The 209,537-nt window shown below is 36.7% G+C and carries 190 protein-coding genes, 5 tRNA genes, 1 pseudogene and 1 riboswitch (1 of these 197 cut by a window edge); of the genes and pseudogenes, 157 read left to right on the forward strand and 39 right to left on the reverse strand.

The window, feature by feature from the left end; all coding sequences use genetic code 11:
* The 13 genes from L323_RS26365 to L323_RS26425 all read left to right on the forward strand — a co-directional run.
* Window positions 1–664, forward strand: the 3' portion of a protein-coding gene (locus L323_RS26365) for a hypothetical protein (protein WP_020814638.1). Its footprint begins 206 nt before the window's first position; only the last 664 of its 870 coding nucleotides appear in the window; the start codon falls outside the window, past its left edge; the stop codon is at window positions 662–664.
* Window positions 665–854: 190 nt separating this feature from the next.
* Window positions 855–1,901 carry a heat-inducible transcriptional repressor HrcA gene (gene hrcA, locus L323_RS26370; RefSeq protein ID WP_020814639.1) on the forward strand — a complete coding sequence of 349 codons (1,047 nt, stop codon included), beginning with the start codon at window positions 855–857 and terminating at the stop codon, window positions 1,899–1,901.
* A gap of 27 nt (window positions 1,902–1,928) precedes the next feature.
* Window positions 1,929–2,525, forward strand: coding sequence for a nucleotide exchange factor GrpE (gene grpE / locus L323_RS26375; RefSeq protein WP_020814640.1), 597 nt, complete (start codon window positions 1,929–1,931; stop codon window positions 2,523–2,525).
* A gap of 57 nt (window positions 2,526–2,582) precedes the next feature.
* The gene (gene dnaK, locus L323_RS26380; protein ID WP_020814641.1) at window positions 2,583–4,433 is read left to right on the forward strand and encodes a molecular chaperone DnaK; all 1,851 of its coding nucleotides are present in this window, start codon (window positions 2,583–2,585) and stop codon (window positions 4,431–4,433) included.
* Between the two features lie 152 nt (window positions 4,434–4,585).
* Complete coding sequence (gene dnaJ, locus L323_RS26385) at window positions 4,586–5,725, forward strand: molecular chaperone DnaJ (protein ID WP_020814642.1); 1,140 nt, start codon at window positions 4,586–4,588, stop codon at window positions 5,723–5,725.
* A 38-nt stretch (window positions 5,726–5,763) separates the two neighbouring features.
* Entirely contained in the window at window positions 5,764–6,714 is a 951-nt protein-coding gene (prmA, locus tag L323_RS26390; protein WP_020814643.1) for a 50S ribosomal protein L11 methyltransferase, read from the forward strand.
* Complete coding sequence (locus L323_RS26395) at window positions 6,696–7,448, forward strand: 16S rRNA (uracil(1498)-N(3))-methyltransferase (protein WP_020814644.1); 753 nt, start codon at window positions 6,696–6,698, stop codon at window positions 7,446–7,448. The genes prmA and L323_RS26395 overlap by 19 nt, the downstream gene beginning before the upstream one ends.
* Window positions 7,435–7,806 carry a response regulator gene (locus L323_RS26400; RefSeq protein WP_020814645.1) on the forward strand — a complete coding sequence of 124 codons (372 nt, stop codon included), beginning with the start codon at window positions 7,435–7,437 and terminating at the stop codon, window positions 7,804–7,806. Before L323_RS26395 ends, L323_RS26400 begins: the two co-directional genes overlap by 14 nt.
* A 247-nt stretch (window positions 7,807–8,053) precedes the next feature.
* On the forward strand, window positions 8,054–8,935 hold the full coding sequence (locus L323_RS26405; protein ID WP_020814646.1) for a YicC/YloC family endoribonuclease: 882 nt from the start codon (window positions 8,054–8,056) through the stop codon (window positions 8,933–8,935).
* A gap of 16 nt (window positions 8,936–8,951) precedes the next feature.
* A complete protein-coding gene (gene remA / locus L323_RS26410; RefSeq protein ID WP_004617885.1) occupies window positions 8,952–9,230 on the forward strand; it encodes an extracellular matrix/biofilm regulator RemA in 279 nt (92 codons plus the stop codon).
* A gap of 9 nt (window positions 9,231–9,239) precedes the next feature.
* Window positions 9,240–9,845, forward strand: coding sequence for a guanylate kinase (gene gmk, locus L323_RS26415; protein ID WP_020814647.1), 606 nt, complete (start codon window positions 9,240–9,242; stop codon window positions 9,843–9,845).
* Window positions 9,846–9,863: 18 nt separating this feature from the next.
* Entirely contained in the window at window positions 9,864–10,070 is a 207-nt protein-coding gene (gene rpoZ / locus L323_RS26420) for a DNA-directed RNA polymerase subunit omega (protein ID WP_020814648.1), read from the forward strand.
* A gap of 13 nt (window positions 10,071–10,083) precedes the next feature.
* Window positions 10,084–11,472, forward strand: a complete 1,389-nt coding sequence (locus tag L323_RS26425) for a glycine--tRNA ligase (RefSeq protein WP_020814649.1) — start codon at window positions 10,084–10,086, stop codon at window positions 11,470–11,472.
* Between the two features lie 57 nt (window positions 11,473–11,529).
* On the opposite strand, the gene L323_RS26430 is transcribed toward L323_RS26425, so the two are convergent.
* Window positions 11,530–12,117, reverse strand: a complete 588-nt coding sequence (locus tag L323_RS26430; RefSeq protein WP_020814650.1) for a PadR family transcriptional regulator — start codon at window positions 12,115–12,117, stop codon at window positions 11,530–11,532.
* Window positions 12,118–12,242: 125 nt separating this feature from the next.
* Between L323_RS26430 and L323_RS26435 the strand changes: the two genes are divergently transcribed.
* The 5 genes from L323_RS26435 to panD all read left to right on the forward strand — a co-directional run bounded on the left by L323_RS26435 (window position 12,243) and on the right by panD (window position 16,847).
* A complete protein-coding gene (locus L323_RS26435; RefSeq protein WP_020814651.1) occupies window positions 12,243–13,724 on the forward strand; it encodes an MDR family MFS transporter in 1,482 nt (493 codons plus the stop codon).
* A 126-nt stretch (window positions 13,725–13,850) separates the two neighbouring features.
* The gene (locus tag L323_RS26440; RefSeq protein ID WP_020814652.1) at window positions 13,851–14,696 is read left to right on the forward strand and encodes a Rossmann-like and DUF2520 domain-containing protein; all 846 of its coding nucleotides are present in this window, start codon (window positions 13,851–13,853) and stop codon (window positions 14,694–14,696) included.
* A gap of 47 nt (window positions 14,697–14,743) precedes the next feature.
* Window positions 14,744–15,586, forward strand: coding sequence for a 3-methyl-2-oxobutanoate hydroxymethyltransferase (gene panB, locus L323_RS26445; protein ID WP_031341835.1), 843 nt, complete (start codon window positions 14,744–14,746; stop codon window positions 15,584–15,586).
* A complete protein-coding gene (panC, locus tag L323_RS26450) occupies window positions 15,583–16,428 on the forward strand; it encodes a pantoate--beta-alanine ligase (RefSeq protein WP_020814654.1) in 846 nt (281 codons plus the stop codon). The genes panB and panC overlap by 4 nt, the downstream gene beginning before the upstream one ends.
* Window positions 16,429–16,460: 32 nt before the next feature.
* Complete coding sequence (gene panD / locus L323_RS26455) at window positions 16,461–16,847, forward strand: aspartate 1-decarboxylase (protein WP_020814655.1); 387 nt, start codon at window positions 16,461–16,463, stop codon at window positions 16,845–16,847.
* Between the two features lie 172 nt (window positions 16,848–17,019).
* Here panD and L323_RS26460 read toward each other — a convergent pair whose 3' ends face one another.
* Entirely contained in the window at window positions 17,020–17,730 is a 711-nt protein-coding gene (locus tag L323_RS26460) for a L,D-transpeptidase family protein (protein WP_020814656.1), read from the reverse strand.
* Window positions 17,731–17,875: 145 nt separating this feature from the next.
* Here L323_RS26460 and L323_RS26465 point away from each other — a divergent pair, with 145 nt between their 5' ends.
* Window positions 17,876–18,982, forward strand: a complete 1,107-nt coding sequence (locus tag L323_RS26465; RefSeq protein ID WP_020814657.1) for a GerAB/ArcD/ProY family transporter — start codon at window positions 17,876–17,878, stop codon at window positions 18,980–18,982.
* A 24-nt stretch (window positions 18,983–19,006) separates the two neighbouring features.
* Window positions 19,007–19,171, forward strand: a complete 165-nt coding sequence (locus L323_RS41275) for a hypothetical protein (protein WP_165582679.1) — start codon at window positions 19,007–19,009, stop codon at window positions 19,169–19,171.
* Between the two features lie 8 nt (window positions 19,172–19,179).
* Here the strand turns inward: L323_RS41275 and L323_RS26470 are convergent, their stop codons facing one another.
* The 3 genes from L323_RS26470 to L323_RS26480 all read right to left on the reverse strand — a co-directional run bounded on the left by L323_RS26470 (window position 19,180) and on the right by L323_RS26480 (window position 22,663).
* The gene (locus tag L323_RS26470) at window positions 19,180–20,388 is read right to left on the reverse strand and encodes a Ger(x)C family spore germination protein (RefSeq protein ID WP_020814659.1); all 1,209 of its coding nucleotides are present in this window, start codon (window positions 20,386–20,388) and stop codon (window positions 19,180–19,182) included.
* On the reverse strand, window positions 20,385–22,019 hold the full coding sequence (locus L323_RS26475; RefSeq protein WP_020814660.1) for a spore germination protein: 1,635 nt from the start codon (window positions 22,017–22,019) through the stop codon (window positions 20,385–20,387). The genes L323_RS26470 and L323_RS26475 overlap by 4 nt, the downstream gene beginning before the upstream one ends.
* Before the next feature lie 89 nt (window positions 22,020–22,108).
* Entirely contained in the window at window positions 22,109–22,663 is a 555-nt protein-coding gene (locus tag L323_RS26480) for a ferritin family protein (protein WP_020814661.1), read from the reverse strand.
* A gap of 142 nt (window positions 22,664–22,805) precedes the next feature.
* Between L323_RS26480 and L323_RS26485 the strand changes: the two genes are divergently transcribed.
* Complete coding sequence (locus L323_RS26485) at window positions 22,806–23,570, forward strand: MerR family transcriptional regulator (protein ID WP_020814662.1); 765 nt, start codon at window positions 22,806–22,808, stop codon at window positions 23,568–23,570.
* Between the two features lie 66 nt (window positions 23,571–23,636).
* Here L323_RS26485 and L323_RS26490 read toward each other — a convergent pair whose 3' ends face one another.
* Entirely contained in the window at window positions 23,637–24,062 is a 426-nt protein-coding gene (locus L323_RS26490) for a CBS domain-containing protein (RefSeq protein ID WP_020814663.1), read from the reverse strand.
* Window positions 24,063–24,133: 71 nt separating this feature from the next.
* Entirely contained in the window at window positions 24,134–25,060 is a 927-nt protein-coding gene (trxB, locus tag L323_RS26495) for a thioredoxin-disulfide reductase (RefSeq protein ID WP_020814664.1), read from the reverse strand.
* Between the two features lie 123 nt (window positions 25,061–25,183).
* Between trxB and L323_RS26500 the strand changes: the two genes are divergently transcribed.
* The 8 genes from L323_RS26500 (at window position 25,184) to L323_RS26525 (ending at window position 39,202) form a co-directional block, all read left to right on the forward strand.
* The gene (locus L323_RS26500) at window positions 25,184–26,896 is read left to right on the forward strand and encodes a flavin monoamine oxidase family protein (protein ID WP_020814665.1); all 1,713 of its coding nucleotides are present in this window, start codon (window positions 25,184–25,186) and stop codon (window positions 26,894–26,896) included.
* An 83-nt stretch (window positions 26,897–26,979) separates the two neighbouring features.
* Window positions 26,980–27,354: a CoA-binding protein gene (locus L323_RS26505; protein ID WP_020814666.1), complete on the forward strand. Its 375-nt coding sequence runs from the start codon at window positions 26,980–26,982 to the stop codon at window positions 27,352–27,354.
* A 140-nt stretch (window positions 27,355–27,494) separates the two neighbouring features.
* Entirely contained in the window at window positions 27,495–28,454 is a 960-nt protein-coding gene (locus L323_RS26510) for a CPBP family intramembrane glutamic endopeptidase (protein WP_020814667.1), read from the forward strand.
* 25 nt (window positions 28,455–28,479) lie between these two features.
* Complete coding sequence (gene addB / locus L323_RS0120530) at window positions 28,480–31,926, forward strand: helicase-exonuclease AddAB subunit AddB (protein WP_031341838.1); 3,447 nt, start codon at window positions 28,480–28,482, stop codon at window positions 31,924–31,926.
* 3 nt (window positions 31,927–31,929) lie between these two features.
* Window positions 31,930–35,673 carry a helicase-exonuclease AddAB subunit AddA gene (gene addA / locus L323_RS0120535; RefSeq protein WP_031341840.1) on the forward strand — a complete coding sequence of 1,248 codons (3,744 nt, stop codon included), beginning with the start codon at window positions 31,930–31,932 and terminating at the stop codon, window positions 35,671–35,673.
* A 227-nt stretch (window positions 35,674–35,900) separates the two neighbouring features.
* Window positions 35,901–35,974 (forward strand) — tRNA-Gln (locus L323_RS26515).
* Window positions 35,975–36,313: 339 nt separating this feature from the next.
* Window positions 36,314–37,501 (forward strand): glycosyltransferase family 4 protein, encoded by a 1,188-nt coding sequence (locus tag L323_RS26520; protein ID WP_020814668.1) that lies wholly within the window; start codon window positions 36,314–36,316, stop codon window positions 37,499–37,501.
* A 33-nt stretch (window positions 37,502–37,534) separates the two neighbouring features.
* The gene (locus tag L323_RS26525) at window positions 37,535–39,202 is read left to right on the forward strand and encodes a ribonuclease J (RefSeq protein ID WP_020814669.1); all 1,668 of its coding nucleotides are present in this window, start codon (window positions 37,535–37,537) and stop codon (window positions 39,200–39,202) included.
* A gap of 6 nt (window positions 39,203–39,208) precedes the next feature.
* On the opposite strand, the gene L323_RS26530 is transcribed toward L323_RS26525, so the two are convergent.
* From L323_RS26530 to L323_RS26545, 4 genes are all read right to left on the reverse strand, one after another.
* Complete coding sequence (locus L323_RS26530; RefSeq protein ID WP_020814670.1) at window positions 39,209–40,459, reverse strand: nucleotidyltransferase; 1,251 nt, start codon at window positions 40,457–40,459, stop codon at window positions 39,209–39,211.
* Between the two features lie 156 nt (window positions 40,460–40,615).
* Window positions 40,616–42,448, reverse strand: coding sequence for an ABC transporter ATP-binding protein (locus tag L323_RS26535; protein ID WP_020814671.1), 1,833 nt, complete (start codon window positions 42,446–42,448; stop codon window positions 40,616–40,618).
* Window positions 42,448–44,292 carry an ABC transporter ATP-binding protein gene (locus L323_RS26540; RefSeq protein WP_020814672.1) on the reverse strand — a complete coding sequence of 615 codons (1,845 nt, stop codon included), beginning with the start codon at window positions 44,290–44,292 and terminating at the stop codon, window positions 42,448–42,450. Before L323_RS26540 ends, L323_RS26535 begins: the two co-directional genes overlap by 1 nt.
* 462 nt (window positions 44,293–44,754) lie before the next feature.
* Window positions 44,755–44,839, reverse strand: a tRNA-Tyr gene (locus tag L323_RS26545).
* 332 nt (window positions 44,840–45,171) lie between these two features.
* Here L323_RS26545 and L323_RS26550 point away from each other — a divergent pair.
* The 5 genes from L323_RS26550 (at window position 45,172) to L323_RS26570 (ending at window position 51,359) form a co-directional block, all read left to right on the forward strand.
* Complete coding sequence (locus L323_RS26550; RefSeq protein ID WP_020814673.1) at window positions 45,172–46,926, forward strand: ABC transporter substrate-binding protein; 1,755 nt, start codon at window positions 45,172–45,174, stop codon at window positions 46,924–46,926.
* A 92-nt stretch (window positions 46,927–47,018) separates the two neighbouring features.
* Entirely contained in the window at window positions 47,019–47,984 is a 966-nt protein-coding gene (locus tag L323_RS26555) for an ABC transporter permease (RefSeq protein ID WP_020814674.1), read from the forward strand.
* Between the two features lie 568 nt (window positions 47,985–48,552).
* Window positions 48,553–49,404 (forward strand): oligopeptide ABC transporter permease, encoded by an 852-nt coding sequence (gene opp4C, locus L323_RS42065; protein WP_242835251.1) that lies wholly within the window; start codon window positions 48,553–48,555, stop codon window positions 49,402–49,404.
* 15 nt (window positions 49,405–49,419) lie between these two features.
* Window positions 49,420–50,397: an ABC transporter ATP-binding protein gene (locus L323_RS26565; protein ID WP_020814676.1), complete on the forward strand. Its 978-nt coding sequence runs from the start codon at window positions 49,420–49,422 to the stop codon at window positions 50,395–50,397.
* The gene (locus L323_RS26570) at window positions 50,394–51,359 is read left to right on the forward strand and encodes an ABC transporter ATP-binding protein (RefSeq protein WP_020814677.1); all 966 of its coding nucleotides are present in this window, start codon (window positions 50,394–50,396) and stop codon (window positions 51,357–51,359) included. Before L323_RS26565 ends, L323_RS26570 begins: the two co-directional genes overlap by 4 nt.
* Before the next feature lie 311 nt (window positions 51,360–51,670).
* On the opposite strand, the gene L323_RS26575 is transcribed toward L323_RS26570, so the two are convergent.
* Window positions 51,671–51,746, reverse strand: a tRNA-Phe gene (locus L323_RS26575).
* Window positions 51,747–51,782: 36 nt separating this feature from the next.
* Window positions 51,783–51,859, reverse strand: a tRNA-Ile gene (locus L323_RS26580).
* A 184-nt stretch (window positions 51,860–52,043) separates the two neighbouring features.
* Here L323_RS26580 and L323_RS26585 point away from each other — a divergent pair.
* The 14 genes from L323_RS26585 to L323_RS26650 all read left to right on the forward strand — a co-directional run bounded on the left by L323_RS26585 (window position 52,044) and on the right by L323_RS26650 (window position 67,853).
* Window positions 52,044–53,102, forward strand: coding sequence for a M20/M25/M40 family metallo-hydrolase (locus L323_RS26585; RefSeq protein ID WP_020814679.1), 1,059 nt, complete (start codon window positions 52,044–52,046; stop codon window positions 53,100–53,102).
* Window positions 53,103–53,155: 53 nt separating this feature from the next.
* Window positions 53,156–54,202, forward strand: a complete 1,047-nt coding sequence (locus tag L323_RS26590; protein ID WP_020814680.1) for a M42 family metallopeptidase — start codon at window positions 53,156–53,158, stop codon at window positions 54,200–54,202.
* A 34-nt stretch (window positions 54,203–54,236) separates the two neighbouring features.
* Window positions 54,237–55,223: a M42 family metallopeptidase gene (locus L323_RS26595; RefSeq protein WP_020814681.1), complete on the forward strand. Its 987-nt coding sequence runs from the start codon at window positions 54,237–54,239 to the stop codon at window positions 55,221–55,223.
* A gap of 115 nt (window positions 55,224–55,338) precedes the next feature.
* Window positions 55,339–56,970: an MBL fold metallo-hydrolase RNA specificity domain-containing protein gene (locus L323_RS26600; protein ID WP_020814682.1), complete on the forward strand. Its 1,632-nt coding sequence runs from the start codon at window positions 55,339–55,341 to the stop codon at window positions 56,968–56,970.
* Between the two features lie 334 nt (window positions 56,971–57,304).
* A complete protein-coding gene (locus L323_RS26605; RefSeq protein WP_020814683.1) occupies window positions 57,305–58,297 on the forward strand; it encodes a hypothetical protein in 993 nt (330 codons plus the stop codon).
* Window positions 58,298–58,414: 117 nt separating this feature from the next.
* Window positions 58,415–60,010: an L-lactate permease gene (locus L323_RS26610; protein ID WP_020814684.1), complete on the forward strand. Its 1,596-nt coding sequence runs from the start codon at window positions 58,415–58,417 to the stop codon at window positions 60,008–60,010.
* A gap of 21 nt (window positions 60,011–60,031) precedes the next feature.
* A complete protein-coding gene (locus tag L323_RS26615) occupies window positions 60,032–61,330 on the forward strand; it encodes a phenylacetate--CoA ligase family protein (protein ID WP_020814685.1) in 1,299 nt (432 codons plus the stop codon).
* Window positions 61,331–61,475: 145 nt separating this feature from the next.
* Complete coding sequence (proC, locus tag L323_RS26620) at window positions 61,476–62,288, forward strand: pyrroline-5-carboxylate reductase (protein ID WP_020814686.1); 813 nt, start codon at window positions 61,476–61,478, stop codon at window positions 62,286–62,288.
* A gap of 27 nt (window positions 62,289–62,315) precedes the next feature.
* On the forward strand, window positions 62,316–62,753 hold the full coding sequence (gene rnhA, locus L323_RS26625) for a ribonuclease HI (protein ID WP_020814687.1): 438 nt from the start codon (window positions 62,316–62,318) through the stop codon (window positions 62,751–62,753).
* A 13-nt stretch (window positions 62,754–62,766) separates the two neighbouring features.
* Window positions 62,767–63,309: an NUDIX domain-containing protein gene (locus tag L323_RS26630; protein ID WP_020814688.1), complete on the forward strand. Its 543-nt coding sequence runs from the start codon at window positions 62,767–62,769 to the stop codon at window positions 63,307–63,309.
* 100 nt (window positions 63,310–63,409) lie between these two features.
* Complete coding sequence (gene spoIIM / locus L323_RS26635) at window positions 63,410–64,045, forward strand: stage II sporulation protein M (RefSeq protein ID WP_031341842.1); 636 nt, start codon at window positions 63,410–63,412, stop codon at window positions 64,043–64,045.
* 171 nt (window positions 64,046–64,216) lie between these two features.
* Complete coding sequence (gene xerD / locus L323_RS26640) at window positions 64,217–65,101, forward strand: site-specific tyrosine recombinase XerD (protein ID WP_020814690.1); 885 nt, start codon at window positions 64,217–64,219, stop codon at window positions 65,099–65,101.
* A 109-nt stretch (window positions 65,102–65,210) separates the two neighbouring features.
* Window positions 65,211–66,533 (forward strand): pyrimidine-nucleoside phosphorylase, encoded by a 1,323-nt coding sequence (locus tag L323_RS26645; RefSeq protein ID WP_020814691.1) that lies wholly within the window; start codon window positions 65,211–65,213, stop codon window positions 66,531–66,533.
* Window positions 66,534–66,626: 93 nt separating this feature from the next.
* Window positions 66,627–67,853: a D-alanyl-D-alanine carboxypeptidase family protein gene (locus L323_RS26650; RefSeq protein WP_020814692.1), complete on the forward strand. Its 1,227-nt coding sequence runs from the start codon at window positions 66,627–66,629 to the stop codon at window positions 67,851–67,853.
* A 14-nt stretch (window positions 67,854–67,867) separates the two neighbouring features.
* Here L323_RS26650 and L323_RS26655 read toward each other — a convergent pair whose 3' ends face one another.
* Complete coding sequence (locus L323_RS26655) at window positions 67,868–68,509, reverse strand: site-2 protease family protein (protein ID WP_020814693.1); 642 nt, start codon at window positions 68,507–68,509, stop codon at window positions 67,868–67,870.
* Window positions 68,510–68,688: 179 nt separating this feature from the next.
* On the opposite strand from L323_RS26655, the gene L323_RS26660 reads away from it, so the two are divergent.
* From L323_RS26660 to L323_RS26680, 5 genes are all read left to right on the forward strand, one after another.
* A complete protein-coding gene (locus L323_RS26660; RefSeq protein ID WP_020814694.1) occupies window positions 68,689–69,492 on the forward strand; it encodes a segregation and condensation protein A in 804 nt (267 codons plus the stop codon).
* 26 nt (window positions 69,493–69,518) lie between these two features.
* Window positions 69,519–70,085 carry an SMC-Scp complex subunit ScpB gene (gene scpB, locus L323_RS26665; RefSeq protein ID WP_020814695.1) on the forward strand — a complete coding sequence of 189 codons (567 nt, stop codon included), beginning with the start codon at window positions 69,519–69,521 and terminating at the stop codon, window positions 70,083–70,085.
* Between the two features lie 43 nt (window positions 70,086–70,128).
* Complete coding sequence (locus L323_RS26670) at window positions 70,129–70,767, forward strand: DUF2953 domain-containing protein (RefSeq protein WP_242835245.1); 639 nt, start codon at window positions 70,129–70,131, stop codon at window positions 70,765–70,767.
* Window positions 70,703–71,161 (forward strand): GerW family sporulation protein, encoded by a 459-nt coding sequence (gene ytfJ / locus L323_RS26675; RefSeq protein ID WP_031341844.1) that lies wholly within the window; start codon window positions 70,703–70,705, stop codon window positions 71,159–71,161. The genes L323_RS26670 and ytfJ overlap by 65 nt, the downstream gene beginning before the upstream one ends.
* 192 nt (window positions 71,162–71,353) lie before the next feature.
* Window positions 71,354–72,061 (forward strand): pseudouridine synthase, encoded by a 708-nt coding sequence (locus L323_RS26680; protein ID WP_020814698.1) that lies wholly within the window; start codon window positions 71,354–71,356, stop codon window positions 72,059–72,061.
* On the opposite strand, the gene L323_RS26685 is transcribed toward L323_RS26680, so the two are convergent.
* On the reverse strand, window positions 72,058–72,543 hold the full coding sequence (locus L323_RS26685) for a DUF5362 domain-containing protein (protein ID WP_020814699.1): 486 nt from the start codon (window positions 72,541–72,543) through the stop codon (window positions 72,058–72,060). The genes L323_RS26680 and L323_RS26685 overlap by 4 nt on opposite strands.
* Before the next feature lie 110 nt (window positions 72,544–72,653).
* Here L323_RS26685 and L323_RS26690 point away from each other — a divergent pair, with 110 nt between their 5' ends.
* Both L323_RS26690 and L323_RS26695 read left to right on the forward strand, forming a co-directional pair.
* The gene (locus L323_RS26690) at window positions 72,654–73,220 is read left to right on the forward strand and encodes a class I SAM-dependent methyltransferase (RefSeq protein ID WP_020814700.1); all 567 of its coding nucleotides are present in this window, start codon (window positions 72,654–72,656) and stop codon (window positions 73,218–73,220) included.
* A 205-nt stretch (window positions 73,221–73,425) separates the two neighbouring features.
* Window positions 73,426–73,752 carry a hypothetical protein gene (locus L323_RS26695; RefSeq protein WP_242835246.1) on the forward strand — a complete coding sequence of 109 codons (327 nt, stop codon included), beginning with the start codon at window positions 73,426–73,428 and terminating at the stop codon, window positions 73,750–73,752.
* 181 nt (window positions 73,753–73,933) lie between these two features.
* On the opposite strand, the gene L323_RS26700 is transcribed toward L323_RS26695, so the two are convergent.
* Together L323_RS26700 and sigI are read right to left on the reverse strand one after the other, a co-directional pair.
* Entirely contained in the window at window positions 73,934–75,067 is a 1,134-nt protein-coding gene (locus L323_RS26700; RefSeq protein ID WP_020814702.1) for an anti-sigma factor domain-containing protein, read from the reverse strand.
* Window positions 75,057–75,827: an RNA polymerase sigma-I factor gene (gene sigI / locus L323_RS26705; RefSeq protein ID WP_020814703.1), complete on the reverse strand. Its 771-nt coding sequence runs from the start codon at window positions 75,825–75,827 to the stop codon at window positions 75,057–75,059. Before sigI ends, L323_RS26700 begins: the two co-directional genes overlap by 11 nt.
* Before the next feature lie 333 nt (window positions 75,828–76,160).
* On the opposite strand from sigI, the gene L323_RS26710 reads away from it, so the two are divergent.
* The 3 genes from L323_RS26710 to L323_RS26720 are packed head-to-tail and all read left to right on the forward strand — an operon-like array spanning window position 76,161 to window position 79,678.
* Window positions 76,161–77,711, forward strand: a complete 1,551-nt coding sequence (locus tag L323_RS26710) for an acyl-CoA carboxylase subunit beta (RefSeq protein ID WP_020814704.1) — start codon at window positions 76,161–76,163, stop codon at window positions 77,709–77,711.
* Between the two features lie 33 nt (window positions 77,712–77,744).
* Window positions 77,745–78,113, forward strand: coding sequence for a biotin/lipoyl-containing protein (locus L323_RS26715; protein ID WP_020814705.1), 369 nt, complete (start codon window positions 77,745–77,747; stop codon window positions 78,111–78,113).
* 32 nt (window positions 78,114–78,145) lie between these two features.
* A complete protein-coding gene (locus tag L323_RS26720; RefSeq protein ID WP_020814706.1) occupies window positions 78,146–79,678 on the forward strand; it encodes an oxaloacetate decarboxylase subunit alpha in 1,533 nt (510 codons plus the stop codon).
* 75 nt (window positions 79,679–79,753) lie between these two features.
* Here the strand turns inward: L323_RS26720 and L323_RS0120540 are convergent, their stop codons facing one another.
* Window positions 79,754–80,398 carry a hypothetical protein gene (locus L323_RS0120540; protein WP_031341846.1) on the reverse strand — a complete coding sequence of 215 codons (645 nt, stop codon included), beginning with the start codon at window positions 80,396–80,398 and terminating at the stop codon, window positions 79,754–79,756.
* Window positions 80,399–80,579: 181 nt separating this feature from the next.
* Between L323_RS0120540 and L323_RS26725 the strand changes: the two genes are divergently transcribed.
* The 8 genes from L323_RS26725 to L323_RS26760 all read left to right on the forward strand — a co-directional run bounded on the left by L323_RS26725 (window position 80,580) and on the right by L323_RS26760 (window position 87,997).
* On the forward strand, window positions 80,580–81,473 hold the full coding sequence (locus tag L323_RS26725) for a MurR/RpiR family transcriptional regulator (RefSeq protein ID WP_020814707.1): 894 nt from the start codon (window positions 80,580–80,582) through the stop codon (window positions 81,471–81,473).
* Window positions 81,474–81,493: 20 nt separating this feature from the next.
* On the forward strand, window positions 81,494–82,720 hold the full coding sequence (locus L323_RS26730) for an NAD(P)/FAD-dependent oxidoreductase (RefSeq protein WP_020814708.1): 1,227 nt from the start codon (window positions 81,494–81,496) through the stop codon (window positions 82,718–82,720).
* A gap of 86 nt (window positions 82,721–82,806) precedes the next feature.
* Window positions 82,807–83,292: a hypothetical protein gene (locus tag L323_RS26735; RefSeq protein WP_020814709.1), complete on the forward strand. Its 486-nt coding sequence runs from the start codon at window positions 82,807–82,809 to the stop codon at window positions 83,290–83,292.
* A 198-nt stretch (window positions 83,293–83,490) separates the two neighbouring features.
* Complete coding sequence (locus L323_RS26740; protein ID WP_020814710.1) at window positions 83,491–83,910, forward strand: HutP family protein; 420 nt, start codon at window positions 83,491–83,493, stop codon at window positions 83,908–83,910.
* Between the two features lie 31 nt (window positions 83,911–83,941).
* Window positions 83,942–84,304 carry a chorismate mutase gene (gene aroH / locus L323_RS26745; RefSeq protein WP_020814711.1) on the forward strand — a complete coding sequence of 121 codons (363 nt, stop codon included), beginning with the start codon at window positions 83,942–83,944 and terminating at the stop codon, window positions 84,302–84,304.
* A 45-nt stretch (window positions 84,305–84,349) separates the two neighbouring features.
* Complete coding sequence (cmk, locus tag L323_RS26750) at window positions 84,350–85,021, forward strand: (d)CMP kinase (RefSeq protein WP_020814712.1); 672 nt, start codon at window positions 84,350–84,352, stop codon at window positions 85,019–85,021.
* A 17-nt stretch (window positions 85,022–85,038) separates the two neighbouring features.
* A complete protein-coding gene (locus L323_RS26755; RefSeq protein ID WP_020814713.1) occupies window positions 85,039–87,057 on the forward strand; it encodes a bifunctional 4-hydroxy-3-methylbut-2-enyl diphosphate reductase/30S ribosomal protein S1 in 2,019 nt (672 codons plus the stop codon).
* A 148-nt stretch (window positions 87,058–87,205) separates the two neighbouring features.
* On the forward strand, window positions 87,206–87,997 hold the full coding sequence (locus tag L323_RS26760) for a CheR family methyltransferase (protein WP_020814714.1): 792 nt from the start codon (window positions 87,206–87,208) through the stop codon (window positions 87,995–87,997).
* 51 nt (window positions 87,998–88,048) lie between these two features.
* Here the strand turns inward: L323_RS26760 and L323_RS26765 are convergent.
* A tRNA-Leu gene (locus tag L323_RS26765) sits at window positions 88,049–88,135 on the reverse strand.
* 96 nt (window positions 88,136–88,231) lie between these two features.
* Between L323_RS26765 and murD the strand changes: the two genes are divergently transcribed.
* The gene (murD, locus tag L323_RS26770) at window positions 88,232–89,629 is read left to right on the forward strand and encodes a UDP-N-acetylmuramoyl-L-alanine--D-glutamate ligase (RefSeq protein ID WP_020814715.1); all 1,398 of its coding nucleotides are present in this window, start codon (window positions 88,232–88,234) and stop codon (window positions 89,627–89,629) included.
* Between the two features lie 54 nt (window positions 89,630–89,683).
* Here murD and L323_RS26775 read toward each other — a convergent pair whose 3' ends face one another.
* Both L323_RS26775 and L323_RS26780 read right to left on the reverse strand, forming a co-directional pair.
* Window positions 89,684–90,424, reverse strand: a complete 741-nt coding sequence (locus L323_RS26775; RefSeq protein ID WP_020814716.1) for a TIGR03915 family putative DNA repair protein — start codon at window positions 90,422–90,424, stop codon at window positions 89,684–89,686.
* Complete coding sequence (locus L323_RS26780; RefSeq protein WP_020814717.1) at window positions 90,408–91,793, reverse strand: putative DNA modification/repair radical SAM protein; 1,386 nt, start codon at window positions 91,791–91,793, stop codon at window positions 90,408–90,410. The genes L323_RS26775 and L323_RS26780 overlap by 17 nt, the downstream gene beginning before the upstream one ends.
* Window positions 91,794–92,007: 214 nt before the next feature.
* On the opposite strand from L323_RS26780, the gene L323_RS26785 reads away from it, so the two are divergent.
* The 6 genes from L323_RS26785 to L323_RS26810 all read left to right on the forward strand — a co-directional run bounded on the left by L323_RS26785 (window position 92,008) and on the right by L323_RS26810 (window position 98,133).
* The gene (locus L323_RS26785; protein WP_020814718.1) at window positions 92,008–92,277 is read left to right on the forward strand and encodes an ACT domain-containing protein; all 270 of its coding nucleotides are present in this window, start codon (window positions 92,008–92,010) and stop codon (window positions 92,275–92,277) included.
* Between the two features lie 11 nt (window positions 92,278–92,288).
* Window positions 92,289–93,647 carry a PFL family protein gene (locus L323_RS26790; protein WP_020814719.1) on the forward strand — a complete coding sequence of 453 codons (1,359 nt, stop codon included), beginning with the start codon at window positions 92,289–92,291 and terminating at the stop codon, window positions 93,645–93,647.
* 111 nt (window positions 93,648–93,758) lie between these two features.
* Complete coding sequence (locus L323_RS26795; protein WP_020814720.1) at window positions 93,759–94,562, forward strand: carbon-nitrogen hydrolase family protein; 804 nt, start codon at window positions 93,759–93,761, stop codon at window positions 94,560–94,562.
* Window positions 94,563–94,585: 23 nt separating this feature from the next.
* Window positions 94,586–94,978 (forward strand): DUF2752 domain-containing protein, encoded by a 393-nt coding sequence (locus L323_RS26800; protein ID WP_020814721.1) that lies wholly within the window; start codon window positions 94,586–94,588, stop codon window positions 94,976–94,978.
* A gap of 89 nt (window positions 94,979–95,067) precedes the next feature.
* Entirely contained in the window at window positions 95,068–96,192 is a 1,125-nt protein-coding gene (locus L323_RS26805; protein WP_020814722.1) for a S1C family serine protease, read from the forward strand.
* Window positions 96,193–96,234: 42 nt separating this feature from the next.
* Entirely contained in the window at window positions 96,235–98,133 is a 1,899-nt protein-coding gene (locus L323_RS26810; RefSeq protein WP_020814723.1) for a stalk domain-containing protein, read from the forward strand.
* Window positions 98,134–98,205: 72 nt separating this feature from the next.
* Here the strand turns inward: L323_RS26810 and L323_RS26815 are convergent, their stop codons facing one another.
* Window positions 98,206–99,345 carry an LCP family protein gene (locus L323_RS26815; RefSeq protein WP_020814724.1) on the reverse strand — a complete coding sequence of 380 codons (1,140 nt, stop codon included), beginning with the start codon at window positions 99,343–99,345 and terminating at the stop codon, window positions 98,206–98,208.
* Window positions 99,346–99,508: 163 nt separating this feature from the next.
* Here L323_RS26815 and L323_RS26820 point away from each other — a divergent pair, with 163 nt between their 5' ends.
* The 12 genes from L323_RS26820 (at window position 99,509) to L323_RS26875 (ending at window position 110,575) form a co-directional block, all read left to right on the forward strand.
* On the forward strand, window positions 99,509–99,991 hold the full coding sequence (locus tag L323_RS26820; protein ID WP_020814725.1) for a DUF2318 domain-containing protein: 483 nt from the start codon (window positions 99,509–99,511) through the stop codon (window positions 99,989–99,991).
* Between the two features lie 131 nt (window positions 99,992–100,122).
* Window positions 100,123–100,356 (forward strand): copper chaperone CopZ, encoded by a 234-nt coding sequence (gene copZ, locus L323_RS26825; RefSeq protein WP_020814726.1) that lies wholly within the window; start codon window positions 100,123–100,125, stop codon window positions 100,354–100,356.
* Window positions 100,357–100,460: 104 nt separating this feature from the next.
* Window positions 100,461–101,162, forward strand: coding sequence for a response regulator transcription factor (locus L323_RS26830; protein WP_020814727.1), 702 nt, complete (start codon window positions 100,461–100,463; stop codon window positions 101,160–101,162).
* A 31-nt stretch (window positions 101,163–101,193) separates the two neighbouring features.
* Window positions 101,194–102,591, forward strand: a complete 1,398-nt coding sequence (locus L323_RS26835) for a sensor histidine kinase (protein WP_020814728.1) — start codon at window positions 101,194–101,196, stop codon at window positions 102,589–102,591.
* Between the two features lie 79 nt (window positions 102,592–102,670).
* Entirely contained in the window at window positions 102,671–103,366 is a 696-nt protein-coding gene (gene vanR / locus L323_RS26840; protein ID WP_020814729.1) for a VanR-ABDEGLN family response regulator transcription factor, read from the forward strand.
* Window positions 103,344–104,480, forward strand: coding sequence for a vancomycin resistance histidine kinase VanS (gene vanS / locus L323_RS26845; RefSeq protein ID WP_431602528.1), 1,137 nt, complete (start codon window positions 103,344–103,346; stop codon window positions 104,478–104,480). Before vanR ends, vanS begins: the two co-directional genes overlap by 23 nt.
* A 147-nt stretch (window positions 104,481–104,627) precedes the next feature.
* On the forward strand, window positions 104,628–105,674 hold the full coding sequence (vanG, locus tag L323_RS26850) for a D-alanine--D-serine ligase VanG (protein WP_020814731.1): 1,047 nt from the start codon (window positions 104,628–104,630) through the stop codon (window positions 105,672–105,674).
* Complete coding sequence (locus L323_RS26855) at window positions 105,671–106,465, forward strand: M15 family metallopeptidase (protein ID WP_020814732.1); 795 nt, start codon at window positions 105,671–105,673, stop codon at window positions 106,463–106,465. Before vanG ends, L323_RS26855 begins: the two co-directional genes overlap by 4 nt.
* A complete protein-coding gene (gene vanT / locus L323_RS26860; protein WP_020814733.1) occupies window positions 106,458–108,617 on the forward strand; it encodes a serine racemase VanT catalytic subunit in 2,160 nt (719 codons plus the stop codon). Before L323_RS26855 ends, vanT begins: the two co-directional genes overlap by 8 nt.
* An 89-nt stretch (window positions 108,618–108,706) precedes the next feature.
* Window positions 108,707–109,186: a DUF6803 family protein gene (locus L323_RS26865; protein ID WP_020814734.1), complete on the forward strand. Its 480-nt coding sequence runs from the start codon at window positions 108,707–108,709 to the stop codon at window positions 109,184–109,186.
* Window positions 109,187–109,331: 145 nt separating this feature from the next.
* Window positions 109,332–109,550: a hypothetical protein gene (locus L323_RS26870; RefSeq protein ID WP_020814735.1), complete on the forward strand. Its 219-nt coding sequence runs from the start codon at window positions 109,332–109,334 to the stop codon at window positions 109,548–109,550.
* A 143-nt stretch (window positions 109,551–109,693) separates the two neighbouring features.
* On the forward strand, window positions 109,694–110,575 hold the full coding sequence (locus tag L323_RS26875) for a DMT family transporter (protein WP_020814736.1): 882 nt from the start codon (window positions 109,694–109,696) through the stop codon (window positions 110,573–110,575).
* Between the two features lie 21 nt (window positions 110,576–110,596).
* On the opposite strand, the gene L323_RS26880 is transcribed toward L323_RS26875, so the two are convergent.
* The 6 genes from L323_RS26880 to L323_RS26905 form a co-directional block, all read right to left on the reverse strand.
* A complete protein-coding gene (locus tag L323_RS26880) occupies window positions 110,597–113,023 on the reverse strand; it encodes a transglutaminase-like domain-containing protein (RefSeq protein ID WP_020814737.1) in 2,427 nt (808 codons plus the stop codon).
* Window positions 113,023–114,228: a DUF58 domain-containing protein gene (locus L323_RS26885; protein WP_020814738.1), complete on the reverse strand. Its 1,206-nt coding sequence runs from the start codon at window positions 114,226–114,228 to the stop codon at window positions 113,023–113,025. The genes L323_RS26880 and L323_RS26885 overlap by 1 nt, the downstream gene beginning before the upstream one ends.
* Complete coding sequence (locus L323_RS26890) at window positions 114,215–115,180, reverse strand: AAA family ATPase (protein ID WP_020814739.1); 966 nt, start codon at window positions 115,178–115,180, stop codon at window positions 114,215–114,217. The genes L323_RS26885 and L323_RS26890 overlap by 14 nt, the downstream gene beginning before the upstream one ends.
* Before the next feature lie 193 nt (window positions 115,181–115,373).
* Window positions 115,374–116,357, reverse strand: a complete 984-nt coding sequence (locus L323_RS26895; RefSeq protein ID WP_020814740.1) for an ABC transporter ATP-binding protein — start codon at window positions 116,355–116,357, stop codon at window positions 115,374–115,376.
* Between the two features lie 4 nt (window positions 116,358–116,361).
* Window positions 116,362–117,156, reverse strand: a complete 795-nt coding sequence (locus L323_RS26900) for an ABC transporter permease (RefSeq protein ID WP_020814741.1) — start codon at window positions 117,154–117,156, stop codon at window positions 116,362–116,364.
* 1 nt (window position 117,157) lies between these two features.
* A complete protein-coding gene (locus L323_RS26905) occupies window positions 117,158–117,961 on the reverse strand; it encodes an ABC transporter permease (RefSeq protein WP_020814742.1) in 804 nt (267 codons plus the stop codon).
* 263 nt (window positions 117,962–118,224) lie between these two features.
* Here L323_RS26905 and rpsO point away from each other — a divergent pair, with 263 nt between their 5' ends.
* The 7 genes from rpsO (at window position 118,225) to L323_RS26940 (ending at window position 125,006) form a co-directional block, all read left to right on the forward strand.
* Complete coding sequence (gene rpsO / locus L323_RS26910) at window positions 118,225–118,488, forward strand: 30S ribosomal protein S15 (protein ID WP_020814743.1); 264 nt, start codon at window positions 118,225–118,227, stop codon at window positions 118,486–118,488.
* 260 nt (window positions 118,489–118,748) lie between these two features.
* Complete coding sequence (locus L323_RS26915) at window positions 118,749–120,860, forward strand: polyribonucleotide nucleotidyltransferase (RefSeq protein ID WP_020814744.1); 2,112 nt, start codon at window positions 118,749–118,751, stop codon at window positions 120,858–120,860.
* Window positions 120,861–120,968: 108 nt separating this feature from the next.
* A complete protein-coding gene (locus tag L323_RS26920; RefSeq protein ID WP_020814745.1) occupies window positions 120,969–122,204 on the forward strand; it encodes a M16 family metallopeptidase in 1,236 nt (411 codons plus the stop codon).
* Between the two features lie 219 nt (window positions 122,205–122,423).
* The gene (gene dpsA, locus L323_RS26925) at window positions 122,424–123,299 is read left to right on the forward strand and encodes a dipicolinate synthase subunit DpsA (RefSeq protein ID WP_020814746.1); all 876 of its coding nucleotides are present in this window, start codon (window positions 122,424–122,426) and stop codon (window positions 123,297–123,299) included.
* A gap of 2 nt (window positions 123,300–123,301) precedes the next feature.
* Window positions 123,302–123,889 (forward strand): dipicolinate synthase subunit B, encoded by a 588-nt coding sequence (locus L323_RS26930; RefSeq protein ID WP_020814747.1) that lies wholly within the window; start codon window positions 123,302–123,304, stop codon window positions 123,887–123,889.
* Between the two features lie 143 nt (window positions 123,890–124,032).
* Entirely contained in the window at window positions 124,033–124,788 is a 756-nt protein-coding gene (locus L323_RS26935; protein WP_020814748.1) for a ClpP family protease, read from the forward strand.
* On the forward strand, window positions 124,785–125,006 hold the full coding sequence (locus tag L323_RS26940) for a YlzJ-like family protein (RefSeq protein ID WP_020814749.1): 222 nt from the start codon (window positions 124,785–124,787) through the stop codon (window positions 125,004–125,006). The genes L323_RS26935 and L323_RS26940 overlap by 4 nt, the downstream gene beginning before the upstream one ends.
* 1 nt (window position 125,007) lies before the next feature.
* Here the strand turns inward: L323_RS26940 and L323_RS26945 are convergent, their stop codons facing one another.
* Window positions 125,008–125,436 (reverse strand): PaaI family thioesterase, encoded by a 429-nt coding sequence (locus tag L323_RS26945; protein ID WP_020814750.1) that lies wholly within the window; start codon window positions 125,434–125,436, stop codon window positions 125,008–125,010.
* A 150-nt stretch (window positions 125,437–125,586) separates the two neighbouring features.
* On the opposite strand from L323_RS26945, the gene L323_RS26950 reads away from it, so the two are divergent.
* From L323_RS26950 to hfq, 7 genes are all read left to right on the forward strand, one after another.
* The gene (locus L323_RS26950; protein ID WP_020814751.1) at window positions 125,587–126,150 is read left to right on the forward strand and encodes a GNAT family N-acetyltransferase; all 564 of its coding nucleotides are present in this window, start codon (window positions 125,587–125,589) and stop codon (window positions 126,148–126,150) included.
* A gap of 65 nt (window positions 126,151–126,215) precedes the next feature.
* Window positions 126,216–127,661, forward strand: coding sequence for a tRNA (N6-isopentenyl adenosine(37)-C2)-methylthiotransferase MiaB (miaB, locus tag L323_RS26955; RefSeq protein WP_020814752.1), 1,446 nt, complete (start codon window positions 126,216–126,218; stop codon window positions 127,659–127,661).
* 41 nt (window positions 127,662–127,702) lie between these two features.
* Window positions 127,703–128,089: a YlbF family regulator gene (locus L323_RS26960; RefSeq protein ID WP_020814753.1), complete on the forward strand. Its 387-nt coding sequence runs from the start codon at window positions 127,703–127,705 to the stop codon at window positions 128,087–128,089.
* An 88-nt stretch (window positions 128,090–128,177) separates the two neighbouring features.
* Entirely contained in the window at window positions 128,178–130,799 is a 2,622-nt protein-coding gene (gene mutS, locus L323_RS26965) for a DNA mismatch repair protein MutS (RefSeq protein ID WP_020814754.1), read from the forward strand.
* Window positions 130,800–130,824: 25 nt separating this feature from the next.
* A complete protein-coding gene (gene mutL / locus L323_RS26970) occupies window positions 130,825–132,822 on the forward strand; it encodes a DNA mismatch repair endonuclease MutL (RefSeq protein WP_020814755.1) in 1,998 nt (665 codons plus the stop codon).
* 11 nt (window positions 132,823–132,833) lie between these two features.
* Window positions 132,834–133,760, forward strand: a complete 927-nt coding sequence (miaA, locus tag L323_RS26975; RefSeq protein WP_020814756.1) for a tRNA (adenosine(37)-N6)-dimethylallyltransferase MiaA — start codon at window positions 132,834–132,836, stop codon at window positions 133,758–133,760.
* A 154-nt stretch (window positions 133,761–133,914) separates the two neighbouring features.
* Window positions 133,915–134,157, forward strand: a complete 243-nt coding sequence (gene hfq, locus L323_RS26980; protein ID WP_004618053.1) for an RNA chaperone Hfq — start codon at window positions 133,915–133,917, stop codon at window positions 134,155–134,157.
* Window positions 134,158–134,254: 97 nt separating this feature from the next.
* Here hfq and lexA read toward each other — a convergent pair whose 3' ends face one another.
* Window positions 134,255–134,902 carry a transcriptional repressor LexA gene (gene lexA, locus L323_RS26985; protein ID WP_020814757.1) on the reverse strand — a complete coding sequence of 216 codons (648 nt, stop codon included), beginning with the start codon at window positions 134,900–134,902 and terminating at the stop codon, window positions 134,255–134,257.
* Between the two features lie 215 nt (window positions 134,903–135,117).
* On the opposite strand from lexA, the gene L323_RS26990 reads away from it, so the two are divergent.
* The 14 genes from L323_RS26990 to L323_RS27055 all read left to right on the forward strand — a co-directional run bounded on the left by L323_RS26990 (window position 135,118) and on the right by L323_RS27055 (window position 152,366).
* A complete protein-coding gene (locus tag L323_RS26990; protein ID WP_020814758.1) occupies window positions 135,118–135,408 on the forward strand; it encodes a LysM peptidoglycan-binding domain-containing protein in 291 nt (96 codons plus the stop codon).
* A 156-nt stretch (window positions 135,409–135,564) separates the two neighbouring features.
* The gene (locus L323_RS26995) at window positions 135,565–137,631 is read left to right on the forward strand and encodes a proton-conducting transporter membrane subunit (protein ID WP_020814759.1); all 2,067 of its coding nucleotides are present in this window, start codon (window positions 135,565–135,567) and stop codon (window positions 137,629–137,631) included.
* 70 nt (window positions 137,632–137,701) lie between these two features.
* Window positions 137,702–138,607: a respiratory chain complex I subunit 1 family protein gene (locus L323_RS27000; RefSeq protein WP_242835247.1), complete on the forward strand. Its 906-nt coding sequence runs from the start codon at window positions 137,702–137,704 to the stop codon at window positions 138,605–138,607.
* Window positions 138,608–138,633: 26 nt separating this feature from the next.
* Complete coding sequence (locus L323_RS27005) at window positions 138,634–139,296, forward strand: hydrogenase (RefSeq protein ID WP_020814761.1); 663 nt, start codon at window positions 138,634–138,636, stop codon at window positions 139,294–139,296.
* A 25-nt stretch (window positions 139,297–139,321) separates the two neighbouring features.
* Complete coding sequence (locus L323_RS27010; protein ID WP_020814762.1) at window positions 139,322–140,809, forward strand: hydrogenase 4 subunit F; 1,488 nt, start codon at window positions 139,322–139,324, stop codon at window positions 140,807–140,809.
* Between the two features lie 3 nt (window positions 140,810–140,812).
* Window positions 140,813–142,405, forward strand: a complete 1,593-nt coding sequence (locus L323_RS27015; RefSeq protein WP_020814763.1) for an NADH-quinone oxidoreductase subunit C — start codon at window positions 140,813–140,815, stop codon at window positions 142,403–142,405.
* 23 nt (window positions 142,406–142,428) lie between these two features.
* Window positions 142,429–143,229: an NADH-quinone oxidoreductase subunit NuoB gene (gene nuoB, locus L323_RS27020; RefSeq protein ID WP_020814764.1), complete on the forward strand. Its 801-nt coding sequence runs from the start codon at window positions 142,429–142,431 to the stop codon at window positions 143,227–143,229.
* 50 nt (window positions 143,230–143,279) lie between these two features.
* Window positions 143,280–143,522 carry a hypothetical protein gene (locus L323_RS27025; protein WP_020814765.1) on the forward strand — a complete coding sequence of 81 codons (243 nt, stop codon included), beginning with the start codon at window positions 143,280–143,282 and terminating at the stop codon, window positions 143,520–143,522.
* Window positions 143,523–143,606: 84 nt separating this feature from the next.
* Window positions 143,607–144,770 carry a cysteine desulfurase family protein gene (locus L323_RS27030; RefSeq protein WP_020814766.1) on the forward strand — a complete coding sequence of 388 codons (1,164 nt, stop codon included), beginning with the start codon at window positions 143,607–143,609 and terminating at the stop codon, window positions 144,768–144,770.
* Entirely contained in the window at window positions 144,767–145,942 is a 1,176-nt protein-coding gene (gene thiI / locus L323_RS27035) for a tRNA uracil 4-sulfurtransferase ThiI (RefSeq protein WP_020814767.1), read from the forward strand. Before L323_RS27030 ends, thiI begins: the two co-directional genes overlap by 4 nt.
* A gap of 301 nt (window positions 145,943–146,243) precedes the next feature.
* Window positions 146,244–146,954, forward strand: coding sequence for a DUF2225 domain-containing protein (locus L323_RS27040; RefSeq protein ID WP_020814768.1), 711 nt, complete (start codon window positions 146,244–146,246; stop codon window positions 146,952–146,954).
* Window positions 146,955–147,076: 122 nt separating this feature from the next.
* Window positions 147,077–148,069: an AIR synthase family protein gene (locus L323_RS27045; protein WP_020814769.1), complete on the forward strand. Its 993-nt coding sequence runs from the start codon at window positions 147,077–147,079 to the stop codon at window positions 148,067–148,069.
* Window positions 148,070–148,206: 137 nt separating this feature from the next.
* The gene (gene glyA, locus L323_RS27050) at window positions 148,207–149,445 is read left to right on the forward strand and encodes a serine hydroxymethyltransferase (RefSeq protein WP_020814770.1); all 1,239 of its coding nucleotides are present in this window, start codon (window positions 148,207–148,209) and stop codon (window positions 149,443–149,445) included.
* Window positions 149,446–149,685: 240 nt separating this feature from the next.
* Window positions 149,686–149,784: riboswitch (NiCo riboswitch) on the forward strand.
* Window positions 149,785–149,852: 68 nt separating this feature from the next.
* Window positions 149,853–152,366, forward strand: coding sequence for a cation-translocating P-type ATPase (locus tag L323_RS27055; protein WP_020814771.1), 2,514 nt, complete (start codon window positions 149,853–149,855; stop codon window positions 152,364–152,366).
* A gap of 7 nt (window positions 152,367–152,373) precedes the next feature.
* Here the strand turns inward: L323_RS27055 and L323_RS27060 are convergent, their stop codons facing one another.
* Complete coding sequence (locus L323_RS27060; RefSeq protein ID WP_020814772.1) at window positions 152,374–153,261, reverse strand: AraC family transcriptional regulator; 888 nt, start codon at window positions 153,259–153,261, stop codon at window positions 152,374–152,376.
* A gap of 143 nt (window positions 153,262–153,404) precedes the next feature.
* On the opposite strand from L323_RS27060, the gene L323_RS27065 reads away from it, so the two are divergent.
* The 4 genes from L323_RS27065 to L323_RS27080 all read left to right on the forward strand — a co-directional run bounded on the left by L323_RS27065 (window position 153,405) and on the right by L323_RS27080 (window position 158,701).
* Entirely contained in the window at window positions 153,405–154,736 is a 1,332-nt protein-coding gene (locus L323_RS27065; RefSeq protein ID WP_020814773.1) for a cellulase family glycosylhydrolase, read from the forward strand.
* A gap of 268 nt (window positions 154,737–155,004) precedes the next feature.
* Window positions 155,005–157,620, forward strand: a complete 2,616-nt coding sequence (gene ppsA / locus L323_RS27070) for a phosphoenolpyruvate synthase (protein ID WP_020814774.1) — start codon at window positions 155,005–155,007, stop codon at window positions 157,618–157,620.
* 116 nt (window positions 157,621–157,736) lie between these two features.
* The gene (locus L323_RS27075) at window positions 157,737–158,078 is read left to right on the forward strand and encodes a GIY-YIG nuclease family protein (protein WP_020814775.1); all 342 of its coding nucleotides are present in this window, start codon (window positions 157,737–157,739) and stop codon (window positions 158,076–158,078) included.
* Window positions 158,079–158,113: 35 nt separating this feature from the next.
* Window positions 158,114–158,701: a helix-turn-helix domain-containing protein gene (locus L323_RS27080; RefSeq protein ID WP_020814776.1), complete on the forward strand. Its 588-nt coding sequence runs from the start codon at window positions 158,114–158,116 to the stop codon at window positions 158,699–158,701.
* A gap of 85 nt (window positions 158,702–158,786) precedes the next feature.
* On the opposite strand, the gene L323_RS27085 is transcribed toward L323_RS27080, so the two are convergent.
* Both L323_RS27085 and L323_RS27090 read right to left on the reverse strand, forming a co-directional pair.
* Entirely contained in the window at window positions 158,787–160,085 is a 1,299-nt protein-coding gene (locus L323_RS27085; RefSeq protein ID WP_020814777.1) for an MFS transporter, read from the reverse strand.
* A 274-nt stretch (window positions 160,086–160,359) separates the two neighbouring features.
* A complete protein-coding gene (locus tag L323_RS27090; RefSeq protein WP_020814778.1) occupies window positions 160,360–160,815 on the reverse strand; it encodes an AraC family transcriptional regulator in 456 nt (151 codons plus the stop codon).
* Between the two features lie 202 nt (window positions 160,816–161,017).
* On the opposite strand from L323_RS27090, the gene L323_RS27095 reads away from it, so the two are divergent.
* From L323_RS27095 to L323_RS27105, 3 genes are all read left to right on the forward strand, one after another.
* The gene (locus tag L323_RS27095) at window positions 161,018–161,941 is read left to right on the forward strand and encodes a DUF2935 domain-containing protein (RefSeq protein WP_020814779.1); all 924 of its coding nucleotides are present in this window, start codon (window positions 161,018–161,020) and stop codon (window positions 161,939–161,941) included.
* Between the two features lie 457 nt (window positions 161,942–162,398).
* A complete protein-coding gene (locus L323_RS27100) occupies window positions 162,399–163,922 on the forward strand; it encodes a nitrogenase component 1 (RefSeq protein WP_020814780.1) in 1,524 nt (507 codons plus the stop codon).
* A gap of 16 nt (window positions 163,923–163,938) precedes the next feature.
* A complete protein-coding gene (locus L323_RS27105) occupies window positions 163,939–165,294 on the forward strand; it encodes a nitrogenase component 1 (RefSeq protein WP_020814781.1) in 1,356 nt (451 codons plus the stop codon).
* A 336-nt stretch (window positions 165,295–165,630) separates the two neighbouring features.
* Here L323_RS27105 and L323_RS41280 read toward each other — a convergent pair whose 3' ends face one another.
* On the reverse strand, window positions 165,631–165,801 hold the full coding sequence (locus tag L323_RS41280; RefSeq protein ID WP_165582682.1) for a hypothetical protein: 171 nt from the start codon (window positions 165,799–165,801) through the stop codon (window positions 165,631–165,633).
* Window positions 165,802–166,140: 339 nt separating this feature from the next.
* Window positions 166,141–166,638: a hypothetical protein gene (locus L323_RS27115; protein ID WP_020814783.1), complete on the reverse strand. Its 498-nt coding sequence runs from the start codon at window positions 166,636–166,638 to the stop codon at window positions 166,141–166,143.
* A 156-nt stretch (window positions 166,639–166,794) separates the two neighbouring features.
* Between L323_RS27115 and L323_RS27120 the strand changes: the two genes are divergently transcribed.
* Genes L323_RS27120 through L323_RS27130 form a run of 3 tightly spaced genes read left to right on the forward strand, consistent with a single transcriptional unit; the run spans window position 166,795 to window position 168,951 of the window.
* Complete coding sequence (locus L323_RS27120) at window positions 166,795–167,238, forward strand: MarR family winged helix-turn-helix transcriptional regulator (protein WP_020814784.1); 444 nt, start codon at window positions 166,795–166,797, stop codon at window positions 167,236–167,238.
* Window positions 167,235–168,104, forward strand: coding sequence for a hypothetical protein (locus tag L323_RS27125; RefSeq protein ID WP_020814785.1), 870 nt, complete (start codon window positions 167,235–167,237; stop codon window positions 168,102–168,104). Before L323_RS27120 ends, L323_RS27125 begins: the two co-directional genes overlap by 4 nt.
* The gene (locus L323_RS27130) at window positions 168,082–168,951 is read left to right on the forward strand and encodes a DUF6544 family protein (protein ID WP_020814786.1); all 870 of its coding nucleotides are present in this window, start codon (window positions 168,082–168,084) and stop codon (window positions 168,949–168,951) included. The genes L323_RS27125 and L323_RS27130 overlap by 23 nt, the downstream gene beginning before the upstream one ends.
* Window positions 168,952–169,089: 138 nt before the next feature.
* Here L323_RS27130 and L323_RS27135 read toward each other — a convergent pair whose 3' ends face one another.
* Both L323_RS27135 and L323_RS27140 read right to left on the reverse strand, forming a co-directional pair.
* A complete protein-coding gene (locus L323_RS27135) occupies window positions 169,090–170,073 on the reverse strand; it encodes a tyrosine recombinase XerC (protein WP_020814787.1) in 984 nt (327 codons plus the stop codon).
* Window positions 170,074–170,157: 84 nt separating this feature from the next.
* Complete coding sequence (locus L323_RS27140) at window positions 170,158–171,111, reverse strand: metallophosphoesterase family protein (protein WP_020814788.1); 954 nt, start codon at window positions 171,109–171,111, stop codon at window positions 170,158–170,160.
* 185 nt (window positions 171,112–171,296) lie between these two features.
* Here L323_RS27140 and L323_RS27145 point away from each other — a divergent pair, with 185 nt between their 5' ends.
* Window positions 171,297–171,833 (forward strand): C40 family peptidase, encoded by a 537-nt coding sequence (locus L323_RS27145; RefSeq protein ID WP_020814789.1) that lies wholly within the window; start codon window positions 171,297–171,299, stop codon window positions 171,831–171,833.
* Window positions 171,834–171,916: 83 nt separating this feature from the next.
* Window positions 171,917–173,041 carry a beta-propeller fold lactonase family protein gene (locus L323_RS27150; RefSeq protein WP_020814790.1) on the forward strand — a complete coding sequence of 375 codons (1,125 nt, stop codon included), beginning with the start codon at window positions 171,917–171,919 and terminating at the stop codon, window positions 173,039–173,041.
* A gap of 157 nt (window positions 173,042–173,198) precedes the next feature.
* Here L323_RS27150 and L323_RS27155 read toward each other — a convergent pair whose 3' ends face one another.
* Window positions 173,199–173,555: a DUF1634 domain-containing protein gene (locus L323_RS27155; protein ID WP_020814791.1), complete on the reverse strand. Its 357-nt coding sequence runs from the start codon at window positions 173,553–173,555 to the stop codon at window positions 173,199–173,201.
* Entirely contained in the window at window positions 173,552–174,385 is an 834-nt protein-coding gene (locus L323_RS27160) for a sulfite exporter TauE/SafE family protein (protein WP_020814792.1), read from the reverse strand. Before L323_RS27160 ends, L323_RS27155 begins: the two co-directional genes overlap by 4 nt.
* 212 nt (window positions 174,386–174,597) lie before the next feature.
* Here L323_RS27160 and L323_RS27165 point away from each other — a divergent pair, with 212 nt between their 5' ends.
* The 32 genes and pseudogenes from L323_RS27165 (at window position 174,598) to L323_RS27315 (ending at window position 209,471) form a co-directional block, all read left to right on the forward strand.
* A complete protein-coding gene (locus L323_RS27165) occupies window positions 174,598–175,545 on the forward strand; it encodes a hypothetical protein (RefSeq protein ID WP_020814793.1) in 948 nt (315 codons plus the stop codon).
* 193 nt (window positions 175,546–175,738) lie between these two features.
* Entirely contained in the window at window positions 175,739–178,588 is a 2,850-nt protein-coding gene (locus L323_RS27170; RefSeq protein ID WP_020814794.1) for a glycoside hydrolase family 9 protein, read from the forward strand.
* Window positions 178,589–178,732: 144 nt separating this feature from the next.
* A complete protein-coding gene (locus L323_RS27175) occupies window positions 178,733–180,511 on the forward strand; it encodes a CotH kinase family protein (RefSeq protein ID WP_020814795.1) in 1,779 nt (592 codons plus the stop codon).
* A 273-nt stretch (window positions 180,512–180,784) separates the two neighbouring features.
* The gene (locus L323_RS27180) at window positions 180,785–181,843 is read left to right on the forward strand and encodes a sulfate ABC transporter substrate-binding protein (RefSeq protein WP_020814796.1); all 1,059 of its coding nucleotides are present in this window, start codon (window positions 180,785–180,787) and stop codon (window positions 181,841–181,843) included.
* Window positions 181,844–181,864: 21 nt separating this feature from the next.
* A complete protein-coding gene (gene cysT, locus L323_RS27185) occupies window positions 181,865–182,761 on the forward strand; it encodes a sulfate ABC transporter permease subunit CysT (protein WP_020814797.1) in 897 nt (298 codons plus the stop codon).
* Window positions 182,733–183,605, forward strand: coding sequence for a sulfate ABC transporter permease subunit CysW (cysW, locus tag L323_RS27190; RefSeq protein WP_020814798.1), 873 nt, complete (start codon window positions 182,733–182,735; stop codon window positions 183,603–183,605). The genes cysT and cysW overlap by 29 nt, the downstream gene beginning before the upstream one ends.
* Before the next feature lie 20 nt (window positions 183,606–183,625).
* A complete protein-coding gene (locus tag L323_RS27195; protein WP_020814799.1) occupies window positions 183,626–184,699 on the forward strand; it encodes a sulfate/molybdate ABC transporter ATP-binding protein in 1,074 nt (357 codons plus the stop codon).
* Window positions 184,700–184,750: 51 nt separating this feature from the next.
* Window positions 184,751–185,949: pseudogene (locus tag L323_RS27200) on the forward strand (ROK family protein).
* The gene (locus L323_RS27205; RefSeq protein WP_020814800.1) at window positions 185,946–186,668 is read left to right on the forward strand and encodes a phosphoadenylyl-sulfate reductase; all 723 of its coding nucleotides are present in this window, start codon (window positions 185,946–185,948) and stop codon (window positions 186,666–186,668) included. The pseudogene L323_RS27200 and the gene L323_RS27205 overlap by 4 nt, the downstream one beginning before the upstream one ends.
* A 36-nt stretch (window positions 186,669–186,704) precedes the next feature.
* On the forward strand, window positions 186,705–187,586 hold the full coding sequence (cysD, locus tag L323_RS27210; RefSeq protein WP_020814801.1) for a sulfate adenylyltransferase subunit CysD: 882 nt from the start codon (window positions 186,705–186,707) through the stop codon (window positions 187,584–187,586).
* A 1-nt stretch (window position 187,587) separates the two neighbouring features.
* The gene (locus L323_RS27215) at window positions 187,588–189,393 is read left to right on the forward strand and encodes a GTP-binding protein (RefSeq protein ID WP_051153509.1); all 1,806 of its coding nucleotides are present in this window, start codon (window positions 187,588–187,590) and stop codon (window positions 189,391–189,393) included.
* A complete protein-coding gene (locus L323_RS27220) occupies window positions 189,366–190,229 on the forward strand; it encodes a 4Fe-4S binding protein (protein ID WP_020814803.1) in 864 nt (287 codons plus the stop codon). The genes L323_RS27215 and L323_RS27220 overlap by 28 nt, the downstream gene beginning before the upstream one ends.
* Before the next feature lies 1 nt (window position 190,230).
* Window positions 190,231–191,136: an NAD(P)/FAD-dependent oxidoreductase gene (locus L323_RS27225; protein WP_020814804.1), complete on the forward strand. Its 906-nt coding sequence runs from the start codon at window positions 190,231–190,233 to the stop codon at window positions 191,134–191,136.
* Between the two features lie 196 nt (window positions 191,137–191,332).
* Window positions 191,333–192,172 carry a TerC/Alx family metal homeostasis membrane protein gene (locus tag L323_RS27230; RefSeq protein WP_020814805.1) on the forward strand — a complete coding sequence of 280 codons (840 nt, stop codon included), beginning with the start codon at window positions 191,333–191,335 and terminating at the stop codon, window positions 192,170–192,172.
* Between the two features lie 162 nt (window positions 192,173–192,334).
* Window positions 192,335–194,170 (forward strand): sensor histidine kinase, encoded by a 1,836-nt coding sequence (locus tag L323_RS27235; protein WP_020814806.1) that lies wholly within the window; start codon window positions 192,335–192,337, stop codon window positions 194,168–194,170.
* Window positions 194,163–195,755 (forward strand): response regulator transcription factor, encoded by a 1,593-nt coding sequence (locus L323_RS27240; protein WP_020814807.1) that lies wholly within the window; start codon window positions 194,163–194,165, stop codon window positions 195,753–195,755. The genes L323_RS27235 and L323_RS27240 overlap by 8 nt, the downstream gene beginning before the upstream one ends.
* Window positions 195,756–195,963: 208 nt before the next feature.
* On the forward strand, window positions 195,964–197,448 hold the full coding sequence (locus L323_RS27245; protein ID WP_020814808.1) for a sugar ABC transporter ATP-binding protein: 1,485 nt from the start codon (window positions 195,964–195,966) through the stop codon (window positions 197,446–197,448).
* Between the two features lie 16 nt (window positions 197,449–197,464).
* The gene (locus L323_RS27250; RefSeq protein ID WP_020814809.1) at window positions 197,465–198,427 is read left to right on the forward strand and encodes an ABC transporter permease; all 963 of its coding nucleotides are present in this window, start codon (window positions 197,465–197,467) and stop codon (window positions 198,425–198,427) included.
* A gap of 56 nt (window positions 198,428–198,483) precedes the next feature.
* Window positions 198,484–199,485, forward strand: coding sequence for a substrate-binding domain-containing protein (locus L323_RS27255; RefSeq protein WP_020814810.1), 1,002 nt, complete (start codon window positions 198,484–198,486; stop codon window positions 199,483–199,485).
* Window positions 199,486–199,587: 102 nt separating this feature from the next.
* Window positions 199,588–200,355: a GolD/DthD family dehydrogenase gene (locus L323_RS27260; RefSeq protein WP_020814811.1), complete on the forward strand. Its 768-nt coding sequence runs from the start codon at window positions 199,588–199,590 to the stop codon at window positions 200,353–200,355.
* A gap of 38 nt (window positions 200,356–200,393) precedes the next feature.
* The gene (gene rpiB / locus L323_RS27265) at window positions 200,394–200,852 is read left to right on the forward strand and encodes a ribose 5-phosphate isomerase B (RefSeq protein ID WP_020814812.1); all 459 of its coding nucleotides are present in this window, start codon (window positions 200,394–200,396) and stop codon (window positions 200,850–200,852) included.
* A 33-nt stretch (window positions 200,853–200,885) separates the two neighbouring features.
* Window positions 200,886–201,887 carry a dihydroxyacetone kinase subunit DhaK gene (locus tag L323_RS27270; RefSeq protein ID WP_020814813.1) on the forward strand — a complete coding sequence of 334 codons (1,002 nt, stop codon included), beginning with the start codon at window positions 200,886–200,888 and terminating at the stop codon, window positions 201,885–201,887.
* Window positions 201,888–201,920: 33 nt separating this feature from the next.
* Entirely contained in the window at window positions 201,921–202,559 is a 639-nt protein-coding gene (gene dhaL, locus L323_RS27275) for a dihydroxyacetone kinase subunit DhaL (RefSeq protein WP_020814814.1), read from the forward strand.
* 141 nt (window positions 202,560–202,700) lie between these two features.
* The gene (locus tag L323_RS27280) at window positions 202,701–203,552 is read left to right on the forward strand and encodes a hypothetical protein (RefSeq protein ID WP_020814815.1); all 852 of its coding nucleotides are present in this window, start codon (window positions 202,701–202,703) and stop codon (window positions 203,550–203,552) included.
* A gap of 117 nt (window positions 203,553–203,669) precedes the next feature.
* Entirely contained in the window at window positions 203,670–204,707 is a 1,038-nt protein-coding gene (gene arsB / locus L323_RS27285; protein WP_020814816.1) for an ACR3 family arsenite efflux transporter, read from the forward strand.
* Between the two features lie 143 nt (window positions 204,708–204,850).
* Window positions 204,851–205,057, forward strand: a complete 207-nt coding sequence (locus tag L323_RS0120550; RefSeq protein ID WP_020814817.1) for an ArsR/SmtB family transcription factor — start codon at window positions 204,851–204,853, stop codon at window positions 205,055–205,057.
* Between the two features lie 97 nt (window positions 205,058–205,154).
* The gene (locus L323_RS27290) at window positions 205,155–206,624 is read left to right on the forward strand and encodes a glutamate--cysteine ligase (RefSeq protein ID WP_020814818.1); all 1,470 of its coding nucleotides are present in this window, start codon (window positions 205,155–205,157) and stop codon (window positions 206,622–206,624) included.
* A 3-nt stretch (window positions 206,625–206,627) separates the two neighbouring features.
* The gene (gene gshAB / locus L323_RS27295; RefSeq protein WP_020814819.1) at window positions 206,628–207,614 is read left to right on the forward strand and encodes a bifunctional glutamate--cysteine ligase GshA/glutathione synthetase GshB; all 987 of its coding nucleotides are present in this window, start codon (window positions 206,628–206,630) and stop codon (window positions 207,612–207,614) included.
* An 87-nt stretch (window positions 207,615–207,701) separates the two neighbouring features.
* A complete protein-coding gene (locus tag L323_RS27300; RefSeq protein ID WP_020814820.1) occupies window positions 207,702–208,145 on the forward strand; it encodes a MarR family winged helix-turn-helix transcriptional regulator in 444 nt (147 codons plus the stop codon).
* A gap of 17 nt (window positions 208,146–208,162) precedes the next feature.
* Window positions 208,163–208,606: a C-GCAxxG-C-C family protein gene (locus L323_RS27305; RefSeq protein ID WP_020814821.1), complete on the forward strand. Its 444-nt coding sequence runs from the start codon at window positions 208,163–208,165 to the stop codon at window positions 208,604–208,606.
* A 6-nt stretch (window positions 208,607–208,612) separates the two neighbouring features.
* Window positions 208,613–209,239: a class I SAM-dependent methyltransferase gene (locus L323_RS27310; RefSeq protein WP_242835248.1), complete on the forward strand. Its 627-nt coding sequence runs from the start codon at window positions 208,613–208,615 to the stop codon at window positions 209,237–209,239.
* Between the two features lie 10 nt (window positions 209,240–209,249).
* On the forward strand, window positions 209,250–209,471 hold the full coding sequence (locus tag L323_RS27315) for a hypothetical protein (RefSeq protein ID WP_020814823.1): 222 nt from the start codon (window positions 209,250–209,252) through the stop codon (window positions 209,469–209,471).
* Window positions 209,472–209,537 lie beyond the last annotated feature (66 nt).

A 209,537-nucleotide genomic window follows, 5' to 3' on the forward strand; every position in this document is an offset into this window, starting at 1 on the left:
CTTGTATGGGCCTGCAATGATTATAAGTATGATAATTTCAACGGTTTTGACTCTGGTTCTAACTATTCTGGTTTATCCTGCAACATACGGAATGATAAATAAAAAGTATGAGACAGGTACTTCAACTCTTAGTGATATGACATCTTCCATGACAAAGTATATCGGAAGATTTGTACTCTATGGATTATTAAAAATTGCTCTTTGGATAGGAATGGTAGTTGCTTATTTAATACTTGTTGCAATTGCAGTTGTAGTAATAACAGTGGTTTCAAATGTTGCAGGTGCAATATTGATGGTACTGTTTACTTTGGCTTTCATAGTTGCGTGTGTAGCGCTTAGTGTATACACTTCACTGTGGTTTACATCAGTTTGCGTAGAAGATACAGATATACTGACAGGATTGAAAAATTCATTCCGTTATGTTTCAGGTAATTTTTGGTCAATTTTAGGTATCAGTATTCTTATAAGTATATTAGGAACAATTGCTGGATCAATAATAGGATTGGTGGTTGGATGGATTCCTATTATTGGAGGAGCTGTATCGTCGATAGTATCATATCTTGCCCAATTCATAACAATTGTATTTTTCTTTGAAATATACCGTGAAAAATCAGGAAAGTATGCTTGTGCGGAATACTACAAACAAATGAACGGCGGAATTTAAAAATAACTATTTGAAATACTAAAAAAGACCTTGTATCGGAATGTATATATTCTGTGCAGGGTCTTTTAGATTTTATAATTTATTACCGAATATTACAAGAAAAATACTTGACAAACAAATATGCTAATGTTATTTTTAGTATATAATTAGCACTCAACATTAAAGAGTGCTAACAAGAGGGGTGATTATAATGCTACTTGACGATAGAAAATTGAAAATACTGCAAGCAATTATAGATGATTATATATACTCTGCTGAACCTGTAGGTTCCAGAACTATTGCCAAGAAGCATGAACTTGGTTTAAGTTCGGCTACAATTAGAAATGAAATGGCTGATCTTGAAGAAATGGGGCTTTTGGAACAGCCATACACATCGGCAGGCAGAGTTCCTTCCGATAAAGGGTACAGGCTTTACGTTGATCAACTGATGAAGATAAATGAACTAACAGAAAGTGAAATAGAGAAAATCCGGAGTGATATGAACATTCGGATAAATGAACTTAGTCAGCTTATAAGGAATGCATCAGCGGTTATGTCCAGATTTACCAAATATACTTCTATGGCGATAACCCCTCATATGAAACGAAGTGTATTAAAAGCTGTTCAGGTGGTACCTATAGAGCCTGGGAAAGCATTGGTAATTATTGTTACGGATGCTAACGTTGTAAGAAATAATCTGATAAGAATTCCTGAAAGTATTACTCCCGATTTCTTAATTCAGATTTCAAATATGCTAAACGAGCAGTTAAAAGGCTTTACTTTGGAAATGCTAAAATCGGACATATTAAATGAAAAGTTTGAAAAACTGAATTCATTGCCTTATGGATTAATTAAACCAATCCTAGACGGAATAGAGGATTTGATTAAGACCATTGATAAGCCGGAAGTATATCTTGAAGGAGCAACAAATATTCTGAATTTTCCGGAGTTTAAGGAAGTTGATAAGGCCAAGGAGTTTTTGAATATACTGGATGAAAAGAAATTTGTATCTGACCTTCTTACAAATAATTCAAATATAAATAATGAGATAATTATTCACATAGGAAATGAGAATGCTATAGAAGGTATAAAGGATTGCAGTTTGGTTACTGCATCCTATAGTGTAGGTAATCACGTAATAGGAACAATAGGTATTATCGGGCCAACCAGAATGGAGTATTCAAAGGTTGTGTCATCTATGAATTATATAAGGAATAAAATCAATCAAGAGATTCTTAAACTCTTGGATAATGGATAGTATAAATAAGGAGGTAGTATTCAGGTAATGAAAAAAGAAAAACATCCAAAGAATGCAAACGAAAACACTAAGGAAATGAATGCTGAAGAAATCAACAAAGGAGCAGAAAATCCGGAGGTATCAGGGACTTCTGATGTGAAGGGTGATGAAACAGTAAACACGGAGATTGAGGAACTAAAAGCAAATTTGGAAGAAAAGGCAAAACAATGTGAAGATTTTAAAAATATGGTTCAGCGTACAGCAGCCGAGTTTGACAACTATAAAAAAAGAACGATCAAGGAAAAGGAAGCCCTTAGCCTTGATATAGCAATAGACACTGTAAATACCTTCCTTCCGGTAGTAGATAACCTCGAAAGAGCTTTGAAAGCCGCAGAAGACATGGAAAATAATCCATTGAAGGAAGGCGTTGAAATGGTTATGAGACAGTTGAAGGATTGTCTCGACAAATTAGGAGTTGAAGCAATAGAGGCGGTTAATAATTCTTTTGACCCTGAACTCCACAATGCCGTAATGCATGTAACAGATGATGAAGTCGGTGAAAATATTGTGGTTGAAGAATTTCAGAAGGGTTATACAATGAAGGGTAAAGTAATTAGACATAGTATGGTAAAGGTTGTAAACTAACACAGTAGTTTAAAAATAAAAAAACGATTAACAAATATATTAAGGAGGGTATTATTTATGTCAAAAGTAATTGGTATAGATTTAGGTACCACAAATTCATGTGTGGCAGTTATGGAAGGCGGTGAGCCTGTTGTTATTGCAAATCCGGAAGGAAATAGAACTACGCCTTCTGTTGTTGCATTTTCAAAAACAGGTGAACGTATGATAGGGCAAGTCGCAAAAAGACAATCTATCACAAATCCGGAAAGAACAATTATTTCAATAAAGAGAGATATGGGAACAGACCGTAAGGTTGATATAGATGGTAAGAAATATTCACCACAGGAAATATCTTCAATGGTTCTTCAAAAGCTTAAGTCGGATGCAGAAGCTTATCTTGGTGAGACAATAACTCAGGCGGTAATTACTGTTCCTGCTTACTTTAGTGATGCTCAAAGACAAGCAACAAAGGATGCCGGAAAAATTGCGGGATTGGAAGTTCTGAGAATTATAAACGAGCCTACAGCAGCAGCTTTGGCATATGGTCTTGACAAAGAGCATGACCAGAAAATAATGGTTTATGACTTAGGTGGAGGAACCTTCGATGTATCCATACTTGAAATAGGTGACGGCGTATTTGAAGTTCTTGCAACACACGGTAATAACAGGCTTGGTGGAGACGACTTTGACCAGAGAGTAATAGATTTCCTTGTTGATACATTTAAAAAGGAAAGTGGAATAGATCTTAAAAATGATAAGATGGCAATGCAGAGATTGAAGGAAGCAGCTGAAAAGGCAAAAATAGAACTTTCAGGTGTAACTTCATCAAATATAAACCTGCCGTTTATAACTGCTGATGCAACAGGACCAAAGCATCTTGATGTAACACTTACACGAGCAAAATTCGATGAAATTACAGCTGATTTGGTTGAAAATACTATGGGTCCTACAAGACAGGCTATGCAGGATGCAGGGCTTACACCAGACAAGATAGACAAAATTCTATTAGTTGGTGGTTCTACAAGAATTCCTGCAGTTCAGGAAGCAGTAAAGAAATTCTTAGGAAAAGATCCTTTCAAGGGAATTAACCCTGATGAATGTGTTGCCGTTGGTGCTGCGATTCAGGCGGGTGTATTGACAGGTGATGTAACAGGACTTCTCCTTCTGGACGTTACACCATTATCACTGGGGCTTGAAACACTTGGCGGAGTATTCACAAAGCTGATTGAAAGAAATACAACAATTCCTACCAAGAAGAGTCAGGTATTCTCCACAGCGGCAGACGGACAGACAAGTGTTGAGATTCATGTATTGCAGGGCGAAAGAGAAATGGCTCAATACAACAAGTCTCTTGGAAGATTCCAGCTTACAGGTATTCCATCAGCACCAAGAGGTGTACCACAAATTGAAGTTACTTTTGATATAGATGCAAACGGTATAGTTCATGTATCCGCAAAAGACCTTGGAACAGGTAACGAACAGAAGATAACAATAACTGCTTCAACTAATCTGTCTGATTCTGATATAGACAAGGCTGTAAAAGAAGCAGAAAAATTTGCTGCGGAAGACAAACAGCGTAAAGAAGAAATCGATGTTAGAAATAATGCAGATTCCTTGGTTTACCAATCAGAGAAGTCATTAAAGGATCTTGGCGATAAAGTATCTGCTGATGACAAGTCAAAGATTGAAAGCGGAGTAAACAAGGTAAAGGATGCCCTTAAAGGTACTGACACCGAAGCAATAAAGAAAGCTACCGAAGAACTGCAGCAGTCCTTCTATGATATATCCTCAAAAATATATCAACAGACTCAAGGAGCACAGGCAGACCCTGAAGCAGCCGGGTTTGGAGGACAACAGGGAGCAGCTGGAGCAGCACAGGATGATAATGTTGTTGATGCAGACTATAAAGTAGTTGACGATGATAAATAAATATATAATAATGTATAGGGGCTTAAAAAGCCCCTATAGCATTAACAGCACTAACAGCATAATGTTTTTATAAACGCCAAAGCTTACATAATACAGCTCTGGCTTATTTTAGGTTGCTGGTTTGCTGTGTAATGAGACGGGAGTTGAATTGGATGGCAGAAAAAAGAGATTATTACGAAGTATTGGGCGTTGAGAGAAACGCTTCTGATGCTGAACTAAAAAAAGCATATAGAAATCTTGCAAAAAAGTACCACCCGGACGTCAATCCGGGAGATAAGACTGCAGAAGCTAAGTTCAAAGAGGTAAATGAAGCCTATGAGATTCTTAGTGATTCTCAGAAAAGGGGCAGGTACGACCAGTTTGGTCATGCGGGAACAGACCCTAACGGATTTGGCGGTGCAGGAGGTTTCAACTCTGATTTTGACTTTGGTGGAATCGGAGATATATTTGAAACTTTCTTTGGAGGCTCAGGCTTTGGAGGCAGAAGCAAAACAAGAAGAGGTCCTCAAAAGGGTGCTGACATTAAATACTCTATGGAGATCAGCTTTGAAGAGGCTGCTTTCGGTATTGAACGGGAAATAAATGTAAGCAAAATGGAAGTATGTTCAAAATGTACCGGGTCAGGAGCCAAACCCGGAAGTAACGTAACAACCTGTAGCCATTGTAACGGAACAGGGCAGGTTCAGATAAAACAAAACACTCCATTTGGGCAATTCATAAACACTAAGACCTGTGATGCATGTAAAGGTGAAGGAAAGATTATTACAGAGCCTTGTCCCGCTTGTAACGGAAAAGGCAGATTGAGGAGTACAAAGAAAATAAAGATAGATATTCCTGCGGGAATTGATGACGGTCAGACCATTTCATTAAGAGGTGGTGGAGACCCTGGATTAAAAGGTGGCCCAAACGGTGATTTGTATGTTAACATCCGTGTAAAACCTCATCCTCTATTTTCAAGACAGGGAAATAATGTTGTATGCGATGTACCAATTACATTTACACAGGCAGCGTTAGGTGCTGAATTAGAAGTACCTACTCTTGACGGAAAAGTTAAATATACTGTACCTGAAGGAACTCAAACAGGCTCTGTTTTCAGATTAAAGGGCAAAGGAATACCTTATTTGAGAGGGAATGGCCGCGGGGACCAGTATGTTAAAGTAAATATTGAGGTTCCGAAAAAACTCAATGACAAACAAAAAGCATTGCTGAGGGAATTTGCCGAAATTAGCGGTGATGAATCCCATGAGCAGAGAAAAGGCTTTTTTGACAAAATGAAGGATGCATTTAAATAATTAAGAATTTTACTGCTCATGGAGGCAAACGGATAAATATGAAATGGTATGAAATAAGGGTAAGTACTACTGACGAAGCAAGTGATGCGGTTTCCGAAATGCTTACGACAATGGGTGCCGGAGGCGTAGCTATCAAGGACCCTTTTGATATAAAAAAAGAAATATTAAAGCCAAATACTCTGGACTATGCAGATGATGAATTCCTTGAATCATTAGGTGAGGATGTTATTATACAGGCATATTTCCAGAGCGGAAATAATATAGACGAGCTATTAAAGAAAATAAAAGATGGATTGGGGAATATTTCCCAATTTTTGAATATTGGAAAAGGTCTTGAGGGATATGGCGAAGTAGATGATGAGGATTGGTCTACAGCTTGGAAAAAGTACTATAAGCCCCTTCAGCTAACAGATAGAATAGTAATAAAACCAACCTGGGAAGATTATAGTCCCAAAGGTGACGAAATAATAATACAAATGGATCCCGGAATGGCCTTTGGAACAGGGACTCACGAAACAACGCAGATGTGTTCTATATTGCTTGATAAGTACATGAAGGATGATACAGAGGTTCTTGATATTGGCTGCGGAACAGGTATTCTTTCAATAATAGCAGCGAAACTTGGTGCAAAAACAGTTGAAGCTATTGATATAGATGAAGTTGCTGTGAAAGTTGCCAAGGAAAATATCGAGTTGAATCAGGAAATGTCAAAAATATCGGCATACAAGGCTATATTGTCTGATTTGAAGCAGGAAGAACATAAATACGATATAATAGTAGCTAATATAATAGCAAATGTAATTATTGACTTGTCCTCGCATATACCTTATTATTTAAAAAAGGAATCCTTGTTTATTACTTCAGGTATTATCAAAGAAAGGAAACAGGAAGTAATAGATGCGTGTGAAAAAAACGGGATGTCACGGATAGAAACCCTTGAAATGGGAGAATGGGTGGCAATGGTGTTTAAATGTCCAGATACTTTGTAGAAGAAGCTCAAATAGCTAATGGCAGAATTAACATAACCGGTGAAGATTTTCAGCATTTAAAAAAAGTGCTAAGGGCTCAGATAAAGGACGAAGTAACTGTGTGCTGTGGAGGATTTGACTACACAGCTGAAATAGAAACAATAAATGATAGTTCAATTTTGTGTGTAATAACAGATGTAAATAAAAATTTTACAGAATCGCCATTAAAAGTTACCTTGTTTCAGGGCTTGCCAAAGTCGGACAAGATGGAGTTAATTATACAGAAATGTGTTGAACTTGGAGTATGGGAAATAGTTCCTGTGATTACAGAACGTTGTGTTTCAAAGATAAATACTGATAAAGATGCTAAAAATAAGCTTGCGAGATGGCAAAAGATAGCAAGAGAGGCAGCAAAGCAGTGTAATAGGGGAACGATTCCCAATATTCTCTATCCCATAACCTTTAAAGAAGCTGTTGAAATGGCGTCTCAAGCAGAACTGGCAGTTATACCTTATGAGAAGGAAAGTGCGGTTGGGCTTAAAAATATTGTACCCCGGTATGAAGGAATTACCAGTGGAAGTATTATCATTGGTCCTGAAGGTGGGTTTGAAGAAAAAGAAGTTCAAATGGCTGAAGACAGAGGGGTTAAGAAGATATCTCTGGGGCCAAGAATCCTACGCACGGAAACTGCCGGAATGGTAGCTTTATCACTTTTGATGTATGAATTAGGAGATGTGTCTAATGGGAGAACTTAAATTTGTTGTTGTTGACGATGCAGTATTTATGAGAACCTTAATTAAAAGAATGATTGAAGAAAATACAAACTATCATGTAGTAGGTGAAGGTGCCAATGGCCGTGAAGCTATAGAACAGGCAAAGCGCAATCAACCTGATATAATGACTCTTGACATCACAATGCCAGAGATGGATGGAATTATGGCTATAAAGGAAATATTGGAAGTAAGTCCTGCTACCAAGATAATAATGGTTTCGGCAATGGGGCAGCAGGCTATGGTAATAGATGCAATAAAAATGGGAGCCAAAGATTTTATTGTTAAACCCTTTGATAAAACCAGGGTTCAACAAGCAATCGAAAATGTTATAAATCTCTGATAATATGTCTATTATATAAATGGGGGATAATGTCCTCCATTTTATTTTTTATAAATTTTAAGTGATAACACATTATTACAGTAAACGTTGAAACAAATTAAAAACACTAGTAAATTGAAGTAAATTGATAAAAATATATGAAAAATAGTAATTTATCCTTTAAATTCTGCAAATTTGTGTTATAATACTAAGCGGGATTAATAGTTATATTTTGGGTTAAATTTTATCCCAGTTACCGGAGGCATATATGGTTAGAAGTATGACAGGTTTCGGTAGAGGAACCTTTAGTGATAATGGCAAAGAATTTACTGTAGAAATAAAAACTGTAAACCATCGTTATATTGATTTTTATATAAAATTACCGAGACAGATTGGTTATCTTGAGGAAAGAGTCAGAGAAGTAGCTTCTCAAAACCTTTTTAGAGGTAAAGTAGATATATTTATATCATTCGAAGACCGCTCAGATAATTCCAGAAGTGTTACACTTGATGAGCCACTGGCAAGTGCTTACATACAGGCAGTTGAAAAGCTCAAGGAAAAATATAGCTTGAAGGACGACTTGAGTGTATCACTTATTTCCCGTTTTCCGGATGTTTTAAGAATAGAGAAAAATGAAGATGATGAAGAACATTTATGGTCTGTTCTTAAAAAAGCATTAGACTTGGCAATAACTTCGCTTCTCCAAATGAGAGAAAAAGAGGGAAATGAACTGAGAAATAGCCTACTTCAGAAAGCTGATTATATGGAAACCATTATATCAGATATTTCCCAAAGAAGTCCTCAGGTTGTCACTGAATATAAGCAAAAGCTGGAGTACAGAATAAAAGAATTGCTGAATCAGCAAACAGTAGATGAAAACAGGATTGCAATGGAAGTGGCAATATTTGCTGACAGGTGCGGTGTAGATGAGGAATTGGTAAGACTGGGAAGTCACTTAACACAGTTAAGAGATATATTAAATATAAAGAAACAGCCTATTGGAAGAAAGCTTGACTTTTTGGTTCAGGAAATAAACAGAGAAATAAACACAATCGGTTCAAAATCAAATGACATAATTATTACAAAGAACGTTCTGGAATTAAAGAGTGAAGCAGAAAAAATAAGAGAACAAATTCAGAATATGGAATAGATATCAGGAGGATTGTATGAAGCTTATAAATATTGGCTTTGGGAATATTGTTTCCGCTAACAGACTTGTAGCAATTGTAAGTCCGGAGTCGGCACCAATTAAAAGAATTATTCAGGAAGCAAGAGACAGAGGTATGTTGATTGACGCAACATACGGAAGAAGGACAAGAGCAGTAATAATTACCGACAGTGACCATATAATATTATCAGCGGTACAGCCCGAAACAGTAGCTCACAGATTAAATACCAAGGACAACGATGACAATGAAACTGATGAAGATTCAGTAACCGAGTAGGAGGAGATCATGCAACAAAAAGGCCTTTTAGTTGTAGTGTCCGGACCTTCAGGAACAGGAAAGGGTACGGTATGCAAAAAGTTGTTGTCTCAAAGGGATAATGTAAGGTATTCTGTCTCAGCTACTACCAGAATGCCACGTGAAGGTGAAATCGAGGGCCAGAGCTATTTCTTTGTTTCGGAAAGCAAATTTTTGGATATGATAAAGAATGATGCCCTCATTGAGTGGGATAAGTACTGTGACAATTACTATGGTACACCAAAGTCATATGTTGATTCCTGCATGGAAAACGGTATGGACATAATATTGGAAATAACCGTTGAAGGGGCTCTTGAAATAAAGCAAAAGTACCCTGATTCCGTACTTATATTTATTCTGCCGCCGTCCTTTGATGAATTAAGAAGGAGAATAGAGTGCAGAGCTACAGAGTGTACTGATGTTATAGAAAAAAGATTGCAAAAGGCTGCAAACGAAATTAAATATGTATCAAAATATGACTATTTAATTTTGAATGACAGTGTTGATGAAGCTGTTTTGAATATAGAAAAGGTTTTAGATAGCGAGCGGTTAAAGCCGTCCAGAAATACTGAAATGATAGAGAGCTTATTCAAGTAATACGGGAGGTATTATATTATGATTTATCCTTCAATTAACGAATTGATGAAAAAGGTAGACAGCAGGTACACATTAGCAGTTGAGGCTGCAAAAAGAGCAAGACAATTAGTAGACGGGGCAAACAAATTGACTAAGTTTAACTCCGATAAAGAAGTTACTATTGCTATACACGAGATAGCAGAGGATAAAATAACATATGTTAGAACAAAGAGCGGGATAAAATAGGGGGCGTTGTAAAGTGGCAGCTGAAAAGACAATGGAAAAAATAGTTGCATTAGCTAAAAACAGAGGGTTTGTTTACCCTGGTTCCGATATATACGGAGGACTGGCAAATGCATGGGACTACGGTCCTCTTGGCGTAGAGCTTAAAAATAACGTAAAAAAAGCCTGGTGGCGTAAATTTATACAGGAAAGTCCATACAATGTAGGAGTTGACTGTGCAATACTTATGAACCCTCAGGTATGGGTGGCATCAGGCCACGTAGGCGGTTTCAGTGATCCTTTGATTGACTGTAAGGATTGTAAAACACGTCACAGGGCAGATAAGCTTATTGAAGATTGGAATGCAGAAAACAATATTGAATTCAGAGTTGATGGTCTGAAAAATGAAGAATTAATGCAATACATAAAGGATAAAGGTGTAAAATGTCCTGATTGTGGATCTGCAAACTTCACTGAAATCAGAAAGTTCAACCTTATGTTCAAGACTTTTCAAGGTGTTACTGAAGACTCAAAGGCTGAAATATTTTTGAGACCGGAAACTGCACAAGGTATTTTTGTTAATTTCAAGAACGTACAGCGTACAACCAGAAAAAAAATACCTTTTGGTATCGGACAGATAGGTAAGTCTTTTAGAAATGAAATAACACCCGGTAATTTTACATTCAGAACCAGAGAATTTGAACAGATGGAACTTGAATTCTTCTGTGAACCCGGAAAAGACCTTGAATGGTTTAAATATTGGAAGGATTTTTGTTATAACTGGCTCCTAAGCCTGAATATGACAAAGGAAAATCTGAAGCTACGTGACCACGAAAAGGAAGAACTTTCACATTACAGTAATGCAACTACTGATATTGAGTTCCTTTTCCCATTTGGTTGGGGAGAGCTTTGGGGAATTGCAGACAGAACTGACTTTGACTTGAAACAGCACATGATTCATGCAAAAGATGACTTGTCATACTTTGATCCTACTACAAATGAGAAGTACGTTCCATATTGTATAGAGCCGTCTTTGGGTGCTGACAGAGTTACACTGGCTTTCCTGTGTGATGCTTATAACGAAGAGGAAGTTGCAGAGGGTGACGTAAGAACTGTTTTAAAATTCCATCCTGCTATAGCACCTGTAAAGATAGCTGTTCTTCCGCTTTCAAAGAAATTGGGCGAAGAAGCAGAAAAGGTTTACCATATGTTAACTAAGACCTATTACTGTGAATATGATGAAACAGGAAGCATAGGTAAGAGATACAGAAGACAGGATGAAATAGGAACACCATATTGTATTACTTTTGACTTTGATTCACTTGAAGATAAGAGTGTTACAGTAAGAGACAGAGATACAATGCAGCAGGTTAGAATCAAAATTGAAGATCTTGCGGCATATTTTGAAAATAAATTTGAATTTTAATAATAGAGTGTATGGAAAAGCAGGCATTTTACAATGCCTGCTTTTATAGTTATTAATCTAATTTTCCTGAAATCGTTTAAAATTATCATGGATACAGTCAATTTCCTGATTTCGACTATATATCTCTCGAATCCATTTGCACCACTTTATTGATAATTTTACGTCACATATTGCTTTCTCAAGCAGCAAATAAGAGCCGAATCCCTGTGATTTAAAGGAATCAAATTTATTGTTAACACCGGATGTCAGCTTATTCAGAGACTCAGTGTATCTAATAAGCTGCTTTTGGTACTTTTCTTCCATTTCACTAATTAACTTTTCAATAGTTGAACCGTCAAAACCTTGTATGCAATAGATTTTTAGCATCATTTCATCTTTTCGAACCGCTTCATCAGTTGGTGACGAAATCCAATTCTTGAGAACTTCTCTGCCGGTATCCGTTATTTCGTAAACTTTCTTATCAGGCTTGCTATTTTGGCCAACAATCGTATATGTAACGTATTGTTTTTCCTCCAGTTCAGCAAGCAATGGGTATATTGCACTGTGGGTAGTACGCCAGAACTGATTCAGCTTAAGCATTAAATCATATCCGGTCATTGGTTCGGTTGATAAAAAACTAAGTAACCCATAAGATAATTTGTTCATATGCAATCCTTATCCAATATGTCAATATTGACATATTAAAATTACAAGTGTAATATGTAAAATATTATATGTCAATATCGACATATAATCAATTATTAAAAACAAACATCGTTAGGAGTTTTTTAATGGAAATCAATGAACAAAGCAAATCAAATTATGCATTATTAATGACTGCATTAGTCACAGGCGCATTTCTCATGAGTCTAGCATCCAGTACTATTAATATAGCATTACCTTATTTAATGGGTCATTTTAATACCAGTCTTGACATGGTGAAGTGGACTATGACAGGCTTTATGCTTGCAACCGGAATTATGGCACCAATAACCTGCTATTTTGGAGAAAAATTCAGCTATAAAAGAACATACCTGATTTCAATTACCGGATTTACATTATGCTCATTATTATGTATAGCATCTTGGAATGTACAATCCTTAATAGCTTTTCGTATATTGCAGGGAATTTTTAATGGGTTTGCAGTTCCTTCAACCATGTCGATTATTTATCAGGTTGTACCCAGAGAAAAGCAGGGTTTTTCAATAAGCTTATGGAGTCTTTCTGCAATGCTTGCCCCTGCATTCGGGCCTACATTAAGCGGTTGGCTCATACAAATCTTTGATTGGAAAGCAATCTTTTTAATCAATATACCTTTTGGAATAATTGCAATACTATTAATTATTAAAGCTATTCCGTTTTATAAGCTGAATCCACCTGCAAGTTTTGACTTGTTCGGTTTTACAACATGCTTGGCAGCGAGCATCTTGCTTTTGACAACATTCAGCGAGGCTGCAAAATGGGGTTGGACCTCGCCTACAACTATAATATTTATGGCAGTAGGTTTAATAGTTCTGACAGTATTTATAATCCGCGAATTGAAAGCCAAGAATCCTATTCTTAATTTGAGTATATTTAAAAATAAAGGGTTCACTGTCAGTGTTATAATCAGGAGTGTCATTACGATGGGCCTCTATGCAGGGTCATTACTGACTCCGTTATTTTTACAAAATGCTCAGCATCTATCAGCTTTGGATGTTGGATTGATTCTGCTTCCGTCTTCACTGGTTATGGCGTTGAGTATGCTGATTGTAGGAAAACTATGCAACCGTGTTGACCCCAGAATTTTTGTTATAACAGGAGTAATTTCAATGGCAGTGGGATCATATTTTTTGTCTCATTTAACCGTAGACAGCAGTCATACTTATGTAGTAGTATACATGATGCTCCGTAATATGGGAATAGCATTGGCGACTTCTCCTATAACTAATATCGGTATGTCATCTCTGGATAGGAAACTTGTAGGCAGCGGTTCTTCCGTTAACAACTGGGTGACTCAAAGTATAGGCTGTTTATCAATAGGTATTTTCACATCATTACTGACTTTTCAGGCAAAACAACATGCTGTTGACCTTGTAAAAACAGGTGATGCATTAAAACTGAGCAAGGAACTTATAAGTGATAAGTCCTTTGTAATGGGTATAAATGATGTTTATTTCATATCTATGATTATAGTACTGATTGCGGTACCTATCTGTTTCTTGTTAAAAAGAAGTAACCCGCACCAACAAAAATCGGTGTCTGTCAGTAGTAAAGTAACAACTGTAGAATAAATGAACACCAAGAGGAACTGATTTTGCGATATTTGTAAAAGGTTGACAAGTACACTTTGAAAAAGTATATTATACATATAATTAAGTTGGGTATATAACCAAATATGCTTATTGAGGTTACTTGTAATGAACGTAGGATTTATTGGAGCAGGAAAAGTCGGCAATACTCTTGGAAAATACTTTGAACAAAATAATATAGAACTGACGGGGTATTATGATACTGATATGAATGCTGCAGTCGAAGCAGCAGATTTTACACTGTCGGTAGTATATACGTCATTAAGTGAGCTTGTTAAGTGTAGTGATATTATATTTATTACAACCACTGATAATACTATACAAAACGTATGGGATGATATAAAAGAATTATCTATTGAAGGTAAAATAATCTGTCATTGCTCAGGAGCATTGTGTTCCGATGTATTTAAGGGGGTTGGCGAGAAAGGGGCATTTGGTTATTCAATTCATCCTCTTTTTTCGTGTAGCAGCAAAACCTCCTCATATAAAAATCTATATGATGCCTTGATAACAATTGAAGGAAGTCAGGAGCGTTTGCAGGAAGTAGAAGAATTGTTCAAAAGCCTTGGAAACAGTACCAGAATAATTGATTCGACCCAGAAAATTAAATATCATGCTGCAGCGGTTTTTGCCAGTAATCAGCCGATTGCACTTGCCGGGCAGGGAGCAGACATTCTGGAACAATGTGGTTTTACCCGGGAAGAAGCAATAAAATCCGTTCTTTTTCTAATGGGTCATGCCATTGAAAATATTGAAAAACAGGGATTGGCAGAGGCGTTAACAGGGCCTGTTGAGCGTAATGATATAATGACCGTACGAAAGCATCTTCAGGCTCTATCAGAAGAAGAAAAAAATATATATATTTCGTTATCCAGGAAATTAGTAAAAATAGCTAAAATTAAAAATCCTGAAAAAAATTACATTGAATTGGAAGACCTTTTAGGGCAAAATTAAGTAGATACGATAGGGGCGTTGATGGAATGACGGTAGAAGGAAATAGAATAAAAAATACAGCTGCGTCTATTCAAAATCAGAAAAGAAACGGCGATAAAATAAGTATGCTGACAGCTTACGATTATTCTACAGCAAAATTGATGGATGAAGCAGGAGTTAATTGTATTCTGGTGGGAGACTCGCTGGGCATGGTTATGCTTGGATATGAGAATACTTTATCAGTTACCATGGAGGACATGATACACCATACGGCGGCAGTATCAAGGGGATGTAAGTATGCATTTATTGTTGCGGATATGCCGTTCATGTCTTATCAGACTTCTGTTTACGATGCTGTAGTAAATGCAGGAAGATTGATAAAGGAAGGAAATGCACATGCAGTAAAGCTTGAAGGTGGCAAGGAAGTATGTCCTCAGATAAAAGCAATTGTAGATGCAAAAATACCTTTGGTAGCACATTTGGGTATGACACCTCAATCCATAAATTCTTTCGGTGGATTTAAAGTACAGGGTAAAGATGAAGCAGCAGCCATTAAATTAATCGATGATGCCAAAGCTGTTGAAGCTGCCGGTGCTACTGCTGTTGTACTGGAATGTGTTCCGGCAGAGCTTTCAAAAATTATTTCAAATAAGCTTTCCATACCCACAATTGGAATAGGCGCAGGAAAATATTGTGATGGGCAGGTACTTGTATATCAGGATATGCTGGGTATTTATTCTGATATCGCTCCTAAATTTGTAAAAAAGTATGCTGATGTAGGTTCGGAGATGAAATCGGCATTTAGAAGGTATATAAGTGAAATAAAGGAATCAACTTTTCCGGAAAAAGAACATTCTTATAAGATAGATGCAGCGGTTATTGAGAAGTTGATTTCGGAGGATATATTATGAAAGTAGCAAAGACGATAAATGAAGTAAAAATGATAGTCAATGATTGGAAAAAACAAGGCTTGTCAATCGGCTTTGTTCCTACTATGGGGTATTTGCATGAAGGCCATGGAAGCCTTATTATTAAAGCTCGTGAAAATTCAAAAGTAGTAGTAAGTATATTTGTAAATCCCATGCAGTTTGGGCCTACAGAAGATTTGGACAAGTATCCCAGAGACTTGGAAAAGGATTCAAAGTATTGCGAAGAATTAGGTGTGGATTTAATATTCAACCCCGAACCTGGTGAGATGTATCCTGAGGGCTTTTGTACTTCTGTGGACATTTCGGTTCTGAGCGAGGAATTATGCGGGCTTAGCCGCCCGGTACATTTTAAGGGAGTATGCACTGTTGTAAATAAGCTGCTGAATATTGTAAATCCGGACAAAGCTTATTTTGGTGAGAAGGATGCACAGCAGTTGGCTATCATAAGAAGGATGGTAAAGGACTTAAGCATGGATGTTGAAATTGTCGGCTGCCCCATTATCCGAGAAAAAGACGGTCTTGCAAAAAGCTCCCGAAATACTTACCTGAACAGTGAAGAAAGAAAAGCGGCCTTGGCACTAAGTAAATCAATCTTCGCCGGTAAAGGTATGGTTAAAGAAGGATGCAGGGAAGTAGATATTCTTTTAAAGAAAATGAAAGATATCATAGACCAGGAGCCGTTAGCAAGGATAGATTATTTAAAAGCTGTAGACGCAATGACAATGCAGCAGGTTAATACTATAGACAGACCTGTTCTGATAGCTATGGCGGTTTATATAGGAAATGTCAGACTAATTGACAATTTTTCTTTTATACCCGATTAAACAATTTGATTGATTTTATAAGAGGTGCAGGTATGAATATTACATTATTAAGCGGAAAAATCCATAGAGCTACAGTTACGCAGGCGGAATTAAACTATGTAGGAAGTATCACCATAGATGAAGATCTCTTGGAAGCAGCAGGGATTATGGAGTACGAAAAAGTTTGCGTAGTAAATATTAATAACGGCAAAAGACTTGAAACATATACAATTGCAGGTGAGAAGGGTTCGGGTGTGATTTGTCTAAATGGTGCAGCTGCCAGGTATGCACAAATAAGTGATAAAGTTATTATCATGGCATATGCACAGATGACCAGGGAAGAAGCCCAGAAGCATAAACCCAATGTAGTATTTGTTGATGGCAATAATCGTATTACCTGTAAAACCAACTACGAAAAGCATGGCCAAATTGTAGAATAATGGTGTACGGTAATCGCCTGATTGGATAAAGGCGTCTCCTTTTGGGATAGTCTCCTGTTCACCGTACCAAACAGCTATTAGAAGTGAATGGGAGGGTTATCCAACTGAGAACTAAGATAAATTAGAAATTCCAGTAATTTCAGACAGTACACCCATGACCTTTTCTAAAATCCTATTCAAATTCCGAATAACCCATTGCATTATAATCTGGCGTGGAAATTGTAACTTTTACTTTAAGATTATGATCTTTTTGAAATTGAAAGATAGCCTCTTTCAAATCATCCTCATATATACCTGATTCATATCCATTAAAATATCCCAATTGTTTTAGCCTTTCTTGAACGGCCAGAACATCAGACCCCCTGTCTCCCGGTTTCAGATTTCTGAATCCCATTCCAAAGGGACCGAATGGGCCGTTCCGGATAACTACAGCTGTTCCCAAAGGCACTATATTGTATAGCTCTTTTATGTCCCTATTATACATACGTATGCATCCATGACTTGCAGACCTTCCAATTGAAGCTTCATTTTTTGTACCATGAATCCCATAATTACCCCATCTGACATTCAAGCCCAGCCATCTTCCGCCGAAGCCTTTTCCCCATTGGCTTTTTTCAACTATTTTCCATTCTCCTATTGGAGAGGGCCATCCGGGTTTTCCCGATGCAATAGGGTATTTCTTTATACATTTATCATTTTCAAATAAATAAAGTGTTTTTTCATCTATATGTATCAATATCAGAAATTGTTGTTGGTTATTAGCTGCATGCCTTGTAAAGCTCCCTTTGATAACATAAGTATTAACTGCAAAAAAGAGAGCAATTGACATAATAAAAATTGTAAAGATATATAACAATCTGTTCCTATTTATCAAGATAAACATGCTAAACCTCCCTCTAAAGAAATATATGCGGAATTATCTATTGTAAGAATGAGAGTCTTAAATATTAGTAAAAAACACCACTGCATACACATTAATACAAATGCACATAATATTGAAATAAAAAATAACGAATGAGTGGTTTATCATGGAGAAAATAAGTAAGAACCAGCTATTCTGTCTGATAATGATGGGACAGATAGGCAGCACCAATTTATGGGCTTTAGGTATTGAAGCCAAAAGAGATGCATGGATTGTAGATATAATTTCAACAATTGCCGGAATGGGTTTGGTCTGGTTGTATACATCCATATACAGTAAATATCCTGAAAAGAACATTGTGGGAATAACTCAATCCATTCTGGGTAAAACCTTGGGGTGGCCATTGGGATTTGTTTACTTTATGATATATACTTTTAATGCCACCCGAACCACAAGTGAATTTGCAGATCTGATAAATGTAACATTCCTTCAGGATACACCAAATCTGGTAATACAGATTATTTTTTATATAGCAATTATTTATGTACTTTTTTTAGGGATAGAGACTCTGGGGCGTATTGCGGAAATAATATTTCCTGTAGTAATTTTATTAATAATATCTATCTATATTATGATAATTGCATCAAAACAGATAAATCTAAAAGAACTGCTGCCCGTATTTCAAGGAGGGTTCAAACCTATACTAAAGGCTTTTTATCCGATAGGAATTAACTTTCCCTTCGGTTTGGTTTATGTGTTTTTTCAGTTCTGGAAGTATAACGGGTCGGTAAAGGAAGTAAAAAAGACAACTTACTGGGCACTTGCACTGACCGGGGTCAATTTAACTGTTTCTCTAATTATAATGGTTACATCAATGGGTTTTAATTATACTTCCGTTGCAACCATACCGTTCCTGGAGGTAATCAAACTCATTAGTTTAGGGGATATAATTACTAATCTTGATGCAATAGGAGTCATTCTTGTATTTATGGGCGGCTTCTATCTAACCATATTATTTTACTATTCTGCAGTGTTAATCTTTGCTGAATTATTCCATATAAAAGATTACAGATGGGTGTTAATTCCTTTGGCGGTTTTCATTATGTGGTATTCAAAAATATACGAGCCCAATTATCCGTTCCATGTAAAATACCTTGTTCCCCAGTACTGGCAGCAATGGGTACCGGTTAGCAATATAGTTCCAATAATGCTTTTATTGATATTTTATCTTAAAAGATATTGTAATATGGAATTAAATATCCAAAATAAATAAAAGTTATGGAAGAAGAGAAGGAATATGATGAAGTTTATCACTAAAATAATAAATGACACAATAGAGACAGGGATAGGGCAAAGTATAATAGCATTTTCGGCATGGGGATATGCCTTTATCCTAGTAGCTGTAACTCTGTACTATGCGGTACTGTCCCTGATAAAGCTGATTTCGGGTAATAAAAACTAAAGTCTACTTTACTTACCAATCTTTTTAGCATTGATTGGCTTTAAGGTAAGTCCGGTTCGGTTGAGACAAGTGGCTACTTCAACGGTATATGATACATTAGGGAATATCTCATCATCCCATTTGCTTTTTATTTTACTCCAGGATTTAGGGTACTTTATTTCCAAAGTTCTCCCGAACCCTAATACATCTGTTTTCATGTTTCCCTGTATGTTCTTTATTGTTTTATCAGTTGTAACTCTTATATAATTTGAAAAATTGCTGTTAATTTGTTCAAAAAGTTGTAGATTAGTTACATCAAGGTCTTGCTTGACTTCAGTCATATTTCCTTCTGCTTTTATTGCAACATCAAAAGATATATTACCTTTATCGGTGATGGAAGGTTTGACAGAACACTTAATCTTTATCAATTCGATTGTAACTTGACTGTCAGCATCATTACTAAAAGCTTGTACATTGATGGATGTCTTTTTGCATTTTCCGGTCAGAATATTCAGACCAAGAGTATCTTTGTTATCCAGAAAGCCTACCAGTTTATCTTTTTTAAATAATGCTGATCCGGTAAGCTTTAATCCTTTGCGTTGTTCTGGTTCTGTTCCTTCTGTAGGGACACTTTTAACATCAATCAATGAAAAAACGCCGGTAACAGGGTTGCTCCCTTCACCAGGCATTGTTTTTATAAAATCTATTACTTTAGAGGCTGCCGAACTTGACTCTATCTTCTGAGATTTGAGTATGCCTTCCATATAGTTCGCCTGTATCTTTTCAAGGCCATGTTTAACACCGAGTACGTCGGAGGCTTTGCAGTCTGATGCAACAATAAGCCATGTTGTTTTTCTCAATTCATGACTGCGGGTTATGAAGTCAATTGTGTCTCCAAGGCCTTCTCGGGCATAGTCCTCACCAACTACTATTACTTTAATATGAGAGAAAAAGCTTCTCCTGTCAAATTCCTTAACTGTATGTCTGATTGCTTCAAATATTGAGTCTCCTGACGAAATGACCAGCTCATAAGGAGGTTCTTTTCCGCCGCCTTGTTTTTCCATTGCTGCAGGACGGACTATCTGACTTGTTAACTGGATTTTGCCGTCATCCCCCTTATCTAACCCTATAGCCATTGCAATCCCCAATTGATTCAGTTCTTTACGGTCCCAACAGCCTGTTAGAAGCATTGCAGAAAGTGTAATGATAATTAACACTGCAACAAGCTTTTTGTTCAATAGTTTTTCCCTCCCTTTTTCTTGTCAGGCTTATTTGGCATTTGTTTTGATGATTGCCGGCTAGACTTTTTCCATGTAATAGCTTTAGGACGGTTCTTCATAATCCAGAGGGGAAATCTGAAAACGCTGTCCTTCAAGTCACTCCAGTTTATAGGGGCTAAAGGTGCCATATATGGAGTTCCGAAGGTCCTAAGGGAACACATATGTGCCAATATACAGAACATACCTACGATTACGCCAAAAAGCCCAAAGGCGCTACTAATAAAAATCATTAAAAATTTTAAAATTATTAAAGCATCGTAAATGGACGGGAGTATAAAACTTGTAATAGCTGACAAAGCTGTTATGATTACCATAGGTGCGCCGATTATTCCTGCTTGAACAGCGGCTTGTCCTATGACAAGAGTACCTACAATACTTACTGCCGTACCAACGGCTTTAGGCATCCTTATCCCGGATTCACGTATAAATTGGAAAATAATCTCACTAATAAGAGTCTCAATCAGAACAGGAAAAGGAATTCCTTCTCTTGCAGCAGCAAAGGTAACGAGCAGGACGGTAGGAATCATTTCCTGATGGAAGGTGGTAAGGGAAATATATAAAGCAGGCAGTGTAAGAGTTATAAATAATGCCAGAACCCTCAGTATCCTTATAAAGTTGGTCAGATACGGCCGGGAATAATAATCCTCCGGTACCTGAAGTGACTCAACAAAAGTATAGGGTACTGTCAATACAATAGGGGTTCCTCCACACAAAATTGCTACCCTTCCTTCAAGAAGCTTTGCAGAGACCTTGTCTGGCCTTTCGCTGTTTCCTATCGTTGCAAAAGGAGAAAGGGGATTGTCCTCAATAAACTGCTCGATATAACCGGATTCCAGTATGACATCCGTGTCTATTCGGTTTATCCTGTCCCGTACTTCCTGAACAACCTTGTCATTGGCAATACCCTGAATATATGCAATGCAAACATCAGTTCGGGTTTGCTTTCCGACTACAAGGGTTTCAAAAATAAGGTTGGGGTTTTTGATTATTTTACGTATCAAAGAAGTATTAACCCTGAGTGTCTCTACGAAAGCCTCTCGTGAACCACGAATAACAACCTCCGTCTCCGGCTGCTGTATACTTCTGCGTTCTCCTCCTTTGGCACTTACGGAGAAGCCCTGAGTACATCCGTCTATCAGCAGAAGTGTATTACCTGATAAAATTGTGTCGATGGACTCATCCATATTTTTTACTTCGGTTGCTTCAACTATACTTAGTATATTATCTTTAATATCATTAAACATATTTCGCTTATCCACAAGATTACCGTGTGGATTTGTAATATGAATGTTGACCATAAGAGATTTAACAACGTACTCAAGTATCAGGTTCTTATCTCCCAACCCGTCGATGAAACAAATTAGAGCTTTAGTTTGATGCTTTACTCCAAAATTAAATTTTCTTATTATGATATCATCACTTTTGCCGAGAGCTTTTTTTATTCTTTGGGAATTTTCGTCCAAAGATTCATGTAAACTCTGCCCATTGCCAGCATAAGACACATTATCCGGTGAAGGCTTGTTACTATCTCTTTGCTTGCTTCTTACATCATTAACAAAATTTATAAATCTTGACAGTTTTTTAAACAAAGTAATTACCTTCCCAATAATAAAAATTTATTTATTAAATTATTATTGGTTTTATTCGTTATTATATGTAACTCAAAACGTGGGAAAATTTACGGTTTCCCACGCTTTTGAGACTCACTCTTTCCTTTTTCCTTTATATAGATAAATTGCTCATTTTCATACTTTTTGAGAACTTGAGTTAAGTGTTCTGCGTGTTCTTTTTCATCATCAATTATAGATTGAATTGCAATTTTTATATCCTTGTAGGAAGAATATGCCTCAATTTCTTCCTCATAAAGTATTACGGCTTCCAATTCTCCCTTAATATCTTCTCTTATATTATTAAGTACTATTTGCTTGTCATAACGTGGATTGTACAATTGCATGGGTGATTTGGGTTTCAAATAATCCTCGTGTTGTTCTAAAGAAGCTTTATACTGGACAGGGTCATATTTTCTCAGAAGGTTGAAAACAGTTTCATAGTGCCTTATTTCATCTAGCATTATATGATGCCAGACCTCGTTTACATTTATCATGTAGGAATTAGCAATGTGGCTTTGGTACACGTTAATAGTCATTAATTCTGCAATCATGATTTCTCTTAGTCTGTTGGTAACTTTACGTGCAGTGCCCTGGGGCTGGCCGGATGGATATGTATAGCTCATTATTACCTCCATAAATATGTTAAAGGGAATACTGTTTATATTGTATGTTTTTAATTAATAAATGGTGAATTATTTTTTAAAACAGTGTTGACATTCACGTAGCGTAAAGGTGTATATTAATCCTGTCAGGAGGTTTAAAGCTATGGAATACACAATAAAAAAGCTGGCTCAAATAGCCGGTGTAAGTACAAGGGCCCTCAGGTACTATGATGAAATAGGTATTCTCAAGCCGGCGAGAATAAACTCATCAGGATATCGTATTTATGGTCAGAAGGAAATAGACAGGCTTCAGCACATTTTGTTTTATCGCGAACTGGGTGTGGAACTCGATAGGATAAGAGAATTTGTGAATGATCCGGCTTACGACTGTATTTCAGCTTTACAAGACCACCGAGAAAAGCTTCTGGAAAAGAAAAACCAGTTGGAGCAGTTAATAAGGACTATTGATAAAACAATAGCTGCCAGTGAAGGGAGAACTGAAATGACTGATAGAGAAAAGTTTGAGGGCTTCAAACAAAAGATTCTTAATGAAAATGACAGGAAATATGGAGAGGAAATCCGTGAAAAGTACGGAGAAGAGACTGTGAATCAATCATACAATAAATTAAGGGATATGTCAGAGGAACAATATAAGGAACTTGAAGAACTTACAGCCCTTGTTCAGGAGACATTAAAGCAGGCATTTGAAACTGGCGATCCGGCAGGAGAGCTCGCACAGAAAGCAGCTGACCTCCATCGTCAATGGCTTAGCTTTTCGTGGCCCAGTTACAACAGTGAGGCTCATGCAGGGCTTGCCCAAATGTATGTAGATGATGAAAGATTCAGAGTGTACTACGATAAGGAACAACCCGGTACGGCAGAATTCCTGAGAGAAGCAATTCTCATTTACACCGGGAAAAAAGGCTAAACTAATAAAACAAGGCTTCATCAGATTTTCATCTGATGAAGCCTTGTTTAAACTACCTCAGTAGTTTTACTGAGGTTTTGAAGGTCTTGAAATTTCAGTGAGAGTGTCGGCAACCTCAGTGTCAAATTTCGCATCAGTAGCCACATCACCCAGTGCAACAATACCTACAAGATTGTTATGGTCAACTACAGGTACCCTTCTTATCTGGCTGTCAGCCATCATCTTGGTAACCTGTGACATTTCCATGTCAGGGCTGACAGATGTTATACCTGTTGTCATAATATCACTGACTGGTGTCTGCTGAGGGTTTTTGCCTATAGCAATATTCCTGACAACAATATCTCTGTCAGTTACCATACCTACAACGCTTCCCTTGTCACAAACAGGAATTGATCCTACATTGTGCTGCTGCATTAACTTTGCAGTATCGAGAATAGAAGCATTTGGTTCAACATAAGTTACATTTGTAGTCATTATATCTTTTACTTTCATCACAATCATCCTTTCATAATGAATTCAAAATTATTGTTTCCGAAAGGAATGATTAAAGTCGTGGAAAATTTTTATTTAAAATTTTTCATATTTTCATTTATATACTGTTCGGCAGTATAGGCTGCGGAAGCTCCATCAGCAGCAGCAGTAATGACCTGCCGAAGGTACTTTTCACGTAAATCTCCGGCTGCAAATACACCGGGAACATTAGTCCTCATTCGCTCATCGGTTATAACATAACCATCCTTGTTAAGTTCTACCTTATCCTTTACAAGGGAATTATTGGGATTCAAACCAATTGCTACAAACAAGCCATCCACTTTTATAGAACTTTGTTCTCCTGTTTTAATATTTTTAATTTTCAAGCCTTCAACACCAAATTGTCCTTCAATTTCCTCTACTACCGAGTCCCATAAAAACTCAATTTTTTTGTTGCAACACAGCTCGTTTTGAAGTAGCTTTGTGGCTCTCATTGTATCCCTTCTGTGGATTATATATATTTTGGGACAAAATCTTGCCAGATAAAGAGCATCCTCAGCAGCTGTATCACCGCCTCCAACAACTGCAACTGTTTTCCCACGGAAAAAAGCACCATCACATACTGCACAGTAGGAGACGCCTGAACCCCTTAATTTTTCTTCTTTTGGCAAGCCCAGCATTTTTGGTGATGCTCCCATGCTAAGAATTATTGTTTTACTTTCAAAAGTATTATTTTTAGTTTTAACCTTTTTTATATGTGAATTTAAATCAAGCTCAAGTACTTCATCATTTAATACTACTGTACCGAATTTTCTTGCTTGTTTTTCCATTCTCAATGCAAGGTCGGAGCCTCCGATAGGCTCCTCAAATCCGGGGTAGTTTTCCATTACGTCCGTTGTAGCCATTTGACCGCCCGAAAACATTTTTTCAATAACCAGGGTGTCAAGTTGTGCCCTGGAACTGTAGAGAGCAGCTGTATAGCCTGCCGGACCTCCGCCTATTATTATAACGTCATTCATAACTATTGCCTCCAAGATTAAATATAATATTATATGAATTCCCAAATTAAAGTGAAATAAAACACAAAAAATAATCACTTTTCATATAAATAATTAGAAGTACTGTAGATTGAGAGAACGCATATGATTTGTCCGAATATTCTTTATTCTAAAGAACCAAGACCCCCGCAGCCTGATAATCCGTCATTCGAGGAACGTCAGACAATGGCAAAATATGCATTATACAGAACCTGTCATCCGGAGGACTATTGCAATATTTTGAATGCATTTTCACCATCTGAGAATATTACATCAATAGCCAAGCCCGGTCAGTTCAAAGGGAAAAGTGTGGGAATTATAGGAGGAGGCCTCGCGGGAATGGCTGCCGCCTTTGAACTTCGTAAGCTGGGTTTAGATATAACAATATTAGAGGCATCGGAGGAGCGGATAGGCGGCAGGGTTTATACATATTATTTTGACAGGGAAAAAAAACTTTACGGCGAATTAGGGCCTATGAGAATACCTGTCAACCATGAGACCGTATGGCATTATATTAATTTATTTAAGCTTGATACAAGGCCATTCATACAGAGTGACCCGGAGACTTTTATATATCTTCACCAAAGAAGAGCAAGAAATGATCCATACGGTAAAAATGTTATGAAGTATATTTATCCAACCTACGATCTTGCCTCATGGGAAGCAAAAACGGCATGGCAGGAGTTGGGGTATTACGGGATAGAAGCACCTGTTCTTGAAGCTCCTCCTGCTGCCAGAATTGAAGTTATTCAGGTAAAACCACGATACAGCAGGCAGCTGTTGTTCTGGGACAGCCTCAATACTCGTCAGATGTTTGAATATAAAAAGCTCAGTCAGGGTGCGATTAACCTCCTTTCAAACCTATTTCCAATAGGAGGAGAGTTCCTGTATCACAATTATGTTGATTTGGTGCAGGAATATTTTCCTGTAAATTTCTGGTTCCTGTATGAAATAACAGGAGGAATGGTAAATTTACCTTTGGCATTCCACAGATCATTTACAAGTAATGCGCTCTGGGAGTACTATCCTGACATACCGGCTGAACTTCTGGGTAAAGTCACATGGAAGCAGGGAGTAAAGGTAAAAGGAATATATAAATGCCTTGAAGACGGCAGAGTAACCCTTACATATGATAATACAAAGCTAATGGAAACAGGATATGAAAATTATGATTATATTGTATGTGCAGTTCCTTTCTCCGTTTTAAGAACCTTTGAAATATCTCCTATGTTCAGCAGTTTAAAAATGCAGGCAATAAAGGAAGTAACCTATGGTAACTCCCAAAAGACCCTGCTTAACTGCAACAGGAGATTCTGGGAGGAACAGGGAATATACGGAGGCGGTTCATATACTGATCTACCAGTTACTGCCATATGGTATACTTCCAGTCGGGGGCAGGTACCTCAAGGACTTAATCAAAGAAGTACAGAATCAGAACCCGGCGTAATTGTGGGTTCCTATAATTTTAATCTGGATGCTGTAAGGCTGGGTAATATGACTGACGAGGATCGATTTGACAAAGTAAAGAGAAATGTTGAAGAGGTCCACGGACTTTCAAAAGGATATCTGAATAACATTGTTACGGACTTTAAAACACAGGTTTGGGATAACGATCCACTTTTCAGAGGTGCATTCTGTTATTTTACGCCTCAACAGAAAAAATTATTTTCATGGATAATGACTCTGCCGGAATATGGAGACAGAGTATACTTTGCAGGAGAACACGTATCAGCAATACACAGATGGCAGCAAGGAGCACTTAAAAGCGGTATGGAAGCAGCAAATGCAATAGCATGTACAAACCTGTATACACGTTGAACATAATTGTAGTTTTATAATTGAAACGCGTGGTATACTAAAAGCATAAATAGATTTTTCTAAAGTGGAAAGGAATAAATCACATGAATGAAGAACAAATGCTTGAAAAAAAGGTATGGGCTGTAGTGGGTGCAAATCAGGACCCCGAAAAGTATGGCAATAGAATTTATAAAAAGTTGAAAAACAGGGGATATGAGGTTTATCCGGTCAACCCGGGATACGAGACTGTAGAAGGTGACAAATGCTACAGGGATTTGTCCTCGCTTCCGCAAAAACCCGAAGTTATAGATATGGTTATTTCCCCTAAAAGAGGGAGGATTGTGATAGAAGAAGCTGCAAAATTAGGTATCAAAAACATCTGGCTTCAGCCCGGAACATATGATGATGAATTGTTAAAGAGAATTAACGAGCTGGAACTTGAAGCAGTTATGGCTTGTGTACTTGTAGCTTTAAGGTAGAACATAAAATATATTAAAAATGCAGCAGCCTTATTAGACTGTTGCTTTTTTACATATTGGATTAAAGCATTTTAATGAAAATAAAAAAATAGTATAATTAATAATATAACAGCTTTATTATTAAATGTTGGAGGACTGACATGTCAATTAAATATCAGGATATGGCCGTAACAGGTAATACTAAACCATCGAGATTTGTAGCATCTGTTTCAGTTATACTATACTTTTATTTTTTTATCGGAAGTTTTATAGGCTCAATACCGATAGTATATGCTTTATTCAAAAATAAGGATGCTATTTTTGATTTAACATTCTCAACTGATGTTTTTGCATTTATGGATAAATACGTAAACCCTTTTACCAATTACATATTTACCAATTTTACAATTTACCTCATGTTAGCGGGATTGATTATTGCAACAAAGTTTATACATTACAGGACATTTACTTCACTTATCACAACCAAAAGAAAAATGCAGTGGAGCAGATTCTGGGTAGGCTTTTTAGTGTACGGCGGGCTTATTGCTGTCGGGTCTGTAATTGATTATTTCTTATCGCCTGAAACCTATTCATTCAGTTTTGATGGGTCAAAATTCTGGATAGCTTTGCCTTTTATCCTTATAATGACACCTTTACAGGCGGCTACGGAAGAATTTGTTTTCAGGGCATACGTAATCCAGAGCTTCGGACTTAAAATTAAAAACGGTATGCTACTTTCGGTTATTTCAGGCTTTATGTTCACACTTCCGCATCTTATGAACCCTGAAGTAACTGCTTCAAGCAAAATAGGTGTTATAAGTACCATATGCATGGTTTTAAATTATTTCGTTGTTGGAATGATTTTTGCCATGATTACAATAAAAACAAACTCTTTGGAGGCTGCAATAGGGGGTCATGCGGTAAACAATCTGATAGGATTTTTAATTGTGAGCTATCCTGATAACGTACTTTCAACAAATACCGTATTTTTCACATCGACTTTTAACTCTGCAGGCAGTCTTATTTCAGTAATAATTACAGGTATTTTATTTTACTTTATTACAGGATTTATAATAAAAGAGCCGGTGCAGACCGAAGAAGACATAAAAATTACTTGCTAAAAATACATAAGAAAAGGAAGAAGCTATGAGTCTTCAATTTATATATGGAAGGTCAGGCTCGGGAAAGTCCTTCCATTGCTTGAATTCGATAAAAACGAAACAGAATAAGGATAGTAATAAAAAACTTGTCCTGCTTGTACCGGAGCAGTATACATTGCAGGCAGAACGTGACTTGATAAAGGTTCTCGGAACAGGAGGAATTTTAAATACTGAGGTATTGAGCTTCAGAAGAATGGCCTACAGGGTCATGAACCAGGTTGGTGGAATTACATACCCGCATATACATCCTGCCGGAAAGAGTATGATAATATATCGTATCCTGGACAGATTAAAAGAACAATTTACCATATTCCACAAATCTGCTAATTGTAAAGGATTTGTAAATACTTTATCAACACTTATAACCGAGCTCAAAAGATATAACGTAAGAGCTGAAAGCTTTGATGAAGTTTTAGAAGGACTTACCGAGGACAATTATCTTTTACATAAACTAAAGGAAATAAAGCTTATATACAGTGAGTTTGACAATATGCTGGAAAGTCGCTACAGAGATACGGATGATGAACTGACTTTACTGGCTTCTAAGCTCGAATCTACAGAAATGTACAGTAAATCGGAGATATGGATTGATGGCTTTGCGGGATTTACTCCTCAGGAGTTTGATGTAATATCTAAGCTTATTCAACAGGCAGAGAATGTTTGCATAACTATGTGTACCGATATACTTTTTGACGAGGTAAAGTCAGATTCAACTGATGTTTTTGCGGCAGTAAAAAAATCCTGCAAGAAATTTGTAAGTATCGCGGAATCATGCGGTGTTAAAATACTTCCGCCAGTGAGCCTGAACACAGCAAACCTTCCAAGGTTTAAAGACAGCAGAGAACTGCAGAGCCTTGAAGCCAATTACTATTCTTACCCTTACAGGGTTTATCATCAGCCGACAACAGATATAGAGCTTTTTGAATCGGTAAATATTTATGCTGAAATCGAAGAATGTGCAAGGGATATAATCAGGCAGTGCCGTGACAATGGTATGCAGTTTAAGGACATAACTGTCGCCACAAGAAACCTTGCAGGATACGAAAATCTTATAGAGGTAATTTTTGAACAATACAACATACCGTGTTTTATAGATTCCAAAACCGAAATAACAAATCATCCGTTGGTTAGGATGGTCCTTTCAATGCTGGAGATATTTACTGAAAATTGGTCCTATGAAGCGGTGTTCAGATACCTAAAGTCAGGGCTTACGGGAATTGATGAAACTAAAATAGACCTACTGGAAAACTACGTTCTGGCCTGCGGTATCAGGGGGAGTCGTTGGACTCAGGAGGCAGACTGGAATACCAGCATTGAATTCATACCAGATGATAGACAGAATCCTGAAAATGATGAAATGCTTCTAAAGGTAAATATGACCAGAAACGAAATAAGGGAACCCCTTTTGCGTTTTCGAAACAGGACAAAGGGAAGAAGAACTGCAGAAGATTTTTGTACGGGAATTTATGAGTATTTGGTTGAAATCGGTGTAGAAGAAAGAATTCGTGATTATATAGACAACTTTAATAAAAGTGGACAGTTAAGGCTTGCAGGGGAATATCAGCAAGTGTGGAACATACTTATGGATGTTTTTGATCAGGTTGTAGAAGTAATGGGAGATGAAACCTTTGGAATTGAAAGGTTTGCCAATGTATTCAAAATAGGACTGGCGGAATACAAGATTTCATCTATTCCGGCATCCCTTGATCAGGTTTTGATAGGAAGTATCGAGCATCTAAGAAGCCACGAAATAAAAGCTCTGTACATTCTTGGAACCAATGACGGAGTATTTCCATCCGCAGGGATAACTGAGGGTATTTTGTCGGATGCTGATAGGGAAGTACTTGATAAAAGCGGTATTGAACTGGCCAGCGATACAAAATCCAGAGCCTTTGATGAGCAGTACCTTATATATAGAATATTAACCACACCAAAAAACTTTTTGAGAATAAGCTGGCCTATTGCCGACCATGAGGGAAGAACAATGCGTCCTTCCATAATAATATCAAAGATGCGAAAGATATTTCCAAACATCACCGAAAAAAATAATATTGTAAAACCTGTTGAGGACAAGAAGAATATTGATTTAATTGTATCACCTGTACCTGCGTTTAATCAGCTGGTTTCTATACTAAGACAGAAAAATGAAGGAATAGAGCCGGGAGACATGTGGAAGGAATTATTTGCATGGTTTTCAGGTCAGGAAGAATGGAAGCAAAAGTGTGATGCAACGATAAATGCATTGAAATACAGAAACATAGCTGTCCCAGTGGATAAGTCAAAAATGCGAGAGCTGTACGGAAAAAATCCTTACTTTACAGTTTCAAGACTGGAAAAGTACACTTCATGCCCATTTGCATTTTATGTACAATACGGTCTGGGGGCAAGAGAAAGAAAGATATACCGACTGAGTCCGCCGGATGTCGGAACCTTTATGCATGCTGTCATTGAAAGATTTTCAAAAATGGTGGATGAAAACAACTATTCATGGAGGGAATTTGACAGACAATGGTGTAGCGATGAGGTTTCAAAAATAGTAGATGAGCTTTTGGACAGTATGAAAAATACCATACTTGGGGGCTCAAAAAGGTTTAAAGCTCTGGCTGTAAGACTGAAAAGAGTTGTTACAAGAGCTGTATGGCTTATTGCAGAGCATATACGTCGGAGTAGTTTTGAACCTGTGGGTTATGAGGTGGAATTCGGAGAGGGTGGAGCATATCCTCCCATAGTCATTGAATTAGATTCAGGTGAAAAGATAAAGCTTGTTGGACGAATTGACAGAATCGATACTTTGAGTACTGATAACGGAACATATCTGAGAATTGTAGACTATAAATCAGGTGAAAAGGATTTTAAACTCAGCGACGTTTATTATGGGCTTCAAATGCAGCTTATTACCTACTTGGATGCATTATGGGAATACTCCGAAAAGAGTGGCGAAAAGGCCTTGCCGGGAGGAATTCTGTATTTCAGAGTTGACGATCCAATGATAAGAGGTACAGGCAGCAGTTTACCGGAAGAAATAGAAACAGCCATAATGAAAAAGCTAAAAATGAAGGGGTTACTCCTTGCTGATGTCCAGCTTATAAAATATATGGACAATACAATTGAAGGGAACTCCATCATTATTCCTGCAAGGATAAATAAAGGAGATGTTTTAGGTAAATCCTCTGCTGCTACCATAGAACAATTTACAGTATTAAGAGGTTTCGTAAAGCAGATTTTGAAAGACATGTGCAGTGAACTTATGAAGGGAAATGTTCCTATAAGTCCTTACAAAAAAAAGAAGTTAACTTCCTGCAGCTACTGTAATTATTCATCAGTATGCCAGTTCGATCAGACCCAAAAGGAGAACAGCTTCAGGATGCTGCATGACAGAGAAGATGATGATATTTGGAAACTAATGGATGAGATTAACGTAAAAGGGGATTAATAGATGTCTGAAACCAAGTGGACAGAAGAACAATACGCCGCTATAACCCAAAAGGACTGCAACCTGCTTGTGGCTGCGGCAGCCGGTGCAGGAAAGACCGCCGTACTTGTTGAAAGGATAATAAAAAAGATAACTGATAAAGAAAACCCTGTGGATATAGATTCATTGCTGGTAGTAACTTTTACAAATGCTGCCGCTACTGAAATGAGAGAAAGAATAGGGGCGGCCATATCCGACGCAATAGAAAAAAATCAAGGTTCAAAAAATATTTCAAGACAACTTGTACTTCTAAATAAGGCTTCCATTACTACAATTCATTCTTTTTGTCTGGAGGTTATAAGAAGTAACTTTCAGAGTATTGAAATAGACCCGGCTTTCAAGATACTTGATGAGACGGAAGCTACACTATTAAAATCGGAAACCTTGAGTGAGTTGTTTGAAGAAATTTACGAAAATGTTGAGGAAAACGAAGATTTTTTTGACCTGTTAGAGTCCTATGGAGGCAACAGGGATGATGAGAAGATTCAAGATATGGTTCTTAATATTTACAGCTTCGTCCAGAGTTATCCATGGCCGGAAAAATGGCTTGAACAACAAGTGGAAAGTTATAATTTCGAGAGCACCAACGACTTTGGAGAAACACCCTGGGGTAGAATTCTGCTGGAAACAAGTTTTATGAGGCTTGAAGGCCTCAGAGATATTATGAATGAAGCATGTGAAAAAATCAAATACGCACCAGGTCTGGGAAAATATCTGTCTGTTTTTGTTGAGGATAACGATAACTTGAATAGGCTTATAGAAGTATGTAAAACCGGAATGCACTGGGACAAACTGTACGATTATATCAATAGTTTTGAATTCCAGACTCTGCCCAGATGCGGAGAGGATGCAGAAAAAACAGTACAGGAAAGCGTAAAGAAAACAAGGGACGAGTTAAAGTCTGTAATTACCGGTCTTAGAAATGAAGTTTTTTTCATGAAGTCGGATGAAATAGCTTCTGACCTTAAAGCCATGTATCCTATACTGAAATGTGTTTCAAAGCTGGTTATTGGTTTTGGAAGACGATATTCACAGAAAAAGAGTCAGAGGGCTTCTGTTGATTTCAACGACCTTGAGCATTTTTGCCTTAATATACTAGCGGAAACTGATGAAGACGGAAACATACGTCCTACAAAAATTGCTCAGTATTACAAGAACAAATTTACTGAAATATTGGTGGATGAATATCAGGATAGCAATCTTGTTCAGGAAATCATAATAAAAATGATTTCAAAAGAGGATAAAGGCAGCCCTAATGTTTTTATGGTAGGAGATGTAAAACAAAGTATATATAGGTTCAGACAGGCTAAACCGGAACTTTTTCTTGAAAAATATGATAATTACTCAATTGACGAGGGCAGCAGCTACAGAAAAATTCTGTTGTTCAAGAACTTCAGAAGCAGAAAGGATGTTGTTGATGGTATCAACTACATCTTTAAGCAGATAATGTCTCAAAAGGTGGGAGAGCTTGATTACAATGAAATAGAAGAACTGAACCCCGGAGCAGGCTTTCCTCCATGCCAAAATGAAAAAACAGTAGCGGGAGGGGCTATTGAGCTGCATTTGATAGAAACCTCCGTTGGGGATAACAGCATGCAATCAGAAGGCAGTGAACCGGCGGACGAACAAGATTTCCCGGAAGAAGAAATACTTGATAATATACAGAAGGAAGCCAGAATGGTTGCAAACAGAATAATTGAGCTATTTCAACCTGATGCAGAGGGAAAGAAGTTTGTTGTATACGATAAAAAACTTGGGGATTACAGGGATGTTAGGTTCAATGACATAGTAATACTGCTGAGAACCACCAGAAATTGGACGGAGGTGTTTTCAGAAGAGCTTTCCAAGTCGGATATACCTGTTTTTGCAGATACAGGAAGCGGTTTTTTTAAGACACCTGAAGTACAGGTAGTATTGTCGTTGCTTCAAATAATTGATAATCCTTATCAGGATATTCCTTTGCTATCAGTATTAAGATCACCAATAGTAAATTTCAGTACGGGTGATTTGGCAGAAGTACGCCTTATGAACCGTAACGCTTCCATATTTGAAGCACTCAAAGAAATAGCAGTGCAGGATACAGAGGTATCAAAGAAATCCTCCGATTTTCTGCATAAGCTTGCAAAATGGAGAGAAATGTCACTCTATATGTCAACTCACAAGCTCATATGGCAGCTCTATGATGAGACAGGCTATTTCAGTATAGTAGGGGCAATGCAGGACGGTGAAAGGAAACAGGCTAACCTGAAAATACTGTTTGAACGTGCTTTACAGTTTGAGAATACAAGCTACAACGGTCTTTTCAATTTTATAAGTTTTATAGATAAGCTGAAAACAAACAAGGGCGATATGGGAAGTGCAAAAATTCTTGGGGAAAATGATAACGTTGTCAGACTAATGAGTATCCACAAGAGCAAGGGATTGGAATTCCCCGTTGTGTTCTTGTGCGGCTGCGGGAAAAAGTTCAATATGCAGGATATGTATAAAAGTGTTTTACTGCATCAGGAACTGGGTTTTGGGCCTGATTTTGTTGATTATAAAAAGAGAATAAAGTATCCTTCGATTCCTAAACAGGCAATTCAACAGAAGATAAGAGTTGAAACCTTGTCTGAGGAAATGAGAATACTCTATGTAGCTATGACAAGAGCCAGAGAGAAGCTGATAATTACCGGGTCAGTAAATGATATTGAAAAATCGGCATTAAAATGGTTGGGCACAGCACAGAGCAACGGTTATAAGTTCCCAGCCCATAATATGCTTAAAGCACAGAATTATCTGGATTGGATATGCCCTTCCATATTGAGACACAAGGATTCTGAAATTTTAAGAAAAGCAGCAGGCCTTGGTGTGGATTATAACGGGCCTATTGTTTCAGATGACTCGTTCTGGAAAATAGTTCTTACCAATCAGTCAGATATTGCTGTGGCAAAGAAGCTTGAAACAGACATCAAGGACAGGGAAGACATATTAAAATGGCTTCAGCAAAAAGATAATTGTGATAATGAAGACGCTAGTGAGATTCGTCGTCGTTTAGGTTGGAAATATCCTTACAGGGATTTTGCTCAAATACCTTCTAAAGTATCAGTAACAGAGCTAAAAAGGTATTTTAATCTTAATAACGATGAAGAAAATAGTCAGCCGGAATACAAAACTACTACCATAAAAAAACCTGCATTTCTGGAGAAAAAGAAAGGACTGAGTCCGGCAGAAAAGGGAACTGCCATGCATTTTGTAATGCAGCATATAGATTTCCGTAATGAAGATATTTCCGGACAGATTGAATTGATGGTAAAAAAAGAACTTTTAACTGAAATTCAGGCAAAAAGTATTGACATCAGGAAAATATCTGCTTTTATTAATTCAGCCGTAGGGAAAAGAATGTTGGAGTCCGCTAAGATACACAGAGAAGTGCCCTTTAACATTGAATTGCCTTATAAGGAAATCTACCCTGATTTGCCTGATGTGAGTGGCTATGAGGACAAAATACTTCTTCAGGGTGTTGTTGACTGCTATTTTGAAGAGGAGGATAATATCATCCTTATTGATTATAAAACGGATTATGTACCTGACGGTGACATTGAGGTCATAATGGAAAAGTACAAACTGCAAATTTCTTATTATTCAAGAGCTTTAGAAATGCTGACCTTAAAACGGGTTAAAGAAAGATACCTTTATTTATTTTCAACAGGGGATATAGTAGAAATGTAAAAAAAAAGGCCTTGTTATTCTTAAGCCTTTAAATAGGAAATTTACAAATGCTTAATCTAATTATATGAGTAGAGTTTTTAAATATGATTATGCTATTGTTAAATATTGGTAAATATTTTATCCGAACTAAAGTATTAAATTTAGTAAGTAAAAATATAAAAAAATACTGAAAAATGTATTGACATAAATATTCGGGATGTGCTACAATACCTCTTGTCGATGAGCGATGCGGGTTTGTGTAATGGTAGCACGACTGATTCTGGTTCAGTTTGTCAGGGTTCGAGCCCTTGACCCGCAGCCAAAAGTATTTCAGTTTGGTTTTAATCAAACTGAAATACTTTTTTCATGTGTACGAATAACTTTATTTCTGTATAAAGAAAAAACAGAAGTTATAAAACTTCTGTTTTTTTAAGTAATCTTCTTTGTTAACCGTCCGGGGAAAACAAAAGAGACTGTGTATATTGGTAATAACATTATAGTTTTATTCTATTATAGTGTCAATTACTTTTTAGGAATAAATTTAAAATATAGCATAAAATGTTTATTTTGAAAAAGGTATACCATTATGATAAAATGGTATAGGTTATTTGTAATTTTATGTATATACATTATATATCTTCATTGAAAATGAGGAATATTTATGAAAATATTAATGCTTTCATGGGAATACCCGCCAAGAATAATCGGAGGTATTTCAAGAGTAGTGCATGATTTGGCACATAAGTTAGGTCGTTGCGGTAATCAGGTTCACGTTGTTACGTGCTGGGAAGAAGGTACCCCGGATTTTGAAATTGAAAGTAATGTAACTGTACATAGAGTCCATGTCAGAGAAGTTTCTACAACAAACTTTATAGAATGGGTTTTGCAGCTGAACTTCTCAATGATTGAAACAGCAGTCAGGCTTTTGTGGGAAAGCAAATTTGACATTATTCATGCACATGACTGGCTTGTTGCTTATGCGGCAAAGGTATTAAAAAACTCCTTTTCAATTCCGTTGATTTCCACCATTCATGCAACAGAATTTGGTAGAAACAACGGAATTTACTCTGATATGCAAAAAGCAATAAACGATGTTGAAATAATGCTTTCTGAAGAATCGAGAAAATTAATAGTAAATAGTAAATATATGAAAGATGAAATTAAATCTATATTTAATATAACTGGGGATAAAATAAGTGTAATAAGTAATGGAATCGAGTTGGGTAAATTCGATAACATAGAATATGATAGTGAATTCAGAAATAATTATGCTGCTCCTAATGAAAAAATAGTATTTTTTGTGGGAAGACTTGTAAGTGAAAAGGGAGTGCATGTGCTATTAAATGCAATACCTAAAATTATAAGAAGTTATAATGATGTTAAGTTTGTAATTGCGGGCAAAGGACCGTGTTTAAATAGTTTAATTGAACAAAGCCGTAATCTTAAAATTCAGAACAGAGTTTATTTTACCGGTTTTGTAGGTGAGGAGGTTTTACAGAAGTTATACAAATGTTCAGATATTGCAGTTTTTCCAAGTACCTATGAGCCTTTTGGAATTGTAGCACTAGAAGGAATGGTTGCAGGCATTCCAGTAGTGGTATCAGATACCGGAGGGTTAAGGGAAATCGTGGATCACAGGGTGAACGGAATGAAATTTTACAGCGGAAATTCCAATTCTCTGGCAGACTGTATCCTTGAACTGCTTTGTGATGATAATTTAGCAAAACAGATTAGTATTAATGCGTTAGAAAATGTACATAGGCTTTATAATTGGAATAGAATAACGGAGCAAATTTTACATGAATATAACTATGTTATTTCTCAATATAATAGCTCAAATAGGGATTGATTTAATTATTTAGTTAAAATTGGAGGTTTAATTGTGTCAAAGAGTAAAAAGAAATTAAAAGTAATACCGCTTGGCGGATTACAGGAAATAGGGAAAAACATAACTGCTTTTGAATATGGGGATGACATTCTGGTTGTTGATTGCGGTCTTTCATTTCCTGAGGATGAAATGCTGGGTATAGACCTGGTAATACCTGATGTTACGTATCTGATTAAAAATAAAGAAAAAGTAAGAGGAATTGTTCTGACACATGGTCATGAGGACCATATAGGTGCACTACCATATGTATTGAGAGAACTGAATGTGCCTATATATGGAACAAAGCTTACTCTTGGTTTGATAAAGTGCAAACTTGAAGAACATGGCCTTCTTGATACTGTTCAGATGGAGACGGTTCATCAGGGACAAACAGTTGAATTAGGGGCTTTTAAGGTAGAGTTTATAAGATCTACTCACAGTATTGCCGATGCCGTGGCTTTGGCTATTTTTACACCTATAGGTACTGTAATTCATACCGGAGATTTTAAAATTGACTATACCCCCATTGAGGGACAGCCAATGGATCTTGCAAGACTTGCTGAAATAGGGAAGAAGGGTGTACTTCTGCTTATGTGCGACAGTACAAATGTAGAAAACGAAGGTTATACACTTTCAGAACGTACTGTAGGAGAGACCTTTGACGAGATATTTATGAACTGTAAAAGCAGGATTCTGGTTGCAACTTTTGCTTCAAACGTTCACAGGGTTCAGCAGATATTCAATGCGGCCGTTAAATTCGGACGTAAGGTTACAGTTCTTGGAAGAAGCATGATAAATGTTGTAAATGTTGCAATGGAGTTGGGTTATCTGAACGTGCCTGAAGGAGTACTCATCGATCTTGACAACATGGACAAGGTACCAAGGGACAAGCTTGTAATAATAACTACGGGCAGTCAGGGCGAGCCTATGTCAGCCCTTACAAGGATTACATTCAATGAGCATAAAAAAGTTGAAATAGTTCCCGATGATCTGGTTATTATATCAGCATCCCCAATACCGGGAAATGAGAAATTAATTTCTAAGGTAATAAATGAGCTGTTCAAGAAAGGTGCAAAGGTAATATATGAAGCACTCGCGGATGTCCACGTATCAGGACATGCATGTCAGGAAGAAATCAAGCTAATTCATAACTTAGTTAAACCAAAGTTCTTTATGCCGGTACATGGAGAACACAGGCATCTTAGACAGCACGCCGAGCTTGCCGTAAAAATGGGTATGCCAAGAGAGAAAATATTCATAATGGAAACAGGAAAAGTTCTGGAGCTTACCAATGACTCTGCAAAAATAAACGGGTCTGTTACAGCAGGAAAGGTTCTTGTTGACGGCTTAGGTGTCGGAGATGTAGGAAATGTTGTTTTAAGGGACAGAAAGCACCTTTCACAGGATGGCTTAATAGTAGTGGTAATAACAATAGAGGGTGATACCGGAAACGTAGTGGCAGGCCCTGACATAATATCAAGAGGCTTTGTATATGTCCGTGAATCTGAGGATTTGATGGAACAGCTTAAAGAAATAGCAAAACAGGCAATATTCAAAAGTTCTTCTAAAAATCAGGGAGACTGGTCCATAAGAAAGTCAGCTATCAGAGAAGCTCTGAAGGACTGTATTTACGAACGTACAAAGCGTAAACCAATGATATTGCCTATAATAATGGAAATATAAGTCCAATTACCTGCAAATAATAATATTTTGAGTGAATTCTTGCCCGGCTTTTCTGAAAGCCGGGTTTTTATATGCCAGAACATATGTGTCCGTTGCCTGTGCCTCAATCTCCAGCATTCTTGAAATCAAACTGTCAGAGGAGGACTTGTAGTAGGAGGCCTTAGTTATAACCGGGATTGTTGATTTTTTTTTCATAATGGACAGCAGCTCACGTCCCTTTTCGTTAAATCCCAAAATTCTGGCGTATTGCGGACCACCACTTTCCATGAATTTCTCAATATCAACCCTTTTCATTCCGGCAAGGAGAGATATGAGTATTCTTTGTATACGTGTTTTAGGATAACGCTTAGTGCATATATTGGCGAGCAGGTCGTCAAAGGAGCCTGAGTTTTCTGCGGCATTTTTAATCCTATACTCCAGACCCTCTGAAACGTCTTGAATATTCTCCAACTCTTGCGGTGTAGCGTGACGCAGAAAGGCAAGAATTATATTTTCAAAAGAATGCAAGCTGTTTGGCCCTCTGCCCACAGAAATTTCCCTTTCCAAAATCTGTTGTGCAAGTAGCGGCAGGGCTTGCCTGCTGGCAGCGATTTCACTCTCATGAATACTGTTTCTGATAGCAGTTGCACTGGAAATACCACCTGTAAGCTCCGGTGTATTATAGCTGTTGGAGATCCTTTTTACTGTAAATGGTTGTATGGGGCTATTAAGTTTTATAAGGGCCTTTAAATATTCTAAGGCGAGTATATTATTAGAGGTTTCAAGCAAATAGGAGAGATCCCCATTGGAATCATTCTGTAGTTTAAGATATTTTTCCAAAGCTTTTTGTCTGCAAACAGGGAAGGATAGCCCTCCGGCCAACTGCTTTTTTAATTCATCCTTATAGCCTTCCGGCTCGGCAACAAGGATTTCGGCTAATTTTTTAAGAGAACGGATGTCGCCCGACTCGCTTCCGAAAGAGATACAATCAACTATACCTATACTGTTCAATATATTTACGGCACCATATGCAAAAAACTCTGCACTTGATACCGCAAAGGGAACAGGCAACTCTATGATTAAATCAACGCCGTTACCAAGAGCAATTTCAGTTCGAGCAAATTTATTTATAATAGCCGGTTCGCCTCTTTGTATAAAGTTACCGCTCATTACGCAAACCACTGCATCACAGCCGGTGAGTTTTTTTGATTCTTCTATATGATACATATGCCCGTTATGAAAAGGGTTGTATTCTGCAACTATTCCAAGTACCTTCATTTGTTCTCTCCATGTCATTTGATATGGGTATTATATCAATTAATAATAAATTTTATCAATGGGTGTTTGTTTTTAAAAAGCCCCTGGTAAAAATCTGTTTTTACAGAGTCTATTATACCAGGGGCCAAGAATAGAAAAATTCCTGTGTAAAATTATTTATACATTATTCAGAACTGCCGCACCTGTTTCCTCCTCGAACTGCTTCTTGTACAGGGAATAATAGTAACCTTTTTGTTTAAGCAGTTCGCTGTGATTCCCACGTTCCAAAATCTTACCGTTTTTTACAACCAGAATAATATCTGCTTTCTTAATTGTAGAAAGCCTGTGAGCAATTAAAAACGATGTCCTGTTTTTAAGAATATGCATTATTGCTTCCTGAATCATTTGCTCAGTCTGTGTGTCAATAGAGGAGGTTGCTTCGTCGAGTACGAAAATCCTTGGGTCTGAAATAACCGCACGGGCAAATGAAATCAGCTGTTTTTCACCGGTAGACAGTCGGTCGCCGCCTTCACCTATGTTTGTGTCAAGACCGTTTTCCAGACTGCTTATTACACTGTCTGCAGCCACTATTTTTATGGCGGCTTCTATCTCCTCATCAGTGGCGTTGAACTTACCGTAACGAATATTTTCCCGGACAGTTCCCGAAAACAGGTGGGGGCTTTGAAGTACATAGCCGATGTTATTGTGCAGCCACAATTGTGAACGCTCCCTGTAATCTCTCCCGTCAATGAGTATCTGACCGGAGGTTGGTTCAAAAAACCTACATGCAAGATTAACCAGAGTGCTTTTGCCTGCACCGGTTTCGCCTACAATTGCAACTGTTGTTCCTGCCGGTATTTTCAGATTGAAATCCGTCAATATATATTCGTCGCCGTCAGGATACTTGAAAGTAACATTTTTAAACTCAATATCACCTACAAGTGGTTCCCAGTTTTCTTTCTTTGGGTTAAAATTATCCCCGTATCTTTCAATAACCTCAGGAGTATCCGTAATATCAGGCTCGGTTTCCAAAAGACCCGTAACACGTTCTATATTTGCTTGGGTAGATACAAAGTCTGCAAATACACGAGCTATTTGTTGTATTGGCTCAAAAATGCTGACAGCATAGGTAATAAATACAGAAAGAGTACCTAATTCGCTGGGATTTTTCATTACTATGTAGCCACCATAGGTCAATACCATTGTGAGAGAAGTTGCACTAAAACATAGAATGATTGGTATAAATATTGCATTCAATACAGTTGCACGCATAGTCGAAGAGTAGAACTTATCTGTAACCTGTGAAAAATCCTTCAGGTTGTTATCCTCAATTACCAGAGTTTTAGAGGTTCTAGCTCCGGTTATCCCTTCATTAAAAGCACCTGTCATGGTTGAATTAATTTTTCTGATTTTTCTGTTAACGTTTAATATCTTTTTCTGAAAGTACATAGTTATAACAGAAATAAACGGAATAATAGTCATTACTAATAAAGCCAGTTTAACATTAAGGAACAGCATTGCTATGAAAACGCCTATTACATAAATTACAGCCCATAGCAAATCAATAAGACCCCAGGAAACCATCTGGCCTATCCTTCCGGTATCACTCATAACTCTGGCCATCATGTAGCCAACGGGAGTCTTATTGTAATAAGTGAAGGAAAGCTTTTGCAAGTGTACAAAAAGAGACTTCCTAATGGACTTTGATACATTAAGCTCAACAGTCATTGCATTGCGTATAAAAATAATTACCGCTAAAGCCTGAATAAGTAGTACAGAACCGTTTACCAGCGCAAATTTTCCTATTCCCTCAGTTGACTTTGGTGTAATAAAATTGTTTATAGCATACCGTTGAAAAAACGGATATATAATGTCAATTAAAGAAACAAGTATTAAAAATGACATTGCCATTGAAAAGGCTTTTTTATAAAGCTTTACAAAGGGAATAACATTTCCCCAGACCTTTATGGAAAAGGGTTTTTTGTAATCTTCTTCTTCGTAATATGCCATTAATTACCACCTCCTGTTTGAACAGCTGAATGTGAAAGCTCAGTTTCAAGACTGCTTTGTATATCATATATTTTTTTATAGATACCTTTGTCATTGGCAAGTAATTCAGTATGTGAACCTATTTCCGTAATTTTACCGTCATCAAGAACCATAATTACATCTACCTGCATTAATGTGGTGATTCTATGGGAAATAAGGAGTACCGTACTTTGCCCGGTACTATTCTTTAAAGCACTGCGGATTTTTGCATCTGTTTCAGAGTCAACCGCAGAAAGGGAGTCGTCAAATATCATGATAGACGGCTTCTGCATAAGCATTCTTGCAATAGCTACTCTTTGCTTCTGTCCTCCCGAGAGGGTAACTCCACGCTCGCCTACAATAGTGTCATAACCCTTGGAAAAGCTCATAACGGCATCATCTACTGCAGCAACATCTGCACAATAGCGGATTCGCTCCATATCCCCGGAATTCTCAAAAACATCTATATTTTCCTTAATAGTTTTAGAAAACAAAAACGGTTCCTGAAGAACAAATCCAATATTCTTGCGAAGATGCTCAAGCTGTATTTTTCTGATATCCACTCCGCCAATTTCAATTGAACCCTGGCCTTCAGGCAGGTTATATAATCTGTCCAGAAGGTAGGTTATTGTGGACTTACCTGAACCTGTACCTCCCAGTATGCCAAAAGTGGTTCCTGCCTTAATTCTAAATGAAATATCCTTTAGTACCGGCTTAACACCTTCATAATCAAAATTGACATTCTTAAACTCAATATCCCCTGTCATGTCAGGTGTCACAGCACCTTCACAATCTTTTTCTTCTTCCTCCGCAACTATTTCCAGTACACGATTCAGAGAAACGCTGGTTTTACTAAGCTCTGAAAGAATACGTCCGAAGTTCCTTACAGGCCAAATCAACATGGAATTATAGAATACAAATACAAGAAATTCTCCAAGTGTAATAACTCCATTTGCTGCGTCAATCGAGCCCATGATTACTATTAACGTAACCTGAAGCCCGGAAACAAAATCTCCGATACCCCAATATTTACTTAGAAGAAAGCCTAGTTTTATCCAATAGTTGGCGAAATGATCATTTTTAGTGTCAAAGTTTTCAATTTCATAGTTCTGCCGTCCGAAAGCACGCACTACACGTACTCCGGTAAGATTTTCCTGTACCATTGCAGACAATGCACCTTCTGCTTCATCAGCAAACTTGAACTTGGCTGCAATTTTATTATAGAAAATTGCCGAGTATGCCACAACGATAGGGAAGAAGGCAAGTGCTATAAGAGACAGCCTGATATTCATTGTAAACATGATAGTTATGGAGAAGCCTACTAAAAAAACTGTTCTTATCATTTCTATAAGCTGTTGGGAGATAAAATTTCTTATAACCTCAACATCAGAAGTACATCTTTGTATTATGTCGCCGGTCTGGTTTTTGACATGCCAGCTATAGGGCAGCCTCTGTATATGACTGAACAGGTGGTTTCTCATTTTACGGATTGTACCCTCGGAAGCCTTTGCAATACATATTCTGAAAAGCAGTGTAAACAAACCTGACAAAGCAGCAAGTAGAAGTGCCAGAAGGGAGCAGGCAAGCAGATTGTTTCTCAGCATATCTCTGCCTCCATGGCTATTGATAAAATTCATAATAAATTTAGGCAGTTTCAGCTCCTCATTGCCAATAACTGAATCAACAATAATTTTGGTAATTTGCGGCATCAGGTAATTGAATACTATTGCCAGCATTGTAAAAAAGACAGCAAGAGCAAATAACCATTTATATCCCTCCATGAATGAATAGAGCATATTAAATCGACCTTTGTTTTTGGATTGCATATAAATTCTCCTTATATAAATGTAATGATTTTTTAGTAACAGTCACATAAAAACAGGATGTATTATGAGAAATTTTTGAAAAATAAGGAATAAAAAAACACGATAACGCAAGCATCGTGTTCAATATATTTATTTAACATATTTAACTGTTTGACGGTTACTTAAGTGTTGACCTTAAAAAGCAAAACAAAATAACAATTGCTTTACATAAAGGTCCGATATTGAATTATGGATGAAATACCCCGCTAATTTTAATGTACATATTTTTTAAACACTCCTTTCACCGAATTTGTAATATAAAAGAATACATTACCAACATATGTTATTACAGCACAGTAAGTCCTGTCAATAGCTGTAATATATTTGTAAAATAAAAAATGTAAAAGCGTTATGTTTCCTAAAGAAACATCGATAATAAAAAAACTCCGTACACAGCATAAAAGCGAATGTACAGAGCTTTGTTGGTGGAGGGAGATGGATTCGAACCATCGAAGTCAGAGACAACAGATTTACAGTCTGCCCCCTTTGGCCACTCGGGAACCCCTCCAAAATCAATATGTTGTTTTCAGCAACATATAAGATTATGCACTAAATACTACATCTTGTCAACAACTTTTGATAATTTTATTTAATTGTATTTTATGAAGAATACTTCCTTTAAAAAATAATAACATAATACAAATATTAGTAATAAATTGCTAAACGCACAAATATATGGTAAAATAACAAATAATTACAAACCACAATCTAGATTCAAAACATGCATGTTGAAAATAACATGGACTAATTCTATATGGAAGCAAGGGCGCTCCATGTTGTAGAACTATCTGTGTTTTTTTGTAAGCAAATTGCTATTAACATTAAATAAGGGGGATTGCAATGAAAAAGAAATTAGCAATATTATCAATTGTATTGTCAATTATATTGACTATACCTGCATGCACCAGTAAATCTGAAACCGGAGATACATCCGGGAGCTCGTCATTGAACAGCTCATCAACAGGAACAAAGGCCAGTCAGACAGGATTTGATTACAAGAAGTATGGTGTTGAATATACTTCTGCAACTGATTCATCAAAAAGTCCTAAAGTTGCCACAGACAGAAAGGACACATTAGTTATTGGTTTACCGGATACAACAGGAATATTTAATGTTTTGTACGGTGATAATTCTTATGATTGGTATATGATCTATACTATGTTTGATTTTAATGTAGATGTTGACTTCGATGGTAAGGCGATACCGGCTGCAACGGATTATACAGTTTCGGATGACGGACTTACATATACTTTTAAAATCAAGGACGGAGTCAAGTTCTGGGATGGAAATCCTGCTACAGCTTCTGATTTGGAGTTTGCATACTATCTGGAAGCCGACCCTAAATATGATGGACCGTCGGATATATCAAAAACATATATAAAAGGTCTTGATGCATATAAAAATGGAAGCGCTGACAAAATCGAAGGTATAAAGGTAATTGATGATAAAACACTGCAAATTACCGTTGAGAAAGCCAGTGGCCCTGCAATCTATGCATTACAGGTTCCGTTACTTGAAAAGAAGTATTACGGTGCTGACTTCAAAAAGGGTGATACTGCAAAGGTCAAGGAAAAAAACGGAGCACCAATGGGTACAGGTCAATACAAATTTGTTGAGTATAAAGCAGGTCAGGAGCTGAAACTTGTAGCTAACGAGAATTATTTCAAGGGAGCTCCAAAAATCAAAAATCTGATATTCTCAATAACACCGACAGGTCAGGAACTTCAGAGGGTTATGGCGGGAGAGACGGATATTGATATGGCTGATGTTTCACCTGACAATATGAAAGCAGCAAAAGATGCAGGGTTTATAGACATATACAGATTCCCTACCAACGGTTACGGATATGTGGGATTAAACGATGCGGACCCTAAATTCAGTGATGTAAAAGTACGACAGGCCCTTATGTATGCACTTAACAGAGCTGCTGTTGTAGAAAAGGTATACGGTGAATACGCAAGAGTCGTGAACATTCCTGAGTCAAATGTATCATGGGCATACGACGATGAAGGCTGCAATACATATGAATACAATCTGGATAAAGCGGGACAGCTGTTGGATGAAGCAGGCTGGAAGCTAAACAGTAACGGCAAACGTGAAAAGGACGGCAAGGAGTTTAAAATCAAGTTCTCCTGCATGAGCCCTCATCCTGTAACGGACATTATGGTTCCAGTTATGAAGGATGATTATGCAAAGCTGGGAATAGATGTTACTGTTGAGAATCTTGACTGGCCGACTCTTCAGCAAAAGGCAACCAAAAAGCAGCTGGAAGCTTATTTTATGGCTAGTGGACTTACTCCGGATCCTGATAACTCATTAGCAAATGCATATAAATCAAACGCTTCTCAAAATTATTACAATTACAAAAATGATGAAGTAGATAAGTTGTGCGAAGATGGTCTGAATGAAATAAGCACAGAAAAGAGAAAGCCTATTTACAAGCAACTATATAAAATATTGAATAACGACTTACCTGTACTTTTTGTATATCAGAGAAGTGACATGTGGGTAGCCAACTCCAGAATAAAGAACTACGAACTTTCATCTTTCAGGGATTTTTTCTATAACTTATATAAAGCTGAAATTGGAAAGTAAGAAATTTTCACATATGTTAAAGAGAATGTCCGTCATTAAATGAACGGACATTCTCTTTAACCCAAATAAACAAACGACAGGAGAGTTGTGACATGTGGAATTACTTAGCCAGAAGAATCCTTCAGATGATACCTATTATAATTGGAGTTTCCATAATATTGTTCTTGATAATCAATTTGGTTCCTGGAAATTTTATTGATTCAAAAGTTTCATCTACACATATGACACCACAACAGATTCAACATCTTAAAGATATTTACGGGATTAACGATCCTATTTATCTCAAGTATTTTAAATGGATTAAAGGTGCTGTTCATTTTGACTTCGGTGATTCATTTACATACCAGAAGCCTGTTTCTACCGTAATCAATACATATGTATGGAATTCCTTCAGTATTGCGCTTGTGGCCTTTATTCTGGAGTTGCTTATTGCAATTCCTATAGGAATTATTTCTGCCACAAGGCAGTACTCAAAAACAGATATGATTTTTACTTTTTTAGCATTAATCGGAATTTCCTTTCCATCTTTTTTTCTTGGATATATATTAATAAAAGTTTTTGCCGTAAACCTCCATATTCTGCCGCTGGCGGGTTTAAATACACCGGGTTCCAGCTATATAGGATTTGCGTTTATAATTGACAGACTGAAACACATGATACTGCCGGTTTTAGTACTCGCATTGATAAGTGCTGGGTCTATGATGAGATACACAAGAACCGCTGTCCTTGAAATCGTAAAACAGGATTATATAAGGACTGCCAGAGCAAAAGGCCTCAGTGAAAAGGTAGTTATATATAAACATGCACTGCGAAATGCACTGATTCCTATTGTTACTCTCATTGGTCTTTCACTTCCCGGATTATTTTCAGGTGCAATTATAACAGAGAGTATTTTTGGTATTCCGGGTATAGGAAAAATTGCACTGGAAGCGGTGACAAAAAGAGATTATCCGCTTTTGATGGGATTTTCACTGTTTGTTGCTGTACTTACCCTTCTGGGAAATCTGCTTTCGGATATTTTCTATGCCATTGTTGATCCCAGAGTTAAGCTAAAGTGAGGTGGAAAGAAAAATGAAGATAAAATTATTTACGATGATATCATTGTTTGCAGCAGTTTTGTGTTATATACTCCCATTTCTCACATTTAAGGATTATAGTTCAATAAACGGGTTTAATCTTATAACATCCTTATTCAAAAGAAAAGAGCTTCACAAGCTTTCTGAAAACATACAGACTTATGTATTTACCAGCACTTCGGTTCCTCTGCTTGTAACATTTTTATTGTTTATTACTGCTATTGTTTTTTTAGCATATTATCAGTTTCGCAAAAGCAGTAAAGCACTTTCAGGTTCTTTGGGGGCAGTTATATGCGCTGTAATATCTTATGGAGTACAGCTTTCCAACAGTCAGACTTCAATAACTGATTTTTTTGGTACCATACTCCTTGAATTAAAAACCGGTGATGGTAAAACAATCTTTAAAACCAGTGATATTATTTCTCAGACCGGGCCGGGTGCAAAGCTTCTGGTTATAGTTTCTTTTGCTTCGTTAATTTTTGTAGCTTTACTTAAAATACTGGATGTCAGAGAACGGAACAAAGGTGATAATATTCAGACACCTTGGACTATGGCTATCAAACAATTTAAAAGAAACAAACTTGCAATTGTCGGATTATTTCTGATATCTTTTCTTATTATCATTTGCTTTTACGGGCCGGTATTTTCCAAATATCCTTTACTTAAAACAGACATAATTATGGCAAAGCTTAAACCGGGACCTGAGCATTTATTGGGTACTGACAGCAGCGGACGTGATATTTTAACACGCTTGATGTATGGAGGAAGAATCTCCATAACCGTAGGCTTTGTTGCGGTACTCCTGGAAATACTCTTGGGAACCACTATAGGAGGCTTGGCAGGCTATTACAGCGGTAAAATTGATAATATGCTTATGAGGCTTGTTGATATATTCCTTAGTATTCCATTTTTGCCTGTTGTAATAATTATAGGTGCAATAATGTCTGATTTAAATATACCTCCTCAACGTAGGATATATTTCGTAATGTTCATAATAGGAGTTCTTAGCTGGCCTGTAATGGCAAGATTAGTTCGCGGTCAGATTCTTACCTTGCGGGAACAGGAGTATATGATTGCAGCAGAAGCACTTGGACTAAAGGACAGGCGAAAAATAGTAAGACACCTTATTCCTAATGTTATCCCCAGTATAATTGTGTCAGCAACTCTTGGGATAGGTGATGCCATATTGATGGAATCTGCATTGTCTTTTCTTGGACTTGGTGTGGCTATGCCGTTCCCATCGTGGGGAAACATGGTTCAGGCAGTAAGGGATACAAATGATTTTATTCTCCGCTCATGGCTTTGGATACCGCCGGGAATATGTATCTTTACCATAGTTCTTGCAATTAATTTTGTGGGTGACGGCCTGCGGGATGCCTTTGACCCTAAAATGAAAAAGTAGGAGGAAGAAGCATTTATGTCTGATAAACTTTTGGAAATTAAAGATCTACATACATTTTTTTATACTGATGCAGGTGTTGTTAAAGCAGTAAACGGCGTTTCCTTTCAGGTAAATAAAGGACAAACGATAGGCATAGTAGGTGAATCCGGCTGCGGGAAGAGTGTCATGTCTCTTTCAATTATGCGATTAATACAGGAACCGGGAAAAATAGTTGAGGGACAGGTAATTTTCAATGGTCAGGATCTTGTAAAACTCTCCCAGAGTGAAATGAGGAAAATAAACGGAGATAGGATTTCAATGATATTTCAGGAGCCTATGACTTCATTGAATCCGGTTTTTACAGTTGGTAACCAAATAGCAGAATCACTTATACTTCATGAAAATTTAACAAAAAAACAGGCAAGGGAGAAAGCAATTGAAATGATTTCAACTGTTGGAATACCCCGTGCAGAAGGTATATATGACTCTTATCCCCATGAATTATCAGGAGGTATGAGACAGAGAATTATGATAGCCATGGCACTTTCCTGCAACCCTGAACTTTTGATTGCAGATGAACCGACAACTGCTTTAGATGTTACAATACAAGCGCAAATACTGGATTTGCTTAAAGAAATAAAGAGAAAATTCGGAACTTCAATAATGTTAATTACACACGATCTCGGGGTCGTAGCCGAAATGGCGGATTACGTAATAGTAATGTATGCAGGAAGAATAATTGAGCAGGGAAATGTAAATGACATTTATATAAATCCCATGCATCCTTATACAATAGGGCTTCTGAAATCAAAACCAAGTATAACCACTGTAAGTGACAGGCTTTATACAATACCCGGACAGGTACCGAACCTTATTAATTTACCTGAAATCTGTTACTTTTCAGATAGGTGTAAAATGTGCAAGGATGTCTGTAAACAAGGTTTTCCAAAACTGATTGATATGGGAAATGACCATTTCGTTGCATGTACTTTATTTGAGGAGGTGACAAAATGAGTGAAGCTTTACTAGAAGTAAAAAATCTTAAAAAGTATTTTCCCATAAAAGGAGGAGTATTCCAGAGAACGGTAGGACACGTTAAAGCAGTGGAAGATATATCCTTCGAAATAAATAAGGGTGAAACTCTGGGGTTGGTGGGCGAATCGGGATGCGGAAAGAGCACTGTAGGCCGCACAATTCTGAGGCTGCATGATAAAACAGGAGGAGAGGTTTTATTTAAGGGAACAGAAATATTTGACCTTAAGAAACAGGAAATGCAAAAGCTGAGACCCAAAATTCAGATTGTCTTTCAGGATCCGTATAGCTCCTTGAATCCCAGACTTACGGTTGGTGAAATAATTGGTGAAGCACTTCTTGAACACGGTTTTTGTGAAAAAAAGAATTTAAAACAGCGAGTATTAAAGGTTATGGAACAGTGCGGGCTGCTTCGGTTCCATATTGACAGATATCCCCATGAATTTTCAGGAGGGCAGAGGCAGAGAATCGGTATTGCAAGGGCTTTGGCCTTGAATCCTGAATTTATTGTATGCGATGAGCCTGTTTCGGCATTGGATGTATCCATTCAATCACAGATAATAAACCTTTTATCTGATCTTCAAAAAGAATATGGATTTTCCTACTTGTTTATATCACATGATTTAAGCGTGGTAAAGCATATTTCACACCGGGTGGCTGTAATGTATCTTGGCTGCCTTGTTGAGATTGCAGACAAAACAGAGCTTTACGACAATCCGCTTCATCCCTACACAAAGGCGCTTCTATCGGCAGTCCCACTGCCAGACCCTAGACTTAAAAGAGAGAAAATAGTTTTATCTGGGGATTTACCCAGCCCTGCAAATCCTCCGTTGGGCTGCCGCTTTCACACAAGATGCCCAAAGTGCAGCGATATTTGCAAAGAACAGGTACCGGAATTGAAAGATGTTGGACAAAACCATAAAGTTGCATGTCATTTTGCTTGACAATTACCTGGGGTAGGGAGTAAGAATATGAAACTAATACAAAGAGAATCATTCAAAGACATTTTAGCAATTTTTATAGCTATTATTCAGGTTGTCTGGCCTTTTATTTTAATAAGTATAGGAGTGTATTTGCTCCTAACGATGTTTTTGACAAAACTATGGCTTTGAACAAAAAGCTTTGCATTTATGTTCTCACTAGGGAACCCTAGGTTCCCTTTGAGGAAACACAAAGTGTTTTCATACGCACGCTCCTGAAATTTCCTTAATATATAAAAAAGAATTTTCCGTTATATAAACGAAAAATTCTTTTTTGGTGCCCAGAGCCGGAATCGAACCAGCGACACGGGGATTTTCAGTCCCCTGCTCTACCGACTGAGCTATCTGGGCAAGTTGTTAGTGTTTTTGAAACACTAACAAACAAATTGGTGGGCCTTCAGGGACTCGAACCCCGGACCAACCGGTTATGAGCCGGTTGCTCTAACCAACTGAGCTAAAGGCCCTCGAAAGGACGAGTTTTAGTATAATAAAAAAATTAAATTAAGTCAATAGTAATATTATAAATTTATTAATAAATATTTTTTTAGTGCTTTAAGATTTACAATTCTCTAGGAAAATCTATGATTTTTTGCTAGTATTATATAAAAGATTAATAACAGATTAAATAAAAATAGGGGAATCAGAAAAATGGAAATAGCAAATTGTTTGGAGTATTTGTCACGACTTGTGGCAGTAGCGGGCTTTGAAGCAACTGCTGCTGCAAAAATTGCTGAAACCTTTAAGGATTACTGTGACGAAGTACGAATAGATAAGTTTTTCAATGTAATTTTCCTGAAAAAAGGTTTTAATAAGTCGGCAAAAAAGATTTTGATTACCGCACACAGTGATGAAATAGGCTTTCTGGTCAACTCCATAGATGATAAGGGCTTTATCGGTATAAGCCCAATTGGAGGTATAGACAGCAAAATATTGCTGGCACAGGAAGTAATAATACACGGCAGAGAGGATATTCCCGGCATAGTAGGGGCAATGCCGCCTCATCTGATGAATCCGGAGGATGCAGGAAAGGCAGTAAAAATAAAGGATTTACGTGTGGATACAGGATTAAAAGGGGAAGAACTTAAAAAAATAGTTTCAATAGGCGATGTTGTATCCTTTAAGTCAGACTTCTCATTATTGAATAAAAACAAAGCCAGCGGAAAGTCTTTTGATAATCGTACAGGGATTGTTTGTATGATGGAAATATTACAGTCCCTAAAGGATATAAACCATGAGAATGATATCATAATTATGGCTTCAACGCAGGAAGAAACAAGCCTTGCAGGTATCACAACCGCAGCGTTTACGCTGGAGCCGGATGCTGCAATAGTAATTGATGCATGTCATGGAGACATACCTGACCTTTCTAAGGATGTATCCTCAACCCCCGGTAAGGGCCCGGAGATATCAATAGGACCTAACCTCCATCAGGGAATGGTTGAAAAGCTGTTTGAGCTTGGTAAAGATATATGCATTCCTTTTCAGAAAATGGTTGAATCAGGAGATACGGGTACTGAAGCATGGGCAACTCAGGTCAGCGGCTGCGGAATACCTACCGCACTGCTTTCTATACCGGTCAGATATATGCATACTGCTGTAGAGACTGTTAATTTAGAAGATATAAAGTATACGGCCAGAATAATAACTGAGTTTTTGAGGCTGAGCAGTGAGAAGTTAGAGAAAGTTCTTGAATGGAAGACTATCTGATTAAGTCATATAATAAATAAAATATTGCGGCAGTAAGGCTCGTGGAGGATTGTATGATATTGATAAAAGAACTTACGGAATTAAACGGTGTATCAGGAAATGAAAATGAAGTGAGAGAATATATTAAAAGTAAAATTAACGGATTGTGTGATTCTATAGAGGTTGACACAATTGGAAATATTATTGCTTATAAAAAGGGCAGCAGCGGCAGACTTAAGGTTATGCTTTCAGCCCATATGGATGAAGTAGGATTCATGGTTTCGGGATATATGGAAAAGGGCTTCTTAAAATTCAAAACTGTTGGGGGTATTGACAGTAGAATTTTGCCAGGTAAAAGGGTAGTAATTGGTAAAAAAAGACTCAAAGGTGTAATCGGTGCAAAACCGCTACATCAGCAAAGTCCTGAAGAACGGGAAAGAATAGCTAAAATCAAGGATTTATATATAGATATTGGAGCAGAAACTAAGGAAGAAGCCGAAAAATTAGCTCCTTTGGGAGAGTTCGTAGCCTTTGATAGTGATTATGTAGAACTCGGAAATGACTGTATAAAGGCAAAGGCACTGGACGACAGAGTAGGCTGTGCAGTACTTATGGAGGTTTTAAAGTATAAGTTTGAGTTTGATTTGTATGCTTGCTTTACGGTGCAGGAAGAGGTTGGACTTAGAGGTGCTCAGGTAGCGGCATTTAAAATTATGCCGGATGTAGCCCTTGTTCTGGAAGGAACTACTTGTGCCGACGTTCCAGAGGTAAAACCCTTTGATTTTTCCACAGAACTGGGTAATGGTGCAGCTCTTACACTGGTAGACCGAACCTGCTATAGCGACAGAAAGCTGGTACAGTTTTTATATGATACGGCAGTTAAAAACGGAATAAAAGTTCAATTCAAACAGACCACAACAGGTGGGAATGATGCGGGGCAGATACAAAGAACGGGTAATGGTGTTAAAACAGCATCAATTTCTGTTCCTTGCAGGTATATACATTCTCCCGTATCTGTTATGAGCAGAAGTGATTTTGAATGTGTAGAAAGACTCACACTTGCGGCATTAAATGAAATGAACAAAGATAAGGATTTTACAAAAAACGTGGCAGCAGTATAGAGACCGGTGAATAAACAAAATTGGAGGGATTTAAATGCAGGAAATATTAAAAACAGTTACACAGGCCTTTGGTGTATCCGGAAATGAAGAAGATATCAGAGAAATAATTACTACCGAAATAAAAAAATACGTTGATGAAATAAAAGTTGATGCAATGGGAAATCTGATTGCAGTAAAAAAAGGTAAAAAGAAGAAAATTCTGTTTGCTGCCCATATGGATGAAATTGGAGTTATAGCTACCTTTATTGATGATAAAGGATTTATAAGGTTTTCCAATTTAGGGGGAGTATCAGCGTTCAATTCCCTTGCACAAAGGGTGAGGTTTAAAAACGGCACAATGGGCTGTATAAATGTAGAAGAGAAACTTGAAAGCATGAAGGATCTCAGACTTGGAAAAATGTATATTGATATTGGCTGCACCAGCAAAGAGGAAGCTGAGAAATACGTTAAGGTTGGAGATACAGCCAGCTTTACAGGCGATTTTCATGTTCAGGGGGATTTTGCTATTTCAAAGGCTATGGACGACAGAAGCGGCTGTGCGGTACTTATAGAGCTTATAAAAACCATGCCTAAAACTGATAATGAAATTTACTTTGTCTTTACTACTCAGGAAGAATTGGGACTAAGAGGTGCAAAGACAGCCTCTTTCGGAATTATGCCGGATTGTGCCATTGCAATTGATGTTACACGTACAGGTGATACACCGGAATGTAACAGTATGGAAGTAAAGCTTGGTAAGGGCCCTGCAATAAAAGTAAAAGATTCTTCTTATATAGCTCATCCACAGATTCGCAGGACTTTACAGGATTTGGCTCAGGAAAATGGGATTCCCTATACTTTGGAATTGCTGGAAAGGGGAGGAAGTGACCCCGGTGCAATGCAGACATCCGGAACGGGAATACCATGCGGAGGTATATCAATTCCGTGCAGGTATGTTCACACCCCTTGTGAAATGGTGAGCATTCAGGATTTAAATAACTGTGTCAAGCTGGCAGGTCTGTTTATGAAACATTACAAGTAAATGTTAGTTATAAATCAAAATATGGAAAATTTCAACAAGGAATTTCAGGATTTAAAGCAGAATTAGTATTATTAGAGAGAAAGATTTAATTTTATTTGTCGAATGGAGGTCTGTTATGAATATTTCATTTCTGGGAGCAGCAAAAACCGTTACAGGCTCATGTTATCTGGTTGAAACAAAGGAAACGAAATTTTTGGTTGATTGCGGAATGTTTCAAGGCAAGGCAAATGAAGTTTTATTAAATACAGAACCATTTTCTTTTAACCCCGGGGAATTGGACTTCATGCTTTTGACCCATGCTCATATTGACCATAGCGGAAGAATTCCAAAGCTTTATATGGACGGTTTTAAAGGAACTGTTTTTGCCACAAAGCCTACAGTACAGCTTTGTGGTATAATGCTTCCCGACAGCGGGCACATTCAGGAAATGGAAAATGAATGGACCAACCGAAAACGGCAGAGGGCTGGAGAACCTCCTGTTAAACCATTATATACGTTAGAAGAGGCTACAGATTGCCTCAGTCTTTTTAAAGGTGTGGCATATGATGAAGTAATATCTGTTTCAGATGATGTAAGGGTTAGGTTCAATGACGCAGGACATATTCTTGGTTCCGCAATACTGGAAATTTGGATAAGGGAAAATAACCAGGAAACAAAGGTTGTTTTCAGCGGTGATCTTGGAAACAAGGGAATGCCCATTCTCAGGGACCCCAGCATAATCGGCGATACTGATTACCTTATAGTCGAATCTACATATGGAGACAGGTTACATACACTAAAAAAAGAGACTGATAAGATTGAAAAATTTATAAGTATAATATCGGAAACAATCTCTAAGGGAGGAAATGTAGTTATACCATCCTTTGCGGTAGGAAGAACCCAGGAACTGATATATGATTTAAACAAGCATATGGATGTTTTCGGTGACAAGGTAAATGAGATATTGAATGTTCCCGTATATGTTGATAGTCCTCTTGCAACCTCCGCAACCCAGATATTCAGGGAGAATCTTGACTGCTTTGACGAGGAGGCAAAGGCATATATTGCCAACGGAGACAATCCACTTGAATTTCCTTCCCTTAAATTTACACAATCTCCCGAAGAATCAAGGAAACTTAACGAAAAAGCTGAAAGCATGATAATTATATCAGCCAGCGGTATGTGTGATGCCGGCAGAGTAAAGCATCATCTCAAGCATAATCTTTGGCGTAAAGAGTCAACAATTCTTTTTGTGGGTTATCAGGCGGAAGGAACTCTTGGTCGTAAAATACAAGACGGGGCTCAGAAGGTAAAACTATTTGGTGAAGAGATATCTGTAAATGCACGAATAGAAAGTATCGACGGTTTTTCGGGACATGCGGACAAGTCAGGACTTCTTTCTTGGATTAGGAGTTTTGGAAGAAAGCCAAAGAAGATATTTGTTGTCCATGGAGAGCAGGGAGTTGCGGCTTCATTTGCACAAACTATTACAGATGAGCTGGGATTACAGTGCATAGTTCCTTCACGAGGAGAGAGTTATGTCATAAGTGGAGGAAGCATTTACGAACATGTTCCTAGTGCAAATGCTAAAAAGAGATTTAGACGGCTTGCTGTGGTTGAAATGCTTGAAACATTGAAAGAAGAGTTTGATGAATTATCAGAAATACTTAAAAATGATTTAAAACAGGAAAAGTCGGATGTTGAAATAGACGAAGTTGCAGCTAAACTAAAAATGGTTGAAAAATCGATTATTGAAGCGTTAAAATAAAAATTACTATATTGTAATTTTGAATTTGGGATTATTGAAAATAGACAAAAAAGGATAGGATTACTCCTGTGTTTTTGTCTATTTTTATGCCTGAAATCCTTAGAAAATGAAGACTTTGAGCAATTTTGCAAACCTGCTAGGAAAACATACCTATTAGCAAATAAAGTGATTTATCAGGCGGTAATGGATAACACTTACTGAATTTAATTGTTTTTGGTAAAATAGAATAATTGACATTTCTTTTATAAATATGTATAACAAATAGGGATATTGACTAAAAGCTGAATACTTACATAATTGTGCCGGAAGAAATCGGTGCATGGAGGAAAATAATATGAAGACGGCTGAATTAAAGAAAAAAATTGTTTTTTCTTTAATTATGATAATCACATGTTTTACGTTACTTAATTATGCAAACGGATATATACATATAAAGGCTGATATAGGACAGACATATGTGAAAATAAAAGAAAAAGAAATGAAGTATATGTACGGTGAACGAACATCTCAGGGAGACCGATATACGGGAGGTTCTAGTAACTCCAACGGAGATAACGTAACATATAATTCAAATAGTACATATGATGGTAAGGTCCTAAATAGCTTAATTAACAGCAACAGCAATGGATTCATGTACCTTCGAGAGCAAAATGTCAAAAGCTCCGGAGGGGATTTTGAATTCAATGATTTTATGTACAAACCTGAGGTTAAAAGTATCACTCAGCAGTTAAAAAGTCAGGTTGAATCAGATTCATACAGAGATAAAAAGCTTGGTTTTTATTATATAAATGATTTTGAGTATACTTTTGATGCCCTAAAAGAACTTGAACCTGTCATTGCAAAAACTGCAAAAGCCCAAAAGATGCCTAAGGCATTTTTATCTGCGGTTTTATTCAGAGAAATGATGTTTCTCGGACAGGAGGATATTCTTGATGGGGTTCCTATTCTGGGAGGGAAATCAATAGGTATTTGCCAGATTGGAATAGATAATGTCCGTCTTAACGAACAGGTTGTACACGGCAAAAGCTCTTTGATTGTTAATTATTCCGATAAACTTATCAGGGAAATGTTGGAGACCCCGGAACTGGCAGTATATTTTTGTGCGGTTCAGCTGAAAGCAAGGGCAATTCAAATTACCGGGGACAAAAATATAAACCTTAATAATCTTAAGAAGGAGCAGTTAAATAAGATATTGGCTGAATACAATCAGTCAAAAATCTCAAAAAACATCGGACCGATTAAGACAAAAGAAAAATATGCAGAGGAGACATATACCTACTACCAGTTATTCTCAAAATATTATAATTCGGAAGAATCCTCCAAATAATTCTTTATTTTTGTAGAAGTTTGTAATAAAATATTATTACAGTGATTGTATTAGCATAAGTAGTTTAGTAGAATGGGTTTTAAAATTAATTAATTTAGTTTTGTGGAGGACGGTAGAATGGTAGGGTCACTAATTTTGACACTATTGCCAATTTTGGTAATAGTATGTATGCTTGTAATTTTTAAGAAGTCGGCTGACGTCAGTGGTATTGTAGGTTGGCTTTGTGTATCTGCTGTAGCATTTCTATTCTTTAAAACATCTTTGCCGGTTATATTCCGGTCAACTGTTTCAGGATTCATTCGTTCATTTCCGGTTTCAATGATAGTATTGACATCGTTATTTATGATGGCTTATATGGAAAAAACCGGAGCTCTGAAAAGAATAATAATATTCATAAAGACAATAGCAAGTCATAATAAAGCAGTTCAGATTATGATGATTAACATAGGATTTGGTACTTTAATGGTAGCTGTGGGTGCTACACCAGTATCCATACTTCCTCCTATACTTCTGGCAATGGGTTATTCTACATATGTCTCAATTGCACTTCCGTCTATAGGATATGATTCACTTTGTACATACTCCCTTCTTGGTGCTCCTCTTGTGGCATTTCTGGATTTTGCAAATAACTTTTTGGGACAAGGGCATGAAATAACGCCTTCACAGGCAGGACGAGTATTTTTCATGTTTTTACCTTTGGTTTCAACTTTAATCGGCTTCTGTATGCTGTATATCGTTGACAAATGGAACGGAATAAAGAAGGGTTTTCTACCCTGTATAGTAACAGGCGGGGTTATAGCACTTGTATCATTTTTCACAAACAAGGTTGATAATCTGGTAACATTGACCGGAGTTTTAAGCGGCCTTGCGGTAATAGTGGCAATGGCACTTTACCTTAAACTTACCGGTAAAAAGATTATTGATAAAAGTATCTTGACCGATGAAGAAAGAGAATACGAAAAGAAGTACCCGCTCTGGAAGGCATTGAGTCCTTGGATTATACTTATAGGCTTCATACTCGCATTGAATCTTCCAAAGCCGGTTTATGATTACCTTTACAATCTGGCACTGCCTATAAAGGGAATAACTGTTGATGGAAGGCCGATAGCAACAAGAGCACTATGGAATGCATATACATGGATTGCAGTTGCCGTAGTTGTCTCAATGCTTGTAATACAGCCTAAAAAATCAGAGTTAAAAGACTCTGTAAGAGTATGGATTAAGAGAGCACCAAGACCTGTGTTTTCAGCTGCAATATTTTTTGCAATAGGTGATGTAATGAATTATTCGGGTTGGAGTCTTGATACTATGGCATACCAAACCGAAAGTATGATAAAAGTCCTTGCTAGTACATCAGCAAATGCATTCAGTGGAGCTTATGGGTTTATAACCGGATTCGTTGGTTTGTTCGGAGGTTTTGTAACGGGAAGTGAAGCCTCAACCATTGCCATGTTTGCAAACTATACAATGCAGACGGCTAATAAGTTGAATCTGGGCCTTGACGGACTTATAATTGTTACTGCTGCACTTGCATTTGGAGGAGGTCTGGCAAGTGTAATCTCTCCTGCAAAGCTTCAAAATGCAGCAGCGTCAATAGATAAGCTTGGTGAAGAAAACAAAGTAATCAGGATAGCATTTGTTTTCGCATTAATTTTGACATTTGTAACATCTGTATACGCAATGATGTTACTTAAAATAGGATTAAAAATATAAGATAACTAGGGGGAAGTTAAAATGATTTGGAATACTCAGGTTGAGTGTATGACAAGAAATTCTATGAAAGAGCTTCAGCTGGAACGTTTGAAGAATATCGTAAGAGTTGCGTATGAGAATGTTCCGATGTATAAGAGAAAATTTGACGAAATAGGCCTGAGGCCTGAGCATATCCAAACGTTGAAAGATATAGAGAAAATTCCATTTACAACGAAGAATGATTTAAGAGACAATTATCCCTATGGACTTTTTGCAGTACCTTTAAAGAAAATAGTAAGACTTCACGCATCATCCGGTACAACAGGTAAACCCATAGTTGTTGGTTACACTAAAAATGATATGGACAACTGGTCTGAAAATATAGCAAGACTTGTTATTGCAGCAGGCGGAAGTGAAGACGATATAGCACAGGTTGTTTTCGGATATGGTCTTTTTACAGGTGGCTTCGGACTGCATCAAGGTCTTGAAAAGGTTGGAATCACAGTTGTTCCTTCCTCCAGCGGACATTCCGAAAGACAGCTTATGCTTATGCAGGATTTTGGAACCACCATTCTAGTAGGAACACCATCATATGCACTTTATTTAGCAGAGACTGCAGATGAAATGGGTCTTGACAAGAGTAAGCTTAAACTAAAGTTGGGTTTATTCGGCGGTGAAGGTCATACACCTGAAATGAGGGCTGAAATAGAAAGAAGATGGGGTATAAAAGCTACAGAGAATTATGGACTAAGTGAAGTACAGGGCCCCGGTGTTGCAGGCGAATGTTATTGCCAATGCGGTATGCATATTAATGAAGACCATTTTTATCCTGAAATAATTGATTCAGAATCAGGAGAAGCTCTTGAGTATGGTAATAAAGGAGAACTTGTCCTTACAACAATTACAAAAGAGGGAATTCCGATGCTTCGTTACAGAACAAAGGATATAACCATACTGAACCCGGAAAAATGTGATTGTGGAAGAACTACCGTCAGAATGAACAAGGTTCTTGGAAGAACTGATGATATGCTCATAATCAGAGGTGTAAATGTATTTCCTTCCCAAATTGAGAGTGTCCTTGTAGGTATGGAAGGAATTGGCCCTCATTACCAGATAATTGTTACTAAAAACGGGTATATGGACGCAATTGAAGTACATGTTGAGCTTATCGACGGAAAGCTTCTGGAAAAGTTCAGCGAATTAGAAAAACTTGAGAAAAAAATACGTCACGAATTAAAAGTCGTTCTTCAGATAGATGCAAAGGTTAAACTTGTAGAACCAAAGTCAATTGAAAGAACAACGGGAAAAGCAAAGCGTGTTATTGATATGAGAAGCAAATAAAACATTCGTTGGGATTTGTTGTGGCACAGTACTAATGGTACTGTGCCATTTTAACGAAATTTCAGATTTGCTTTTCAAATTCTGTTTATAAGTTATAATAGTAGTATTGACGAAAACGGAAAATTATATGAATGGAGGAAACTTTATGAAGAAAATAGGATTTATAGGTACAGGAATGATGGGAACAGCAATGATAAAAGGAATAATAGGCGCAAAGATTGTCAACCCTTCAGATATTCATGTTTTTGATTTGGACAAGGCAAAGCTTGAAGTGTTATGCAGCGATTTGGGAGTAAATGCAGAAGAAAATTCACGTGAAATTGTAATGAAATGCGATTTTGTATTTCTTGCAGTTAAGCCAAACGTCGTAAAGATAGTTCTGGAAGATATAAAGGATGTATTTTCAAATGAAAAGATTTTTATAAGTATTGCGGCTGGTATTCCTCTTAAAACCTACAAGAATATACTTGGCGAAGACAAAAAAATAATCAGGGCAATGCCAAATACTCCTGCTTTAATTGGTGAAGGTATGACCCTAATAAGCTTTGATTCTTGTGTTCTGGATAGTGAAGTAAAAGAAGCTATGAATTTGCTGAGCTCTCTTGGAAAAGTAGAATGTATGGAAGAAAAACTTATGAATGAAGTTGTAGCGCTAACCGGCAGCAGTCCTGCATATATTTTTATGTTAATAGAAGCAATGGCAGATGCAGCTGTTTTATCAGGTATCCCAAGGCAGACTGCGTACAGACTTGCTTCTCAGGCGGTGGCAGGAAGTGCAAAAATGGTAGCGGAGACAGGTAAGCATCCTGGAGAATTAAAAGATCAGGTTTGCTCACCGGCAGGTACTACAATTGAAGCGGTTGCAGCTTTGGAAAAGCACGGGTTCAGAAACTCTATTTTGGAAGCTATGAACGAGTGTACAAAAAAAGCAAGAGAGCTGGGTAAAATCTACGGATAAAGAATTTGCTGATAATCAGGAGGCGGAATGAAGCAGGTAGAAATATATACCGATGGAGCCTGCTCCGGAAATCCCGGTGCAGGCGGTTGGGGAGCGGTGCTCATGTATGGTGAGCATAAAGTAGAAATATCCGGATTTGAAAAGAGTACCACAAACAATAAAATGGAGCTGACGGCGGCATATGAAGCTCTGAAAAGACTAAAAGAGCCATGTAAGGTAAATTTATACAGTGACAGTGCCTATCTCGTAAATGCTTTTTTACAGGGCTGGCTTGATAAATGGATAAAAAACGGATGGAAGCGGAATAAAAATGAGGAAGTAAAAAACGTAGAACTATGGAAAGAACTTGTTAGGCTTGCAGATACTCATGAAATAAAATGGATAAAGGTTAAAGGTCATGCAGATAATGTATATAATAATCGATGTGACAAGCTTGCAACGGACGAAATTAAGAAAAACAGCTAGGAGGAATTGAAATATGGATTATAATGAAAAAACACTTAAAACAGAGGATATTTACAAAGGCAACATAATTAAAGTACAAAATTTAACCGTAAGCCTTCCAAATGGAAAGGAAGCCACAAGAGATATAGTCTTACACCCGGGAGCGTCGGTTGTTGTTCCAATAAATGAAAAAGGTGAATTGTACATGGTTAAGCAATTCAGAAAACCTCTGGATATGACAACCCTTGAGCTGCCTGCCGGTAAACTTGATTCAGCCGGGGAAGACCCAAAATTGTGCGCTGAAAGGGAGTTAATGGAGGAGACAGGTCTCCGCGCCGGAAAGATAGAGCATTTGATAAGCATACATACCACGCCGGGTTTCTGTAACGAGGTTATTCATATGTATGCTGCAACTGAGCTTACTCAGGGAGATTCATGTACTGATGAAGACGAATTTCTGGATGTAGAAAAAATTCATATTTCAAAACTGGTTGACATGATTCTCAATCACGAAATAACAGACGCAAAGACTATTATAGGTGTTATGATGGCAGAAAAAATATTGTGTGGAAAGTAATGTAAAAAGTTATTAAATTATAGTAATATCTTATGTTTATCCGGCATATATATTTAATAAGCAACGAGGGTTAAAGAATTTGACGCCGGGGGATAAGATTGTGATTCACAAAACAGCGAATGTAGTAAAAGAACACATAAGAGATAATAAATACACATACCTTAGTTTGTTTATTTTTTATATTATCGGAATAGTGGCTGGTGCACTATCCGTTAATGAGCTGGACTACCACCAGAAAACCGAAATGTCTACATTTTTCAATGACTTTTTAAAGCTGTTAAACAGTGATAATGTAAATGGAATATCTTTACTAAAGATTTCTATACTGGACAGTATGAGAATTATATTACTTTTTTGGATGCTTGGTGTTACAGTAATAGGATTACCTGTTTATTACCTGACTTTGGGAATGAAAGGGTTTAGTACCGGATTCAGTTCGGGGATTGTAATGGGAGTTTTGGGAGAAAAAGGAATATTAGTTTCAGTTTTCTGCTTTCTCCCGAAAGAAATCCTGACAGTACCTTTTATTATTGCCCTTGGAGTAAATGGTATAAGATTAACAAAAGGGATATTTAAAAATTGGATTAAAAAACCTGTTAAAAAAGAAGACACATTGAAATTTAAATTTATGCCCTACTGTTTTGTTACTATTTTCTTTTCCTTATTTATACTGGTTATGACAATTATGGATGCTTTTATAGCTCCATTTACCCTAAGATTATTGACATTTGTATAATTACAGATAGAAAATTTGTTAAAAATTGATAAAAATCCTAAATAATCCTTTCAAAATTACATAATTTGTATTAGAATATTATTAGAAAACCATTCCAAATTATAAAATGGTTTCGTATAATTATCCATTTACATAAAATGGATAAATAGATAATAAAGGAGTCGTTGTTTGATGGAAGCTAATGTTGAAAAGTTTATTAATTTTCTAGAGAGGGATAAGAGATTATCGCTCAATACGCTTCAGTCCTATAAACGGGACATAGAACAATACATAACATACTTAAAAGAAATTAACGTAACCAACATCGTAAATACTAATAAGACAACTGTAATTGCCTACTTGCTACATTTACAGAAAAAGGGTAGAGCTACATCTACCATATCAAGGAACCTTGCATCAATAAGGTCCTTTTATCAATTCCTCTATAAGGATAAAGTAATAGACAATGACCCTACCTCCGAGTTGGAATCACCTAAAGTAGAAAAAAAGCTTCCACAGATATTATCAACCCAAGAGGTTGAGTTGCTCCTTGATCAGCCTAAGTGCCTTGATCTTAAAGGAATCCGTGACAAGGCTATGCTTGAATTATTATATGCAACAGGTATTCGTGTTTCAGAACTTATATCACTAAACTTAGATGATATTAATTTTGAACTAGGGTTTATAAAGTGCAATAAAGGCACACGTGAAAGGACAATTCCCATCGGATCCATATCAATGGCCGCAGTACATGAGTATCTTGAAAAATCTCGTAACTTTTTAATTCAGGACAGTCAGGAAACAGCACTTTTTGTAAATGTAAACGGTAAACGTTTAACAAGACAAGGGTTCTGGAAGATTATAAAACATTATAAGAATCAAGCCAAAATAAATAAGGACATAACACCGCATACATTAAGACATTCCTTTGCAGCACATTTACTTGAAAATGGTGCGGATTTAAGGTCAATACAGGAAATGCTTGGTCATTCAGATATTTCTTCAACTCAGATATATGCGCAGATTGCTAAAAACAAAATTAAAGATGTTTACAAAAAGACTCATCCCAGAGCATAATTTTGTTTTACAAAGGGACACTCATTTATAGTGAGATGTCCTTTTTTTATGATAAAATGCTACATATACGATTTATTTGAACCAAAGAAAGTCAAATGGAGGATATATCATGAGAATGTACGAAATAATTGAGAAAAAGCGAGATGGTTTAGAACTCAGTTTGGATGAAATAAATTTTTTTATTACGGAATATTGCAATAATAATGTTCCTGACTATCAGGCGGCTGCACTTTTAATGGCTATTTTCCTTAGGGGTATGAATGAAAGGGAAACGGCGGATTTGACAAACGTAATGGCAAATTCAGGGGATAGGATAAATCTTTCTTCAATACCCGGTATAAAGGTTGATAAACACAGCACAGGGGGTGTTGGAGACAAGACCACGCTTATCCTTGCACCTATTGTAGCTGCCTGCGGAATACCCGTTGCAAAAATGTCAGGCAGAGGGCTTGGTCATACAGGGGGAACAATAGACAAGCTTGAGTCAATACCCGGATTTAATACAAGCCTTTCAACAGAACAGTTTATAAATAATGTAAAAAGCAAAGGCATCTCAATTGCCGGACAAACAGGAAATCTGGCTCCTGCTGATAAAAAAATATATGCTTTGAGAGATGTGACTGCAACCGTAAATAATATATCGCTTATCGCAAGCAGTATTATGAGTAAGAAGCTGGCTTCAGGTGCCGACAGAATTGTGTTGGATGTAAAAACCGGAAGCGGGGCGTTTATGAAAACCTTTGAGGATTCAGTAGAACTTGCAAAAGCTATGGTAAAGATAGGCCACAATACAGGCAGAAAAACAGTTGCTGTAGTTACTGATATGGATATACCACTTGGTTATGCAGTAGGGAATTCCCTTGAAATTATTGAGGCCATTGATACACTAAAAAACAAGGGACCTGAGGATTTGAAAGAGGTTTCATTTGAACTTGCTGCCAGAATGCTTGAACTCAGCGGGATAGGCAATCTTGAAGAGTGCAGGAAAAGAGTTGTAGATGCGGTTGAAAGCGGAAAGGCATTGTGGAAATTTGCTGAGTTGATTGAGAATCAGGGAGGAAATAAAGAAGTTATAAATGACTATACTTTGTTCCCTCAGCCTGTTTACAAGATGAGCTATATATGTGAGAGGCCGGGTTATATACATTCTATGAAAACCGATAAAATTGGCATGGCTTCACTGGTTCTTGGAGCCGGAAGGGAGACAAAGGATAGTAAAATCGACTACAGTGCAGGAATTATGTTTAATAAAAAAACCGGCGACAGGGTTGAAGTTGGAGATTGTGTTGCAGTTTTGTATACAAACAGGGAAGAGACGCTTTTACAGGCTGTTTCCCTTTTAAATGAAGCGGTTGTAATAAGTGAATTGCCCCATGAAAGAAAACCGCTGATTCTGGCGTATATCGACAGTGAAGGAAACATAAAAAAATAATTTTTTACTAGAATATCCTAATATTGTCCCGCATAACAATTAACTAGGACGAATTGTATTTTAAATAACGAATAGTTAACTGGAGGGACCTAAGTGAAAAGAAACTCTGTTTTAGCTTTTTCTTTGATTATAGCTATAGTTACAACCATGTTACCGGCTGCGGTATTAGCAGATACAAACGAAGCTGCAGTTGAGGCATCGGCAAAATATGACGATGTAGCAGTAACAAAATTGGAAACCAAGACAAATGTTCTTGATTTAAAGGCAAAATCTGCTGTACTGATGGACGCAGCTTCCGGAAAAGTTCTTTCTGAAAAGAACAGCCATGAGAGACTTGCAATTGCAAGTGTAACCAAGGTTATGACAATGCTTCTGGTAATGGAGGCTATTGATTCAGGCAGATTTACATTTGACGATAAAGTAAGTGTATCGGAATATTCGGCAGGTATGGGCGGCTCTCAAGCATACATGGAACCGGGTGAGGAATTTACTGTTACTGAAATGATGAATGCTTTGGCAATACACTCTTCAAATGATGTCGCGGTTGCTTTGGCTGAAAAGGTAAGCGGAAGCGAAGAAACATTTGTAACAGATATGAACAACAAGGCCCAAGAGTTGGGTATGAAGGATACAAAATTTATGGATTGTACGGGATTGAATGATGACGGCTACAGTTCTGCACACGATGTGGCTTTAATGTCAAGGGAACTGGTTATGAAGCACCCTAAAGTTCTCCAGTTCACCGGAAAATGGCATGACACTTTCAGAAACGGAACATTTGACCTGTATAATACAAATAAGCTGGTAAAATTCTACGCAAATTGCGACGGACTTAAAACGGGTTTTACAAGCAAAGCTGGCTTTAACTTATCGGCTACAACATGTAGAAACAATTTAAGACTAGTTTCAGTTGTGCTTGGCGAGCCCGATTCTAATACAAGGTTTGCTGAGTCAAGGAAGCTTTTGGATTACGGCTTTGCAAACTATGAGGTAATAAATCTGGATAAAAGAGGAAATGTTGTAGGCAATATACCAGTAAAAAAGGGAAACAAGCTGAGTGTTAGTGCAGTATATGGTACAGATACCAGTATAATGGTTTCAAAAGGTCAAAAGGGCAAAGTAGAAAAGGAAGTAGCACTTGTGCCTGGACTTTCTGCACCGGTTGAAATAAATCAAAAGGTTGGGGAAGTAATTTATAAAATAGACGGAAAAGAAGCAGGAAGATTTGATCTTATTGCAAGTGAAAGAATTGAAAAAGTATCTTACGGCAGAATTTTTTCAAAACTCATCGTAAGGTGGTTCAGTCTGGGGAGAGCATAAAAGCTCTCCCTCTTTTAAAAAATAATTGCCTTATAGAGCGAAACGAAAATATAGGATGAAGGAATTCCAACTATCTTATCAAAAACTCTGCTGAATACCAGCAGTATGAAAATAATCATGCTATATTGCTCCAGTATGGTGAAGAACCGGTACTTCCAAGTATTAAATATGTTTGCTATAACATGATATCCGTCAAAAAACGGTATTGGAAGAAGGTTCAGCACAAACAGCACAATATTTATTTGAGCTGAAAATCTCAGAAGATCCGCCACATTTCCAAGAACGACCTGGTTATTTGAAAGAAAACCCGTTACTGCTACCAGCTTTAAAATTAATAAAAATCCGATTGCTACCAGCAAATTCATGAAAGGCCCGGCTAGGGACACAAGAATGTCATCCCTTCTGGGCTTTTTGTAATGTCGTGGATTGGTCATAACAGGTTTTGCCCAACCAAATCCAACAAGAAGAATCATTATAAAGCCTATAAGATCTATATGGGCTCTGGGGTCAAGAGTAATTCTCCCTTGTGCCCTGGGTGTAGGATCACCAAGCTTATTTGCGGTAACTGCGTGAGCGAATTCATGCAGTACAAACCCCAAAAGTATTCCCGGTATAATCATTAACTTATATATTATATACTCACGTGAAAAAAGCATATTTCCTCCATGCCTCAAAGGCTGACTTTATTAGCATCTCTTTGATGTCGCTGTATAAATTTTACTAGAACTTTAATAATATGTCTACCATCGCAATAATATTGTAATTATTGCCCCATTTATGATAAGATTAAAAGGTTGATAAAACGATATTACATAAATAATTAAGGTGGTAGTTGATGGAAAGCTCCCTTACAAACGCCTGTACTTTAAAACTTGACAATTTTGAAGGTCCATTTGATTTGTTGTTTCATTTATTTGAAAAGAATCAGGTAGATATTTACGATATACCTATAAGTTCTATTACAGACCAATATCTTGATTATTTGTATGCCATGCAGCAGCTAGATCTTGAGGTTGCAAGCGAATTTCTGATAATGGCTGCAACGTTGCTGCATATAAAGTCAAAAACCCTTCTCCCGAGCAAAAAAGAAGAAAAGCAAGAGGAAAAAGACCCAAGGGAAGAACTGGTCAGACGTTTGGTTGAATATAGAAGATACAAGGAATTTACACAGGATCTAAAAGAGATGGAAAAGAAATGGGAACGGGTTTCTTTCAGACTTCCGGAAACACTTGATTTACCCGTAAGAGAGGAAATAATGGAAATAGACCCGCAGGTTTTGCGCCAGCAGTATCTTGCAATATTAGACAGAAATAAGAAAAAAATGAATTTGCGTGCAAAAAACATTACAAAGCTTATTGAGCATGAAAAGGTTTCACTTCGGAGCAAAATGAGAGAGGTAGTAAAGCAGCTGATTCACAAGGTTTCCTTTAAGTTTTCAGAGCTTTTTTCCTTGAAAACCAAGTCCAAAACAGAGGTTGTTACAGGCTTTATGGCAATTTTAGAACTGGCTAAGATGAAGAAGGTCAAGATTGTTCAGAATCAACAATTTTCGGATATTCATGTAGTCGGCAATACCCAGAATGAAAAAGAAGACTATGAATTATATAATGATATAGATGAAAACATAAATGAATTCTAGAACCGGTTGTAAAATGGAGGTCTAAAATGGAAATCAGTACTATTGAGTGCGTAATTGAAAGCCTTATTTTTTCTTACGGCGATCCTTTACCACTGGATAAAATATGCGAAATACTGGAGTTGGATAAAAAAACTGCAAGAAGCATAATTAAAAATATGATGGACTCATATAACAGCTCAAACAGGGGTATTATTATTAGAGAAATCAATGAGAAATACCAGATGTGTTCAAAACCCGAATATTTTGATTATGTATCTAAACTCTATCAAATCAGGCAGAAGCAGGCTCTTTCACAGGCAGCATATGAGGTACTCGCGATTATTGCATATAATCAGCCTATAACAAAGGCCAAAATTGAGCAAATCAGGGGTGTTAATTCTGATAGTGCAGTAACAAGACTCTTGGAAAGAAACCTCGTTAAAGAAGCAGGAAAACTTGATGTACCGGGAAGACCACGATTGTACGAAACTACCGATGAGTTTTTGAGATGCTTTGGTTTTAAATCCCTTAGAGATTTGCCATTGCTGGATATTGATGATTTAAGCGAACTCAATCTTCAGGAGCTTATTGATGAAGTACAAGAAGAGGGATAATAAGTGATTTAAAATTGTAAAACATGTCAAAAATAACCAAGAGGTGATTCTCTTGGTTATTTTTTTAATTGTAATTATAATAATTTGTATTTTTGTAGCTATAGTTTTAAATATCAGACTGACGTTGGGTTTTACAGCAAAACTGCAAAACAAGGAATGTTCAGTTTTTATTACTATATATTCATTTAGAAATAATGTTGTTAAAAACTTAATGATATATCCTATCCCCAAAAAGAATAAAAAGCCTAAGAGAAAAACCGTAAACGGTAAGAGGGACTTGAAAGAATTAAGAAGAAGCTTGCACATATTGAGAAAACTTTTCAGAAGATCCTTAATAATAAAAGACTTTAAGCTTCATGTTAAGGAAGGAACCGGAGATGCATTCAATACGGCTATTTTATACGGCTTTTTATGGAGCGCAATAGGAATGATAGAAAATCTGATTTTTACGCAATATAAGGTTAAAAATAAAGAAATTAAAGTTGAGGCCGATTTTAATGGAAAATATATTAAAGTAAACTTGGACTGCATATTTAGCCTAAAAATTGTAAATATTATTACTGTAGCTAAATTAATTGCCATACTGTACTTAAAAAATAGAAAGGGCGGTGGTGCTGGTGTCAAGTCATCCAATAGAAGGTCTAATGACTACAGCAATGCAAAGTATCAAGGAAATGGTTGATGTTAATACAATAGTTGGAGATGCAGTTCAAGCACCTGACGGAACTGTAATTATACCTATATCTAAGGTTAGTTTTGGATTTGCTGCAGGAGGAGGAGACTATGGTGAAGATTCATCCTCTAATAATTCACAGGAAGAGCAAGATAAAGGAAAATTCCCTTTTGCCGGAGGTAGTGGAGCAGGTGTTTCAATAAATCCTGTGGCGTTTATGGTGTGCGGACAGAATCAGGTTAAGCTCCTTCCTGTAAATGTAAATTCATCTGTTGACAAGATTCTGGATATGGTTCCGGAATTGGTTCAGAAAGCAAGTGAAATGATAAACGAAAAAATGTCAAAACCAAAAGAAGAACACAGAAAAAATAAAAAAGAAGAAAATGAAAAATGTAAAGAATAAAAGGCGACGGAAAACTTTTTTATTAACGTTACAGCAAAACAACAACTTGCAAAGGGCAAAGTGACTTTGTTATAAGTTGTTGTTTTACTTAACGTAGTTTTACACTGTCTGTAAACTCTGATAATGTTGACTCAATTTAAAATCAAATATAGAATAAAAGGTATACTAAAATTTATATAAGGAATATTATGAATGTTGGAAATCAGATTACAGAAATTTTTGGCACATGCCGGGGTTGCTTCCAGAAGAAAAGCAGAAGAAATGATTAAGCAGGGTAGGGTAGCCGTAAATAACGTTACTGTGGAGAACATGGGGCTTACTGTATCAGGTAATGATGTTGTAACTGTAGATGGAAACCCTGTTGAAGTAGAAGAAAAAAAGGTATATATAATGCTGAACAAGCCTGTGGGTTACGTTTCCACCAGTAAAGACCAGTTCGGACGTCCAACGGTTATTGACCTAGTTAAGGATGCGGGGAAGAGACTGTATCCGGTTGGGAGGCTTGACTATGATACTTCAGGGCTTATTATTCTCACTAATGACGGTGATTTCACATACCGCCTAACACATCCAAAGCATGAGATAAACAAAGTTTATGAAGCTGTCATTTCCGGTTTTCCTGAAAAGAATGAAATTAAAAGGTTTGAGTCGGGATTGAAAATAGAAGATTATCAGACTTCTCCGGCGGAATTTTCTGTTTTAGACAGGAAGGAAAATAATACACTTGTCCGAATTACCATTCATGAAGGGAAGAACAGACAGGTGAGAAAGATGTGCGAAGCCATAGGCCATAAGGTACTGACATTAAAAAGAATCCAGGTAGGGCCTATAGCTTTAGATAACCTTCCCGAGGGAAAGTGGAGACATCTATCTGACAAAGAACATAAAATGCTTTATTAATAATTGTACATATAGCTGTAAGCACCAAGTGCAAGAACAACCAATATAATAACTATATACACAAAGGTAAGTGCAAGAGCCACGATTACCATAATACCCTGAATTTTAAAGTACTTTTTAAGATAGGTAAACAAATTATACAGTACATTAGGATTGTTAAAATCGGCATATTCCTTAATAGCCTTAGATGCATTTGTAAGGGAAATACCTGCAAATATAAGAGGTATACCCATTGCAGCAGATATAATACCTATACAGGTTATGGCACCGATTACAATTGTATATATTCCCAAAAATTTCATCCATCCGGATAGACTGTTGATGATGGAATTATAAATACCCGGTTGAGGTATATGTTGTTGTTGATACTGGTAGTCAGCTTGCGGCTGCTGATTGGTATTATTGTTTAATATTGTGTTGTTAGTTGCTGCTGGTTGGGGATTATCCTGTAAAGCAACATCTGATTCATTATATTGATCCATAATTAAATCTCCTTAATACAAATTTTAGAATATGTGTTTAAATTATAGCATAAAAACCGTTATTATAATATATCTACGATAAGTAAAGTTAATGAATAGGAGAGTTTTTAATGTGTATTTTAAAAAATTCATTATACCAATCTCATGAAATAGTTTCCCGTGTGGTCTGTAATGGCGATACGGTCGTTGATGCCACTGCCGGGAACGGGCATGACACGGCATTTCTGGCAAGACTTGTAGGCGCGGGCGGTCAGGTCTATTCTTTTGATATTCAGGAATCGGCACTAAATACCACAAAAAACAGATTGGAAGCGGAAAATCTTTTGAACAGGGTTAATCTAATAAACGACGGTCATCAAAATATGATTAAGTATGTAAATAAGCCTATTAAGACTGCTATGTTTAACCTGGGATATCTTCCCGGAGGAAACCATAACATAGGTACTAGAGGAGGAACTACCATCGAGGCTATAAAAAGTGCCATGGAGTTGGTAGTTCCTCACGGTATAATCAGTATAGTTGTATACTATGGAGGAGACAGCGGCTTTGATGAAAAGAACGAAGTTATTAATTATATTAAAACAATAGACTGTAAGAAATTCAGTGTAATGCAAACCGAATTTGTTAATCAGATAAATTGTCCGCCTATTTTTGTTTGTTTAGAGAAGCTAGGATAGTAAAAAACATAAGAGACTAACATATATTTTGGTGTCGCAACAATTTAATTTCCTTATTAATTATACGGTAACTTATTATGTTAAATTTCCTACTGAAATATGTAACAAATCATACTGATTTGGAATATTTTATAATAGTATTATGGTATATAATAATCACTGTGTCTTGTATACAAGAACTATGCTAATTGGAACACACAGTTTCATGATTATGCAAGGAGGAATAAATATGGGAAGCGGAACCAATTACAAGATAGCCTTAATGGGAATGAATCCAGCCTTTGGATACATCAATAATATGATGTCTGCAATGAATTCATTCTACGGCAATTTGATGAAGAATTTTACCAGTAATATCACTGCAACACCCAGCCTCAATCTAGCTTCTACGCCACAGATAACAACTACAGTATCAATAACGACCACCTACAGTCTAGGTTCTGAACTGAGTAACTCCGTATCGAGCAGTGCTGGGGCCAGTAGCTCAACATCAGCGAGTTCTACCTCAAATGGTTCCACAAACGGCGGCTGATAGCATTTCAGTCAACAAAAGCAGAACATAGTTTCAAAAAGTACCAAACTGCAGGTATTCAGTGTAAAAAACGGATACTTCTAATAAGAAAAATAAACAAACTGGCTAATCTCATAACTCAGCCAGTTTGTCTTTATAAAGAAACAATATGAAATTTATTTACACAAAATTGCAGACAGTCTCATTTTTTGTTTTTTCCTTTTTCGTTGTGATTGCTATTCCTATTTTCTTCTTTTTTCTCACTTGAGGAATTGTTTTTAGGCTTTCCGTTGTTATTAGCATCAGGAGCTTTTTTACCGTATTCCGAAGGAATAGGTTTTGAGCCCTGACTAAAAGTTTCCTTTTTATCAGGGCTTTCTTTGGGTCGCTCTTGTGCTTTATCCAGTTTCTCAGCAGAACTTATTGAGTTGTTTGTTTTGCCATTACTATAATTTTTAGAGTTGCTATTTTCAGGCTTCTTATTATCTTGGACCATGGGAGTATCTTTGAAAGTGCTTTCTTCCGACATGCCAAGGGCTTTTTCATTGTCTTGTATAGGTTGATAACTATTGTATTTATTTTTATCAGAAGTTGTTTTATTCTGCTTTATGGCTTCATATGACTCAATTATATTGAAAAGATTTTCGCTTTTAGCCTTTTCAATATTAATATCGTCGCCGGATTCCGAAATTTCTTCAAACAGTTTGTAAAGTCCCATGGAAATATTATTTTTAACAGCCTCGGATCTTTTGGTTGGATCAACCTTTATAACTTCCGCCTTTATAGATTCAGACCCCACCCTGAAATCCGTTTTTTGAAGCTCAGAAACAATACCATCAAGAACTTTTTCACTACCGGACTTTATTGAAGCTGAAATCAAAACTGCATTTTTCGTGTCAGGACGTATAAATCCTTTGCTTTCTGATTCTTCTATAATAATCCTTACGGCACTGGTCAAGGATTTGTTTACAAGTTTTATATTTTTTACAAGAGCTGCCGCATCACTATTCAGTGCTTTTACCTCAATAACATTTGCTTTTTTATCTATTGATAATTCAATGCTGGGGTTAATATCTACATCAACATATGCAAAAACAGAAGACGGTTGAACCAAGTGGTAAATTAAAACGGAACAAAGGATTAAAACAAACATCCCGGCGATAGCAAAATATCTCATGGGATTAAATTTCCGTGGGAGTACAGAGTTGCTTAAATCCAGCTGCTGTCCAACAAACATTTCAGGCATTTTTGTTATGGTTATAAAATCACATGTACTTGTCATTACGATAGCTTTATTACCCTTAAATTCAAGAATCATTCCGGTATTATTTCCCATGGTTATTTCCTCCTTTCTCTATATTGCTCACATATTCCTGCAATACTTCAAGCCTGCTGTTTAGTATTAAATAAACAGCTATTATAAATTTTCTGTTTCTTTCAACGGTCTTACGGTTTACTTGTACTATTTTCATCAATTGGGACATAGGTATGGTTTTCTTTGTAATGAGCATATCAGACAAGGATTTATTTTCCCACAGAATCCGGGCAATGCCTATTGCCATTTTTTTAGAATCTGCATGCTTGGGGACATTTCCAACTAAATCAGACAGGCTTATTCCGAAATCTTTAAGTCTTGTTCTGAATAAATCAATTTCTTCTTTTAGTTCCACATTATCAAAAAAAGTACTCGCTTCAACTACCATGTATTTATTTTCAATAATATCTTTATTATCAAAATCATTAGTTTGAAAATAGGTGAAAGGATAGACTTTACGATTCTTGTAATCCTTTCTCAAATAGTCGACGATTCTTCGTTTTATAACAGTTTCAGCAAAGTTCAGAAACCCTACATTTTTATCAGAATTATAAGACTCAATAGCCTCATTAAAAGCCATAAGGCCGATACTGAGCTCATCACTGTTTTTAGTGTCAACAAATTTACCTGTGACAGTGGATATTACTTTTAAAATGAAAGGCTTGTAATCGTCTATTAAACCTTCTTTTAAATGAGTTTCCCCATTCTTGATCTTAGCCACAGTTTCCTCAATAGACTGTGCTTTTTTCAGGGATTTGCTAAATAAATTTAGAATGGTCAACTTATATGTTCACTCCTTACAATAGTATTCGCAGGTACATCCTCTTTTGAGGGGGCAAACTAAAAATAATTATAAAACAAGCTTACAAAAAACAATTGAGTTGACATAATAAAATATCTACTACATTATATATAAATTTGCTTGTTGTATCAAATAAATTTATGGGGAGTATATAAGCTATATTGACACTCTTTTCCTAATATAATATAATTATTACTAGGTGCTAATAACTAATAATAGTTATGAAACTGCCGGATAAATTATCAATTTGAGAATTAACACGTTGAATTTATAGAATAATTTATCTAGTATATATTTTAAAGAGGTGATTGCATGTCACAAATTGAAAAGATACAAAATCTAAAAAAGATGAAGACAACTATAGCGCAGGGCGGCGGAGAAGAGAAAATAGCAAAAAGACACGCAGATGGAAAGTTATCTGCCAGAGAAAGGATCGATTTGCTATTTGACGAGAACAGTTTTGTTGAAGTAGATGCATTCATAGAATCCAGATGCTTTGACTTCGGTATGCAGAAGAAGAAACTTCCTGGTGACGGGGTTGTTACCGGTTACGGAACAGTTAACGGTAGAAAAGTTTTTGTTGCTTCACAGGACTTTACTGTTATAGGCGGTTCTTTGGGAGAGATGCACGCAAAGAAGATAACAAAGGTTATGGATATGGCTCTGAAAATGGGAGCACCTTTTATAGCAATTAATGATTCCGGCGGAGCTCGTATCGAGGAAGGTTTGGATGCACTATCAGGTTATGGAGATATTTTTTACAGAAATACCCTTGCATCTGGTGTAATTCCTCAGATATCGGTAATAATGGGGCCATGTGCAGGCGGTGCCGTTTATTCACCGGCTATAACCGACTTTATATTTATGGTAGAAAAAACAAGTCAGATGTTTATTACAGGACCACAGGTAATCAAGTCTGTTACGGGCGAAGACGTATCAGTTGAAAATCTGGGAGGTGCAGATGTTCATACTGCTGTAAGCGGTGTGGCACATTTCAAGTCTTCAAGTGAAGAAGAGTGTATAGAAGATATAAAGAGACTTTTAAGCTTTATTCCGGATAATAACGTATCAGATACTGTGTATTACGGAGTGTCCGATGCTGCTGACAGGTTGGCAGAAAGCCTTAATAGTATTATTCCTGAAGAATCAAACAAACCTTACGATATGTTTGACGTAATAGCTGAAGTAGTAGATGATGGCGATTTCTTTGAAATTCAAAGTTACTTCGCTCAGAATATAATAATCGGATTTGCAAGAATGAATGGTAAAAGTGTTGGTATAGTTGCGAATCAGCCAAAAGTTATGGCTGGCTCTCTTGATATGAATGCAGCTGATAAGGCGGCACGTTTTGTCCGTTTCTGCGATGCTTTCAATATACCTGTAGTTTCATTGACAGATGTACCTGCATTCCTGCCAGGTGTGGCACAGGAGCATAACGGTATAATCCGCCATGGTGCAAAACTCTTATATGCATTCTCAGAAGCAACAGTTCCAAAGATAAATGTTATTCTTAGAAAGGCATATGGCGGAGCGTACATTGCTATGAACAGCAAGACAATCGGAGCAGATATGGTTTTGGCATGGCCATCAGCTGAAATAGCTGTTATGGGACCTGATGGAGCAGCAAATATCATATTCAAAAAGGATATTACAGCATCTGAAAATCCCGCAGAAACCAGACAGGAAAAGATTGCGGAATACAGAGACAAATTCTCAAATCCATATGTAGCAGCATCAAGAGGTTATATTGATGATGTTATAGAGCCTTCTGAAACAAGAAAAAAAATTATAACGGCACTGGAAATGTTGGATACAAAGAGGGAAAACAGGCCTTCAAAGAAGCATGGCAACATTCCGCTATAATATAGGAAACAAAATATCTGGAGGATGAGTGTAATGAATAAATATATAATTAAGGTAAACGGAACTCCTTATGAAGTAGAGGTTGAAGAAGTTGGCGGAGGAAGACCGGTTGCGGCTGCTCCAAAGCCAAGAGCCTCCAAACCAGGGCAGACTGCGGCTGCAAAATCCGCACAGCCTCAGGCAGGCAAGGCAGGGGATGTTGCTGCTCCAATGCCGGGAACTGTTTTAAAGGTAAAGGTTAATCTCGGTGATGAGGTTAAAAAAGGACAGGTGCTTTTAATACTAGAAGCCATGAAAATGGAGAATGAAATAGTAGCACCGGCTGACGGTAAAGTAACTGCTTTAACAGTTGAGGCCGGAAAGTCTGTTACTGCTGGAGAATTAATGGTATCTATAGCCTAAAAGGCTGACTTTACCGCAAAGGAGATGGAAAAATGGCAGGCGTAAGAATTACGGAAACAGTATTAAGAGACGCTCACCAGTCCCTTATAGCAACCAGAATGAAGACCGAAGATATGCTTCCGATTGTTGAGAAGCTTGACAATGTAGGTTACCATTCACTGGAAGCTTGGGGTGGAGCTACTTTTGATTCATGTATGAGATTTTTAAATGAAGATCCATGGATGAGACTGAGAAAAATAAAAGATGTTGCAAAAAAGACACCTCTGCAAATGCTGCTTAGAGGTCAGAACCTTTTAGGATATAAGCATTATGCAGATGATATAGTTGAATACTTTGTCCAAAAAGCAGTTGCAAACGGTATGGACATAATGAGAATATTTGACGCATTGAATGATGCAAGAAATATTGAGACTGCAATTAAGGCATGTAAAAAAGAAGGCGGCCATGCTCAGGGCTGTATCTGTTACACAATAAGCCCGGTTCATAATCTTGAACTTTTTGTAAAAGATGCAAAACAGTTGGAGAGCATGGGAGCAGATTCTATCTGTATCAAGGACATGGCTGGACTTTTAGTACCATATCAGGCATACGAATTGGTAAGAGCTCTAAAAGAAAGTGTAAAGATACCAATACAGCTGCACACTCACTATACAAGTGGTGTAGCATCAATGACATACTTGAAGGCTATAGAAGCAGGTGTTGATGTTGTTGATTGTGCAATTTCACCTATGTCAATGGGAACGTCACAACCACCTACAGAGCCGTTGGTAGCTACTTTAAAGGGAACTGAATATGATACAGGACTGGATTTGGAAAAACTCAGTGAAATTGCAGACTATTTCAGACCTCTTAAAGAAAAATATATAGAAAGCGGACTATTGGATGTAAAGGTTATGGGTGTTGACGTAAATACACTTATTTATCAGGTACCCGGAGGAATGCTTTCAAATCTCGTTTCTCAATTGAAGCAGTCAAATGCTTTGGATAAGTATGAAGAGGTTCTTAAGGAAGTTCCTAGAGTAAGAGCTGATTTTGGTTATCCTCCACTTGTTACACCATCAAGTCAGATAGTTGGCACCCAGGCCGTGCTTAATGTATTGACTGGTGAGAGATACAAGATGGTACCAAAGGAATCAAAAGGCGTTGTAAAGGGTGAATACGGTAAGACACCTGCACCTATTAGTGATGAGATAAAGGCTAAGATTCTGGGTGAAGAAAAGCCTATTACTTGCAGACCTGCTGACCTTATTGAGCCTGAGCTTGAAAAGATTAGAGAAGCTGTTAAGGACTATATAGAGCAGGATGAGGATGTACTTTCATACGCAATGCTTCCTCAGGTTGCCGAGAAGTTCTTTAAACAGCGTATTGAGGATAGAAATAAAGCTACAGCACCCGCAGCAGATGGAATAAAGCCCGAAGTTGTAGCGGCAATATCAGCCGTAGTCAATGAAATGGGCGCAAGAGATGGCACACAGTACAGAATAGGCAACATATCAAAGATTAACCAGAATCAGAACAGATGGGGTCTGTATGGTATGCTTGATAGATTTAGAACAAAGATTTAAAACATAAAATCCCGTTTTAATTTTTCACAATTACGAGACCTCCACGGTAAAACTGTGGGGGTTTTTCGCTTTAAATTAATTTTCACACCCGCTGTGAAGATAAATGAAATTTTGCTTATTACTGAAAAATTCAAGTACAGCAACGTTGGAGCCTTTTTTTATATGTTTTCCGCATTTCAGGCATACAAAATTTGATTGCTGAATTTGTGCATAACTCAATGTAGGGGTAATGTCTTTAATTTTTTGCCAGCTCTTCCATCCAACCTTACACAGGTTTATCCTATTTTCATAATCAGACAGCACCCATCTGAGAAGCTTATGGAAGTGAAAGGGGAATCTGGTAAATTTTATATAATCTTTAGGCAGCCCCAGATTAACTGCGTATAGTTCAAAGTTTCTTTCAACAACTTCCTGTATTCGTCCCGTTATCTGTGTCACGTACCAACAAAAGCCTTCTTCTGTCAACCAGCACTTAAGTCTCTCGAACATATAGCCCCTGCAAATTTCAATGGATTCAGACTTAGATACACGAAGAGCCTTAAAGGCCTTTTTTGTTATTTCAACAACATCATCCAGATACAATTTTTTTTTAAAATTATCTGTATTATAAAGCTCCACGGGAATAATATCAAAGTAGTATTCGTTTGTTTCAGGTCTGTAAAAACCGATACATGTACCGCCAATAAAGCTTCCGCTTCCAGCATCATCAATTTGTATCATATTCAGTATTTTAACCTCCTGCTGATTATGTATATCATTTATTATTAGTAGGTTTTGAAATAATATTAAAAAAGTTATTTATTAATTCTATGTACTTGAAAAAATGCAATTGCTTGATTTTTTTCCTGCAAAAAGGTAATATATAAGTTATATTGTTCGAAAAGCGCATTTGGAGGAGATTATGAAGAACAGCCTTAAAAATAATGATTTATTGAGTTTAATACAACAGAAATATAATGATTTCAGTAAGGGTCAGAAGCTTATAGCCAACTATATAACAAACCACTATGACAAGGCTGCATTTGTTACTGCAGCCAAGCTTGGAGAAATAGTAGGAGTTAGTGAATCAACTGTAGTAAGATTTGCTATAGAACTGGGATTTGATGGGTATCCGAAGCTTCAGAAGGTACTTCAGGAGCTTATAAAAAGCAAGCTTACTTCAGTACAGCGAATAGAGGTATCGTCAAATAGGCTCAATGAAGACAATATACTAAAGAGTGTATTGCAATCCGATATGGATAAAATAAAATTAACACTTGAACAAATAGACACAAACAATTTTAATGAGATAGTTGAAACAATATTGGGAGCACAAAGGATATTTATTCTTGGGGTAAGAAGTTCTGCTCCTCTTGCAAGTTTTCTTGGTTTTTACTTCAATTTGATATTTGACAATATAAGACTTGTTCACACCACCAGTGTCAGCGAGATGTTTGAACAAATCATAAAAGCACAGCCCGGCGATGTTGTTATAGGAATTAGTTATCCACGTTACTCAAAAAGGACCATAAAGGCATTACAGTTTGCAAAAGATCAGGGTGTTAACACAATTGCCATTACTGACAGTGCAGATTCCCCGGTGGCACAGGCTGCCAATCAGTATTTATTGGCCAGAAGCGATATGGCATCCTTTGTAGATTCACTTGTTGCCCCTTTAAGCCTTATAAATGCATTAATAGTAGCAGTAGGTATGAGAAGGAAAAACGATGTCTACAATACCTTTGAAAAGCTTGAAAAGATATGGGATGAATATGAAGTATACGAAAAAGACGATTATCATGATGAAAAACTGTAATTTATGTTGAAAGGACACATATGGGTAAAGTAATAGTAATTGGAGGCGGCCCGGCAGGAATAATGGCTGCAGGAATTGCAGCCGGAAGAGGTCGGGACGTTATTCTATTGGAGAAAAACAGCAGGCTTGGCAAAAAACTTTTAATATCAGGCAAAGGCAGATGTAATATTACTAATGATACTGATGTTGAAGGCTTGATAGAAAATACGCCGGGAAATGGAAACTTCCTTTACTCGGCTTTTTATACGTTTTCAAATCAGGATTTAATTGATTTTTTCAATCAAAAGGGACTTCGTACCAAAGTAGAACGTGGGGGAAGGGTTTTTCCTGAATCAGATTCTTCCAGAGATGTATTAAACACGCTTATGGATTTTCTTAAATCAAATGGTGTTAAAATAAATACTGAAGCGACAGTTACTGAAATACTTGCGCAAGACAATAAAGTGACCGGAGTTCGCCTTGCTGATGAAAGCATTGTTGAGGCTGAATCGGTTATACTTGCGGTAGGTGGAATGTCTTATCCTGGAACAGGCTCAACCGGGGACGGTTATGAAATGGTGAAAAAGCTGGGCCACTCCGTAACTCCGCTAAAACCATCCCTAGTTCCCCTTATTACGCAGGAAGAATGGATTAGAGATTTACAGGGACTTTCTCTTAAAAATGTTTCTGTTTCATTTAAAAACAAAAACGGTAAGGAGATATATAACGACTTTGGTGAAATGATTTTCACTCATTTTGGAATGTCAGGACCGGTAATTTTAAGTGCAAGCAGACATTTGCTTACTTATGATTTCAAAAATGTAGATCTCTTTCTGGATTTAAAACCCGCATTGACTTTGGAAAAACTAGATGAGAGAGTTCAGAGGGATTTTGACAAATTTTCAAGAAAACAATATAAAAATTCACTGGATGATTTACTGCCTCAAAAGTTCATTCCCGTAATAATAAAGTTATCTGAAATCAATCCTGAGAAACCTGTACATCAAATTACAAAGGAAGAGAGAAAAAGGCTTGTCACACTGCTAAAAAGCCTTAAAATTACTATCATCGGGGCAAGACCAATAAAAGAAGCCATAGTTACAGCCGGTGGAGTAAAAACAAGTGAAATAAATCCATCTACCATGGAATCAAAAAAGGTAAGCGGTTTATTCATGGCAGGTGAAGTAATTGACGTTGACGCATACACGGGCGGCTTTAATCTTACAATTGCCTTTTCAACCGGTTATCTTGCAGGATTAAATTGCTAAAAGATTAAGTGATTTTGGGAAATTATGTGTATTTGGCCGAAAGTTTGTACATATTAACAGTAAATAAACAAATTGAGGCTTGGTATATGAAAATTAACTTGAAAAAGAACAATGACAAAGTTACTCAAACAAATAAAACCGCATCATTAGAAAAAATTCTGTTTAGGACCTGTATCATATTTTTTATAGCGCTTATATCTGTTCAGATTGTCCTGTCAGTGCCTTCAGTCCGCGTTCGTCTGAACATTTTTGATAAGTCTGTCGGAATACCTCTTGGAAGTGACGAATATCTCTATGGAAGAGGAAAGGTGACTTTGGAACTGATTGATGAAGAGCCTGATCCGCAGGCCAAGATACTGGTGAATGGTGAACAGGTTGCAGTATTCGACAAGGTACAAATACCAATTAATGTAAACGATGGGGATGTTATAGAGATTGACGGCAGCGAAAGCCAGAAAAGCCACATGATCAAGGTGCAAAACGCATCATCAAACATAAACAGTAAGTGTATAAATGCAATTGCAAATATTGAACGTAATATTAAGAAATTGGTTAAAATCCAGTTTAATTAATTGGTTTATGTCTTTGACAAAATTAACTTAATTATTGTTTTATAATAGAAAAACCTATATAATTTAACTGTATAGGTTTTTGTTGACTTAAAACTCCTAATAAGGTAATAAATGTTACAATCATCGTTCTTTTGAGTTGAATATGGTTAAAATTATATAAAATTATTAGTAGTCGCACTATGGCTAGCGGAGGATAATATGGCTAATGAAGAATATGGTAGCAAAGAAATAGCAAGTGCAGCAATAAGAATTGCACTAACCAATGACAGGACAACTGAGAAGAAGCTTCAGCAAGAATTTCTGCAAACAGGAATAAACACTGCTGCTGTTGACTACGGTGGGGAGTTTATTTCATCAGTTATGAAGATTGTGGAAAGAGCAGTTGTATCGTCAAAACGTGAAGGAGTAATTAGCGAAAGTCATGCAGAACAGGGTGCCGTAGCAGGTGCAACAAGAGAGGCCATATCCCAGATAATGCCAAAGGCAATAGGGTTGAATGTCGGAGGAAAAATCGGAATAGCTAGGTATAAGGATCATGTAAGTGTAGCCGTGTTTTTCGGTATAGGTCTCTTGAATTTGAATGAGGTTTCAATAGGACTTGGACATAGAGTCGTATAGTTTTAAAATACCAATTTATAAGGAGACACTAATGGCTGTAAGAGCGGTAAGAGGAGCAATAACGGTATCGGAAAACACTAAAGAGTTAATTTGGGAAGGAACAAAAGAGCTTCTTGTAGAAATTATAGAAAGAAATTCTTTAGTAAATACAGATATAATAAGTGTAATATTTACGGCTACACAGGATTTGAATGCAACTTTTCCGGCAGTAGCTGCAAGACAAATAGGTTGGAACGATATTCCGCTTATGTGTACAAACGAAATTAATGTTCCGGGCAGTCTGGAAAAATGCATACGAGTGCTGATACACATTAATACTGAAAAGAGTAACGTCGAAATAAATCACGTATATCTTAAAGGAGCTAAGGTATTAAGGCCCGACTTAGTTAAGTAGTAGCAGACGTAAGATAAATACAATACAAGAAACGGAATGATAAGAATGCCAAAGAGCATAGCAATAGATGGTCCGGCAGGTGCCGGGAAAAGTACAATTGCCAAAAAGGTTTCAGCCGAGCTTGGCTTTATATACCTTGATACTGGAGCAATGTATAGGGCAGTAGCGTTGAAGGCAATAGAAAGTGGTGTTGATACCAAGTCAAGGGAAGATATAATCAGGATAATTGATAATATAAATATATCCATTACACATGATGACAATGTCCAGAAGATTTTTTTGGATGGTCGTGATGTTTCAGAGGATATAAGAACGGGGGAAGTATCTGCAGGTGCTGCAAATGTGGCAGCTATTAAAGAAGTAAGACTAAAAATGGTTGAACTTCAAAGGAAGATTGCAGGTGAGAAAGATGTTGTTATGGATGGCAGAGATATAGGTTCATATGTACTTCCTCAGGCAAATCTTAAAATATTTTTAACTGCAGATATTGATGAAAGAGCTAAGCGGAGATATGAAGAACTTGTTTTGAAAGGTCAGCAGGTTAATTTGGATGAAGTCAGAGAAGATATGCGCAATAGGGATAATAACGATATGTCAAGAGCTTTTGCCCCCCTCAAAAAAGTACCTGATGCTGTTGAGATAGATTCTACTTCCATGACAATAGAGGAAGTTGCAGAGAGAATACTTTATTTCTATAAAAATTATGCAAACATATAAATTGTGAGGTCGATTTAATGGAACTGGTTATCGCAAATACCGCCGGGTTTTGCTTTGGAGTAAATAATGCGGTTAAAATAGTATCTGATTTGGCGACAAAATCAGAACATAAAATATATACACTAGGACCTATAATTCATAATGATCAGGTAGTACAAAAACTTACAAATTACGGAGTTACCACAATAAACAATCCGGAAGAGGCGGAGGCGCCTGCAAAGGTGGTCATAAGAGCTCATGGTGTAGGCCCACAGGTTATTGAAAGATTGAAAATCCGTGGACTTGAGGTAGTAGACGCTTCGTGTCCTTATGTAGAAAAAATACACGGCTTGGTCAACAAGAAGTATAGGGAAGGTTACCAGATAATTATAGCGGGCGATAAGACCCATCCTGAGATAATAGGAATAAACGGATGGTGCGATGATAGTGCCTTTATCATTGAAGATGAGGATAATGTTGATGATCTGCCCGACATCAAAAAAAAGATATGTATTGTTGCTCAAACTACATTTATTCGTGAGAAATGGGAAAAAATTATACTTAGATTAAATAAAAGGTTTGAAAATGTTTTAAAATTTGATACAATATGTAATGCGACAGACAAAAGACAAACTGAAGCAGAAAAAATTTCAAAAATGGTTGACATGGTGTTGGTTATTGGCGGAAATAACAGTTCCAATACCAATAAACTTTATCAAATTTGTAAGGCAAATTGTGATAATACATTTAAAGTACAAACAGCCGATGATATTCCACCGGTTGATATAAAAAAAATTAAAAAAATTGGTATTACTGCAGGGGCGTCAACACCTGACTGGGTAATCAAGGAGGTTATTCATAAAATGAGTGAATTAAATAGACAGGATATGGAAATGAGCTTTGCTGATGCTTTTGAAAGCTCACTCGTAACTTTGACTACGGGTCAGATTACAAAAGGTAAAATTATTGGATATAACCATAATGAAGTATTTATTGACATGGGGTATAAATCAGACGGAATTATTCCAATGCAGGAGTTTTCTGATGATCCGGACTTTAATCCTGAAAAATCACTTAAGGTTGGAGACGAGATTGACGTTTTTGTAGTAAGGGTAAACGATGGTGAAGGCAATGTTCTTCTGAGCAAGAAGAGGGTTGATGCCGTTAAGGGATGGGATGTAATTGAAAGTGCATTTGAGAACAAGCAGCCTGTAAAGGTTAAAGTTACAGAAAAGGTTAACGGCGGTGTAATTGGTAATGCAAGTGGTGTTAGAGTATTTATTCCTGCTTCACAAATCAGTGACAGATTCATTAAGGATCTTTCTGAATTTGTAAAACAGGTTTTACAGGTCGAAATTATAGAATTAAATAAGCAAAAAAGAAAAATAGTTGGTTCAGCAAGAACTTTAATTGAAAAGAATAAGGAAGCTGCATCCAGCGTTATATGGAATAATATCGAAATAGGAAAGACATACAAAGGTCAGGTAAAGAGCCTTATGGACTTCGGTGCTTTTGTAGATATCGGCGGAGTAGACGGACTTGTACACCTTAGTGAACTTTCATGGAGCAAGATAAAGCATCCTTCTGAGGTTGTTAAGGTTGGAGATGAGATAATTGTTTCCGTTCTGGATTTTGACAAGGAAAAGAAGCGTATTTCACTTGGCTACAAGAAACAAGCAGATAACCCATGGGCAAAGGCATTGGAAAAATATCAGGTAGGTAATGTAGTTTCAGGTAAGGTTGTAAGACTTGTGCCATTTGGTGCATTTGTTGAACTCGAAGAAGGAATTGACGGATTGGTTCATATCTCCCAGATTTCATCAGTTCGCTTGGGTAAGCCGAGTGATGCTTTGACAGTTGGTCAGCAGGTTGAAGCAAAGATAATTGAATTTGATGCTGAAACAAAGAAAATCAGTCTTAGCATAAAGGAAGTTAACCCAATTGATCCTGCAGGAGCTAAAAAGGATGAAGGTCTTTCAGCGACTGAACAGGAAGAACTTCCAAAAGAACATGTTGAAGATATGACTAACACAATTGGTGAGAGCGTTAAAGGATAATTTTCGATTATACTTTTCATTTTAAATAATTATAATAAAGGATGTACATTGGTACATCCTTTATTTAAGTGTAAAAACATCATCGTACCTCATTCTGAATATAATACTGTATAAAAAAACGTAATAATAAACCAATGAGGAGGTTCATATGGATTACGAAGGCTTTAAAGAAGAAATTTTCAAAATGACTAAGATAAATCTCACTCTCTACAAAGAAAAGCAAATGAAAAGAAGAATCGATGCACTTATAAGAAAGAATAATTATAGTACATACAAGGATTACGTCCAGGCATTAAAAGATAATAAGGAATTGTTCAAGGAATTTATAAATTACCTCACGATAAATGTGTCTGAGTTTTACAGAAATCCGGATCAATGGTCAGTTTTGGAGAAAGAAATTTTTCCGCTTTTGCTGAGCAAAAAAAAGAAGCTGACAATATGGAGTGCCGCATGTTCTACAGGAGATGAACCATACACACTTGTTATGGTACTAAACAAACTTATGCCTCTTAGCTCAATAAAGATACTTGCAACAGATATAGACATGGGAGCTATAGAAAAGGCAAAAACTGGTATATATAATGCTAAAAGTGTCGAGAATTTACCACAGGAGTTTAAAACCAAGTATTTTACAATTTTGGGTGAAAGCTATAAAATAAAGGATGAAGTAAAGAATTGTGTTGAGTTCAAGCAGCACAATCTCTTAAGAGAACCTTATCCTACCAACATTGATTTAATAGTTTGCAGAAACGTGTTAATTTACTTTACAGAGGAAGCAAAAACAGAAATATACAAGAAATTTAATATGGCTTTAAATCATCAGGGTATACTTTTTGTGGGAAGTACGGAACAGCTTATAATGGCAAATAAGTACAATTTTAAATCACTGAAGACATTTTTCTATATAAAGGATTCAGATAATTTTAATTATTCGGTTTAAAGAAATTATAGAAAATAAAAAAGAGTTTGAAATTTAATATTCAAACTCTTTTGGTGCGGATAACAGGAGTTGAACCTGCATGAAATTGCTTTCACATGGACCTGAACCATGCGCGTCTGCCAATTCCGCCATATCCGCACGACTTAACTGCATTAGTATTTTACTATATGTCTTTTGTTTTTTCAATAGGCAATATTTATTTTATGTGAATTATGGAGAATAACGGAGGTAATTATGAATAATAAGCTGGAACAGTTCAAGAAAGACGTTAAAAATAAAAAGGTTGCAGTTATGGGAATAGGTATAAGTAATATTCCCTTGATTAAGTATCTCGTAAATTTCGGGGTAGATGTAACTGCATTTGATAAATCATCGGAAGAAAAACTTACAGATGCTTTCAATGAATTAAAGGGATTGCCTGTTAAATATAGTATTGGACCTGATTATCTAACAAAATTAAATGGTTTTGATTTGATATTCCGTACCCCGGGTATGAGACCTGATTTGCCTGAACTCGTGCAGGCTATGGAGAACGGTGCTGAGCTTACATCCGAAATGGAAGTGTTTTTTAAATTGTGTCCTGCACAGGTTTTTGCAGTAACTGGAAGCGATGGAAAAACAACTACTACAACCTTGATTTATAAAATACTTTCAGAGGAAGGTTATAATTGCTGGCTTGGGGGAAATATAGGGACACCACTATTAAGTAAAATAGATGATGTTGCAGAAACGGACAAGGTAGTATTGGAACTAAGTAGTTTCCAACTGATGACCATTAAAGACTGTCCGTCAGTTGCAGTTGTTACAAACATAACTCCTAATCACCTTGATGTTCATAAGTCATTGCAAGAGTACATTGAAGCAAAAAAGAACATTTTTATTAATCAGAACCAAAATGACAAGCTCATTCTTAATTATGACAACGAAATTACAAAGAGTTTTAATTATGAGGCTCGTGGTGAATATGTGTACTTTTCAAGATTGAACGACCTTAATGAAGGTGTTGTATATCAAGACGGTAAGATAATGGTTAAAAGAGGTAATAGCAGCACCGAGATTATAGAAGGTGAAAAAATTAAGATACCAGGAGTTCATAACATAGAGAACTACATGGCTGCAACTGCAGCAACTATAGATTATGTTAAACCTGAGACCATCGCAAAGATTGCAACTACATTTAATGGTGTTGAACATAGAATAGAACTGGTAAGGGAGCTTAATGGGGTAAAATTCTATAACAGTTCTATTGACAGCAGCCCTTCAAGAACAATAGCGGCATTAAAAACCTTTAAGAATAAAGTAATTCTTATTGCTGGAGGAAAGGATAAAGGAATACCGTATGATTCAATAGGTGAAATTATCGCTGAGAAGGTAAAGTGCCTATTGCTGATAGGTGCTACTGCTTCAAGAATAGAGGAAGCATATAAGAATTATCTACAGCAAAGGGACATGGAAAATGAAATAAAAATCATTCATTGTGACAGTTATGAAGAAGTTGTTAAAAAATCGTATGAACAGGCAAAATCCGGTGACTGTATAATTTTATCGCCTGCAAGCACAAGCTTTGATATGTTTAAAAATTTTGAACACCGTGGAAATGTGTTTAAAGAATTGGTTAATAAGCTTAAATAGTATGGAATCTAAAGGGGCTGCTTCAACAGCCTCTTTACTAAATATTGCAGATATTTAATCTGGCTTCTTTTCTGTTAGGTTTTTCCAATAACGCTTAGGCATAAAATTCTTTTGTAGTTTAGGATTTATTTTATTCTTTATTGCTATATGCTTATAGTAATTTTTCCAGAGAGCCTGAAATTTGAGTTCATCTGCATGAAGTTCCGGGATAGTGGACAGATCCATATAGGAAAGCAGCATTTTTTTTGTGTTGTACAAAGAAGCAATTTTTCGTTTCGTATCATGTATTATCCAGTTCTGATCTGCAAAGCGGTTCTTAAAGTGAGGAGATATAAAAGAAATTATATTGTGGTCCGGCTGAATTTTTGCATAATAAATACCACCTTCCAAAAGCTCGAAACGAAGCAATCCAAGCATTCTATGACACTCCATTCCTACTTTTCTGGCAGGAATCAATACATCCAAAACGGTTTTGTCACCAAGCATACTGTCTATGCGCATACCAATTTTAAATCCAAGACGAATATATTTTAGAATCCACATTTCACGCCCTTCAATCTCCGAAAAGAAACATCTTTGAAGATTTTCAAGACTTTCCGCAGAAATCTTGTGCAGTATTGCTTCTTCTACGGCCTTAGCCTTTATAATATCAGTAGTTATGGCTCTGTAATCGTCAATAAGATTTGGTTTATAGCAAAGGCCTGATTCAATATTTGAAACATCCTGTTTGTCATAATAATAATGATGAACTGCTGTTAAAAAGCAATCCCATGTTCCGTCATAAATGTATATCACTTAACAAAAGCCTCCCGTCCTGCGGTTGATTATAATAGCTCAACCATTGTGGGTTATTTGAAGGAGAGTCTGTTAGAAGAAACTCTGACATGTTTTCTTCAGCTCCGCTATCATTTACGAGTGAGAATAATGACATCTGTCCTAAAACAGGCTTTTTGCTTTTGGGCTGAAGTTTTGCACTTATCAAGGATTCTTTTACAATAGCTTCATTTGAGCTGTAACTGTCAAAAGTTCTACCCTGACAGGTTAAAAAGTGGCCTGCACGTTTCAGGACTACTCCCATTTTTTTTAAGTTATCAAAAGTCAATCTGCCAACCCTTCTGGCAGTAATAATCCTTTGTGCCGATTTAACGCCTATTCCTGGTACTCTCAAAAGCATTTCATATTCTGCAGAATTTACCTCCACCGGAAACAAATGCAGATTTCTCAATGCCCAGTCAGCTTTAGGATCAAGCTCAGGATTAAAATTTGGATTTGTTTTGCTTAGTAATTCATCAGCTTCAAAACCGTAAAACCTCAAAAGCCAGTCGGCCTGATACAATCGGTGTTCACGTAGGAGAGGGGGCTTGATAAGAGCCGGCAGCCTCGGATCTGTAACGGTTGGTACAAATGCCGAGTAATAAACCCTCTTGAGGTTAAAATTGCCGTACAAGGCTTCTGAGAGCTTTAAAATACTGAGATCCTTATCGGGTGTTGCCCCCACAATAAGCTGGGTACTTTGTCCTGCGGGTACGAAAGAATCTCCCTTTTTGAATAATCGCTTATTTTCCTTGTTTTCTATTATTCTGTTGTTTATCTGATGCATGGGTTTGAGTAAAGCTTTTTTAGGTTTTTGAGGAGCAAGTACTTCAAGGCCTTTGTCAGATGGCAGTTCTATGTTTACGCTCATTCTATCAACGTACATTCCGGCTTCGTTTATAAGCCTTTCGTCAGCTCCGGGAATTGCTTTTATATGTATATAACCGAAAAAGCCATGTTCAGTGCGAAGTTTTTTTACGATTTCAAGCATTAATTCCATGGTATGGCTTGGATTTCTTAAAACAGCGGAACTTAAAAAAAGTCCTTCTATATAGTTTCTTCTATAAAAATTCATGGTAAGCTCAATAACTTCATCGGCTGTAAAGCTCGCACGAGGCACGTCATTTGAAGACCTGTTTATACAGTATACGCAGTCGTATATACATTCATTTGACAGTAAAATTTTAAGCAGTGAAACACATCTCCCGTCATCTGCCCATGTATGGCAGATTCCACATGCATGACTGTCTCCTACACCGTTTTTGTTTTTTCTTGTCCCTCCGCTAGATGAGCAGGAAACGTCATACTTTGCTGCATCTGCTAATATACCTAATTTTTCATTCAAGTCCATATTTGTTTTCCTCTAAAAATAATTAACTTAAAATCAAGCTGATTTATAAATCTGAAAACAGTATATCATATTTTATCCAGTAAATCAAACATGTGTTCGAAATGTTTTTGATTGATATTTGTATATTAAAGATATATAATATAAACCAACTCTGAATACATCAGGAAGTTTTAATTTAAAACATTATATATAACCATATGCGGGAGGTATTAGCGTGAGAGCAGTAATAACAGTTATCGGTAAGGATAAAGTTGGAATAATTGCAGGAGTGAGTAACATACTGGCAGAGAGTGATGTTAATATACTTGACATAACCCAGACTATTCTGCAGGATGTATTTACAATGATAATGCTTGTAGATATATCACATTGTAATATACCATTTCATGATATTTCTCATAAGTTGGAATCCAAGGGTGTTGAAATGGGTCTGAAAATACAGATTCAGCACGAAGATATTTTTAATTCAATGCATAGAATATGAGGTGAACAATAATGCTAGGTCCTTTCGAAGTACTAGAAACGATTGATATGATTCAAAAAGAAAATCTTGATATAAGAACAATTACTATGGGTATTTCATTAAGGGATTGTTGTCATCCCGATATAGATATTTCATGTAAGAAAATTTACGACAAGATAACCAGATATGCTGAAAAGCTTGTTGTTACGGGAGAAAATATTGAAAGGGAATTCGGTATACCCATAATCAATAAGAGAATATCAGTAACACCAATAGCACTTGTTGCAGAAAGTTGTGAAAGCGATGAATATGTTAAGTTTGCCGAAGCAATGGACAAGGCTGCAGAAACTGTCGGCGTAAACTTTATAGGCGGATTTTCTTCTCTTGTTCATAAGGGTTATACAGTAGGTGATAAGAGACTTATACAATCCATTCCTGAAGCTTTAAGCAGAACAAAACTTGTTTGTTCTTCTGTAAATGTTGCTTCTACAAAAGCAGGTATAAATATGGATGCTGTGGCTGAGATGGGTAGGGTTATAAAAAAATGTGCTGAATTAACCGCAGACCACGGAGCCCTTGCATGTGCAAAACTTGTTGTTTTTGCCAACGCTGTAGAGGACAATCCGTTTATGGCCGGTGCTTTTCATGGTATCGGAGAACCGGAATGTGTTATTAATGTCGGTGTCAGTGGCCCAGGTGTGGTAAAATGTGCTTTGGAAAAGGTTAAGGGAGCTGATTTTGGTACTGTTTCCGATACTATTAAGAAAACTGCTTTCAAAATAACCAGAATGGGTCAATTGGTAGCACGGGAGGCCTCCAAAAGACTAAATGTTCCTTTTGGTATTGTCGATTTATCTTTGGCGCCTACTCCTGCAATTGGAGACAGTGTTGCATATATTCTTGAAGAAATGGGTCTTGAGAAGTGCGGAACTCACGGAACCACTGCGGCTCTTGCTCTTTTAAATGATGCAGTTAAAAAGGGAGGAGTAATGGCTTCATCCTACGTTGGAGGTCTTAGCGGTGCTTTTATTCCTGTAAGTGAAGATGCAGGAATGATTGATGCAGCACTTTCAGGGGCATTAACTCTGGAAAAGCTTGAAGCAATGACTTGTGTATGTTCAGTAGGACTTGACATGATTGTTGTTCCGGGTGATACCAGTGCTGAAACCATTTCTGCAATAATTGCGGACGAAGCTGCAATCGGTGTGGTTAATACTAAAACCACTGCTGTCAGATTAATTCCTGCTCCGGGCAAGAAGGTTGGAGACAAGGTTGAGTTCGGAGGATTACTGGGTTCAGGCCCTGTTATGAAAGTAAATCCTTTCAGCAGCAATGAGTTTATTAAAAGAGGCGGAAGAATTCCGGCTCCAATGCACAGCCTGAAAAACTAAATTTTTAAACAGAATACTATAAAGGGTGGCAAATTACCGGTAAATTGGTAATTTACCACCCTTATAATATATTTGGATAATATAGTAATACATATTATTAGGAGGTGTCTCATGAATACAAAGATTAAACTTGGTTTATGTCAAATGGCTGTTACGGATAATAAAAATGATAACTTGGAAAAAGCACTGTCCGTACTTGAAGAATGTTGTAAACGAGGTGCAGATATAGCAATACTTCCTGAAATGTTTAATTGTCCATATGACACAAAGAGGTTTCCTATATATGCTGAAAGTATGGAAAATAGTAAAACTTTATCAGTCATTTCAGAGTCGGCAAAGTATAATAATATGTATATTGTAGCGGGGACTATTCCTGAGAGTTCCAATGACTGTATATATAATTCATCCGTAATGTTTGACAGACAGGGTAATATAATCGCAAAACACAGAAAAGTACATCTTTTTGATGTAAATATTACGGATGGTATTGCATTCAGGGAATCTGATGTTCTGACAGCAGGAGCGGAGGTTACCGTTGCCGAAACGGAATTTGGGCGTATAGGTCTTGCCGTTTGTTTTGACATGCGTTTTACATGGCTTTACTCTGAAATGACTGAGGCAGGGGCAAAAATAATTATCACACCGGCTTCATTCAATATGACAACAGGCCCTGTTCACTGGGAGCTGCTTGTGAGGGCCAGAGCACTTGATAATCAGGTTTTTCATGCAGCGGTTTCTTCTGCCAGGAATACAAGTGCTGATTACGTCTCTTACGGCAATTCAATGGTATGTGACCCCTGGGGGAATGTTGTTTCAAGGGCAGACGAAAAAGAGGGGATACTGATAGCAGATATTGACCTTAATCTGGTAAACAGCGTACGCAGTCAAATTCCGGTTAATCAGATTATAGACTAGAATAAGTGAAAGGTGAGTAGATTTTGAAAAACAATCTAAAATGGAAAAAGGCCGCAGTTTGTATTTTTCCTTTTGCGTTAATTATTACAGCTTATTTCCTGAGAAATCAGATTATATATTTGGGGACACTTTTCCCTTCATGTCCAAGCTATACCTATCTCAACATATATTGTCCGGGATGCGGCAATACAAGAAGTGTTCAGCATTTACTAAGAGGTGATATTCATGACTCCATAAGGTTTAATCCAATACCATTGCTGGGTATTATTCTGGGTATACTGGCATATATTGAGTTGATATCTTATGTATTTGGCAGGCATAAAAAGATTTTTCCAAGAAACCGTGTGTTCTGGTGGACGTTGGGTGCTATTTCATTAGTATATTTTGTGGTGAGAAATTTTATAAGACCATTTTAAATATTTGTTTAACATAAAATAATTTTTTCTTGAATTGGGCTGCTAAATAGTGTTAGAATTACAATATTAATTCCAACAGAGGTCACAATATGAAAAAAAGGTATTTAGTAGTACTGGTTGTAATGATATTATTGTTTAGTTTTAATCTTCTTGTTTCAGGTGCTACTCAGTTCAAGCTATCCATAAACGGTATTTCAACCGATATAGGAACAACAACGGTAAACAACAAGGTCTATGTAGACGCGGAGGCACTTGCAAATCAATTAGGCTTAAATGCAAGTAAAACAAGCAAGTCTATTAATATTTCCACTAAAAATGATGATATTATTCCAAACATTATCAAGTCAATAAGTCCATCAGTAGTTGGTATTATTGGTAATATTGATTCGGGGGATTCTACTGCTGATGGAGTTGTGCTGGGGACAGGCATAATAATAAAATCCGGCGGAGATATCCTTACAAATGCTCATGTAGTTGAGGATATGAGCAGAATTGTCGTGGTTTTAACGGATGGTACAGGATACCAAGCCAGAATTAAATACATCGATAAGCCCAGCGACCTTGCTGTAATAAAGATTGACAAGATTGGACTTACAGCGGCCACACTGGGTAAAATGCAGGATATAGTAATCGGAAAGACTGCTATAGCCATTGGAACACCAATGTCGTTTCAAAACAGGAATTCTGCTTCAGTTGGTGTAATCAGCGGGCTTAACAGAAGTGCTGACGGGTTTTATCAATACAAACTTATACAGACTGATGCTGCCATAAACCCCGGTAACAGCGGTGGGCCGCTTCTTACTATAAAGGGAGAAGTTATTGGTATTAACTCAATGACAACCGTTAATGCACAAGGATTAAGTTATGCCATACCCATAGACACTGTCCAATATGTTTTAAACCACTTCTATAAATATGGGAAAGTAAAAAGAGTTACATTGGGGGCTGATTTTGAAGAGGACTATGTGGCCCTTTACGGATTACCCAGTAGAAACGGTTTAAAAATTACAAGCATTGAAAAAGGGTCTTGTGCAGAAAAATATGGATTAAAAAAAGATGATTTTATTTACAGTATAAACGGTGTATATGTAAATACACTTGTGGATCTTAATGAAGCATATAAATCCGTACTCCCAGGTAATAAAATCAAAGTAGCTGTAAGAAGAAACGGCAAGGTACAGAGTATCAATGTGGTTATGGACGAATTAAAATAGTAGTTAAAATATGCCCGGTAGAGGCACTTGGAGGATTTAAAAATGAAAAAGCTATTTTTACTTTTCAGTGTAATTGTATGTTTGTTTTTAAGTTCGGTGAGTGTATTTGCAGCAGATGATCTTCTGGATGAATATACTTCAACCGTAATAACAGTTTCCTTTAAAACAGGTACAGGAAGCTATACTGTCAATGGTAAGACAGTAAAAGCAGAAGCCAGTGCTGTTGTGCAAGGAAAAACTTTTGTTCCCGTAAAAGTTATAACAGATGCTTTAGGTGCTTCATATACACCTGATTTAAAGAAAAAAACTGCTGTTATTAAATATAATGATGTGGAAATTAAAATTACAGATAAAAATAAAGAAGCTGTGATAGCAGGCAAGAAAACAAAAATGGATGCTGCTCCGTACATAAAAAATTCTTCTTTTATGGCAACTGTTACTTTTTTGGCAGATGTCTTCGGAGCTGATTTGACAAACAGCGGAGGAAAAGTTACTTTCAGAAAGGAAATCGCAAACCCAAATAGTATTAAGGACTTTGGTACACTAATAAAAAATACAAACAAGACAAAAGTCGGAGACAGCTACTATAAATGGTCTATGAAGCTCCCTCGTGAGCTTACCTTAAATTCAAGAACCTTTAACGGAGACAATAATTTTTTCTTGTCACAGGATGCATCCTACGGTATAAGTATTGCAATCAAAGACAAGGATAAGGATTCAACTCTGGAGGATAAACAGCAAAATCTTCGTGAAGAAGCAGAGGATTCAACACTTATAGACTATGGTATATATGAGTCAAACGGAGTTGAATATGCAGAAATAGTTTATAAAGACAGTGATTTAACTTTTGTAAAGAGAGTTTATATGACTAATACAAAGGAATTCTTACTGTTGATGCTTTTAGATAACGACAAATCCTATCTTGATAACAAATATCAGGATTTACTTGATTCATTTCAGTTTAAATTTAGTAAAGACGGAAGTACAGAGGACTTATCCGATGTATCAGCCACAGGATACAGAAAGTATCAGGACACACAGCTAAAATGGTCAGCAAAGATTCTTCCTTACTGGAGCGAATACAAGGATGAAAATATTCATAATGAAGTTCAGTTTGATGGTCTCTTCGGAGAAAACTTTTCAATAAAGATTTATTCACTTGACAAGGGAGAGACTTTGGATTCAATAACATCATCAGCAATCAAGAGTTATGAGCGTGACTACAATCCTGAAATGTTCAAGTTTGAGAGTCAGGAGAGTGCTGTTATTGGAGGAGTAAAATGCAACAAGTTGTATTACAAATATACAAGGCTGGATAAAACTAAATATGGCTGTGATATTTTCTTCGTGGATAAAAACTACAAATACGTATTGTGCTATGAGCTTCCTGAGGAATCATATAATGATTCCAACAAAAGAATGATGGTGGAAGGGATGGTTAATTCATTCAGATTTGAACAGCTGGATTTAAAAGCAACCGGTAAGTTGATGGATCCATCGCAGATAACCACCTCAACAAAGACACGTACAATAGAAGAAGATTATTATTCTTTTAAACTGCCTTCCGGCTGGAAAACAAGTCAAGATAATACTGATGATAATAAAAAATATTACAGTAGCAATGGGGATTTATCTTTAAGTATTTCAACAGCTGAATTGCAAACATCATCTACTGATGCTTTTGAAGGCCTTGACCAGTACTTTAACAGTTTGCTTAATAAGAATTTAAAATTGGAAAGTAAAGCAGCTATTAATGAGAAAGGAACCTTTGGTTACAAATATGTATTTATTTTTAATGAAAGCGACACTCAATACCGCCAGGAAGTATATATATTGAATAAAGGAAATCAAATAATACAAGTTACCTTCACTGCTACTAATTTCTACTACGGCAGTACGAATAAAGAAATGGTAAGCTCCATCTGGAACAGTTTCAACTAGGAATAGCAACATGATTTTGAGGAATTTTAAAAAGCATAATAACCGATTTTTTCGGCTATTATGCTTTTTTCTTTAAGGCTTGTCTTTACCGTTGCTTTTGGACTCAGTTTCAGCGTTTGAGGGGTTTTTGGGAAGTACCGAGAGATAATTGTATTTCTTATCAGGTTCAGGCGAAAACTTGCCGGTTTTTGTTTTAAAATACTTGTCAATTATCTCCTGGGTATCATACTGCTCTCTAGTTTTAACGTTTTCAACCTTTTGGGTGTATATGAAATAGTAGATCTCATTAATGGTCCTGTCTAATCCGCATAATTTGAAACTGTTCATTTCCTGTTTATTGGCTCTGGTAAGTCCTCCGGCCAGATTAAGTGTGTCTGAAAGTGAAATATTAGTAATTACATTGCTGAAGGCATAATTTATGACAGGTATCAGTTTAGGCATATTTAAAAGAGTTACTTTTTGTTTAATAAGTTCATTAACAAATTTTATCTGCATTTCTGTTCTTTTAAGGTCTGAACCGTCGTAATACTTACGAAGGTCATCAGATGCTTTTCTAAGACTGTAAGGAGGCTTCCTGAATCTCAGCAATTGCTCTGCCTTGTCGCCGTCAAGGAGTTGATATCCTTTTTTTAGGTTAATATTCAGGTCTTGAGATGGGTCAGGATATCTTAAATCAGCAGGAACATCAAAATAAACCCCGTCAAGCATGTCTACGATTTCCTTTATTGTGTCTATTTCAAGATAAACATAATAATCAATTGGAATATTGGTAAGGTTACTTATGAACTGTGTTGTATATTCGATAGCTTTATTTTTCTGTTGGTTTTTAGGTAAATCGGCATACTTATTTAAAGCCATAGAGAATACGTTGTTAATTTTTAAGGTTGATTTACCTGTAGGTTTTGTGTCCCTAGGTACTGTCAGGAGACTGATTTGATTAGTCACAGGCTCGTAATTCCCAATTATAATGGTGTCTGTGTGCAGACCTGACGCTTCCTTTATCAGAACAAGAAAATTCAAAGGATTACCGCTGTTTTTGTATGTTTCAGTTATATCTATAGAGTCTTTAGAATTGCTGGAAGGCAAGGCTGTATCAGGCTTTTGTTGAGTAGGAGGCGTTGTTCTTATATTAACCATTAGTACAGTACCTATTATAAATAAAATAATTCCACTGAAAAGGCAACTTAAAAAGGATATCTTTGCAGATTTCATTTGTCACACTCCTATATTTTTTTATATACAAAATATATATTAACATAGCAAAATAAGTAAATAAATAGTACAAATTTGTAACCTTCATAAAATCTACATATCTTATTGATAGTATTTAACTGTAGATTTAAAATTAATACAATTAAAAACAAGGAGGTACAAATTGAAAAATTCATATAAGTTGATTTTTGCCATAACCGGAGTAATAATAATAGTATTGACAGGAATTTTAACATTAAAATTTGCAGGAAATGATTCAAAAAATAGTGCTGCTGTTGCAGATATTATTATATCTAAGAGTCAGATTACAGATAAAGTTACATTTTATCCTGTAAAAGCAGGTAAGACCAATATGGAAGTTCTTGCAGTAAAAGCAAGTGACGGTACAATAAGAACAGCGTTTAATACTTGTCAGGTGTGCAACGGCTCACCAAGAGCTTATTACAGGCAGGAAGGGGATGTTATTGTCTGTCAGAACTGTGGAAACAAATTTTCTATGGATATGATAGAGCAGCAGAGAGGCGGCTGTAATCCTATTCCTATATATAGGGAAAACAAAAATGAAGATGCTGAAAATATTACTATAACAAAAGAATTTATCGAAAATAATAAGAGCCTGTTTACCGCTAATTGGAAAACAGAGTAAAATTAAGTAACAAATCAACTTTTGCAGTTGCATGATATCGGTGATTGGTATATACTTGCAAAAGTTGAATACATAAAGAATTGAAACTAAAAAATAATATCATTGTAGAATTATAAAAGGGAGGTATTTTTATGGCTAAGGAAATAACAGATATTGTTGTTGAAGGAATGACCTGTAATCACTGTGTAAACAGCATTAAAAATGCTGTCGGCTCGTTAAACGGAGTAGAAAAGGTTGACGTTGACCTCGCTACTAAAAAGGTAACAGTTGAGTTTGACCCTGAGATTGTTAAAGGAAAACAAATTAAAGATGCAATTGAAGATCAGGGTTATGATGTTACCATGGAACATAATAATTTCGTATAAGCTTTATCAACAAGTCCGGAAGGAAAAAGTAAACCTCGTTTCACTGATTATATGTGTGGAACGGGGTATATTTATATATAAAAACTATGGAAGGAGGATTTGGATTGACTGATTCTGCAAAAAGAATACTAGTTGTTGATGACGAAACAAAAATATCAGAGGTTATAAAATCATATCTTGAACATGACGGTTACAAGGTATTTACAGCATTAAACGGGAAAGATGCTATGGTGGTTTTCAATGAAAGCAATCCTGATTTGATTATACTTGACTTGATGCTGCCTGATATTTCAGGAGAAGAAATATGTAAAAGAATAAGAAAAAATTCTTCGGTTCCAATAATAATGTTAACAGCTAAAGTCTCTGATGACGAAGTAATAACAGGCTTGGATATTGGTGCCGATGACTATGTTTTAAAACCATTCAGCCCAAGGCAGCTTCTTGCAAGAGTTGCAGCAGTGCTCAGAAGAACTGTGAAAGAACCTGTTGAAGATAACAGTAAAGTTATTTTTGACAATGGCGATCTTGCAATAGACACCTTTGTACATGAAATAAGTAAAGCAGGCAATACAATAAATCTTACTCCTAATGAATACAGGATATTAGTTACTATGGCCGGATTCCCTAAAAAAACCTTTACTCGCGAAGAGCTTATAAGCATGGCGCTTGGTGATGATTTTGAGGGCTTCGACAGGACGGTTGATACCCACATAAAAAACCTCAGGCAAAAAATAGAGGATGACCCCAAAGCCCCAAGGTATCTGGTGACTGTTCACGGAGTAGGCTATAGATTTGCGGGAGAATAGCTATTATTATAAATAAACTGAGGTGCCTGATATGAATTCCAGTTTAAGAACCAAGCTTTCAATTTCATATGTTGCGGTTGCGCTTATTTGCATCATGCTTATAAGTATATTTACAACACTTTTTATATACAAGCATTTTGAAGAATATGTAAAACAAAATACAGAACAAAAAAACCGTGAAATCGTTACTACCCTTTCAGGCCAATACATGGGAGACGGTAAATGGAATACAAAAGTAATTGAAACCATTGGTATAAGTTCTATGGAGAATGGAATTATCTTAAAAGTCAAAGATATTAACGGTAATATTATATGGGATGCAAAAGCTCACAACAATGGTATGTGTCAAAGAATAATAGAGCATATGTCAAAAAATGCAAACAGGATACCCGGCAGCGGTAAGTCAGGCTATACCGAGGTTCCCTATTCTATAAACTATAACCTTAATAAGGTAGGAACTGTAGAAATCGGAACCTATGGAGACAATTATCTTAATGAACACGACATTGCATTTATAAATGATTTATACAATTTACTTTGGGCTGTAGGGATTTTTTCTTTAATCCTTTCCCTGCTGTTCGGAACTGTGATGTCAAAAAGACTGGTCTCTCCTATAGCAAGGGTAATAAATACAGCAAAAGCCATATCAAAAGGGTTTTATTCAGACAGAATTACAGAGAAGTCAAATACCAGAGAAATTAATCAGCTTACTGTTACCATAAATGATCTTGCAGAAAATATGCAAAAGCAGGAAATATTAAGAAAGAGGCTTACCGGAGATGTTGCGCATGAACTCAGAACTCCACTGGCAACTCTGCAGAGCCATTTAGAAGCCATGATAGACGGAATATGGCCTGCTGATTCGGAAAGACTTAAAAGCTGTCATGAAGAGATTGTAAGGATTAGCAAAATGGTAGGTGACCTTGAAAAGCTTGCCAGATATGAAAGCGAAAATCTTGTTTTAAATATAGATACATTTGATGTTACTGAGCTGGCAAAAAGGCAGATTCATAATTTTGAAAGAGAATTTTTAAGCAAAGGGCTAGACTTAAAACTCACAGGTGCAAATTGTCGGGTGTATGCTGATAAGGATAAAATAAGCCAGGTACTTGTAAATTTACTATCAAATGCTTTAAAATACACTCCTGAAGGTGGAATTGTCGTAATGAATATACAGGATAATGCTACAAATACTGAAATTTCAGTGACGGATAACGGACCTGGTATACCTCAGGAAGATTTGCCTTACATTTTTGAGAGGTTTTACAGGGCAGATAAGTCACGTAATAAGCTGACAGGCGGTTCCGGAATAGGACTTACCATTTGTAAATCCATTGTTTCGGCTCACGGTGGTAGTATTTACGTACAGAGTAATACGGGTAAAGGCACAAAATTTACCTTTACCATTCCCAAAAGTTATAAAAATTAAGTAATTCTTAATAAAGTTTTATTTTAGAATGCTATAATTTTCTTATCTATTTTATTATGGGAATTTATGAGGACAATTTATGAGTACAAATATTCTGGTGGTTGATGATGAAAAAGAGATAGCGGATTTGGTTGAGTTGTACCTGAGAAATGAGAATTATAATATATACAAGTTTTACTCTCCTTTAGAGGCACTTAAATCAATTGATGAGATAAAATACGATCTTGCCGTACTGGACGTTATGATGCCTGTGATAGATGGGTTTAAATTATGCCAGAAGATACGTGAGAAATACAATTTTCCGGTTATAATGCTGACAGCCAAGGTTGAAGAAATGGATAAAATCACAGGATTGACTTTGGGTGCAGATGATTATATTACAAAACCTTTTAGTCCCCTTGAAATGGTTGCAAGAGTTAAAGCCCAGCTTAGGAGATTTACAAGGTATAACGAGGGAATACAGCAGTCAAATGATATACTTGAGGTCTCCGGTCTTGTAATGAATAAAACAACACATGAGTGTTCTCTCAATGAACAACCTCTTATTCTGACACCTACTGAATTTTCCATACTATGGATACTTTGTGAAAACAGGGGACAGGTTATCAGCTCTGAAAAGCTTTTTCAGGAGGTATGGGGAGAGAAGTATTTCTCAGGCAGTAATAATACCGTAATGGTTCATATAAGGCATCTCCGTGAAAAGATGAAGGAGCCCGAAGGCAATCCTAAGTTCATTAAAACAGTATGGGGAGTTGGATATAAAATTGAAAAATGATTTTACTCAGTTAAAAATAAAGATATTGCTGCAAATTTTGCTTGGTGCGTTACTTGCGTTAATAATCGGAGGTTTTGTCCTTGTCTTTATTATAGATGATGCTTTGCAGGCACCTTTTGCAGAAGGTTTTGTCCGCATAGCAGAAAGACTCTTTCATGTAAGCTATTTTTCTGCTGCAGAAATTTATCATAGGATATTTGCGGAAAATAAGACAATATTTATAATAATAGGGTTTGTTTTACTACTAATAATCTTTGTTTTTATTGCAATGTCCAGGTACACCCGTTATTTCAATAAAATAAGCGAGGGAATAGATTCACTTGTAGAGGAATCAGAAACGCCGATAGTTCTTCCTTCCGAGCTTTCATTTATGGAGAACAAGTTCAACACTGTTAAAAACACTCTTGAAAAAAGAAAGAATGCAGCTCTGGAAAGTGAACGAAGAAAAAACGACCTTGTAGTATATCTGGCCCATGATATTAAAACTCCTCTTACTTCTGTTATAGGCTATCTCAGCCTTCTGCACGAGGCTCCCGACATGCCGTTGGAGCAAAGGTTAAAATATACTGATATTACCTTAGAAAAGGCTTATCGTCTGGAACAGCTAATAAATGAATTTTTCGAGATAACACGATTTAACCTCCAGAGTATTGTTCTTGAAAAGGAAGAAATAAATTTAACCCTTATGCTGGAACAGATGGCTGATGAGTTTTACCCTATTCTTGCACCTGCAAACAAAGAGGCTGTTGTGGATGCAGACGAAAATATCCATATATTTGCCGACTCTGATAAGATGGCACGAGTATTTAATAATATACTCAAAAATGCGGTTGCATACAGCTATGAAAATTCCAAAATAGAGATTTCTGCTATACAGTCGGATAATGTTACTATAATCACATTTAAAAACAGAGGCAGAATGATACCTGCGGATAAGCTTGAATCCATCTTTGAAAAGTTTTACAGGCTTGATTCTGCCAGGTCGTCACATACGGGAGGAACAGGCCTTGGTCTTGCCATTGCTAAGGAAATAGTTAACCTTCATGGGGGAGATATTACCGCAACCAGCAATGAAGAATTTACACAGTTTAAAGTAACACTTCCTAAAGCATAATATAAAATTATAAATAAATTCGTAAGGAAATCTTAAGAATTCAATAAGACTAAGTTAATAAAGAGCAGCCGGGAAATTATTAAAATTAAGTCATAGTAATTTGTCACTTCTTAAAATGATTTTAATAATAACTCAAGGAGAATAAAAATGGATAGAAAAAACATTGCAATTATTTTCGGAGGCTGCTCACCGGAATACGAAGTCTCACTTAACTCTGCTTCGGCTGTAATAGAACATGTAAACAATGACTTGTATAATACTATTTTAATAGGTATTACAAAAGAGGGCGAATGGCTCAGGTACTTCGGAGAAGCTGACAAAATAAGGAATAACACATGGTTTGAAGAAGGATGTAATCCGGTTGCTTTTTCCCAAAGTCGCAGCATACACGGTTTCTATGAATTTTCAGAGGGTTCAAGCTCCATTACTTTTGTTGATGCTGCCTTTCCTGTTCTTCATGGCAAAAACGGTGAAGACGGTACTGTTCAAGGGATGCTGAAACTTGCCGGAATACCTTTTGTAGGCTGTGGTATTCTGAGTTCAGCTATGTGCATGGACAAGGATATTGCTCATCGTATTGCACAATCGTCAGGAGTACGTGTTCCAATATCAATATCAGCAGATAGAACCATGCTTCTTCAAGATATTTTTAATATGGCTGAAACTCTCAGATATCCTGTTTTTGTAAAACCTGCAAGAGCCGGATCATCTTTCGGGATAACACGTGCTAATAGCAGACCTGAGCTTGAAAAGGCAATTTTATATGCTTTTGAGTATGACAGTAAAATAGTTGTTGAGGAGAATATAGATGGCTTTGAGATAGGCTGTGCCATCCTTGGGAGCGATAATCTGATATTGGGTGAAGTTGATGAGATTGAACTTCAGACCGGGTTTTTTGATTATAATGAAAAATATACATTAAACACTTCCAAAATCCACATGCCTGCCAGAATTGACAAAGTGACCTCAGATAGGATTAAAAATACTGCAAGGATTTTATACAATGCTCTGTGCTGTACCGGGTTCGCAAGGGTTGACATGTTTCTGACTCCAAAGGGAGAAATCGTATTTAACGAAGTCAATACCATACCTGGCTTTACAGCCCATAGTCGTTATCCCAATATGCTCAGGGGAGTAGGCCTTTCATTTGCTTCCATAGTTGACAGGCTGATAAGGATGGCGATGGAAAAATGAGTACAAATCTGATTTCAAATATGGTGAGGTTGAACCTTGCCAATTCATATATTCATATGGGTAATCTTGTTCTTGTAAACAGAAAGAATCCGATTAATAAGCCTGAATCATTAATAATTAAAAATTTAGAAACTGTAAGCACGGATTATAAAAAAATATTGCTTGATAAAACAGCGGCAATAATGCTTAGAAAACTGATTCAAGCCTGTGGAGGAGAAAATGAAATCGTACCGGTTAGCGGTTTCAGATTGTTGAGTGAGCAGATAGCAATCTACAATGATTCCACGAATGAAAATGGTGAGGAATTTACCAGAAAATATGTGGCGCTTCCAAACCACAGTGAGCACCAGACTGGACTTGCTATAGATGTTGCAAAGAACCAGCCTGATATTGATTTTATTTGTCCTTCGTTCCCATATGAAGGCATTTGTCAGGATTTTCGTGAAAAAGCTTCGCAATACGGTTTTATTAAACGTTATCCAAAAGGAAAGGAAGCAATTACCGGAATATCTCATGAACCATGGCATTTTCGCTATGTTGGAAAGCCTCATTCCCAAATTATTTCAGATAATAACTTTACTTTGGAGGAATATATAGAATATCTGAAGCAGTTTCCATGCGACGGCATGCATTTACAAGTCAAAAATCAAGGTTGGACAGCGGAAATATTTTATGTAAACGCAAGAGAAGAGGCAAAATCAGTTTACATGCCTGAAAATTTATATTATGAGGTTTCGGGAAATAACATTGACGGTTTTATAGTTACAGTCTGGAGGCAGTGCAATGACTAACAAAAGGGAAGAATATGCCGGTATAGATAAATTCCGCATGGTTGCTGCCATAATGATTATCGCTATTCATACATCACCACTGGTTTCAGTCAGTCAAGAAGCTGACTTTGTAGTGACAAGGATTCTTGCAAGAGTAGCAGTGCCTTTCTTTTTCATGTGTACAGGCTATTTTCTTATACCCGGATGTATAGAATCACGAGAAAACAGAAAAAGGATACTTTTAAAATTTCTTACTAAAACCGGGTTTTTATATGGAGCTGCGATATTAATATATTTACCCGTAAATATTTATTCAGGATATTTCAAAGAGAAACCATTTATTCCAATTATTGTAAAAGACCTTGTATTTGACGGTACCTTCTATCACCTTTGGTATATTCCCGCCGGTATTATAGGTTTTATGATTGTATACAGCCTGTTAACAAGGCTTAATATTAAAACGATAGCTGCAATAAGCTTTATTTTATATTTGATTGGATTGTTTGGTGACAGCTACTACGGGATATCAGAAAAATTTAACATAGCAAATAGTTTTTATGGGGTCTTATTCTCATATTTTGATTATACAAGAAATGGTTTGTTTTTCGCTCCCGCATTCATTATTTTGGGGGCGATAATCGCAGAATCCAAAAGGGAATATTCAATAACAAAAAGTATAGTTGGATTTGCGTTATCTTTTACAGCTCTTATAGCAGAAGGCTTGATATTGCACAATTTCTCGTTACAGCGACATGACAGCATGTATATTATGCTGGTTCCCGTAATGATTTTTCTGTTCGGGATATTGCTTAGCATAAAGGGAGAAAGCCAAAAGACCCTCAGAGATATTTCAATGCTTATTTATATACTTCATCCGTTTTGCATTATTCTTGTAAGGGGCTTAGCAAAGGTTTTCAACTTAGAGACATATCTCATCGGGAATAGTTTAATACATTTTATTGCTGTGACTGGTGTGACAATTGCTGTTTCAGTTGTTATGGTATACCTTTGGGAATATTTAATGCCCTATAAAAGACAAACTCAGCCTGAAAGGTGCAGAGCATGGGCGGAAATCGATCTGGATAGACTTATACACAACGTAAATCAGCTTAAGTGCCTCCTACCTCATGAATGTCAGCTTATGGCGGTTGTAAAATCAAATGCATATGGCCATGGAGATATTGAAATATCCAAGGTTCTGAATAAAACAGGCATTTCTGCCTTTGCAGTTGCAACATTAGCTGAAGGAATAGAACTCCGTACTAATAAAATAAAAGGAGAGATACTGATACTCGGATATACTCATCCCCATGAGGCACCTTTGCTTGTAAAATATAATCTTACACAGACAGTAGTGGATTACCAATATGCAGAGCTACTAGACAGCACAGGTCTTAAAATAAAGGTTCATATAAAAATTGATTCTGGAATGCATAGACTAGGCGAAACCAATGATGCATTATCAAATTTAGACAGAACCTATAATTGTAAGAATCTGATAGTGGGGGGAACATATACCCACTTATCAACTGCCGATAGTATAGACCCTTCAAATATTTTATTTACAAAAGAGCAAATAAAGAAGTTCTATAATACCCTTAACTACTTAAAAAGTCATAACCGTAACCCCAGTAAAATACACATTCAAAGCAGTTACGGAATACTCAACTACCCGGAGTTGGATTGTGATTATGCCAGAGTAGGTATAGCACTGTACGGAGTACTGAGCAAAGAAAATGAGGAAACAAAGGTTCGTGCAGACCTTAGGCCTGTTCTGTCTCTTAAAGCCAGAATTGTTCTTACAAAGGAAATACAGGAGGGTGAATCTGTGGGCTACGGCAGAAATTTCATCGCCGTAAAAAATACTAAAATAGCGGTCCTTTGTATAGGCTATGCAGATGGGATACCAAGGAGCCTGTCATGCGGAAAAGGATATGTGCTTATTAAGGGTAAGAAAGCTCCTATAATAGGTAATATATGTATGGATCAGCTGACCGTAGACATTTCGGAAATACCGGACGTACAGCAGGGTGATATAGCCACACTTATCGGAAATGACGGAAATGAGGCTATAACTGCTGAACAGGTGGCTTCACAGGCAGGAACCATTACAAATGAATTACTTAGTCGTCTGGGTAGCAGAATTGAAAGACTATATAAAAAAGTTGCCTAATAAAAATTTTTTGTTCTCCATAAAACCTTCATATAAATTTATTATTATATGTGTGAAGTAATTAATTAAATTTATATGGAGGTAAAACAATGGAGAACATGATGACTCATTATATGGAACTTTTGGCATCAAACCAGCCATGGAACCTTATACTTTTTATGGCAATACCGGTTATATGTGCTGAAACCATAGCTGTAACAGAGCTAGCAATACTCTTTACAAGAAATTTATCAGGCGGTCTTAGAAAGTTGAATAAGATAACAAGTATTTTTGCAGGCCTTTATTTTACAGGTGTATTTTTATACCTCCTTTTCAATGCAGTAATTCCGCTGACCGCAAATGGAGAGTGGAGAGGCTTTGGAGATGTTGTTGCAGTTGGTTTCTACCTTTTGGGTATAGTTCCTCTGCTGGGAATGGCTTTGTTGGATATGAACATTATTGGCAGAAAAAGAAACGAAGTTGGCAAACTAAAACTTCATGCAATCTTTGTGGGAATATTTCTTGTAGTAGCCCATATCGCAATGATATTTGGTATGCTTGACCCATCATTATTTATGATGAAAATGTAATTATACAAATTACTGGGTAGAGTTTGTTGCAAATGTGCAGCAGCTCTATTTTTTTATGTTCTTTTAGAATCTGTTCCATATTTGTCTTTATCATAATCCTGTAATATAATGAAAAATATAACACTATTAAAGAAAGAGGATAAATATGAACATCAGAGACTTCAAATTATATATGTGGACATGGCCTTTTCTGGGTGGATTTTTGGGTTTATTACTTTGCATGGTTATAAATACTGATTCTGCACCGGCCATTATAATGTTAGGTATGATAGGGGGATACATAGCACTTATAACATACATTTCAGGATTAAAGTATCTTGACAGCAAGGGGTATGATACTAACCCGGACAACGAAGAGAAGTAAAAAGAACTATTTATTAAATCTCTTCTATTTTGATTATTATAATGATAGAATAGTAAGGTATCTTTAGTATACATAAATCTTAGAATAAAAAACTTTACATAACAATTGTCTGAAAGGATTGATTTTAAATTAGCAGCTTACATATGAAATCATTTATGCCAAAGCTGGCGCTTTTTTGTGCTGCATTTATATGGGGAAGTTCGTTTTTTATAATGAAGGATACCGTTGACGTTTTTCCGCCGCATATTCTTTTGGGGTTCCGTTTTACTATAGCTTGTATTCTGCTTGGTGTGTTATTTTACAGAAGGCTTAAGAATATAACTTTTGAATACCTTTGGAAAGGTGGAGTCATTGGCCTTTTTTTATTTTTGGGGTACAGTACTCAAACTATTGGTATAACAAATACTACACCCGGAAAAAATGCATTTCTCACTGCAATTTATTGTGTAATTGTACCGTTCTTATTCTGGCTTGTTAATAGGTCAAAGCCTGACATATACAATTACTCTGCAGCAGTTATCTGTCTTACAGGTATTGGACTGGTTTCTCTTACAGGGAGTTTTACCATAGGAATAGGCGACGCTTTTACTTTACTTGGCGGTTTTATATATGCCGCTCATCTTGTGGCTGTTGCAAAACTGGGGAAAGGGAAGGACCCAATAGTACTTACTATAATACAGTTTGGATTTGCTGCTGTTTTTTCTTGGATAGCAGGTCTTACCACAGAACATATTCCAACAGAAGTAAGTATACAAAATGTTGCAGGTATTCTGTATCTGGCTGTTTTTGCCACGGCAGCAGCCCTGCTTTTTCAGAATATTGGACAAAAGTACACCCATCCTTCTTCTGCTGCAATCATACTGAGTCTTGAATCAGTATTCGGTGTAATGTTTTCAATTGTTTTTTATGGTGAGAAGTTGACCGTGAGATTGGCATGGGGGTTTCTGCTTATATTTATTGCAGTTGTAATTTCTGAAACAAAGCTATCTTTTATAAAGAAGTCAAAAAAGGCTGAGAATCCATGATTTCAGCCTTTTTGAGAACAATTATACTTTACCAAGAAAATATTTATAAAAATTAAATTTGACTTTGCTAACTTTTTCGGAAGTTAGATTCAAAACAGTTTCAATAAAGTCAATCATATCCTGTTTTGCTTTGTCGGGAAGGGTGTCCCTGCTGTACCTAGCCTTGACATAATATTCGGTTATTATATTAAAATCGTATTTACTAAAGCTGTATCCTTTAAAATCCATTAGTTTCTCAACTCTGAATCCAAACTGAAAAGGTGTTTCTCCTGCTGAAATAATAACATTCTGTATTTTAAGCAGCTTAATAATATATTTGTAGCCAGTCAGAACTGCGTCATTAGAATTTTGCTTTCTTAGTTTACCCAACAGATAGTAAAATCTTATTCTGTTAAATAAAACAATGAATAATAAAGACAACAGAATTAATGAAACCAACGAAATAGCTATAATAAAAGCTACACGGGTTGTATCGTTATCCTTGCTGCCGACGGGCAAATTACCGGAAAGGTCGATAGAATGATTTTTACCCTCCCTTTGATATTTCTCCATCATTCTACGATATTCATCATAATATTGACCGGTCATATTACTGGCAATAACAGGCCTTATGTGGTTATCCTGATACATTGCTGCAACAAAAGGGGAGGTAGGTTCAAAGGGAATCCATCCGAATCCCTCAAAATATGCTTCAACCCATGCGTGAGCCTGTTGGTTCGTAACCTTAAAAACACCGTTACTGTTGTCCGGAGGCAAAATATAACCTTCAACATAACGGGCAGGTATCCCTATGCACCTTAGTAACACAGTCATTGCGGTTGCATAATATGTACAATATCCCTTCTTGCCTTCAAAAAGGAAATAGTCAACAAAGTCCTTTCTCAAAGGTGGCTTACCCGGCTTCAACGTATACGGATAGTTTGTAGCCAGATAAGTTTCTATAGCCTTTGCTTTATCATAGTTATTGCCTTGATTTATAGTTATATTCTCGGCCAGATCCCGAACTCTTTGAGTTACTGTGCTAGGCAATGAAACGTATTTTGTATAAATGTCAAGTAATTGATCCTGAAGGTTATTGAATAAGTTTACATTAGCAATGATATTTTTATTTTCTACCGATAAGCTGTCAATATCAATATTAAATATAAGCTTGTATTGATTTTTTTCATATTCGTCTATGTTATCCATCCAATACCCTTTGTAACTTTTTCTGATACTGTTTTTAAATTTATCACTGTTGAGAAACATATAATCAAAATTGACAATATATTCAAAATTGCTGCCTTGGGATTTTTCAGCAGAAATCATTCCTGATTTATCTGTAAATAATCCCAGTTCTTTTTTTGGTGTAATCTGAAAGGTCTTTGGAGGTATAAAAAGCGATTTAGTCTTCATATTTTTAAATTTTACTTCTATTTTAGAACTTTTGTACAATTCATTTTTGGAATTTGAGTTGCTCATCATAGCTCCCACTTCAAGCTGATTAGCATCCATATTTATATTGTTTAAAGTTTCAACGGAACTTCCATAGAGAATTACAGGATTATAAGAAGTATCAGTGTCATACCAACCGTGTCCGTTATAATATGCCTTTGAGGATGCTTTCAAGTAAAGATTATAGTACTCTGATTTTACATCCATAACATGAGTTTTATCAGGAATAATATTACCCCCTAGAAGGTCATTGCTTCCAAAACCAGTAGCGCTTAGAGAAAATATATCAAAAGTGGAGGTGTTTTTTTGTGAAAAGCTTGCAATGGCTTTATCCAACTTGTGGTCCAACCAGGGCCAGGATATTCTTTTATTGCCTATTGGAAAGTTGAAACTGACAATTAATACTGCGATACATACAGGGGTTATGTATAGGAGATATTTTAGTCTGTTACCCGGGTCGTAAGATTTTTCCTCGGTCCTTCTTTTTAGTATATAAAAGAAGTAAAAGAGCATAAACGAAAATAGGAAAAGTACAAAGGCCGATTTACTTACAAAAATATTGGCATATGCCTGACCAAAGAACAAGCTGAAGGTTACAAAGCTCACTAAGTAGATATTATACAGCTTTATGGCGAAGATATATACCATTAGCGTAACAATAAAGGTTATAAAAAATACCGTTATTGTTTGATAGCGCCAGTTAGGTTCGTTAAGATATCCCTGCATTGTATCAATCAGCCAAATAGAGTAGGAATTAAAGCTATTTGAAATATAAATAATAACAAAAGCAAAACCTGCAAATAGAAACAATAAAATACCGGATACTATACAGGTAACTTTATTTTTAAGCATTAGATAGAAAACAAAAGTTAGTGGTATTACGTAAAGAAATATGTTTATGTTCCACCTATATGTCATAAAAAGAGATGTGTACAGTGTCTGACAAACAGATAAGGATAAAAGCATTACTAATATTAAGTTAACAAATACACCGTATTTATTCTCACGTATCATCAGTCCGAACCTCCAAGTAAGATTTTTATATCATCGTCTGGATGTATGGAATATGCTTTAATACCGATTTCGGGGAGATTTTCCATTATATCTTCAATGATACCGGATTTAACATTTCCCGAATTGTCCGGTGATACATAAATAAGAGTGACAGTATGGTTCGCCATCTGTGCTTTGTACATTTCATTATACAAATCAATATCCAGTATACTAGTAAAAATAATCATATCAGATGAATTTGAACAGGATTCTGAATGGAGCCTCAGTATATCAGGCATCGGTACCTGCTGATCAAAATTAACACATGATAATGATTTGTAGATTTGTTCGAACTCCATCATGTTAGAGGCCTTAAACACCTCAAGTTTTTCATTGAAGTATACATAATTAACAGAAACTCCTTTGGACAAATAAAAATACAGTACAGCAACAGTCGCTTCAATTAGCTTATCTTCAATTATAATATTGTCTTCGTCATTATAGACATTTTTTCTTAGATCAAGAAGTATATTAACGTTTGCATCAGTAGTACCCTCATAGTTTTTAACCATAAGTTTCTCATTTCTTGCTGTAAGCTTCCAGTGTATTTTTCTGAAACTGTCTCCGCCAACGTATTCACGTATATCTCTAATATTATTTATATTATCCTGTATTCCATTTTCAGTGCTTTGAGAATCGGAACTTCCCGAAGACAGGATACTGAAATTAGAAAGATGCTCAATTTTAGGGTAAACAATAATTTTTTTCGGTTCAGGTATTTTGTACTTTAACTTAATTAAACCTAGGAAATCTTCAATATAGATTTCACTTAGTCCCACGTCATACTCGCCTCTGAATTTACATTCCATATCAAAGATAAATTCCTTACCTGACTTAGGGCTGATTGACAAACTTTGTGAAGAATTTTTGCCTTTAAACGATGAATGCGAACTAAAAAATGTTGCAAAAACATAAGGGTATACTAAAATATCCTCGTTTGAAATCTTTACTACAAGCCTAACGGTCTCTCCTTTGACAATAACCCTTTTGTCTATTTCCTGTATAAATTTGATTCTTACAAATACAAATATGGTGTATGCAAGAGATAAGATCAATAAGGCAACAAGGGTATTGAAAAAGAAGAAGGATACAAAACCGCCGAAATTATATAAAAATATTATTGACAATACAAATAAAAATATAAAGGTAATTCTACTTTTTCTCATAGTTATCTACCATAGGTATGTATACCTTGTCAATTATTGAAGTTAGTATGTCAGAGGAAGACATTTTTTTGAGTTTTGCTTCCTGCTTCAAAACAAGTCTGTGTGAAAGTGTAGGCAAAAGCATCTTTTTTATATCTTCAGGGATTACATAATCTCTTCTGTTAAAATATGCCCATGCCTGTGCTGCACGGCATACTGCAATTGAACCTCTCGGACTTGCACCAAGGGCAATATACTGGTTCTTTCTTGTCATACTTACAATATCAATTACATAGTTTTTCAAGGTTTTATCTATGTAGACCTGTTTTACATCTTTTTGAATTTCCAGAATATCGTCACTTGTTGCAACTGCTTCAAGAGTTTCCAATGGATTATCTTCCAAAAATCTTGATAAGATGTAAACTTCTTCACCTTGCTGAGGATAGCCAAGAGATATTTTTATAAAGAACCTGTCCATCTGCGCCTCAGGAAGAGGGTATGTACCAATATATTCAATGGGATTCTGGGTTGCCAGAACCATAAATGGCTTTGGCAGCTTATATGTTGTGCCGTCAACAGTGACTTGGTTCTCTTCCATTATCTCCAGCAAGCTGGACTGGGTTTTGGGAGAGGTTCTGTTAATTTCATCGGCAAGAAGAATCTGGCACATAGCAGTTCCGGGCCTGAATTCGAATTCTCCTGTTTTTTGATTAAATATTGAAAAACCGGTTATATCAGAGGGAAGAACATCAGGGGTAAACTGAATTCTCTTAAAAGATGCCGAAATGGATTTGGCCAGAGCTGAAACAAGGCTCGTTTTACCTACGCCGGGGACATCCTCTAAAAGAACGTGTCCATTACTAATAAGTGCAATTATTGCTAATTCAATAGCATTTCTTTTTCCTACAATTACATTTTCAACATTATCGGCAATTTTTTTTAATAGATCAGAATTATTATTAATATAAACCATCTCCTTGCGATAAAATATAGAACATATTAAGTATATAAGAATAAGTAAATATAATCCATAATTTCTAGAAAATTATTTATTTATCGGAAATAGATGTTTAATTTAGATATGTCTCAGTAAAAAACAAGGCACAAAGATAATCGGAGTAAACCCGAAATTCTTTGTGCCTGTATATATCTCAAAGGTTCAGAAGTTAGCTGAGGTATATATGCTTTATTACTTCTTCAATATTTATATTATTTACATTTATATCCTGAACGGGCAGTTCTTTAAAAATTTTGGATATCTCGTCCTGTAGACTGGTATTTATGGTTTCAATCTCAATATTTACAAAGTATGGTCCGCTAGAGGTTACTTTAAAACCTTCGAGAAGCGACGGATTAATCTGACGGGAGAACTTAACCTCAATAACCTTTTTATCTGAAAAATAAGTTTTCAATTTTTCAATACTATTATTGAAAACTATTGTACCGTTATTGATTATACTGACATTTTCACAAAGGTCTTCGATATCACTTAAGTCGTGAGTTGTAACGATAAAGGTAGTCCCCTTTTCCTTGTTGACCATTTTAATGAAGGACCTTATAGCTTCCTTTGAAATTATATCCAACCCTATTGTAGGCTCGTCAAGATACACAAGGGGAGGTTCATGCAAAAGTGCACAAACGAACTCGCACTTCATCCTTTCACCTAATGACAGCTGTCTGACGGGTTTTGTAATAACATCTCCGATGTTTAGCAATTCTTTGAAATATTTAATATTATTATCAAATGTTTTATCTGAAATACTATACATTTGCTTATTCAGGGCGAATGTATCAATTGCAGGTAAATCCCACACGAGCTGTGACTTCTGACCAAATACAACACCTATCTTTTTTACATACTCTTCTCTTTGTGTCCAGGGAGTATAACCCATGACATTAACAGTTCCTTCTGTAGGGTATAGGATACCAGAAAGGATTTTTATAGTAGTTGATTTCCCTGCGCCATTTGGACCGATGAGTCCCCTAATTTCCCCTTGACGTATCCTGAGATCCAGATTATTCACTGCTGTGACAAGTTTGTAATCCCTGATGAACAATGACTTCAGGGAAGACAGAAGACCTGATTTATCTCTTTTATGTACCTTGAAATCCTTCTTTAAGCCTTCAACATCTATTATATATTCGCTCATGTGCTTAACCTCCTGCACTGGTATATTTTTTTAGAAATTGGTTCCAAATTTTCAGACTTACGTAGAAAAACAGTGCACAGAAAACAAAAGTTATAGGAATAGTGTAATCAAGCCTGTTTAACAATGCATTTGCAGGGATGTTAACCCATACTGCAAATGGTATTACTGTAATCAAGGCTGTCTGAAGGGTCTTGGAGAAAATGTTTATAGGGAATTCACCAAATCTTAACAGACTATTCATTAATTCATCGAGCCTTCCGATTTGTACGAGCTTTATAACTATACTGCTGTACAAAACTTCATAGCCCATAAATAGAATCAGACCGAAAACTATTGCCAGAATAAAAATAGCAATCTGAACAATTCCGATATGTAAATTCATTTTAACTATGTAGTAAACCATAATAAATGCACCCGAGAGAAGAGGACCTATATTGTTAAGACGGAATCCACTTGCCAGGATTATACCTATAGGAGAATATGGTTTAAGCAACAGTCTGTCAAAATCGCCCTTCCTAACTATTCCGGTAACAAAATAGGGCAAACTACCAAAAATCATTCCCTTTATACCTGATGTAAACAACAATATGCCCTGAAATAAAATAATCTGTTCTAGGTTCCAGCCAGGAAAGCCTTTTGTTTGGGTAAATATTAAATATTGAAGAATTGGCCCTATACTTGAAAAAGCCAAGCCTATTACAGTACCCAAAATAAAGTCAAATCTATACTCCATACTGCGAGATATATCCATTTTAGAATTCCAGATAAATAGTTTGAATAATTTCAGCAATTTCAGCATATTAACCCCCCGCTGCACAGAATTTCTTTATGAGGCGCTTCCATAAAATTTGAATTACCACATAAAATGCAACAATCCATAAAATCTGTATGCTCCCGATCCTGACCAGTGAACCAAGATTGTCGCCCTCAACACGGTTAAGAAAGAATTGAATTGGCCAGTAAATTATATATTTGAATGGTAAAAGATCAAAAATCCTATTAAGCCAGACAGGCATAAACTCCAGAGGAATAACTCCTCCTCCTACTATAGCCTGTAAAACCTCTCTTATAGCACTTATTGACATATTGTTCTTAATAATCATCGCAGACATTCCAAGTAGAAATGAAAACAAATAGTTAAGAAGAAACGCCAGTACAGCTATTATAAGAAAAGAAAGAAAGGATTTTAACGTCAAAAATGCCGGGAACAGAATCAGACTGTAGATTATCATACCGGGAAGAAAATCTACCAGTATTGCCACAAATCGGGAAGAAATGGCACTTGCAAGCATAAAACGGAAAACCGAAATAGGTCTCAGTAAATCGGTGGCCAGTTCTCCTGATATAATACTTCTTGATATTTGGTTTGTAATACCGTTCCATACAAAGCTGAGAATTACATAATATGCGGTATAATACCAAACCATCTGCTCAAAGCCATAGCCCTTTATGCTTGACGTATCATTATAAGTATATATACTTTTAAAGAGTGCGATATTTATGAAAAGCAAAATGGGCTGTACAAGTAAAGTCATTGCAAAGGTCCATTTATACTGGAAAGAAATCTTGAAATTTAGTTTTATTACTTCTAAGAAAACCTTCATAAAAACCTCTTGGTAATAATTGTTAGTGTACTTTACTAAATTATCACATATATTACCATAATTAAAAAAATAGAACAAGTTAAAATAAGGTGATATAAGGTATCAGCCTTTATGATATACATAAATTAATCATTGTAAATATTTATGTATTGTGCTAAAATACATAGGTATGAAATTTCTAACCATTAACTACGTTTTTGGGTTACTCCATCCAATTACCTGGTTTATGGCGATTCAACAAAATTTTTGGAGGTATTAAAAACATGGTTAAAGATGTAAAGCAGGAAATAATTGCTAAGTATCAGTTGCATGAAGGTGATACTGGTTCACCGGAAGTTCAGGTTGCTATTCTTACAGAGAGAATCAACCACCTTAATAGTCACTTAAAGGTTCATAAAAAGGATTACCATTCAGGAAGAGGACTTCTTAAAATGGTTGGTGCAAGAAGAAGCTTATTAAATTATCTTAAAAAGAATGATATCGAAAGATACCGTGCAATTATTGAAAAACTTGGTCTAAGAAAATAATCATATAAAAGCAGGCAGGCTAACCGCCTGCCTGCTTTTATATGCATTCAGAGTACATATTTATTGTGGAAATATTTAAGCATAATATATAGGAAATAAGTTGTGCGAAATATGAAATAATACTAGTAAAGCACATATGGCTATAGACGGTAGAAGGTAGATTGTGCGCCAAAAATCACTTTGGCGTAGAATCTACATGCTACAGTCTATAGTTTTAAAATAGCATATGTAAAACTATTAAAAAACTTAGGAGGACTTATATGTTAAAAACATTTAGCATGGAACTTGCAGGCAGAACACTAACAGTTGAAACAGGAAAACTTGCTCAGTTGGCCAATGGGTCGGCATTAATCAGATACGGAGATACTGTAATAATGTCTTCTGCAACCGCCTCGGCTTCACCAAGAGATGGAATTGATTTCTTCCCGCTTAGCGTTGATTATGAAGAAAGATTATACGCAGTAGGAAAAATTCCCGGCGGATTTATCAAGAGAGAAGGAAAGCCTTCTGAAAAAGCAATATTGACTTCAAGAGTTATAGACAGACCAATCAGACCTCTTTTCCCAAAGGATTTGAGAAATGATGTAGCTGTTGTAAATACAGTAATGTCAGTGGAACAGGATAATTCACCTGAAATAGCTGCAATGATAGGCGCTTCCGTTGCAATAAGTATTTCAGATATTCCCTTTAACGGACCTATCGGCGGAGTTGTTCTCGGTTTGATAGATGGTGAAGTTATAGTAAACCCAAATGAAGAACAGCGTGCAAAAAGTAAGATGTACGTTACACTTGCCGGAACAAAGGAAAAGATAACAATGATTGAAGCAGGAGCTGACATAGTTCCTGACGATGTGATGTTGGATGCCATTAAAAAGGGTCACGAAGAGATAAAGAAAATTTGCGACTTTATAAATGGAATAGTAAAAGAGATTGGTAAACCCAAATTTACTTATGAATCAGCAGATGTTCCTACCGAACTTTTTGCAGCTGTAAAAGGATTCGCATATGATAAGATGCGTATTGCAGTTCTGGCAACGGACAAGCAGGACAGAGATGCCAAGGTTTCAGAATTGACAGAAGAAACTCAGGCAGCCTTGGCTGAACAATTCCCTGAAATGGAAAGCAAGATAAATGATGCTATATATAAGCTTGAAAAGAAAGTAGTACGTGAATATATATTAAAGGAAGGTAAGCGTGTTGACGGCAGAAGTCTGGACGAGATAAGAGCTCTTTCAGCAGAAGTAGGAATCCTTCCAAGAACTCATGGATCGGGACTCTTCCAGAGAGGACAGACTCAGGTGTTGACTACTATAACTCTTGGTGCAATGGGTGATGTTCAGAAGATGGATGGTATTGACACTGAAGAAACCAAGAGATACATGCACCACTACAACTTCCCGGGTTACAGCGTCGGTGAAGCAAAAACTTCAAGAGGTCCTGGAAGAAGAGAAATAGGACACGGTGCTTTAGCTGAAAGATCACTTGTTCCTGTAATTCCATCAGAAATTGAATTCCCATATGCATTCAGACTTGTATCAGAAGTATTGATGTCAAACGGTTCAACCTCACAGGGAAGCGTTTGCGGAAGTACTTTGGCACTCATGGACGCAGGGGTTCCTATCAAGGCTCCTGTAGCCGGTATTTCAGCAGGATTGGTTATAGATGAAGAGAACCCTGACAATTTTGTTACCTTTATGGATATTCAGGGTATAGAAGACTTTTTTGGAGACATGGACTTCAAGGTTGCAGGAACTACAGAAGGTATTACTGCTATCCAGATGGATATAAAGGTTGACGGACTTAACTATGAGATTATACGTCAGGCGTTTGAATTAACTAAAAAAGGTCGTTTGCAGATTATTAACGATGTAATTCTGAAGGCTATACCCCAACCAAGACAAGAGCTTTCGGAATATGCACCGAAAATAATAACTACCAATATTGATCCTGAAAAAATCCGTGATGTCATCGGACCAGGTGGAAAGATGATAAATAAGATAATTGCTGAAACAGGTGTAAAGATAGACATTGAAGAAGACGGTAGAGTATATATTTTAACACCTGACAGTGCAGCAGCACAAAAGGCTCTTAGAATAATACAGGGAATAGCAAAGGATATCGAACCGGGAGAGGTATACCTCGGTAAAGTTGTAAGAATAACAACTTTCGGTGCTTTTGTTGAAATATTACCGGGTAAAGACGGTTTGGTTCACATTTCAAAGCTTGATAAAAAGAGAGTTGAAAAAGTTGAAGATGTTGTTAATATCGGTGATGAAATTCTTGTAAAAGTTACTGAGATTGACAAGCAGGGAAGAATCAATTTGTCAAGAAAAGATGCTATGGCTGAGGAAAATACTACTGAAGAAAAATAAATCCTTGGTTTTGTGAATTGATTTTTGGGCGTAGACTTCTTTTGGTTTACGCCCAATTATGTATTTAAACAAAATTTTTGCTTTATAGATTATACATCGGAGGACTAGATGTTCAAAAAAGTACAATTAAGTAACGGGTTGAGACTTGTATATGAAAAAATTCCATATGTTAGGTCAGTTTCAGTAGGTATCTGGGTTGGCACTGGTTCCAGAAATGAAACTTCAGAAAATAACGGCATATCCCATTTTATTGAGCATATGCTTTTTAAAGGTACTTCAAAAAGGTCGGCAAAGGATATTGCTGAATGTATAGATGCAATCGGTGGACAGATAAATGCGTTTACCGGTAAAGAATGTACATGTTATTATACAAAAACACTGGATACTCATCTTGAAATTGCAGTGGATGTGCTGTCTGACATGTTTTTTAACTCCTCATTTGCCAGTGATGATATTAATGTAGAAAAGCGAGTTGTAATTGAAGAAATAGGTATGTACGAGGATACCCCTGAGGAACTGGTACATGATATTTTTTCTGAAATGGTTTGGGACGGAAATCCATTAGGATATCCAATCCTGGGTACTGAAATGTGTATTAACAAGTTTGACAAAGATATGATATTAAAGTATATGAATGAATTTTATACTCCTTATAATACAGTAATATCTATAGCAGGAAATTTCGACGAAGCAAAGCTTATTGAACTTGTTAACAAGCATTTTCAGGATTGGAAATTTGAAAAAACCTTCAGTAATAAATTTTCTTCTGCACAGTACAAGGTTAATAAAATCATACGTGAAAAGGACACAGAACAGGTTCACTTATGTATGGGCTTTGAAGGTATCGAACACGGGAACGAAAAGCTGTATTCCTTACTTTCTCTAAATAACATACTGGGAGGCGGAATGAGTTCTCGCCTGTTTCAGAACATAAGAGAAAAAAGAGGACTTGTTTATTCCATTTATTCATACCCATCTACTTATCAGGGGTCGGGTCTTTTTGTAATATATGCAGGAATGAATCCGGAGTACCTCCAGACAGTAATTGATTTAACAAAAACAGAATTGGATCTCATAATAAAAGATGGCATAACAAAGGATGAACTGGCTAAGACAAAAGAACAACTGAAGGGCAATTACATTCTGGGGTTAGAAAGTACTAGCAGCAGGATGAACAGCATAGGAAAATCAGAACTTATGCTTGGTAAAATAAACACTCCTGAAGAAATATTGCAGAAAATCGACAGAGTCAATATGGACAGTGTTGATGAAATGATTAAAAGGGTGTTTGATTTTGAAAAAATGAGTATATCAGCAGTTGGAAATATTAAAAACAAGATATAAAATTCAATAACAAAACAGACCGATGGACTTATGAAGTGCACTCCAAATGTTGGATGAAAAATTTAACTTTTGAAGGTGTATTTATTAAACCACCGGTCTGTTTTGTTATGCTTAAATATCAGAATTAGTGTATTTGGTACAGGCACTCGGTATATGTTTGTTTCATAAGATATACTAGTCGTCATAATTAGTTTATTCTTCGGTTGTGGGGGAGGGCTTATGGTGAGCGGTAAAAGGTATAGCATAATAGGGGGAGATTTAAGAAGTGTAAAGTTGGCTGAATTAATTGAACAAGATGGTAATTCCGTTAATATATATGGTTTTACAACGGCAGGTTTTGAAATAAGACTGGAACAAAGCAAAACATTAGCCGAGGCTGTAGTAGACTCAGATGTAATAATCGGCCCCATACCTTGTTCAAATGATAACGAATTTATAAATGCTCCTTTTAATAATGAGAGTATTCACATGAATGAGTTGTTTAAAGCAATGAATAAAAATCAACTTTTCCTTGCGGGAAGAATAAGTCATAAAATAGCCCACTTGGCGCAAGTATGTAATGTTTATACGGTTGACTTGCTAGAGAGAGAGGAAATGGCGGTTTTAAACGCAATACCCACTGCTGAGGGTGCTATTCAAATTGCAATGGAAGAAATGCCAATAACTATACATAACTGCAATTCGCTGATTCTGGGATACGGAAGAATAGGCAAAATTCTTGCAAAGATGCTGCATGGTATAGGTTCCAATGTTTACGTAGAAGCACGTAAGTACGCTGATTTGGCTTGGATAAAAAGTTTAGGGTACACTCCTGTAATGCTGAGTAATTTATCTCAGGTTATTAAAAAAGCAGATGTTATCTTCAATACTATTCCATCCATGGTGCTTGATTATGAGCTTTTAAAATTATTGAATCCCGAATGTCTTATAATAGACCTTGCATCAAAGCCTGGAGGAGTTGATTTCAGCGGGGCCAAAGAACTTGGACTAAAAGCTATCTGGGCTCTATCACTTCCGGGAAAAGTTGCCCCTGTAACAGCAGCAGGATTTATTAAAGATACTACATATAACATTATTGAAGAGTTGGGGGTATAAACATGTTACTGGAAGGAATTAAAATCGGATATGCATTAACAGGTTCCTTTTGTACCTTTAATAAAACAGTCCCGCAAATAGAAAATTTGATAAATGAGGGTGCCGAAGTTATTCCGATAATTTCGCAGGCTGTTAATGATTTTGATACTCGGTTCGGAACTGCTGAAGACTTGAAAACCAAATTAAAACAAATTACAGGAAAAACTCCGATAAGCACAATTGTAGAAGCTGAGCCATTCGGACCTAAAGCAATATTGGATATACTTGTAATAGCCCCATGTACGGGAAACACCATTGCCAAAATTGCCAACGCTGTTACCGACAGCTCGGTTACCATGGCGTGCAAAGCACATCTGAGAAATGCAAGGCCCGTTGTAATCGCAGTTTCAACCAACGATGGCTTAAGTGCAAATGCAAAAAATATCGGTATACTGCTAAATACTAGAAACGTTTACATGGTTCCGTTCGGTCAGGATGATCCAATAAAGAAATGTACTTCATTGGTTGCTGATTTCGACAAAATTGTTCCTACAGTTGTTGAAGCTTTAAAAAACAATCAGATTCAGCCAATATTAATACATAAGAATTAAAATACACTTTTTGCCAATTTTTATTAGGAAAATATAACCTGATTAAAGTTGGCAATTCTTATCTTCCTCAGAATTACGTATTTTTTCTAAAAATAAATAGATAATAAGAAAGATAAAATTTATAAAAAACTGAGGTATAAACCGTGAATAATAAAAACTATCAAAATAATGAAGGGCCAGAAACACAACCGGCAGAGCAGAATAAACCGGCTGCTGAACTTCAGCAGCTAAAAGAGCTGGGAACACCTGAAATTCCTAAAGAGGAGAGTAATATCCACTGTCTTACAATTATAGGGCAGATAGAAGGACATATATTATTGCCACCACATAATAAAACTACCAAATACGAGCATATAATTCCCCAGTTGGTTGCCATTGAAGAAAGCAAACACATAGAAGGACTTCTCTTGGTACTTAATACTGTGGGAGGTGATGTGGAAGCGGGACTAGCCATATCAGAAATGGTATCCAGTTTATCAAAACCGACGGTCTCACTGGTTCTGGGAGGTGGGCATAGCATAGGTGTCCCTATGGCAGTATCTGCAAGCTACTCTTTTATTGCCAGCTCTGCAACGATGACAATACATCCTATCAGGATGAACGGGTTGGTGATAGGTGTACCGCAAACCTATGAATACTTTGATAAAATGCAGGAAAGGGTTGTTAATTTTGTTTGTTCTCATTCCGGGATAAAAAGAGAGAAATTCAGGGAACTTATGCTGAAAACCGGTGAACTGGCAAACGATGTCGGTACTGTACTGTTTGGAGAAGAAGCAACACAATCGGGATTAATTAATCAGGTAGGAGGTTTATCTGATGCAATAAAGAAACTCAATGAGCTTATTGAAATTGAACGGAAGGAAAATTCTTCGCAACAGTCAGGAGGGAGGCTTCAGTGATTCTTTATACTATCTATGACCACAATGTAGTAATGGGAAGCAGTCCAACGGATAATGCGGAAAATAGTCTTGACTATACTGAAATGAGTATTGACGGGGTACAAGTGCAAATATCCCGTTATGGAAATTCCGATTATCAGGTTCAGAGAATAATAAGCACCAATCCCTATGACTATTTAAACCCAAGAATTCAACCCGGCACAATAATACCTAAATAATTTACTTGATTTTAGTAAGTATGCCTGTAGCAAAATCTATTTTTAAGCCTTTTCTGTAGCCTGTACCGCTGAATTTTGCTATCAGGGTGCCGTCCTCGTCTAAGACATCTACATCGCATCCGCAGATTTTTTTCCCTGCGGATGTTTCTTTGGCGACAGCAGTAATTCTATTACCTTTAGGGGCTTTAAAATATGTAATATTAGAATTAATTCCTACAGTAGCTGACCCGTTAGAGTTTGTTGCCGCTGCAAAGGCAAAATCCGCAAGAGTAAATATTGCTCCACCCTGAACAACATCCAATCCGTTTAAATGTTTTTCAGATAAATCCAGACTTGTTTCGGCATAGCCCATTCCTACTTTAGTAAGTTCAATTCCGACAAAATGAGCAAATCTGTCTTTCTCAAAAAATTTGATTATGTCTTTTTCCATACTTGTACTCCTTCATTAGGAATTTTATTACAATCAATTATACAGTAATAACTACAAAAGTAAATATTGCTTTTTAAAACAAGGTTAGTTGATACAACCAAACTACTTTGATACAATAGGCTGGAAGTTTATTTTTTCTATGGAGAACATATGAGAACAATCAGGCTTGCAACGTTAGATGATGTGGCAGCAATGAGTTATGTACATTCAATAACTTGGAAAACAGCATATAAGGAATTTATATCCAAGGAATATCTGGATAACATAACTGATGAAGGATGGATACCAATTTTTAAGAGAGCTTTACTCAAAAATCTTCAAGAAGCGGCAGTGATTGAACTGGACGGCGTTGTTACCGGTTGTATAACCTTTGGCAAAGGGCGAGTTGGTCAAACCTGTACTATGACTAATTTAAATACTGCTGATAGTGCCGATACAAGTAACTGTTATAAATGTAATTCAGGTGAGATAATTTCACTTTACGTCTTACCAGAATACTGGCATTCAAAACAAGGTTATGAGCTGACTAAGTATGCAGTTGAAAGACTTAAACAGCAAGGCTTTGAAGACTGCTATTTATGGGTTATAAAGGACAATGAACGTGCAAAAGGATTCTACAGGAAATTCGGCTTCAAAAGCACAAATACGTTTACATCTGTTAACCTCGGTGGCAGAGATATTATAGAGGAAAAATACAATTATATATTTATTTAATAAAATTATGTTATAATAGCTTTTGTATAAAAATATACATGGCTTATATCGATGGAGGAATTTATTTGAGCGAGGGCAAGAGAATTACCACAAAAGTATCTACTGAAGAAATCAATCAGCAGTACAAATATATAGAAACAATGAAGCAATATAATCAGAGTATTATATCCAGTTTGGGAAAGCCTGTAAGATGCAATATTGAAACCTTTGGCTGCCAGATGAACGAAAACGATTCTGAGAGACTTTCAGGGATGCTTTCCGAAATGGGTTATTCGGAATGTTCAGAAAGAAAGGACAGCGATCTTATAATATTCAACACCTGCTGTGTTCGTGAAAATGCCGAACAAAAGGTTTATGGCCATCTAGGAGCTTTAAAGAAGCTAAAGGAGACAAACCCGAACCTTGTAATTGCAATATGCGGATGTATGATGCAGCAGAAGGAAGTTGTTGAGCATATTAAAAAGACCTACAAACATGTAGACATAATATTTGGAACTCATAACCTATATAAATTTCCGGAATTGCTTAACACGGCGATAACGACAAAAAGTACGGTTATCGATGTGTGGGATTCCACAGGGTCTATAGCAGAAAACATGCCCATATCAAGAAAAGACAATATAAAGGCATGGGTTACCGTAATGTATGGCTGCAACAATTTCTGTTCTTATTGTATTGTTCCGTATGTAAGGGGCAGAGAACGCAGCAGAAGCTTGGAAGAAATAAAAAGCGAGGTTGAAAAACTGGCTGCGGACGGCTGCAAAGAAATAACACTGTTAGGACAAAATGTAAATTCATATGGCAAGGATCTTGAAGGAGACTTAACCTTTGCAGGACTGCTAAGAGAACTGAACAAGATACAGGGTATTGAAAGAATCAGGTTTATGACTTCTCATCCAAAGGATTTGTCCGATGAATTAATATATGCAATGAGGGATTGTGCGAAAGTATGTGAACATTTGCATTTGCCGGTACAGGCCGGAAGTTCTAAAGTACTGGATGAAATGAACAGAAAGTACTCGAAGGAGCAGTATCTTGAACTAATTGAAAAGGTTAAAAGCAACATTCCGGGTATTGCATTATCTACGGATATAATCGTTGGTTTTCCCGGCGAAACGGAAGAAGACTTCAATGAAACGCTGGATGTTGTTGCCAAAGCAAGGTTTGATATGGCTTATACCTTTCTTTATTCCAAGAGAACAGGTACTCCTGCTGCAAAAAATCCGGAACAGGTGCCTGAAAGTGTTAAAAAGCGAAGGTTCGACAAGCTTTTAGAGCTTCAAAATAAAATAAGTAAAGAAATAAATGACGAGCTTCTTGGCAAGGAAGTGGAAGTATTGGTAGAGGGACTAAGTAAAAGCAGTAAAACCACCTACACAGGAAGAACCAAGGAAAATAAGATCGTGAATTTCAAAGGGAACCCTGATATGGTAGGAAAGCTTGTAAAAGTTAAAATAGATGAAATACAAACTTGGTCCCTGCTTGGGAAAATTGCAGAAGGTCAGGCTTAAAATATTTAAAAAATAATATATAAAATAGTGAGGTAATTAAAATGGATATTATAGAAAAAGCAAGAGAACTGGGACAAATGCTGGCCAAGTCAACAGAGATGGAGCGTTATAACACTACAGAAGCTGCCATGAAATCTGATGATAAATCTTCAACGCTCATGAACGAGTACAAACAGCTTCAGATTGAAATGGTTAAACTCACAAGAGGTGGGGCTGAAACACAGGCGATAGAAGAAACAAAAGAAAAGTTGCTTGCAAAACAACTTGAAATCAATTCGTACTCTGTTACTTTTGATTATCTGACAGCCAAGGCAAATCTTGAAGCGCTGATGAAGAAGGTAAATGATATCTTAATATACTCAATAACAGGAGAGTCAGAATGCTCTGATGAAAAATGCAAGAGCTGTGGCGGGGGATGCAAAGGCTAATAATTTTAAAATATGAATAATTAATATCAAATTTACCAATGTGCCTGATGGTTGTTTACATCAGGTACATTAATACATGGAGGATAAAATGGGAACTGTTACGCCAATGATGCAGCAGTACCTGGATATAAAGGAACAATATAAGGATTGTATCTTATTTTTCCGGCTGGGAGACTTCTATGAGATGTTTTTCTCAGATGCGGAGCTGGCGTCCAGGGAACTGGAGATTACACTAACCGGAAGGGATTGCGGCCTTGAGGAGCGTGCACCTATGTGCGGCGTTCCTTTTCACGCTGCGGATAATTATGTAGCCCGTTTGGTGTCAAAGGGGTACAAGGTTGCAATTTGCGAGCAGGTTGAAGACCCTGCAATGGCAAAGGGAATCGTTAAAAGGGATGTAATAAAGGTCGTTACCCCCGGTACTGTTACAGACATTACCATGCTGGACGAAAGAAAAAACAATTACCTTATGTCTGTATATAAAAACGGTAATTTTTACGGTTTGGCGGCAGTAGACATAACAACAGGCGATTTCTATGCAACGAGAATAACCTGGGGAAACACAAGAGGCAAACTTTTTGATGAGATTGCAAAGTACCTTCCCTCTGAAATTATTGTAAATACCGAGTTAAATGGTGACAATGAGCTTACATCTGAAATAAAGCAAAGATTTAATACATACGTTTCAACCTTTGAGGAAACTTCATTTGAGTATGGAAATGCGATGGATACCCTGAAAAATCAATTTGAAAACAAGTCATTGAATATTCAGGAATATGACATTGCCGTTAACGCATCAGGAGCGCTTCTGAAATATCTGGAGAGTACTCAAAAAGTAAATTTGAGCCACATACAGAATTTTAATTCATATGCACTTGAAGAATACATGATTCTGGATGCTTCATCCCGTAGAAACCTTGAACTTACGGAAACCATGCGTGAAAAATCAAAAAAAGGTTCTTTGCTGTGGGTACTGGATAGAACTATGACTTCTATGGGGGGGAGACTACTTCGTAAATGGATTGAGCAACCCTTGATAAATGATGGAGATATCTCTCTTCGTCTTGATGCTGTGGAGGAGCTTAAAAACAAATTTATGGCAAGAGTCGAAGCAAGGGAGCTTCTTAAAAGGGTATATGACATAGAAAGACTTATGGGAAAGGTAATACTGGGCAGTGTGAATTGCAGAGATTTGATAGCACTTAAAAATTCTATGTGTCAGATACCGTACATAAAAGACCTCCTTGACAGATTTGAAACAGAATATATAAAAAATTGCTATCAGCAGTTGGATTCCCTTGAAGATGTTTGTAATCTTATAGATATATCAATAATTGATGACCCTCCTGTGACAATAAAAGAAGGGGGAATAATCAAAGACGGATACAATTCTGAAGTCGACAAGCTCAGAATGGCATCAATACAGGGTAAGGACTGGATAGCGGCTCTTGAGGCTTCAGAACGTGAAAAAACAGGCATAAAAAACCTAAAGGTAGGCTTTAACAGGGTATTCGGCTATTATATCGAAGTAACTAAATCATATTTTTCTCTTGTACCTGAGGAATATATCAGGAAGCAGACACTTGCCAATTGTGAAAGGTATATAACTCCAGAGCTCAAAGAAATTGAGGACAATATTCTTGGAGCGGAAGAAAAGATAGTACAGCTGGAGTACAGTCTGTTTGTTCAAATAAAGGATAGGATTGCAGAGCAATTAACAAGAATAAAGTCAACTGCAAAAGCTCTTGCAGAAATTGACGTACTGGCTTCAATGGCAGAGGTGGCTGACAGAGAAGGGTACTGCAAACCTGATGTTTCAGTTTCTGACAAGATAGAAATAGTAGATGGAAGACACCCTGTCGTAGAAAAAATGACTGACAAAAGCGGATTTGTTCCAAATGATACTGTCCTTGACATGGAAGAGGACAGGCTTGCTATAATAACAGGCCCTAACATGGCAGGTAAATCAACGTACATGAGGCAAACTGCACTTATTGTTTTGATGGCTCAAATAGGCAGCTTTGTCCCGGCTGCTTCAGCAAAAATCGGTTTGGTGGACAGAATTTTTACAAGAGTAGGGGCTTCAGATGACCTGGCATCGGGACAAAGTACATTTATGGTAGAAATGTCAGAGGTAGCGAATATATTAATTAATGCAACAAAAAGAAGTCTTCTTGTTCTTGATGAGATTGGCAGGGGAACAAGCACCTTTGACGGATTAAGCATTGCATGGGCAGTGATTGAGTACATTGTGAGCAAGGAGCAGCTGGGTTGTAGAACACTTTTTGCAACCCATTACCATGAATTAACCGAGCTTGAAGGAAAGCTGCCCGGCATTAAGAACTACTGTATAACAGTCAAGGAAAAGGGAGACGATGTAATATTCCTCAGAAAAATAATCCGGGGCGGTGCTGACGGAAGCTATGGTATACAGGTGGCAAAGCTTGCAGGAGTACCGCAGGCCGTTATTGACAGGGCAAAAGAAATACTGGCGAACTTGGATGATGCTGATATAAACAGGAACGGCAAAGTACGAAGAGCAAGGAAACAGGTCGACGGACAGCTGGATTTATTTGCACAAGCAGCAAAAGCATCGGCTGATGCCGAAATACTAGAGGAGATAAGAAAAATTGATATATCAAGGCTGACTCCCATTGATGCAATGAACGTATTATATGAGCTTCAAAGGAAAATGAACAGCCGGGAATAGTTATTGATATGATATGGGGTGAATTATGGGGCGCATAATTGTACTGGATGAAAATACTTCAAATAAAATAGCGGCGGGGGAAGTTGTTGAAAAGCCGGCTTCCGTTGTAAAGGAATTAGTGGAGAACTCTATTGATGCCGGTGCAACCAGCATCTTAGTAGATATAAAGAATGGCGGTATATCCTATATAAAAATTACCGATAACGGAAGTGGCATGGATGAGGATGATGTAGAAATTGCTTTTGAGCGTCATGCCACTAGTAAAATTAAAAGGGCTGAGGATCTTGATTCAGTTATAACAATGGGTTTCAGGGGGGAAGCTCTGGCAAGTATAGCTTCGGTTGCATCTGTTGAACTTATGACAAAGACAGCTGCAAGTACATACGGAATGTACGTACACATAAGAGGTGGAGTTTTCCAAGATGTAAGGCAGACAGGATGTCCTGTCGGGACGACCTTTATTATTAAAGATTTGTTTTTCAATACTCCGGCTCGTTACAAGTTTTTAAAGAAAGATTCTACAGAAGCGGGTTATATTTCTGATACAATATCTAGAATAGCTTTGGGTAATCCGGATATTTCTTTTAAACTGACAAACGGAAAAACAACATTAATTCATACCCCGGGAAATAATGACTTAAAAAGTGCAATTTACAGTATATACGGAAAAGAAATAATTAAAGATATTGTTGCGGTAGAGTACGCAGATGAAAAGATAAAGATAAGCGGGTATGTAGGGAAACCTGAAGCTGCCAGGTCTAACAGAAACTATCAGTCCCTATATATTAATAAAAGATATGTAAAAAGCAAAATGGTATCATATTCTGTTGAACAAGCTTTTTCAAGTATTCTTATGAAAAACAGGTTTCCTTTTTTTGTATTGAATATTGATATTAACCCTGTATTGGTAGATGCCAACGTACATCCTGCAAAAACCGAGGTACGGTTTGCCGACGAAAGCTATCTATCCAGAGCTATATATATGGCTGTTTCAAATGCACTTACTACAGGTGGAAGTCTGTTTAATCCTGTATCGATTCCTAATAAAGATAGAGAGCTGTTTAAGTTTACAGGTAATTCCGAACCCAAAATAGAATATGTTCAAAAGGAAATAGAATTAAACAAAAAGCAGGATGACATTAAAAAAGCGGATGAAATACGGTTATTTACAAAAGCCCTGGAACCATTGGCAAAGACTGATGTACATAAAGTAAGTGCATTTACTGAAAAGCCGCAGACAGACACATCCTCTTTCACTTTTACTAAATCTGAAGAATATAACGTAAGGCAACCACAGACTGCAAAAGTTGAAATGAAACAGGAAAACTCTAATGGGCATAACAATACTTCTGGTGTAATCAAAGAGGCTGAGTACTCTGAGGATGTTGAAGAAGCTTTAATTGAAGATGACCGGGAAGTAAATACAGAAAAGGTGCATCCTGAGCTTACCGATATGAAATACATAGGTCAGGCCTTTTCTACATATATTCTTTTACAGAGTAATGATGAGCTTGTAATGGTAGATCAGCATGCAGCACATGAACGAATAATATACGAAAAGCTCAGAACAAAATTTGATTCTCAGGAGAACACGACTCAGCTATTGCTGGAGCCCGTGGTCATTCAACTTCAGCCTTTTGAGCTGGATGTTATAAAATCCAAAGAGGAACTGTTGACACGTATCGGGTTTGATTTTGAGGATTTTGGAAACAATTCCATTATTATTAGAGGAATTCCGTATATGGTAGGCGACTCCTCGCCCAGAGATATATTTATTGAGCTGACACAAAAGCTTCAGGAATCAATAAAACCTGTCAGCACACCTTTAGCTGATGAGATAATTCATACTATTGCGTGCAAGGCTGCTATAAAGGCAAATAAAAAACTTGATGAAAAAGAAGTCCATCAGCTGTTGACTGAACTCTCCAATACAGGACGACGGTATACCTGTCCTCACGGACGTCCTACCGTAATACGCCTGACAAAGTATGAAATAGAAAAAATGTTTAAAAGAATTGTCTAGAAAGGGAACTTATGAACCGAGTTATAGTTATTGTTGGTCCTACTGCATCAGGAAAAACAAATTTATCTATTGAGCTTGCAAAAAGAATGAATGGAGAAATTATTTCTGCTGATTCCATGCAGATTTATAAATATATGGATATTGGAACTGCAAAACCAACCAAGGAAGAAATGCAGGGTATAGAACATTATCTTATTAATGAAGTACTTCCCAGTGAGGACTTTAATGTTGTAAGATTCAAGGAACTTGCTGAAAGATATATAGACAACATTCTTAAAAAGGGTAAACAGCCAATTGTAGCAGGGGGCACAGGACTTTATATCAGTTCTTTGATAAACAATATTAATTTTAGTGAAAGTGAAAGCGACTGGGAACTACGGGAAACATTAAAAAAAGAGGCAGAAGAATTAGGGCCTGAGTATCTCCATAAAAAACTACAGGAAGTTGACCCGGATTCGGCTTTGAATATTCACCCAAATAACATAAAAAGAGTAATAAGAGCTTTAGAAGTGTACTATCAGACACAAAAGCCTATTTCTTATCACAATGAGATATCAAGGAGTATACCGCCCAGATACCAATTTGTTCTCGTAGGTTTGAATATGGACAGGCAGGTTTTATATGAACGAATAAATACAAGAGTGGACATTATGATAAAAAATGGCCTTGTAGATGAAGTAAAAAGGCTTGTAGACCTTGGTTATGCAGACAGTATAATTTCTATGCAGGGTATAGGATACAAGGAAATACTCGAATATTTGAGAAATAATTCTACCCTTGAACAGGCAATCGAAAATATAAAACAGGGAACCAGAAGATATGCAAAAAGACAAATTACATGGTTTAAGAGAATTAATGGGATTAGATGGTTTAATATAGATAATTCTGGAAATAATATAAATGTAATAAATGAGATTTCTGAATACGTAAAAGGCTAAAAACCTTGGTAGAACTATATTCTTGTTGCATCAATTGGCATTATCTAGTAAAATAAAAATGAGTAGTTTTAGTACATCAAATTTAAGTTAAGCCCGATTTTTGTGGGGATAGCTTATGGACAAATATATATATATAACAAAGGAGTGAATTACTTTGGTAAAGAATACTATTAATTTGCAGGACATTTTTTTAAATCAGGTAAGAAAGGAACACATTGCTGTTACTATCTATCTTACGAATGGTTTTCAATTGAAGGGTATGGTTAAGGGGTTTGATAATTTCACAGTTGTTCTTGACAGTGACGGAAAACAGCAGTTGGTATACAAGCATGCGATTTCTACTATAAGTCCAATGAAATCAGTAAATCTTATTTTTAATGAACAGGGAAAAGAATAATGACTACATATTTAAATATGTAAATAATAAAACGCAAGAGGATTGATATAAAATTATTTCCTTTTGCGTTTTTTATTTGTTATGTAAAGTGTTATAGTTACATACGTCTGAATACACCAATTACTTTTCCCAGTATTGAAAGCTCATCTTTTACAATAATGGGATCCATACTGCTGTTCTGCGGTTGAAGCCTTATATGGTCTTTTTCACGATAAAAGGTTTTGCATGTGGCCTCATCGCCAATCAAAGCTACAACAATGTCACCATTATTGGCAGAAGACTGCTGTCTTACCAGTACAAAGTCCTTGTCAAGTATTCCTGCTTCTACCATACTTTCACCTTGAATTCTGAGCATAAATGCATCGCTGTTTTGTACGAAATCAACAGGGAGGGGGAAAGTATCAGTAATGTTTTCGACGGCAAGAATAGGCTGGCCTGCTGTAACTCTTCCCACAACCGGAACATCCACCATTTCACGGGATGTATAATACCCGTCTTTACTGGTACGGCTTTCTTTAACCTGGCTTGTTTTATTTAAAATTTTAATTGCTCTTGGTTTAGTAGGATCCTTTTGAAGAAGTCCGCTATCAATAAGCTTTTGCAGATAGGAATGTACCGTAGAAGTTGACTTAAAACCTACCGCTGAACATATTTCCCTTACAGAAGGCGGATAACCGTTTTCATGAACACATTTATAAACATAATCAAGAATTTCCTGTTGTTTGTTAGAATTCTTTTTTGCCATAAAGACCTCCCTGAGCTTATGCTCATATTTTTATGTAATAAAAGACTTAATAGTTGTATTATCCAAAAAGTGCAGTTATTACTGCTATAGTATAACACATACAAACCAGGAAATCAAACTAATGTTCGGATGTTTTTCCAAAAGCTATTGACAAAAGAACACATGTTCCTTAAAATATAAGTATAAAGAACGTATGTTTGTGTGGAGGGGTTAATATGGCGGGAAAAAAATATGTTTTGAAAAATAAAAAGAGATTTTTAAGTTTCTTGTTCTTTACACTATTTCTTACATGTACTCTGATTTATACGGTCACAGTGGCAGGTTTTACTGATAATCAGTACATTACTGTTACGGTAGGAGAGGGTGATTCCTTATGGTCTATAGCCTCGAAGTACGGTGGTAATACTGATATCAGAAAGAAGATATATTTAATAAAAAAGATAAATCATATGAATTCAAGTGATTTAAGTGAGAACGTATCTTTACTGGTACCGGTCGACAAATAAATATATAATGTAATAATTTTTGATTTAATAAATTAAAATCATATCATTTACATACAAAGACTCGTGCTTATTTGACATTTAAAATCCATGGTAGTATTATATAACCTGTGTTTATTAGGTCTTTATAATAAGGAGTTCTTTGGAGGTTTGTAGTTCATGTCGTCAAATCAAATAGCAGTGTTCTTCATAGTAAGTGTAATTTTATATATAACAGGAGCATTGACATCTCTAGCTTCATTCTCAAGTTCAAAGTGGTCCAACAGATTGGCAAATACCTTTGCACTTTTAGCAAGCAGCTTACTTACATTCTTAATGATTTGCAAGTTGATATATTCCAGAGACGTAGCAATAAATATTAATTTTAATACAAATATTCCTTTTTTGGCTATAAAGTTTAATATTGATAATCTATCTGCATTTTTTATAATGATTATTTCAATAGTAGCAATTATTGTTTCGTTATTCTCATATACATATATGTCCCACTACTTTTCCAAAAAGAATATAGCTGTTTTCGGTTGTTTGTACAACCTGTTTATTGTTTCAATGGTTCTTTTGGTCTCAAGTAGTAACCTGTTGCTTTTCTTAGTCTTTTGGGAGCTGATGTCTCTTGTTTCTTTTTTTCTCGTTATATTCGAGCATGAAAAAGAGGATGTTCAGAAAGCCGGCAGGATATACATTATAATGACTTATATCGGAACAGCTTGTATTACTGCAGCCTTTGTTTTGATTGCAGCCTATACAGGCAGTTTTAATTTTACATCAATTAATTTACAATCCATACCGCAAGGTGCTGCTAATATCATTTTTATACTTTTGCTTATTGGGTTTGGAACCAAAGCAGGTATAATACCTGTTCATATCTGGTTGCCATATGCCCACCCGGTAGCTCCAAGTAATATATCAGCATTGATGTCGGGTGTAATGATAAAGATGGCTGTTTATGGTCTTATAAGATTTATCTTTAACATTCTTCCTGCTGGTGATTTGTGGTGGGGAGTAATAGTTCTTTGCACAGGTATTGCTTCAGCATTAATCGGAATTACATATTCTATTGCTTCTACCACAAATATTAAAAGGTTATTGGCATATTCCAGCATTGAAAATATGGGAATTATTTTGGCAGGTCTTGGAATAATGCTTATTGCAAGAGCATCGGGCAATTATTTTCTGCTCTCTCTGTCCTTAACTGCAACACTTCTGCATACATTGAATCACGCAGTTTTCAAATCACTGCTTTTCATGGGTGCAGGTGCAGTTCAATATTCAGCACATACCAAAAATATGGAGAAACTGGGCGGGTTAATAAAAAAAATGCCTATAGCCTCAGTGTTTATTTTTATAGGTTGCCTTTCTATTTCTGCAGTACCGCCCTTTAACGGCTTCATAAGTGAATATATGATTTTTAAGATGATTATTAGCAGTATCAGCCATTTTGCACCATCCCAAAGCTTCCTGCTGGTTTTAGTCCTAATGGTTGCTGCAGCTGCACTTGCTTTAACCGGAGCTTTAGTTGCATTCTGTTTTGTTAAATTTTTCGGTATTAGCTTCCTGGGAATGCCAAGAAGTAAAGAGGCAGAAAGTGCCGTGGAGCCGGGAAAGCCTATGCTTGTGGCACTTGCATCAGCAGCAATGCTCTGTCTATTGCTTGGTATTTTCCCCAATTATGCCATAAGACTTATAGACAGTGTTGGCAGTCAATTGATTAATTTAAAGCTGTTAGCAACAGACTGGTCACAATTGCCATCACGGTATTATCCGGCGGATAACAGTATTTTGAGTATATCTTCGGGCCTTATTGCTATTTTGCTGGTAGTATTGGGAGGTTTATTACTATTGGTAGTAATGGCATTGAGGAAAAGAACCTCTATTGAACGTTATAATACATGGGATTGCGGATTTACAAAAATAAATTCTAAAATGCAGTATTCTGCGACAGGATTTTCTAAATCTTTGAGAATTATATTCAGAGGATTCTTTAAACCTGCAAGGGACTTGGAAATAACCGAAGGAACTGCGCCTTATCATATTAAAGCGGGAAGATATACAACATCTACGGTAAAATTTTTTGAAAAATATCTATATCAACCTGTTGTGAGTAATATAATTCATTTTTCAAGGAAAATTCGTTTTACTGTTCAGACAGGGAGTATACATGCTTATTTAATGTATTTCTTTGGGATTATGGTGCTTATGCTTCTATATTATTCATTTACGGCATGATTATAAAAATTTATCAACAATAAAAAGGATTGTTAATATGTTTATGTCAATATTGAAGTTTATTTTTCAAATGTTTTTTTTACTTTTAATAGCTCCGCTATTTACCGGGATAATAAGGAAAATCAAATCAAAAATACAGCATAAAATAGGTGCATCAGTTTTTCAACCCTATTATGATCTGATAAAGCTATTAAAAAAAGATTTAGTGGTTTCAAGTACTTCTTCATGGATTTACAATGTGGCACCATATGTTTATTTTATAACCTCTCTTGCTGCAGTTATGTGCTTGCCTGTAGTATATCAGTTTAAAGGGTTTTCCTTTTATACTGACCTTCTGGTAATAGTTTATCTTTTGGTAGCCGGACGTATTTTTATGGCTCTGGCAGGACTGGATACCGGAAGTACCTTTGGAGGAATGGGAAGCAGCAGAGAATTACTGGTTTCAGCTTTGGTTGAACCTGCGCTCTTTCTTATTATTATTACCGTAGGAGCAAACCCCGAGATTGCTTCAACAAGTGTTTTTTCAATATATGATTACGCAGTAAAAAACAGCTCTAGTACTTTTTCAACTATAAATATATTGCTGTTTGCAGCCATGCTGATGGTAATGATTGCAGAGTCATCTAGGATTCCGGTTGATGACCCTTCAACACATCTTGAGCTTACCATGGTACACGAAGCTATGACTTTGGAATACTCAGGTAGGCATCTGGCTTTCATTGAAATGGGTACATATATAAAGCAATTGGTATTTATGACATTTATGGCTAACATATTAATTCCTGTTGGTTTGAACATGGAAAATATATTAGCTGGACTTGGTATATATCTGTTAAAATTAATAATAATTACCTTTTTAGTTGGTTTTATTGAGATTAATACAGTCAAATTCAGGCTTTTCAGTCTTCCAAACTATGCTGTAATTGCTCTCATTATTGCTGTTTTAGGTTTTTTAACCCGCTTTGTTTTAAGATAAAAACAATATGGTAAGGAGGTAAATAAATGTACAATAATGTTTTAAACCTTTTAGCAATTCTTATATTGATTTCGTCTTTTACGCTTGTGGCAAATAAGCGTCAAAATGCCTATATTACTACATTCAGACTTCAGTCACTCTTACTTGCTTTAATTTCACTGATTATTTCAGTCAAAAGTATGATTGAGACAAAAAAGTTTGATGAGGTTATTTTTATATTTTTGTTGATTGTGGTATTTAAAGTGATAGTAATTCCAATGGCTATGAGAAAGACCTCCGACAGGGTGGAATACAAGGTAGAAAAGGATTTTTTTATAAATATTCCTATTTCAATGCTTATATGCTGCGGACTGGTTGTTCTTTGTTGGTACGTAGTTCATCATGTAGAAGGTATTACAAATCCGACAACTGAAAATTATCTTATTTATTCTTTATCCGTTGTAATGATTGGATTATTCTTCATGATAAGCAGAAAAAAGGCATTGGGACAGATTATTGGATTTCTTGTAATCGAGAATGGATTGTTTCTCGCTGCCATGATGACTACTGATGGTATGCCGATGATTGTTGAGCTTGGTCTTTTCTTTGATTTATTAACTGCATTTTTGATTATGGGTATATTTGTTTTTAAGATTAATAGTACGTTTGATTCAATAGATGTAAACAAATTAAAGCATTTAAAAGGTTAAATTAATAGAGTTTCAGGGAGGGCATATGATTCCGGCATTTATAATTATACCGGTACTGGCAGGCGGGCTGGTATGGATCAGTAAAAATAGAATATTTATACATGCTATAAATTTAATTGGGGCAGCAGGATTACTGATAATATCAATCCTGTCACTTATTGATATTAATAATAATAAGGTAATTGCAAGCTCTGGTTTATTAAAAAATATTTTTTATATGGACTCACTAAGCGGTTACATATTGTTTATAACTACACTGGCATTCTTTTTAGTTTCTCTGTACTCAATAAGTTATTTTGGACAGGAATTGAAGAAAAAGGTTATTACCATTGGTAAGTTAAAGTTGTATTATTCATTATCCAATGCATTTGTTCTATCAATGATAATTGCTTTAACAACTCGTAACATGGGAGTCATGTGGATTTCTATTGAAGCCACTACTCTGGCTTCTGCGTTTTTGGTTGGTTTTTACAACAACAAACGTGCAATTGAAGCTGCTTGGAAGTACCTTATTATTTGTTCGGTTGGTATTGCGTTTGCTCTGCTTGGAATAATCCTCCTGTTTTACTCGTCAACTGTTAAGTTGGGAGGAGCAAGGATTTCGGGACTTGATTGGAGTTATCTTATCAAATATGCGGTTGCACTTGACCCGAGTATTTTAAAAATAGCATTTATTTTTATATTAATAGGTTTTGGTACAAAGGTTGGTTTTTCGCCTATGCATACGTGGCTTCCGGATGCTCACAGTCAGGCACCTTCTCCTGTAAGTGCACTTTTATCCGGAGTATTGCTCAATACAGCAATGTATGGAGTAATAAGGGTTATGTCAATTGTGAATAAATGTCTGGGAAGCAGTAATTACACCGGAAATCTGCTGATTGTACTGAGCGTACTTTCAATTGGTACCGCTGCTGTATTCATACTGGTTCAGCAGGATTATAAACGTATATTGGCGTATTCCAGTATAGAACATATGGGAATCATTGCTTTAGGTCTTGGAATTTGTACGCCGGTAAGCATTTTTGCAGCACTTTACCATACCTTTAATCACGCAATGACAAAACTGATGCTGTTTCTGGCAACGGGGAATGTTTATTTAAAACACCATACCAAAAAAATTTCAAGTATTCATGGCCTTATAAAAACAATGCCTGTAACGGGAATTGTTTTTGTCCTTGGCACTTTTGCCATAACCGGTATGCCTCCTTTTGGTGTGTTTATGAGTGAATTTAATACTGTTGTGGGGGCACTGTTTTCAAAAAAATATCTGGTAACGGCTTTGCTTTTACTATTTCTTTCAATGATTTTTGCCGGATTTACAAAACAGTTGGGAAAAATGTTTTATGGTAAAAATAGCAACCCTGAAATAAAACAGGGTGAACTGGATATTATCGGGCCTGCGGTACTTATTATTCTTTTATGTATTACATTTTTGGCAGGGATATATATTCCGACTCCCTTCAAAGAGTTAATGGACAATACAACCAATATTATACTGGGAATGGGGGAGTAGCTTATGGTTTCGGAAGCTATATTTGATACTATAAATAGATTATTATCCACTCATGTACTTGAAAGCAGGCTTATCAATGAAAATGAAGTCTACTTCTGTATTTCTTCTTCCACTGTGAAGGAGGACTGCATTAATGTATATAAAAATATTGAATGTGTGCTTGTTGATTTATTTGCAAATGATACTACGCCAATTGACAATAAGCTTACTGTATATTACACATTTGCGGTAAGATCATCAAATACGTTGGTTACATTGTATTCGAAACTTGAGAATGACGGTTCAGTAAGAATTGATTCCATAGCTTTGGATGTTCCGGCTGCCAGCTTGTATGAACGTGAGATTCATGATATGTATGGTAAAGACTTTAACGGATGTCCTGACAGCAGAGAGCTGGTTCACCACGGAAATTTCCCTCTGAACGTTCACCCTTTAAGAAAGGACTTCAAAACCAATAAACATATTCCGTTTCAGCAGAGGGATTTAGAGTTTGCAACTATTACCGGTAAGGGTGTTTTTGAAGTGCCTGTGGGGCCTGTTCATGCGGGTATTATTGAGCCGGGACATTTCCGGTTCAGTGTGGCAGGGGAACCAATAATAAACCTTGAAGCAAAACTATATTATGTACACCGTGGACTTGAGAAACTATGTGAAAACCAGCATTATATGAAGGCTCTTTTGTTTTCTGAAAGGATTTCGGGGGATGAGACATTTACCAATTCACTCGCTTTCTGTCAGGCAATTGAAAAGCTTAACGGTATCACATATATTCCAGAACGTGCAGCATATTCGAGAGTAATATTTGCGGAACTTGAACGTATATGTGGTCATTTGGGGGATATATCTGGACTATGTGTAGATACGGCTTATATATTTCCATCAGGCCAGTTGGGAATGATGAGGAGATGGATACAACTTCTGAATGAACAACTTACAGGCAGCAGATTTCTCAGGAATACTAATAAACCAGGTGGTTTAAGACGTGACTTTATACGTAATAATGAGAAGATTATTCTGGAATGCATTAACAAGTTGGATAAAGAGTTTAAGGAAACAGTATCTGTTATAAAAAATAACGGAATGTTTATAGATAGGGTAGAGCACACCGGGATATTAGAGAATTCCATTGCAGTTGATTTGAATGTGGTCGGGCCCGCAGGAAGAGCCAGTGGTGTAAAAACCGATGTTAGGAAGGAATTCCCTTATGCCGCATATTCAAAACTTAAATTTAATATTCCGGAACATGGTAATTGTGACGTTAATTGCAGAATGAATGTAAAAATAGAAGAAGTAATGGAGTCTGTAAATATTATAAAGCAGGTATTGGGAAAAATGCCGGAGGAGGGGCCTGTGTCTGTTGATATTGGAAATCTGAAGCCATATTCCTATGGATTTGGAATGACAGAGTCTCCCAGAGGCGAAAATATACATTTTGTAATGACAGGTGAAAATAACACTATTTTCCGCTATAAAGTAAGAACACCGTCTTTCTGTAACTGGCCGGCTCTTTGTCATGCGGTAAATACTAATACTTTGACGGACTTCCCGTTAATAAATAAAAGCTTTAATCTCTCGTATGCAGGAAACGATTTATAAACGCGCATGTATTAGGAGGAATAATGTATAACATAGTAAAAAAGATGATACAGCATGGTACGGTTACTGTAGAATATCCAAAAAAGAATACAAAAAGTACTTATATTACAGGTATTCCAGAGTTTGATTATTCAAAATGCACACGGTGCGGTAAATGTATTTCTGCTTGTCCCACGGGGGCAGTGGTTACGGTTGACAAGGACGGGGAAAAAGAGAAATTACCAGCAGTTAATGCTGATGAGTGTATATTTTGCAAGTTTTGTGAAGAAGCCTGTTCAAATCAGGCCGTAAGATTATCCAATAATTTTGAGCTTGCTCAGAAAAGCAGAGATTTGCTTAGAGCTGCACCGTTATATGTAAGAGATGAGGAAATAAGTGGTACTGATTATGAACTGATTGGCAAAAAGTTAAATGAAAAAGTCGGTAAGAAATTTGGAAGAAGCCTTAATATCAGAGAAGTTGATGCCGGCTCTTGTAATGGTTGCGATTATGAGATTCAGGCACTTAACGGGCCATATAACGATATTGAAAGATTTGGTATACACTTCGTTGCATCTCCCAGACATGCAGACATGCTTCTGGTGACGGGCTGCGTTTCAAGAAATATGGAAGAAGCATTGGTCAAAACCTATAATGCGACGCCATCTCCCAAACTGGTAGTAGCTGTAGGAGCCTGTGCTTGCAGCGGTGGACTTTTCAAGGACAGTTATGCAGGAAGAAATGGGATTGACACGATTTTACCAGTAGATGTATATATTCCGGGCTGCCCCCCTAGGCCTCAGGCATTAATTTATGGTATACTAAAAGCAATCGGACGATTATAAGTTCCATATATATTATGCCAGAAGGAGGTAGCACGATTTGGAGGGTTGTCGTGCAAGTAAGAATGAAAGACCAATGTGAGCTATATGACAGAAAATGTATAGATTGCGGTGAATGTGATATATGTGATCTTGATCCTACAAAACATTGTGATGATTGTGGAAGGTGTATTGACGAAGTAGATGAATATCGTAGTGTTACAATTCAGGACTTTATGAAAGAACACATAACAAAGGATCAGGTAAAGAAACTAAGTAAGAAACTAGAAGAAAAAGAAAATAACCAAAAGAAATAAAAAATTAATATATACTAATAATATATTTGAATCAGTATATAACTCGGGATAAGCTGCTCGAGTTATAATTATGAGAGGTTATATATGAACAATGAGATTTATCTCGATAACAGTGCTACCACAAAGCCATACGATGAAGTTATTGAATATGTTGCAAAAGTAAGCAGAGAGTTTTACGGAAACCCGTCTTCATTACATACAAAAGGTATCGAATCAGAAAATCTGGTAAAGAAAGCAAGAACACAGATTGCTGAAGCTTTAAAAGTTGATTCAAAAGATATTTGCTTTACATCGGGAGGCACTGAATCAAATAATCTGGCAATATTGGGTTATCTGAAGGCAAACCCGAGAGCAGGTAAACATGTCATAACAAGTGAAATAGAACATCCATCTGTTTTAGAAGTATACAAGCAATTAGCTCGGGAAGGATATAAAGTAGATTTTATTCCTGTTGACAACAACGGAGTTATAAGATTGGAAGTCTTAAAGGATATTGTTTCAGATGATACATCCATAATAAGCGTCATTCATACAAACAATGAAACGGGTTCTATACAACCAATAGAAGAAATTTGTAATCTTAGAAAAAAACTATGTCCCAAGGCTGTAATTCATGTTGATGCGGTTCAGGCTTTTGGAAAAACACTAATAAACCCGTCAACCTGTAATATCGGCTTAATGTCTTTCAGTTCACATAAAATACACGGTCCAAAAGGTGTTGGAGGACTGTATATCCGTAAAGGACTGAGATTGAAACCTGTTTTGATAGGCGGAGGTCAGGAATCTACATTGAGGTCGGGTACTGAAAATGTACCGGGTATTTGCGGTTTCGGTATGGCAGCAGAAATAATATTTTCAAAGCTTGATGATAATTATAAAAGCACAAACGAACTTAGAAACCATTTTGTAAAAAGAATAAATGAAACATTTGAGGATGCGGTTGTCAACTCACCCGATAGCGCATCACCGTACATTATAAATGTTTCATTTCCAAATTTAAAATCGGAAGTACTGCTACATCACCTTGAGCAAAAAAATATATTTGTTTCAACCGGCTCGGCATGTTCTTCGCGAAAGACACATCACAGTCATGTATTAAAAGCCATGGGTGTAAGTCCTAAATATATAGACGGTGCAATACGTTTCAGTTTATCACATGCCAACAATATATGTGAAATGGATGAAACCATTGAGGCACTCAAAGAAATTATTCCGATTATAAGTATAAAACGTGGAGGTAAGAGATGAATAAAATAATATTGGTACGCTATGGCGAGATAATTCTAAAGGGTTTAAACAGGCCCGTTTTTGAAGATAAACTTATTGGTAATATAAAGAGTGCCATTTTTAAATTTGGAAAAGCCAAGGTAATAAAATCTCAGGGCAGAATTTACATTGAACCTCAGGATGAAAACTATGACTTTGATTCAGTGCTTGCAAAGGTAGCCAAGGTATTTGGTGTTGTTTCTGTAAGCCCAGTCTGGAAGGTTGAAACCGATTATGAGACAATCAAGGCTACGTCTCTTAAAATGGCTTCTAAACTTGTAGAAGAAAAGGGATACAAGACTTTCAAGGTTGAGACCAAAAGAGGAAACAAGAGATTTCCTATGCAGTCGCCTGAAATCAGCGCCGATGTAGGAGGATTTATATTAGAAAATATAGAGGGACTATCTGTGGATGTAAAAAATCCTGATTTCATCCTGTATCTTGAAGTAAGAGAAAGCACTTACATTTATTCTGAAATGTTTAAGGCTCAGGGAGGTATGCCTCTTGGTTCAAACGGTAAAGCACTTCTGCTTCTTTCAGGAGGAATTGACAGTCCTGTCGCAGGATGGATGATGGGTAAAAGAGGTGTGGAGATTGAAGCAATACATTTCTATAGCTACCCTTATACAAGTGAAAGAGCAAAGCAAAAAGTAATTGATCTCGCTCAGATAATGGCCCAATACTGTGGTAAAATTCGGCTTCATGTTGTTCCATTTACAGAAATACAACTTAAAATCAACGACAATTGTCCCGAAGAGCAGCTTACCATTATTATGCGAAGGATTATGATGAAAATTGCAGAGCAAGTAGCTGAAAAAGTAAATGCCATGGCACTTATTACCGGGGAAAGTATGGGTCAGGTTGCAAGTCAGACCATGCAGAGCCTTTACTGTACGGATGCCGCTGTAAATATGCCTGTATTCAGGCCGTTAATTGGTATGGACAAAGTTGAAGTGGTAGACATAGCACGTAGAATTGAAACTTTTGATACCTCGGTACTTCCGTATGAAGATTGCTGTACCGTGTTTGTTGCAAAACACCCTCAAACCAAACCAAAGCTTGAAAAAATACTAGAGTCTGAGTCGGTTGTTGACTTTGAGCCGCTTATAAATACTGCAGTTGAAAATACCGAAGTGATTATTATTAAGCCTTAATTTCCTTGAACTGGTAGGAAAATAATAAAATATGGGTGATTTTTTCGCAAAATACCCACATACAATTATAATTATGGTAAAATAATTTTAGCAAAGAATTTGTTGGAATATATTGAAAAAATGTTTCCATAAATTTGTATTATATAGAGAATCATATTATGATAGAGGCGGCAAAATAAATAGTTGAAGAATTAGTATAGAAGTGTAGATATTTGTAAGCCTATCTGAGGAGAACATGCTGTGGACAAAAGAACTTATGAATTATTGAATTTGACTGATTAAAAAGACTAGGGGTATTGCCATGAATGATTTACTTTACAACAAAAAAGTTATATGTCCTGTTTGCAACAGGGAAATTGAGGTCACTAAAGTTAAGACTAAAGGGTGCAGGGTAAAATCAAGAGATACTGATTTATGTGTTTATTATGAAGGTATTAATGTACTCTTTTATGATGTCTGGGTCTGTGAACATTGCGGTTATGCGTCTTTGCAGGATAAGTTTGAAAGTATTTTTACAAGGGACATTTCTGTAGTAAGAGATAAGATTTCCAGTCATTGGACCAGAAGAAGCTTTTTAGGTGAAAGAGACGTAGAGCATGCTCTGGAAGCATTTAAACTCGCTCTTTTAAATCTACAGGTAAGAAAGGCCAAAAGCAGTGAAATAGCTAAAGTTTGTCTTAGAATTGCTTGGCTATACAGAGCAAAAGAGGATAAAAAGGAAATAGATTTTCTAACTTTTGCGGTAGATGCCTATAATGAAGCGTATCAAAAAGAGAGGTTTCCGCTGGACAAACTAGACGAATACACTTGTATGTACATAATAGCAGAGCTATACAGACGAATAGGGAAACTTAATGAATCAGTACTTTGGTTCAGCAGAATTGTTTCCTCCAGTGGGGCAAGAAGTAATCCAAAATTAATCGACATGGCCAGAGAACAGTATCAGTTGGCAAAAGACCAATTGGCAGCAAATGAAGGCAGTGTTGAAACTGAATCATTAAATAACCAGTAAAAATTCAAACTTAGCGGATTAAATCAGGTGTACCCCTGTTTTAATCCGTTTCTTATGCTATACTATTTAAATAACTGCAACATTAAGGCCGATTATCGGCACGGGAGGCTTAAAGATAATACATGGAAGCTGGTAAAGTACCAAACGACATATTAAATAAACTAATTATTGGAAAAATTAATACTTTTAGAAAAGAAGTTATTATGCGTCCCGGCATCGGTGAGGACTGTGCCGCAATAGAATTTGATAAATATGCCTGTGTCATGTCTACGGACCCCATAACAGCTGCCGGTAAAAATGCAGGACGGCTTGCTGTTCATATTTCCTGTAATGATATAGCTTCCTCCGGTGTTGAACCGTTGGGCATGATGGTTACTATATTGTGCCCCGTCGGAACGACAGAAACCGAGCTGGAACAGCTTATGGAACAGGTTTGTGAAACTGCCGGACAACTGAATGTAGAAATTATCGGAGGCCATACAGAAGTGACACCTGCCGTTAATAAGATTATTCTGTCTACAACCTGCGTAGGAAAAGTGCTTAAAGATAAAGTAATATCATCTGCAGGAGCAAAACCGGGAGACAGTGTTATTTTAACCAAATGTGCCGGACTTGAGGGTACTGCAATTATTGCAGATGATTTTGAGGATGAATTATCACGTTATCTGGATAAAAACGAGCTTCAACATGCAAAAAGTTTTATAAATTCCATAAGTGTAGTCCCCGAAGGTGTTATTGCAGGCGGGTTTGGTGCAACATCGATGCATGATATTACTGAAGGAGGAGTACTTGGAGCTGCTTGGGAAATCGCAGAAGCATCTTCTACGGGTATAACTGTAAATAAGGACTCAATACCGATAGAGCCTGTTACACGAAGAATTTGTGACTACTTTGGGATAAATGCTTTAAGACTAATTTCCAGTGGATGTATGATTATAACCTGTCAGGATGGCGAGGGTCTGGTAAGACTTCTCAAAAAAAATAATATTAAGGCATCCATAATTGGATTAATTACTGACAAAAATTCAGGGAGAATACTGATAAGTAAGCAAGAAGGGACTGTAGTGGATATTGATGCTCCCGGCCCTGATGAACTGTACAAAGTAATAAAATAATGCATAAATATGTAATATTAGTGCGATATTTGCATATTTAATTGACATATATATGGTTATTTTATTATAATTTTACTTGCGTGGATAAAATAACGAGCAAATGTCGTATATTAATGACATTGGAGTGGAGGCATTTTATGTACAATATTGATACAATAAAGAAGATGGACCCTCAATTAGCAGAAGCTATTGAGTTGGAAGTTAACAGACAGAGAAATAAGATAGAATTGATTGCTTCAGAGAATTTTGTAAGTGATGCTGTTATAGAGGCACTTGGCACACCGTTAACGAACAAATATGCTGAAGGGTATCCCGGAAAAAGATATTACGGAGGCTGCGAGTACGTTGATATAGTTGAACAGTTGGCTATTGACAGAGCAAAGCAGATTTTTGGTGCGGATCATGCAAATGTTCAGCCACATTCCGGAGCACAGGCTAATACAGCAGTTTACTTTGCTTTTCTGAATCCCGGAGATACTATTCTCGGAATGAATCTTGCCCATGGAGGACATTTAAGCCATGGTAGTCCTGTAAACATATCAGGAAAATACTATAATGTCGTACCATATGGTGTAAGAGAGGACAATTGTTACATAGATTATGATGAGCTGAGAAAAACCGCTAAGGAAAGCTCACCAAAAATAATTGTAGCAGGAGCAAGTGCATATCCTAGAACACTTGATTTTAAGGTGTTCAGGGAAATTGCAGATGAAGTCGGAGCAATTCTTATGGTTGATATGGCTCACATCGCAGGTCTTGTTGCTGCAGGATTGCATCCAAATCCTGTTCCATATGCTGACGTTGTAACAACTACAACTCACAAGACTTTAAGAGGCCCAAGAGGCGGTATGATTCTCTGCAAACAGGAATATGCAAAGAAAATCGACAGTGCTGTGTTCCCTGGAAATCAGGGTGGCCCATTGATGCACGTTATCGCTGCTAAAGCAGTTAGCTTCAAAGAAGCACTTACCGATGAATTCAAAACGTATCAGCAGAACATTGTTAAAAATGCAAAGGCTTTGGCTTCCGCACTTATGGAAAAAGGTTTCAAACTGGTTTCTGACGGTACAGACAACCACCTTATGCTTATAAACCTGACTAATATGAATATTACAGGTAAGGAAGCTCAGCACAGATTGGATGAAGTATGCATAACATGTAACAAAAACGGTATTCCTTTTGATACTCAGAGTCCATTTATCACTAGTGGTATAAGACTCGGTACTCCGGCTGTAACAAGCAGAGGAATGAATGAGGAAGATATGAAAGAGATTGCAGACTTGATTTATCTAACAATCACAGATTTTGAAAATTCAAAATCCAGTATTTCAAAGAGAGCTGAAATTCTTTGCAATAAATATCCATTATATAAATAAAAAAATTAGTTTAAAAGTCCTGTATCGGTATTTACCGTTACAGGATTTTTTAGTTTTACCATTTATTTTAATATTACAGTATGTCAGATAAATTGATATTAATTATCATTAATAATTAATAATTATTCTCACTTACTTAATAATATTAAATATTAACTTAATAATATTAATATTTATTTAATAAAATTGTTGACACTTTTAATATCAATATAATACAATGTACTATATTGAATTAAATAAACTGTAATTTAGAGCAGGCGATGCAGCTGAAAACATTGCAAGACAGTTGTGTGGGGCTGGGCCGAAAACGGCAACAGGTTATAAACCTGTGGGACTAAGTATTTTTAGTCTCACAGGTTTTTTTAATGCTCTATGTACTTTTTATTTCTATAATACAAGGAGGAAGTATGTCAAAGTTTTTTGGTTTTAGAGGTGACTATTCAGGACTTACTGATAATCAAGCCAAAGAAAGTCAAATAAAATATGGTATGAATGAAATTAGTCCTGAGAAAAAAAAGAACCTTTTTATAAGAATTCTGAGTGTTTTTAAAGAACCCATGTTTTTACTTCTATTTTGTACTGCGATTATATACTTTTTTTTGGGAGAAGCACAAGATGGTGTCATAATGATATGCTTTGTTACATTTATGACCGGAATCAGCTTTATTCAGGAATGGAGAACGGACAAAACTCTGGAGGCATTAAAAGAATTAGCTTCTCCAAGAATACGTGTAGTCAGGGATAGCCGTATTACAAGTATTGAAAGCAGAGAAATAACCATTAACGATTTAATGATATTGGAGGAGGGCGAGAAAATTCCCGCCGATGCCAGAATCATTGAGATGTTTGACTTTGGAGTTGACGAATCTTCTCTGACGGGAGAATCCGAAATCGTATGGAAAAAGACATACGATGATGGCAATGAAAACAATAATAATAGTGAAGATTTCTGGAGAAAAGATGTTTGTTATGCAGGGACAACTGTAATACAAGGCAGTGCTATTGCCAAGGTGTTTTCAATAGGCAAGGATACACAATACGGTAAAATCGGAACGGACATTATTGGTGTACCAGAAAGGCCAACACCACTTGAAAAGCAGACCAGAAACCTTGTAAAAATTTGTGCTTTAATAGGGTTATGCTTTTTTATACTGGTTTCGGTAATTACACTTATTCATACTGGGAGTATAGTTGACAGTATTCTTTCAGGTATTACTCTGGCTATGGCAATGATACCTGAGGAATTTCCTGTTGTTCTTACTGTATTCTTGGCAATGGGTGCCTGGAGACTTGCGAAAAAGAATTCACTTGTAAGGAAAATGCCTTCTGTTGAAACCTTGGGCTCAGTTACTGTATTATGCGTTGACAAAACCGGAACACTAACCAAAAATAAAATGAGTGTAAAGGAGGCATACCCGGGTAATGGCTTTGATGATTATGAATTGGCTTACTGGGCAGCCTTGGCTTGTGAAACTGAGCCTTATGATCCAATGGAAAAAGCATTACTAAAGTACATTGTTGAGAGTCATGGTGCTAATAAAGAGGATATTTTTAAAAACCCATTACTTTATGAATATTCATTTAATTCAGATACTAAAATGATGGGGCATGTATGGAGCATAAACAACTCTGCAACATTAGCAGCCAAAGGAAGTCCTGAAAGCATACTACCCTTATGTTGCCTTACCGAAGAAGATATGAACAATGTTGCTAAACAGCAAAAAATGTTGGCATCCAAGGGGTATAGGGTTATTGCAGTTGCCAGAAGTATAGATATGAAAGAATATCCTGATACATTGAAGGCATGTGAGTTAGATTTTGTTGGTCTTATAGGTTTACAGGACCCTCCAAGAGATAAGGTTAGGGAATCAATGGATGTTTGTAAGTCGGCAGGATTAAGAATAATTATGATAACAGGCGATAATGGAATTACGGCACAATCCATAGCACGTGAAATAGGCATAAATCACAGCAACAACGTAATAACCGGGCCGGAACTTGAAATAATGACGGATGAGGTATTATTGGAAAAAGTTAAGAATACAAATATATTTGCCAGGGTTATGCCAAGACACAAGATGAGGATAGTAAAGGCATTACGTGATAATGGCGAAATCGTTGCAATGACAGGCGACGGCGTAAACGATGCTCCTGCCTTGAAGTATGCAGATATCGGAATAGCAATGGGTAAAAGGGGAACAGGGGTTGCAAAGGAAGCATCTGATATGATCCTTCTTGATGATAATTTCTCTACCATTGTCGAATCAGTGGGGGATGGCAGAAGAATTTACGATAACATCCGAAAAGCAATAGGATATATCCTTGTAATACATATACCCATAGCATTAATAGCACTTTTGGCACCATTACTTCATATGCCTTTGGTTCTATTACCTGTAAATGTTGTCCTGCTGGAACTCATTATTGATCCTACATGCTCTATTGTATTTGAACGATTACCGGCAGAAAAGGACATTATGCATAGGAAACCACGGTCGAATAACGAGCCACTTATAACCGGGTCACTTATATTAAAATCTATATTTCAGGGACTGATGATTTTTGCTGCTGCTTTCGGATCGTATGCTTACTTTTTTAAAAGCGGTGCAGGTGAATCAGAAGCAAGAACCTTTGCAATGCTGGTTCTGGGTTTATCCAATTTACTACTTGTTTACATAAATCAATCTGATAATGAGTTTGCTTTCAGAAATATGGTTAATTTTAAGGATAAGGTTGTCATAACTGTTAATTCTACAATAATTGCAGTACTGATTATCATAACCTATGTACCGGCAGTAAATGGTATTGTACAAACTGCGCCCCTTAATGCAGAAAATTTCTTGCTGGCTATAGCTATTTCAGTTTTAGCTACAATGTGGTGGGAAATTGTAAAGCTAATTAAACGTAGCAAAATTAAGTAATTTTATTTCATAAACCTATTTTTGAATAAATCAATTTATACCTTGCCCGGTATTCCTTGGGGGTTATACCGATAATTTTTTTGAATTGCCTTGAAAAATAGTTGCTGTCAGAAAAGCCGCTTTCCAGTGCTATATCAGCAATACATAACTTACTGTTTTTAAGCAGGGAGCAGGCATGATTAACCCTAAGTTGCAGAATATAATTAAAAGGGGTAGTTCCATAATTCTCCTTAAATATTCTGTTAAAATGCCTTATGGACATATGTGCTTCATCTGCCAACTTTTCAAGTTTTATCGGGTTAAGGTAATTATCTTCTAAAAATAATACAGCTTTTGCAAGATGTATAAATGTATCGTGCAAGTGTTTATTTTCAATAACGTATTGTCTTGATAAGTATACCACCATTTCCATAAAACGAGCGTAAATCATAGTTTGATAGCCCTGAGCTTTGCTTTTGTATTCTTCGTTAATACGAACTCCAAGTTCTGCTATATATTCCAGGCTGGAAATGGAGAGAGAGAGGGTGTTGCTAAAGCTGTACTTTTTTCTGAAAAATGGCTCTAAGACAAAAAGGGCCTGGTACCCGGGAGATTTCTTTATATCATTACAGATTTCGTGCAATCGTTCAGGTTTGTACATTATATTTATTATCTTAAAATTATGGGGATCTTTGTACCCGTGGGATATATCCATATTAAAAACGAATACATCACCTTTTTTTATAAAGAATTCTTCTGAATTAACAATATGAGTAGCAGTTCCGTTTAAAACTATCACAAGTTCAAAAAAATCGTGGTGAAAATGTTCCGGCATAGCGTCGTCATGGAATCCATACTGAATGAAAAAAGGAAAACCGGGGTCTTGCGTAAAATAATGAAGATACATATACTCCATTTATTTCATCTCCTTGTCTAAATAATGCTATTTTTAGACTAAAAAGTCAAGGAATATAATATACATTTGCTGTATATTTTTAATAAAGTAAACAAAAAAGGATACATATGTATTCAATTTTTATTTTGTGGAGGATAATTAATATGCAACGTCGGAAATTTAGAAAAACAATGTCTTTTTTTATGATTTTTTCTCTCTTATCATCATTATTATTTACATCAAATGTATTTGCAGCATCTTCATTAACAGATTATAAAACAGCTACTGAGACAGTTAAGAATATGGGCATCGGGTGGAATTTAGGAAATACTCTTGAAGCTTGTGGAGACTGGATAAACGGAAGCACGGTAAAAGATTACGAAACTGCATGGGGCAATCCGGTTACAACTAAGGAAATGATTGACGGTATTCGCGCAGCAGGCTTCAAAACTGTTCGTATCCCAGTAGCTTGGTCAAATCTTATGTCAGCTGATTATACCATCAATAGTGAGCTTCTGAAACGAGTTAAAGAAGTAGCAGATTATTGTTCAGCTAACGATCTTTATGCTATTGTAAATATTCACTGGGATGGAGGTTGGTTTGAAAAATTTGCAACTGATTATGATGAATGTATGAAGAAATACACTTCAATCTGGACTCAAATAAGCAATTATTTCAAGGATTATCCTAAAAACCTTATATTTGAATCTCTCAATGAGGAGGGTTGCTGGAACAGTATTTGGAACAGATACGGCGGCTCATCCGGGGAAGATAAAACAAGAGCATATAATATTCTTAATAATATTAATCAGAAATTTGTGAACATTGTAAGGGCATCAGGAGGAAACAACGCATCTCGTTGCCTTTTGATTGCAGGATATGCAACCGATATTGACCTAACGTGTGATGCTTGCTTCAAAATGCCAACGGATACTATCAGTAATAAATTGATTATTTCTGTACATTATTATACTCCCTCTACTTTTACAATTCTTGAACAGGACGCTGACTGGGGCAAATGTGCAACTACATGGGGAACAGATGCAGAAATTAATCAGGTTAAAACCGATTTTACTAAGATGAAAAACAAGTTTTCAAATAACGGGGTTCCTGTGATTATAGGAGAATATGGTACTACCACAGTAAATAAAGATCCAGCCAGTGTAAGACTTTATATTACAACGGTTTGTAAAACTGCCTATGATATGGGATTTTGTCCTCTTCTTTGGGATAGCAGCACTCATTACTCCAGAACCGAAGGAAAAATCAAGGACCCTCAGCTTGCAGCAATGTTTTTACAATACAAAGAGGCTACCACAATAGTTCTTGGTGATGTAAATGCTGATAATTCAGTTGATGCTCTTGATTATGCACTATTGAAAAAGTACCTGTTAGGAGCCGATAGCACTATAAATGTAAAAAATGCAGACTTAAATGGAGATGGAATAATTGATGCACTTGATTTAGCAAAGTTAAAGATACTATTACTGAAATAATATTAAAAAATTTAAAATTTAAAATTTTAAGAGCAAAGCGTATGCATTTTTTGCAGCTTTGCTCTTTTTGCTTCTTCTCCACTTTAATTATAACATATAAAAAAAATAAAATGCAGACTGTTTGTTCGAATTTAGTGGTGCTATAATGCTATAACACGCTAAAACAAACTGTTGAAGGGTATATAGAATATTCTAAAAGGTAAAAAATATAAATATTCCAGTTTGTTTTTGTGATGTTTAAAAAGGAATAACAAGAGGAGGGGAACGTATGAGTTCATATGTAATTGGTTTTAAGGAAATTGACAAAACAAAACTCATGGTTGCAGGGGGGAAGGGTACCAATCTGGGAGAACTTACAAAGATTGAAGGTATACGTGTGCCGGAAGGTTTTTGTATTTCTACGGATGCTTTTAAAACAGTTATTTGGGAAATCCCGGAGATTAACAAATTACTCAATGAGTTGTCTATTCTCAAAGCGGAAGACCGTGATAAAATAAGTAAACTCAGCAGTGAAATCCGCAGAGTAATAGAAGAGACAGTAATTCCTGACCAAATTATTGAAGATATTACTCAGTTCCTCTCCCAATATGGTGAAAAAAATCCATATGCTGTACGCTCCAGTGCAACTTCAGAGGATTTACCCAATGCCTCTTTTGCAGGCCAGCAGGATACGTATTTGAATATTATTGGAATAAAGTCAATCTTAAGCCATGTCAGCAAGTGCTGGGCTTCGCTATTTACCGAGAGAGCAATAATTTACCGTATTCAAAACGGCTTCGACCATAATAAAGTATGTATTGCTGTTGTTATTCAGAAGATGGTATTTCCACAGGCGGCAGGAATAATGTTTACTGCCGATCCCATAAGTTCTAACAGAAAAGTATTATCAATAGATGCCGGCTTTGGACTTGGTGAAGCCTTGGTCTCCGGGATGGTTAATGCAGATAACTATAAAATACGTAATGGCAAGATTATTGACAAGAAGATAGCATCAAAGAATCTGGCCATTTATGCTATAAAAGAGGGTGGTACCAGAAAGCAGGAAATTGAGCCTGACATGCAGAACAGGCAAGTGCTGACGGATGAGCAGATTTTGCAACTTGAGTCAATAGGAAGAATGATTGAAGAACATTTCGGCTGTCCTCAGGACATTGAATGGTGTTTTGAGAATGATTCATTTTATATTGTCCAGAGCCGTCCCATTACTACGTTATATCCCATCCCTGAAGCCAACGATACTGGAGATCACGTTTATATTTCAGTGGGACATCAACAAATGATGACCGACCCCATGAAACCATTAGGATTATCTTTTTGGCAGTTAACAGCCGCCGGAAATATGTATACAGCCGGTGGAAGGGCCTTTGTTGAGGTTGCGCAAATGCTGGCTTCACCTGACACGAGGGGAATTTTATTAAACAACATGGGACAACACGATCCTCTCATAAAAGATGCATTGATAACCATCATAGAACGGGGAGATTTTATTAAATCATTACCGGATGATCAAAAAGATAAGAGCCCAAATAAGGCTAATAAAGTCATGTTGTCTGAGGAGATTCAGGCTCAGGCAGGGAATGATCCGCTAATCGTATCTACTCTAATTGAGAGCAGTCAGAAATCTATTGATATATTAAAACAAAACATCCAAACAAAATCAGGAGCAGATTTATTTGATTTTATTCAAGAAGATACCCTCCAATTTAAGATGAGCTTATTTAATCCCCAGAGCATGGGTGTAATCATGGCGGTTGCAGCGGCTACTACATGGCTTAATGAAAACATGAAAGAGTGGCTAGACGAAAAAAACGTAGCAGATACACTATCTCAATCAGTACCCAATAATATTACTTCGGAAATGGGTCTTGCTTTATTGGATGTGGCAGATGTGATTCGTCCTTATCCTCAAGTTATTGAATATTTAAAAGGTATGCAGGAGGATAACTTTTTGGATGAACTGGGTAAGCTTGATGGTGGTCAGGAGACCAAGTCTGCAATTTTTTCGTACTTAAACAAATACGGAATGAGATGCAGTGGAGAAATCGATATTACAAAATCTCGATGGATTGAAAAGCCAAAGACACTTGTTCCATTGATTCTCAGTAATATCAAAAATTTTCACTCTAATGCTTCTAAAAGGAAATTTGAGGAAGGGCGACAGGAAGCTTTACAAAAAGAGCAAGAATTAATGGAACAGTTGAAGCTATTGCCGGAGGGTAAGCAAAAAGCCGAAGAAACAAAGAGAATGATAGATCTACTCCGAAATTTAGCAGGGTATCGTGAGTACCCTAAATACAGCATTGTCAGTCGTTACTTTATTTATAAGAATGCATTACTGAAAGAAGCAGAAAAGCTGGTTCAAGCCAGCATTATTAATGAAAAAGAAGATATATATTATCTAACTTTTCAAGAACTTCATGAAGCCGTACGCTCCAATATAGTTGATTACAGGATTATAAACCAACGTAAGGAAGAGTATAAATTATTTGAAAAACTAACACCTCCGCGTGTTATCACATCTGATGGTGAAATAGTTGTAGGAAAATATAAACGTGAAAATCTCCCAACTGGGGCTATTGTGGGTTTGCCTGTTTCTTCAGGTGTGGTGGAAGGACGTGCACGTGTTATATTAGATATGAAAAATGCTGATTTGGAAGAAGGAGATATATTAGTCACAGCCTTTACAGACCCAAGCTGGACACCTCTGTTTGTATCCATAAAAGGTCTGGTAACCGAAGTAGGCGGAATGATGACCCATGGAGCAGTTATAGCACGTGAATATGGTTTGCCGGCAGTTATCGGAGTAGAAAATGCTACCGGATTGATAAAAGACGGAGATAGAATTCGGGTGAACGGATTAGAAGGGTATGTAGAAATTCTTTAGAGGCTTTAACTTACTACGGAGAAGAAGAATTATCTATCCCGCCATATTGACTAGTCTACGGAACGTGGATTGTCTATCCGCAACAATAGGACTATTCTAATTGAGAGGTGAGAGAAATGGACAGAAGAAAACAGCTTTTAATGGAATATAAACACAGGAAAACTGAAATGGGGATTATCTCATTTCTTTGTGTTCCTACAAAGGAAAGCTTCATAGGATATTTTCAGGATACAAAAGCATATATAAACAGTAATCGTTTTAAGCTTGATGTAAATATGCATCGCAACTCAGAATTGCAAAAATTATGGAATCAACATGGAAAATCTGCATTTGAAATTGTTGTTTTGGAAGTTTTGCCTTATGATGAAAAGGATAATGAAAAAGAAGATTACACAAACGAGTTGGAAGAGATGTGTAACCGATACCTGAGGAATATTGAAGGGGCAAGAAGGATTTAATAATAAAACGAAGACAATTAATCGGAGAGCGAAGCATGGACTGTTCAAAAGTAGGAAAGATGATATTGCATCTGCGCAAAGAGCAAGGGCTTACACAAAAAAATATTGCTGATACATTAAATATCAGCAATAAAACTGTTTCAAAATGGGAACGGGGTTTGGGATGTCCGGATGTTTCCATTTTGGCAAGTCTGTCCCAGGTTTTAGGGGCGGATATGCAAAAGATGCTGGAGGGTGAGCTTGACCCCAATAGACCGAATAACGGGAATATCAAAAAAATACGCTTCTATGTCTGTCCGACTTGCAGCAATGTTCTAACCAGTACAAATAAAGCATCGATTTCCTGCTGTGGCAGGAAACTGGAACCGCTGGAACCAATGGAACATTTGGAGCATCATAAGATGACCTTTGAGGAAATAGATATTTACAATTATATATCCATAGACCATGAGATGAACAAATCACATTTTATTAGATTTATTGCTTATGTGGGAGCCGATATCGTTTTAATAAAAAGCCTTTATCCTGAGCAAGATGCCAGCATTCATATTCCGGTAATGCAACGTGGCGGAAAATTATATGGCTATTGTAGTCAGCATGGACTCTGGGTACAATCTATATAATTGATTGTAGAAACTTACGATGAATAAGGAAAAACCCACCAACCATTCAGGTACCTGAACGGTTAATGGGTTTGTTTTTGCTCCACTACTCTTCTAATTTCCAGATATTTTTGTCCGCCCGAAATGGCAAACAAGATAATGCGCCGAAAATTCCGATTACAAAAAATAGCAGAGCTGCTCCGGAGCCTTTTCCTGACCCAAACAATGTAACCCACAGACTACTCATCGACTGCCCTGCCATAAATGGTTCAAATACTCTGTCAACAAAAAAACCGCCGCACAGATAACCTAAAGGAATGGTGAAAAACTGTAATGTATTCCTTACCGAATAGACACGTCCCTGCATCTCAATAGGTATTTTTGACCGAAATAGCACATCCATATTGGCCCCCATAACAGGAATGAATATCCAGCCTAAGATAGCACCCAAACACCACACCCACGTACTCCTGCCGAAAGCAAGAATAAAATTTTCGGTACTCATGGCAAAAAGCAAGGAATTACAAATAACTCGTACTCGGCTTTTTGGTGGTGGCAGGATAGAAACCAAAATGCTTCCAAACATCGTTGCTATTCCAGTTACGGTATTGACCAACCCAAGTGCCACTTCTCCGCCGCCAATGCGTGAGAGCATCATTGCAGGCAGTGCAGCATTGAAGATGGAGGCGGTAAAATTGATTACGGCCAAAAATAGGATCAAATCCAGAATTCCCCGATTGTCCTTGAGATATCGAAATCCACTTTTTGCAGACTGCAATACCGTCTCACTTACAGTAATGCTTTGTTCTGTGACTTGAGGTATTTTGATAAAGCATAGTAGTGCCACAAATGCTGTGAAATATGTAATCAAATCAAATAGGATGACGAACTTAAGGCTTGTAAAAGAAAGCAATGCCGTGGCAAGTACAGGCGTCAGTATTGTAACCAGCGAATTAGAGAAGGATCGCATCCCACTGACCTTCTGATAGTGCTTTTTCGGAGTCAATAGGCTGATGGTGACCTCTGATGCCGGTTGCTGTACCGTATTCATCAATCCATTCAAGGTGTTAATCAAATACAGGTGCCAAATCTGGAGTTTACCTATTGTCAGCAGAATTAGTACCGAAATGGTACAAAGTGCTGCAAAGCTGTCACTAATCAGCATGGTGAACTTCTTGTTCCATCGGTCACTAAGTGCACCTGCAAAGATACTCAGCAGGACATATGGTGCATAGGAACAGATGGCCAAAAACGAGGTGGTAAGAGCAGACCCTTGCTGCTGATAAGACCAAATCACCAGTGCAAAGTTGGTCATTGCACTACCAAGTCCCGAAAATGACTGTGTAATCCATAACAATAGGAAAGTATGAAGTTCCCTGATGTTCATTTTTAAATTTTTAATCATGACTTTGCTCCTCTTTCAAATAGAATCTTTAAGATTTAATGAAAGTGCAAAGCCGAACGGACGAACTCAATCCGCTCCGTGCAGTTTCGTCCGGTTCAGTCCTTGCACGGAGCAGTGACAATACAGAGTTGCATTTTTATTCTCCTTTTAATAATTTTGGTTTTCGTGTAGAGTTAAATTCTATTTAACATATTTTAACATAAATAAAATAGGAAAACCAACAATATCAGGAAGCCAGGTTACTTCTTTACAACAAAATTCTCTCAAGTTATAATCAAGAAATCGGAACACAGATTTCGCAAAGATGCTGTTCAACCTTTTTAGCAGTATAGCGCTCCAATATCGGTCGTGTAGCGTCATAAAGAAAGCCACTTTCAAATAGTGCAGGGAAGATATTTCCCCAAGCCTGTTCTACAGCTTTTGCTGTGTGTTTTACTGTAAAAACTGCATGTTTTCCTCCGCTAATTTCACCATGTTTTATATTGCCGTCTGTCGGAAAGCGTTTATCAGCAAGGAGAATACAAGCATCATAGCGGCAATTTTCAGGCGGTGTTGTTTTTGGATTATCATGTGCAATACCAAAAATCACAGTTTTATTATTCATTAGGTTGCTAGTTTCCGCCCAGCGCTTTAATTGCTCCATAGTCCGGATATTTTCCGCACCATAAGCTCCTATTTGCCGTATATATGCAATAGAGCCTGCTGGGATAGTTTCAATATTCATATTCATTGTATTTTAATCCTCTTTCCTTACTTTGTGACCGGTCCTTTTTCACAATACATTGCTTTAAAATGAAATGCAAACTAATTTTTAAAAGTTGTGCTGTAACCACTAAATAAAATAGATTTACTTAGTGTAATATCCTGTAACATTAAATGTGAGTTAACATAAAATAATATTATAAGTTAACCTTTTACAGGAGGTATAAACCATGCTATCAACCATTGAATTTATAAAACAGTCACTAGGTTTACATTTGTTTTTTGCAAGGATTATGAAAGAACACTCATTTTTTCTTGAAGCGGCGTTTACACCAAGGGACACTAGTTTTACCCAACAGGCTGATAATTTTCGCAAAGAATTTGATAGGATTCTAGGAGATGTTATTTCACTTTCCAACGGTGTTGTTAATCCAGGCGTTTTACAATCCGGTGAAGTAATAACACCCTTTACTATCAAAGCAGAACAGGCAACCACATTTTTTACAGGAGTACGGATACCAACTCAACTGACACAGGCAGAAGCAAGATTAATGGGCGGTGGGATTATAACAGCCAGCCCTATGCTTGAACGACGTGTATTTACCCTTAACCAACGGGCAATAAAAGCAACTGCTGCGTTAATAAAGTTTAAAACAAATATAATATCTAATGTTTTAAGCTGTAAAATGTTCACATTTAATTACCCTTTGTTGATAATACACATAACTCGTGAGGCAGAATTATACCTTCTACAACTTAGAAGACTTCAAAACAGGGAAGAGATAAGTCTGGAAAGAGAAGCTTACCAACAGGAATTTTTCTGGAATAGGCAAATGGCAGAACATGCTAAGTTTATAAGGGGACTTCTTGACCCGACAGAAAATAATTTGATCAATCAAGCTAATAATTTTGGTAATGAGTTTGATCAATTGACAGCAGAGGCTAAAGCGGCAATTGATACAACTGCTCCATTGGCTAAAGTTACTGAGGAAAGCTTAAAGGCAACTGAGGATTTAAGGAATTTCAAGGCCCAAGGTACACAGGGAATTCTCTCATGTAAAATAAGATCAATCATAATTCCGTTGCTTGGTGATCACGTATTACGTGAAGCAAATCATTATCTGCGGCTGCTTAAAATGTTTGAAGGAAGATGATAAAACAATTTATTTACAAATGTCACCATGATGTGTTTTATTACCTAACTAAAATTAGCTATATATGCAAATCTTTAGATTTTATTACAGAGTATTATATCATACTAAATCATAGTATTCCTATTGACATGGAAGGAATTAGCAATTATAATAAATAAAACTAAACTTGTTTACTAAACGAATTAGAGACTGTTTCTATATTTGCTCAATTCAAATTGCAGTGAAAAGGAAATAGTCTTTTTATTAAGGGAGAAGCTTTTTACGTTATTGAAATAAAAATAAAATAGGGAAGGTTGACTAAATAAATTAGAGACTAACTTTAATTCTGCTTATGCAGATATTGAAAATAGTTTTTTTTTATTTTTAAGCCACAGTTTAGGCATAATGCTCCTTAGAAAATGGTCGGCTGGTGGGGCAAACTTTTCAAGAGCATAAAACGCATGAAGGAGGAGTTAGCATGGGTAAGATTAATTTAGCGGCCACTACTGTTGTAAGCCGTGAACAACGTCTTGGCACGATCATCGGCTGGGACGGTGAAGCTTCAAAACTGGTAGAGGAATCAGGATATTCTATTCCTGGTTGCAGTGGTAAAAAAGGCAATGGTTGTAAGCTTTGCGAAATAAAAGGACCTTTTACACAAGGCTCTGTTTGCAGTGAACAAATGGTGGAATGTCAGGCAGGAAATGTGAGAGGTGCCGTATTAATTCAACATTCCCCTATTGGTTGTGCGGTGAGCCAAACAATTTACAATTCAATATATCGCAATGGTCTTGCTATGAGAGGCCTTCCTGTAGAAAATATTAAAATCGTTTCTACAAACTTGATAGAAGGTGATATGGTTTTCGGGGGTATTGGAAAGCTTGAACAGACTACGCGGGATGTTTGGGAGAGATATAAGCCCAATGCAATTTTTATTGGAACAGCATGTGCTACAGGCATTATCGGTGATGATGTTGACAGCGTTGCATCGGAGTATTCGGAGAAGTTGGGAATTCCTGTAATTCCGCTTCATTGTGAAGGTTTCCGCTCAAAACATTGGAGCACAGGCTTTGATGCCACTCAACACGGTATTTTAAGAGATATAGTAAGGAAGAGTCCTAAGAAACAGGAGGATTTGGTGAATGTAATCAATCTTTGGGGTTCTGATGTATTTAAACCAATGCTTAAAGAACTAAATTTACGTGTGAATTATGTTGTAGATCTTGCGACTGTTGAGGATTTGGCACAGATGTCAGAGGCTGCTGTGACAGTTGGCTTTTGTAATACGCTTTCCTCGTATTTGGCTCAGGGACTGGAACAAAATTTTGGTGTTCCGGAATTGAAAGCTCCTCAACCTTATGGCTTTGCCGGAACCGATGCGTGGCTAAGGGGCATAGCCAAAATCACCCATCGAGAGGAGCTTTGCGAGGCTTACATAAAAAAAGAGCGTGAGCGCGTAACGCCCAAAATTGAAGAGTTGAAGAAAAAACTGAAGGGCGTAAAAGGATATGTTGCAACAGGTTCTGCTTATTCCCATGGACTGATTTCAGTACTAAGAGAACTTGGTGTTGAGGTGAACGGCTCATTGGTATTCCACCACGATCCTATCTATGACAGTGAAGATCCGATACAAGACTCGCTGGCCTTTCTTGTTAATAACTATGGGAATGTGGAAAATTTCAGTGTCAGCAATAGACAGCAACATCAGCTCTATGCTCTACTGAAAAAAGCCAAGCCTGACTTTTTATTAATAAGACATAACGGGCTTGCACCTCTTGCATCACGTCTTGGTATTCCGGCTGCTCCTCTTGGGGACGAACACATTGCAGTAGGTTATGAGGGAATTGTTAACTTGGGCGAAGCGATATTAGCTATTTTAAAAAGAAAGAAATTTCACGAAGATTTGGCACAGCATATTAAGCTGCCATATACAGAGTGGTGGCTAAGCCAAGATGATCCATATATCCTTGCTAAAAACCCAGAAATTATATATCAAGATTAATTGTGGAGGTAAAAAAATGTCACAGATTGAAAATTCTTATGAAAATCAGAAAACAAATTCCATAAGCCGACCACGATATGGCTGTGCGATTGGTGCTATGTATACTGCAAGTGCAATTCCGGGAGTAGTTCCCATTACTCATTGTGGACCGGGTTGTGCAGATAAGCAATATGTTAGTCTTGCTTTTTACAACGGGTTTCAGGGAGGAGGCTATGGCGGAGGAGCTGTTCCACCCAGTCTTAATGCCTCAGAAAATGAAGTGGTATTTGGAGGAAATGAGAGGCTTAAAGAACTGATACAAGCATCAATAAAGGTTATTGATGCAGATTTGTTTGTGGTACTCACAGGTTGTATACCTGACCTTGTTGGTGATGATGTACCGTCAGTCGTATCAAAATTCCAAGAAAAAGGTGTTCCCATTGTTTATGCTGAGACAGGTGGCTTTAAGGGGAATAATTATACGGGTCATGAATTGGTTACAAAGGCAATTATTGACCAATATATCGGTGACTACGAAGGACGTAAGAAAAAGAATGTGGTTAATGTTTGGACAGAAATTCCATATCAAAACCCATTTTGGAGGGGGGATCTCTCTGAAATCAAACGTATTCTTGAAGGGATAGGCCTTAAAGTTAATATTCTATTTGGGCATGACTCAAAAGGTGTTGAAGAATGGAAAGAAATCCCTAAGGCACAGTTCAATCTTGTTATATCAACCTGGCTAGGACTTGATACAGCAAAGCATCTTGAAAAAAAATATGAACAACCATTTTTACATATACCAGTAATCCCTATTGGGGCGAAAGCAACTTCTGAGTTTTTACGCAAAGTATCGGGTTTTGCAGGATTAAATCTGGAAAGGACAGAACAGTTCATACAAAGGGAAGAGAAACTTTATTATAAATATTTGGAGGATTTTTCTGATTTTTATGCAGAATATTGGTGGGGTATTCCATCAAAATTTGCTGTTGTGGGCGAAAGCAGCTATAATCTGGCCATCACTAAATTTCTTGTAAACCAGCTTGGATTGATTCCGGTTAAACAAATTATAACGGAAAATCCTCCTGAAGTACATAAGGACAGTATCAGAAAAGAATTTTTAAACATTGCAGATGATGTTAGCATAACACCTCTTTTTTTAGAGGATGGTTATTTGGTTGAGCAAGCCCTTATCAATTCCGAGGAAAAACCTTCAATCATATTGGGAACAACGTGGGACAGAGATGCTGCAAAGCAGCTTGGTGGGAATATTGTTGAAATAGGCTTCCCGGCATCCTATGAAGTGGTTTTATCAAGAGCAAATGTTGGATATAGAGGCGCATTGTCCTTGATTGAAAAAATATTTACTATCGCGATTAGTGCAAGTGCTTAAAGTTTTGCTGACAAGGATTCAAATAATTTAAGATATGGAACGTATATACCAACGGTTTTAGATACACTCCGCTTAAAAGGCAAAATCAATGATTATAATGTGAGGTAGAGTAATTATGTAACCTTTATTTTTAAAATGCATACTATGAACTGAAAGGAGCGTGCAATTAATGCAGGATTATTATGATAAGCAACAGCCCCAGCGTTACACCGGGACATCAGATAGTATGCAAAGCGAAATGTTTGCCGAATTCGGAGAATCGATGACGGAAGAGATGCCGGTCGGTATAATCCCTGACAGTATGTCCGACAGATTCTTGTGGCAGAGCTATGAAGCTCAACGGGATCCTCCGTTCGGTCCTCCACCCGGAATGCCACCTTTTGGGCAGCCTTTTGGAGGCGCTACCCAGGGAAGCGGACCACCGCCCGGTCCTCCGCCGGCTTTTGTTCCATCTAGCACCGTTGAGCAACAGTCAGCCGGAGTCCTTTCGATAAATCCGGGGGCCATTAGGCCTTGTAGGTTCAGATTTGTGTATTTGTGGCTGAATAACGGCCAGCGCTTCTGGGCTTGGTTGGTTTTCGTCGGGCCAAGGTCTGTGGCGGGATGGAGATGGACGGGATCCCGTTGGATCTACTTCGGGATAGACACCAGGAGGATAGCATCATTTGCATGCTATTAGTTTTTTCTTCCTGTTCTTAAGCGGGTGCTGATACATTTCAGCACCTCCATTTTTTCAGTTTTGCTTAAGTATTGCCTTTGCCTCAAAAACCAAACTGCACATGGAGTTAATTGGATAGACAAAAAATAACCAATTGTAGTATTTATTAAAGTGAAGTCATCTTTATTCTACAAAAGTGTGCATAAAACAATAATTTTATAGGGTACAGTTTGGTAAGGGTTACCTATTTTGACTGTTCCATAAATGACTACCAAATTCTTGTTTGCCGGGTTTCCGGTAAAAGCCTGCCCATTTTCTTGAATAATTTGAGTAAGGGGACTGATGTTAAGTTTTAATGTACCATCACTACTGACCAACTGACTGTTAAAAAAATCAACCTTAACATTTTGATTTCCCGAAGCCTTTGACATTACTAAAGCTCGATATTGCGGAGGGTAGATCAGTGGAGCAGGAGCATTTGCATCGTAAAATCCGGTTATGGGATCTCCTATATTCACCATTACATGATCTACAAAGTAGGTAGTCGGCGTTATTACAAAGTTTACCATGTTTCCATCCATATTTTGTACCGACATCAGTTTATAACACTCGGAAGGCGCTTCTGCCCCTGCCCAGAAATTACTTATTGCTGTAACAACACCTGAAAAAAATCCAAAGGTAGCCATATTCATTACTCCAATAACATTTATTTTATAATATATAACATATGAAGTACTAAAGAATTATGTTATCCTTTGCTCATAATACTAATAAATTCTTCAATATTGACACAATACATAACATGTTATATATTTAATACATTATACAAGTGGAGAAAAATAATGAAATTAACAAGTATTAGTGAAGAATATGCAATTTATGGGACTCTATTTTCTTTATGCAATAGAATTCAAACGATTGGTGACAAAGAATTTACAGATATTACAATGAGACAACATTTTTTGATGATTGCACTTGGAATGTTTGAAAATCCACCTACGTTAAAAGAAATGGCTGAGCTTATTGGTTGTTCTTATCAAAATGTAAAAAGGATGGCAGATCATTTACAGAAAAAAGAGTTCTTAAAAATTGTACAGGACAGCAAGGATAAACGAAAATTATTGCTTGTATCTACCGGGAAATTAGAAAAAATGGCAGATTCCAATCCTGAAAAAACAATATTTTTTATGTCAAAACTTTATAAAAGCATTTCTAGAGAAGATTTAGTGACTACCTTAAATACATTAATAAAAATGGACCAGAATATTGGAGGTATTATAGAATGACAAAAAGAAAAGATTTGTTGGCAGTGGTTACATTACTGTTGTTATGTGTTACTGCCATTCCCGGTATCATGTCCATAGATTTCTCTCATGCCATTAGTTTTCTCAATCAATATGGTCAATCAGTATCCATATATGGATATGGGATATATGCATTTGATAGTTATTTTAAGGCACCTATATCAATTGGAACAGATTTTTGTATACTTTTTGTATTGGTGCCAATGTTTTTATATACATATATTCAATATCGAAAAAGTAATGATTCACTAGCTGAATTAAAAATGATTTCTGTATATTCGGTAGCGTTATATTATGCAGCAAGTATTGTATTTGGTGTTACATATAACAGATTATTTATAGCATATGTTGTTTTATTTTCCTGCTCTATTTTTGGAATGTTCATGCATATAAAAAAAATCAAATGGAGCCAAACAATTCAAGTTACAAAAGGATTAATAGTATTTTTGATTTTAAGTGGAATAGCACTTTTTGCTGCATGGTTACCAGATATTATTCCCACATTACTTAATGGAGGGACATTACCGCTTATAGAGGTATATACAACGGAAATTACATATGTATTAGATATGGGAATCATTGGTCCGTTGTGCTTTGTTTGCTTGCATTTGCTGGTAAAGAAACAAAGTTTGGGGACGATGTTGTTAGCAATTCTTCTCAAGGCATGTATTGTAGTTGGAATTATGATGATTCCACAAACTATATTACAGGTTGTTTCAGGGGCTGAAATTCAAATGCCAGTGTTAGTTTCAAAATCTCTGTCATTTGTCGCATTAGGTGGATTTGCGTTATTCTTTAACATAAAAATGTATAAGGAGTTATCAAATGAAATTACAGAGGAGAAATAAGATTATGATTTTTAGCGGAGCTGTTTTTGTAATAATAGGAATTGTTATTATTTACTGGAATATACCATATTCCCCATTTAAAAGTTCCTTTGACCAGAATATGAAAAGCCGGATTTATGAAACTGCGGCAAATGAAGCAATTTGCACGCAAGAGGAAATAGACCGTTTACCCGAAGCATTTAGGAAGCATTGTAAATATATTGGGTTGGTTGGAAGTAAGAAAAATAATGCAGTAAATGTAGTGTTTCACGACACAAAGTTTGTATTTGACAGTAATAAAGGCACTATACTTGATATGGAATATAATTTATGGTTGTTTTGTAATAAACCGTTTAGGAGTGCATTTTGCAAATCTAGTATGTTTGGAGTTCCATTTGATGGTATTGATTATTGCTCTGATGACAAGGTGGGTGGAATGAAGGGCATGGTTGGAAAAGCTATCGAAATATTTGATGTCCACAATGAACAAATGTACAAGGCGGGATTGATATCATGGTTAGCAGAAGGTGCGTGTATAAATCCCTGCATCTTATTATCGGATTATGTGACATACGAAGAAATTGATTCTACCCAGGTTAAGGCAAAGATCGACTACAATGGAGTGAGTGGGGTAGGGATATTTACCTTTGATGAGCAAGGAAAATTATTGAGCTTTGAAAGTGATGAACGACAGGTAGAAGAGATAAATGGAATTATGACGCCGATAGGTTGGAAAGCTAAATATGGAAATTACAAGGAAAAGGATGGGGTGTTGATTCCTGGTGTTATGCAAGCTATAAAGGTATATCCTGATAAAGAATTAGTTTACTTTGATTCAAACAATATTGATATATATTACTACAAATAAGTATGACAAGTTTGTATTTGCTAGATGCGTATGGAACATCTAAAAGGTATGCGTGTTTCTCTCAAGGGCAAAGGAATAAAGCTAAGCAAACCCACCGTTCAGGTAGATGAATGGTGGGTTGCGTATAATACGACACAACTATTTTTTTACACTAAAATCCGAAAGAGGATGCTTATTTACAGCTTCCTTTAGCTGCTGTTGATCCAAATGAGTATATATCTCGGTAGTAGAAATACTTTCGTGGCCAAGTATCTCCTGCAAAGCCCTGATATCAACGTTCCCGTATTTGTACATCAGGGTTGCCGCAGTATGTCTCAGCTTGTGAGTAGAGTAACGCTGAGGGTCAAGTCCGGCTTCTTTTATGTATCTTTTAACTATTTTCTGTACGGATTCCTTGCTGATTCGCTGGTTTCTCCTACTTATAAACAAGGCACTTTTGTCTTTAAGACCGTTTACGGGACGTACCTTCATATAGTCTTCAATAGCCTGAAGACATGCTTTATTCAAAGGTATGCTGCGTTCTTTACCGCCTTTTCCCAATACTGTCAGAGTATTATCCTTGATGTTGTGCAGGTTTATTCCAACCAGTTCGGAAAGACGTATTCCACAATTCAGAAAAATTGTAATTATTGCGTAGTCTCTCACTGAATATTCATGATCCGCTTCGTTTACAGAGGTCAAGAGCTTTTTACTCTCATCAAAATTAAGATATCTGGGGAGTCTTTTTAAAATCTTCGGAGATTCCAATTCTATAGTAGGGTTTATATCCAGCAGCTTTGCCTTTGTCGAGAGGTAGTTAAAAAACGATTTGAGACTTGCAACCTTTCTTGCACGTGCATGGGAGGTATTATCTCTTTTGTTACTGACAAAGGACATATATGTGTATAAATCACTGAGTGTAACTGTCTTTAAAAGAGGTATATCAATATCTGTGATTTCAATGCTATCAAATTCAATGTTTTTATCAACTATATTTCTATGTATCTTCAAAAAACGAAAGAATATTCGAAGATCATAAAAATACACCTGGATGGTGTTTATAGATTTACCCTTTATAGTTTGCATATAGTTCAAGAAATCTCTTAAAACCGCAGGCATTTCAAAATCATAAATATTTTTCATATGTAAGACCCCTAAGTAATATTAATAGATACAGATACCAAATTATTCATATATCTATTAGTATATCACATAAGAAATGGCTTTTCAGCAATCTTCCTCGTCATTTTTGAGGTCTTTATTCATACAATCTTCATAGTCATGATTGCTGTTCATATCAAATTCTTCAATAGGTACAGGGCCTCTCATAACATATCTTTCAACTTGCAGAACACCGTTATCGTCTGCACGTACTCTCCAATCAACCATTAATATTTTTCCTTCTAAAATTTCTATACCCGTTATGCCTTTGGAATGTATGCAGCAGCCGGTATTAAAGTAAGGCAGCTCTTTACTTTTTGGGAATTTTTGTCTGTGAGTATGCCCGCAAATAAGCATAATTTTATGTTTTTGAATCCATTTTTTATAATTCCTCTCAATTTTATGTCTCTTAAAATGGTTTCTGGCAGGACTGGATGGGCTGTGGAAGCCTATTACATGGATATAACGCCAGAAGTAACGTAAAAGGAACATGGAAACAAACCAGAGCTGATCGTTCATTAAATCACCCTGATGCCCGTGAACAATAAGTATTTCCTGACCGGTGGCTTTGTTCTTTAAAACAAGGGATTCTATTGGTGTCATTCCCTTTAGCAAATCATGAATATCCTGACTGTAATCATCGTAATAGCTGTAAAAATTCTTACTTACGAAGTCCTTTTTTTTGAGATAAATATTATGGTTACCATAAATCATAATAAATCTATTGTCTTCAAAGAATTTTTTAAGAACTATAAAAACGTCGCTGTGGGCTAATCTGATATGTCTGAACTTTGTATATTCCCATAGCTCATCACCGTCACCTGCCTCAACGTATATATATCCGTTATCAAAGTAATAATTAAGTGCATGACGGAAGATATTCTGATTCCTGGCAAACTCGTCGGAAATGCTGTCGTCTCCTCTATGGGAATCACTGAAAAATATATATTTGGAATTATTGTCAAACAGTTGAAGCTTTGCGTTTCTATAAGCTTTTAGCAATCTTTTATCTGTAAACATTCCATCATTCCTTATATTTTGTGTTATTCAATAATATGTGCAGTTACATTAGAAGGTTATCCATGAAAAGTATTCCAAAAATGTTTTGAATAATTTTTGCTAAAACTCCATAAATTCTTCGTGTTGGAATTACCAAGCTATATTTATAAAAAATGTGATTTATTATTGCATTAAAGGAGGATTTAATGTCAAGCAGGTATAGAAAGCTTCTGACAGGTTGTACTTTGGTCTTATTACTTTTTTTTATTTCAACTAACGTAATGGCATCAAACAGTCGGGCAGAAGCTGCAATAACTAATATTGATATAAGAAGCACACCGGTTTTAGACCCAATTGATTATAACGGATACATTGTAAGAATGGTAGTTGATTACGCAAAGGAATTTGTCGGAGTCAGATATGTATATGGTGGGACAAGTCCCGAAGGCTTTGACTGCTCAGGTTTTATCGGGTATGTTTATAAAAATTTCGGCGTTAAACTCGCCAGATCTGCGCAAAGCATGTACTCAAACGGTAAAGAAGTGTCGAGGGATTCACTGAAAGCCGGTGATATACTATTCTTTGATGCCTCCTCCAGAAACAGAGCAGGGGCAATCGACCACGTAGGTATTTATTTAGGCGGTGATAATTTCATCCACGCATCCTCTTCAAAAGGTTCTGTCCGTATACAAAAATTATCCCAGTATAAAGGTTTATATATAGGTGCAAAAAGAGTTATATAGCTTAAAAAATCCTATGAATTAAACAAATTAGTAAAACAAATAATATCATCGTATGTTTAATAAATTCAAAGAGGTGATAAACCATGACTACCATAAAAATGAGTAAACTAAAAAAAAGAGTTATTTCATTTATGGCACCGTTGCTGTTATTAATGTTAACCGCTTGTTCCCCAAAAGTATTACAAGAGCCGTTAAATAATACAGGAAACCAGTCGGTTCGAAGTAATATTCAAAATTCTTTGCAGACTCCGGGCAAGAATACTACACAATCGGAAATTAATAATACGTCTCAGTATTATATCTATACCGCAAATGAGGATGAATCAACCGTTTCTGCCGTAAATGTGGCTACTATGCAGACTACAGCAAGTATTCCCGTTGGAAAAGCCCCTCATAATGTACAGACAACACCCGACAGAAATTTTGTTTTTGTAGTAGAAAATAAAAGCAATACTGTGTCAGCAATTGATTCTAAAACAAATAAAATTACAAAAACCATTAAAGTGGGAGAAGGGCCAAACCACATCGTATTTTCAAAAGATTCAAAAACTGCTTATGTAACAGTAGCCGAAATGGCAGAAGCAGGAGAAATGGGCGGTTCAGATAAAAAAGGGAATGTATACGTTCTTGATATTGCTTCGGGGACTGTAAAGAATAAGATTCCGGTTGGTCAAATGCCTCACGGGTTAAGGATGTCCCCGGATGGGAAAAAGCTTTATGTAGCTAATTCAAATTCCAATGACGTATCAGTTATTGATTTGAATACCAACAAAGTCATTAAGACAATAAAGGTAGGTAAAAAACCTGCTCAGGTAGCAATAACTCCTGATAATAAGCAGGTCTTTGTAACAATTGGCGATGAAAACAGGGTCGATGTCATTGATACATCCACTATGAGTGTCAAAAAATCAATCTCAGTAGGTAAAACCCCTGTTCAGGATTATATAACCCCTGATGGTAAATTCGTTTATGTTGCAAATACCGCAAGTAACAATATCAGCGTAATTAAAACAGAAACCCTTGATGTTGCAGCAACCATTGCAGCAGACTCAAAAGCCCACGGGGTTACAATATCAAAGGACGGAAGATTTGTATTTGTTACCAACAGCGGAACAGGAAACGTAACTGTAGTAGATGCAAAATCCAATGTTGTAACTGCTACAGTGGCTGTAGGTAAAGGCCCTACGGGTATAACCGCTTGCGATTAATAGATGGGTTGTCACAAAATTAATTTATATCTTTTTTAACCTGTACTAAGAGTATAAAATTGTATCAATGGAAGCTTGGAAGCAATCATTGATATAATTTTATACGGTACCGGTGTAAAACAAAAAACTTTCCGTTTTGCAACAGCCCCTTATATATTTATTCTACTTTTCCAAGTAAAAAACTTATAACTAAAATAACAAAAACTATTGTTGTTATAATTACATACATATAATCTTTTTCTTTCAGGAAAGTAAATATTGATATACCAACCCTGAAAACCGGAGTTATTATCAAAATCAACAATCCCGTAAGAATCAATGCATAGGGTTTTAATACCGCTAATCCGCTGAAAATATCACCCAGGGATGTTGGAAAGAAGCTTCCGGGATAACCGCTTTTACCCGTTGCAAAAAGGAGTATAAGTCCGAAGCCTATTACAATAGCACTGACAATTACTCCGATTCTCAGAATTTTGCTTATAAATACCTCTGTGCCTTCAATTCTGGATTTCATAATTTCACTCCTTTAACTATCATCTGTATTGACACATAAAGCAAAACGGGGATAAATACCAGTCTCAGAGTTGAACTTTTCAACCTTTGCATTACTTTTGTCCCGATAGAGGCGCCGAAAAGAACACCCAATGCCACGGGTGCGGCAATACTGGGGTCAATGTTTCCTCTTGAAAGATAAATTCCTGCACTGGCGGCAGCGGTAACACCTATCATAAAATTACTTGTTGCCGTTGAAACCTTCATAGGCAGCTTCATAAAAGAGTCCATAGCCATTACTTTGAAAATACCGCTGCCTATACCGAGAAGTCCCGAAATTACGCCCGCCACATACATCATACCAAATCCTCCGTAAACCCCGGTTACATTGTATTCCACCGTTTCGGAGAGTACCTTGTCATAATAAGCACCGCTAAGGTTCAATTTTTCAGCCAACGGTGAGGGGGAAATATCCTTCGGCAGCTCCTGCTTTCTTTTATTAAACATGTTAAGAGCAGAGTATAAAAGAAGGAAGCCAAATATAAGATACAGGTATTTGGTGCTGAACAATCCGGCTAGAAAAGCACCTGTGAGAGCTCCTGCTGTTGTAGCAATTTCAAGAAACATTCCGACCCTTACGTTAGTTATTCTGTCTTTAAGGTACGCTATGGCAGAACCGCTGGAAGTAGCTATAACGGAAATAATACTTGCACCTATTGCATATTTAATATCAATTTCAAGCAAAAGAGTAAGTGCAGGGGTTATGATTATTCCGCCTCCAAGCCCAAGGAGCGAGCCTAAAAAACCAGCCAATACTGATATGAATAATATTACAATTGTAGTTGTTATCATTTCAAATCCACCTTAGTATTTAATGGAATGTTCAAGTAACATTATACCAAATATAATACGGAATTATGTTATCTCAGATGAATTTCAGTTGTGCCAATAAGATGTATATTGTTATGTTACAGCTTCATAATATATAATATAAGTGATTATGTAATATATGGTTATTATATGAATTTGAGGGAGATATATTAATTTATGGGGAGGATGAAAACATGAGAAGCTTTCCACTGATTTTTAACAGTGAACTTAATTGCATTTCAAGTCCTATAATCTCACTTATGGCGTCTAAAAATTTGGAATACAGATTAGCTTTTGCATACATATGGGGCTTTACTTTCTCTGATGAAGACCCGAACTTTCCGGGTGCATTAGGCCCAAGAATAGAAGAGGGTTTCAATAACGTTTTTGAGTGTCTGTCTGATTTTTACAATGTGGAGATTATCAGACATTACGATATTACGACAGAAGAAGTATATGAGCTTATCAAAGAAGAAACCTCCAAAGGTATGCCCGTAATTATTTTCACAGATATGTATAACTGTGTATGGACCAATGTGTTCAAAAAAGTACACATTAATCATTCTTGTACGATAGTAGATTTGGATACAAGCGGAAACCTATTTTGTATTGATTCGGCGCCGCCATGTAATGGAGCTATTATGAAAATTGAGGACTTTCATGCAAGCTGTAAGGGGTGTATAACTATTAATTTAGATAGATATAAGAATACTAATATAGATTGGAGAGCAATTTTACATAATTCGGTGAGCCGTGCATATAAAAATGACACTTTTTCCTCACTATCCAAATTCGTAAACAGTTTTAATAATTCCTTTGATGTGGCAGCTGAAATAAAAACCGCTCATGGAAATGAGCCGAGTGCTTCGTATATCATATGGAGGCTTTTGAGAATTTCAGGGGGACGAGTGCTTTTCAGTTTATTTTTAGAACATTTAGGAGAAAGATACAATAATTTAGAATTACTCAATTTATCCAAAGAATTTAAAACTATTAGTGATAAATGGAAAATTAATCAAGCACTTGTTTTAAGATACATGAACAACCCTGAAAATAAAGATATCCTTAATAGATTATCAAATAACTTTTCTTTTATTTTAGAATCAGAAGTTAAAATGGCAGAAGCATTATCCGGGATATAATATAGAGCATTATATACTATATAAAATGCAACAGAATTGTTGCATTTTTTTTGTACAACCTTATGCAAAATTATTTTAATAATGTATTAATTTGGTATAATTGTTGTAGAGAACTCATTTTACCATAATAAGGTTAGAAGAGTTCGGAATATATTTAATCCACATTAAAATAATTTTTAGGGGGAGTTAAAAAATGTCAAAAGTACAAAAAGAAAGGAAAAGAAGGCTGTCGGTCTTGTTGATCATTGCTCTTATAGCAGGACAGATTTTTTCTGCAGTTACGGTATCAGCAGAAGCACCGCCATCTTCTTTTACTCCGGCTGAAGGCTGGGAGAATTATAACTATTTCAACTTTGCAGAAGCACTACAAAAATCACTTTATTTTTACGATGCAGAGAAATGCGGCGAAGAAGCCGGTTACGACAAAGGTGGCAGGCTTGAATGGAGGGGTTCATGCCATGAAGGAGATGCAAAAATACCCTTAAAGTACACCAACCTGTCAGCTGCTTTTTTAGAAAAGTACAAAAGTGTAATTGATCCCGACGGAGACGGTACAGTAGATGTACACGGTGGGTTCCACGATGCAGGCGATCATGTCCGCTTCGGTCTTCCACAGAGTTATGCTGCCGGTACCCTTGGTTGGGGATTCTATGAATTCAGGGATTCCTACAAGGCAATAGGGGAGGAACAGCACACAATTGATATTTTAAAATACTTTACTGATACATTCTTACGCTGCTCCTATCTTGACAAAGATGGTAATCTCATTGCATTTTGCTACATGGTAGGAGAAGGTGACGTTGACCACTGTTACTGGGGGCCACCGGAACTATATCCGGAAGAGTATGCCAAGACCAGACCTGCTGATTTTGCTACTGCTGAAACTCCGGGAAGTGATGTATGTGCAAGTACTGCTGCGGCCCTTTGTACATCGTACCTGAATTTTAAGGATTCAGACCCGCAATATGCAGAAAAGTGCTTAAAGGTCGCAAAAGCCATGTATGAATTCGCAAAAAAATACAGAGGTAAGGCCGCTGGTGATGGCTACTATACTTCTGATTATGATGAAGATGAGCTGGCTTGGGCTGCTGTATGGCTTTATCAGTGTACCGGAAATATGGACTACGTAAAAGATATTGACTCTGTTGATGCACAGGGAAACTATACCGGATATATGAAAAGAATAATACCTGAAACCTATAATACCAATACCTGGTATAATTCATGGACTCATTGCTGGGATGCGGTATGGGCCGGAACATTTTTAAAGCTCAATGAACTGTTACCCGAAAATGAATTATTCAACTTTATCGCAAGCTGGAATGTAGAATATTTGTCCGGCGGTGTAGCAAAGCATACTGATCCGAATGACCATAACTATTACAAACCATCACCTGCCGGATATACTATGATAAACGGCTGGGGATCTGCACGTTACAATACAGCCGCACAGTTATGTGCTCTTGTATATATGAAACATCATCCGGAAAGAACTGATTTTGGTGAATGGGCAAAGAAGGAGATGGAATACCTTATGGGAAGAAACCCCATGGGATATTCTTATATAGTCGGCTACGGCTATGAACAGGGGCTTCCTTTTGCACATCACCCGCACCATAGAGCAGCACATGGCTCAAAAACCAACAGTATGAATGACCCTGTGGAACACAGACATATTTTATGGGGTGCTTTGGCAGGGGGGCCTGATGCAAATGATTATCATATAGATTCAACCACTGAGTATGCCTATAATGAAGTTGCAGTTGACTATAATGCTGCCTTTGTAGGTGCCTTAGCCGGATTGTATAACTACTACGGACAGGGTCAAAAGCCAATAGCGAATTTCCCTCCAAAGGAACCAAGAGCTGATGATTACTATTGCGAAGCTCGTGTAGCAAGGGAAACTGCTGACAGCACACAGGTAGTTTTAAGAGTTCATAATGAGTCATGTCAGCCACCTCATTACGAAACAGGAATGAAAGTAAGATATTTCTTTAACATTAATGAATTATTAAAAAGCGGACAAACTATAGACGATGTTATATTTGCAGTAGAGTATGACGAACAGATTTCCATGCAGCAGGACCCTATCAAGTACACAGGGCCTTTCAAGTGGGATGATGCAGGAACATACTATTACGAATTTGATTGGAGCGGAAGCAAAATATATGGAGACAGAGAACTTCAAATTTCATTCCGAGCAAAACAGGATTCCAATTACATGACTCATTGGGATTCTTACAATGACTACAGTATGAAGAATCTTACAAGTACATATGCAGTAACCAAGAATGTGCCTGTTTATTTGGACGGGACTTTGGTTTACGGTGAAGAAGCTCCAAAGCTCGACCCGTCAACTGACCCTGAAAACCCAGACACCTCGCCGCCGTCAATCTCTGTATCATATAAGTGCGGTGCTTCGGATACCATAAAAAATACCATAAGGTCTTCAATAAATATAAAAAATACCGGAACGGTTCCCATAAATCTGTCTGACATAAAACTACGTTATTGGTTCACAAATGACGGGAACCAGCAAAATTCCTTTACATGTGAATACGCAGCATTAGGTACCAGCAATGTCACCGGTAATTTTACCAATATATCTAATCCTGTTACGGGTGCTGACACCTATTGTGAAATCGGGTTTACAAGCGAAGCAGGAAAGCTGTCACCGGGAGGAAGCACTGGGGCAATACCATTCAGAATAGAGGGTACAACGGATTATGACAAGACAAACGATTATTCATATGACTCAAAAATGACTGATCTTGGTGATAATACAAAAATTACAGGTTACATAAAGGGCGAACTCAAGTATGGGGTCGAACCTGTTGTTATTAATATCAAGCTCGGAGATTTAGACGGTAGTGGAACTGTAGATGCTATCGACTTTGCATTAATGAAAAAATATCTCCTTGGTTCTTTACAATTGGATTCGGAGAGCTGTGTCAGAGCAGACGTAAACAAAGATAATTCTGTTAATGCAATCGACCTTGCATTACTCAAAAAGTATCTTCTTGGTACAATATCTGCCTTTTAATCAATTAAATTAAAGCTCCTTTCTGATTTCCAGGATGGATAAGCACACGACAAGGGCCGAAAACTCAACTTTCCGGCCCTTGTCATATATACTAAACAGTTTGACACCAATCCAAGGCCTAAAATTAAACAGGAGGTTATAACTATGAGAAAAAAATTGTCAGCTATATCGGTTATACTATTTTTTACTTTCTTGTCAACAAATATTGTGGGGTTCAGCACGCAGACATTTGCAGCGGAAACAGCCAATTTATCAGAATATATTCAGTATGAAATGCCAATTGTTGCAATAAATACCGACTCCGACACTAAAATTGATTCCGATGAGGTGTACACTGATGCAAAAATCAGCGTAATAAATGATGATGGTAAATATGAAATGTCTGATATTGCTTCATCAGTAAAGCTGCGTGGAAACAGTTCCATGTATTCCGAAAAGAAGAGCTACAAAATAAAATTTGGAGAAAAGCAAAATCTTCTTAATATAGGAGATGGAAAAGGAAAGACATGGTGCTTGATTTCAAACTGCTACGATGGATCTCTTTTAAGAAATCTTACCGTCTATCATTTTGCTGAATTACTGGACGGCATTTCCTACTCACCCAACTGCCGTTCTATAGAACTTTATGTGAACCATGAATATCAAGGCGTATATTTGTTGTGTGAAGATGTTAACATAAATAAGAATCGTATAGCGATTTCAGAAGAGCCAAATGAAGTTGAGAATAATGGTTACCTTGTTGAAATGAGCAGATACGCCAAAGATAACAAGTTTGATATAGATACGGCTACCTACGAAGTAAAAAATGACTTATCCCAAACACAATCAATAAAAAATCAGCAGATTAATTACATTTCAAAGTACATTGAAAAGGCCTACAGCGCATTGAAAAGCGGCAACGAAAAGGAATTGAGAAAATACATAGACCTTGATTCATTAGTCGACATATATATAGGCAATGAAATTGTCAAAAATGTTGATGCCGGATGGGACAGCTTCTATATGTACAAGAATGCAGGAGGAAAGCTCTGTTTTGGCCCTATGTGGGATTTTGATCTGGCTATGGGAAATGCAAACTGTGTAAAGGGCTTTGAATCATGGAAAGGCTTTAATCCATATAATATCCTGAATGTGAATGCAAATTCCAATCCATGGTTCTGCCATGCACTATCAAAAAGTTGGTTCCGTGATTTAGTAAAAAAGCGCTGGAATAAACTACAAGGTAAAATAAATGGTTTGCCAAAAACAGTTATAAAAGAAGCCCAAACAAATTACAAGTCTTATTGCAGAAACTTTGAAAGATGGGATGTACTGGGCAAACAGGTATATATTGAACCTGCTGAAATATCAGCACTTACAACCTTCAGAAAGCATTATAACTATCTTGGCAGCTGGTTGAACAACCGTATAAAATGGTTGACCCAATATATAAACAGCAAGGATTTTAAAAATGGGGTGTTTGTAAACTATAATGGAAAGCAATTAACCTCAAACTCAAATTTATTGGAGATAAGCCCTATACTGGCACTATTAAATACATCTGATGTAGATTTGACCTATAAAATGTTGCCTAACATAGGATTGACTCTCTCAATTAAAAACGGTGGGGTGGAAAGCTGGAATACCCAGGTTGATGCATCCGGCTTTATGATAGAACAAGGTGCTGAATATGTACTTTCCTTTGATTATAGTTGCAGTGAAACCCGTCAGCTGCCATTATGTATTCAACAGAATTATGCACCATGGGCCCCATACTATTCAGGTGAATTAAAGGCCACAAAAGAGCCTCAACATTATGAAACAGTTATAAAAGCCCCTGCAAGCGATTCCAATTGCGCACTTATATTCAGTCTTGGAGGGAATACATTTAACGGAACTGATGTCACCATAAACAATATGAGTCTTGTGAAAAAGAGTAAGTAACTATTGATTGGTAGTAAGCTAAACAGAGGATGTGCTTCCTCTGTTTATTTTTTTCTTAAAAATAAAAATTACAAAAATTGCTAAAAAATAATTGACATACTTTTAACCACATGTTACCATTTGGATAACTTATAAAACATATGGGATTACTTGGGTATAATGTACTGCTTTTTATAAGCTGGAATTGGTTTACCTAATTCATCAAATAATCTTTTAAGTCAATGCATACTAAGAATATATGAAAACTATTATTTAACAAAGGAGTGATTTGTAATGAAGTATAAAATTCTTAAAATCAATATTATCACTGTGTGTATACTGCTTTTATTTTCAGTCTTGACGGGGTGTGGTAATGCCGAAAATTCAAATAAAGCTTCTGGCTCATCACACAACAACTCCATAACCCTTTTGAATGTTTCATATGATCCTACAAGGGAGCTTTATCAGGAATACAATGAGGCTTTTATAAAATACTGGAAGAAAAAAACAGGAGAAATTGTGACTGTTCAGCAATCCCACGGTGGTTCAGGAAGTCAGGCAAGAACCGTAATTGATGGAAACGAGGCGGATGTAGTTACTTTGGCATTAGCTTACGATATTGATTCAATCAATAAAAATAAAGAGTTGATTAACAAGGAATGGCAAAAACGTCTACCTGATAATTCAACCCCATATACATCAACCATAGTATTTCTTGTGAGAAAAGGCAATCCAAAGAACATAAAAGATTGGGATGATCTTGTGAAACCCGGGATACAGGTAATAACTCCAAATCCAAAAACCTCCGGCGGTGCTCGTTGGAATTATCTTGCAGCGTGGGGGTACGCTCTGAAGAAAAATAATAATGACCGGGAGAAGGCTAGGGAATTTGTCAGTCAGCTTTATGAAAATGTACCGGTTCTGGACTCAGGAGCTAGAGGAGCAACAACTACTTTTGTTGAACGTGGTTTGGGTGATGTTCTTATAGCGTGGGAGAATGAAGCCTTTCTCTCAATAAATGAGCTTGGAAAGGATAAATTTGAGATTGTAGTACCGTCAGTAAGTATTTTAGCTGAGCCTCCGGTTTCTGTGGTTGATTCCGTTGTTGATAAAAAAGGTACCAGAAAGGCTGCCGAAGCATATCTCCAATATCTATACAGTGACGAAGGTCAGGAAATAGCAGCAAAAAACTACTATAGACCAAGGGACCAGAACATTGAAAAGAAATATGAAGCGCAGTTCCCAAAAATCAATCTTTTTACTATCGATGAAGTATTCGGAGGCTGGAATAAAGCTCAGCAGGAACATTTCAGTGATGGCGGAGTTTTTGATCAAATATACATAAAAAAATAATTAAGAACTGGAGGTGAAATTATGAATCTTACAATAAAGCCGATAAAAATCAAGGAGCAAAGTGTCATACCCGGCTTTGGAATTACCATGGGAATTTCACTTCTGTATATAGCCCTTTTGGTTCTGATTCCAATATCAATGGTATTTTTCAATAGTTCCAGTCTGGGCCTCAAAAGCTTTATGGATATAGCACTAAGTGCCAGAGTGATGGCATCATTGAAAATATCTTTTGGAGCATCCTTCCTTGCAGCTACAGTAAATACAATATTTGGACTTCTTTTGGCCTGGGTCTTAGAGAGATATTCCTTTCCCTTCAAGAAGATTATAGACGGATTGATTGATTTACCTTTTGCATTGCCCACAGCAGTTGCCGGCATCTCACTTACCACCCTTTACGCCCCAAATGGTTGGATAGGAAAGTTTCTGGAGCCATTAGGCATAAAAGTATCATATACCCCTCTTGGAATAATTGTAGCATTGATTTTTATCAGTTTTCCTTTTGTAGTCAGAACCGTTCAGCCTGTTCTGCAAAGTATAGACAAAGAAGTGGAAGAAGCAGCAGCATGTCTTGGAGCAACTAGACTTCAGGCCTTTTGCAAAATAATAATTCCTGAACTTTTTCCGTCTATTATAACCGGTTTTGCACTATCCTTTGCAAGAGCCTTGGGGGAATATGGTTCCGTAGTATTCATTTCAGGGAATATGCCTATGAAAACAGAGATAACACCGCTTCTAATAAGAACAAAGCTGGAACAATATGATTATGCGGGTGGAACAGCAGTTGCGGCAATTATGCTCATAATATCATTTTTAATGCTATTAGCAATAAATCTCTTTCAGTGGTGGGCAGTTAACAGACACAAATTTATATTCGCTAAAGGAGGACATCATGGCAGGAAGCCTACCTTTGAACCATAAGGTTCTCAATACATATCAGAAAAGACCTGAAAAAAAATCCGGGGCTGTACGGATAATACTCACTGTACTGGCTTTACTCTTCTTTATACTAATGCTCTTTATTCCACTTATATCGGTATTTGTTAAAGCCTTTCAGCAGGGTGCACAGGTTTATCTGGCAGCTGTAAGTGACCCTATGGCACTTGAAGCAATTAAGTTAACATTACTTACAATTATTATTGTGGTTCCAATAAACACCGGGTTTGGATTGGTGGCTTCGTGGGCTGTATCCAAGTTCAGCTTTAAGGGCAAAAACCTTTTGGTAACAATTATAGATCTGCCTTTTGCTATTTCTCCCGTAGTAGCAGGCTTGATATTTGTTTTACTTTTCAGTACAAGTCACGGCATACTGGCTCCCGTTTTAAATGAATTTGGTATTAAAGTAATTTTTGCACCTCCCGGAATAATTCTTGCTACATTATTTGTAACTCTGCCTTTTGTGGCGAGAGAGCTTATTCCTCTTATGGAAGCACAGGGAACCTCTGAAGAAGAAGCTGCCCTGACATTGGGGGCAAGCGGCTTTAAAACCTTCCTGCTTATTACACTTCCAAATGTAAAGTGGGCATTGACCTATGGTGTTATGCTTACGGCAGCAAGGGCAGCAGGTGAATTTGGTGCAGTGTCTGTTGTGTCGGGACATATTAGAGGATTAACAAACACTGTCCCTCTTCACGTTGAAATCCTATACAACGAGTACAAGTTTTCAGCTGCATTTGCAGTAGCTTCACTTTTGACAGTAATTGCAATCATCAACCTGATAATAAAAAATATCGCAGATTGGAAAATCAAACAACAGGAAAAATGACATAAATCGGAGTGGAAAATATGAGTATAGAAATAACAAGTATTTCAAAGACATTTGAATCATTCAAAGCTCTATCAAATATAGATCTGAAAATCAATACAGGAGAGCTTGTAGCTTTGCTAGGTCCTTCAGGATCAGGCAAAACAACACTTCTCAGAATTATCGCCGGACTGGAAACAGCGGATAAGGGTAGTATTTTATTTGACGGAGAAGATAATACCGGTAAAAGTACACAGGATAGGAAAGTCGGCTTTGTTTTTCAGCATTATGCATTATTCAAACATATGACAGTATTTGAAAACATAGCCTTCGGACTTAAGGTAAGGCCATCAAAAATGAGGCCTGGCAAGGAGGCTATAGAAAAAAAGGTTCACGAGCTTTTGTCTCTGGTAAAAATGGAAGAACTCGCCAAGCGGTACCCTGCCCAGTTATCGGGAGGACAGCGTCAGAGAATAGCACTTGCAAGAGCGTTGGCTGTTGAGCCTAGAGTGCTTTTACTGGATGAGCCCTTTGGTGCATTGGATGCAAAGGTGCGAAAAGACCTTAGAAGATGGCTTAGAAAGCTTCATGATGAATATCCCATTACCAGTGTATTTGTAACACACGACCAAGAGGAGGCACTTGATGTAGCGGACAGGATAGTAATTCTTAACCAAGGGAAAATTGAACAGATAGGTACACCTGAGGAAGTATACGACAATCCGGCAAATCCCTTTGTCTACAACTTTCTGGGGAATGTGAACCTGTTTCATGGCAGAGTACACAATGGAAAAGTTGAACTCGGCAGCCTAAAACTGGATTCTCCGGAACATTCAGAAGCCATTGACAGGAAAATTATCAGTTATATTCGCCCTCACGATATTGAAATAAGTTTGGAGCAAAATGAAAATGATTTCGTTGCAGCTGAGATTATCTTCATAAGAGCAGTGGGACCTATTGTAAACCTTGAAATGAAGCGATTCGACACCGGAGAATATGTAGAAGCTGAAATTAGCAAAGATATTTATAGAAAACTTATGCTCGAGGAAAGGCAGACCGTTTATGTTAAGCCAAAGGATTTTAAAGTATTTATTCCTGAAGACTATATGATATGAAAAATTTTACATACTTTTGCCTAAAACGGTAAAAAGTCAGGATGTGATTTAATGATTGACAATAATATTTTCAGCGGGTTAAGCCCGGAATCAAAAAAGATATTCAGTTTAATTTTGCATAACCGGGCATTAACCAAGGGTACTCTGTCAGATCTGTCTGATATAAAGCTCACAAGCCTGAACAGAATGATGCAGCCTCTTGAGGAAATGGAACTTCTCGTTAAATCAGAAACCGGAGAATCAACTGGAGGCAGAAAACCGGTTTTATATGATGTGAATCCATCCGGTTATTACATAGTCGGCATAGATATATCCAGAACATATACTCAGATCGTTTTAACTAACCTTAAAATGCAACCCATTAAAAAATACAGGTTTGATATGAACAGAGAATCAACTCCAAAGCTTGTACTTAGCATAATTCTCAGCTGGATAAAGGATGTCAATGCTAAGCTGAAAAAAGAAAACGGTACTATTATAGGTGCAGGCATCGGTACCGTAGGCCCTATTGATAAAAAAGAGGGTTAGTATTAAATCCGGAAAACTTTGTAGCTCCCGGTTGGGAGAATATACCGCTAAAATCAATATTTGAAAAAAGACTGGGAGTCCCGGTTGCAGTAGATAACGGAGCAAATGCTGCGGTACTGGCTGAAACTAATTTCGGAATTGGAAAAGGAATTAAAAATGTAATTTATATTAATTGCGGTATAGGAATAAGAATGGGGATTATTACCTCAGGTCTGTTTGTAAGGAATATCAACAATACCGAAGATGCCTTTGCACATATGGTTGTGGATGTTAATGGTGTGACATGCTCCTGCGGAAATAAAGGCTGTATTGAGGCTTATTCCTCTATTTATTCCATGGTAGAGAGATTTAATAAATTAAATAAGAATTCCCACCCCGGAACCATATCAAATGAAGTTTCTTATATAGAAATTTGTAAAGCTGCTGAGGGTATGGAACCCCAAGCACTTGACGTTATAACGTATGCAGCAGAGTTTATGGGGGAAGGGCTTGCCAATCTTATAAAGCTGCTGAACCCCGGCATTGTAATTTTAAGCGGCCCACTTATCAGAAATTCTCAGCTGTTTTACGACATATGTACAGATATGGCTATAAGAAAAAGTCACATACAAAAAGACGGAGAAGTTATTTTCAACAGAGGAGGGCAATTTAACGAAATTGCCATAGCTATTGGAGCCAGTGCCATGGTACTGGAGAAATTTTTAAAAGGAGAAAGAAAATGAGAGAACTTGATTTAAAAGCACTAAACAGTGAAAAGAAAAATGCGGCAGATGTTATCAGTTACATTCTGGAAATGATGGGGCCTTCCAATATAGCACTGGCTTCCAGCCTGTCCATAGAGGATCAGGTGCTTACACATATGATTTTAAATATTAACCCTAAAGCAAGGATATTCTTCATTGATACGGGAAGACATTTTCAGAAAACTTATGATCTCATGGAAGAAACTATGCAGTCCTATAAGTTCAACTATGAAGTATATGCACCTGAAAACGGAGATATTGAGGAAACTGTATCACGGCTTGGGCCAAATTTTTTCTATGACAGTGTGGATTCAAGAAAAAGGTGCTGTGAAATCAGAAAGGTCAAACCCCTTAAAAGAGTGCTTGGCACTGTAGATGGATGGATTTGCGGACTGAGAAGAGATCAGTCGCCTACTCGTCAGGACATGAAAGTTTTTGAATGGGACAATGGCAATTCCATTTACAAAATTAATCCTATTGTATTTTGGTCAGAAGAAGATGTATGGGAATATATAAAAGCACATAGCATCCCTTACAGCAATCTGTACCGGAACGGATTCCGCAGTATCGGATGCCAGCCTTGTACCAGAGCCGTACAGCCCGGTGAAGATGTACGAAGCGGAAGATGGTGGTGGGAAGATCCTGATAAAAAAGAATGCGGTCTCCATTTGGGAACGGCACATTCTATAAAGTATTAGCGTAGTTTTAAATTATTTAAAATATGGAGGTTGGCTATGAATCACTTGGATAAATTGGAGGCACAGAGTGTTTACATACTAAGAGAAGCTTACAGAGAATTCAAAAATATATGCATGCTCTGGTCTATAGGAAAGGATAGTACAGTACTTTTATGGCTTGCAAGAAAGGCCTTTTTTGGTCATGTACCCATGCCCCTTGTGCATATCGATACACATTATAAGATTCCCGAAATGATTAAATACAGGGATGATCTGGCGTTAAAGTGGAAACTGACCATGATATATGGTGAGAACAGTGAAGCACTGGCACAGAAACAAACCTTCCCTGACGGAAAGGCAGACCGCATAACCTGCTGCCAGACACTTAAATCGGAAGCGTTGAAAAATACACTATCAGGTGAATGGAACAGATATACTTTGGACCACACTACCAGCAAATACGTTTTGGACGGAAACAGAGAAAAATATACCGGAGTTATTGTAGGTGTTAGGGCAGATGAAGAAGGCAGCCGGTCAAAAGAAAGGTACTTTTCACCAAGAGACAAGGAAAACGACTGGGATGTGGGAGATCAGCCGCCGGAGTTCTGGAATCAGTTTAAAACAGATTTTGCTCCCGGGACACATATCAGAATCCATCCTCTTCTGGATTGGACGGAACTAAATATTTGGGAATACATAGAAAGAGAGAATATTCCCATTACATCACTATATTTCGATCAGGGCAGCGGAAAACGCTACAGATCCCTTGGTTGCTACCCCTGCACATCTCCTGTAGAATCCACATCAAAAAATGTAAGTGAGATAATTGAAGAATTAAAGAGCGGTAAATTTGCAAATATAGCAGAGAGATCAGGCCGTGCACAGGATAAGGATGACGGTGGCGGGCTTGAAACACTACGCAGGGGAGGTTATATGTAATATGGAAAACAGAGAGCAAATGAACATAGTAATTGTAGGACATGTGGATCACGGCAAAAGTACGGTGATAGGAAGGCTGCTGGCAGATACCGGTTCACTGCCTGAAGGTAAACTTGAATCGGTTAAGGAATACTGTAGGAAAAATTCCAGACCCTTTGAATATGCATTTCTTTTAGATGCCCTCAAAGACGAACAGGCACAGGGAATTACCATTGATACTGCAAGATGTTTTTTTAAGACAAATAAAAGAGACTATATTATAATTGATGCACCGGGCCATATCGAATTTCTGAAAAATATGGTAACGGGTGCATCTAGGGCAGAAGCAGCACTTCTGGTTATAGATGCCAATGAGGGAATCAAAGAGAACTCAAAGCGTCACGGTCACATTGTTTCAATGCTTGGAATCAAGCAGGTTGTGGTTTTGGTTAACAAGATGGATTTGGTAGACTTTGACAGAGATGTTTTTAACTCTATAACTGAGGAATTTACAGAATTCCTGAACAAAATCAATATTAATCCCATAAACTTCATTCCGATAAGTGCATTTAACGGTGACAACGTTGCTGAGAAATCCTGTGAGACACCATGGTATGACGGCCATACAGTACTGATGCAATTAGATTCCTTCGCAAACAGGAAGGAAGACATCCAACTGCCCTTCCGTATGCCCGTACAGGATATTTACAAGTTTACTGAGGAAAATGACCACAGAAGAATCGTTGCGGGTACTATTCTGAGCGGAACCATAAAGGCAGGTGATGAAGTCGTCTTTCTACCTTCAAAAAAGAAAAGTGTTATAAACAGTATTGAGGGCTTTAATGTAAATTCTGCGGAAAAAGCCGGTGTTGGCCAGGCAATAGGCGTAACACTGAAAACACAGATATATATAAAATCAGGAGAGCTGATGGTCAGAGCAGATGAAATTCAGCCGGTTTTAAGCTCACGTTTCAGAGTAAATATTTTTTGGGTAGGTAAATTCCCGTTAATAAAAAATAAAGATTACAAGCTTAAGATAGGAACTTCAAGAATTACAGTAAAGCTGGCAGAAATTTTGAATATAATTGATGCAGCAGAACTGAATATAAATACCTACAAGGATCAGGTTGAAAGACATGATGTGGCAGAGTGTATACTTGAAACCGTCAAACCCATTGCCTTTGATCCCATTTCTCATATGGAACTGACAGGCAGGTTCGTTATTGTGGATAATTATGAAATATCAGGAGGCGGAATTATTCTGGAGAGTGTTTCTGACAAGGGAAGTACTTTACATCATAACATAGGGAAAAGTGAATTTTTCTGGGAGAAGGGATTGGTATCTTCAAATATGAGAGAAGATTTATATGGACACAAAGCCAAGTTCGTAGTTTTAACCTCAGGTAATGAAGAATACGAACAGTCCATACACAAGATTGGAAAAGAACTTGAGTTCAAATTATTCAAATCAAATTATACGACCTACTATCTCGGTATAGCAAGCCATACATCTGATTCCAGTGACAGGGACAGCCAGATAAGGCAGATTGGTGAACTTGCCATATTATTTGCTGATGCCGGACATATATTTATTACCTCTGTATTCAATCTTGACGATTATGAAGCGGAAAAGCTAAAGCTGTTGAACCAGACTCATGAAATAAAAATTGTTAATATAGGAGAATCACCATTTGACAGCTTTGTGCCTGATGCAGATATCAACTATTCAGATATCGGGGGGGTTGTTGATTCCCTTTGTGAATTAATTAAAAACTATAATAAAAATGGAGTTGAAGAGCTATGGGACAGGTCGATTACAAGGAATTGAAAAAGGGCGGATTCATTCAACAGATTCAAAAAAATAATTTCTCTATGAGATTGGGCATTGTCGGCGGACGTATTCAGGCAGAACAATTGCTTAAAGTATATGAAATTGCAAGGAAATATGGACACGGCTATATACATATGACTTCAAGGCAAAGTATTGAAATCCCGTTTATTAAGCTTGAGGACATCGAAACAGTCAAGCAGGAACTTGCTGAGGCAGAATTATACCCGGCTGCAAGTGGGCCAAGAGTAAGGACGATTACAGCCTGTCAGGGAAACGGTGTATGTCGGAACGGACTTATAGATTCCGAAGACCTTGCAAATGAGTTTGGCAAGAGGTATTACGGGAAGGAATTGCCTCACAAATTCAAGCTGGGCATCACTGCTTGCGGTAATAACTGTCTGAAAGCTGAAGAAAATGATCTTGGGGTCAAGGGAGCTGTCAAACCCCTGTGGAATAAGAATAATTGTACCTATTGCGGTCTATGTGAAACTGTTTGCCGTCATAAGGCCATAGCTGTTAATAAAGGCGCTAAAGGCTTTTCCTATGATACATCTGCCTGCAGATATTGTGGCCGCTGCGTAAAAGCGTGTCCTAAAGAAGCATGGGAAGGTAAAAGCGGCCTTATCGTTTACTTCGGAGGTCTGTTCGGAAACAGAATAGCAATAGGAAAACAGCTTCTCCCTATTATATTCTCAAAAGATGAGCTATTCGAAATTGTTGATACCACTCTTGGATTTTTTGAAAAGCACGGGAAACAGGGTGAGCGTTTCAGATATACTGTTGAACGGGTAGGCTGGGAGTTATTTGAAAAGGAACTTGAAGGGGTTTTATAAAATGATATATGACGTAATTATTGTTGGAAAAGGACCGGCAGGCCTGTCTGCTGCCATTTATACAGTCAGGGCAAATCTCAATACACTTGTGATAGGACAGAGCAACAGCGGACTTTATAAAGCTGCAAAAATTGAAAATTATTTTGGATTTTCCGAAGCCGTCAGCGGCAGTGATTTATTAAAAGCAGGTGAGCTGCAGGCTCGAAGACTCGGAGCTGATATTACTGATGAAGAAGTATTGGAAATTAACAAGACAGATAATTTTGAAGTTATTACCCGTGAGAAGAGTTATTATGCAAAAACGGTTTTAATGGCAAGCGGTCAACCACAGAAAAAACTAGAAATAGACGGGCTAAAGGAAATGGAGGGAATAGGAGTAAGTTACTGCACAACCTGCGATGGCTTTTTTTACAGGGGCTTGAAGGTTGGGGTCCTCGGAAATAAGTATTTCGCCATACATGAGGCTGAAGAGCTGAAAGCCTTTACCAATGATATCACCATATATACAAACGGAATGGAACTGGAATACAAGGGTGATTATAATAAATTGCATGACAATTTCAGAATAGTAAATAAATCTATACAAAAGCTTTACGGAAAGGACTGTCTTGAGGCAATATATTTTACCGACGGAACATTTGAAAAGCTGGATGGATTGTTTATTGCAAACGATATTGCTTCCGGCATTGATTTTGCAAAAAAACTTGGTGTATTGACAAAGGGTGCATCTATTGTCGTGGATGAAAACCAGAAAACCAACATTGAGGGCCTTTATGCAGCAGGCGACTGCACCGGTGGCTTCAAGCAAATAGCTACGGCGGTCGGTCAGGGTGCATTGGCTGCCGGAAGAATTTCTGAATTTATTAGGAAGGAAAAATTAATTAACATACAATTAACATTCTCTTAATAGACGCAAATATGTTTTGTATATTATAATAAGTTTGTTAAAGGGGAGTAGTTATTAAATAACTAAGTCAACATACATGGTGCAGCTGCATCTGGCTTTGTTTCCTATACGGTTAACGAGACTTTTAACATAATCTGAAACTGATTATGTTAAAAGTCTTTTTTTATATATAATTTTAAAAACAGGAGGATGTTAAATGTCTACAAAAAAAGCACTAAAGTGGGTTATGTTCTGGATAGGGTTGGCGTTAGCCTTTAATGCCGGAATATACTTATTTATGGGCAAGGAACCGGCATTGCAGTTTCTGGGTGGCTTTGTAATAGAAAAAAGCTTAAGTATAGACAATCTTTTTCTATTTATTATGGTATTCAGTAGCTTTGGCATTAAACAAGAGCATCAAAGAAGAGTATTAAATTATGGTATAGTTGGAGCATTAATACTAAGGCTTATATTCGTTTTACTCGGTGTTACTATTGTAAATATGTTCCATTGGATTCTTTATGTATTCGGAGCAATTCTGATAATTAGTGGTATAAGAATGATTTTAAAGAAAGAGGATAATAATTCTGTAAAGGACAGTAAAATAATAAAAATTCTTGGTAAAATTATTCCGGTTACTGACAAGGTGGAAGGAGATAAATTCTTTGTAAGAAAGAACAAAATTCTATATGCTACACCTTTGTTTGCTGTTTTGATTTTAATAGAATTTACGGACATCATATTCGCTGTAGACTCAATCCCTGCTATATTTTCTGTAACAACCGATCCTTTTATTGTTTACACCTCAAACATATTTGCCATATTGGGACTTAGAAGCATGTATTTTGTTCTTGGTAATCTCCATGAAAAATTCAAGTATGTTAAGTACGGTGTTGCAATGATTCTGGTATTTACTGGAGTAAAACTGTCGGTGCTTATGTTTGACATTAAAATACCTATTGAACTTTCATTGGGAATAATATTCTTTGTACTGGCATCGAGTATTGTGCTATCAGTTTTATTCAGCGGAAGGAAAAAAGAAATAAAAGAAATATAAAAAAAGACTGTCACAAAACAACGATTTCAAAATTGTTTTGTGGCAGTTTTTGTATATTGGTAGATTTGCTTACATAACTTGCTTTTAATTAAAAATTAACATAAAATCATAAATATAACCTATTAAAATTCAAATAATCAAGATAGGATGACGTGTGTCAAAATGAAAACACTGATAAAAAGGCTTACAAGACTTAGTCTGGTATGGCAGGTTACTATTGTTTTCTCACTTATAATGATAATTCCTGCAATAGTAATAACCACATCATATTTTGAAATTGTCAGAGATAATCTTTTGGAGGAAGCAAATAAAAAGGTACAGGAGAATTTGAAAAAGCTGGATAGTAACATAAACTCCAATATCAGTAACATGAACAGTGCACTGAATCAATTGGTTTTCAGTCAGGAATTCCAGTATTATTTAAATCCTGAAAATAATCTAAGTACACACGAAAAAAATTATTATGTTTACAGTGTTCAAAATGAACTTCTAAATATACGTTATGTATACACGAATAAATTCAACAGACTTGTTATATATTCTTCAAATAAACAGATTGATGAATATTTTGATTGGTCATATCACATAGAAAGATTATACGACCGTGATTATTATTCTGAGATTATGCAAAGCAGCAGTGAGCATATTTATGGAAATGTTCGTGTATACGACAGAACTTTAGGAAACCTTGTAAATTATGAAGAACTTGAAAATAAAGAAGAATTGGTATTACCTATTTATCAAAAAATATCCGATATTCGTACAAAAGAGTGTATCGGGCTCATAGAAGTCGATATGACAATAAGCAAGCTTGTTGATTCAAGCGAACTTTTAAATCAGAATTCTGATGTGAAATATCTGATTTTTGACCGCAACCAAAAATTGGTTTTTGCTTCCGATGACAAAAGCATGAGAGAATTTGCTAGTATAAAGTTTCCTAAAAAATCAGGGGCATCGGATATTACAGTGGGTGATGCAGATTATCTTATTGCATATGACAGGGACGATATTACGGGATTGACCAGAGTTGCAGTTATGGACAAGAAGAAAATTCTTGCCTCCACTTCAGGAGTGGATACCCTTTTGTTATTGATTGCCATTCTCAGTATTGTGTTTATCATAGTTTTTACCAATGTTGCAGCCAGAATTTTCTTCAGAAAGCTCAAAGAAATTGATAAAATGATTACACATATTGAATCGGGACGGTTTGATGTACGTATCAAAGTGGATGGGGTTAATGAAATCTCCAGAATTTCAGAAAGCTTTAATCATATGGCTGAAAGACTTCAAGGACTGCTTATTTCAATGGTTCAAAAGGAGAAAGCACAAAAGGAAGCGGAAATACACGCTCTTCAAGCACAAATAAATCCTCATTTTCTATATAATACCTTGGAAAATATGAGAATGCAGTGCGAAATAGACGAGTATTATGTAGTGGCCAACGAACTGGCAAATTTAGGAGATTTAATGCGTTACAGCCTGCATTGGGAAAGTCCTAAAGTAAAGATTAGTGAAGAACTCAATAATATTGAACAGTATATAGAAATTATGAGGATGCGTTTTAATAAAAGACTAATCTTTCAAATGGATTGTCCCGAAAATCTAAGAAATATTATGATTCCCAAGCTGATACTTCAGCCACTGGTTGAAAATTGCTTTACACATGGCTTTAAAGATTCAATTCCGCCATGGAATATATTTGTTAATGTCTCTATGCCAGAAAACAAGCTTATCATAACTGTTGAAGATAACGGCAAAGGAATGGGAAATGAACGTCTTGAAGAAATCTGTGAATGTATCGCGGAAAATAAAACAATTTATAATAAAAGTAAGTCAAAAAACTCAATTGGTATTATTAATGTAAACCAGCGTGTAGGAATGATTTGTCCTGCAGGAAGCGGAATGCAAATTGAGAGTGAACAAAATGTCGGAACCAAAATTACTTTAACCATTGTTGTTGAATTGGGTGTTCAAAACGGAGGGGAAGAAGATGTTTAAAATATTGGTGGCAGATGATGAGGATGTTATACGAAAGGGTATAATTGTAATACTCAAAAGGGAGTTGGCAAATATTGATATTTGCTGCTATGAGGCTGAAAACGGTATAGAAGCACTTAAACTCTGTAAAGAACATTTACCTCAGCTTGTCATTACCGACATCCGTATGCCTTTTTGTGACGGACTTAATTTAATTAAGAATATCAAGGAAACAGGGTATTCTCCAACTTTTATCATTCTTTCAGGATATGCGGATTTTGAATATGCTAAGTCTGCTATTAAGTTAGGTGTTAAAGAGTATGTACTTAAGCCTATAAAAAAGCAGGAACTCGTTTCTATGGTTGAGGGTTATGTAAAAAGCCTGGCTAATGAGAAACAGAGGATTGATGAAAAATTTGTTCGTGAGAGTGAAAATAAGAAGGTTGTAGAAAATGTAAAACAGAAGCTCCTTAAAAATTTACTGGACTCCACTGATGCCGATGAGGCAAAGAGGTACCTGTCCCAGCTTTATGATTTGGGTGTCCGATTTAAGGAAAAGCTTTTACTCTGTGCCATGATTCAATATCAAGTGAATAATGAAAACAAAGACTATATTGATTTTGCAGTAAAAAATATAGCAGATGAAGTATTGACTCAGGAAATGGGCGAGGATTTCGTAATTACATTTCAATATGAATCTGGAAGAATTGTTGCTGTGTTCGAGGGTCTTAAAAGAGAGGCAATGCTCCTTTCGGTAAAGCAGGAGCTAAATAAGATTTGCAGCTTAATCCGTAAGTATTTGCTGGTAGATGTATTTGCAGGTATAGGTGATGTTGCCTACGGCTCCATATTATTGCACAAAACCTTCAATTTTGCCAATGAGGCTACCAATTATAAATTGTATCGTACCGGCAACAATGTACAATTATTTTCGGAAATACCTATGTCGGTTAGGCATGAGCAGAGTGAGTGGGGTAAATTAATCCATAACCTTGAAGATATTAAAAACGCAGAAATTATTAATTCTTTTGAAAAACTAATTATGTTACCCCCTTCATTACAGTCTTTGTCAGCTATTGAGCAGAGCTATATACAACTTGTTAAAACTATTGACCGTCAGCTTGTAAAGTATAACAGCACAAGAACGGAAAGTATCATTAAGCCTCTTCCATTTTTTGAATTATGGAGTTTTTTACAGCTTAAACAGGAGATAAACAGATATCTCAACCAAGTGCATCAGGCAGCTAATGAGGCAGGTATAGATGTACCCAATAAAAAGCTTATAGTAGATGTATTGCAGTATGTCAGGGAAAATGCCGCCAGTGATATCAATTTGAATATAGTGGCAGAAAAATTTGATCGAACTTCGGCATATATGAGTTCGCTGTTCAAAAAAGGTACAGGAATGGGCTTTAATGAATATATTACAAGTATTCGTATGGCTATGGCAAAACAGATGCTTGCCGATACAAGCATCCCTATTGGTGAGGTAAGCAGCCTTTGCGGATATATAAACCCAAAATATTTTTCTGTGGTCTTCAAGAATACTTTCGGCGTAAGCCCGGTTAACTACAGGCAAAATTCTATACGTGAAAAGAATTTCTAAAAAATTCACAGAGAAAATCATTAAGTAGTACATGAATTATGATGGTTCATGTATTTTTTCTTTTCAAATCATAAAAAATCAAACTTAATATTAAAATAGTAAACCTGTTAAACCATTAATTCAATTATATAATTAAAACATGAAATGCAGGAGACATAAAACATATAAGAGTAACTTCATAGAGGTTATGGGAAAAGAGGTGTGATTATTGAGCTTACTTGAAATGAAAGATATCAGCAAGAGTTTTACGGGAGTAAATGTATTGCATGATGTACATTTTAAACTGGAAAAAGGTTCAGTTCATGCCCTTATGGGTGAGAATGGAGCTGGCAAATCCACACTCATGAAAATCCTGGCTGGGGTAACAAAGAGTGACAAGGGAAGCATCAGTATCAATGGTAAGGATGTAGAAATCAATTCGCCTACAGATTCTCAAAATCTGGGAATCGCAATGATTCACCAGGAATTGTCTCCTATTCCGGGAATGACAGTAGCTGAAAATATATATTTTGGCCGTGAACCCGGAAAAGGAGGATTTGTTGACTATCGTACACTGTACAGGCAAACAGAAGAATTATTAAATAGGCTTCATATTAACAATATTAGTCCAAAAGAAAGGCTTCAGAATCTGCAGGTTGCTGACCAGCAGCTTGTGGAGATAGCAAAGGCTATTTCATTTAATGCAGAGATTATTATTATGGATGAACCTACTTCGGCAATTACAGATAAAGAAGTAGATAACCTTTTCATAATAATAGATAACCTTAGAAAAGAAGGAAAGGGAATCATATATATTTCTCATAAGATGGATGAGGTTTTCAGGATTTCTGATGAAATTACCGTTCTTAGAGATGGAGCATATGTGGATTCCTGGCAGGCTAAAGATATTAACAATGAAATCCTGATTAAAAACATGGTTGGGCGGGAGCTCAGCGACATTTATCCGAAGGTGCACGTTCCAATAGGCGAGAAGGTATTGGAAGTCCGTAAACTGACACTTCAAAACAAATTTTCTGATATAAACTTTGATGTCAGAAAAGGAGAAATTCTCGGTATTGCAGGATTGGTTGGGGCAGGTCGTACTGAAGTAATGCAGGCTCTGTTCGGACTTAGCCCAGCAGATGAAGGTGAAATAATCTTTGAGGGGAAAAAACTTAATCCCAAGGAGCCTGTTGAAGCAATTAAGAATGGTTTGGCATTTGTTACGGAAGACAGAAAAGGCGAAGGACTTGTACCGTATATGAGTGTAGGAAACAATATTACACTGGCTTCTATGAAGGACTTTGAAAAGAATTATTTGATTGACATGAAATCAGAGGATGAAGTAATTCAGAAACAGATTTCTTCCCTCCGTATAAGGACACAAGGAAAAGAGCAGTTAGTATCATCTCTTTCCGGAGGAAACCAACAAAAGGTTGTTCTTGCAAAATGGCTGATAAAAAAGCCTAAATTGTTAATATTGGACGAGCCTACCCGTGGTATTGATGTAGGTGCTAAATCTGAAATCTATAAGATTATGTGCGACTTTGTTGCACAGGGGAATTCTATTATAATGATTTCTTCGGAAATGCCTGAAGTAATGGGGATGGCTGACAGAATTATTGTATTAAGCAATCGCAAATTAGGCGGGGAACTTAAGAGGGAAGATTTTGTACAGGAAAACATTATGAGACTTGCTGTATCTAAAATGTGATAATGGGGTATGAAAAATGGAGAATATAAAAAATTACAGAAAAATGACTGCAGGTCAGTTTTTAGAGAAATTTGCAACATTGATTGGACTGTTTTTGGTTATATTGATTTTTGCTTTACTAAAACCCAGATTCCTTGATGTAAACAATGTTTTTAACCTGTTACGGCAGGCATCCATAAATGGTTTACTTGCCCTTGGAATGACCTTTGTAGTATTAACAGGAGGAATTGATCTCTCCGTGGGCTCAATATTGGGTGCATCCGGAATATTTGCGGCGCTGGTTGCCCAAAATCATAGCATTCCTTGGTTTGTAGCAGTTTTAGTTGGATTGGGTGTAGGGTTTTTACTTGGGAGTTTGAACGGAATAGTAATTTCATGGCTTAAGGTTCCGGCTTTTGTTGCTACATTGGGTATGTTGAGTGTCGCCAGAGGAATTACTTATCTGGCCAGCAATGCACAGCCGGTACCGGGGTTAAGTGATGGATTTCTGAAAATTGGTGGAGGAAATGTTGGAATTATACCAATCCCTGTTATTATCCTTGCAGTAGTATTTATTATTTGCAGTATTCTTATATACAAGGCCAAATACGGAAGATATATTTTTGGTGTAGGCGGAAATGCCAAAGCTGCCCGTCTATCAGGTATTAACGTTAAGAAGATAAAGTGGTCGGCATATATGATAGCAGGTGTTTTGGCTGGACTTGCAGGCGTAGTATTGACCTCACGTGTATCTTCCGGTCTGGCAATGGCAGGACAAAACTATGAAACTGATGCTATTGCGGCTGTTGTAATGGGCGGAACCAGTCTGGCAGGCGGTAGAGGCAGATTATGGGGAACTCTTGTCGGTGTTCTTATAATAGCAGCTCTAAATAATGGCTTGGATATGATGGCGGTATCCTCATACTGGCAGTTAATTATTAAAGGTTTGATAATTATTGCGGCTGTTATGATGGATAGCTTGAACAGTTCTAATGATTAATATCCGTTTTATAAAAACGGTTTATTATTAAATTAAAATTTAAAGGAGAAATAGTTATGAAAACAATGAAAAGACTCGTGGCAATGCTAGTAGCTGCAATAATGCTAATCTCTTTCGCAGCTTGTTCCTCTGACACTGGTAAAAAATCGTCGGAAGAAACCAAGTCTTCAGACACAACTACTGCAACTGAAACAAGCAAGCCGGCTGACAAAAAAATTGTTGTTGGAATGACACTGTACAGTCTGAAAAATGAATTCACAGTCCGCCTTTCAAATGCTGCTAAGAAGAAAGCAGAAGAATTGGGAGTGGAACTCAAGATTTATGATGGTAACTATGATCCAAACACACAAATAAACCAGGTTGAAACAATGATTTCTGACGGCGTGGATGCAATTATCCTAAACCCTCAGGATGCAAAAGCCTGTGCGGTTGCGGTTGATAAGGCTGCAGCAGCGAATATACCGGTAATCGGAGTCAACACCCGTGTTGACAGTGAGAAACTCACCAGCTACGTTGGCTCAAAGGACGTATATGCAGGTGAATTGGAAATGCAGGCAATTGCCGATAAGCTCGGTGGAAAGGGCAACATTGTTATACTTGACGGACCGCTCGGACAATCAGCTCAGTTGGAACGCAGCGAGGGAATCAAAAATGTACTTAAGAAATATCCTGATATCAAGGTGCTGGCAGAAAAAACAGCTAACTGGTCACGTTCAGAAGCTATGACAGTTATGGAAAATTGGCTGCAGGCATTTGACAAGATAGATGCTGTAGTTGGTGAAAATGATGAAATGGCACTTGGAGCAAGAAAAGCAATTGAAGCTAAGAAACTGGATATCCCTACAATCGGTGTTGATGGTATAACAGATGCTTTGGATGCTGTAGAAAAAGGAACATTAATTGCATCTATATTCCAGGATGGTGCAGGACAGGGAAGTAAGGCATTGGAAATTGCTGTTGCTAAAGCAAAAGGCGAAAATGTTGACAAGGAATACTGGATTGATTTTGAACCAGTGACAAAGGACAACGTGGCAGAATTTAAGCAAAGAGCACAATAATATTATTAATATGGATTATTAGGAGGGGGAGTGAAGCTCCCTTTCCTTATAATCAGCAAAACATACAGATAAATAAAATGTAGCTAAATGGAGGGTCTAATTATGTTGGAATACTGCGGAGCAGATTTGAATTTCTCGTTGCAAGGCAAAACAGCAATAATCACAGGAGGTGCAGCAGGAATAGGACTGGCTACTGCACACTTTTTTACAGGAAAAGGTGTTAATTGTGTTTTAGCAGATCTCAATCCTGAAGCAGATAAAATAGCACATGAGCTGGGTGAAAATTGCATAGGTGTTTCTGGTGATATAACAAATGCGGATTACAGACAATCTGTTATTGATGCAGCAGTAAAAAGATTCGGAAGTGTTGATATTCTTGTAAACTGTGCAGGAATAGTAGCATTGGATAGTGCTGAAAATTTAAATGATAATATGTGGGATAAGACAATAAGCATAAACCTGACAGCCTCCTTCAAGATGGCTCAGGCGGTTGGTAAATATATGATTGATGCAGGTAAAAAGGGCTCTATAGTTAATATGGCATCACAGGCAGGTGTTATTGCACTTGACAAACATGTTGCCTATTGTGCCAGCAAGGGCGGAATTATAGCAATGACAAAGGTAATGGCATATGAATGGGGCAAGTACGGTATCAGAGTAAACGCAGTTTCACCTACGGTAGTTCTTACCGACTTGGGTAAAAAGGCTTGGGAAGGCCCTGTTGGAGATGCATTTAAAAAGGAAATGCCTTCGGAACGTTTTGCAGAACCGGATGAAATTGCCGGTACAATAGCATTTCTCTGTAGTGGTGCAGCAGGTATGATTACGGGACACAACCTGCTTATTGATGGAGGCTTTACAATAAAATAGAAAATTAGTTTAACCAAATAAAAATAGAGGTGAATAAAATGTCAATAGCTATAGGATGTGATGAAGCAGGATTTCAATTTAAGGAAATTATAAAGAATCTTTTAATAGAAAAAGGTTTGGACGTTGAAGATCTTGGAGTATATAGTACCGACCCTGTTCTATACCCGGATATTGCTGTTGCCGTTGCCAGGTCAATAGCTGAAGGAAAACATGAAAGAGGAATTTTGATTTGCGGAACGGGTATAGGAATGGCCATTGCTGCCAATAAAGTTCCCGGAATCAGAGCAGCCGTTTGTCATGATTCTTTCTCAACTGAACGTTCCAGAAAGAGCAACAATGCACAGATTATGACCCTTGGAGCACGCGTAATCGGAATAGAGCTTGCAAAGCAGCTGGTCAATTTATGGCTGGGATGTGAATTTGACGGCGGTGGTTCAGAGGCAAAAGTCAATAAAATATCAGAATATGAAAATGAATTTTATAAAAGCTGCAGATAAATCCATATTAAATGAAAAGAGGGGGATTTTAATATGCAAAGAATTATTAATGATCCATTCAATTGTGTAGAAGATATGTTGGAAGGTTTTCTCAAGACTCACTCTGATATAGTTGTTAAAACAGACAATCCAAGAACAATTAAATATATAAACGCTCCTGTACCCGGAAAGGTCGGTGTTGTTACAGGAGGAGGCTCAGGGCATAAACCGGCATTTATCGGTTATTGCGGAAAAAATATGGTAGATGCCGTTGCAGTAGGTGAGATATTTGCATCACCTACAGCAAAAGCATTTCTGGATGCAATGAGAGAAGCAGATTCAGGAAATGGCGTGGCATGTCTCTACGGAAACTATGCCGGAGACAATATGAATGTCAAAATGGCCACAGCCTTTGCAGAAGAAGAAGGCATAACAGTTAAAACAGTTGTAGCTAATGACGACGTTGCTTCTGCACCTAAAACTGAAAAGGAAAAAAGGCGCGGTGTTGCAGGCGAAATATTAATGTGGAAGGTTGGAGGAGCTAAAGCTGCTAAAGGCGGAACCCTTGATGAAGTAATAACTGCCGCACAAAAAGCCATAGATAATACAAGAAGTGTTGGTATTGGTCTTACATCATGTACAATACCTGCAGTAGGACATTCAAACTTCAAGATTGAGCCGGGAACAATGGAGGTTGGCATTGGTCATCACGGTGAACCCGGAATTTCAGTTTCAGCACTTAAGACAGCTGATGAGATGGCTCAGGAAATGCTGGATATTATTCTCCCTGATTATCCTTTTGTTGCCGGGGATGAAGTTGTGGCTCTTGTTTCAGGACTGGGCGCTACTCCTATAATGGAGTTATATATCCTTTACAACAAAGTTGAAGAAATACTTGCGCAAAAGGGTATCAAAGTTTACAAATCCTATGTAGGCAACTACTTTACTTCTCTTGAAATGATGGGTGCTACCCTTACACTGATGAAAGTTGATGAAGAATTAAAGGAATTGGTAGACGAAGAAGTAAATACAGTTGGAATGAAGCAGTTTAAATAATAGCTATTATAAAATCTGAAAGGGGTAATGACTATGAGCAGCTTTAAAAATACAGGAGCATCTTCAGTAGTATATAATGTGATAAACACAATTATTGATAATTGGACTTACTTAAGTGAAGTTGATGGATTAATAGGTGACGGAGACCATGGAGTTAATATGAACAAGGGCTTCACCATGACAAAGAATAAACTTGGGGGTAAGGAAGTCAGTTTATCAGAAGGATTTAATGTACTGGGAAAAACATTGATACTGGAAATTGGAGGCTCTATGGGCCCTCTTTACGGAACCTTCTTTATGGAGTTTTCAAAAGCATGTAAAGATGTTGAAGATATAGACAAGGAAGCTTTCGGAGCAACATTAGAAGGTGCCCTAAAAGGAATGCAGGCTTTTGATAAAGCAAAGGTTGGTGACAAAACTCTAATGGATACTCTGGTTCCTGCAATTGAAGGTTACAAGGCGGCTTTGGCGGACGGAAAGGATTTTAAAGCTGCACTGGAGGACATGAAGGTCGAAGCTGAAAAGGGTAAGGAATCAACACGTGATATGGTTGCAAAAATAGGCAGAGCGGCACGACTTGGCGAAAGGTCAAGAGGAGTTCTTGATGCAGGTGCAACTTCATGCAACCTTATCCTGAAATCATTGGCAGATGCCATTATTGAACTATTGTAATTATCCCTCTTAAATACAATATCATTAAAATTAAGCCAATCATCTTTATCTGATGATTGGCTTAATTTTTTATAATATTGTAAATTTTTATTATTTATTGTAATATTATCTATATATTTGTGTAAGGGGAGATGAAATACTATGCAAAGTGTTGGCAAGTTATCTGTCAAACGAAATCGGATTATTTGTATAAGTTTAATTCTATTAATTGTTCTCGCGACTTTAACAGCAGCATTAATCATATCTAAAAAGACCGAAAAAGCTTCAAGCTATGTATTCGGAGAGCAAGCACTGAGAATAAACGGTAAAATTGTTGAAACCAGCGTTTTTCGTGATGAAAAAAATATTTTCTTTGATAGAAACAAAGGAAACTCACAACTGATGCAAAAAATCGATGAAGAAGTCAATGATTTGATTCTCGAGGAAGTAATCAAAAAAGTACTGGCAGATAACTATTTCTACAATGAATCAGGTTACAAAGTGACTCAAAAAGAAATAGATGATTATTACAATAAATACGTAAAGCCAAGTTTGGAAGGTTCTGGTGGCGAGGGCTCCAGTATCAGTGAAGGCCTTGATTATAAGTCAGAAGCTGAGTACAAAAAAGATGTTGAATTATATCTGTTAAAGCTAAAGAGTGTTCCGGGTATTGCAAAGGAGTATGGAATAAGTCTTGATGAAAACGACTTCAACACAAAATACGAGGAATATGCCAAACAGTACAAAGACATGCCGAAATCAATCCACCCTAAAGAAGAATATAAGAAAATGCTGCTTGTCAGGGAATTTTCCATATCGGATAAACTAAATACTTGGCTCGAAAAGCTAAGAACCAAGGCAAAAATAGAAATTTTAGAGCCTTCCTTAAAAGCTTACAGGCTATATAAAAATGGGGAGTATTCCAAAGCAGCGGATGAATATAAAAATGCCTATAAAAAGTACGAGCTAAGCTTGTATCAGGAAAAGGAAAAGGAATGTAGGAGTAAGAAGTAAGGATTAAAAACAGCTGTTCATGAATATTTTAATACATGGATAGCTGTTTTTTTGTATCTAATCTTGAAACGATATAAACAATAGTTTATATTGAAGATTATAAAGGGGGAGTGAGTTTTGAAAACTTCAAGATTATCATTACTGGATAAATTTTTAACCTTATGGATATTCCTGGCAATGGGATTCGGAATAATACTTGGATGGGCAGTCCCCGGATTTTCAGGTATGCTCTCAAAAATGTCAGTTGGAACAACATCATTACCAATAGCAATAGGACTAATAGTAATGATGTATCCTCCGTTGGCAAAGGTAAACTACAAAGAACTAGGTAAAGTTTTTAAGAATCCGAAGGTGTTAATTTTATCGCTAGTACAAAACTGGGTTATCGGACCAATTCTAATGTTTGTGCTAGCAATTATATTCTTAAAATCGGATTCTGCTTTAATGACAGGATTAATTTTGATTGGTATTGCCAGATGCATAGCAATGGTTATTGTCTGGAATAGTTTGGCTGACGGTGATAGCGAATATGCTGCAGCTTTAGTAGCATTTAATTCTATCTTCCAAGTAGTATTTTATTCAATATTTGCGTATTTATTTGTGACTGTGTTACCGCCTGTTTTTGGTCTGACAGGGTATGAGGTTCATATTTCAATGGGAGAAGTTGCGCTATCTGTAGCTATTTATCTTGGTATTCCGTTTATTCTTGGTATGCTCACAAGATTAATAATGGAGCCGCTAAAAGGTACAGACTGGTACACTAAAAAATTTGTTCCTAAAATTAGCCCTTTAGCTCTTATAGCCTTATTATTTACAATAATTGTAATGTTTATATATAAGGGACAATATATTGTTCAGCTACCGCTTGAAGTTGTTAGGGTAGCAATACCACTGTTGATTTACTTTATAGTAATGTTTTCAGCATCTTTCTTTATAAGCTATAAATCAGGAATTGACTATAACAAAACGACTACATTGGCCTTCACTGCAGCAAGTAATAACTTTGAACTGGCTATAGCAGTTGCTGTTGCAGTATTTGGAATTGAGTCTAAAGAGGCATTTACTGCAGTTATAGGGCCTCTTGTAGAGGTGCCTGTTATGATTGGGTTGGTTAATGTGGCTTTATTCTGGAGAAAGAAGTATTTTCTGAAATAAAAAATATTGACAATTACTAACTGTTCGATTACCATAGAACTATGAAAACATTAGATTTGGTAAAAATATTTAAAGCACTCTCGTGTGAACAAAGATTTAATTTATTTAAAGCCTTGTACGAGTGGTGTGAAGAAGGCGAGTGTATGGATGGGGAATATACCTGTACAGACGGTATTGAAAAATGTTTTACAAAAGCCTGTTGCTGTATGAACCTGTCCCGATCAACTATTTCTCATCATTTTAAAGAATTGCAGAATGCAGGATTAATTACTTATACACGAAAAGGTCAAAGCTTTATGTGTAAAATTAATAAGGAAGCAATTCTTTCAATCCAAAACTTCTTAAAATAATTTTTTTCCTGATACTAGCATCAGGAAAAAAATTTATTATAATTGTTCGATTGTTATGAAACATTAGAATATAAAATTAAAATATTGAGAGGATATTATGAATTGGAAGTTTGAAAAGGTATTGGACATTATTAAAAAAACAGACAGCTCTATTTTGCTAAAAGGTAAATGGGGTATTGAAAGAGAAGCTCAGAGAGTTACTAAAAGCGGATATTTAGCCTTAACCAATCATCCGGTTGCCTTTGGAAATAAACTTCTAAACAGTGAGGTTACCACTGATTTTTCTGAAAGTCAACTGGAACTTGTAACACCACCTCTTTCTTCTGTTGAGGAGGTTTATAAGTATCTGGAAATGTTAACTTTGAAGGTTAACTATGAACTTAAAAATGAATTATTATGGCCATTAAGTATGCCTCCAAGATTACCTTCAGAAGAAATTATTCCAATCGCAAAATTTGATGACACACCTGAAGGTAGAGAGAAGGAAATATACAGACGTGGACTTGCAACCCGCTACGGTAAAAAAATGCAAATGATTTCAGGTATCCATTTTAATTTTTCCTTCACTGATGAACTGTTTGATATTTTATACAAATATTGGAGTAATGGTGAAGATAAATATGAGTTTATTGATAAAGCGTACTTTTCGATGGCAAGAAATTTCTTGAGATATAGGTGGTTGTTGATATACCTGTTTGGAGCATCTCCTTCTACAGATAACACATTCAATTCTGTAATTCAAAATGAATTAAAGACGATTAGAAAATGCTGTCCTGAACGTTGCAATCCTACAAACAATTATAAGAAATATGCGACCTCCTTACGAGTAAGTCGATTCGGTTATTCCAATGGTGAACAAGGCAAATTCACAGTGTCTTACAATAGTAAATCTGAATATTTGGAAACTATCAGAAAAATGATGAAAACCAAAAGCAAAAAATACTCAGAAATTGGAATGTTCAAAGATGGTAAACAAATTCAGCTTAGCGAAAATGTGTTGCAAAAAGACAGTGAATTTTATTCCTCTATACGTCTGAAACAGGTTGTTGAAAAAGGAGAAAGTCAGCTTGATGCTCTTGAAAAAAGAGGTGTCGGGTATGCTGAAGTACGGATTATAGATGTTAATCCTTATGAAAGGGCAGGAATTAGTCTTGAACAAATGTATTTTTTACAGGTTTTTATGCTCTATTGTCTTTTTGAAAATAGTAGAAATATAGAAAGAAAAGAGCTGAATCTTATGAATAAAAATCATAATTTGATTGCTATTTCAGGTTGGAAGAACAAGCTTTCTCTTTTCCGTTACACTAGAGGGCAAGTATTGCTAGAGGATTGGGGACAGTACATTTTTTGTAAACTTTCTCAAATAGCAAAGCTTATGGATGATGCCGGAAATAGCAACAAATACATGGAATGTGTTATTAATGAATTTGTAAAGTTAATTGATAAATCACTGCTTCCTTCAAATAGAATTATCAATGATATGAAGTTGAAGGGAGATACTTTTATTACTTTTGGAATCAGTAAGGCTATGGAACATAAAAATCAAAACAATACAGGGAGGAACTGAAAAATGTTGAAGGGTTATGAGGCTTTGGAATTATCTACTCAAATGATTATAAAAGAGGCAATACAAAGGGGTATTGATGTAGAAATTTTAGATTGGGATGATAATTTTATCAGATTAAGAAAAGCAGGCAAAATCGAGTATTTAAAGCAGGCAACACGTACTTCAATTGACTCGTATATTTCTCCGTTAATTATGGAAAACAAAGAGGTTACGAAGCAAATATTAAGAGAAAACGAGATTTATGTACCTGATGGGGTAACAATTAAACAAGGTGATGATTATAAAGCAAAGATTTCACGTTTCCGGGGAAAAGATATAGTTATTAAGCCTAAATCAACTAACTTCGGTCAAGGTGTAATAATTTTAAAGGGTCCTTATTCAGAGAACGATGTTGTAACTGCTTTAGAGCAGGCGTTTAAATATGATAGCTCTGTTTTAATCGAAGAATTTATCTCAGGTAAAGAATATAGGTTTTTAGTAATTGGTGAAGAAGTTGCAGCAATTCTTCACAGAGTACCTGCAAATGTTACGGGAGATGGTAAACACTCAATCGTAGAGCTAGTTGAAGAAAAGAACATGGATCCATTAAGGGGAAAAGGATATGTGACACCACTTGAAAAGATACAATTAGGGTTTATTGAAAAGGAATACCTAGCTTTTCAGAGTAAAGATTTTGATTCTGTACCTGAAAAAGATGAAATAGTTTATCTTCGTGAAAATTCAAATATTAGTACCGGCGGAGACAGTATAGATTTTACAGATGATATTATCAATGAGTACAAAACTATTGCTGTAAAGGCTGCAAAATCTGTGGGAGCAAAAATATGCGGAGCAGATATTATCATCCTAGACATTAAAGCAAGTCCAAATAAAGATAACTACAGCGTAATTGAGTTAAATTTTAATCCGGCACTTCATATACATAATTTCCCTTACAAAGGTAGGAACAGACTAGTTGAAAAGAAGGTTATCGAGCTTTTAGGATTTTAATTAGGTGAGTAAATTTATATTTTTTAAATAATATAGTTGTATGTTGCAACTATTGTATGATACAATTTTTCAGGAGGCAATCAAATAATGAATATTACCGATGATTCAAAAAAATTAAGAGAACTGATTAGAGTACTTGAAAGAAAGTTGGGTGTTTTAAAGGAAAACCAAACTTCATGCTGCAGTGTCACTTTAGGTCAATGCCATGCTTTAGTTGAAATAGGACGTTCAGGTAGTATTTCTTTAAATGAGTTGGCAGAATTATTAAATCTCGAAAATAGTACAATGAGCAGAACAGTAAATAACTTGGTTAAGGCAGAACTGGCAAAAAGAGATATTGACCCGGAAGACAGAAGGTATGTAACCATTTCACTCACAGATAGTGGAGCTAAGCTTTTTACAGAAATTGAGGAAAGTATGAATTCATATTTTGGTGAGATATACAATTCAATTCCGGATAATAAAAAATTTCAGGTGTTGGAAAGTTTGGGAATCTTATTGGAAGCGATTGATAAAAACGATTGTTGTTAGAGAAAGGCGGTTTGATTATGAATAAAGCAGAATGTTCTGAGCAATGTTTTTTAAGTGGATTTAACTGTGCGCAAGCGGTTTTTTCTACATACTCAGGTGAATTAGGATTGGACCCTGAATTAGCTTTGAAAATCGCCGGTAGCTTCGGTGGAGGCATGGGGCATATTGGTGAGACTTGTGGTGCTGTTACAGGTGCAATAATGTTAATTGGTTTAAAACATGGGAAAGTCCGAGTTGATGATACTGCTGCAAAGGAAAAAACCTATACCCTTGTTCAGGAATACAAGAGACAATTTGTAGAATTAAATGGTTCAATTAGATGTAAAGAATTATTAGGGTATGATATAAGTGTTCCGAAAGAAATGAGTGCGGCCGGCGAAAAGAATCTTTTTAAAACGATTTGCCCCAAATTGGTGAGAGATTCCTCTGAAATAGTTGAAAAATTACTGTATTTAAAATAGAAGGGAGTGAATCTCATAGATAGTAAATTATATTTTAATGAAGTAGCAAATCAATGGGATACAATGCGGCAGAGATTTTTTTCAGAAGCAGTTCGAGAAAAGGCATATTGTCTTGCAAATGTTAAAGAAGGGGAAATCGCAGCAGATATTGGAGCCGGCACGGGGTTTATAACTGAAGGTCTTATACAAAAGGGTTTGAGAGTTATTGCTATAGACAGATCAGAAGAAATGTTGGAGCAGATGAAAAGTAAATTTGGTAGCGGAATAGAATACCTGCAAGGCGAAGCTGAATGTCTCCTAATTGAAAATAATTATGTAAACTATGCAATGGCAAATATGTATTTACACCATGTTGAAGAACCTTTAGTGGCTATAAGGGAAATGTTTAGAGTACTAAAGCCGGGTGGAAAGCTTGTTATAACTGATTTGGATGAACATAATTTTAATTTTCTGAAAACTGAACACCATGACCGCTGGATGGGATTTAAACGTGAAGACGTTAAAAACTGGCTTTATGCTGCCGGTCTTAAAAACGTAATTGTTGATTGTGCCGGTGGTAATTGCTGTGCAACATCTGATTGCGGGTGTGACAATGCAAATATCAGTATTTTTGTTGCTTATGGAGAAAAATAAGGGGGCAAAAATGACTTGTAACAGACAAAATAATTTAGGAAACGAGAGTAATTGCAAATGCAGCTTTACACATTGTGAAAATTGGGGTAAATGTTGTTCGTGTGTTTTATTCCATCGTACCAAAGGCGGCTTACCGGGGTGTTTTTTCACTGAGGAAGCTGAAAAAACGGGTAATAGGGATGTAGACTTTTTTATTAAGAATGTTGGTGTGCCGTTGAAAGAAACAGATTAAACGAATACATAAAATTGTTATTAAAGGACTGAATCCCGTGTCGGACTCAGTCCTTTAATAACAATT

The organism is Ruminiclostridium papyrosolvens C7, from assembly GCF_000421965.1.
Taxonomy (GTDB): Bacteria; Bacillota; Clostridia; order Acetivibrionales; family DSM-1351; genus Ruminiclostridium; species Ruminiclostridium papyrosolvens_A.

Bases quoted from the DNA above. Each gene is read 5' to 3' on its own strand.
- L323_RS26960 (WP_020814753.1), top strand. From the start codon at position 127,703: ATGGATATTATAGAAAAAGCAAGAGAACTGGGACAAATGCTGGCCAAG.
- L323_RS27255 (WP_020814810.1), top strand. From the start codon at position 198,484: ATGAAAACAATGAAAAGACTCGTGGCAATGCTAGTAGCTGCAATAATG.
- L323_RS26680 (WP_020814698.1), top strand. From the start codon at position 71,354: ATGTTGGAAATCAGATTACAGAAATTTTTGGCACATGCCGGGGTTGCT.
- L323_RS27120 (WP_020814784.1), top strand. From the start codon at position 166,795: ATGAAATTAACAAGTATTAGTGAAGAATATGCAATTTATGGGACTCTA.
- L323_RS27015 (WP_020814763.1), top strand. From the start codon at position 140,813: ATGGTTTCGGAAGCTATATTTGATACTATAAATAGATTATTATCCACT.
- L323_RS26945 (WP_020814750.1), bottom strand. From the start codon at position 125,436: ATGGAAAAAGACATAATCAAATTTTTTGAGAAAGACAGATTTGCTCAT.
- vanR (WP_020814729.1), top strand. From the start codon at position 102,671: ATGAGTACAAATATTCTGGTGGTTGATGATGAAAAAGAGATAGCGGAT.
- addB (WP_031341838.1), top strand. From the start codon at position 28,480: ATGAGTCTTCAATTTATATATGGAAGGTCAGGCTCGGGAAAGTCCTTC.
- panC (WP_020814654.1), top strand. From the start codon at position 15,583: ATGAAAGTAGCAAAGACGATAAATGAAGTAAAAATGATAGTCAATGAT.
- L323_RS26740 (WP_020814710.1), top strand. From the start codon at position 83,491: ATGGCTAATGAAGAATATGGTAGCAAAGAAATAGCAAGTGCAGCAATA.
- L323_RS26930 (WP_020814747.1), top strand. From the start codon at position 123,302: ATGTTACTGGAAGGAATTAAAATCGGATATGCATTAACAGGTTCCTTT.
- L323_RS27140 (WP_020814788.1), bottom strand. From the start codon at position 171,111: ATGTTTACAGATAAAAGATTGCTAAAAGCTTATAGAAACGCAAAGCTT.
- L323_RS27205 (WP_020814800.1), top strand. From the start codon at position 185,946: ATGAGAGAACTTGATTTAAAAGCACTAAACAGTGAAAAGAAAAATGCG.
- L323_RS27145 (WP_020814789.1), top strand. From the start codon at position 171,297: ATGTCAAGCAGGTATAGAAAGCTTCTGACAGGTTGTACTTTGGTCTTA.
- L323_RS27180 (WP_020814796.1), top strand. From the start codon at position 180,785: ATGAAGTATAAAATTCTTAAAATCAATATTATCACTGTGTGTATACTG.
- L323_RS27160 (WP_020814792.1), bottom strand. From the start codon at position 174,385: ATGATAACAACTACAATTGTAATATTATTCATATCAGTATTGGCTGGT.
- L323_RS27220 (WP_020814803.1), top strand. From the start codon at position 189,366: ATGGGACAGGTCGATTACAAGGAATTGAAAAAGGGCGGATTCATTCAA.
- L323_RS27130 (WP_020814786.1), top strand. From the start codon at position 168,082: ATGAAATTACAGAGGAGAAATAAGATTATGATTTTTAGCGGAGCTGTT.
- L323_RS26615 (WP_020814685.1), top strand. From the start codon at position 60,032: ATGATTTGGAATACTCAGGTTGAGTGTATGACAAGAAATTCTATGAAA.
- L323_RS26795 (WP_020814720.1), top strand. From the start codon at position 93,759: ATGAATACAAAGATTAAACTTGGTTTATGTCAAATGGCTGTTACGGAT.
- L323_RS27175 (WP_020814795.1), top strand. From the start codon at position 178,733: ATGAGAAAAAAATTGTCAGCTATATCGGTTATACTATTTTTTACTTTC.
- L323_RS27240 (WP_020814807.1), top strand. From the start codon at position 194,163: ATGTTTAAAATATTGGTGGCAGATGATGAGGATGTTATACGAAAGGGT.
- vanT (WP_020814733.1), top strand. From the start codon at position 106,458: ATGACTAACAAAAGGGAAGAATATGCCGGTATAGATAAATTCCGCATG.
- L323_RS26805 (WP_020814722.1), top strand. From the start codon at position 95,068: ATGAAAAAAAGGTATTTAGTAGTACTGGTTGTAATGATATTATTGTTT.
- L323_RS27230 (WP_020814805.1), top strand. From the start codon at position 191,333: ATGTCTACAAAAAAAGCACTAAAGTGGGTTATGTTCTGGATAGGGTTG.
- dnaJ (WP_020814642.1), top strand. From the start codon at position 4,586: ATGGCAGAAAAAAGAGATTATTACGAAGTATTGGGCGTTGAGAGAAAC.
- rnhA (WP_020814687.1), top strand. From the start codon at position 62,316: ATGAAGCAGGTAGAAATATATACCGATGGAGCCTGCTCCGGAAATCCC.
- cysD (WP_020814801.1), top strand. From the start codon at position 186,705: ATGAATCACTTGGATAAATTGGAGGCACAGAGTGTTTACATACTAAGA.
- L323_RS27235 (WP_020814806.1), top strand. From the start codon at position 192,335: ATGAAAACACTGATAAAAAGGCTTACAAGACTTAGTCTGGTATGGCAG.
- L323_RS26655 (WP_020814693.1), bottom strand. From the start codon at position 68,509: ATGCTTTTTTCACGTGAGTATATAATATATAAGTTAATGATTATACCG.
- L323_RS26645 (WP_020814691.1), top strand. From the start codon at position 65,211: ATGAGAATGTACGAAATAATTGAGAAAAAGCGAGATGGTTTAGAACTC.
- L323_RS27195 (WP_020814799.1), top strand. From the start codon at position 183,626: ATGAGTATAGAAATAACAAGTATTTCAAAGACATTTGAATCATTCAAA.
- L323_RS27215 (WP_051153509.1), top strand. From the start codon at position 187,588: ATGGAAAACAGAGAGCAAATGAACATAGTAATTGTAGGACATGTGGAT.
- L323_RS0120540 (WP_031341846.1), bottom strand. From the start codon at position 80,398: ATGATACAAATTGATGATGCTGGAAGCGGAAGCTTTATTGGCGGTACA.
- L323_RS26565 (WP_020814676.1), top strand. From the start codon at position 49,420: ATGTCTGATAAACTTTTGGAAATTAAAGATCTACATACATTTTTTTAT.
- L323_RS26510 (WP_020814667.1), top strand. From the start codon at position 27,495: ATGTCAATTAAATATCAGGATATGGCCGTAACAGGTAATACTAAACCA.
- L323_RS41275 (WP_165582679.1), top strand. From the start codon at position 19,007: ATGATGAAGTTTATCACTAAAATAATAAATGACACAATAGAGACAGGG.
- L323_RS27305 (WP_020814821.1), top strand. From the start codon at position 208,163: ATGAATAAAGCAGAATGTTCTGAGCAATGTTTTTTAAGTGGATTTAAC.
- L323_RS26875 (WP_020814736.1), top strand. From the start codon at position 109,694: ATGAAATCATTTATGCCAAAGCTGGCGCTTTTTTGTGCTGCATTTATA.
- L323_RS26595 (WP_020814681.1), top strand. From the start codon at position 54,237: ATGCAGGAAATATTAAAAACAGTTACACAGGCCTTTGGTGTATCCGGA.
- gshAB (WP_020814819.1), top strand. From the start codon at position 206,628: ATGTTGAAGGGTTATGAGGCTTTGGAATTATCTACTCAAATGATTATA.
- L323_RS26990 (WP_020814758.1), top strand. From the start codon at position 135,118: ATGGCGGGAAAAAAATATGTTTTGAAAAATAAAAAGAGATTTTTAAGT.
- glyA (WP_020814770.1), top strand. From the start codon at position 148,207: ATGTACAATATTGATACAATAAAGAAGATGGACCCTCAATTAGCAGAA.
- L323_RS27105 (WP_020814781.1), top strand. From the start codon at position 163,939: ATGTCACAGATTGAAAATTCTTATGAAAATCAGAAAACAAATTCCATA.
- dpsA (WP_020814746.1), top strand. From the start codon at position 122,424: ATGGTGAGCGGTAAAAGGTATAGCATAATAGGGGGAGATTTAAGAAGT.
- thiI (WP_020814767.1), top strand. From the start codon at position 144,767: ATGAATAAAATAATATTGGTACGCTATGGCGAGATAATTCTAAAGGGT.
- L323_RS26895 (WP_020814740.1), bottom strand. From the start codon at position 116,357: ATGAGCGAATATATAATAGATGTTGAAGGCTTAAAGAAGGATTTCAAG.
- addA (WP_031341840.1), top strand. From the start codon at position 31,930: ATGTCTGAAACCAAGTGGACAGAAGAACAATACGCCGCTATAACCCAA.
- dhaL (WP_020814814.1), top strand. From the start codon at position 201,921: ATGAGCAGCTTTAAAAATACAGGAGCATCTTCAGTAGTATATAATGTG.
- L323_RS27030 (WP_020814766.1), top strand. From the start codon at position 143,607: ATGAACAATGAGATTTATCTCGATAACAGTGCTACCACAAAGCCATAC.
- L323_RS26685 (WP_020814699.1), bottom strand. From the start codon at position 72,543: ATGGATCAATATAATGAATCAGATGTTGCTTTACAGGATAATCCCCAA.
- L323_RS27155 (WP_020814791.1), bottom strand. From the start codon at position 173,555: ATGAAATCCAGAATTGAAGGCACAGAGGTATTTATAAGCAAAATTCTG.
- L323_RS26465 (WP_020814657.1), top strand. From the start codon at position 17,876: ATGGAGAAAATAAGTAAGAACCAGCTATTCTGTCTGATAATGATGGGA.
- L323_RS27095 (WP_020814779.1), top strand. From the start codon at position 161,018: ATGCTATCAACCATTGAATTTATAAAACAGTCACTAGGTTTACATTTG.
- L323_RS27055 (WP_020814771.1), top strand. From the start codon at position 149,853: ATGTCAAAGTTTTTTGGTTTTAGAGGTGACTATTCAGGACTTACTGAT.
- L323_RS27170 (WP_020814794.1), top strand. From the start codon at position 175,739: ATGTCAAAAGTACAAAAAGAAAGGAAAAGAAGGCTGTCGGTCTTGTTG.
- L323_RS26535 (WP_020814671.1), bottom strand. From the start codon at position 42,448: ATGGCATATTACGAAGAAGAAGATTACAAAAAACCCTTTTCCATAAAG.
- L323_RS26870 (WP_020814735.1), top strand. From the start codon at position 109,332: ATGAACATCAGAGACTTCAAATTATATATGTGGACATGGCCTTTTCTG.
- L323_RS26950 (WP_020814751.1), top strand. From the start codon at position 125,587: ATGAGAACAATCAGGCTTGCAACGTTAGATGATGTGGCAGCAATGAGT.
- prmA (WP_020814643.1), top strand. From the start codon at position 5,764: ATGAAATGGTATGAAATAAGGGTAAGTACTACTGACGAAGCAAGTGAT.
- L323_RS26995 (WP_020814759.1), top strand. From the start codon at position 135,565: ATGTCGTCAAATCAAATAGCAGTGTTCTTCATAGTAAGTGTAATTTTA.
- L323_RS26570 (WP_020814677.1), top strand. From the start codon at position 50,394: ATGAGTGAAGCTTTACTAGAAGTAAAAAATCTTAAAAAGTATTTTCCC.
- L323_RS27135 (WP_020814787.1), bottom strand. From the start codon at position 170,073: ATGAAAAATATTTATGATTTTGAAATGCCTGCGGTTTTAAGAGATTTC.
- L323_RS26710 (WP_020814704.1), top strand. From the start codon at position 76,161: ATGTCACAAATTGAAAAGATACAAAATCTAAAAAAGATGAAGACAACT.
- mutS (WP_020814754.1), top strand. From the start codon at position 128,178: ATGGGAACTGTTACGCCAATGATGCAGCAGTACCTGGATATAAAGGAA.
- trxB (WP_020814664.1), bottom strand. From the start codon at position 25,060: ATGAATGACGTTATAATAATAGGCGGAGGTCCGGCAGGCTATACAGCT.
- cysW (WP_020814798.1), top strand. From the start codon at position 182,733: ATGGCAGGAAGCCTACCTTTGAACCATAAGGTTCTCAATACATATCAG.
- L323_RS26435 (WP_020814651.1), top strand. From the start codon at position 12,243: ATGGAAATCAATGAACAAAGCAAATCAAATTATGCATTATTAATGACT.
- L323_RS26460 (WP_020814656.1), bottom strand. From the start codon at position 17,730: ATGTTTATCTTGATAAATAGGAACAGATTGTTATATATCTTTACAATT.
- grpE (WP_020814640.1), top strand. From the start codon at position 1,929: ATGAAAAAAGAAAAACATCCAAAGAATGCAAACGAAAACACTAAGGAA.
- miaA (WP_020814756.1), top strand. From the start codon at position 132,834: ATGAACCGAGTTATAGTTATTGTTGGTCCTACTGCATCAGGAAAAACA.
- L323_RS27060 (WP_020814772.1), bottom strand. From the start codon at position 153,261: ATGGAGTATATGTATCTTCATTATTTTACGCAAGACCCCGGTTTTCCT.
- L323_RS26815 (WP_020814724.1), bottom strand. From the start codon at position 99,345: ATGAAATCTGCAAAGATATCCTTTTTAAGTTGCCTTTTCAGTGGAATT.
- L323_RS27270 (WP_020814813.1), top strand. From the start codon at position 200,886: ATGCAAAGAATTATTAATGATCCATTCAATTGTGTAGAAGATATGTTG.
- rpiB (WP_020814812.1), top strand. From the start codon at position 200,394: ATGTCAATAGCTATAGGATGTGATGAAGCAGGATTTCAATTTAAGGAA.
- L323_RS26520 (WP_020814668.1), top strand. From the start codon at position 36,314: ATGAAAATATTAATGCTTTCATGGGAATACCCGCCAAGAATAATCGGA.
- L323_RS26505 (WP_020814666.1), top strand. From the start codon at position 26,980: ATGAATGAAGAACAAATGCTTGAAAAAAAGGTATGGGCTGTAGTGGGT.
- L323_RS27090 (WP_020814778.1), bottom strand. From the start codon at position 160,815: ATGAATATGAATATTGAAACTATCCCAGCAGGCTCTATTGCATATATA.
- L323_RS26865 (WP_020814734.1), top strand. From the start codon at position 108,707: ATGGAGAACATGATGACTCATTATATGGAACTTTTGGCATCAAACCAG.
- L323_RS26715 (WP_020814705.1), top strand. From the start codon at position 77,745: ATGAATAAATATATAATTAAGGTAAACGGAACTCCTTATGAAGTAGAG.
- L323_RS26725 (WP_020814707.1), top strand. From the start codon at position 80,580: ATGAAGAACAGCCTTAAAAATAATGATTTATTGAGTTTAATACAACAG.
- L323_RS26900 (WP_020814741.1), bottom strand. From the start codon at position 117,156: ATGCTGAAATTGCTGAAATTATTCAAACTATTTATCTGGAATTCTAAA.
- L323_RS26890 (WP_020814739.1), bottom strand. From the start codon at position 115,180: ATGGTTTATATTAATAATAATTCTGATCTATTAAAAAAAATTGCCGAT.
- L323_RS26430 (WP_020814650.1), bottom strand. From the start codon at position 12,117: ATGAACAAATTATCTTATGGGTTACTTAGTTTTTTATCAACCGAACCA.
- L323_RS26690 (WP_020814700.1), top strand. From the start codon at position 72,654: ATGTGTATTTTAAAAAATTCATTATACCAATCTCATGAAATAGTTTCC.
- gmk (WP_020814647.1), top strand. From the start codon at position 9,240: ATGCAACAAAAAGGCCTTTTAGTTGTAGTGTCCGGACCTTCAGGAACA.
- L323_RS26700 (WP_020814702.1), bottom strand. From the start codon at position 75,067: ATGGGAAATAATACCGGAATGATTCTTGAATTTAAGGGTAATAAAGCT.
- L323_RS27045 (WP_020814769.1), top strand. From the start codon at position 147,077: ATGGAAGCTGGTAAAGTACCAAACGACATATTAAATAAACTAATTATT.
- L323_RS26600 (WP_020814682.1), top strand. From the start codon at position 55,339: ATGAATATTTCATTTCTGGGAGCAGCAAAAACCGTTACAGGCTCATGT.
- rpsO (WP_020814743.1), top strand. From the start codon at position 118,225: ATGGTTAAAGATGTAAAGCAGGAAATAATTGCTAAGTATCAGTTGCAT.
- L323_RS26695 (WP_242835246.1), top strand. From the start codon at position 73,426: ATGATTATGCAAGGAGGAATAAATATGGGAAGCGGAACCAATTACAAG.
- L323_RS26550 (WP_020814673.1), top strand. From the start codon at position 45,172: ATGAAAAAGAAATTAGCAATATTATCAATTGTATTGTCAATTATATTG.
- L323_RS27115 (WP_020814783.1), bottom strand. From the start codon at position 166,638: ATGGCTACCTTTGGATTTTTTTCAGGTGTTGTTACAGCAATAAGTAAT.
- L323_RS27100 (WP_020814780.1), top strand. From the start codon at position 162,399: ATGGGTAAGATTAATTTAGCGGCCACTACTGTTGTAAGCCGTGAACAA.
- L323_RS27315 (WP_020814823.1), top strand. From the start codon at position 209,250: ATGACTTGTAACAGACAAAATAATTTAGGAAACGAGAGTAATTGCAAA.
- L323_RS27250 (WP_020814809.1), top strand. From the start codon at position 197,465: ATGGAGAATATAAAAAATTACAGAAAAATGACTGCAGGTCAGTTTTTA.
- L323_RS26810 (WP_020814723.1), top strand. From the start codon at position 96,235: ATGAAAAAGCTATTTTTACTTTTCAGTGTAATTGTATGTTTGTTTTTA.
- L323_RS27000 (WP_242835247.1), top strand. From the start codon at position 137,702: ATGTTTTTTTTACTTTTAATAGCTCCGCTATTTACCGGGATAATAAGG.
- L323_RS26880 (WP_020814737.1), bottom strand. From the start codon at position 113,023: ATGATACGTGAGAATAAATACGGTGTATTTGTTAACTTAATATTAGTA.
- dnaK (WP_020814641.1), top strand. From the start codon at position 2,583: ATGTCAAAAGTAATTGGTATAGATTTAGGTACCACAAATTCATGTGTG.
- L323_RS26585 (WP_020814679.1), top strand. From the start codon at position 52,044: ATGGAAATAGCAAATTGTTTGGAGTATTTGTCACGACTTGTGGCAGTA.
- L323_RS26480 (WP_020814661.1), bottom strand. From the start codon at position 22,663: ATGAGCTATACATATCCATCCGGCCAGCCCCAGGGCACTGCACGTAAA.
- L323_RS41280 (WP_165582682.1), bottom strand. From the start codon at position 165,801: ATGGCCCCCGGATTTATCGAAAGGACTCCGGCTGACTGTTGCTCAACG.
- L323_RS27005 (WP_020814761.1), top strand. From the start codon at position 138,634: ATGTACAATAATGTTTTAAACCTTTTAGCAATTCTTATATTGATTTCG.
- L323_RS26760 (WP_020814714.1), top strand. From the start codon at position 87,206: ATGGATTACGAAGGCTTTAAAGAAGAAATTTTCAAAATGACTAAGATA.
- murD (WP_020814715.1), top strand. From the start codon at position 88,232: ATGAATAATAAGCTGGAACAGTTCAAGAAAGACGTTAAAAATAAAAAG.
- L323_RS26780 (WP_020814717.1), bottom strand. From the start codon at position 91,793: ATGGACTTGAATGAAAAATTAGGTATATTAGCAGATGCAGCAAAGTAT.
- rpoZ (WP_020814648.1), top strand. From the start codon at position 9,864: ATGATTTATCCTTCAATTAACGAATTGATGAAAAAGGTAGACAGCAGG.
- L323_RS26735 (WP_020814709.1), top strand. From the start codon at position 82,807: ATGAAAATTAACTTGAAAAAGAACAATGACAAAGTTACTCAAACAAAT.
- L323_RS26490 (WP_020814663.1), bottom strand. From the start codon at position 24,062: ATGAAAGTAAAAGATATAATGACTACAAATGTAACTTATGTTGAACCA.
- L323_RS27150 (WP_020814790.1), top strand. From the start codon at position 171,917: ATGACTACCATAAAAATGAGTAAACTAAAAAAAAGAGTTATTTCATTT.
- cysT (WP_020814797.1), top strand. From the start codon at position 181,865: ATGAATCTTACAATAAAGCCGATAAAAATCAAGGAGCAAAGTGTCATA.
- L323_RS26755 (WP_020814713.1), top strand. From the start codon at position 85,039: ATGGAACTGGTTATCGCAAATACCGCCGGGTTTTGCTTTGGAGTAAAT.
- L323_RS27075 (WP_020814775.1), top strand. From the start codon at position 157,737: ATGGACAGAAGAAAACAGCTTTTAATGGAATATAAACACAGGAAAACT.
- L323_RS26395 (WP_020814644.1), top strand. From the start codon at position 6,696: ATGTCCAGATACTTTGTAGAAGAAGCTCAAATAGCTAATGGCAGAATT.
- L323_RS27040 (WP_020814768.1), top strand. From the start codon at position 146,244: ATGAATGATTTACTTTACAACAAAAAAGTTATATGTCCTGTTTGCAAC.
- L323_RS26630 (WP_020814688.1), top strand. From the start codon at position 62,767: ATGGATTATAATGAAAAAACACTTAAAACAGAGGATATTTACAAAGGC.
- aroH (WP_020814711.1), top strand. From the start codon at position 83,942: ATGGCTGTAAGAGCGGTAAGAGGAGCAATAACGGTATCGGAAAACACT.
- hrcA (WP_020814639.1), top strand. From the start codon at position 855: ATGCTACTTGACGATAGAAAATTGAAAATACTGCAAGCAATTATAGAT.
- L323_RS27085 (WP_020814777.1), bottom strand. From the start codon at position 160,085: ATGATTAAAAATTTAAAAATGAACATCAGGGAACTTCATACTTTCCTA.
- L323_RS27300 (WP_020814820.1), top strand. From the start codon at position 207,702: ATGAATATTACCGATGATTCAAAAAAATTAAGAGAACTGATTAGAGTA.
- L323_RS27125 (WP_020814785.1), top strand. From the start codon at position 167,235: ATGACAAAAAGAAAAGATTTGTTGGCAGTGGTTACATTACTGTTGTTA.
- L323_RS26660 (WP_020814694.1), top strand. From the start codon at position 68,689: ATGGAAAGCTCCCTTACAAACGCCTGTACTTTAAAACTTGACAATTTT.
- L323_RS26590 (WP_020814680.1), top strand. From the start codon at position 53,156: ATGATATTGATAAAAGAACTTACGGAATTAAACGGTGTATCAGGAAAT.
- L323_RS26730 (WP_020814708.1), top strand. From the start codon at position 81,494: ATGGGTAAAGTAATAGTAATTGGAGGCGGCCCGGCAGGAATAATGGCT.
- nuoB (WP_020814764.1), top strand. From the start codon at position 142,429: ATGTATAACATAGTAAAAAAGATGATACAGCATGGTACGGTTACTGTA.
- L323_RS0120550 (WP_020814817.1), top strand. From the start codon at position 204,851: ATGGATGGGGAATATACCTGTACAGACGGTATTGAAAAATGTTTTACA.
- L323_RS26835 (WP_020814728.1), top strand. From the start codon at position 101,194: ATGAATTCCAGTTTAAGAACCAAGCTTTCAATTTCATATGTTGCGGTT.
- cmk (WP_020814712.1), top strand. From the start codon at position 84,350: ATGCCAAAGAGCATAGCAATAGATGGTCCGGCAGGTGCCGGGAAAAGT.
- L323_RS27080 (WP_020814776.1), top strand. From the start codon at position 158,114: ATGGACTGTTCAAAAGTAGGAAAGATGATATTGCATCTGCGCAAAGAG.
- L323_RS27280 (WP_020814815.1), top strand. From the start codon at position 202,701: ATGCAAAGTGTTGGCAAGTTATCTGTCAAACGAAATCGGATTATTTGT.
- L323_RS26885 (WP_020814738.1), bottom strand. From the start codon at position 114,228: ATGAGAAAAAGTAGAATTACCTTTATATTTTTATTTGTATTGTCAATA.
- L323_RS26855 (WP_020814732.1), top strand. From the start codon at position 105,671: ATGAGTACAAATCTGATTTCAAATATGGTGAGGTTGAACCTTGCCAAT.
- L323_RS26720 (WP_020814706.1), top strand. From the start codon at position 78,146: ATGGCAGGCGTAAGAATTACGGAAACAGTATTAAGAGACGCTCACCAG.
- L323_RS26440 (WP_020814652.1), top strand. From the start codon at position 13,851: ATGAACGTAGGATTTATTGGAGCAGGAAAAGTCGGCAATACTCTTGGA.
- vanG (WP_020814731.1), top strand. From the start codon at position 104,628: ATGGATAGAAAAAACATTGCAATTATTTTCGGAGGCTGCTCACCGGAA.
- L323_RS26405 (WP_020814646.1), top strand. From the start codon at position 8,054: ATGGTTAGAAGTATGACAGGTTTCGGTAGAGGAACCTTTAGTGATAAT.
- L323_RS26905 (WP_020814742.1), bottom strand. From the start codon at position 117,961: ATGAAGGTTTTCTTAGAAGTAATAAAACTAAATTTCAAGATTTCTTTC.
- xerD (WP_020814690.1), top strand. From the start codon at position 64,217: ATGGAAGCTAATGTTGAAAAGTTTATTAATTTTCTAGAGAGGGATAAG.
- L323_RS27225 (WP_020814804.1), top strand. From the start codon at position 190,231: ATGATATATGACGTAATTATTGTTGGAAAAGGACCGGCAGGCCTGTCT.
- L323_RS27165 (WP_020814793.1), top strand. From the start codon at position 174,598: ATGAGAAGCTTTCCACTGATTTTTAACAGTGAACTTAATTGCATTTCA.
- mutL (WP_020814755.1), top strand. From the start codon at position 130,825: ATGGGGCGCATAATTGTACTGGATGAAAATACTTCAAATAAAATAGCG.
- L323_RS26790 (WP_020814719.1), top strand. From the start codon at position 92,289: ATGCTAGGTCCTTTCGAAGTACTAGAAACGATTGATATGATTCAAAAA.
- opp4C (WP_242835251.1), top strand. From the start codon at position 48,553: ATGGCTATCAAACAATTTAAAAGAAACAAACTTGCAATTGTCGGATTA.
- panD (WP_020814655.1), top strand. From the start codon at position 16,461: ATGAATATTACATTATTAAGCGGAAAAATCCATAGAGCTACAGTTACG.
- L323_RS26610 (WP_020814684.1), top strand. From the start codon at position 58,415: ATGGTAGGGTCACTAATTTTGACACTATTGCCAATTTTGGTAATAGTA.
- remA (WP_004617885.1), top strand. From the start codon at position 8,952: ATGAAGCTTATAAATATTGGCTTTGGGAATATTGTTTCCGCTAACAGA.
- L323_RS27010 (WP_020814762.1), top strand. From the start codon at position 139,322: ATGATTCCGGCATTTATAATTATACCGGTACTGGCAGGCGGGCTGGTA.
- L323_RS26605 (WP_020814683.1), top strand. From the start codon at position 57,305: ATGAAGACGGCTGAATTAAAGAAAAAAATTGTTTTTTCTTTAATTATG.
- scpB (WP_020814695.1), top strand. From the start codon at position 69,519: ATGGAAATCAGTACTATTGAGTGCGTAATTGAAAGCCTTATTTTTTCT.
- L323_RS26915 (WP_020814744.1), top strand. From the start codon at position 118,749: ATGTTAAAAACATTTAGCATGGAACTTGCAGGCAGAACACTAACAGTT.
- L323_RS27260 (WP_020814811.1), top strand. From the start codon at position 199,588: ATGTTGGAATACTGCGGAGCAGATTTGAATTTCTCGTTGCAAGGCAAA.
- L323_RS26400 (WP_020814645.1), top strand. From the start codon at position 7,435: ATGGGAGAACTTAAATTTGTTGTTGTTGACGATGCAGTATTTATGAGA.
- L323_RS26500 (WP_020814665.1), top strand. From the start codon at position 25,184: ATGATTTGTCCGAATATTCTTTATTCTAAAGAACCAAGACCCCCGCAG.
- L323_RS26530 (WP_020814670.1), bottom strand. From the start codon at position 40,459: ATGAAGGTACTTGGAATAGTTGCAGAATACAACCCTTTTCATAACGGG.
- L323_RS26540 (WP_020814672.1), bottom strand. From the start codon at position 44,292: ATGCAATCCAAAAACAAAGGTCGATTTAATATGCTCTATTCATTCATG.
- L323_RS26485 (WP_020814662.1), top strand. From the start codon at position 22,806: ATGGAATACACAATAAAAAAGCTGGCTCAAATAGCCGGTGTAAGTACA.
- ppsA (WP_020814774.1), top strand. From the start codon at position 155,005: ATGAGTTCATATGTAATTGGTTTTAAGGAAATTGACAAAACAAAACTC.
- copZ (WP_020814726.1), top strand. From the start codon at position 100,123: ATGGCTAAGGAAATAACAGATATTGTTGTTGAAGGAATGACCTGTAAT.
- L323_RS26555 (WP_020814674.1), top strand. From the start codon at position 47,019: ATGTGGAATTACTTAGCCAGAAGAATCCTTCAGATGATACCTATTATA.
- lexA (WP_020814757.1), bottom strand. From the start codon at position 134,902: ATGGCAAAAAAGAATTCTAACAAACAACAGGAAATTCTTGATTATGTT.
- proC (WP_020814686.1), top strand. From the start codon at position 61,476: ATGAAGAAAATAGGATTTATAGGTACAGGAATGATGGGAACAGCAATG.
- L323_RS26920 (WP_020814745.1), top strand. From the start codon at position 120,969: ATGTTCAAAAAAGTACAATTAAGTAACGGGTTGAGACTTGTATATGAA.
- L323_RS27290 (WP_020814818.1), top strand. From the start codon at position 205,155: ATGAATTGGAAGTTTGAAAAGGTATTGGACATTATTAAAAAAACAGAC.
- L323_RS27065 (WP_020814773.1), top strand. From the start codon at position 153,405: ATGCAACGTCGGAAATTTAGAAAAACAATGTCTTTTTTTATGATTTTT.